The organism is Mesorhizobium sp. LjRoot246, assembly GCF_964254115.1.
Classification (GTDB): Bacteria; Pseudomonadota; Alphaproteobacteria; order Rhizobiales; family Rhizobiaceae; genus Mesorhizobium.
The window spans coordinates 338,223-564,580 of the sequence record NZ_CAXUSN020000001.1 but is presented as its reverse complement, the minus strand read 5'-3'; the positions used below and the strand labels follow the sequence as shown (position 1 = coordinate 564,580).

At 62.5% G+C, this 226,358-nt stretch carries 211 protein-coding genes, 1 tRNA gene, 1 pseudogene and 1 riboswitch (2 of these 214 cut by a window edge); of the genes and pseudogenes, 103 read left to right on the top strand and 110 right to left on the bottom strand.

What is annotated here, in order from left to right:
- Positions 1-96 carry the 5' portion of a CBS domain-containing protein gene (locus tag ACSQ3L_RS02605; protein ID WP_436158511.1) on the bottom strand. 327 nt of this gene lie to the left of the window's left edge, so the window shows 96 of its 423 coding nt (coding positions 1-96); the start codon lies at positions 94-96; its stop codon lies beyond the left edge, outside the window.
- A gap of 899 nt (positions 97-995) precedes the next feature.
- Positions 996-1,217, bottom strand: coding sequence for a hypothetical protein (locus tag ACSQ3L_RS02600; RefSeq protein ID WP_352565871.1), 222 nt, complete (start codon positions 1,215-1,217; stop codon positions 996-998).
- Positions 1,218-1,354: 137 nt separating this feature from the next.
- On the opposite strand from ACSQ3L_RS02600, the gene ACSQ3L_RS02595 reads away from it, so the two are divergent.
- Both ACSQ3L_RS02595 and ACSQ3L_RS02590 read left to right on the top strand, forming a co-directional pair.
- Entirely contained in the window at positions 1,355-1,495 is a 141-nt protein-coding gene (locus ACSQ3L_RS02595) for a hypothetical protein (protein WP_436158510.1), read from the top strand.
- Between the two features lie 102 nt (positions 1,496-1,597).
- Entirely contained in the window at positions 1,598-1,912 is a 315-nt protein-coding gene (locus ACSQ3L_RS02590) for a hypothetical protein (RefSeq protein WP_436158509.1), read from the top strand.
- Positions 1,913-2,568: 656 nt separating this feature from the next.
- Here the strand turns inward: ACSQ3L_RS02590 and ACSQ3L_RS02585 are convergent.
- The 3 genes from ACSQ3L_RS02585 to ACSQ3L_RS02575 all read right to left on the bottom strand — a co-directional run bounded on the left by ACSQ3L_RS02585 (position 2,569) and on the right by ACSQ3L_RS02575 (position 5,036).
- Positions 2,569-2,823 (bottom strand): hypothetical protein, encoded by a 255-nt coding sequence (locus ACSQ3L_RS02585; protein WP_436158508.1) that lies wholly within the window; start codon positions 2,821-2,823, stop codon positions 2,569-2,571.
- Complete coding sequence (locus ACSQ3L_RS02580; RefSeq protein WP_436158507.1) at positions 2,820-3,164, bottom strand: hypothetical protein; 345 nt, start codon at positions 3,162-3,164, stop codon at positions 2,820-2,822. The genes ACSQ3L_RS02585 and ACSQ3L_RS02580 overlap by 4 nt, the downstream gene beginning before the upstream one ends.
- A gap of 456 nt (positions 3,165-3,620) precedes the next feature.
- Positions 3,621-5,036: a tyrosine-type recombinase/integrase gene (locus ACSQ3L_RS02575; RefSeq protein ID WP_436158506.1), complete on the bottom strand. Its 1,416-nt coding sequence runs from the start codon at positions 5,034-5,036 to the stop codon at positions 3,621-3,623.
- 142 nt (positions 5,037-5,178) lie between these two features.
- Here ACSQ3L_RS02575 and ACSQ3L_RS02570 point away from each other — a divergent pair.
- Positions 5,179-5,242: transfer RNA gene (locus tag ACSQ3L_RS02570), tRNA-Arg, on the top strand.
- A 534-nt stretch (positions 5,243-5,776) separates the two neighbouring features.
- On the opposite strand, the gene ACSQ3L_RS02565 is transcribed toward ACSQ3L_RS02570, so the two are convergent.
- The 5 genes from ACSQ3L_RS02565 to speB form a co-directional block, all read right to left on the bottom strand.
- A complete protein-coding gene (locus tag ACSQ3L_RS02565; protein ID WP_436158505.1) occupies positions 5,777-6,748 on the bottom strand; it encodes an acetylxylan esterase in 972 nt (323 codons plus the stop codon).
- Positions 6,749-6,964: 216 nt separating this feature from the next.
- Positions 6,965-8,062, bottom strand: a complete 1,098-nt coding sequence (locus ACSQ3L_RS02560) for a polyamine ABC transporter substrate-binding protein (RefSeq protein ID WP_436158504.1) — start codon at positions 8,060-8,062, stop codon at positions 6,965-6,967.
- A gap of 149 nt (positions 8,063-8,211) precedes the next feature.
- Positions 8,212-10,584, bottom strand: a complete 2,373-nt coding sequence (locus tag ACSQ3L_RS02555; protein ID WP_436158503.1) for an aminotransferase class III-fold pyridoxal phosphate-dependent enzyme — start codon at positions 10,582-10,584, stop codon at positions 8,212-8,214.
- A gap of 173 nt (positions 10,585-10,757) precedes the next feature.
- Positions 10,758-11,657, bottom strand: coding sequence for a LysR family transcriptional regulator (locus ACSQ3L_RS02550; RefSeq protein WP_436158502.1), 900 nt, complete (start codon positions 11,655-11,657; stop codon positions 10,758-10,760).
- Between the two features lie 264 nt (positions 11,658-11,921).
- Positions 11,922-12,974 carry an agmatinase gene (gene speB / locus ACSQ3L_RS02545; protein ID WP_436158501.1) on the bottom strand — a complete coding sequence of 351 codons (1,053 nt, stop codon included), beginning with the start codon at positions 12,972-12,974 and terminating at the stop codon, positions 11,922-11,924.
- Positions 12,975-13,132: 158 nt separating this feature from the next.
- On the opposite strand from speB, the gene ACSQ3L_RS02540 reads away from it, so the two are divergent.
- The 11 genes from ACSQ3L_RS02540 to ggt all read left to right on the top strand — a co-directional run bounded on the left by ACSQ3L_RS02540 (position 13,133) and on the right by ggt (position 24,956).
- Positions 13,133-14,239, top strand: a complete 1,107-nt coding sequence (locus tag ACSQ3L_RS02540; RefSeq protein WP_436158500.1) for an ABC transporter substrate-binding protein — start codon at positions 13,133-13,135, stop codon at positions 14,237-14,239.
- A gap of 73 nt (positions 14,240-14,312) precedes the next feature.
- Positions 14,313-15,359, top strand: coding sequence for an ABC transporter ATP-binding protein (locus ACSQ3L_RS02535; RefSeq protein WP_436158499.1), 1,047 nt, complete (start codon positions 14,313-14,315; stop codon positions 15,357-15,359).
- Positions 15,356-16,210, top strand: coding sequence for an ABC transporter permease (locus ACSQ3L_RS02530; RefSeq protein ID WP_436158498.1), 855 nt, complete (start codon positions 15,356-15,358; stop codon positions 16,208-16,210). The genes ACSQ3L_RS02535 and ACSQ3L_RS02530 overlap by 4 nt, the downstream gene beginning before the upstream one ends.
- Positions 16,207-17,001 carry an ABC transporter permease gene (locus ACSQ3L_RS02525; protein WP_436158497.1) on the top strand — a complete coding sequence of 265 codons (795 nt, stop codon included), beginning with the start codon at positions 16,207-16,209 and terminating at the stop codon, positions 16,999-17,001. The genes ACSQ3L_RS02530 and ACSQ3L_RS02525 overlap by 4 nt, the downstream gene beginning before the upstream one ends.
- Positions 17,002-17,285: 284 nt before the next feature.
- A complete protein-coding gene (locus ACSQ3L_RS02520; protein ID WP_436158496.1) occupies positions 17,286-18,980 on the top strand; it encodes an amidohydrolase in 1,695 nt (564 codons plus the stop codon).
- 178 nt (positions 18,981-19,158) lie between these two features.
- A complete protein-coding gene (locus tag ACSQ3L_RS02515) occupies positions 19,159-20,127 on the top strand; it encodes a LysR family transcriptional regulator (RefSeq protein WP_436158495.1) in 969 nt (322 codons plus the stop codon).
- Between the two features lie 102 nt (positions 20,128-20,229).
- Complete coding sequence (locus ACSQ3L_RS02510; RefSeq protein ID WP_436158494.1) at positions 20,230-20,901, top strand: GntR family transcriptional regulator; 672 nt, start codon at positions 20,230-20,232, stop codon at positions 20,899-20,901.
- A 97-nt stretch (positions 20,902-20,998) separates the two neighbouring features.
- Positions 20,999-21,850, top strand: coding sequence for a transporter substrate-binding domain-containing protein (locus ACSQ3L_RS02505; protein ID WP_436158493.1), 852 nt, complete (start codon positions 20,999-21,001; stop codon positions 21,848-21,850).
- Between the two features lie 73 nt (positions 21,851-21,923).
- Entirely contained in the window at positions 21,924-22,637 is a 714-nt protein-coding gene (locus ACSQ3L_RS02500; protein WP_436158492.1) for an ABC transporter permease, read from the top strand.
- On the top strand, positions 22,634-23,326 hold the full coding sequence (locus tag ACSQ3L_RS02495; protein ID WP_436158491.1) for an ABC transporter permease: 693 nt from the start codon (positions 22,634-22,636) through the stop codon (positions 23,324-23,326). Before ACSQ3L_RS02500 ends, ACSQ3L_RS02495 begins: the two co-directional genes overlap by 4 nt.
- 37 nt (positions 23,327-23,363) lie before the next feature.
- Positions 23,364-24,956 (top strand): gamma-glutamyltransferase, encoded by a 1,593-nt coding sequence (gene ggt / locus ACSQ3L_RS02490; protein ID WP_436158490.1) that lies wholly within the window; start codon positions 23,364-23,366, stop codon positions 24,954-24,956.
- Positions 24,957-25,256: 300 nt separating this feature from the next.
- Here ggt and ACSQ3L_RS02485 read toward each other — a convergent pair whose 3' ends face one another.
- From ACSQ3L_RS02485 to ACSQ3L_RS02465, 5 genes are all read right to left on the bottom strand, one after another.
- Positions 25,257-26,555 (bottom strand): tyrosine-type recombinase/integrase, encoded by a 1,299-nt coding sequence (locus ACSQ3L_RS02485; RefSeq protein WP_436158489.1) that lies wholly within the window; start codon positions 26,553-26,555, stop codon positions 25,257-25,259.
- A 276-nt stretch (positions 26,556-26,831) separates the two neighbouring features.
- A complete protein-coding gene (gene hsdR, locus ACSQ3L_RS02480) occupies positions 26,832-29,138 on the bottom strand; it encodes an EcoAI/FtnUII family type I restriction enzme subunit R (protein WP_436158488.1) in 2,307 nt (768 codons plus the stop codon).
- Positions 29,135-31,000 (bottom strand): restriction endonuclease subunit S, encoded by a 1,866-nt coding sequence (locus ACSQ3L_RS02475; protein WP_436158487.1) that lies wholly within the window; start codon positions 30,998-31,000, stop codon positions 29,135-29,137. Before ACSQ3L_RS02475 ends, hsdR begins: the two co-directional genes overlap by 4 nt.
- 80 nt (positions 31,001-31,080) lie before the next feature.
- Positions 31,081-32,538 carry an N-6 DNA methylase gene (locus ACSQ3L_RS02470; RefSeq protein WP_436158486.1) on the bottom strand — a complete coding sequence of 486 codons (1,458 nt, stop codon included), beginning with the start codon at positions 32,536-32,538 and terminating at the stop codon, positions 31,081-31,083.
- 253 nt (positions 32,539-32,791) lie between these two features.
- Positions 32,792-33,901 (bottom strand): LacI family DNA-binding transcriptional regulator, encoded by a 1,110-nt coding sequence (locus ACSQ3L_RS02465; RefSeq protein WP_436158485.1) that lies wholly within the window; start codon positions 33,899-33,901, stop codon positions 32,792-32,794.
- A 558-nt stretch (positions 33,902-34,459) separates the two neighbouring features.
- On the opposite strand from ACSQ3L_RS02465, the gene ACSQ3L_RS02460 reads away from it, so the two are divergent.
- The 3 genes from ACSQ3L_RS02460 to ACSQ3L_RS02450 all read left to right on the top strand — a co-directional run bounded on the left by ACSQ3L_RS02460 (position 34,460) and on the right by ACSQ3L_RS02450 (position 38,137).
- A complete protein-coding gene (locus ACSQ3L_RS02460; protein ID WP_436158484.1) occupies positions 34,460-35,422 on the top strand; it encodes a sugar-binding protein in 963 nt (320 codons plus the stop codon).
- A gap of 121 nt (positions 35,423-35,543) precedes the next feature.
- Complete coding sequence (locus ACSQ3L_RS02455; RefSeq protein ID WP_436163372.1) at positions 35,544-37,082, top strand: sugar ABC transporter ATP-binding protein; 1,539 nt, start codon at positions 35,544-35,546, stop codon at positions 37,080-37,082.
- 59 nt (positions 37,083-37,141) lie between these two features.
- A complete protein-coding gene (locus ACSQ3L_RS02450; protein ID WP_436158483.1) occupies positions 37,142-38,137 on the top strand; it encodes an ABC transporter permease in 996 nt (331 codons plus the stop codon).
- Between the two features lie 290 nt (positions 38,138-38,427).
- Here ACSQ3L_RS02450 and phnN read toward each other — a convergent pair whose 3' ends face one another.
- The 9 genes from phnN to ACSQ3L_RS02405 all read right to left on the bottom strand — a co-directional run bounded on the left by phnN (position 38,428) and on the right by ACSQ3L_RS02405 (position 48,552).
- A complete protein-coding gene (gene phnN, locus ACSQ3L_RS02445) occupies positions 38,428-39,057 on the bottom strand; it encodes a phosphonate metabolism protein/1,5-bisphosphokinase (PRPP-forming) PhnN (protein ID WP_436158482.1) in 630 nt (209 codons plus the stop codon).
- Positions 39,054-40,193: an alpha-D-ribose 1-methylphosphonate 5-triphosphate diphosphatase gene (locus tag ACSQ3L_RS02440; RefSeq protein WP_436158481.1), complete on the bottom strand. Its 1,140-nt coding sequence runs from the start codon at positions 40,191-40,193 to the stop codon at positions 39,054-39,056. Before ACSQ3L_RS02440 ends, phnN begins: the two co-directional genes overlap by 4 nt.
- Before the next feature lie 49 nt (positions 40,194-40,242).
- A complete protein-coding gene (locus ACSQ3L_RS02435; RefSeq protein WP_436158480.1) occupies positions 40,243-40,950 on the bottom strand; it encodes a DUF1045 domain-containing protein in 708 nt (235 codons plus the stop codon).
- A 458-nt stretch (positions 40,951-41,408) separates the two neighbouring features.
- Entirely contained in the window at positions 41,409-42,221 is an 813-nt protein-coding gene (gene iolB / locus ACSQ3L_RS02430) for a 5-deoxy-glucuronate isomerase (RefSeq protein WP_436158479.1), read from the bottom strand.
- Between the two features lie 5 nt (positions 42,222-42,226).
- A complete protein-coding gene (locus tag ACSQ3L_RS02425) occupies positions 42,227-42,445 on the bottom strand; it encodes a DUF3329 domain-containing protein (protein WP_436158478.1) in 219 nt (72 codons plus the stop codon).
- A gap of 57 nt (positions 42,446-42,502) precedes the next feature.
- Positions 42,503-43,420 (bottom strand): myo-inosose-2 dehydratase, encoded by a 918-nt coding sequence (iolE, locus tag ACSQ3L_RS02420; RefSeq protein WP_436158477.1) that lies wholly within the window; start codon positions 43,418-43,420, stop codon positions 42,503-42,505.
- A 187-nt stretch (positions 43,421-43,607) separates the two neighbouring features.
- Positions 43,608-45,458 carry a 3D-(3,5/4)-trihydroxycyclohexane-1,2-dione acylhydrolase (decyclizing) gene (gene iolD, locus ACSQ3L_RS02415; protein ID WP_436158476.1) on the bottom strand — a complete coding sequence of 617 codons (1,851 nt, stop codon included), beginning with the start codon at positions 45,456-45,458 and terminating at the stop codon, positions 43,608-43,610.
- A 35-nt stretch (positions 45,459-45,493) separates the two neighbouring features.
- Entirely contained in the window at positions 45,494-47,428 is a 1,935-nt protein-coding gene (locus tag ACSQ3L_RS02410; protein ID WP_436158475.1) for a bifunctional 5-dehydro-2-deoxygluconokinase/5-dehydro-2-deoxyphosphogluconate aldolase, read from the bottom strand.
- A gap of 401 nt (positions 47,429-47,829) precedes the next feature.
- The gene (locus tag ACSQ3L_RS02405; protein ID WP_436158474.1) at positions 47,830-48,552 is read right to left on the bottom strand and encodes an SDR family oxidoreductase; all 723 of its coding nucleotides are present in this window, start codon (positions 48,550-48,552) and stop codon (positions 47,830-47,832) included.
- Between the two features lie 139 nt (positions 48,553-48,691).
- On the opposite strand from ACSQ3L_RS02405, the gene ACSQ3L_RS02400 reads away from it, so the two are divergent.
- Positions 48,692-49,582 (top strand): AraC family transcriptional regulator N-terminal domain-containing protein, encoded by an 891-nt coding sequence (locus ACSQ3L_RS02400; protein ID WP_436158473.1) that lies wholly within the window; start codon positions 48,692-48,694, stop codon positions 49,580-49,582.
- Here ACSQ3L_RS02400 and ACSQ3L_RS02395 read toward each other — a convergent pair.
- Positions 49,579-50,424, bottom strand: coding sequence for a MurR/RpiR family transcriptional regulator (locus ACSQ3L_RS02395; RefSeq protein ID WP_436163371.1), 846 nt, complete (start codon positions 50,422-50,424; stop codon positions 49,579-49,581). The genes ACSQ3L_RS02400 and ACSQ3L_RS02395 overlap by 4 nt on opposite strands.
- A gap of 157 nt (positions 50,425-50,581) precedes the next feature.
- On the opposite strand from ACSQ3L_RS02395, the gene ACSQ3L_RS02390 reads away from it, so the two are divergent.
- Positions 50,582-51,691 (top strand): Gfo/Idh/MocA family protein, encoded by a 1,110-nt coding sequence (locus ACSQ3L_RS02390; RefSeq protein WP_436158472.1) that lies wholly within the window; start codon positions 50,582-50,584, stop codon positions 51,689-51,691.
- 11 nt (positions 51,692-51,702) lie between these two features.
- Here ACSQ3L_RS02390 and ACSQ3L_RS02385 read toward each other — a convergent pair whose 3' ends face one another.
- Positions 51,703-52,404: a helix-turn-helix transcriptional regulator gene (locus tag ACSQ3L_RS02385; RefSeq protein ID WP_436158471.1), complete on the bottom strand. Its 702-nt coding sequence runs from the start codon at positions 52,402-52,404 to the stop codon at positions 51,703-51,705.
- A 128-nt stretch (positions 52,405-52,532) separates the two neighbouring features.
- On the opposite strand from ACSQ3L_RS02385, the gene ACSQ3L_RS02380 reads away from it, so the two are divergent.
- Positions 52,533-53,168, top strand: coding sequence for a LysE family translocator (locus ACSQ3L_RS02380; RefSeq protein ID WP_436158470.1), 636 nt, complete (start codon positions 52,533-52,535; stop codon positions 53,166-53,168).
- Between the two features lie 183 nt (positions 53,169-53,351).
- On the opposite strand, the gene ACSQ3L_RS02375 is transcribed toward ACSQ3L_RS02380, so the two are convergent.
- The 8 genes from ACSQ3L_RS02375 to ACSQ3L_RS02340 form a co-directional block, all read right to left on the bottom strand.
- Positions 53,352-54,443, bottom strand: coding sequence for a 3-deoxy-7-phosphoheptulonate synthase (locus ACSQ3L_RS02375; protein ID WP_436158469.1), 1,092 nt, complete (start codon positions 54,441-54,443; stop codon positions 53,352-53,354).
- Between the two features lie 390 nt (positions 54,444-54,833).
- Positions 54,834-55,256: a type II toxin-antitoxin system VapC family toxin gene (locus ACSQ3L_RS02370; RefSeq protein ID WP_436158468.1), complete on the bottom strand. Its 423-nt coding sequence runs from the start codon at positions 55,254-55,256 to the stop codon at positions 54,834-54,836.
- Positions 55,253-55,519, bottom strand: a complete 267-nt coding sequence (locus tag ACSQ3L_RS02365) for a type II toxin-antitoxin system prevent-host-death family antitoxin (protein WP_436158467.1) — start codon at positions 55,517-55,519, stop codon at positions 55,253-55,255. Before ACSQ3L_RS02365 ends, ACSQ3L_RS02370 begins: the two co-directional genes overlap by 4 nt.
- 154 nt (positions 55,520-55,673) lie before the next feature.
- Positions 55,674-56,468, bottom strand: a complete 795-nt coding sequence (locus ACSQ3L_RS02360) for an SDR family oxidoreductase (RefSeq protein ID WP_436158466.1) — start codon at positions 56,466-56,468, stop codon at positions 55,674-55,676.
- A 31-nt stretch (positions 56,469-56,499) separates the two neighbouring features.
- A complete protein-coding gene (iolG, locus tag ACSQ3L_RS02355; protein WP_436158465.1) occupies positions 56,500-57,495 on the bottom strand; it encodes an inositol 2-dehydrogenase in 996 nt (331 codons plus the stop codon).
- Positions 57,496-57,615: 120 nt separating this feature from the next.
- Positions 57,616-58,383 (bottom strand): ATP-binding cassette domain-containing protein, encoded by a 768-nt coding sequence (locus ACSQ3L_RS02350; RefSeq protein WP_436158464.1) that lies wholly within the window; start codon positions 58,381-58,383, stop codon positions 57,616-57,618.
- Between the two features lie 2 nt (positions 58,384-58,385).
- Positions 58,386-59,459 carry an ABC transporter permease gene (locus ACSQ3L_RS02345; RefSeq protein WP_436158463.1) on the bottom strand — a complete coding sequence of 358 codons (1,074 nt, stop codon included), beginning with the start codon at positions 59,457-59,459 and terminating at the stop codon, positions 58,386-58,388.
- A 107-nt stretch (positions 59,460-59,566) separates the two neighbouring features.
- Entirely contained in the window at positions 59,567-60,508 is a 942-nt protein-coding gene (locus ACSQ3L_RS02340) for a sugar ABC transporter substrate-binding protein (protein ID WP_436158462.1), read from the bottom strand.
- An 80-nt stretch (positions 60,509-60,588) separates the two neighbouring features.
- Between ACSQ3L_RS02340 and ACSQ3L_RS02335 the strand changes: the two genes are divergently transcribed.
- Complete coding sequence (locus tag ACSQ3L_RS02335; RefSeq protein WP_436158461.1) at positions 60,589-60,837, top strand: hypothetical protein; 249 nt, start codon at positions 60,589-60,591, stop codon at positions 60,835-60,837.
- Between the two features lie 233 nt (positions 60,838-61,070).
- On the opposite strand, the gene ACSQ3L_RS02330 is transcribed toward ACSQ3L_RS02335, so the two are convergent.
- Positions 61,071-62,102 (bottom strand): LacI family DNA-binding transcriptional regulator, encoded by a 1,032-nt coding sequence (locus ACSQ3L_RS02330; RefSeq protein WP_436158460.1) that lies wholly within the window; start codon positions 62,100-62,102, stop codon positions 61,071-61,073.
- A gap of 167 nt (positions 62,103-62,269) precedes the next feature.
- Between ACSQ3L_RS02330 and ACSQ3L_RS02325 the strand changes: the two genes are divergently transcribed.
- From ACSQ3L_RS02325 to ACSQ3L_RS02310, 4 genes are all read left to right on the top strand, one after another.
- Complete coding sequence (locus ACSQ3L_RS02325; RefSeq protein WP_436158459.1) at positions 62,270-63,361, top strand: fatty acid desaturase family protein; 1,092 nt, start codon at positions 62,270-62,272, stop codon at positions 63,359-63,361.
- 35 nt (positions 63,362-63,396) lie between these two features.
- On the top strand, positions 63,397-63,711 hold the full coding sequence (locus tag ACSQ3L_RS02320; protein WP_436158458.1) for a MocE family 2Fe-2S type ferredoxin: 315 nt from the start codon (positions 63,397-63,399) through the stop codon (positions 63,709-63,711).
- Positions 63,708-64,946, top strand: coding sequence for an NAD(P)/FAD-dependent oxidoreductase (locus tag ACSQ3L_RS02315; protein WP_436158457.1), 1,239 nt, complete (start codon positions 63,708-63,710; stop codon positions 64,944-64,946). Before ACSQ3L_RS02320 ends, ACSQ3L_RS02315 begins: the two co-directional genes overlap by 4 nt.
- Before the next feature lie 190 nt (positions 64,947-65,136).
- Entirely contained in the window at positions 65,137-66,234 is a 1,098-nt protein-coding gene (locus ACSQ3L_RS02310) for an ISAs1 family transposase (protein ID WP_436158456.1), read from the top strand.
- 42 nt (positions 66,235-66,276) lie between these two features.
- Here ACSQ3L_RS02310 and ACSQ3L_RS02305 read toward each other — a convergent pair whose 3' ends face one another.
- Both ACSQ3L_RS02305 and ACSQ3L_RS02300 read right to left on the bottom strand, forming a co-directional pair.
- On the bottom strand, positions 66,277-67,236 hold the full coding sequence (locus ACSQ3L_RS02305; RefSeq protein WP_436158455.1) for a DUF1402 family protein: 960 nt from the start codon (positions 67,234-67,236) through the stop codon (positions 66,277-66,279).
- 292 nt (positions 67,237-67,528) lie between these two features.
- Positions 67,529-68,764: an FAD-dependent oxidoreductase gene (locus tag ACSQ3L_RS02300; protein ID WP_436158454.1), complete on the bottom strand. Its 1,236-nt coding sequence runs from the start codon at positions 68,762-68,764 to the stop codon at positions 67,529-67,531.
- A 66-nt stretch (positions 68,765-68,830) separates the two neighbouring features.
- On the opposite strand from ACSQ3L_RS02300, the gene ACSQ3L_RS02295 reads away from it, so the two are divergent.
- On the top strand, positions 68,831-69,403 hold the full coding sequence (locus ACSQ3L_RS02295; RefSeq protein ID WP_436158453.1) for a TetR/AcrR family transcriptional regulator C-terminal domain-containing protein: 573 nt from the start codon (positions 68,831-68,833) through the stop codon (positions 69,401-69,403).
- Positions 69,404-69,477: 74 nt separating this feature from the next.
- Here ACSQ3L_RS02295 and hslU read toward each other — a convergent pair whose 3' ends face one another.
- The 5 genes from hslU to hslV are packed head-to-tail and all read right to left on the bottom strand — an operon-like array spanning position 69,478 to position 73,716.
- Positions 69,478-70,791, bottom strand: coding sequence for an ATP-dependent protease ATPase subunit HslU (gene hslU, locus ACSQ3L_RS02290; RefSeq protein WP_436158452.1), 1,314 nt, complete (start codon positions 70,789-70,791; stop codon positions 69,478-69,480).
- Between the two features lie 4 nt (positions 70,792-70,795).
- Positions 70,796-71,395, bottom strand: a complete 600-nt coding sequence (locus tag ACSQ3L_RS02285) for a DUF2585 domain-containing protein (RefSeq protein WP_436158451.1) — start codon at positions 71,393-71,395, stop codon at positions 70,796-70,798.
- A gap of 49 nt (positions 71,396-71,444) precedes the next feature.
- Complete coding sequence (locus ACSQ3L_RS02280; protein WP_436158450.1) at positions 71,445-72,605, bottom strand: hypothetical protein; 1,161 nt, start codon at positions 72,603-72,605, stop codon at positions 71,445-71,447.
- Positions 72,602-73,114, bottom strand: a complete 513-nt coding sequence (locus ACSQ3L_RS02275) for a GNAT family N-acetyltransferase (protein ID WP_436158449.1) — start codon at positions 73,112-73,114, stop codon at positions 72,602-72,604. The genes ACSQ3L_RS02280 and ACSQ3L_RS02275 overlap by 4 nt, the downstream gene beginning before the upstream one ends.
- A 50-nt stretch (positions 73,115-73,164) precedes the next feature.
- Positions 73,165-73,716 (bottom strand): ATP-dependent protease subunit HslV, encoded by a 552-nt coding sequence (gene hslV, locus ACSQ3L_RS02270; RefSeq protein WP_436158448.1) that lies wholly within the window; start codon positions 73,714-73,716, stop codon positions 73,165-73,167.
- A gap of 215 nt (positions 73,717-73,931) precedes the next feature.
- Here hslV and hisB point away from each other — a divergent pair, with 215 nt between their 5' ends.
- The 10 genes from hisB (at position 73,932) to ACSQ3L_RS02220 (ending at position 81,519) form a co-directional block, all read left to right on the top strand.
- Complete coding sequence (hisB, locus tag ACSQ3L_RS02265) at positions 73,932-74,531, top strand: imidazoleglycerol-phosphate dehydratase HisB (RefSeq protein WP_436158447.1); 600 nt, start codon at positions 73,932-73,934, stop codon at positions 74,529-74,531.
- Positions 74,532-74,535: 4 nt separating this feature from the next.
- On the top strand, positions 74,536-75,012 hold the full coding sequence (locus tag ACSQ3L_RS02260; RefSeq protein ID WP_436158446.1) for a DUF2628 domain-containing protein: 477 nt from the start codon (positions 74,536-74,538) through the stop codon (positions 75,010-75,012).
- A gap of 1 nt (position 75,013) precedes the next feature.
- Positions 75,014-75,664, top strand: coding sequence for an imidazole glycerol phosphate synthase subunit HisH (hisH, locus tag ACSQ3L_RS02255; RefSeq protein WP_436158445.1), 651 nt, complete (start codon positions 75,014-75,016; stop codon positions 75,662-75,664).
- Positions 75,665-75,670: 6 nt separating this feature from the next.
- Entirely contained in the window at positions 75,671-75,961 is a 291-nt protein-coding gene (locus ACSQ3L_RS02250; RefSeq protein ID WP_292189567.1) for a DUF1330 domain-containing protein, read from the top strand.
- A gap of 3 nt (positions 75,962-75,964) precedes the next feature.
- Positions 75,965-76,714, top strand: a complete 750-nt coding sequence (hisA, locus tag ACSQ3L_RS02245) for a 1-(5-phosphoribosyl)-5-[(5-phosphoribosylamino)methylideneamino]imidazole-4-carboxamide isomerase (RefSeq protein ID WP_436158444.1) — start codon at positions 75,965-75,967, stop codon at positions 76,712-76,714.
- Positions 76,711-77,547, top strand: a complete 837-nt coding sequence (locus ACSQ3L_RS02240) for an arginase family protein (protein ID WP_436158443.1) — start codon at positions 76,711-76,713, stop codon at positions 77,545-77,547. Before hisA ends, ACSQ3L_RS02240 begins: the two co-directional genes overlap by 4 nt.
- Positions 77,544-78,338, top strand: a complete 795-nt coding sequence (hisF, locus tag ACSQ3L_RS02235) for an imidazole glycerol phosphate synthase subunit HisF (protein ID WP_436163370.1) — start codon at positions 77,544-77,546, stop codon at positions 78,336-78,338. The genes ACSQ3L_RS02240 and hisF overlap by 4 nt, the downstream gene beginning before the upstream one ends.
- Positions 78,339-78,410: 72 nt before the next feature.
- Positions 78,411-78,734 (top strand): phosphoribosyl-ATP diphosphatase, encoded by a 324-nt coding sequence (locus ACSQ3L_RS02230; protein WP_436158442.1) that lies wholly within the window; start codon positions 78,411-78,413, stop codon positions 78,732-78,734.
- A 24-nt stretch (positions 78,735-78,758) separates the two neighbouring features.
- A complete protein-coding gene (gene coaA / locus ACSQ3L_RS02225; RefSeq protein ID WP_127414706.1) occupies positions 78,759-79,718 on the top strand; it encodes a type I pantothenate kinase in 960 nt (319 codons plus the stop codon).
- Between the two features lie 478 nt (positions 79,719-80,196).
- A complete protein-coding gene (locus ACSQ3L_RS02220; protein WP_436158441.1) occupies positions 80,197-81,519 on the top strand; it encodes a hypothetical protein in 1,323 nt (440 codons plus the stop codon).
- Between the two features lie 156 nt (positions 81,520-81,675).
- On the opposite strand, the gene ACSQ3L_RS02215 is transcribed toward ACSQ3L_RS02220, so the two are convergent.
- From ACSQ3L_RS02215 to ACSQ3L_RS02195, 5 genes are all read right to left on the bottom strand, one after another.
- Positions 81,676-82,662 (bottom strand): phosphatase PAP2 family protein, encoded by a 987-nt coding sequence (locus ACSQ3L_RS02215; RefSeq protein ID WP_436158440.1) that lies wholly within the window; start codon positions 82,660-82,662, stop codon positions 81,676-81,678.
- 108 nt (positions 82,663-82,770) lie between these two features.
- Positions 82,771-83,397: an alpha-ketoglutarate-dependent dioxygenase AlkB family protein gene (locus tag ACSQ3L_RS02210; RefSeq protein WP_436158439.1), complete on the bottom strand. Its 627-nt coding sequence runs from the start codon at positions 83,395-83,397 to the stop codon at positions 82,771-82,773.
- A 100-nt stretch (positions 83,398-83,497) separates the two neighbouring features.
- Positions 83,498-83,974 carry a peptidoglycan-binding protein LysM gene (gene lysM, locus ACSQ3L_RS02205; RefSeq protein WP_436158438.1) on the bottom strand — a complete coding sequence of 159 codons (477 nt, stop codon included), beginning with the start codon at positions 83,972-83,974 and terminating at the stop codon, positions 83,498-83,500.
- Positions 83,975-84,063: 89 nt separating this feature from the next.
- Entirely contained in the window at positions 84,064-84,501 is a 438-nt protein-coding gene (gene arfB / locus ACSQ3L_RS02200; protein WP_109666974.1) for an alternative ribosome rescue aminoacyl-tRNA hydrolase ArfB, read from the bottom strand.
- An 85-nt stretch (positions 84,502-84,586) separates the two neighbouring features.
- Positions 84,587-86,197 (bottom strand): phosphoenolpyruvate carboxykinase, encoded by a 1,611-nt coding sequence (locus ACSQ3L_RS02195; protein WP_436158437.1) that lies wholly within the window; start codon positions 86,195-86,197, stop codon positions 84,587-84,589.
- Between the two features lie 343 nt (positions 86,198-86,540).
- Between ACSQ3L_RS02195 and ACSQ3L_RS02190 the strand changes: the two genes are divergently transcribed.
- The 13 genes from ACSQ3L_RS02190 (at position 86,541) to ACSQ3L_RS02130 (ending at position 104,513) form a co-directional block, all read left to right on the top strand.
- The gene (locus tag ACSQ3L_RS02190; protein ID WP_013528337.1) at positions 86,541-87,242 is read left to right on the top strand and encodes a response regulator transcription factor; all 702 of its coding nucleotides are present in this window, start codon (positions 86,541-86,543) and stop codon (positions 87,240-87,242) included.
- A 21-nt stretch (positions 87,243-87,263) separates the two neighbouring features.
- Complete coding sequence (locus ACSQ3L_RS02185; RefSeq protein ID WP_292184385.1) at positions 87,264-89,048, top strand: sensor histidine kinase; 1,785 nt, start codon at positions 87,264-87,266, stop codon at positions 89,046-89,048.
- An 89-nt stretch (positions 89,049-89,137) separates the two neighbouring features.
- Positions 89,138-89,599 carry an HPr kinase/phosphorylase gene (locus ACSQ3L_RS02180; RefSeq protein ID WP_436158436.1) on the top strand — a complete coding sequence of 154 codons (462 nt, stop codon included), beginning with the start codon at positions 89,138-89,140 and terminating at the stop codon, positions 89,597-89,599.
- Positions 89,600-89,763: 164 nt separating this feature from the next.
- On the top strand, positions 89,764-90,165 hold the full coding sequence (locus ACSQ3L_RS02175; protein WP_292184391.1) for a PTS sugar transporter subunit IIA: 402 nt from the start codon (positions 89,764-89,766) through the stop codon (positions 90,163-90,165).
- The gene (locus ACSQ3L_RS02170; RefSeq protein ID WP_436158435.1) at positions 90,162-90,473 is read left to right on the top strand and encodes an HPr family phosphocarrier protein; all 312 of its coding nucleotides are present in this window, start codon (positions 90,162-90,164) and stop codon (positions 90,471-90,473) included. The genes ACSQ3L_RS02175 and ACSQ3L_RS02170 overlap by 4 nt, the downstream gene beginning before the upstream one ends.
- Positions 90,474-90,655: 182 nt before the next feature.
- Positions 90,656-92,056 carry an adenosylhomocysteinase gene (gene ahcY, locus ACSQ3L_RS02165; RefSeq protein WP_436158434.1) on the top strand — a complete coding sequence of 467 codons (1,401 nt, stop codon included), beginning with the start codon at positions 90,656-90,658 and terminating at the stop codon, positions 92,054-92,056.
- A gap of 200 nt (positions 92,057-92,256) precedes the next feature.
- On the top strand, positions 92,257-94,812 hold the full coding sequence (locus tag ACSQ3L_RS02160; protein WP_436158433.1) for an ATP-binding protein: 2,556 nt from the start codon (positions 92,257-92,259) through the stop codon (positions 94,810-94,812).
- 8 nt (positions 94,813-94,820) lie between these two features.
- Positions 94,821-96,332 (top strand): tRNA (adenosine(37)-N6)-threonylcarbamoyltransferase complex ATPase subunit type 1 TsaE, encoded by a 1,512-nt coding sequence (gene tsaE, locus ACSQ3L_RS02155; RefSeq protein WP_436158432.1) that lies wholly within the window; start codon positions 94,821-94,823, stop codon positions 96,330-96,332.
- On the top strand, positions 96,329-97,057 hold the full coding sequence (locus tag ACSQ3L_RS02150; protein WP_436158431.1) for a nucleotidyltransferase family protein: 729 nt from the start codon (positions 96,329-96,331) through the stop codon (positions 97,055-97,057). The genes tsaE and ACSQ3L_RS02150 overlap by 4 nt, the downstream gene beginning before the upstream one ends.
- Entirely contained in the window at positions 97,054-100,188 is a 3,135-nt protein-coding gene (addB, locus tag ACSQ3L_RS02145; RefSeq protein ID WP_436158430.1) for a double-strand break repair protein AddB, read from the top strand. Before ACSQ3L_RS02150 ends, addB begins: the two co-directional genes overlap by 4 nt.
- Positions 100,185-103,703: a double-strand break repair helicase AddA gene (gene addA / locus ACSQ3L_RS02140; protein WP_436158429.1), complete on the top strand. Its 3,519-nt coding sequence runs from the start codon at positions 100,185-100,187 to the stop codon at positions 103,701-103,703. Before addB ends, addA begins: the two co-directional genes overlap by 4 nt.
- 74 nt (positions 103,704-103,777) lie before the next feature.
- Complete coding sequence (trxA, locus tag ACSQ3L_RS02135) at positions 103,778-104,101, top strand: thioredoxin (RefSeq protein WP_023761143.1); 324 nt, start codon at positions 103,778-103,780, stop codon at positions 104,099-104,101.
- Between the two features lie 130 nt (positions 104,102-104,231).
- Positions 104,232-104,513 (top strand): cupin domain-containing protein, encoded by a 282-nt coding sequence (locus ACSQ3L_RS02130; RefSeq protein ID WP_013528325.1) that lies wholly within the window; start codon positions 104,232-104,234, stop codon positions 104,511-104,513.
- A 24-nt stretch (positions 104,514-104,537) separates the two neighbouring features.
- Here the strand turns inward: ACSQ3L_RS02130 and ACSQ3L_RS02125 are convergent, their stop codons facing one another.
- The 6 genes from ACSQ3L_RS02125 to ACSQ3L_RS02100 form a co-directional block, all read right to left on the bottom strand.
- Positions 104,538-104,957: a VOC family protein gene (locus tag ACSQ3L_RS02125; protein WP_436158428.1), complete on the bottom strand. Its 420-nt coding sequence runs from the start codon at positions 104,955-104,957 to the stop codon at positions 104,538-104,540.
- A 30-nt stretch (positions 104,958-104,987) separates the two neighbouring features.
- Entirely contained in the window at positions 104,988-106,313 is a 1,326-nt protein-coding gene (locus ACSQ3L_RS02120) for a bifunctional folylpolyglutamate synthase/dihydrofolate synthase (protein ID WP_436158427.1), read from the bottom strand.
- 123 nt (positions 106,314-106,436) lie between these two features.
- A complete protein-coding gene (accD, locus tag ACSQ3L_RS02115; protein WP_436158426.1) occupies positions 106,437-107,363 on the bottom strand; it encodes an acetyl-CoA carboxylase, carboxyltransferase subunit beta in 927 nt (308 codons plus the stop codon).
- Positions 107,364-107,464: 101 nt separating this feature from the next.
- Entirely contained in the window at positions 107,465-108,304 is an 840-nt protein-coding gene (gene trpA / locus ACSQ3L_RS02110; RefSeq protein WP_436158425.1) for a tryptophan synthase subunit alpha, read from the bottom strand.
- A 2-nt stretch (positions 108,305-108,306) separates the two neighbouring features.
- Complete coding sequence (gene trpB / locus ACSQ3L_RS02105) at positions 108,307-109,557, bottom strand: tryptophan synthase subunit beta (RefSeq protein WP_292184440.1); 1,251 nt, start codon at positions 109,555-109,557, stop codon at positions 108,307-108,309.
- Between the two features lie 33 nt (positions 109,558-109,590).
- Positions 109,591-110,250, bottom strand: a complete 660-nt coding sequence (locus ACSQ3L_RS02100) for a phosphoribosylanthranilate isomerase (protein ID WP_436158424.1) — start codon at positions 110,248-110,250, stop codon at positions 109,591-109,593.
- A 111-nt stretch (positions 110,251-110,361) separates the two neighbouring features.
- Here ACSQ3L_RS02100 and ACSQ3L_RS02095 point away from each other — a divergent pair, with 111 nt between their 5' ends.
- Entirely contained in the window at positions 110,362-110,580 is a 219-nt protein-coding gene (locus tag ACSQ3L_RS02095; RefSeq protein WP_436158423.1) for a hypothetical protein, read from the top strand.
- Positions 110,581-110,803: 223 nt separating this feature from the next.
- Here ACSQ3L_RS02095 and ACSQ3L_RS02090 read toward each other — a convergent pair whose 3' ends face one another.
- From ACSQ3L_RS02090 to ACSQ3L_RS02075, 4 genes are all read right to left on the bottom strand, one after another.
- A complete protein-coding gene (locus ACSQ3L_RS02090) occupies positions 110,804-111,562 on the bottom strand; it encodes a M48 family metallopeptidase (RefSeq protein WP_292328450.1) in 759 nt (252 codons plus the stop codon).
- Between the two features lie 98 nt (positions 111,563-111,660).
- Positions 111,661-112,143, bottom strand: a complete 483-nt coding sequence (locus ACSQ3L_RS02085; protein ID WP_292641435.1) for a DUF2852 domain-containing protein — start codon at positions 112,141-112,143, stop codon at positions 111,661-111,663.
- Between the two features lie 117 nt (positions 112,144-112,260).
- Positions 112,261-113,403, bottom strand: coding sequence for a benzoate/H(+) symporter BenE family transporter (locus ACSQ3L_RS02080; protein ID WP_436158422.1), 1,143 nt, complete (start codon positions 113,401-113,403; stop codon positions 112,261-112,263).
- Entirely contained in the window at positions 113,403-114,173 is a 771-nt protein-coding gene (locus tag ACSQ3L_RS02075; RefSeq protein ID WP_436158421.1) for an alpha/beta hydrolase, read from the bottom strand. Before ACSQ3L_RS02075 ends, ACSQ3L_RS02080 begins: the two co-directional genes overlap by 1 nt.
- A gap of 206 nt (positions 114,174-114,379) precedes the next feature.
- Between ACSQ3L_RS02075 and infC the strand changes: the two genes are divergently transcribed.
- The 8 genes from infC (at position 114,380) to ACSQ3L_RS02035 (ending at position 121,415) form a co-directional block, all read left to right on the top strand.
- Positions 114,380-114,916, top strand: coding sequence for a translation initiation factor IF-3 (gene infC / locus ACSQ3L_RS02070; RefSeq protein ID WP_013528312.1), 537 nt, complete (start codon positions 114,380-114,382; stop codon positions 114,914-114,916).
- A 285-nt stretch (positions 114,917-115,201) separates the two neighbouring features.
- Positions 115,202-115,828, top strand: a complete 627-nt coding sequence (locus ACSQ3L_RS02065) for a methyltransferase family protein (protein WP_436158420.1) — start codon at positions 115,202-115,204, stop codon at positions 115,826-115,828.
- A gap of 182 nt (positions 115,829-116,010) precedes the next feature.
- Complete coding sequence (gene rpmI / locus ACSQ3L_RS02060) at positions 116,011-116,214, top strand: 50S ribosomal protein L35 (RefSeq protein WP_006201248.1); 204 nt, start codon at positions 116,011-116,013, stop codon at positions 116,212-116,214.
- Positions 116,215-116,307: 93 nt separating this feature from the next.
- Entirely contained in the window at positions 116,308-116,709 is a 402-nt protein-coding gene (rplT, locus tag ACSQ3L_RS02055) for a 50S ribosomal protein L20 (protein WP_352522431.1), read from the top strand.
- Between the two features lie 142 nt (positions 116,710-116,851).
- Positions 116,852-117,949: a phenylalanine--tRNA ligase subunit alpha gene (pheS, locus tag ACSQ3L_RS02050; protein ID WP_436158419.1), complete on the top strand. Its 1,098-nt coding sequence runs from the start codon at positions 116,852-116,854 to the stop codon at positions 117,947-117,949.
- Complete coding sequence (locus ACSQ3L_RS02045; RefSeq protein WP_436158418.1) at positions 117,946-118,368, top strand: GFA family protein; 423 nt, start codon at positions 117,946-117,948, stop codon at positions 118,366-118,368. The genes pheS and ACSQ3L_RS02045 overlap by 4 nt, the downstream gene beginning before the upstream one ends.
- Positions 118,365-120,773, top strand: coding sequence for a phenylalanine--tRNA ligase subunit beta (pheT, locus tag ACSQ3L_RS02040; protein ID WP_436158417.1), 2,409 nt, complete (start codon positions 118,365-118,367; stop codon positions 120,771-120,773). The genes ACSQ3L_RS02045 and pheT overlap by 4 nt, the downstream gene beginning before the upstream one ends.
- A 39-nt stretch (positions 120,774-120,812) precedes the next feature.
- Complete coding sequence (locus ACSQ3L_RS02035; RefSeq protein ID WP_436158416.1) at positions 120,813-121,415, top strand: nucleotidyltransferase family protein; 603 nt, start codon at positions 120,813-120,815, stop codon at positions 121,413-121,415.
- A 276-nt stretch (positions 121,416-121,691) separates the two neighbouring features.
- Here the strand turns inward: ACSQ3L_RS02035 and ACSQ3L_RS02030 are convergent, their stop codons facing one another.
- Positions 121,692-122,687, bottom strand: coding sequence for an aldo/keto reductase (locus tag ACSQ3L_RS02030; protein WP_436158415.1), 996 nt, complete (start codon positions 122,685-122,687; stop codon positions 121,692-121,694).
- Between the two features lie 96 nt (positions 122,688-122,783).
- Here ACSQ3L_RS02030 and ACSQ3L_RS02025 point away from each other — a divergent pair, with 96 nt between their 5' ends.
- The 6 genes from ACSQ3L_RS02025 (at position 122,784) to ACSQ3L_RS02000 (ending at position 129,396) form a co-directional block, all read left to right on the top strand.
- Positions 122,784-123,674 carry a LysR substrate-binding domain-containing protein gene (locus ACSQ3L_RS02025; RefSeq protein ID WP_436158414.1) on the top strand — a complete coding sequence of 297 codons (891 nt, stop codon included), beginning with the start codon at positions 122,784-122,786 and terminating at the stop codon, positions 123,672-123,674.
- 208 nt (positions 123,675-123,882) lie between these two features.
- The gene (locus ACSQ3L_RS02020) at positions 123,883-124,455 is read left to right on the top strand and encodes a cytochrome b (RefSeq protein ID WP_436158413.1); all 573 of its coding nucleotides are present in this window, start codon (positions 123,883-123,885) and stop codon (positions 124,453-124,455) included.
- Between the two features lie 66 nt (positions 124,456-124,521).
- Complete coding sequence (locus ACSQ3L_RS02015) at positions 124,522-125,097, top strand: YceI family protein (protein WP_436158412.1); 576 nt, start codon at positions 124,522-124,524, stop codon at positions 125,095-125,097.
- A 339-nt stretch (positions 125,098-125,436) separates the two neighbouring features.
- Complete coding sequence (locus tag ACSQ3L_RS02010; protein ID WP_436158411.1) at positions 125,437-126,600, top strand: IS4 family transposase; 1,164 nt, start codon at positions 125,437-125,439, stop codon at positions 126,598-126,600.
- A 111-nt stretch (positions 126,601-126,711) separates the two neighbouring features.
- Complete coding sequence (locus tag ACSQ3L_RS02005; RefSeq protein WP_436158410.1) at positions 126,712-127,698, top strand: Gfo/Idh/MocA family protein; 987 nt, start codon at positions 126,712-126,714, stop codon at positions 127,696-127,698.
- A gap of 39 nt (positions 127,699-127,737) precedes the next feature.
- Positions 127,738-129,396 carry an FAD-binding dehydrogenase gene (locus ACSQ3L_RS02000; protein WP_436158409.1) on the top strand — a complete coding sequence of 553 codons (1,659 nt, stop codon included), beginning with the start codon at positions 127,738-127,740 and terminating at the stop codon, positions 129,394-129,396.
- Between the two features lie 29 nt (positions 129,397-129,425).
- Here the strand turns inward: ACSQ3L_RS02000 and ACSQ3L_RS01995 are convergent, their stop codons facing one another.
- From ACSQ3L_RS01995 to ACSQ3L_RS01965, 7 genes are all read right to left on the bottom strand, one after another.
- Positions 129,426-130,364, bottom strand: a complete 939-nt coding sequence (locus ACSQ3L_RS01995; protein ID WP_436158408.1) for an alpha/beta hydrolase — start codon at positions 130,362-130,364, stop codon at positions 129,426-129,428.
- A 217-nt stretch (positions 130,365-130,581) separates the two neighbouring features.
- Entirely contained in the window at positions 130,582-131,364 is a 783-nt protein-coding gene (locus tag ACSQ3L_RS01990) for a carnitinyl-CoA dehydratase (protein ID WP_436158407.1), read from the bottom strand.
- Positions 131,357-133,435: an acetate--CoA ligase family protein gene (locus ACSQ3L_RS01985; protein ID WP_436158406.1), complete on the bottom strand. Its 2,079-nt coding sequence runs from the start codon at positions 133,433-133,435 to the stop codon at positions 131,357-131,359. Before ACSQ3L_RS01985 ends, ACSQ3L_RS01990 begins: the two co-directional genes overlap by 8 nt.
- 186 nt (positions 133,436-133,621) lie before the next feature.
- Positions 133,622-134,785: an acyl-CoA dehydrogenase family protein gene (locus ACSQ3L_RS01980; RefSeq protein WP_436158405.1), complete on the bottom strand. Its 1,164-nt coding sequence runs from the start codon at positions 134,783-134,785 to the stop codon at positions 133,622-133,624.
- 4 nt (positions 134,786-134,789) lie between these two features.
- Positions 134,790-135,884: a carnitine 3-dehydrogenase gene (locus ACSQ3L_RS01975; protein ID WP_436158404.1), complete on the bottom strand. Its 1,095-nt coding sequence runs from the start codon at positions 135,882-135,884 to the stop codon at positions 134,790-134,792.
- The gene (locus ACSQ3L_RS01970; RefSeq protein WP_436158403.1) at positions 135,881-136,510 is read right to left on the bottom strand and encodes an HD domain-containing protein; all 630 of its coding nucleotides are present in this window, start codon (positions 136,508-136,510) and stop codon (positions 135,881-135,883) included. Before ACSQ3L_RS01970 ends, ACSQ3L_RS01975 begins: the two co-directional genes overlap by 4 nt.
- A gap of 22 nt (positions 136,511-136,532) precedes the next feature.
- Entirely contained in the window at positions 136,533-137,450 is a 918-nt protein-coding gene (locus ACSQ3L_RS01965; protein ID WP_436158402.1) for a 3-keto-5-aminohexanoate cleavage protein, read from the bottom strand.
- A gap of 135 nt (positions 137,451-137,585) precedes the next feature.
- On the opposite strand from ACSQ3L_RS01965, the gene ACSQ3L_RS01960 reads away from it, so the two are divergent.
- Entirely contained in the window at positions 137,586-138,566 is a 981-nt protein-coding gene (locus ACSQ3L_RS01960) for a GlxA family transcriptional regulator (RefSeq protein ID WP_436158401.1), read from the top strand.
- On the opposite strand, the gene ACSQ3L_RS01955 is transcribed toward ACSQ3L_RS01960, so the two are convergent.
- From ACSQ3L_RS01955 to xylA, 3 genes are all read right to left on the bottom strand, one after another.
- The gene (locus ACSQ3L_RS01955) at positions 138,547-139,308 is read right to left on the bottom strand and encodes a TIGR01458 family HAD-type hydrolase (protein ID WP_436158400.1); all 762 of its coding nucleotides are present in this window, start codon (positions 139,306-139,308) and stop codon (positions 138,547-138,549) included. The two genes, ACSQ3L_RS01960 and ACSQ3L_RS01955, sit on opposite strands and share 20 nt — an antisense overlap.
- 58 nt (positions 139,309-139,366) lie before the next feature.
- Positions 139,367-139,570, bottom strand: a complete 204-nt coding sequence (locus ACSQ3L_RS01950; RefSeq protein WP_436158399.1) for a hypothetical protein — start codon at positions 139,568-139,570, stop codon at positions 139,367-139,369.
- A gap of 263 nt (positions 139,571-139,833) precedes the next feature.
- Positions 139,834-141,159: a xylose isomerase gene (xylA, locus tag ACSQ3L_RS01945; protein ID WP_436158398.1), complete on the bottom strand. Its 1,326-nt coding sequence runs from the start codon at positions 141,157-141,159 to the stop codon at positions 139,834-139,836.
- A 112-nt stretch (positions 141,160-141,271) separates the two neighbouring features.
- Here xylA and ACSQ3L_RS01940 point away from each other — a divergent pair, with 112 nt between their 5' ends.
- A complete protein-coding gene (locus ACSQ3L_RS01940; RefSeq protein ID WP_436158397.1) occupies positions 141,272-141,634 on the top strand; it encodes a nuclear transport factor 2 family protein in 363 nt (120 codons plus the stop codon).
- A 197-nt stretch (positions 141,635-141,831) separates the two neighbouring features.
- Here the strand turns inward: ACSQ3L_RS01940 and xylB are convergent, their stop codons facing one another.
- On the bottom strand, positions 141,832-143,286 hold the full coding sequence (gene xylB / locus ACSQ3L_RS01935) for a xylulokinase (RefSeq protein WP_436163369.1): 1,455 nt from the start codon (positions 143,284-143,286) through the stop codon (positions 141,832-141,834).
- Positions 143,287-143,368: 82 nt separating this feature from the next.
- Positions 143,369-144,691 (bottom strand): tetratricopeptide repeat protein, encoded by a 1,323-nt coding sequence (locus ACSQ3L_RS01930; protein WP_436158396.1) that lies wholly within the window; start codon positions 144,689-144,691, stop codon positions 143,369-143,371.
- 216 nt (positions 144,692-144,907) lie between these two features.
- Between ACSQ3L_RS01930 and ACSQ3L_RS01925 the strand changes: the two genes are divergently transcribed.
- Entirely contained in the window at positions 144,908-147,688 is a 2,781-nt protein-coding gene (locus ACSQ3L_RS01925) for an autotransporter outer membrane beta-barrel domain-containing protein (RefSeq protein ID WP_436158395.1), read from the top strand.
- Between the two features lie 52 nt (positions 147,689-147,740).
- Here ACSQ3L_RS01925 and ACSQ3L_RS01920 read toward each other — a convergent pair whose 3' ends face one another.
- Positions 147,741-148,364 carry a LysE family translocator gene (locus ACSQ3L_RS01920; protein WP_436158394.1) on the bottom strand — a complete coding sequence of 208 codons (624 nt, stop codon included), beginning with the start codon at positions 148,362-148,364 and terminating at the stop codon, positions 147,741-147,743.
- A gap of 96 nt (positions 148,365-148,460) precedes the next feature.
- Complete coding sequence (locus ACSQ3L_RS01915) at positions 148,461-148,583, bottom strand: hypothetical protein (protein WP_013528283.1); 123 nt, start codon at positions 148,581-148,583, stop codon at positions 148,461-148,463.
- Positions 148,584-148,823: 240 nt separating this feature from the next.
- Here ACSQ3L_RS01915 and ACSQ3L_RS01910 point away from each other — a divergent pair, with 240 nt between their 5' ends.
- From ACSQ3L_RS01910 to ACSQ3L_RS01875, 8 genes and pseudogenes are all read left to right on the top strand, one after another.
- Positions 148,824-149,591: a L,D-transpeptidase gene (locus tag ACSQ3L_RS01910; RefSeq protein WP_436158393.1), complete on the top strand. Its 768-nt coding sequence runs from the start codon at positions 148,824-148,826 to the stop codon at positions 149,589-149,591.
- An 86-nt stretch (positions 149,592-149,677) separates the two neighbouring features.
- Positions 149,678-150,844 carry a diphosphate--fructose-6-phosphate 1-phosphotransferase gene (locus tag ACSQ3L_RS01905; RefSeq protein WP_436158392.1) on the top strand — a complete coding sequence of 389 codons (1,167 nt, stop codon included), beginning with the start codon at positions 149,678-149,680 and terminating at the stop codon, positions 150,842-150,844.
- A 17-nt stretch (positions 150,845-150,861) separates the two neighbouring features.
- Positions 150,862-151,589 (top strand): annotated as a pseudogene (locus ACSQ3L_RS01900) (MBL fold metallo-hydrolase).
- A gap of 262 nt (positions 151,590-151,851) precedes the next feature.
- The gene (locus ACSQ3L_RS01895; RefSeq protein WP_436158391.1) at positions 151,852-153,372 is read left to right on the top strand and encodes a DegQ family serine endoprotease; all 1,521 of its coding nucleotides are present in this window, start codon (positions 151,852-151,854) and stop codon (positions 153,370-153,372) included.
- 148 nt (positions 153,373-153,520) lie between these two features.
- Positions 153,521-154,132 (top strand): molybdopterin-dependent oxidoreductase, encoded by a 612-nt coding sequence (locus ACSQ3L_RS01890; protein WP_436158390.1) that lies wholly within the window; start codon positions 153,521-153,523, stop codon positions 154,130-154,132.
- Entirely contained in the window at positions 154,129-154,875 is a 747-nt protein-coding gene (locus tag ACSQ3L_RS01885) for a ferredoxin reductase (RefSeq protein WP_436158389.1), read from the top strand. The genes ACSQ3L_RS01890 and ACSQ3L_RS01885 overlap by 4 nt, the downstream gene beginning before the upstream one ends.
- Positions 154,876-155,001: 126 nt before the next feature.
- Entirely contained in the window at positions 155,002-155,235 is a 234-nt protein-coding gene (locus tag ACSQ3L_RS01880) for an AbrB/MazE/SpoVT family DNA-binding domain-containing protein (RefSeq protein ID WP_436158388.1), read from the top strand.
- Entirely contained in the window at positions 155,232-155,636 is a 405-nt protein-coding gene (locus tag ACSQ3L_RS01875; RefSeq protein WP_436158387.1) for a type II toxin-antitoxin system VapC family toxin, read from the top strand. The genes ACSQ3L_RS01880 and ACSQ3L_RS01875 overlap by 4 nt, the downstream gene beginning before the upstream one ends.
- Before the next feature lie 17 nt (positions 155,637-155,653).
- On the opposite strand, the gene ACSQ3L_RS01870 is transcribed toward ACSQ3L_RS01875, so the two are convergent.
- Complete coding sequence (locus ACSQ3L_RS01870; protein ID WP_436158386.1) at positions 155,654-156,754, bottom strand: 2Fe-2S iron-sulfur cluster-binding protein; 1,101 nt, start codon at positions 156,752-156,754, stop codon at positions 155,654-155,656.
- 32 nt (positions 156,755-156,786) lie between these two features.
- The gene (locus tag ACSQ3L_RS01865) at positions 156,787-158,034 is read right to left on the bottom strand and encodes an aromatic ring-hydroxylating oxygenase subunit alpha (RefSeq protein WP_436158385.1); all 1,248 of its coding nucleotides are present in this window, start codon (positions 158,032-158,034) and stop codon (positions 156,787-156,789) included.
- A 114-nt stretch (positions 158,035-158,148) separates the two neighbouring features.
- A riboswitch (cobalamin riboswitch) is annotated at positions 158,149-158,350 on the bottom strand.
- A 512-nt stretch (positions 158,351-158,862) separates the two neighbouring features.
- Between ACSQ3L_RS01865 and ACSQ3L_RS01860 the strand changes: the two genes are divergently transcribed.
- The 3 genes from ACSQ3L_RS01860 (at position 158,863) to ACSQ3L_RS01850 (ending at position 159,648) form a co-directional block, all read left to right on the top strand.
- Positions 158,863-159,063, top strand: a complete 201-nt coding sequence (locus tag ACSQ3L_RS01860) for a DUF680 domain-containing protein (RefSeq protein ID WP_436158384.1) — start codon at positions 158,863-158,865, stop codon at positions 159,061-159,063.
- Positions 159,064-159,132: 69 nt separating this feature from the next.
- The gene (locus ACSQ3L_RS01855; protein ID WP_436158383.1) at positions 159,133-159,339 is read left to right on the top strand and encodes a DUF680 domain-containing protein; all 207 of its coding nucleotides are present in this window, start codon (positions 159,133-159,135) and stop codon (positions 159,337-159,339) included.
- Between the two features lie 72 nt (positions 159,340-159,411).
- Positions 159,412-159,648, top strand: coding sequence for a DUF680 domain-containing protein (locus tag ACSQ3L_RS01850; RefSeq protein WP_436158382.1), 237 nt, complete (start codon positions 159,412-159,414; stop codon positions 159,646-159,648).
- 73 nt (positions 159,649-159,721) lie between these two features.
- Here the strand turns inward: ACSQ3L_RS01850 and ACSQ3L_RS01845 are convergent, their stop codons facing one another.
- From ACSQ3L_RS01845 to ACSQ3L_RS01825, 5 genes are all read right to left on the bottom strand, one after another.
- Positions 159,722-160,834 carry an ABC transporter ATP-binding protein gene (locus ACSQ3L_RS01845; RefSeq protein ID WP_436158381.1) on the bottom strand — a complete coding sequence of 371 codons (1,113 nt, stop codon included), beginning with the start codon at positions 160,832-160,834 and terminating at the stop codon, positions 159,722-159,724.
- A 40-nt stretch (positions 160,835-160,874) separates the two neighbouring features.
- Positions 160,875-162,539: a beta-galactosidase BglA gene (gene bglA / locus ACSQ3L_RS01840; RefSeq protein ID WP_436158380.1), complete on the bottom strand. Its 1,665-nt coding sequence runs from the start codon at positions 162,537-162,539 to the stop codon at positions 160,875-160,877.
- Positions 162,540-162,543: 4 nt separating this feature from the next.
- Positions 162,544-163,698, bottom strand: coding sequence for a carbohydrate ABC transporter permease (locus ACSQ3L_RS01835; RefSeq protein WP_436158379.1), 1,155 nt, complete (start codon positions 163,696-163,698; stop codon positions 162,544-162,546).
- A gap of 1 nt (position 163,699) precedes the next feature.
- Positions 163,700-164,713 (bottom strand): carbohydrate ABC transporter permease, encoded by a 1,014-nt coding sequence (locus tag ACSQ3L_RS01830; RefSeq protein ID WP_436158378.1) that lies wholly within the window; start codon positions 164,711-164,713, stop codon positions 163,700-163,702.
- Between the two features lie 267 nt (positions 164,714-164,980).
- Positions 164,981-166,336 carry an ABC transporter substrate-binding protein gene (locus tag ACSQ3L_RS01825; RefSeq protein ID WP_436158377.1) on the bottom strand — a complete coding sequence of 452 codons (1,356 nt, stop codon included), beginning with the start codon at positions 166,334-166,336 and terminating at the stop codon, positions 164,981-164,983.
- 360 nt (positions 166,337-166,696) lie between these two features.
- On the opposite strand from ACSQ3L_RS01825, the gene ACSQ3L_RS01820 reads away from it, so the two are divergent.
- Positions 166,697-167,752 carry a LacI family DNA-binding transcriptional regulator gene (locus tag ACSQ3L_RS01820; RefSeq protein WP_436158376.1) on the top strand — a complete coding sequence of 352 codons (1,056 nt, stop codon included), beginning with the start codon at positions 166,697-166,699 and terminating at the stop codon, positions 167,750-167,752.
- Positions 167,753-167,809: 57 nt separating this feature from the next.
- Positions 167,810-169,156 (top strand): NAD(P)/FAD-dependent oxidoreductase, encoded by a 1,347-nt coding sequence (locus ACSQ3L_RS01815; protein ID WP_436158375.1) that lies wholly within the window; start codon positions 167,810-167,812, stop codon positions 169,154-169,156.
- Here the strand turns inward: ACSQ3L_RS01815 and ACSQ3L_RS01810 are convergent.
- Positions 169,139-170,422, bottom strand: coding sequence for an NAD(P)-binding domain-containing protein (locus tag ACSQ3L_RS01810; protein WP_436158374.1), 1,284 nt, complete (start codon positions 170,420-170,422; stop codon positions 169,139-169,141). The two genes, ACSQ3L_RS01815 and ACSQ3L_RS01810, sit on opposite strands and share 18 nt — an antisense overlap.
- 170 nt (positions 170,423-170,592) lie before the next feature.
- A complete protein-coding gene (locus ACSQ3L_RS01805; protein WP_436158373.1) occupies positions 170,593-171,501 on the bottom strand; it encodes a LysR family transcriptional regulator in 909 nt (302 codons plus the stop codon).
- Positions 171,502-171,579: 78 nt separating this feature from the next.
- Here ACSQ3L_RS01805 and ACSQ3L_RS01800 point away from each other — a divergent pair, with 78 nt between their 5' ends.
- Both ACSQ3L_RS01800 and ACSQ3L_RS01795 read left to right on the top strand, forming a co-directional pair.
- On the top strand, positions 171,580-172,398 hold the full coding sequence (locus tag ACSQ3L_RS01800; RefSeq protein WP_436158372.1) for a class I SAM-dependent methyltransferase: 819 nt from the start codon (positions 171,580-171,582) through the stop codon (positions 172,396-172,398).
- A 25-nt stretch (positions 172,399-172,423) separates the two neighbouring features.
- Complete coding sequence (locus ACSQ3L_RS01795) at positions 172,424-172,933, top strand: hypothetical protein (RefSeq protein ID WP_436158371.1); 510 nt, start codon at positions 172,424-172,426, stop codon at positions 172,931-172,933.
- Here ACSQ3L_RS01795 and ACSQ3L_RS01790 read toward each other — a convergent pair.
- The 9 genes from ACSQ3L_RS01790 to ACSQ3L_RS01750 all read right to left on the bottom strand — a co-directional run bounded on the left by ACSQ3L_RS01790 (position 172,930) and on the right by ACSQ3L_RS01750 (position 183,968).
- Entirely contained in the window at positions 172,930-174,363 is a 1,434-nt protein-coding gene (locus tag ACSQ3L_RS01790) for a S8 family serine peptidase (RefSeq protein WP_436158370.1), read from the bottom strand. The genes ACSQ3L_RS01795 and ACSQ3L_RS01790 overlap by 4 nt on opposite strands.
- On the bottom strand, positions 174,353-175,021 hold the full coding sequence (locus ACSQ3L_RS01785) for an anti-sigma factor (RefSeq protein WP_436158369.1): 669 nt from the start codon (positions 175,019-175,021) through the stop codon (positions 174,353-174,355). The genes ACSQ3L_RS01790 and ACSQ3L_RS01785 overlap by 11 nt, the downstream gene beginning before the upstream one ends.
- Entirely contained in the window at positions 175,018-175,584 is a 567-nt protein-coding gene (locus tag ACSQ3L_RS01780; protein WP_436158368.1) for a sigma-70 family RNA polymerase sigma factor, read from the bottom strand. The genes ACSQ3L_RS01785 and ACSQ3L_RS01780 overlap by 4 nt, the downstream gene beginning before the upstream one ends.
- Positions 175,585-175,873: 289 nt before the next feature.
- The gene (locus tag ACSQ3L_RS01775; RefSeq protein ID WP_436158367.1) at positions 175,874-176,713 is read right to left on the bottom strand and encodes an alkaline phosphatase family protein; all 840 of its coding nucleotides are present in this window, start codon (positions 176,711-176,713) and stop codon (positions 175,874-175,876) included.
- 61 nt (positions 176,714-176,774) lie between these two features.
- Positions 176,775-178,430 carry an ABC transporter ATP-binding protein gene (locus tag ACSQ3L_RS01770; protein WP_436158366.1) on the bottom strand — a complete coding sequence of 552 codons (1,656 nt, stop codon included), beginning with the start codon at positions 178,428-178,430 and terminating at the stop codon, positions 176,775-176,777.
- Entirely contained in the window at positions 178,430-179,257 is an 828-nt protein-coding gene (locus tag ACSQ3L_RS01765) for an ABC transporter permease (protein WP_436158365.1), read from the bottom strand. Before ACSQ3L_RS01765 ends, ACSQ3L_RS01770 begins: the two co-directional genes overlap by 1 nt.
- A 9-nt stretch (positions 179,258-179,266) precedes the next feature.
- Complete coding sequence (locus ACSQ3L_RS01760; RefSeq protein WP_292190188.1) at positions 179,267-180,226, bottom strand: ABC transporter permease; 960 nt, start codon at positions 180,224-180,226, stop codon at positions 179,267-179,269.
- 16 nt (positions 180,227-180,242) lie between these two features.
- Positions 180,243-181,829 carry an ABC transporter substrate-binding protein gene (locus ACSQ3L_RS01755; RefSeq protein WP_436158364.1) on the bottom strand — a complete coding sequence of 529 codons (1,587 nt, stop codon included), beginning with the start codon at positions 181,827-181,829 and terminating at the stop codon, positions 180,243-180,245.
- 153 nt (positions 181,830-181,982) lie between these two features.
- Positions 181,983-183,968 (bottom strand): CocE/NonD family hydrolase, encoded by a 1,986-nt coding sequence (locus ACSQ3L_RS01750; protein WP_436158363.1) that lies wholly within the window; start codon positions 183,966-183,968, stop codon positions 181,983-181,985.
- A 180-nt stretch (positions 183,969-184,148) separates the two neighbouring features.
- On the opposite strand from ACSQ3L_RS01750, the gene ACSQ3L_RS01745 reads away from it, so the two are divergent.
- Both ACSQ3L_RS01745 and ACSQ3L_RS01740 read left to right on the top strand, forming a co-directional pair.
- A complete protein-coding gene (locus ACSQ3L_RS01745) occupies positions 184,149-184,397 on the top strand; it encodes a BrnT family toxin (RefSeq protein WP_436163368.1) in 249 nt (82 codons plus the stop codon).
- Positions 184,384-184,695: a BrnA antitoxin family protein gene (locus tag ACSQ3L_RS01740; protein ID WP_436158362.1), complete on the top strand. Its 312-nt coding sequence runs from the start codon at positions 184,384-184,386 to the stop codon at positions 184,693-184,695. The genes ACSQ3L_RS01745 and ACSQ3L_RS01740 overlap by 14 nt, the downstream gene beginning before the upstream one ends.
- Positions 184,696-184,704: 9 nt before the next feature.
- On the opposite strand, the gene ACSQ3L_RS01735 is transcribed toward ACSQ3L_RS01740, so the two are convergent.
- The 4 genes from ACSQ3L_RS01735 to puuE form a co-directional block, all read right to left on the bottom strand.
- Positions 184,705-185,298: a nucleoside deaminase gene (locus ACSQ3L_RS01735; RefSeq protein WP_436158361.1), complete on the bottom strand. Its 594-nt coding sequence runs from the start codon at positions 185,296-185,298 to the stop codon at positions 184,705-184,707.
- 67 nt (positions 185,299-185,365) lie between these two features.
- Positions 185,366-185,857, bottom strand: coding sequence for an ureidoglycolate lyase (locus tag ACSQ3L_RS01730; protein WP_436158360.1), 492 nt, complete (start codon positions 185,855-185,857; stop codon positions 185,366-185,368).
- Positions 185,854-186,717: a bifunctional allantoicase/(S)-ureidoglycine aminohydrolase gene (locus tag ACSQ3L_RS01725; RefSeq protein WP_436158359.1), complete on the bottom strand. Its 864-nt coding sequence runs from the start codon at positions 186,715-186,717 to the stop codon at positions 185,854-185,856. Before ACSQ3L_RS01725 ends, ACSQ3L_RS01730 begins: the two co-directional genes overlap by 4 nt.
- A 10-nt stretch (positions 186,718-186,727) precedes the next feature.
- The gene (gene puuE / locus ACSQ3L_RS01720; protein WP_436158358.1) at positions 186,728-188,146 is read right to left on the bottom strand and encodes an allantoinase PuuE; all 1,419 of its coding nucleotides are present in this window, start codon (positions 188,144-188,146) and stop codon (positions 186,728-186,730) included.
- A gap of 204 nt (positions 188,147-188,350) precedes the next feature.
- Between puuE and uraH the strand changes: the two genes are divergently transcribed.
- The 4 genes from uraH to xdhC all read left to right on the top strand — a co-directional run bounded on the left by uraH (position 188,351) and on the right by xdhC (position 193,648).
- Positions 188,351-188,725: a hydroxyisourate hydrolase gene (gene uraH / locus ACSQ3L_RS01715; protein WP_109665587.1), complete on the top strand. Its 375-nt coding sequence runs from the start codon at positions 188,351-188,353 to the stop codon at positions 188,723-188,725.
- Positions 188,726-188,728: 3 nt separating this feature from the next.
- Complete coding sequence (gene xdhA / locus ACSQ3L_RS01710; RefSeq protein WP_436158357.1) at positions 188,729-190,213, top strand: xanthine dehydrogenase small subunit; 1,485 nt, start codon at positions 188,729-188,731, stop codon at positions 190,211-190,213.
- Entirely contained in the window at positions 190,213-192,564 is a 2,352-nt protein-coding gene (xdhB, locus tag ACSQ3L_RS01705) for a xanthine dehydrogenase molybdopterin binding subunit (RefSeq protein ID WP_436163367.1), read from the top strand. Before xdhA ends, xdhB begins: the two co-directional genes overlap by 1 nt.
- A 61-nt stretch (positions 192,565-192,625) precedes the next feature.
- Positions 192,626-193,648, top strand: a complete 1,023-nt coding sequence (gene xdhC / locus ACSQ3L_RS01700) for a xanthine dehydrogenase accessory protein XdhC (RefSeq protein ID WP_436158356.1) — start codon at positions 192,626-192,628, stop codon at positions 193,646-193,648.
- A 13-nt stretch (positions 193,649-193,661) separates the two neighbouring features.
- On the opposite strand, the gene ACSQ3L_RS01695 is transcribed toward xdhC, so the two are convergent.
- From ACSQ3L_RS01695 to ACSQ3L_RS01685, 3 genes are all read right to left on the bottom strand, one after another.
- A complete protein-coding gene (locus ACSQ3L_RS01695; protein ID WP_436158355.1) occupies positions 193,662-194,915 on the bottom strand; it encodes an LLM class flavin-dependent oxidoreductase in 1,254 nt (417 codons plus the stop codon).
- Complete coding sequence (locus tag ACSQ3L_RS01690) at positions 194,912-195,874, bottom strand: LLM class flavin-dependent oxidoreductase (RefSeq protein ID WP_436158354.1); 963 nt, start codon at positions 195,872-195,874, stop codon at positions 194,912-194,914. The genes ACSQ3L_RS01695 and ACSQ3L_RS01690 overlap by 4 nt, the downstream gene beginning before the upstream one ends.
- Before the next feature lie 77 nt (positions 195,875-195,951).
- The gene (locus ACSQ3L_RS01685) at positions 195,952-196,872 is read right to left on the bottom strand and encodes a LysR substrate-binding domain-containing protein (protein WP_436158353.1); all 921 of its coding nucleotides are present in this window, start codon (positions 196,870-196,872) and stop codon (positions 195,952-195,954) included.
- 162 nt (positions 196,873-197,034) lie between these two features.
- Between ACSQ3L_RS01685 and ACSQ3L_RS01680 the strand changes: the two genes are divergently transcribed.
- The 4 genes from ACSQ3L_RS01680 to ACSQ3L_RS01665 all read left to right on the top strand — a co-directional run bounded on the left by ACSQ3L_RS01680 (position 197,035) and on the right by ACSQ3L_RS01665 (position 201,556).
- Complete coding sequence (locus tag ACSQ3L_RS01680; RefSeq protein ID WP_436158352.1) at positions 197,035-198,252, top strand: urate hydroxylase PuuD; 1,218 nt, start codon at positions 197,035-197,037, stop codon at positions 198,250-198,252.
- A 1-nt stretch (position 198,253) separates the two neighbouring features.
- Positions 198,254-199,570 carry a guanine deaminase gene (gene guaD, locus ACSQ3L_RS01675; RefSeq protein ID WP_436158351.1) on the top strand — a complete coding sequence of 439 codons (1,317 nt, stop codon included), beginning with the start codon at positions 198,254-198,256 and terminating at the stop codon, positions 199,568-199,570.
- 220 nt (positions 199,571-199,790) lie between these two features.
- On the top strand, positions 199,791-200,294 hold the full coding sequence (locus ACSQ3L_RS01670; protein WP_436158350.1) for a heme-degrading domain-containing protein: 504 nt from the start codon (positions 199,791-199,793) through the stop codon (positions 200,292-200,294).
- Positions 200,291-201,556 (top strand): glycerate kinase type-2 family protein, encoded by a 1,266-nt coding sequence (locus tag ACSQ3L_RS01665; RefSeq protein WP_436158349.1) that lies wholly within the window; start codon positions 200,291-200,293, stop codon positions 201,554-201,556. Before ACSQ3L_RS01670 ends, ACSQ3L_RS01665 begins: the two co-directional genes overlap by 4 nt.
- A 1-nt stretch (position 201,557) precedes the next feature.
- Here ACSQ3L_RS01665 and ACSQ3L_RS01660 read toward each other — a convergent pair whose 3' ends face one another.
- From ACSQ3L_RS01660 to ACSQ3L_RS01650, 3 genes are read right to left on the bottom strand one after another with little or no spacing between them, the layout of a single operon-like run.
- Positions 201,558-202,238, bottom strand: a complete 681-nt coding sequence (locus tag ACSQ3L_RS01660; protein WP_436163366.1) for a UdgX family uracil-DNA binding protein — start codon at positions 202,236-202,238, stop codon at positions 201,558-201,560.
- Between the two features lie 56 nt (positions 202,239-202,294).
- Positions 202,295-203,680 (bottom strand): glutamine synthetase family protein, encoded by a 1,386-nt coding sequence (locus ACSQ3L_RS01655; RefSeq protein ID WP_436163365.1) that lies wholly within the window; start codon positions 203,678-203,680, stop codon positions 202,295-202,297.
- A gap of 32 nt (positions 203,681-203,712) precedes the next feature.
- The gene (locus ACSQ3L_RS01650; protein ID WP_436158348.1) at positions 203,713-205,092 is read right to left on the bottom strand and encodes an aspartate aminotransferase family protein; all 1,380 of its coding nucleotides are present in this window, start codon (positions 205,090-205,092) and stop codon (positions 203,713-203,715) included.
- A gap of 156 nt (positions 205,093-205,248) precedes the next feature.
- Here ACSQ3L_RS01650 and ACSQ3L_RS01645 point away from each other — a divergent pair, with 156 nt between their 5' ends.
- Positions 205,249-205,701 carry a hypothetical protein gene (locus ACSQ3L_RS01645; RefSeq protein WP_436158347.1) on the top strand — a complete coding sequence of 151 codons (453 nt, stop codon included), beginning with the start codon at positions 205,249-205,251 and terminating at the stop codon, positions 205,699-205,701.
- A gap of 8 nt (positions 205,702-205,709) precedes the next feature.
- Here ACSQ3L_RS01645 and ACSQ3L_RS01640 read toward each other — a convergent pair whose 3' ends face one another.
- From ACSQ3L_RS01640 to ACSQ3L_RS01625, 4 genes are all read right to left on the bottom strand, one after another.
- A complete protein-coding gene (locus ACSQ3L_RS01640) occupies positions 205,710-206,684 on the bottom strand; it encodes a WD40 repeat domain-containing protein (RefSeq protein ID WP_436158346.1) in 975 nt (324 codons plus the stop codon).
- Positions 206,685-206,789: 105 nt separating this feature from the next.
- Positions 206,790-207,317, bottom strand: a complete 528-nt coding sequence (locus ACSQ3L_RS01635; RefSeq protein WP_436158345.1) for a GNAT family N-acetyltransferase — start codon at positions 207,315-207,317, stop codon at positions 206,790-206,792.
- The gene (locus ACSQ3L_RS01630; RefSeq protein WP_436158344.1) at positions 207,314-207,592 is read right to left on the bottom strand and encodes a DUF1778 domain-containing protein; all 279 of its coding nucleotides are present in this window, start codon (positions 207,590-207,592) and stop codon (positions 207,314-207,316) included. The genes ACSQ3L_RS01635 and ACSQ3L_RS01630 overlap by 4 nt, the downstream gene beginning before the upstream one ends.
- A 90-nt stretch (positions 207,593-207,682) precedes the next feature.
- Positions 207,683-208,741, bottom strand: coding sequence for a CobW family GTP-binding protein (locus tag ACSQ3L_RS01625; protein WP_436158343.1), 1,059 nt, complete (start codon positions 208,739-208,741; stop codon positions 207,683-207,685).
- Between the two features lie 469 nt (positions 208,742-209,210).
- Here ACSQ3L_RS01625 and ACSQ3L_RS01620 point away from each other — a divergent pair, with 469 nt between their 5' ends.
- The gene (locus ACSQ3L_RS01620; protein WP_436158342.1) at positions 209,211-209,681 is read left to right on the top strand and encodes a MarR family winged helix-turn-helix transcriptional regulator; all 471 of its coding nucleotides are present in this window, start codon (positions 209,211-209,213) and stop codon (positions 209,679-209,681) included.
- A gap of 22 nt (positions 209,682-209,703) precedes the next feature.
- Here ACSQ3L_RS01620 and ACSQ3L_RS01615 read toward each other — a convergent pair whose 3' ends face one another.
- Complete coding sequence (locus tag ACSQ3L_RS01615) at positions 209,704-210,576, bottom strand: AraC family transcriptional regulator (protein ID WP_436158341.1); 873 nt, start codon at positions 210,574-210,576, stop codon at positions 209,704-209,706.
- Positions 210,577-210,628: 52 nt separating this feature from the next.
- Here ACSQ3L_RS01615 and ACSQ3L_RS01610 point away from each other — a divergent pair, with 52 nt between their 5' ends.
- From ACSQ3L_RS01610 to ACSQ3L_RS01590, 5 genes are all read left to right on the top strand, one after another.
- Entirely contained in the window at positions 210,629-211,036 is a 408-nt protein-coding gene (locus tag ACSQ3L_RS01610) for a DUF2000 family protein (protein ID WP_436163364.1), read from the top strand.
- A gap of 201 nt (positions 211,037-211,237) precedes the next feature.
- The gene (locus ACSQ3L_RS01605) at positions 211,238-212,122 is read left to right on the top strand and encodes a DMT family transporter (protein ID WP_436158340.1); all 885 of its coding nucleotides are present in this window, start codon (positions 211,238-211,240) and stop codon (positions 212,120-212,122) included.
- Positions 212,123-212,200: 78 nt separating this feature from the next.
- Positions 212,201-213,223 (top strand): LacI family DNA-binding transcriptional regulator, encoded by a 1,023-nt coding sequence (locus ACSQ3L_RS01600; protein ID WP_292180338.1) that lies wholly within the window; start codon positions 212,201-212,203, stop codon positions 213,221-213,223.
- Positions 213,220-214,203, top strand: coding sequence for a 2-hydroxyacid dehydrogenase (locus ACSQ3L_RS01595; RefSeq protein WP_436158339.1), 984 nt, complete (start codon positions 213,220-213,222; stop codon positions 214,201-214,203). The genes ACSQ3L_RS01600 and ACSQ3L_RS01595 overlap by 4 nt, the downstream gene beginning before the upstream one ends.
- 83 nt (positions 214,204-214,286) lie before the next feature.
- Entirely contained in the window at positions 214,287-214,691 is a 405-nt protein-coding gene (locus ACSQ3L_RS01590) for a hypothetical protein (protein ID WP_436163363.1), read from the top strand.
- Here the strand turns inward: ACSQ3L_RS01590 and ACSQ3L_RS01585 are convergent, their stop codons facing one another.
- Positions 214,692-215,465 (bottom strand): gamma-glutamyl-gamma-aminobutyrate hydrolase family protein, encoded by a 774-nt coding sequence (locus ACSQ3L_RS01585; RefSeq protein WP_436158338.1) that lies wholly within the window; start codon positions 215,463-215,465, stop codon positions 214,692-214,694.
- 266 nt (positions 215,466-215,731) lie between these two features.
- Here ACSQ3L_RS01585 and ACSQ3L_RS01580 point away from each other — a divergent pair, with 266 nt between their 5' ends.
- Complete coding sequence (locus tag ACSQ3L_RS01580) at positions 215,732-216,841, top strand: TRAP transporter substrate-binding protein (RefSeq protein WP_436158337.1); 1,110 nt, start codon at positions 215,732-215,734, stop codon at positions 216,839-216,841.
- A gap of 107 nt (positions 216,842-216,948) precedes the next feature.
- Here the strand turns inward: ACSQ3L_RS01580 and ACSQ3L_RS01575 are convergent, their stop codons facing one another.
- The 4 genes from ACSQ3L_RS01575 to ACSQ3L_RS01560 all read right to left on the bottom strand — a co-directional run bounded on the left by ACSQ3L_RS01575 (position 216,949) and on the right by ACSQ3L_RS01560 (position 221,466).
- A complete protein-coding gene (locus ACSQ3L_RS01575) occupies positions 216,949-217,977 on the bottom strand; it encodes a zinc-dependent alcohol dehydrogenase family protein (RefSeq protein WP_436163362.1) in 1,029 nt (342 codons plus the stop codon).
- Between the two features lie 20 nt (positions 217,978-217,997).
- Complete coding sequence (locus tag ACSQ3L_RS01570) at positions 217,998-219,791, bottom strand: TRAP transporter large permease (protein WP_436158336.1); 1,794 nt, start codon at positions 219,789-219,791, stop codon at positions 217,998-218,000.
- Positions 219,788-220,372 carry a TRAP transporter small permease subunit gene (locus ACSQ3L_RS01565; protein ID WP_292180168.1) on the bottom strand — a complete coding sequence of 195 codons (585 nt, stop codon included), beginning with the start codon at positions 220,370-220,372 and terminating at the stop codon, positions 219,788-219,790. Before ACSQ3L_RS01565 ends, ACSQ3L_RS01570 begins: the two co-directional genes overlap by 4 nt.
- Positions 220,373-220,560: 188 nt before the next feature.
- Positions 220,561-221,466: a branched-chain amino acid ABC transporter permease gene (locus ACSQ3L_RS01560; RefSeq protein ID WP_436158335.1), complete on the bottom strand. Its 906-nt coding sequence runs from the start codon at positions 221,464-221,466 to the stop codon at positions 220,561-220,563.
- A gap of 147 nt (positions 221,467-221,613) precedes the next feature.
- Between ACSQ3L_RS01560 and ACSQ3L_RS01555 the strand changes: the two genes are divergently transcribed.
- The 3 genes from ACSQ3L_RS01555 to ACSQ3L_RS01545 form a co-directional block, all read left to right on the top strand.
- A complete protein-coding gene (locus tag ACSQ3L_RS01555; RefSeq protein WP_436158334.1) occupies positions 221,614-222,225 on the top strand; it encodes a CGNR zinc finger domain-containing protein in 612 nt (203 codons plus the stop codon).
- Positions 222,218-222,754, top strand: a complete 537-nt coding sequence (locus ACSQ3L_RS01550) for a hypothetical protein (protein WP_436158333.1) — start codon at positions 222,218-222,220, stop codon at positions 222,752-222,754. The genes ACSQ3L_RS01555 and ACSQ3L_RS01550 overlap by 8 nt, the downstream gene beginning before the upstream one ends.
- A gap of 220 nt (positions 222,755-222,974) precedes the next feature.
- Positions 222,975-226,358 carry the 5' portion of an indolepyruvate ferredoxin oxidoreductase family protein gene (locus tag ACSQ3L_RS01545; RefSeq protein ID WP_436158332.1) on the top strand. 111 nt of this gene lie beyond the right edge of the window, so only the first 3,384 of its 3,495 coding nucleotides appear in the window; its start codon is at positions 222,975-222,977; its stop codon lies off the right edge, out of view.

The following is a 226,358-nucleotide window of genomic DNA, read 5'->3' as shown; positions in this document are numbered from 1 at the left end:
GATATCCTCGGCTCGCATCAATTTCGCCAGTTCGGTGACAGCGGTTTCGGGGCTGACCCAGTCGACACCCTTGTGCATTGCGTCTTTGACTTTCATGGCGGACCTCCCTTTCTGAGGTTGGTGCATGCCCCTCTGTCTCATCTTACCGCGGACTGGATTTTCTGGAAACATCAAGAGGCTCTCCGACTCAGAACCGGTGGAGCATCGACGAGTACGTTGAGTGCGTACCGATCGCCTTTCTCTTCGAACGGTCCAGCCGCTATTTTCTTCGGCACCCTCCGGCTCCATGCTTCGGGTTAGAAAGACCCATATCCAAAGGCGGGGCGGGCCTACCTCCCGGAAGGCGCGTAAAATGCGTCGGGTCCGCTGTCGACGGCTCCAAAAGCGCGAACGTTGCGCAGGCTGGACACTTCCGGGAGACAGCGGACTCAAACTAGGGCCAAGAGGGGGCAAGGCCCTTTATGATCCCTATGCGGGGACCACGGAAATAACGGCGGGCGGGTACAAACGTTCCGTCGGCTGAAAGATATATCCGGCCGCTTGCGACGTCATCTTCTCGTCGATCAGTGTTTGGAACGTTGCCAGAGCCGCACTAGGCGGGGACTAGCGTTTTCGGGTTAGGAAGCGGGCCTCTCGCATAAGCGAACGCCAATCGTACCCCAACAAGGCGACAAGCTCGCGGGGCCTGCTCTTCGGTGATATGCGCCTCCCTAACCAAGCGCCGAACAACAGAGTTGTCAGGCACGCTGGGTGTTCTGTCCTGTTCGTCGGCCATTTGCAGAATCCATCTAACGGTGGCAACGCGACCATCCGGCAAGGGTTCCGTCGCTAATTTAGATGACTCGCCATGCTTCTGGTGCGCGAGTTGACCGACTGCATAGAGCCTCACCAGCGCGCGTTTCCGCCGGCCGCTCCTCCTACGCTGCCGAAGCGCCTTTGCGCGTCCTGGCGCCCGCCTGTGTTCTAGCTAGGAATACGATGCAAGCCGGCGCCCCTTAATTGTGGTTGTCCAACAAGAGGGCAAGCTTTCTGGCTGCGGCGCTTTCTACAATCAGTTCCTCCAAACCGCTGTCGCCGACGCGCGATTTGTTGACGCGACGCCTGATTACACGGAGCGCTTCAGATATCGAAACTGCGGTGGTCTTCGCGTGATCATCCAGATATCGGCCCACTTCAATCACGGCATCCGCATCGATGTCGAATGGCAATTCTCGCATGGCACACCCTCCCGTGGCACCCGAACCTTGCTTCCCGAATTTATCGCACTGAAATGACCGAGACCACTATACAACTGCCAGCCGAAACACAGCATCATCAATAAAAACACAGCATCATCAATAAGAAGGAAGCCCTGATGGCAGAGCGTGACACCGGCCGCTACGTCGGCTCGGCCTTTGTCACGCTGAACCGGGAAATGCGCGAACGGCTGTGGATGCGCGTCCAGGAGCATTCAGGGCCGGCGCCAAAGGGCATGAAGCTGCCGGCGACCCACTGACGTAGGTACGGACCGTCTCCGACACCCAACTCCCCCTTGCCGGCGCCATCGAGATCAGGAATATAATCCTTCGTTGCGGCGACCCCTTCAATGGAGTTCGCCATGTCCAAGACCCTAGCCGACACCCTGGCCGCCCGCGAAACCGTCTATGTCAATTGCCGGCACCCGATGTGCTGCAAGTCGACCAAGCTCGATATCCAGGCGCTGATCGACAAGCTCGGGCCTGACCATGGTTCCATGCATTGGGACCTGGTGGGCTATTCGGCTGCGCATCATGCAAGACCGCCGGCCGCGACCGCCGGCCCGCCTTCTTCACCGTCATTCCCGATTACGAGGGCCAGCAACGGGAGCGCAACCGCGACTGGAAGCCGACTTTCGATCGAAGGCAGGGGCCGACGGAACATTGGCGACTTCTAAAAGTTTCTCGCTTGCGGCAGGCGATGCTCACCCCATTGCTGCCGTAGATCGGGATACGCACCACCTGATCGGCCCGCGCTTTCGGCAAGAGGCGCGGGCTTTTGTGTTAACCCCTGCGGGCCGGGTAGCCGACTAGGGACTTCAGTCTTAGTTGAGCGATCTCTAATATGAGAATAGCGTAGGCAGAGAGCCACAGATGTGGGCTGGGCGAGGAACCGTCGCTTCTCAAAATGGAGCGGCGGGCCTTTTGGCAGCGAGGGTTTCGACGGAGCGGCCCGGCACCTTTGTTGGGTGGGGCGGGGGCACCGGGCCTAACCGACCGGATGCTCGCGAAACATCGCAGCCGGCTGGAAGCTTTATGCGCTTCTGCTAATTTAAAGTGAAGCATCGAATGATGGAATGCAACGGTTCTGGCGATGACCGACAAGCCGGCCACATCCTACATCGTCAGCGTTTTCGAGAAGCCTCATTGGCGCACCATCCTTACCACCAAGGACAAGGCCGAAGCTGAGGCTGGAGCAGGCAATGGTCCAGGACGACGTCAGGGCGAAGATCGAGGAGATCACGCCGAAGCCGAAGGGATAGGCTCGCAGGTGGAAAAAAAGGCCGTCCCAGGTGAATGCAGATGGGACGGCCTTCTCATAACACAGCGGAGCTTAGTAGGCCTTCTTGGGGGCGGCCTTCTTCGCGGTGTGCTTCTTGTGCTTCACCGGGCACTTGTGCGTCTTGGTCACCTTGCAGGCCTTGACGTGCTTCTTGGCAGCGACCTTCTTCGGCGCGGCCTTCATCGGCGCAGCGGTCGTGGCAGCGGCAGGAGCAGCAGTCGTGGTCGCAGCCGCGTAGCCGATAACCGGCATCGAGAAGGCGAGAGCAACGGAGAGGCCGAGAGCGGAGAGGAGGGACTTCTTCATGGCTTGGTTTCCTTGTCATACAGGTCGGTTTTGGGTGTCACTGCATCGGGGTCGATCGGTGTCACGCCAAGCAGCTTCAGAGCGTTTGCGAGCATCCGGATTCCCTGTGCCTGTTTCTTGTTGGCGCAGAACCGGTTTCCCTTTCTCTGAAGTGCCTTCGCCGTGGTGATCTGCGTTGCCGCGGCATGGGTTTCGAGGGCTTCGTCAACTTGGCGGCTAAGGTAGCTGCAACGCTCGGCCCGGGTGAGCGCCACCTTTGCGTCAGTTTCTCGAACCGCGGCCGTGACGAGCGAAAAAAGGCCGAGCAACGCACCCATCAAGCTAATCGAGAACCTTCGCATCGCTTCTTGTCGCAAACCCGAGCAAGCGCTGCAGCCGATGAACTGACCCTCTCCGGTCAATCATACGCTTGAACGTTTTCTGGAGTTTTTCTGGTATGTTTCTGGATTGTGTCTGAGGGGCTGCGCGCAACCTTCGCCCCGGCTTTAGCCGCCACCGTCCTGGCCGCCCTTCCTAAGTCTCACCCCGGCGCCGCCGCCAGCCCTTTTTTCATGATGGCATGAAGGGCCACAGCAGATAGTGCCTTATGCCCGCCCGTCCTCGCTCTCCTCATCGATCATCCGGACCGGCAGATAACCAACGGCCGGTACCGATGCTTCGTTCCAGTGTATGGATTATTGATGCTGGCGGTGGGGGACCCCCCGCGATCTTGCGCGGCGAAAAACCCGTTGTCGGAATATTGAATCAGCCCATCAGCTGCTTCCTGTGGTCGGCTCATATTATGACGCAACACGGCGTCAAATCTGGCGGCATTCAATAGTAGGCACTCTCGCTTCCGCCTTTGAGCTTGCGCTCCTGCCTCTGGGACGAAACTGTATCACTTGTGCGGATGGTGCCTCGCCACGCATCAGCGCAGCGATGTGGTCGCCCACTCCGTTCGCCGCATCGATCAGCAAGCTATCCACGCGTTTCAGGATATAGCCGCCGGTCACCCCGCTGAGCCGATGCCCCAGCATCGCGGCAATCGTCGGAATAGTCGCCCCGAGCTGTTCGGCAACGCCCGCGAAGCTATGGCGCAAACTATGCAAAGTCACGCCATCGAGCGGGCCGACCTCGGGAGGCTTTTCGTCACGGCACCTAGCCGCGGCGGCCTCAGCCGAAAGGCGCGCCGTTTTCTGAACCATCTCCCAGAGGCCAGGTAGTCCCTGGTAACCCGCTTGCTCAGGCGCGGCAGCAAACACGTAATCCGAAACAGGCTCCAAACCATCGATCATCGCAAACGCAGCCCGGCTGAGCGGCCGCAACGATGGTCCGGTCTTGGTCTCGCCAAGGGCGAGGCAAGTTCCCAGAGCATCTACCTCGTCCCAGCGCAACTGTTGACATTCGCCACGCCGGACACCGCTTAGAGCAATGAAGCGAATGGCGGCGATTCCAATCTGGCTGTGCCTGGGTGCGCCGTGGCGATCGCGTTTCTGCTCAAGTGTATGAAGGGCTTCTGCCAGCGCGCGATACTGATCGCCGGTTAGGAGTGCCTTCTTCTGCGCATCCGCAAAACGACGAACCCCGCGTACCGGGTTCTGCTCGACATGCCCATTATCGATGCCCCAGGCAAAGATCGCACCAAGAAGCCCTAGTGTGCGAGTCAGCGCACCCTTGCCGCCTTTCACGATCGACCGACGCCGTGGCCCGAGCTTCTCGTCTCTGACGGTCTTTCCGGTTGCGACGCCTGTCTTGAACATCTCTATGTCCATTCGCGTAACCGCTCTGGCCTTGAGCTGTCCCAGCAGGGGGTTGATATGCGCCTCAATGCGGGATCGATCCGTTGACAGCGTGCTTTCTTTCTTGGGTAGTCCCTTGCGGCCAAGAACCAGGCCGGCCGAGGCGGCCTCCATATAAAGCTCGCACAGTTGAGAGACGGACAACGCATTTCGCAACTCGCGCCGAAGCGTTGCCGGATCCTTGCCTTCCACGACCTTGGCCAGCTCGATCTTCGCAAGGTCACGTGCGCGCTCCGCGGTCAGTGGGCCATAGGCGCCAATCTTCAGCCATCTCTGGCGCCCACCGTGGGTACGGAACTTGACCACAAATGTCTTTCGGCCGGACGGGAACACTCTGACGCCGAATCCTCTGAGGTCGGTGTCCCAGTAGAGCGTTCCTGTCTTGGTACCATCTGGCCGAAGACTCTCGATCGTGCGTTTGTTAAGCTTGGGCATTCTCGTCTCCGGGTTTCTCCATTTGCAACCATAGTGCAACCAAATGGGAGCAAGCTCAAGGCGAGAAATGGATAAGCCCGACGATGCGACGCACGCTATCATATTGGTTTATTATGTGTTTTGGATACCGTGGCGTGCCATAGCAAAAGCAATAGATCGCCCTCCGAAGGCAGAGGTCACAGGTTCGAATCCTGTCGGGTGCGCCAATTTTACTAAGTATTTCAGTTAGTTACGTCTGGAGACAAGTCGCTTGGTCAGATGCGGCGCAATCTACGCGTAAGCGTCAGCCCTTTGTTCGGTGCCCTGTGGCGGCGCGGAAAGGGGCGCGATTTCAATTTTAATGCAGCATATCCGGCCCAGCTTCGTGTCAAAGCCTGCACGCCATTTGGATGGCGGACGATTGACCGCTGCCCACATGGGCAGCACTCCACGAACGGCCGATTTGGGGCCGATTGCTGCCCGTCCGGTCCTGGGGCCGAGGACTAGGTAAGCTGCCACCGAGCAGGGAGAGGCCGATGGCATCAAGCTCGCGCGGGACTCTGCCGGGGCGGTACATAAGCCCCTCCGACGTCGTTGAGCGGCTAGGTTGCAGCGGGTCCCTCAAAGCGCATGCCGGGTGCTGCTTGCAGGGATGGAAGTACGTAGAGCAACATGGCGGCCGATAGCCGGTTGGAGCTTGGTTGCCCGGACAAGCATAGGCACCCTGTGAAGGTGAAACGCCCAGTGCTGGGCAGCTCACGTCAGTTGACACCGAACAGCGCGCTGAGCCACGCCATCTGTTCGCGCTCCTGGTAGCCTTGCCCGCCTTCATGATTGTTGAATTCGTATTCCATGATGGCCTTTTCCCCTGTGTAGGCATTGAACGCGCCATAGACTGCAGAGGGCGGGCAGACTTCGTCCATCAGAGCCACCGAAAACAGCGCTGTCGCCTTGGACTGCCGGGCGAAGTTGACGCAGTCGAAATAGTTGAGCGTTTCAAAGACTTTCGCCTTCTTCTCACGATGCTGCGCAAGAAAACGAACGATTTCCAAATAGGGATCGCGCACGGCAGTCTGCACAGCGCGCGGGAAGTCGCACAGAAATGGCACGTCAGGCATTACGGCCTTGACACGCGGGTCGAGGCCGCCAACGGCGAGTGAAATACCACCACCCTGACTGTCGCCGCAAACCGCGACACGTTCGGGATCGACGAAGTCCTGCCCCACGAGGGCATCTATCGCCCGCACACCATCGGTGAATAAGCGCCGGTAATAGTAGTCATTCTTATCCAGTACGCCACGCGTCATAAAGCCAGGAATGGACGAAGTCGAGCCGATCGGATCCGCCGTCTCACCGACGCTCCAGTCGCTTCCCTGCCCCCGTGTGTCCATTCGGAAATAGGCAAACCCTGACGCCGCCCAATGCAGTTGCTCATGCGCCAAGCCGCGGCCGCCGCCATAGCCGATGTACTGCACGACGAGGGGCAGCCGCCCCTTGTGGTGCGTCGGCAAGATCAGCCATCCTTTGATGGGGTGGCCGCCAAATCCCGGAAACGTGACGTCGAAGGATTGGACTGCCTTGAGCGTTGTCCGCGCCTGCACGATACTGACCTCGCCACCGGCCTGGCGGGCCTCGGCAATGGTCGACGTCCAGAACTGGGCAAAGTCGCCCGGAAGGGGGACACTGCTGACATAAGCGCCCAGTTCGGGCTGGATCAGATCTGGGAACGGCATTTTCCCTCCAAAATTGAGCTAGAAGCACAGTCGGCGATTGACCAAAATGGCTCCGAATTCGGTCCGCCCAGGGTGTAGATCTACCTTACCGGCCCAAGATATTTGGCCATGTCCGCTCTGCCATTCTTCTGTCACATGGCTATCACTTGGCGGCCGATCTTCACCCGAGGCGCCACTCGAAATAAATGGGGCAGTGGCCGCCCCATCCATGTTTCTCTAGCTGCCCGTTTTGATTTGGGTCCAGAGGCGGTTGAGTGCGCGCTGCTCCTTGGACCCGTAGGGAGAAATCGTGAAAAGCTTCTTGAGCGTTGCCTCCGTCGGATAAACCGACGTGTTCTTCAACACTGCTTCGTCAATGAACTTCTGCGAGGCGAGATTGCCGTTGGCTGTTTGGACATAGTTGGTTGCCTTGGCAATGACTTCCGGCCGCATCAGGTAGTTGATGAAGGCGTGCGCCTCATCGACATGCTTTGCGTCGGCAGGGATCGCCAAATTATCGAACCACATATAGGTGCCTTCCTTAGGGATCAGGTATTCAACATTGACCCCGTTCTTGGCTTCTTTGGCGCGGTTCTTGGCCTGCAGCACGTCACCCGACCAGCCGATGCTGATGCATTTGTCGCCATTGGCCAGATCGTTGATGTAGGAAGAGGAGTTGAAGGTGCGGACATCGGGCCGGATTTTCGTGTAGATGTCACCGCCGGCGTCCAGGTCCTCTTTCTTCTTGCTGTCGCCGTCCTTGCCGAGATAGTTCATGGCAATGGCTAGAGTCTCCTCGGGCGCATCCACGATATTGATGCCGCAGCTCTTTAGTTTGGCCGCATTCTCCGGCTTGAAAAGCACGTCCCAGCTGTCGATCGGCACGTCGCCGAGCGCTGCCTTCACCTTGTCGACATTATAGCCGATGCCGGTGGTGCCCCACATATAGTTGACGGCGTATTCGTTGCCCGGGTCATACTTGGCCAGGCGCGCCATCACCTGGGGCCACATGTTCTTGAGGTTCGGCAGCTTGGACTTGTCGAGCTTCTGGAACACGCCGGCCTCAATCTGGCGGGCCAGGAACGGCCCGGTGGGAACCACCACGTCATAGCCTGACCCGCCGGCAAGCAGCTTGGTCTCAAGAATTTCATTCGAATCGAAGGTGTCGTAGACGACCTTAATGCCTGTCTCCTTGGTGAAATCCTCGAGGATGGAACTATCGATGTAATCAGACCAGTTGTAGACGTTGACAACTTTGTCCTGCGCCAACGACACGCCTGCGGAAAAGATGGCAGCTGTCATCGTGACAACCAGTCCGAATAACTGTTTCTTCATGAAGTTTCTCCTGTTTGGTCCGGCTTTTCATACTGCTGGCAGGCCAAAGGCACTCGAGGTCAAAGAGAGCATTATTGACCTTCCGATCGTTCCCAGTTTGCTGAAGGCCTGCTTGACACCCGTTATTCCAGGTAAGTCCCTGGCAGGGTTCATCGCTGCGCTCTCAAGCTGTCGTCAAAAGCGCTGATGAAAATGTCGACCTCGTTTCGCGACCAGATCAGCGGCGGGCGGAGCTTGAGGGTGTTGGACGTCCCTTTGCCGATGAGGATGTTTCGGGCAAGCACATCTTCGACAAGGCGATCAGTTTGCTGAATTGCCGGCTCTTTGGTGAGGCGATCGGTCACCAGTTCGACGCCGGTCATCATCCCACGGCCGCGTATGTCGCCGATGATTTCGTACCGTTCAGCCAGGCGGCGCAGTTCATGCCGCAGATATTCGCCTGTCTCGGCGCTCCGCCTGACCAGGCTTTCTCGCTCGATGACGTCAAGTACGGCCATGCCGGCCGCGCATGCGACGGTATTGCCGCCAAAGGTGCTGAACAGAAGCGGATATGTGCCGTTGAGAAACCGCTTCATGAGGGCAGAGCTGAGAATAACAACGCCGAGAGGGTGGCCGTTTCCGACCGGTTTGCCCATCGTTATGAAGTCGACATTGTTGTCCTTTAGCCCGTTTGCCCTGAACCCCCAGAATGTTCCCATGCGGCCGCAGCCGGCCTGTACCTCGTCCGCAATGACGAACCCGCCCGCGGCGCGAACCTTCTCCGCAACGAGATTGAAATAGTTTTCAGGCGCCCGCAAAACCCCGCTCGAGCACAAGGCGGTGTCGACCATGAATGCCGCGGGCCTGTGGCCTCTTTCGCTCAAGGTGGCTATCGCCCTGTCGGCGTCTGCTGCGTACCTTTCAGCGGCTTGCGGGTCGCTGGCGTAAGGCCCCCTGTACATATCAGGTGCCATCAAGGCTTCAATTCGTTTGGGATGCCCTTCTACAGGAAGATGACGCCAGCTTTCATTGGAGAGCGCCGTCGTGAGTTCGGTGCACCCATGGTAGGCTTGGTCGATGATCAAGCCGCCATCATGTTTGCTGAGCGACATGGCTATCTGCATCGCCAGGTCGTTGGCTTCGCTGCCCGAGTTGACGAAGATGCAGGTGTCGAGGTGATCGGGCAGGTCGGCAGTCAGACGCGCTGCGTACTCGGCGGTCACGTCGCACATATAGCGCGTATTGGTGTTCAGCGCGCTGGCCTGGCGGTAGATCGCTTTCGCCACATGCGGATGGCAATGACCAATCTGGGGGACGTTGTTGTAAACATCCAGATAGGCGGTGCCGTCGGCGGCATACATCCAGGCGCCGTCAGCGCGTGTGATGTGCAGCGGCTTCTTGTAAAAATGCCATATCGGTCCCAGGTGGCCTTCTCGCTCATGCCTGAGCAAGTCATAGTCATCTGCGAGGCGCTCGCCATGGTTGCCCATAGCGCCATAGACCGGAAACCGGCATGCCTGACGAAGCCTGCGTACCGCCTGCGCGCGACCCTGGCTGCTCAGCAACGTCATCATTCGAGGATAGTGACTGGCGTCCTGGATGTGGCGGATCCCGGATTCATTCGTGGCTTCTCTCGCTTCCAGGATGACGGTGGCCATCGCGAGACGTAGGAGCATCGCATCGAAAATGAGATCAATCTCATTTTCTTCGAGCGGGTACGTCGAATCGAAACCCGACGTCACGTCGCAAAGGTAGGCGATCGGATCGTCATCGTATTTTGAGAATGTTTCGGAGGCAGCGACAATGTCGGCGACAATGGAATTGTAGCCCATATCGCCGAAGTCGATGATACCCACCGGCAAGGTATTATTTTGGGAATCGACCAGGATGTTGCCGCCATGGGAATCCTGATGCACGAGTTGCCGGCGCGTCTTCAGCAATTGAGGAAGGGTAAAGCGCTCGGCGCGCTCGAAAATTTCCCCGCACAACTGCCGACGCTTTGCGTCAGAAATCTTTTCTATCTGCGGGCGCAAGGCCAAGGCGCGCGAAATGTCCCAGAGATGCACATTGCTGCAGGCATAGGGGTGGAAGAAATCCCTGAGCGCATGGGCAAGCCGCCCCACCATCGCGCCGATATTGTAGCGGGCCTCGGCGGAAAACGCTTCCTCAACCTGCTCCATGACTTCCCCCGAAAGAAAAGTCATCACACGGATCATATGCCGGTTTCCACGCCCGTCCTCGATCCATTCATAGGCGGCGCCCTCTAAGGACGGCATAACGCGCGGCACCGGAAGAGCAGGATCCCGCTCAAAGATATGGTGGAGCGCCTTGACCTGCATATCGACGACGCCTGCAGGCTCGCTTGCATTCGATATCTTGACGACGACGTTTCGACCATCGGCGCCCTCGATACGCCAGGATAGATCACGCTCGGAAGCCAGTTGCTTGTATACCCCCTCAATCCCGTAACGACGCGCGACCACCAGCCTTGCCGCTTCCAGCGAAAAATTGGGAAGATTGCGAAGCAGAGCATCGGTGCTCATTCTGTACCCCCGAGGCCAACATCAGAACACTCGACGCGGTGGCCAAGTCGCTGCTGCATTTGGGCAGGGAAGTCCGCAGGTGGCATTTTGCCCTGCGGATCGCCAGCCGTGCCAGAGCCTAGACCTCTGCCGGCGTGGCAAGAATATCATTCAGGGAACCGATACATTGATCTTTACAAATGTTTCCGGTGTGCCTTGGTAATCGCATCGCGGACATAGGCAACGTTTGCCGCCTGTTCGCCTGTGCGCGTGGCGATCTCAATGTCGGCGAAATAGGCCTCATCGGCTATGGCAAGTCGGCGCAGACGCCCCTGCTGTTCGAACAAGCCTGCAAAGTGTATCGGCAGGACTCCCAAGTAGGCGCCTGACAGAACCATCAAAAGCTGCGCCTCAATATCAAACGCCACGCGGTTGGCGGCCAGGTTGTCGAAACGCTGGCGCCGCATACCATACCAGTAACCTCTGTGAACCCACGGGTAGCCGTGGCATTCCGCGCTGGCAATCGCCTCTTCCTTCCGGCGAAACAACGGATGCGCCGACCCGCAAAAGACAGCATGTTCTTCCCGGTAGATTATCTCGTATCTCAGGCTTGCAACTTTGATGTCGGAACCGCCTATTCCGATATCTATCTCGTTTTCAGCTACCGCCTTCGTTATATCGTTGGGCCGCATTATTGTGAGATTTAGCTCGATTTCCGGTGCGGTTTCGGAAAGTTCGGCAATTGCGTCAGACAGCCGAAAATTTGAATCGGTCGCCATGCAGTCGACAATACCGACGCTGACCTTTCCCGCCAGGGCGCTTCTGAGGCACGAAAGCCGGACAGAGTTGGCGTCCAGCGTCTCGGTGATTTCTGTCCCTATCTCGTAAACCCGGCGCCCCTCTTCGGTGAGCGAAAAACCGCGACGCCCCCGTTCGCATAATTTCACGCCAAGCCGTCGCTCAAGCGCGGTCAAATGGTTGGAGATCGTTGGCTGGCTGAGCGACAGCTCCATTTGTGCTGCAGATATGCCGCCATTGCGAACCACGCTTTCAAAGACACGAAACAAGTGGAGATCAGAACCGGATATCTTCATGAATGCAAATTGCACCAAATGCGCTGGACGGCAAATTCGTGGCGATGTTCGCGTGTAGCTAAATCTGGGCGCAAGCCCGCGGAGAACTGGGTCGAGCCAGCTTGTCTGTCGGTTCGCCTGCCGGAAACGCTACGCCGCCAATGCCCACGATGTAACCGCCGGTCAATGACGAGCCCAGCCTTTTTGGAAGCAGATGAATCCCACCAGATTCACGGCATATAGCCGAATGGGGCAGCTCCGATGGGCGAGAGGGCGCGATGAGCTTTACACGCTGTAGTTTTGATCGCTCTTGACCATCAGGCAAAGGATCGTGTGCAGCACCTGCGCGGCGATTTGTGCAGTATTGGTGGTGGAATCGTACTGTGGCGCGACCTCGACCACGTCCCCCCCGACGATATTGAGGCCATGCAGGCCGCGCAGGATTTGAAGTACTTCGCGAGGCTGAAGGCCACCGACCTCCGGTGTTCCTGTGCCGGGCGCAAAACCCGGATCCACGCTGTCAATGTCGAAGGAGATGTAGGTTGGACCATGACCGACGATTTCACGCGCTTTCTCGATCAGACGCGGCAATCCGACCTCGCTGACTTCTTCCGCATGCACCACTGTCATGCCGCTTTCATAGGAGAACTCCCATAGGTATTCGGCGGGTCCGCGAATGCCGATCTGAATCGTACGGCGCGGGTCGAGGACACCGTCGAGAACGGCCAGCCGCAAGGGACCTCCGTGTTGAAACTTGGTTCCTTCGTAAGGACCTGCCGTGTCGCAATGGGCATCGATGTGAATCATGCCCACAGGCTCGTTGGCACCGATCGCTTTCAGGATCGACGAGGTGATGGAGTGGTCGCCGCCAACACTGAGCGGGCGCACGCCGGCGCTAACGAGGCGGCGATAGAAAGCCTCGATGTCGGCATGGCATCGGGCAAGATCGTAGCGGCTCTGCATCGGCACATCGCCGATGTCGGCCACCCTGGCCTTGCTCATGGGAGAAATCCGAAGGACATGGTCATAGGGACCGACCCGCTCTACACCGCGCAGCGCACGCGGCCCGAAGCGGCTGCCGTTCCGATTGGTGACGCCCAAGTCCATCGGCACTCCGACCAGGGCGATATCCAGTCCACCGAAATCGTCGGAATTTGCCGCCTCCGGCATGCAGGGCGCATCCAGTAGTGTCGGAATACCTGCAAACGGCCATTTGCGCTTATCGCCACCGGTGAATTGAGCCAGTGCGACCTCCTGGAAATGCGGATCGAATATATCGCCCCCCGAGGCGTTGCCGTACTTCGCACGAAGGGCCTGGAGGTGCGCTTGGTCGGTCATGGGTGAAACACTCCTGATGAAATAGCTCGACTTTAATGAGCGGAGATCAGTGTTTAGTTCGGGTTTTTCCGTAGTGATCGGGGCCATATCCCGATTTACTTCCGGGATGCGGTCGTTGACCCTCCGTTTTCAATGGATGCCAAAAAAAGGGGAGCACCATGTTTAACCGCAGCATCGTCAACAGGCCCATCCGGCGCCGTCAGCTCCTGACGGGCCTTTCCGCTCTGGGGCTGGCCCCCATGATCGGCGGGTTTCCAAACATAGCCCGCTCGCAAGAGAAGAAGTTGCGCATTGGCTTGTATGGCGGATATTTCAAGGACACATTCGATGCCGAGATTTTTCCGGACTTCACCGCCGCCACCGGCATCGAGGTCGAGAGTGTGGGCGAGCCGACAGGTGAGGTCTGGCTGATCCAGCTAGAGCAGGCGGCCAAGGCCGGCAAGTCGCCGGTCGACATCTCGATGATGGCGGGCGTTCCCGTGATCCGAGGTGCGAATTCTGGACTCTGGGCGCCGCTTGACCCGAAGAAGATCCCCAACATTAAATACATCAAGCCGGAACTGGTGCGCCAAAATGGCGACGGTGAGATCGTCGCGATCGGCGCCACGAGCTGGTATGTCACGCTGGTTTCCAACACCGATGTCTACCCCGAAGCCCCGACTTCTTGGAAGGACATCTGGGATCCAAAGTATAAGGACAGCCTCGGTCTTCTCGCCAATGTCGGCAACTCATATCTCCTGGAAGTCACGGCCAAGGTCTATTTCGGCGGCATCAAGCACCTTGACACCGACGACGGCATCCGTGAGGCGGCAGCCAAGGTCAGCGAGCTGAAGCCGAATGTGCGCCTCTGGTATCGGGACGAGGCGCAGTTCGAGCAGGCGCTGAAGTCCGGCGAAATCCCCATGGGCCAGTATTTCCACGACGTCACGAGATTGGCGGTGCGGGACGGCTTCCCCGTTCGGTCCACCATGCCCATCGAAGGCGGCATCTACGACTACGGCACCTGGGCGGTCACCAAGGCTGCGGCCTCTTCGCTCGATCTCGCCCATGTCTACATGGACTACATGTCGCAGCCCTCGACCCAGGCAAAGCTCGCCCGCAAGCTCGGCAGCGCACCGGTCGTAGAGCGGTCAACGATGGATCTAACGGACGAGGAATTCGATTCTGTCTCCTCCGACATCAATCCGGTGACGCCGCATTATGAAATGCAGGCGCTAAAGACTGACTTCATCAATCAGGTCTGGGCCGAGATGCTGCAGGGCTGATCCGCCTTTGCATCAGAGGAACACGATCGCGACGAGGTGCTGCGCACCGCTCGCTTTGCCGGGAGCTAAGCACATGTCTGGATTGGCGATCCACAAGATCAACAAGGCCTATGGTCCAGTCAACGCCCTGAGCAACATCTCACTCAACGTGGAAAACGGAAAATTCCTCTGTCTCTTAGGTCCGTCCGGCTGCGGCAAGTCCACCCTCCTGCGGATTATCGCCGGGCTGGAAAGCGCCTCCGACGGCAGGATCGTTCTCGATGGGAGCGACATTACCAAAGTCCCGGCCCATCTGAGGGATTTTGGTATGGTGTTCCAGTCACTCGCGCTATTTCCTCATCTCTCCGTGGGCGAAAACGTCGCCTATGCCCTGCGCATCCGTGGCGCGTCGAAGGACATCCAGAAGGCGGAAGTCGAGCGGCTTCTCAAGCTCGTCCATCTACCGGGCGTTGCCGACCGGGCCATTACCCAGCTTTCGGGCGGTCAGCGCCAGCGCATCGCCATGGCGCGAGCGCTGGCGTTGAAACCAAAGCTCTTTCTTCTCGACGAGCCAATGTCGGCGCTGGATGCCAAGTTGCGCGAGGCCATGCAGGTCGAACTAAAACGTCTACAGCAGGAGCTTGGCATTACGACTTTTCTAGTCACCCACGACCAGAGAGAGGCCATGACGACTGCAGACCTCGTGGTCGTAATGTCGGGCGGCGTCATCCAGCAGGTAGCGCCGCCGCTGGAGATCTATCGTAAGCCGGCGAATGCCTTCGTTGCGGATTTCATCGGCGCTGCAAATCTGATCGAGGGCAAGGTCGTCGCCAATGGACGCGTCAGCGTTCCCGGCGGAGAGGTCGCGATTATGGATGCCCCATCATCGGGCACCCTCACCTTCTCGGTTCGTCCCGAAGATCTCGAGCTCCGCGAGGAGGCGAGCGACAGTAGCATGTCTGGGCGCATCGCCTTCACCCGTCATCTGGGGGCAGCAATCGAGGTGAATGTCGCTGTCCAGGGCATGTCCAAGGATCTGATCGTGGCACTCCCGCCGCGAAAGGAGAGCAAGCTGGCCGTCGGGCAGGCGGTGCATATTCATGTTCCTGGCGCCGCCTGCGTCGTCCTGAGGGGAGCATGAGCGTCGCCAAACCTCAGTCCATGGCAGAATACCTTCCGCTTGCCGTTCCCGCAGCGCTCCTGACCCTGTTTTTCGTCGTGCCCTTTGGCTCGATGATCCTGGTTTCTTTCCATAAGAATGCCGGTGGAGGCCTCACCGAGGCCATGTTTACCCTGGAAAACTATCAGCGCCTGATCAGCCCGTTCTTTGCCGGGCTGCTCATAGTATCCTTCGGTCTGGCGCTGGCCGTTGCGGCAATCTCAATCCTGATCGCCTTTCCGTTTTCCTATCTGCTGGTCAATGCGCCGCGTTCGACGCAGGTGTTCTGGCTGATCTTCCTGTTATCGGTGCTGTCGCTGTCGGAATCGATCATCGGCTTTGCCTGGTCAACGCTTCTGTCCCGGACAGCCGGCATCAGCAACCTGCTCGTATTTATAGGGCTCCTCGACAAACCGACCTCCTATGCACCTGGGCTGGGGGCGCTTGTGTCAGGCGTCGTCTACACGGCGTTCCCGTATGCGGTTCTCGTGCTCTACCCGATTCTGTCGCGGGTGGACCCGCACATCGAAGAGGCCGCCCGGACGCTTGGCACCTCGCCGCTTCGCACATTCTTCATTGTCGTCCTACCCATGCAGCGAAACACGATCATTACGACCTTCCTGATGATCATGGTCTTTACGCTCGGCACGTATCTGATGCCTCAGATCCTGGGTCGACCCCAACACTGGACACTCTCCGTGGTCATCAGCGACCAGGCATTGGTGCAATCGAACATGCATTTCGCCGCCGCCCTCGCAGTGTTCCTAGTCACCGTAACCTTGCTCATTGTCGGCACAGTCATCCTGTTTGGCCGCAAGGAGAGCGCCCGATGAGGCAAGCTCTGGTTCGACGCATTTTCTTCAGCGTGCTGGCCGTGGTCATGGCGGCGCCGCTGCTCATCGTCCTGGGCGTCTCCGTTAATTCGAAGAAGTCGCTCACCTTCCCGCCGCAGGGTTTCAACATGGGTTGGTATCTGGATTTGTTCCGGATGCCGGATTGGTCGGGAGCCTTGCTCAACAGCACGATTATTGCGCTGTTTTCGGCAAGCTTTGCAGTGACAATCGCCTTTCCGCTTGCCTGGTTCAATTGGCGCTACCGGCTCGGATGGGTCAAGGCCATCCTGGCGATCGGCCTGCTGCCCTTCCTCCTGCCGCCGGTAATTACTGCAATGGGCTTCCTGACTTTCTGGACGCAGACCGGCCTGTACGGGCAATACTGGACCGTTGTCGTCAGCCACGGCATCTTCCTCGTTTCCCTGCCGCTCGTGTCTTTGGTGCTCGGCTTCGGCTCGCTCGACGACAGCCTGTCGGAGGCAGCCGCGACGATGGGCGCGGATAATCGCACCATCCTCCGGACAGTAGTCCTGCCGCTGGTCCTCCCCTATGTGATTTCCGGATTTGCCTTCGCGTTTGTCGTGTCGCTGAATGAATACCTTGTGGCCTACATGACCGTTGGACCCGTTCTCGAAACGCTGCCGATGAAGATCTTCAACTCGCTGCGCTATGGCTACACGCCGGTCATGGCCTCGGCATCGATCTTCTTCGTTATCGTCACCGTTGTCACCTTCTCGCTGGTCGCCCGACTCGGTAACCTCCCGAAACTGCTCGGAGCACACACAAAATGACTGCAATTCGCAGGGCATTGGCCAACGCGACACGCCATCCTATCGCGCCGTCAAACATGTCACGGGCGCAGCCTGACGCGCAGCCCGAAAGCATCCTCTTGGGCCGGGTCGCCATCACCCCGGTCGAAGGAGGCGCCACGATTTTTGAGCCGGCGACACCCCCATCATGCAAAAGGGATTCAACGGCCGCTTCGCGGTGATCGGGACCCGCCGCAAAAACTACTTCACCGTTGAGCAACAGGCACGGCGCCAGAGAACAGAGGCGCCTGAAAGAGGGACCACGCATGGCCGTTTCAGCAGACATGATCATTACCAATGGCCGGGTAATTTCGATGAATCCGGATCAGCCGCATGCGGAAGCGGTTGCAATTGCCGGCGGTCGCATTCTGGCCGTCGGCAGCAATAGCGAGATTGCTTCCTATCGCACGACCGGGACTCGGATCATCGACGCAGATGGCGGAACAGTGACGCCCGGCATCAACGAAAGCCACATTCATTTATTCGGCGGCTCGGCGGAGCTCGACCAACTGTCCCTCTTTAGCGTCAAGGGCTACGGCGCGATGAAGGCGGCCGTCCTGGCTTATGCAGCATCGAGGCCCACCGAGCCGCTCTTGATGGCCAATGGCTGTGACTACACCATTCTTGGGGACGGCCGCAGCGTCGACCGGCACGTTCTGGACTCCATCCTAGCCGATCGGCCGCTCGCCGTGATGTCGCCTGACCACCATACTGTCTGGGCCAATACGATCGCGCTAACCAAGGCGGGACTTCTGGAAGGCCGCCGCCTCCCCTCCGGCAACGAGATCGTGATGTGCGGGGACGGCCTGGCCAATGGCGAGTTGCGCGAACACTATGCTTTTGATGACGTGATCGCACTTAGCGCCAACGCTGGGCGCGATATGCTGGGCTTGAGCACCGGTGACGAACCGAAACTCGTGCCTTCTGCTGCTGACAGGGCCTATGATCGGGGGCTGCTGAAGCGCGGTCTTCAACATCTGGCAGCCCACGGCATCACCAGCTTCCAGAACATGGATGGCAACCGCTATCAGCTTGAATTGCTGTCCGAGATTCAGGCGGAGGGCGCCCTGATCTGCCGCGGCCGCGTACCTCTGCACTATGTGAGCGGTGACATCGTCGAACAGATGGAAAAAGCTGTACAGATGCGCGCTGAGTTCAGCGGAGAGTGGCTGAATTCCGACACCGTAAAGGTGTTCATGGATGGCGTGCTCGATTCCCACACGGCAGTCATGTACGACGATTACGATGATCGCCCCGGCTGGAAGGGCGAGCCGCGCTTCGACCAGACAACCTTCGATCGCATCTGCATCGAAGCGGATAAGCGTGGCTTGCAGATCGCAGTCCACGCAATCGGCGACGGCGCGGTGTCGAGCGTCATTGACGGGTTTGCTGCCGCGCGGCGCGCCAATGGTGCGCGCGACAGCCGCCACCGGATCGAGCACATCGAAGTGGTGCGCGATGGCGACATTGGCCGAATGGCGGAGATGAAAATCGTCGCATCCATGCAGCCCACAGTTCCACCCGGCCAGATGGGCTTGCCACTCGAGCCGACGCTCTCGCGCATCGGAGCCAAAAACTGGGCGCGCGCTTACGCCTGGCGCGCCATCCGCGACGCTGGCATCGATCTCATCTTCTCGACCGACTGGCCGGTGTCTCCCGTCTCCCCGATCCTGTCGATGCATTCGGCGATGACACGCATGCCTTGGAGAGACGACCTTCCCGACAATCGACAGGCGCTTATGGAAGTGCTTGACGCCTATACGGTGCGGGGAGCCTATGCAGAGTTTGCGGAGACCTGGAAAGGTCAAGTGCAGCCGGGCTTTGCTGCCGACATCGTCGTATGGGACAATGATCTTGCAAACCTTGATCCGGAAGCAATCTTAAGCGTGGCACCGCTTTACACGATCTGCGCAGGCCAGGTGACTTATTCAGCTAAGGGCCACGCTCTCTTCGATTGCTGATAGGCCAATTGGTTTGGGGCGCGGTTTCATGAACGTGTGACCTTTGGTGCAATAGTGGCTCCAGTTGCTGAAACTGGGCCTCCTTGCATCAAACGTCGCGACCTTACCCGTCGTGGAGTCTTGAAAATCCACCGGTCGCTGGGGTGCGAGAGGCGTTCTGGAGAGGCGGGAGGGAAAAATGCGCAACTCGGACAGCAATAACCGCAATGCGATCTCCGTCGACAATGCTGACATCCGTCTCATCCGCATTTTCATCCGGGTCGTGGAAGCGGGTGGGCTTTCGGCAGCGCAGGCGGATCTAAACCTTTCGCTCTCGACCATCTCGGAGAAGATATCCGCACTGGAGCAGCGGCTGGGGGTCACCCTGTGCAAGCGCGGACGCGCCGGCTTTCAGCTGACGGAAAGTGGCCGTCTTGTTTTCGATGAATGCCAGCGGCTGTTCGGCTCTCTGGATCAATTCAGCCGCAAGGTCGCAGGCTTGCGCTCCAATCTTGGCGGAAGCCTCTCCATTGGCCTCCTCGACAACATCATTACAGACCCCAACTCGCCTGTAGCAGCAACCTTTTTCAAGCTGGCCGAGGTTGCCCCGGCGCTGCATCTTCTCATCGAGACCAAGTCGCCGGGAGAGTTGCTGCGGGATGTGGTTGCCCAAAAGCTCGATCTTGTCATCGGAAGTTTCCCGCGCATGGCGCTTGGGCTTGCCTATATCGACCTTTACGAGGAAACCCAGAACTTCTATTGCGGCGCAGGACATCCGCTATTTTCCCTTGCAGACGAAAGCATCGACATTGATCGGGTGCGCATGCACCGGATCATCGCACGCAGCTATTGGGCGGCTCGCGACATAAAGATTTTTGCGATCTCAGCCCCGCACGCCACGGTGTCGAATATGGAGGCCGAGGCCTTCCTGATCTTGTCCGGATGCTATCTGGGTTACCTCCCGGATCACTATGCGGAGCAGTTCGTGCAAGCCGGACGCATCAGACCGATCCGCCCGGACATCTTTTCGTATAAAGCCAAGTTTCAGATCGCCACGACGGAGGATTGGAAGAAACGTCCGACCGTCAGAGCGTTTGTGGAGATCATGTCAACGCTCACTACCGATGAGAGGGCAGGTCGCAAACGGATCGGCGCTAGCGCACCGTAAGTAGATGCTTACGGCATCTTTCTGACCGCAGTCGCCCGTCGAGGTGTTGACCTTGGGTCCAGACAGTGATTGGATACGTGGATACAAAATTTTTGGTGGCACATGCCCGCAGCCTTTTCCGCAGAGCCACGAACATCCGCCACCGCAGAGGAGGAGGCATACCGCCATATACAGCGGGCGCTTCGTCTCGGTCGCTACAAGCCGGGCGAGCGGCTCATCCCCGAGGACATAGCCGCCGAGATCGGCATGAGCCGGATGCCGGTGCGGGAAGCATTTCGCCGCCTGGCCTCCGAGGGGCTCGTTGTCCTGCGCCCCAATCGCGGATGTGTAGTCGCGGGCCTCACGGTTGACGAGCTCTATGAGATTTTCGAGATGCGTTCCGTTCTCGAAGGCCTCGCCGTTAGACTGGCGATGCCACGTATCGACGAGGAGGAGCTCGACGAACTCGAGCGCCTGCTCGATCGCATGGAGCGCGCGGGCAAGAGCGGCAGCAGCGACTGGGTGGTCCGGCATCAGGAGTTTCACGGCCGCATCTGTGCGCTCAGCCAAAGGCCGAAACTCATCCATCAGATCTCGGCACTGCACGCGGTGATCGAACCTTACATGCGCATCTGGTTCGATGACGTCGATAAGCCGCTTTCCGCACGAGAAGAGCATGCGGCGGTGATCGCGGCGTTGCGCTCGGGCGATGCCGGTCATGCGGAGCAGGTGATGCAGGATCATATTCTCGGCACGGCACCGATGCTTGCCGAGTTCGTGACTCCGAGCCGGTGACGAACGCCAGCCGGACGGAAATAGCCTCGAACCGGCAATGAGACCGGTTGCCGGCCGCGGGAACAGCTAGATCAGCCTACGAAAAAGGGGAAAGCACATGAAAATTCGACATTGGGCCGCAATCGCGGCTGCATTCGGCATGCTTGGCTTCGCCGAGACCACGCTCGCGCAGGAAGCTCCGAAGGCTATAACAATCGCTACCGAGGGTGCCTACGCTCCCTGGAATTTTACCAATGCAGACGGCAAGCTCGACGGTTTGGAGATCGACCTCGCCAACGATCTTTGCGCACGGATGAAAATCAAATGCACCATCATCGCTCAGGACTGGGACGGTCTTATTCCATCGCTTAAGGTCGGCAAGTTCGATGTGATCATGGCCGGCATGTTCATCACGCCGAAACGCCTCGAGACCATCGACTTCACGCAGCCTTATGCGATCGATCCGGGCGGGTTCGCAGTCGCCAAGGATAGCGACCTCGGTAAACTCGGCGTTTCAGCTGAGAAATTCAAACTGGACGATGAGACTGCTTCCAAGGCCGCGATCGACAAGTTGAAGCCGCTGCTGAAGGGCAAGGTGGTCGGCGTCCAGGCGGCGACGGCCATGCTCGAATTTCTGAAGAAATATTTCGGCGACACGGTGGAAATTCGCGAATACAAGACGACCGAGCAGCATGATCTCGATTTGGCGGCGGGCCGCATCGATGCAATATTCGCTCAGAAGACAGCACTTGCCGCGACGCTCGCAAAACCGGAATTCTCCGGCTTCACGGTTGCAGGTCCGGGATTTGTCGGCGGCCTGTTCGGCGCCGGAACTGGTGCGGGGCTGCGCAAGGAAGACACCAAGCTCAAGGAGATGCTGAACGACGCGATCAGCGCCGCGATCGCCGATGGCACCATCAAACGCATCTCGGAAAAATGGGTGAAAACGGACGTGACGCCGGTCAAGTAGGCACGGACGGACCTGTCCGGCCGGATTGGTCTTAATCGACCGGCCGGACGCCGTGCTGAAAGATTCGGTTCACATGATGGATACATTGCATATCCTTTCCCTGGGCAAGGGCGGCTGGGGCGGCGCCTTGTTGCTGGCAGCGGGCGTGACGTTTGCGCTTTCCGTCCTCGGCTTCCTGCTAGGCGCCGTCTTCGGCGCAGTGGCAGCAGGAGGCCGGCTCTCGACGAGAGCTCTCCCGTCATGGCTCGCCATGGGCTACGGCACGGTGTTTCGGGGCGTACCCGATCTGCTGACGATCTATCTGCTGTACTACGGCGGAAGCATCGCCCTGACGCAGCTCGGCAAATTCTTCGGCGGCGCCGGCTTCGTCGGACTGCCGGCATTTGCGACGGGCGTCCTGGCGATCGGCATCATTTCGGGCGCCTATCAGGCGGAGGTCTATCGCGGGGCGTATCTCGCCGTCGATCTCGGCCAGTTTGAGGCCTGCAAGGCGCTCGGCCTGCCCCGCTTCCAATCCCTGCGCCTCGTCATCGTGCCGCAACTGATGCGGCACGCCCTGCCGGGCCTCGGCAATGTTTGGCAGCTCGTGCTCAAGGATTCAGCTTTGATCTCCGTGATCGGCTTGGTGGAGTTGATGCGGCAAGCTCAGGTCGGCGCCGGATCGATGCGGGAGCCCTTCGTCTTTTATATGGCGGCCGCGACGCTTTACTTCCTCATCGCTGTCGTGACCGGTTCGGTCTTCCGCTACGGCGAGGCTCGGGCGTGGCGAGGCATGGTCCACGCATGATCGACTTCGCCTTCTTTGTGGAGATCATTCCCACCATTCTCTCAGGCTTGCCATTGACGTTGCAACTGGCGGGCTCCTCGATCGCAATCGGCTTTGTCTTGGCCCTGCTGCTCGCACTGGCCCAACAGGGAAACCACCGGATACTGGTCTGGCCCATACGCTCCTTCGTTGCGGTCTTTCGCGGCACGCCATTGCTCGTCCAGATCTTCCTCATCTATTACGGCCTCGGCCAGTTCCGTCCCTCGCTTCAGGCGGTCGGACTCTGGTGGATGTTCCGCGAGCCCTACTGGTGCGCCATCATCGCGCTCAGCCTCAATACCGCAGCCTATGGCAGCGAGATCCTACGGGGGGCGATCCAAGGTGTTCCGCGTGGCCTCACCGAGGCAGCCTCCGCGCTTGGCGTGTCACGGCTCCTGACATTGCGCCTCGTCGTCCTGCCTTTGGCGCTGCGCCAGGCTATCCCGAGCTACAGCAACGAGATCATCCTCATGATAAAGGGTACGTCGCTTGCATCGATCATCACGCTCATGGAGGTGACGGGCATCGCGCAGGGGCTCATTTCGCAGACCTATCGCGCCGTAGAGGTCTTCGTGGCCGCTGGCGCGATCTATCTCACGATCAATTTCACAATCATCTCGGCACTGAATGCGCTGGAAACCTGGCTCACACCATATCGGGCGCGAGCCTGACAGGTGCCTCTCCGTCATCACCAAGAGAAATAACGAAATGCGCAATTTTGAGAAGCCCACACGATCCGTTGCTGTCTCGCGCCATGCGATGGCGGCGACCTCGCATCCTTCCGCCACCCTCACGGCGCTGCAGATTCTGGAGGCGGGCGGTAATGCGATGGATGCCAGCATAGCCGCCTGCGCGGTACAGTGCGTCGTGGAACCTGGTTCGACCGGTATCGGCGGCGACTGCTTTGTACTCTACGCGCCCGACGGGTCCGACAAGGTCGTCGCGTATAACGGGTCCGGCCGCACGCCGTCGGCCCTCACTGCCGACTGGTTCAACGAGCGGGGTTTGACGGACGTGCCACGCCAGTCGCCAGCATCAGTAACAATCCCAGGGGCGATTGACGCGTGGACACGCCTCCACGCCGATCACGGAGATCTCCCCTTTGCCGAAGTGCTTGCGCCAGCGATCCGGTTTGCCAAGGAGGGTTACGCCATCACTCCCCGTGTTTATCGTGACTGGTCCCTTGAACAAAAGCTCCTCGCCAGCGACGTGACGGCCGCGCGGATCTTCCTACCCGGTGGAAGGACCCCAAGGATCGGAGAGGTCCACCGCCAGCCGGAGCTGGCGCTGACGCTAAAACGCATTGCTGAAGAGGGACGCGACGCGTTCTACAAGGGACCGGTCGCCGATGACATGGTGTCCTACCTAGCTTCGCTGGGCGGCCTCCACACGCTGGAAGACTTCGCGAATGCGCGCGGCGAGTATGTGACCCCGGTGACCACTGATTTTCGCGGCTACACGATCCACGAATGTCCCCCGAACGGCCAGGGTATCATTGCGCTCCTGATCCTCAACATCCTGAGCCGCTTCGAGGCAAAGGGGAACCCGCAGTCGGCTGACCGGCTGCATGCCGAGATAGAAGCAACGCGCCTTGCCTATGCCGCCCGGGACGCGTGGATCGCTGATCCAGGAAAGGCGGACGTCCCGGTTGACCATCTGCTGTCCGACGAGCTGGCCGACAGGCTTGCGGGAATGATCGACCTGAGAAAGGCGCTGACCGACCTGCCACCCTTCGAAATGCCCCTTCATCGCGACACGGTCTATATCTCAGTCGTTGACCGAAATCGGAATGCGGTAAGCTTCATCAACTCCATCTTCGATAGTTTCGGCACCGGCCTCGTCTCTCCTCGCTCGGGTGTCATCCTGCATAATCGCGGCCAGAGCTTCACGCTCAAGCCAGGTCATCCCAATCAGATCGGGCCATCGAAACGGCCGCTTCACACGATCATCCCCGGCATGGTGACGCGCAACGGCAGGGTGGAAATGCCGTTCGGCGTGATGGGCGGCTACTATCAGGCGCTCGGCCATGCCCATCTGATATCCAAGGTCCTCGATTACGGAATGGATCTCCAGGAGGCGATCGATCTGCCGCGCCTGATGCCGACATCCCACGGAACGACAGTGGAGGCAGAGCACACGATTGACGGCTCGACCAAGGCAGAGCTCGAACGGCGAGGTTTCACCTTTACTCCGGCGGAAGACCCTATCGGCGGCGCTCAAGCGATCCGCATCGACTGGGAGAACGGCACTCTGATCGGCGCGTCGGAGCCGAGGAAAGATGGGATCGCTCTGGGAATCTAGGACCCGGGCACAATCTGAGCACTCTGCGTCTGCAGATGAAGAACGAGACGCTCGTTGAATAGCAAACCGGGCGGTGAACTCCGGTTTCGTCAGCTTTCGGGCGAAGCCAGAGCTTGCTTCGTGACCGGGATGAGGCGCAAAGCCGAAGGCAGCCGTCGGGCGATTACAAAACGCGCCAGAAACAGGACAGTCGCCAAGTCCTTGCCACTCTGGCATCGCGGCCAGACGTCGTCGAGTTGCTGCAATTCGGCGGCGCGGGTTGTTGTCCACCTTGTGGCCAAGGATGATAAGGCGCCCTTTTCAGGCGGCAGAGCGGCTTGCTTCGAGCGCTGCAGGGCTTGTCTGCCCCAGGAAGTGTGCAAGCGCTGACTTCCTGGAAGCTCGATCGAGCGCATAGGCGGTGTGGCTGAAGGCCACGCCATCCAGCAGGCCCTGAATGTAGCCAGCGATGCTATCAGCCGCCATGATGAGCGCGGTGTCCACGGTGTGGATGTACCGGCTCGTCACCGTCCCTCGTGAATGACCGACCAAGGCGGCGATCGTCGCCTCGGTGAACCCAAGGTCATTGGCGATGCTGGCGAAGCTGTGTCGCAGAACATGCGGTGTGATGCCGGCCAGGTCGCCCTTCTCGAGCAGCTTCGTCCAGTGCCTGGGGAAGCTCCCAAATGCCGTGTCATCCTCCCAGCCGGGAAAGACATAGTCTTCGGCACCCTGTTCCTCGTCGCGGCGACCCTCGAGGTATTCCAGGACCGGCAGACCTATCGGACGCACTGACGCCCCCTCCTTGCTATCGGTCAGGCGCAGGCAACTGCCCTCAACATCGATTTCGCCGCAACACAGACCGATGACCTCGCTGCGTCGGCATCCGGTCAGGGCGATCACGCGGATCATTTCCGCGGTTGTCTCGTATTTCCCGTCCTCGACCGCCTTCCGCAAAATATCGCCGAGCGTGCAATACTCCTGCTCGCTGAGACGGCAGGCGTTCACCCTGTCCTTCGGTTTGCGGACGCCATGCACGGGGTTCTGCTCGATGATGCCGAGTTCGACCGCATAGGTGAGAATGCCGCCGAAGAGACCTATGGTTCGGGCTGCCGTGCCGGCTCCACCGCGCACGATCGCTCGTCCGCGCAGTTTATCCGTTTTGACGTTCGCGCGGGTCTTGCCCGCCATGATGTCCTTCATGGCCTGGGTGATGTCGGACTTTGCCAAATCCCGCACGCGTCGACTGCCGAGCAGCGGAACGATGTGGCGCTCGACGCGACCGACATCGGTGGAGATTGTCGTGGGCTTCTTTGGCCGTCCCCTTTTCCCAAGCACGAGCCCATTCCTGAGATCTTCGAGGTAACGGGTACAGAGTTCCTTGACCGTGATCGCCTCACGATCGAGCTTGCGCTCTTCGGCGGGGTTGCCGCCCCTTGCGACCTGACCCAGCAGGACTTTCGCCTCGCGCCTCGCTTCCTCGGGCGTCCAAACTCCGTGCAGTCCGATCGTGTAGCGACGCGAGCGACCGGCAGTGCGATACTGCACAACATAGCTGCGCTTGCCCGAAGCAAAGACGCGCAGCCCAAAGCCGGGCAGTTCCTCATCCCATATGAGCATCGACAATGCGCTTTGTCAGTCTGGCCATGGGTTGCCCTTCCTGCACCGCCCCCTGCTTCCGCGGAAGCACCACGAAAGCAGGCGGGAGAAAATCTCGACCTGTCATAGCCTATAAAATTCGGCGCTGGTGTCAAAATAAATGCGTGGAATCAAATGGATAGAGAGCTACGGCGTGCAAAGAGAAACGCGACGGATAGTTCGAAAAAACTCCTCCGAAGGCAGAGGTCACAGGTTCGAATCCTGTCGGGTGCGCCAAGTTCCGCAATCCCGCAATGCCTATGAAAACAACGCCTTCTGCGCGCCTAGAAACGCATCATTGATTTGTCCGGCCGAACCGAGTTGCGCGATGGCATCGTTCACGCTGCGGTACTTAAGCGTCAACAGCGGCGCTAGTTTTTCACGGTCCAACTCGCCGATACCGTCACGAACGTATTGCCCCATGACAAAGTCAAGAAATGCCGCCAGCTTGGTGTCCTGACCGTTAATGACAATCGAGCGACGTTCATTCACCCGTTCTTCGCGGCTGATCGGCGGTACGGCGAACGCGATGTAGGCAAGAACATCGAAGACATCGCTTTTTTCGGCGGCAATCATCCGGCCTATCTCGGCCAATTGCTCGTGGCCAAAGCCAGCCTCACGGAGCGCCTCAAGTAGGCTTTTGCGCGTTTCTGGCTCGCTCCACAGCGCCCGCAGTTCGGCCTCGTCTTTGAAATAGCGTGGCAGTTCGCCGAACAGCTTCTCGATCATCTGGTTCGCAGACAGCGGCTTGCCGTCAGGCCCCCAGTAACTGGTCGCCATCATCGACTGGATGGCGCGCTCTTTGCCATCGGCGAGCTTGATACGGATTGTTTTCGGTCGCTCAGCAGTCAGTGGGGGTTCATACAATACGCCATCCTCGTCCCAGCCTTCCGGCTTCTCCTGCTTGTGCGGCTGCACAACCGGCTCCAGCGGCTCGCCGTCCCATTCCGGATCGTTGAAGTGTTCATAAGCCTTCACGAAATCGTAGATGGTGAAATAGTCCTTGCCGTCGAACAGTCGCGTCCCACGCCCGATGATTTGCTTGAACTCGATCATCGTGCCGACCGGCCGCATCAGCACGATGTTGCGCACATTCCGAGCATCGATGCCGGTCGACAGTTTTTGCGATGTGGTCAAGATCGTGGGGATGGTCCTTTCGTTGTCCTGAAAGGTCTCGAGAAATTCCTCGCCACGCGCGCCGTCGTCTGCCGTCACCCGCACGCAGTAGTTGGGATCTTTTGATGTCTTCACCTGGTTGATCAGGTCGCGCACCAGCGCAGCGTGGCCTTGGGTGGCACAGAAAACTAGCGTCTTCTCGCGCTGGTCGATGTCCTTCATGAAAAGCCCGACGCGGTAGCGCTCCCGCTCCTCAATTTCGATCGTCCTATTGAACTGCGCTTCGGTGTACCGCCGGCCTTCGACGATCTCGCCGTCAATCAGCCGGTCGTCCGGAGTGTACACATAGTCGTCCAACGTTGTGGCTATCTGCTTCACCTTGAATGGCGTCAGGAAGCCGTCATTGATGCCGTCCTTCAGCGAATAGCTGTAAACCGGCTCGCCAAAATAGGCGTAGGTGTCGACATTGTCCTTGCGCTTCGGAGTTGCTGTGAGGCCGAGCTGCACCGCCGGCGCAAAATATTCCAGAATACCGCGCCAACTGCTTTCGTCGTTGGCGCCGCCGCGATGGCATTCGTCTATGATGATGAAATCGAAGAAGTCCGGCGGGTAGTCGCCGAAATAGGGGGCATCTTCTCCATCGGGCGTCTTGCCGCTCATGAAGGTCTGGAAGATCGTGAAGAAGATCGAGGCATTCTTTGGAACTCGGCCCTTCTTGCGGATTTCGTCCGGCTTGATGCGCCCCAGCGCATCCTCGGGAAAGGACGAGAAGGAATTGTATGCCTGGTTGGCCAGCGTGTTGCGATCGGCCAGAAACAGGACGCGCGGCCGTCGGTTCGGCTCTCGTGACAGGTTCCAGCGGCTCTGGAACAGCGCCCACGCAATCTGGAAGGCGATCGCCGTCTTGCCGGTGCCGGTCGCCAGTGTGAGAAGGATGCGCTGTCCGCCAGCCGCGACCGCCTCCAGTACGTTTTCGATGGCGTTGTGCTGATAGTAGCGCGTATCCCATTTGCCGCTGGTCTCGAACGGAACCGCGGCGAAGCGGTCGCGCCAATCGTTCGGGGTGGCAAACACCTCTGCCCACATCTCGTCAGGTGTCGGCCAACGATCAACATAGCCTTCGCGGCCGGTCTCCATATCAATACGATAAATGCGCCGACCGTTGGTTGAGTAGGAAAAGCGCGCCTGCAGCTTTTGCGCATAGGCCTTGGCCTGCGTGACGCCTTCCGTTTCGCCTCGGCCCTCCGCCTTGGCCTCGATCACCGCCAGCTTATGGTTACGGAAGGTGAGCACATAATCGGCGATTTCCTGCTTGCCGCGACGCCCTGCTCCCTCTAAGCGCCCAAGACAGATCGTCTCGCGTCGCACTCGGCTGTCGGCGACCGCGCCCCAGCCAGCCGCTCGCAAAGCCGGGTCGATTAGTTCGGCGCGGGTCTCCGCTTCGTTCATAGAAGAAGCTGGCCTTGCGCGGGTGGTGGCACGTAGCCTCCTTTTCCGGTGGGCTTGAAGCCGGACTGCCTGACCTCCTTCAGACAGTCAACGAACTCTGCACGGGGGATATCAAGCTTCTTGAAGTGCCAGTCCTCCCGAGCTGCGTGTACAATCTCCTCATCGGTGGGCGTCTTGCCTTCGAGCAGAAGGTTGTTCCACGCCGCGTACGTCGTTGCAAACACCTCCGCCTTGCGCCAGTTCATGGGCACAAAGAGATCGATGACTTCTTCAATTCTCTTCCGAACATCGGATTCGATATCCTTGGCCTGAGCCAAAAGGTCATTAAATCTTTCGAGCGGGTCAAATTGGTAGTTTCCCGTCTCATGCTTGGAAATCTTGAAATAGCGGTTGGCTTCCGCCCATGCTTCTGCAGCAAGCATGTGCGGAAAATCGTTAGGCCCCGCAGCGTCCCGTACTGGTTGCCTGCCCAGCGGATAGTCAGCCTCTGCCTCGACGAGATGAAGGATCTTTTGCTGCTTCGTGTGCGGGTAGCTCTTCTCCCGCCGACGAAATTTGTGACGGACATAAGCAAGCGCCAGCACGACGGCAGTATCGCGTTTGGGATCAGTCGGACTCCTCGCAGGAAACGGGATGGCAGCTGCCGCAGCTCTGTTTGCCAGCTCGCCGGATAGGGCTTTGCAGAGGATAGATTGTTTCAGCGAGGTTAACTGCATCAGCTTAACGCGATAATTGTCTGCAAGTTGAGCAGCAGAATTGGAGGTTTCCTCCATAGCTTGAGCCAACACTCTCTGCGCGAAGATGTTGGTAGGATACGCAATCGGAACTCGCTTTAGCAGGCTAGCCTTGATCCCCACAACTGTCGCTCCCGTACCCCTTTTGAAGATCTCTTCTTGAACCGGCCGCGACATTAACGCGTATTTCAGGAAGGTTCGATCGAGAATGTGTTCATCAGGCTGCATTGTAATCAATCGTTGGCCGATAACTACCTTTTCGACCGTGTCAAGCTGAGCAACATTTCCTAGGGGCGCTTCAGTCGTAAATAAAACATCACCTTTTCTTGGTTTTCCGCGCGTCATCCACCCATCATAAACACTTGCGTCAATGAATTCTTCAGGACCTCGTTGAATTCGATTCATTTTCACGTTTTTCGCGGTGATTAGCCGAATTCCTTTTTCTCGCTTGGGAGGCGTTTTCCCACGGTAATCTATAAATCGAACTAATTTACCGAGCTCAGATGTTTTCCAATCTTTGCCCATGTTCGTGAATATAAAAGCAAGATAACTGTCGACGAGGTCACGCGCATTCTTGAGATTTTTCTTCACATTGGTAGTCGCCGTTGCCAACCCGGCAAAGGCCTCGTCCAGAATGGCGACGATGCGTTGTTGTTCGGGAAGTGCGGGCAGGCATATATGGAAAGCTTTGAGCTCAGGATAGTAAATTGTCTGGTGGATTGCGCCAGTCGCGAAGCGGAGCAAGCTCTGTTCTTCGCCGAGCAAGAGATAAAGAAGGAAGCGCGGATCAAGCTGATCTGAGCAGATCCAGTTTACGAAATCCTGGCTGGTGGCCATTGGGCGGCCCATGGTAACTACGTAACCGACTGAAGCGGTACGAGAAAGGCAAACTGTCCCTTTGGGTAAAATCCGCGCAGACGAGTTCTGAATCCCAAGTTCTGTGGTGTTTTGGAGTGTCTTCTGAATCGTCCCTCCGTGATGAGCTTTCGCGTCGCGAATTCCGATCCATGGCACGTCACCATCCCAATATTCAGGATGGCTTTTGCTAGGAGTATGCCCCGACTCCATACGAGCAACGTCCGTGAGTGCTACCCACCGCCAGCCCGGCGGTGCAGATGTACGCGGCATTCCTACTGATAGCGCAAACTGGCCGAAGACGTGCCGGGTGGTGGCATCCCTTCCACCGGTTCGTGTTTCCGAACGCCTAATCAAAGCATCGCCTCGATACGCTTAAGGATCGCTGCCGTCTCCACGTCCAGCGTTGCCATCTCGGTGATGATCTCCTTGGGGTCACGAAGTTCGGCTTCATCAGCCTTTTTCGGGTTCTTGACCGACAGGTCATAGGTCATCGCGTCGATGCTTTCGGCCTCGACCGACCAAGAATTGTCGCTGTCTTCAAACGTCGCCTTCTTGGCGACAAAATCCGCCAGATCGGCGTCATTCAGCGGACTGGTCTTGCCAAAATTCCGGCCGGGTTCGCATTTGTAGAACCACACCTTTCGCGTCGGTGAGCCCTTCTCGAAGAATAGCACCACGGTCTTGACGCCAGCGCCCTGAAACGTACCCCCAGGCATGTCCAGCACTGCATGCAGATTGCAGTCTTCCAGCAATTGCTTGCGCAGCGCGACGCTGGCGTTGTCCGTGTTCGACAGGAATGTGTTCTTGATGACGATGGCGGCCCGGCCTCCGCCTTTCAGCATCTTGATGAAATGCTGCAGGAACAGGAACGCCGTCTCACCAGTCTTGATCGGAAAGTTCTGCTGGATCTCTGGTCGCTCCTTTCCCCCAAACGGAGGATTAGCCAGCACTACGTCGTAACGATCCTTATCCTGGATATCCCGGATGTTCTCGCCCAGCGTATTTGTATGTTCAATGTTCGGTGCCTCGATGCCGTGCAGGATCATGTTCATGATGCCGATGACATAGGCAAGACTCTTCTTCTCCTTGCCGAAGAAGGAACGCGTCTGCAGGATTTCAAGGTCGCGCGTCGACAGTCTGTCGCGCTCACGCGTCATGTAGTCAAAGGCCTCGCACAGGAAGCCGGCCGAGCCAACCGCTCCGTCATAGACGCGCTCGCCGACCTTCGGAGCGATGACCTCGATCATGGCGCGGATCAGTGGGCGCGGCGTGTAATACTCGCCGCCATTGCGACCGGCGTTGCCCATACGCTTGATCTTGTCTTCGTAAAGCTGCGACAGTTCATGGCGCTGCGCCTGGCTGCCGAATTTCAGCTGGTCGATTAGTTCCAGCGCGTCGCGCAGCGAATAGCCTGAGCGGAACTTGTTTTCGATTTCACCAAAGATCTCGCCGATTTTGTATTCGATCGTGTCCGGCCCTTCTGCCCTAAAGCGAAAGCCCTTGAGGTAAGGAAACAACTCGCGATTGACGTAAGTGATCATATCGTCACCGGTCAGCGCCCGGTCGTGGTCGAAGCTGCCGTCCGCTTTCTTTGGCGCCGCCCATTTCTCCCAGCGGTGTTCGGCATCGATGATTTGCCGATGTGGTTTCCCCGAAAGCGCCGCCTCGTCCGCACGCGTCCTTTCCAGATCGTCCAGGTACTTCAGGAACAGCATCCACGAAGTCTGCTCGGTGTAGTCCAACTCGCTCTGGCAGCCGGCCTCCTTCCACAACACGTCGTCGATAGCTTTGAATGTCTGTTGATACAAAAGCGCGCTCCTCGGTTGCGCCGCAAACTAGCTGGGCGAACGCCTCCTGCCAACGGGCTACGCGATGCTAAGCTTCTGCGGGGGAATGATCTCAAAAGGAGTGCCGAGTTCTATCTCGCACGCCAGTTTTCAGCGACTTGGTCCGGGATGGCGTCTTGCCGCACTACGCCGTGCACGCGCAAGCCACATTCGCGAAAGAGCACGGTTCATTCGGTCGCCCGGCCGCGTAGACATCGCGAACGGCGAGTTCACCTCACGCCACTGTCCTGATCGTCGCCACACTCTCCCGCTCCACCAGCGGGCACTCCAGCTTGGTAATCGGATACCGCCCCCTTCCCACCACCGCCGGCGCTTCCAGCTGCTCGATCGCCCATTGGCCCATCGCCATATGCGGCAGGATCGAGGTGGTCAGCGGCGGGAAGAGGTGGCGGGCGATTTCCTCGTCGTCGTAGCCGACGACGGAAATGTCCTGCGGGATGTGCAGGCCGGCTTCCTTCAGCGCTTCGTAGCAGCCGATCGCGGTGCGGTCGTTCTGGCAGAAGATGGCGGTGGGCTTATCCCTGAGCGCCAGCAGCTTGACGGTCGCGGCGTAGCCGGCGCTGGCCGACCAGTCGCCCTCGACCACCAGGTCGGGGTCGAACGGGATGTCGGCGGTGGCGAGCGCGCGGCGGTAGCCTTTCAGCCGGTCCTGGGCGGCCTGCATCCACGGCTCGCCGGTGATGGTGGCGATGCGGCGGTGGCCGTGGCTGATCAGGTGGCGGGTCGAGCTCTGGCCGCCGGCGATCTCGCTCGGCACCACGGCGGGGAAGGCATAGTCCGCCGTGTAGCAGTTGAGCAGGATCACCGGGATGTCGAGGCCGTAGAGGTAATCGGGCGCCGTGATTTCGCGGGTGAAGATGGTCATGTAGATCAGCGCCGAAATGCCCCGCTTGGTCAGGGCTGAAATGGCGCGCGGCTCCATGACGGAATCGCCCAGCGTCTGCGCCACCAGAAGCACGTTGCCGGCATTCCACGAGGCCTGGCGCGCGCCCTCAATGGCGACGACGGCTTCCGGGCTGGTGGCGAGCTGGTCGACGGCAAAGCCGATCACCCCGTCCAGCCCCTCGAAGGCGGGCAGCGGCGGGTGAAGCGCCTCGAAAGCGGGCGCGGTGTAGCCAAGCGTCCGCGCGGCTTCGATCACCCGTTCGCGGGTCTGCTGCGACAGCTTGATCCCTGGCGAATTGTTGAGCACGAAGGAAACGGTCGCCTGCGAGCAGCCGGCCGCCCTGGCGATATCGATCATGGTGACGCGGCCCTTGGTGCCCTTGGCCGGTGCCTTGCGGCGCCTCGCCGTGTCGATGGCCGGATCCGTCGTCTCGCTCATGGCAAATCCCAGTCTGGCAGGCCGGTCAAGCCGGCAAGATGGCGTGACGCCGTCGATTTATAGAGATAACGCCAAAGCCATTTATAACTATTAGCATGCTTAACGTCCACTGCCATGCATCTTCATACAAGCCAAAGCTCAAATGCCAAAAGGCCTGCGCCACGGCGCAGCCAAGACTCGGCTCGCCGGCGGATACGCCGCGAAACCGCTGACATCGCCTCGGAACTAATACTGTTTACTAATACAAAGATGCGCTGTACCGTCAATCCGTCGCGTCCGGCCCGGTCAGGTCCGGGGCGGCGGGAGTGGAAGAAAATGGCCCGATGGCGAGCGGATCGACCTCCGCAAGCTTTGTCTCGGACATGTGATATGTCTGACAAATCGGACTATTTACGAATGAAGGATGAGTCTCTAAGGTCCATGATCGTGGCTGGAACGACGCCATTCTTTCGGTGCCGGGAACCCCTTTGAGGAGGAGGGCGTCCACGCTGCAAACGGCAAAATCAGGTCAGTGCAAGATCGGCCAGTCCAACGACTGAGCCAAACGGGAGGTTGAACATGAAATCCTTGATACGCAATGCATCCGTAGCCGCGACCGCGCTGCTGCTTGGCCTGTCGGCCACGGCAATCGCGCGCGCCGACGACAAGCCGACGCTGGCCTTCGTCGTCAACGGCGCTTCCGATTTCTGGAAGGCCGCCGAAGCCGGCGTCAAGAAGGCGCAGGGCGAACTGCCCGACTACAATCTCGAACTCAAATATCCGGAACAATCCTCGGTCGCCATCCAGCAGCGGCTGATGGACGATCTGGTGACCGCCGGCGTCAAGGGCATCATGGTCTCGGCGGTCGACCCGAAGACCTCGACCGATGGGCTGAACAAGATCGCTTCGGAAACCGCGCTGTTCACCACCGATAGCGACGCACCGCAGACCAAGCGCGTCGCCTATATCGGCTCATCCAATGTCGATGCCGGCAAGCAGGCGGCCGAAATCGCCAAGAAGGCGATGCCCGATGGCGGCAAGTGCCTCGGCTTCGTCGGCCTGCTCGGCGCCGACAATGCCAAGGAACGCATCCAGGGCATGAAGGACGGCCTGGCCGGCACCAAGATCGAGCTGATCGACGTGCGCGGCGACGACATCGACCAGGCGCGCGCCAAGAAGAACGTCGAGGACGCGCTGGTCGCCAGCCCCGACGTCACCTGCATGGTCGGCTTCTACTCCTACAACACGCCGCGCATCTACGAAGCGCTGCGCGATGCCGGCAAGCTCGGCTCGATCACCGTCGTCGGCTTCGATGACGATCCGATCACGCTGGGCGGCGTCAAGGAAGGCACCGTTGCCGCAACCGTCGTGCAGCAGCCCTTCGAATGGGCCTATCAGGGCATGAAGCTGATGGCCGCCTATCTCAAGGGCGACAAGTCGGGCATCCCGGAAGGCGGTCTCATCATCGTCCCCACCAAGATTATCGGCAAGGACGACGTCGACACCTACGCCGCCAATTTGAAGGCGATGTCTGGAAACTAAGACTTGAAGCAGTTCAGCCGGCTCAACTTCGCTTGGGCCGGCTGCTCGCATTGACGAACCGCACGCGGATCGTCAGTCTGAAGATGGACCAAAAACGGCCCACCGGCTGCTGTCAGGCATGATGAATTATTCCGACACATCCATCGCCGCTATCGCCCCGTTCCTCAGCCTCGAGAACGTGCGCAAGACCTATCCGGGCGTCGTCGCCCTCGACGGCTTTTCCATGGAGGTCAGGCCGGGCGAGGTCATCGGCCTCGTCGGCGAGAACGGCGCCGGCAAATCGACACTGATGAAGATCCTCGGCGGCGTCACCAGGCCCGACAGCGGCACGATCACCGTCGACGGCTCCGCGCATGACAGGCTCTCCGTCGAAGCCAGTATCGGTTCGGGCATCGCCTTCGTCCACCAGGAACTCAACCTGTTCGACAATCTCGATGTCGCCGCCAACATCTTTTTCGGCCGCGAGCCGTTGCGCGGCGGGCCGCTGAAGCTCGTCGACCGCGCAAAACTGCGCACCATGGTGGCGCCGCTGTTGAAGCGCGTCGGCGCCAATTTTTCCGCCGACACGCAGGTTGCGACCCTGTCGCTGGCGCAGCAGCAGATGGTCGAGATCGCCAAGGCGCTGTCGATCGAGGCGCGGCTGGTCATCCTCGATGAGCCGACATCGAGCCTGCCGCTCGCCGAGACCGACAAATTGCTCGACGTCATCAAGGCGCTGAAGGCCGACGGCATCAGCGTCATCTTCATTTCGCACCGCCTGCACGAGGTAGAACGCGTCGCCGACCGCGTCGTCGTGCTGCGCGACGGCATGCTGGCCGGCACGTTGGGCAAGCACGACATAGGCCACGACCAGATGGTCAAGCTGATGATCGGCCGCATGCTGAAGGAGCGCGAGAAGGCCTCGGAGGCCGCGCGCGCGCCGGGCGCCACGGCGCTTTCGGCCAAGGCCATCCGCACGCCGGCCTATCCCGGCCGCCCGGTCGACCTCGACGTCAGGCGCGGCGAAATCCTCGGCCTTGCCGGCCTTGTCGGCTCCGGCCGCACCGAGCTGGCGCGGGTGTTCTTCGGCATCGACTCGAAGCTTGGCGGCACGCTCGAGCTCGACGGCAAGCCGCTTGCGCTGGCTTCCGCGGCCGACGCCGTCGCGCATGGCATCTTCCTGGTGCCGGAAGACCGCAAGCTGACCGGCATCCTGCTCGACCTGTCGATCGCCCAGAACATCTCGCTGCCCAATTTGCCGGGGCATGCGCGCCGCTCCCTGGTTTCCAAAAGCGCCGAGGCCGCCACCGCCGAGAAGCAAAAGAAGAATCTCGGCATCAAGGCGCCTTCGGTGCAGACGCGCACCGGCACGTTGTCGGGCGGCAACCAGCAGAAGGTCGTGCTTGGCAAATGGCTCGCCATGAACCCCAAGGTGATGATCCTCGACGAGCCGACGCGCGGCATCGACATTGGCGCCAAGGCCGAGATTTACGGCCTGATGCGCGCGCTCGCCGATGCCGGCGTCGCCGTGCTGATGATCTCCTCCGACATGGAAGAGGTGATCGGCGTGTCCGACCGCATCGCCGTCATGCATGAGGGCCAGATCTCGGGCATTCTCGACAAGGACCGGTTCAGCCAGGAAAACGTGCTGCTGCTGGCGGTGGGCAAGCAGCCGAAATAGTTTTTGTTTTTGCCACGGGTCGCGCGGAACCTGCCCGGGCAGGCATTGGGGAGAAGACGATGAGCAAGAAAGATCTCGGCCTGCTAATCCTGATCCTGGTGGTCGGCGCCATCGTCGCGATCATCAATCCGCGCTTCCTGTTGCCGATCAACCTCGCCAACACGTCGAACCTGATCGGCCTGTTCGGCATCCTCTCGATCGGCCAGGCCTTCGTCATCATCACCGGCGGCATCGAACTGTCGGTCGGCTCGGTGGTCGCGCTGCTGGGCACGCTGTTCATCGACTTCATCGCCGTGCGCGAGGTGGGGTGGCCGCTGGCCTTCGTGCTGATCCTCTTCCTTGGCGCCATCATCGGCCTTGTGCATGGCTGGCTGATCACAAGGCTGAAGCTGCAGCCTTTCGTCGTCACGTTGTGCGGCCTGTTGATCTATCGCGGCGTCGCCCGCTTCTACACCGCCGACGGCACGGCGGGTTTTGCGTTCGGCCAGAATTTTCCCGAGCTCGAATTCCTGACGGCAGGCCGCTCCTGGGGCGTGCCGAACAGCTTCATCGCGCTGATCGTCATTGCCATCGTCATGTGGGTGGTGCTGCACCGCTCGGTATTCGGCCGCTATCTCTACGCCATCGGCAAGAACGAGGAGGCGGCGAAATATTCGGGCATCCGCACCGGCCGCGTCGTCATGGCGGCTTACGTCATCTGCGGCGTGCTGACGGCGCTGTCGGCGATCTATTTCGCCATGTACACGCGGTCGATTTCGCCGGCCAGCCACGGTCAGTTCTACGAGCTCTACGCCATCGCCGCCGCCGTCCTCGGCGGCTTCTCGCTGCGTGGCGGCGAGGGCTCGCTGATCGGCGTCCTGCTCGGCACGGTGCTGCTGCAGGAGCTGCAGAACCTCGTCAACCTGCTTGGCATCCCGTCCTCGCTCAACTTCGCGGTGATGGGCGGCGTCATCCTCATCGGCGTGCTGGTCGACCAGCAATGGGGCGTGTTCCGGGAGCGGCGGCTGATGGTCGACGCCACGCGCAAGGGCGTGGCGGGCCAGGCCGCGGAATAACTGTGCCGCCTCTTCCTCCCCCACAAGGCAGGGCTGTCGCATATGGATTCTTGCGAAGAAGGACCCCCACCCTAACCCTCCCCACAAGGGGGAGGGAACGCTGCCGCGTGCCTCTAATTCTTCTTTGGCGCCGAAAAGACAGGCGATTCGCCTAGGTCAGCACCAACGGAAATCTCCCTCCCCCTTGTGGGGAGGGGTTAGGGGTGGGGGTCCGTGCCGGGCAGACATCTCGAGAATTCCATATGCGATAGCCATGCCCCACAAGGGAAGGGGGGAAGGAAACCGTCGGCCTAGATCAGGCCCGACATGTCGGAAAAAGCCATCGCCTTGCGCAGCACCTCGGCGAAGCGTTCGCCGGCCGCCTCGCGCGGGCCGCTGTTGTCGATCGAAGTGACGCCAGGGCCGGACAGGGTGACATTGGCGCTGCGTGCCAGCCGCGCCAGCACTTCGCCGCGTGACTCGCGGCCGCGCATCGCGAGACGCTCGGCCAGCACCTGAGGCGAGGCGGTGATCTCGACGACAGCCAGATTGGCATAGCGTTCGCGCAGCATTGGGATGATCGCGCGCGAGACATTCGCAATGGCGACACGGCCATTGGCGACCGACCAGTCGACATCGGCGGGGATGCCATAGCGCAAGCCATGCGCCTCCCAGGAGATGGCGAAGGCGCCGTCGGCTTCGGCTTCGATGAAGGCGGCATCGGCCAGCGTGTCGTGGTCCTCGCTGGCGGCATCGCTCGGCCTTGTGATGACACGGCGGACGAACTCCAGCCTTGTCTCCTCGGCAAAGCGGGCGCGGGCGTAGCCGATCACCGTGTCCTTGCCGGCGCCGCTCGGACCGACGACGGCGACGAAGACACCATCGCGGATCGGAAACGTCGCGGCCGACAATTCCCGCTCGATCAAGGCAGACACCATCATGCGACCCGGCGTCCCTGCCGCCAGACGGTACGCACGACCGGGACGTGGTCGTCGACACGCACGCGCACCAGATCGGCGCGGCGGCCCTGCTCGATGACGCCGCGGTCGGTCAGGCCAATCGCATCGGCCGGGTTCTTCGAGACCATGGCGACCGCCTGCGGCAGGGAGATGCCGTCGACGACGTCGCCGAGGAAGAAGGCCGACTGGATCAGGCTGAAGGGAATGTAGTCGGACGACAGGATGTCGAGCAGCCCGTCGCTGGCCAGCGTGCGGGCCGAGACATTGCCCGAATGCGAGGCGCCGCGCATGACGTTCGGCGCGCCCATCAGCACGCCCATCCCGGCGGCTTTCGAGGCCCTGGCGGCCTCTTCCGTGGTCGGGAACTCGGCAACGCGCACGCCCTGTTCGATCGCCTCGCCGACATGGCCTGATGTGGCGTCGTCATGGCTGGCCAGCACGATGCCGCGCTCATGGCAAGCAGCGGCGATATGGACACGGTTCGGTGCCGAATTCACCGCCGATTCCGCCATCCGCTTTTCGCAGAACAGGTTGAAGTCGCGATCGGTCAGCTTCAGCTTGCGCTGGTAGTAGTAGGCATAGGTTTCGAGATTGACGAACTGGCGCTGGCCTGGTGCGTGGTCCATCAGCGATGCCAGCTTGACCCGTTCATCACTGTCGAAATTGGCGAATGCCTTGAGGCAATCGGGCGCCGAAACCTCGCAACGCAGATGGATGAAATGGTCGGCGCGCAGACGGTCCTGCTGGACGCTGTCCTCGATCGCGTCGGCCAGCTTACGAATGTCTGTCGACGTCAGGTCGGCGTCCTCGTCCATGCCGACGCGCAAGGCGTCGAGCACGGTGGTGATGCCGGCGGTCGCCACCTGCGCGTCATGGGCAAGCACGGCGGCGATCGGGTTCCAGCGCACCTTCGGCCGCGGCGCGTAGTGGCCTTCGAGGTGGTCGGTGTGCAGTTCGACCAGCCCGGGAATGATATAGTCACCGCCCATATCCTCGCCGGTTCGGCTGTTGCCCGCTTCGATGCCGGCGATAAAGCCGTCGCGCAGCACCAGCGAACCCTCGACGATCTCGTCGGCAAGCACGATGCGGGCATTCTGGAGAACGGTCTCGGCGGTCATTTCAGGCAGTCCTTGGTTATTCCGGCTGGAGTTGTTCCGGCAGAGTTGTTCAGGCGGTTTTTCGAGCCGGGCGGCGCCCGAGTGCGTGATGCGAGAGCACCATGAACGGTGCGCCCGGTTCGGTTTCGACAAACAATGTCAGCGCATCGACCAGCACCGGCTGTTGCAGCACCTGCGTGAACAGGCTGTCGATTGCTGCACGCAAACGAGGGCTTTCCTGTGACCCCGCCCGGCCGGACAGTGTCATGTGGAAGCGAAAGGTTTCGAAGACGTAGGGATAGCCCCATTGGCAGAGATTGCGGAACTCGGCCGGCTTCAGCGAATCCGGGCTGCGCCGCTCGATCTCGGCTTCCGTCAACGGCGCGCGAAACCGGTCGAAGCCGAGCACCACGTCATCGGCGAAGCGATTGAGCGCAGGCAGCGGGCCTTCCGGCACCAGTGCGAAGAAGCCGTCGATCTGGCTGACCACAAGGCGCGGGATGGTCACCACCGGCGTCGCCTCGGCAAAATGGTCGAGTGCGGCGCGAAGCGAGGCTTCGGTCTCATTGGCAGCCAGCCGGAACGGCGCCTTCAGCGTCGCGTGAAAGCCATAGCGGCGCGCCGAAGCGGTGTGGAAAGCGACTTCCGCCGCCGACAGATCGGCCACCGCCTCAACCGGCCTTGTCGCGGCACCAAACGGGTCACGGCCGAGCCAATTGGCGGCGATCCGCGCCAGCGGTTGGTCCTGCCGGGGGGTGAAATAGATGGCATAACGCATGGATAGTCCTCGTCAGTCCCGCTGCCATAGGTGATTTCCATGACGGATTGACGAAGCTTTGAAGGGTTTTCGAAGGCAAATCGACCCATCCCGGTCCTTAGCCGACGATTTTTTTGTGCTGGACCACTTTTTCGAGCTGTCTGCGCCGCCCTTCAGCTGCCTGCCTGCCTCGGCTCCTTCCTCTCCCTCCGGAGGGGGGAGAGGTGGCGCCGCGAAGCGGCGACGGAGTGGGGGAAGGCGTTCGCTAAACGCGCAGCCGCCGCAAGGCAGGCACGAGCAAGAAACTCAGGCGGCGGCGAAGGTCGACCCCCACTCCGTCGAGCTTCGCTCGACACCTCTCCCCCGATCGACGGGGGAGAGGAAAGGCAGGGCGGTGAGGGGTGGCACCGGCTTTCGACGACGGGTGGCTCCAAACAAGCGGAGCTGACCTTGGCGGAAGCTATTCAATTGGAGGCCGATCAGGCCTTCATCAGCCATTCGTGCTCGGGCGCATTGTGGAATTTCCACGTCCGCTTCGGTCCGGCCATCACGTTGAGATAGTAAAGGTCGTAGCCGTGGCAGGCGGCGCAGGGGTGATAACCCCTAGGCACCAGCACGACGTCGCCATCCTCGACGGCCATCGCTTCGTCGAGCGCGCGATGGCCGTTCTGGTCGGCATCGGTGTAGACGCGCTGGAAGGCAAAGCCCTGCGGCGGGTTGAGGCGGTGATAGTAGGTTTCCTCGAGATAGGATTCAGCAGGCAGATTGTCCTGGTCGTGCTTGTGCGGCGGGTAGCTCGACGTATGCCCGCCGGGCGTGATGACCTCGACCACCAGCAGCGAATCGGCCGGCTTGCCCTCCGGCAAGATATTGGTGACGTAGCGCGTGTTGGTGCCCTTGCCGCGCACCTCCTGGCCGAGATCGTCCGGTGTTATCACCCGCACCGGCAAGCCGCCACCAAGACCCGGCGCCGAGCAGACCGCCAGCTCCAGCTCGGTATCCGCCGTCACCGACCAGTCCGATCCCTCAGGCACATACACCGACCACGGCTTGCCCTCGAAGGGCGACATCCGCTCGCCGAGCAGGCCGAGATCCTTGCCGCCGGCCCTCGCATTGCCCTTGCCGGTGACGAACACCAGGCAGACTTCGCGATCATCCGTTTTTCCCGAGGCGCTTTCGCCCGGCTTCAGCCGATGCAGGTCAAACCCGACATAGGTCCAGCCGGCGCTTTTCGGCGTCACATGGGCGACGCGGCCATGGCCCTTGTCGGCTTTGACGAGCAGCTTCGACATCCGGTTTACTCCTTCGGTTCGGCCTCGGCCGCTGCCTTGCTGTCGTCGGCCGGCTTGTAGAGATAGAAAAACTGCCAGACGGCGTAACCGGCGAAGCCGAGCGCGATGACGCCCCAGAACGGCGTGCCGGTGGCGAACTCGATGATCGACCAGATGACGCAGACCGCGACGACGGCGACACGCCGCCACATAGGCCGGAAGAAGGGGTGCTCGTAATCTTTCATCGGGCCAATCTACAGCAATCGGCGTCGCCGGGAACCATAGCATCAGGCCCCCCTTGATCAGACATTGGGAAAGCCTTGCGTCTCGACCGTGTAGCCGGCGGCGGTCATCACCCGCATCAATTCCTTGTGGCCAACCTGCGCCATTTTGAGCGGCGGGTTCTTCTTCGGATCCTGCTCGGCCTCGACCACGAACCAGCCCTCATAGCCATGGTCGGCGAAGCGCTGCACGATGGCGCCGAAATCCAGCGAGCCGTCGCCCGGCACCGTGAAGGCGCCCAGCGCCACGGCGTCGAGGAAGGACTGTTTCGTGCGGTCGAGCCTGTCGATCACGCCCATGCGCACATCCTTCACATGCACATGGTTGATGCGCTTGTGGTGATTGTCGATGGCGCGCAGAACATCGCCGCCGGCAAAGGCCAGATGCCCGGCATCGAGCAGCAGCGGAATGCCGGCTCCGGAATGGCGCATGAAGGCATCGAGCTCCGGCTCGGTCTCGACCACCGCCGCCATGTGGTGATGATAGGAAAGCGGCATGCCCTGTTCGGCGCACCATTCGCCAAATTCGGTCAGGCGCCTGGCATAGGTCTTCATCTCGTCGTCCGACAGCTTCGGCTTGGTGGCCAACGGCTTCGAGCGGTCGCCCTGGATCGAGCGGCCGACCTCGCCATAAACGATGCAAGGCGCGCTCACCGCCTTGAACAGGTCGATCATCGGCTGGATACGATCCTTGTTGTCAGCCATCCCCCCGTCGACCAGCGTGCCCGAGAACCAGCCACCGCACAGGGTGACGTCGGCCGCCTTCAGGATCGGCAGCATCACATCGGGGTCATTGGGAAAACGCCGGCCCATCTCCATGCCGGTGAAGCCGGCCGAGCGCGACTGGCGCAGACATTCCTCCAGCGACACGTCATCGCTGAGTTCCGCAAGATCGTCGTTCCACCACGCAATGGGGGACATGCCCAGTTTGGCTTTCAAGTCGTCACTCCAGTTTCAGTTCGTATTCACCCTCCCCCTTGTGGGGGTCCGAAGGACGGGCGAGACCCGTGGCTCGCCCCGGCAAGTCGCTGCGAAGCAGCGGAGTGGGGGCGGCGCCGGACCCCCACCCGGACCTCCGGTCCGACCTCCCCACAAGGGGGAGGTAGGGGTACCGCGCAGCCATCATTCAATCGCCGATGGTCTGCATCTTCCGCTTCTCGTCATACGCCTTGCGTGCCGCGTTGACCTGCGGCCGCACTGAGACTTCCGGCACCGCCACATCCCACCAGTGACCGCCGGCATCGGTGGAAACCAGCGGATCGGTGTCGATGACCAGTACCGTGGTACGCGGATTCTTCTTGGCTTGTGCCAGCGCGTTTTCCAGTCCGGCGATCGATGGCACTTTCTCGGCAATCGCGCCCATGCTCGCGGCATGCGCGGCGAAGTCGATGTCGGGCAGGAACTCGTGGCGCGAGTCCTTCAGCAGATTGTTGAAGTTGGCGCCGCCGGTCGCCATCTGCAGCCGGTTGATGCAGCCATAGCCGCGGTTGTCAAGCAGCACGATGGTCAGCTTCAGGCCGAGCATCACCGAGGTGGCGATCTCCGAATTCATCATCAGATAGGAGCCGTCGCCGATCATGACGACGATCTCCTCGCCGGGCTTGGCCATCTTGGCGCCAAGCCCGCCGGCAATCTCGTAGCCCATGGTCGAGAAGCCATATTCGCCATGGTAGGATCCGGGCGCGCCGGCCTGCCAAAGTTTGTGCAATTCGCCCGGCAGGCCGCCGGAGGCATTCAGCAGCGTCACGCCCGCGCCCATGGCCCGTTGCACGGCGCCGATCACTTGCGCATCGGACGGACAGGCGGCATTGGTCGACGCCGTCACCTTGGCCGCTTCGGCTTGCCAGGCCGTCTTGCCGGTGGCCGCATTGTCGGTCCAGGTGGAGGGCGCCTTCCAGCCCGTCAGCGCCGTACCGAGTTCCGCCAGACCTTCGGCGGCATCAGCGACCAGTGGCAGCGCGCGGTGCTTACCGGCGTCGAAAGGCTGGACGTTCAAGCCGATGATGGTCTTGCCCGAATTCTTGAACAGCGCCCACGAGCCGGTGGTGAAATCCTGCAGGCGCGTGCCGATGGCGAGCACGACATCGGCTTCTTCGGCCAGCCGATTGGCGGCTGAAGTGCCGGTGACGCCGACCGCCGCCATGTTGAGCGGATGGTCGTCCGGCAGCGAGGATTTGCCGCCTTGCGTCTCGCAGACCGGAATGCCGGCGCCCTCGGCGAATTTCGCCAGTTCGTCCGACGCCTGCGAATAGAGGACACCGCCGCCGGCGATCACCAGCGGCTTTTTTGCGCCCTTGAGCGCGGCGACAGCAGCCGCTAGCTCTTGGCGGTCCGGGCGCGGCCGGCGCTGATGCCAGACCCGCTCCGCGAAAAAACTCTCGGGATAGTCATAGGCCTCGGCCTGGACGTCCTGGCATAGCGACAACGTCACCGGCCCGCATTCGGCCGGATCGGTCAGCACGGCCATGGCGCGGCTGAGCGCAGGAATGATCTGCTCCGGCCGGGTGATGCGGTCGAAATAGCGCGAAACCGGACGGAAGCAGTCATTGACCGTCGCCGTGCCGTCGGAGAAATCCTCGGCCTGCTGCAGCACCGGATCGGGGATGCGGTTGGCGAAGACGTCGCCGGGTAAAAACAGGACGGGCAACCTGTTTACATGGGCGAGCGCGGCGGCCGTCACCATGTTGAGCGCGCCAGGGCCGATCGAAGAGGTCGCGGCCATGAAGCGGCGGCGGAAATTGGCCTTGGCATAGGCGATCGCCGCATGCGCCATTGCCTGTTCGTTGTGGGCGCGGAAGGTAGGCAGTTCGTCGCGCACCTGATAGAGCGCTTCGCCGATGCCGGCGACATTGCCGTGACCGAAGATCGCCCAGACGCCGCCGAAGATCGGCACGGTCTTGCCGTCGATCTCGGTCATCTGGCGGGACAGGAAGCGGGTCAGCGCCTGCGCCATCGTCAGGCGGATTGTCTTGCTCATGGTGTTTTCCTCCGCAGTCCTTGTGTCGCGCCTTCTTATGCCGCCTTGCGGCCGCGCGCGGCAAGCCACGCATCCGTCAACTGTTCGAAGCGCGAGGCCATGTCGGCGATGGCTTCGTCATCCGACATCTTGCCGGCCAGCCATTGCTCGGCCGCATGGACAAAGATGGTGCGGCCGACGGCAAAGCCCTTGACGATCGGCGCCTTGGCGGTGGCGGCGAAAGCCGCTTCCAGCTCGTCCTGCGGCGCCTCCAGCCCCAGCAGCACGACGCCGCGGCACCACGGATCGTGCTTCAGGATGACGGCTTCGATCTTAGCCCACGCCGCTGCCGACGCCTGCGGCTCGAGCTTCCACCAGTCCGGCTTGATGCCGAGCGCATAGAGTTCCTCCAGCGCGCGCGGGATGGTCGTGTCGTCGAGCTTGCCATGCTTGCCGGCAATGATCTCGATGAGAAGTTCTCTGCCTACTTTCCGCGCGCCTTCGAACAGCGAGCGCAGCTTCTGCTGCTGCTCTTCCTTTAAGGCCGCCGGATCGTCGGGATGGTAGAAGCACAGGCACTTGATGCAGTGATCGACTGGCCACTCCACCAGTTGCGAGCCGATATCCTGGGAGAATTCGAAGCGCAGCGGCCGCGAGCCCGGCAACTCCACCGGCCGGCCAAGCCAGCTGAAGGGATGGCGGGCGAATTCGAACATCGCCTTGCGGCCATGTTTCTCGTCGATCAGCATGCCGTAGCCGTCGCGGCCGGCGGCAACCTTCGCCGCTGCCTTGACGGCCAGCACCTTGAAATCCTGGATGCGCGCCGGATCGGCACCGGCCTTCACGGCCACATCCTCGAGCTGCACGCGGTGGTCGCAGGCGAGTGCCATCAGCGAGGGAATGTCGCGCCGGCGGGTGGTCGCCCAATGGATGTGGTTGATCGCCTCGTCCTTGCGCAAGGCGAGATGCTTGCTGCCGTTCTTGAGGAAGAACTGCAGTTCCTCGAAGGTCGGATATTCCGGCGCGCAGAGCAGCCGCGACACGGCGAAGGCGCCGCAGGCATTGGCCCAGGTCGCTGCCGTCGCATGGTCCTCGCCGCCCAGCCAGCCGCGCAGGAAGCCGGACATGAAGGCATCGCCGGCGCCGAGCACATTGTAGATCTCGATCGGAAAGCCCTTGCCGACGACACCGTCCTCGAGGTCGTCGCTGATCGGTCCGTCATAGACGATGCAGCCCATGGCGCCGCGCTTCAGGACGATGGTGGCGGACGACAGCGAGCGGATCGTCTTCAACGCGCTCAGGCAATCGTCTGCACCTGACGCGATCATGATTTCTTCCTCGGTGCCGACGATGAGGTCGCAATCGGGCAGCACCGTCTTCAGCTGGGCCGAGACCCGGTCGGATTTCACATAGCGCTCGAACCCTTCGGCATGGCCGGCAAGGCCCCAGAGGTTGGGCCGGTAGTCGATGTCGAACACCACCTTGCCGCCCTTGGCCTTCATGATGCGGATCGCCTTGCGCTGCGCGGCGTCGCTGTTGGGCCGGGAAAAATGCGTGCCGGTGACCACGATCGAGCGCGCCGAGGCGATGAAGGCCTCGTCGATGTCTTCCGACGCCAGCGCCATGTCGGCGCAGTCCGAGCGGTAGAAGATCATCGGCGAAACGCCTTCGTCCTCGACCGACAGCAGCACCAGAGCGGTCAGCCGCTCCTTGTCGGTCTTCAGCCCATCGACATTGACGCCTTCACGCGTCAGCTGCTCGCGGATGAAGCGGCCCATCTGCTCGTCGCCGACACGGGTGAGCAGCGCCGAGCGCAGGCCGAGCCTGGCCGTACCGACCGAAATATTGGCCGGGCAACCGCCGACCGACTTGGCGAAAGAGGTGATATCCTCCAGCCGCGAGCCGATCTGCTGGCCATAGAGATCGACGGAAGCGCGACCGATGGTGATGACGTCGAGCGGCGCCTGTTTCGCGTCCACGGCTTCGCTCATTGGAACCTCCCGTCGGCCTTGTTGTTTTGGGGGACACGCGCGAGCGGCAGCGTGGCGCCGGGAATATGAAATAATAATTCCAATCCATAGTCAATATGGAATGAGCGTTCCTTGTCCTAAAAGTGCTGCCTGACGACAGCTGTGGGAGACATTTGGCGATCCGGCTCCGTCCACCAGGCAGGGCAATCGCATATGACAGGTTTGCGTTCTACGAATACCCCCACCCTTAATCCCTCCCCACAAGGGGGAGGGAGACTTCCGTTGGTGCCGACCTAGGCAAATTGCCTGCGTACAGACGACAAAAGAGGAAATGGAGGCACGCGGCAGCGTTCCCTCCCCCTTGTGGGGAGGGATTAAGGGTGGGGTCCTCTTCGTAAAAAGTTTATATGCGATCGCCCCGTTCACCACGGAAGCGGGCCATCGTCGTTGAAGTACCCGGCGGTCGGACCATCGGCATCCAGGGTCGCCAGGCGTATGACGATCTCGGCCGCCTGCTGCACGGTGCGGTGGCCCCTAAATCCGTTCAGGTCGGTGGCGGTATAGCCTGGCGCTGCTGCATTGATCTTGATGCCTTGCGGCGCAAGCTCGCGGGCGAACGCGACGGTGATGGCGTTCAGGGCCGTTTTGGAACTGCCATAACCCATCAGATTGACCGACTGGTTCCCGGAATCGAGTGCGCGCCCGATGGATCCCGTGGAACTGCTGACCATCACGATGCGGGCGGCCGGCGCTGCAAGCAGCAGCGGCAGGAAGGCCTGGGTCACACGGATCGGTCCGAAGACATTGACGTCATAGGTGGCCCTGATATCGGCAAGATGCTGCTGGCTCGGCGGCAGCTCGTAGTTGATGGCGACGCCGGCATTGTTCACCAGCACGTCGAGGCAAGGACTTTCCGCCCCGACCGTCCTGGCCGCAGCCGCCACGCTCTCGTCCTGCGTGACATCCAGCTCAAGCCACTCAACGTCCAGACCTTCGGCACGCAATTCCTGCGCCGCCGTCATGCCGCGCCCGGCATCCCTTGCGCCAAGCCACACCTTGAAGCCCATCGTCGCCAGCCGCCGGGCGATCTCGTGGCCGATGCCCTTGTTGGCGCCCGTCACAACAGCGGTTTTCGATCTCGTCATTTGGGTTCTCCATCTCTCCATGTTGAAGACCCCAGAGATGGCGCCTTGCGCGAAAAGCCGCGCGCCGAGAACTCTCCGGCTCTTGCCTAATCCTCTCAAATGGGTTGCGCGCCCCACATGGATGCGCGAAGCTGAAGACATGAGCAAGGCACTGCAGGAGCTGATCGAAATCGCTGGCCGCCATGCGCAGGGGCGACGCACGGCAACGGCGATCCCGCGCGTTTCGATCGGCCGCAGCGAAGTCGCCACGCCGCCAATGGCGGGGGTGTGGGGGTCGGGGATCCTGTTTGTGTTGCAGGGCGCGAAGACGGTTCTGATCGGAGACCGGACCCTTCGCTACAATCCCGCCAGCTATTTCATCTACACTGTCGACACACCCACGATCAGCCAGTTGGTCGCAGCGAGCGCCAAGCACCCCTATTTGGCAATCGGCTTCACCCTCGACCTGCAGGCAGTCGCCGCCCTTCTCGTCGAGCACGAGCCTGCGCTCGGCGGCGACAGTTTCTCCACCTCGCCCGTCAACGAGGACCTGCTCGACGCATTGCGTCGCATCATGCGGCTGCTCGACCGGCCGGGGGAGATTCCCGTGCTAGCCGCCATGCTCGAACGCGAGCTGTTGTTTCGGCTGCTGCAAGGGCCGCAGGGCGGAAAGCTTCGCCAGCTTGCGCGCGCCGACGGCCATCTGTCCCGGATTGGCCAGGCGATCGCCTGGATCCGCACACATTGCCATCAGCCGATCAGGGTCGGCGATCTGGCTGAAATCGCCCATATGAGCAACGCTGCATTTTACCGTCACTTCAAGGCAGCGACGGCCATGAGCCCGATCCAGTATCAGAAACAAATCCGCTTGCTGGAGGCGCGCCAGCTTCTGGCTGCACAGCCAGGCAATGTTGCAAGCATCGCCTTCGCCGTCGGCTACGAGAGCGCTTCCCAGTTCAGCCGGGAATATGCCCGCCAGTTCGGGTCGCCGCCCGCACGCGACGCAGCCCGGCTATTGGCGGCAGGCGAGGCTGTCGTAGAGGTCATCTAGACCTTGCGCTTGCGGCCCGTGTCTCGTCGCTTCTCGCCGACGCCCACGGTCAGCGCCATGGCCAGCGCCATCGTTGCCGACAGCGAACGGAAGCCGGCGAAATCCGCCTCGGCGACTTCGAACCAGACCTTGGCGAACTGGGCGAGCGGCGAAAACGAGCTGTCGGTGATGGCCACGATCGGCACGCCCTGTTCCGAAATGCTGCGCGCCTCCTCGATGGTGGCCGGGGCGTAGGGCGAGAAGGAGATGGCGATGACGGCATCCGCCGGTGTGGCGAAGCCGATCATCTCGGCATTCAGGCTAGCCGCCGATTCGATCAACTGGTTGCGGATCTTCAGCTTGCCCAGCGCGTAGGCGATGTAGGACGCCACGGGATAGGAGCGGCGCTTGGCCAGCACGTAGATGGTCTCGGCCTTCGCCAGCAGGGAAATCGCGTCTTCCAGATGCGCATCGTCCAGCGTGCGCGAGATATCGTTGAGCGAGGTGCTGGCGGCGGCAACGAAGCCGTCGAAGATCGCCCGGTGGCCGGCGCCGCCCTCGGCCTTGGCGCGCAGCGCCTGCAGCCTTTCGTCATAGGATGAGTTGCGCTCGCGCAGCCGTTCGCGAAACACCTGCTGCAGGCTGGTGAAACCATCGAAGCCAAGCTGCTGGGCAAAGCGGATCAGGGTCGAAGGCTGCACACCGGCCGAAGCGGCGATGCTGGCGGCGGTGCCGAAGGCGATATCGTCTGGATTGTCGAGCGCATAGGCGGCGATCTGGGCGATGCGCTTCGGCAGGCTTTCGCGCCGATCCAGGATCGTTGCGCGCAGCGTCTCGAAGTCGCGAGGTACCCGTTCGTCCATCGTCGCTCTGTCCAAGCTCATGCGTGAAGCGTCCCTCTGTGCCTCATCATAACCAGCCTGCGCAAGAACACCATAAAAAATGAGGCAGACATTCCATTCCTGGATAAAATGGACTAATTCATCCACCTGATACTTCAGGCAAGTGGAGAAACGAAAAATGGTCGGCGTCGGTCTCATCGGCACGGGTTTCATGGGCAAGTGTCACGCCATCGCATGGAGTGCCGTCGGTGCCGTCTTTCCGGATGTCGCCAAGCCACGGCTTGTCCATCTCGGCGAGGTCAATGAGGAGCTTGCCCAGCGCAAGGCGGGCGAGTTCGGCTTCGCCAAGGCGTCCGGCGACTGGCGCGCCGTCGTCAACGATCCCGAAGTCGACATCGTCTCGCTGACCACGCCCAACCAGTTCCATCCGGAAATGGCCATCGCCATCCTTGAGGCCGGCAAGCATCTGTGGTGCGAGAAGCCGATGGCGCCAAGCTTTGCCGAGGCCGAGGCCATGGCGGCCGCCGCGAGAAAGTCCGGCAAGGTCGCGGCACTCGGCTACAACTACATTCAGAGCCCGGCGATCCGCCATATCGGTGCGCTGCTCGACGAGAAGATCATCGGCGAGGTCAGCCATTTGCGCATCGAGATGGATGAGGATTTCATGGCCGATCCCGAGGCGCTGTTCTTCTGGAAGCACGAGGCGGCTTCCGGCTACGGCGCGCTCGATGATTTCGCCGTGCACCCGCTGTCGCTGGTCTCGGCCCTGTTCGGCCGCGTCGCCAGCGTCATCTGCGACATGGCCAAACCCTACGCCGATCGCAAGCTGGCTGGCGGTGGCCGTCGCGCGGTCGAAACCTACGACATCGCCAGCGTGCTGATGCACCTCGAAAACGGCATTGCCGGCACGCTGCTGGTCAACCGCTCGGCCTGGGGCCGCAAGGGCCGCATCGCCGTTCAGATCTTCGGCTCGAAGGGGTCGATCCTGTTCGACCAGGAACGCTCGAACGAATTCCAGCTTTACCTGACCGCCGACCGCCCGACCGAACAGGGCTACCGCACCATCCTGGTGGCGCCGCACCACAAGCCCTATGACCTGTTCGTGCCGGCGCCAGGCCATGGCCTCGGCTTCAACGATCTCAAGATCATCGAGTGCCACGAATTGCTGACGCGGCTTGAAGGCAAGCCGTCGCGGCTCATCGAGTTTGCCGAAGGGCTGGAGATCGAGCGCACCGTGCATGCGATGGCGCGCTCGTTCGAGGAAAAGCGCTGGGTCGATGTGAGGTAGGTCCGCTCGCTTCAGACTACGGTGGCCGCAGCGTTCGTCTCCCACCCGCTCACCCAGACCTGCCGCAACCGATCGCCTTCGCCCTTGAAGCGCAGCCCCGTCGCCTGGCAATCCTCGATCCGGTCGCTGCGAAAATTGCGGATCGCCTGGCGCAGCTCGCACCAAGCAACGATGTTGGCGGTTTCGGCGTAGTAGATCAGGGCGATCGGGCGGACGAGACGCTCGGAGGCGCGGCCCATTTCGTCGCGATAGGAGAGGTCGAGCTTCTCCTCGTCGCGGATGGCGCGCCGCACCAGCGCCAGATCGATCGCGCCGGTCGAAGGCGCGGCAAATCCCCATGCATGCAACGCATTGGCGTCGAAGGCCTGGCGCAGGGGCGGTGGCACCGCGCCGGCGATCTTGACGCTGACGCGCTTGGCCGCCTGCTTGAGCTCGCTGTCGCCCGTGCGCTCCAGCAGCGCCAGCGACAACACGATCGCCTCCATCTCCTCGATCGAAAACATCAGCGGCGGCAGGTCGAAGCCGGGGCGCAGGATATAGCCGATGCCGCGCCCGCCCTCGATCGGCACGCGCATCGCCTGCAGGGCTGCGATATCGCGATAGATCGAGCGCACCGTCACTTCCAGCTGCTCGGCAATCGTCGCCGCGGTCACCGGCTGCCGCGCCAACCGCACGATCTGGATGATCTCGAACAGGCGTGACGCCTTGCGCATTTTTCACCTGGGCTCCGATCGCAACTGACACACCATCGTCAGTTGGGCTGATCTATAGGAGCGCCCATCGAGTTGAAAATCAACACATTCCACAGCGGCTGGGCCGGGCGAGAAGACAGGCAACTGACATGGACTACGCGGCAAATCTCTGGCTTTTCTTTATCCTGCTGTTCGGCATCATCGCCGTTCCGGGCATGGACATGCTCTTCGTGCTTGCCAATGCACTGACCGGCGGCCGCGACAGGGGCCTCGCCGCGACTGGCGGCATCATGGTCGGCGGCATGGTGCACACGCTGAACGGCGCCATCGGCGTCGGCCTGCTGATGCATTTCGTGCCGATCCTGTTCAAGCCGCTGCTGATTGCCGGCGCCGCCTATATGGCCTTCATCGGCATCACCCTGATGCGCAGCTCAATCACCGTCGGCCATGACGGACCCGCCGGCAGCCGCTCGGCATGGAAGGCGTTTCGCCAGGGTTTTGTGACCTGCCTGATCAACCCGAAGGCCTACCTGTTCGTGCTTGCCGTCTACCCCCAGTTCCTGAAACCGGACTACGGTCCGATCTGGATGCAGGCGACAATCATGGGACTGCTGACTGTCCTCACCCAGGCCGCGATCTATGGTGGGCTGGCGATCACGGCCGGCCGCAGCCGCAATCTCTTGATCGCCAATCCGCGGGCCACCACTCTCGCCGGCCGGGCCGCGGGACTGTTGCTCTTCGCGGTCTCAGTGTTCACGGCATGGGAGGGGCTGAGAGCAGCGTAGATGGCGCTCCCCCTCTCCGTCTCGGCTTCGCCGAGCCACCTCTCCCCCATTTTGTGGGGGCGAGGAACCCAGGGTTTCCAAGGCCGCGCCGTCGGCGGTTAGCGTTTTCCTCGCCCCCATGAAATGGGGGAGAGGTGGCCGCGCAGCGGTCGGAGAGGGGGCTGGCACTGACGATTGCCCCTCTCAAGCCGCTCCCTGGCGGCTCTCCATCATGCCGCGACGCACTGAGCGGCGCCATTCGACGGCGCCGGCAAGGCCGTGCAGCACCGTCTCGGTGGTCGCCCAGTCTATGCAGCCATCGGTGATGCTCTGGCCATAGACCAACGGCTTGCCTGGCACCACATCCTGCCGGCCTGCGACGAGATTGCTCTCGATCATCAGGCCGATGATGCGCTCGTCGCCTGCAGCGACCTGGCCCGCCACGTCGGCCGCGACCTTGGGCTGGTTCTCGGGCTTCTTGGCCGAATTGGCGTGGCTGACATCGATCATCAGACGAGGGGCAACGCCGATGCGGGCGAGTTCCACAGAGGCCGCCTCGACGCTCGCAGCGTCATAGTTGGGCTGAACGCCGCCGCGCAGGATGACGTGGCAGTCCTCATTGCCCGTGGTCGTCGCGATGCCGCTGCGTCCGCCCTTGGTCACCGCCATGAAATGATGCGGCTGGGCGGCCGATTTCACCGCCTCGGCGGCGATGCGCAAATTGCCGTCGGTGCCGTTCTTGAAGCCGACCGGGCAGGAGAGACCCGACGCCAGTTCGCGGTGAATCTGGCTCTCGGTGGTGCGCGCGCCGATCGCGCCCCAGGCGACGAGGTCGGCAATGTACTGCGGCGTGGTCATGTCGAGGAATTCGGTCGCCGCCGGCAGGCCGAGATTGTTGACGGCGGACAGCACGTTGCGCGCCATCCTCAGCCCCTTGTCGATGTTGAAGCTGCCGTCGAGGTCGGGATCGTTGATCAGGCCCTTCCAGCCGACCGTGGTGCGCGGTTTCTCGAAATAGACCCGCATCACGATCTCCAATCGGTCCGACAGGCTCTCGCGCAGCGCCGCCAGACGACTGGCATAGTCAACGGCCGCGACCGGATCGTGGATCGAACACGGGCCGACGATGACGAGGAGCCGGTCGTCGGTCCCATTCAAGATGGCATGGGTTGCGTTGCGTGATGCGCTAACGGTGCGCGTCGCCGTCAGCGTGCGCGGGATTTCCCGCATCACCTGGTCCGGCGTACTCAGCTCTCGGATTTCCTTGACCCGGAGGTCGTCTGTGGTGGTCAACACGGCTTTCTGCTCCTGTTTGGGAAACCTGCCGGCTGAAAATAAAAAAGCCGCCAGGTATGGCGGCTGTTCGGATCTTGTTGCTGCAATCTTCAGATCGAGCGCAATCCTCCCGCCGCCAGCGAGCTCCTAAAGTACCAATATTTGGCGGTCAGGTTGATCATGGGGTTCATATAATCGAAGCGGAGGCGGTTGTCACGTGCCTATCAGGAGGAGGTTTACTCCAGCCCACCGAAGGAAGCAGCGGAGCAGAATTCTGCATCGCGGCAACGCTTTGAAGTCGCGGCATGGATCCTCGGGTCTACGCCGCGTCGCTGCGCTCCTTGCTCCGCCCGTGGATGACGAAATGATGGGCGTTTCCGCTAGTCGCCAAGACATGCAGCGCCAAGCGCCTCATGCGGTCCAGGGATCGAAAAGTTCAATTCCATAGCCTTCGAAATCCTTCGTATTGCGCGTGGCCAAGGTAAGCTCCTGCGCAACCGCCGTGGCTGCGATCAGGCCGTCCATCGACGACAGGCCGCGACCGCTGCGTTTCGCAAGGCCCATCAAGTCGCCCCAGGCCAATGCAACCGGTTCGTCCACCGGAAGAACCCTCTGCTCGAAGCGTTGCCGCAGGTCCCGGGCGAGCCACTCGGCCAGTGCCTCACGTTTCCGACCCTCATCCATGAGGGCGACGCCGCGCCGGATCTCGGCGATCGACACGACGCTGATGAATGAGCGGTCCTCATCAAGTCCGTGCAGCCAGTCCAGAACGCGTGCGTCCGGCGCCGGTCGTGTCACCTCGGACAGGACATTCGTGTCGAGCAGAAGCCTCACAGCGGCAATTCACGCGGTTCGTCGCGCTGACGCTCAAGGTCGAGATCGGCACCGCGCAGCGGCGACTCCAGCAGGAACTCCGCAAGCGTACCCTTGCGCGCGGTCTTGCGCTGCCATTCCTCCGCCGAGACGACAACCACGCTTGGTTTGCCGTTTCTGGTGATCGTCTGCGGCGAAGACTGCGCGCGCTCGATAACCTCCGAGAGTCGTGCTTTTGCCCCGGCGACCGTCCAATTGGTATTCTCTTTGGGCGCAGGCTGCATTGCAACCTCCATGACTAGTCTGACCATCTTGACTATATGGGAATGGCGATGCGCCGGCAACAGGGGAGGGCTGACCGTCTGCGCCGCGTCGCTACGCTCCTTGCTCCGCCCGTGGATGACGACGTGATGGGCGTTTCCACTAGACTCGCCGGCGCTACTCCGGCGAAGCCCCGGCAATGCTCTGGTCGTAGTCGACCAGCGACCCGGTCATGACGCCCGACTGCGGGCTGACCATGTAGCTGATCAGCCGTGCAAGCTGGTCCGGCTTTACCAACTGGCCCATCGGCTGCGCGGCTTCGGCCTTGGCCAGCCAGTCGTCGGGTGCATCGTGCCACTTCTTCTGCACGATGTCCTCGCCCTCGGTGTCCATCCAGCCGGGCAGCACTGCGTTGCAGCGGATGCGGTTATAGCGATAGGCATTGGCGACGTTCTTGGTCAGCGTCATCAGCGCCCCCTTGCTGGTCGAATAGGGCGTCAGGAACGACTGGCCGGTATGCGCCGACATCGACAGCACGTTGACGATCGAGCCGGGCGCCTTCTTCTCCAAGAGATGCGCCACCACGCCCTGCATCAGGAAGAAAGGGCCGCGCACATTGGTGTCGAAAATCGTGTCGAAAAGCTCTTCGGAGGTCTCGACCAGCGAACCGCGCGCCGATGTGGCGGCGGCGTTGACCAGGGCGTTGACGGTGCCGAAATGCGAAATCGCGGTCGCGACGGCGCGCTTGCAGTCCGCCACTTTCGAGACGTCGGCGCTGATGAAGATCGCGTCGACGCCGGCTTTCTTGAAATGGGCGACGGCCTTGTCGCCCTTTTCCTGCGAGCGGCCGATGAGCGCCAGCGCCTTGCAGCCTTCGTCGGCCAGCGCTTCGGCAACGGCAAAGCCGATACCCTGCGCGCCGCCGGTGACGATGGCACGCGTTTTTGAATTGCGATCGGCGGATGTTCTCATCGCCCTGCTCCTGTGTCTCGGGTCCGGGTGCTTACTTGTCCAAACGGACGGTCTTGCCCGACGTCGCCGACTTCAGCGCCGCATCGGCCAGCTTAAGCGCGACAAGGCCGTCCGTGCCGCTCGGCGCCGCCTTCTTGCCGGACGTTGCCGCGGTGATGAATGCCGCGATCTCGTTGGCATAGGCGTCGAGATAGCGGGTCATGAAGAAGTCGTGCAGCGGCGGGCGGGTGTAGCCTTTCTCGTTGGCCAGTTCGATCGAAACCGGCCGCTGATTCTCGGCCGCGACCATGCCTTTCGAGCCATGCACCTCGATGCGCTGGTCGTAGCCATAGGTGGCGCGGCGCGAGTTGGAGATGACGGCCTGCTTGCCGGAAGCGGTTTCGAGGATGACGCTGACCGAGTCGAAATCGCCGGCCGCACCGATCTTCTTGTCGACCAGCACCGAGGCATGCGCGCTGACCGCCACGACCTCTTCGCCGAGCAGGAAGCGCGCCATGTCGAAATCATGGATGGTCATGTCGCGAAAAATGCCGCCCGAACGCTTGATGTAGTCGATCGGCGGCGCGCCGGGATCGCGGGACGTGATGGTGACCATCTCGACGGTGCCGATGGCGCCGTCGTCGATCGCCTTGCGCACGGCGGCGAAATGCGGGTCGAAGCGCCTGTTGAAGCCGACCATCAGCGTCGCCTTGGTCTTCTCAACCACGGCCAGACACTTCTCGACGCGCTTGACGTTGAGGTCGATCGGCTTCTCGCAGAAGATCGCCTTGCCGGCCTTGGCGAAGCGCTCGATCAGATCGGCATGGGTGTCGGTCGGCGTGCAGATGACGACGGCGTCGATATCGCCGGCTTTCTCGATATCTTCGATGCTGCGCACTTCGGCGCCATAAGCGCTCGCCAGCTCCTTTGCGGCCTTCTCGAACGCGTCGGCAACCGCAACCAGTTTGGCCTGCGGGTTTGAGCCGACGGCGCGGGCATGGACCTTGCCGATGCGGCCGGCACCGAGGAGAGCGAAGCGAACAGTCATGGGTATTTCCTCTAGGGGGATGGGTTAGAGAGAGTTGTGTCCGCACCTTCCTTTGAGGAAGGTGGCAAGGTTATTTTCGAGCACGCCAGATCGTCCCGGAAACAGGATGGTCACCCTGTTTTAGGCCGCGAGTTCCGCCTCCCCGGTCTTGGCGCCGGTGATGTAGGAGACGATATCGTTTCCGTCGGTGTTCTCTTTGCGCAAATTGGCGACGATGCGGCCGCGTCGGAACACGACGATGCGGTCGCAGAGATCGAACACCTGGCGCATGTTGTGGCTGATCAGGATTAGCGGCTCGCCATTGTCCTTCAGCGTGCGGACGATGTTTTCGACCTGCGCGGTCTCCTGCACGCCGAGTGCTGCCGTCGGCTCGTCCATGATGATCAGCTTGGAGGCGAAGGTCGCGGTCCTGGCGATCGCCACGCACTGGCGCTGGCCGCCCGACATGTGGCGGATGGTGTTGGACAAATTGGGGATCTTCACCGCTGTTCGGACCAGTGCTGCCTCGGTCGCCCTGCGCATGTATTTGCGGTCGAGGATCGAGAACGGGCCGAGATTGAACAGCACCTTCTCGCGGCCGAGAAACAGGTTCGACGGCACGTCGAGATCGTCGGCCAGCGCCAGGTTCTGGAACACCGTCTCGATCCCCGCCGTGCGGGCTTCGATCGGCCCGGCAAAATTCACTTCCTTGCCGTCGAACCAGATCTGGCCGCTGGTGCGCTGCTCGACGCCGGTGATCTGGCGCACGAAGGTCGATTTGCCGGCGCCGTTGTCGCCCATGATGGCGACATGCTCGCCCTTGCGCAGCTCGAAGTTGGCGCCTTCGAGCGCATGCACGCCGCCATAGCGCTTGGTCAGGTTTTCGGTCTTCAGGACGATGTCTGACATGGTCAAGCCCTCATTGCCCGCAGGCGTTGGCGCCACTGGTCGAGAACGACTGCGCCGACGATGATCACGCCCTTGACCATCTCCTGGTAGTAGGCGTCGAGGCGCAGGAAGGTGAAGCCGGAGATGATGACGCCGAAGATCAGCGAGCCGATCACCGTGCCGATGATCGAGCCGCGGCCGCCCGACAGGGAGACGCCGCCGATGACCGCCATGGCGATGGCGTCGAGTTCGTACATCACGCCCATGCCGGACTGCGCGGTGAGGTTCTTGGAGCTCAGCACCACGGCGGCGAGCGCGGCAAGGATGCCGGCGATGACGTAGACCAGGATCTTGTGGTTGGCGATCTTGATGCCGGACATGCGCGCGGCATCCTCGTTGGAGCCGATCGCGTAACAATGCTTGCCGTATCTGGTGTAGGTCATGGTCAGCTGGAACAGGATGGCTAGCGACAGGAAGATGATGACGGGCATCAGGCCTTTGCCGATGGCCGCGAAACTCTCGGTGGGAAACGAGATCGGCTGGCCCTTGGACCACCATTTGGCGATGCCGCGCGCGGTCACCATCATGCCGAGCGTGGCGATGAACGGCGGGATGCGCGTGTAGGCGATCAAGGCGCCATTGACCAGGCCGGCAAACAGGCCGCAGGCGATCGCCACCAGCAGCGGCACGATCACCGGCAGGTCGGTCCAGCCCTGCGCCAAAAACATCGCCTTGGGGTTGGGGTTGCCGTTGACGGTCGCCACCTGGGCAAAACTCATGGCGATCATCGCGGTCGCGCCGACGATCGAACCCGAGGACAGGTCGATGCCGCCGGTGATGATCACTTGCGTCACGCCGATCGCGATGATGCCGACGATCGACACTTGCAGGATGATGATCTGCAGGCGCGCTTCGTTGAAGATGCCGCCGACGTCGCGTGTGTTGAACAGGAAGCTGTCGCCGAGAAAGACGCGACCGATCAGTTCGAAGATGACGACGAGAATGACCAGCGCCAGGAAAACATTGAATTCGGCCGGCCATGTGCGCTTCTTCGCATCATAGCTGACCCCGCCGACGCCATGAGATGTCTGTGCCACGTATTCTGTCCTCCGTCAGCCGCGGTCGCCCTCGCGCCGTGCCGGCGCTGAGGGAAAGGGAGCGGCGCTGTCCTACTTGAGAGCGCCGCTCCGTAAGCGTTCGCGGCTCAGTTCTTCTTCAGGAACTTGTCGATGTTGGCCGGCGTCACCAACTGGAAGGGCACGTAGACCTTGTGCTCGACCTTCTCGCCCTTGGAGAGCTTGAGCGCCGCATCGAGCGCACCCGCACCCTGGCCGGCCGCGTCCTGGAACACGGTTGCGTCGAGGTCGCCCGCCTGCATGGCGGCAAGCGCGTCCTGGGTGGCGTCGACGCCGCCGACGACAACCGTCTTCATGTCGATGTTGGCGGCCTTCATCGCCTGAATGGCGCCGATGGCGCTTTCGTCATTGTTGGCGATGACGCCGTCGAACGGCTTGCCGGTCGACAGCCAGTTGGTCATCAGGTTCTGGGCCTCGTCGCGATTCCAGTTCGAGGTCTGCTTGTCGATGATCTTGATGAAGCTGCAATCCGGCGTCGCGATCACCTCTTCGATATCCTTGGTGCGCTGCACGGCGGCCTGGTTGGAAAGCTCGCCCATGATCACATAGACATTGGCTTCCTTCTTGCCGGCTTCCTTGAACAGGCGGCAGACTTCCTTGGTCTCGAGCGTGCCGGAATCGGCCTCGTTCGAGGCGACGAAAGCCTGGTTGTCGGGCAGCGTGTCGACGTTGACCGGTTCGCGGTTGACATAGACCAGCGGGATCTTGGCGGCAGCGGCGGCATCTGACATCGCCTGCGTGGCCGAAGTGTCGACCGGATTGACGATGATGGCATCGACGCCCGAGGCGGCGAAGTTCTTGATCTGGTCAAGCTGCTTGGCAACGTCGTTCTGCGCGTCCTCGACCTGCAGCTCGACGCCGCTCATGCCCTTGGCCTGTTCGATCATGCCGTTGCGCAGCACGGTCAGGAAGTTGTCGTCGAACTTGGCCATCGACACGCCGACCTTGGCGGCCAAAGCGGATGAACTCATCAGCGCCGCGAAAGCGACGCCCAAAATCAGTTTCTTCATTTTATCTCTCCTCCACATGCTGGTGTCCGGTTTCACCGATCTATCCGGAATCCCCGATCTCCCCGGGGAATCTCTCCCTGATGTCGTTTCTGTTCCGGGCGGCGTCTTGCCTGTGGAACGCCAAACCTTCTGTTCGAAACGGATGCTCGGAACGAAAGAACCAAAATATGCAGTTGGTGAAATATTTATTCCATTTCGGCGAGACGTCAAGGGCGATTCCAAAACCCGATGCGCGATTTTCGGATGAAGGGATGCTTGCCGCCAAATGGAGCGCGGACTCTGGACATCAATGCGGCGACAGAGGGGAAGGATACAGCAACACAGAATAAAGCTTGTTCTGTCGCGATCCTTCACACCCCCCTCTGTCCTGCCGGACATCTCCCCCGCAAGGGGGGAGATCGGCTGCCATTGCGGCTTTCGCCAATCTCCACAGTTGCAGGGCGAGCGGAGCGCTGAAGCTGCAATCTCCCTCCTTGCGGGGGAGATGGCCGGCAGGCCAGAGGGGGGTGCTGTCCCGCCGACGTCTCACAGATCTCTGCGTCAATCTGGAACGCAGAGAGCCCTAAATATTCTCCGGCAAATAAATGTCGAATGGCAGGAACGTTTGTCCCGGTGCGTTGGCGGCACCTGTCTCGATGGCATGCGCCATCAGGTCGACGAGCTCGCGGCAGAGCGCCGCCAATGGCGTCGAGATCACCATCGTCAGGATGCCGTCGGCCAAAGCGGAGCGCGATGTCGCGTTGATCTCGTTGCAGATGACCGCGGGCATCTCGGCCGGCTTTGCCTGCCTGAGTGCCGCGACCGCGCCTTCCATGCCGCCGCCGGCGACATAGCAGCCAACCAGATCAGGGTGGCGGCTGAGAAGATCGAGCAGCGTGTCCTGGGTAATCTCGTTGGCCTCGAGATTGACCAATGTCTCGAGCAAGGTGAATTCCGGCGCCTGCTCGCGAAAGAACGAGCGAAAGCCGATCTCGCGCAATTCGTGGCCGTGAAAACGGTGGCTGCCGACGAAAAGCGCGACCTTGCCTGGTCGTTTCGCCGCCTTAGAAATCATCCAGGCCGCGCTGCGGCCGACCTTGCGGTTGTCGAGGCCGACATAGCCTTCGCGGATGCCGGCGGCGAAGTCGGAGAGCAGGGAAAACACCGGCAGCCCTTTCGCTTTCATCTCCTCGACGGCGACCGTCAGCGTCGGATGATCCGGCCCGACCAGGGCGACGGCCCTGCATCTGGTCGCCAGTCTGCGCGCGCGTTCGACGATTTCGTCGGGGGCGAGCGAGTCCGCGAAGTCGATCGTGGCGACGCCGCGGAAACGCGGCGAGCGCGACACGGCAAGTTCAAGCTCGCGGGCGAACTCGCTGTAGAAGACATAATTGCCCTTGAGCAGCAGGAAGCCGAGCCGGTATTCGGGCAACTCATGGCGCATCCGCTGCTTGATCAGGCCGGCCGCGTGATAGCCGATCTCGGTCGCCGCCTCGTAGACGCGGCGCGCCGTCTCCTCGCGCACCGGCAGGCGGCTGTTGAGCACGCGGTCGACAGTGGCGACGCTGACACCGGAGATGCGTGCCAGATCGGTGATGGTTGGCCGTTTCACCATGCGTGCCTCGTTGGAATTGCTTGAACCTTCCTACATCATTCTGATAGGAAATGATAGAAACTATCTTTGTGATGTTGAGTCTATCATCGGTCGGCGTTATTTTCAGCATCGAAGCCAATGAGTAGCTGGCATTCGCCATGGCGAATGCCCTGCCGTGAGAGGCAATCATGACCGCAGCACCGTCCCGGCGTGACTACAGCCTGATCGGCCGCGACGCTAAGCTCGCCGTCGAGACCGGCTTGTCGGCGGCCGAGTGGTATCACACCGACATATCCCGCAAGCAGATGAAGGAGCTGATGCAACGCTCTGACGGGCCGGCGATCCGCGATACCATCATCTGGTTCGCCGCGCTGATCGTCAGCGGCGCCGGTGGCGCCTTGCTCTGGGGCACATGGTGGTGCGTGCCGTTCTTCTTCGTCTATGGCGTGCTCTACGGCTCATCCACCGATTCACGCTGGCACGAATGCGGCCACGGCACCGCCTTCCGGACGCAATGGATGAATGACGCGGTCTATCAGATCGCCTGCTTCATGATCATGCGCAATCCGGTGACCTGGCGCTGGAGCCACACGCGGCACCACACCGACACCATCATCGTCGGCCGCGACCCGGAAATCTCGGTCATGCGGCCGCCGGATCTGGTTCGCGCCATGCTGGGCTTCGTCGGCGTGCTCGACGCGTGGCATGCGATATCAGACATGCTGCGCAACGCCGCCGGCAACATCAGCGCCGCCGAAAAGACCTTCATTCCCGAACAGGAACAGCCGAAGGCGATCCGCGTCGCCCGCATCTGGACGGCGATCTATGCCGCCACCATCGCGCTGGCGCTCTATTCCGGTTCGTTGCTTCCGCCGATGCTGGTCGGCCTGCCCAGGCTCTACGGCGCCTGGCATCACGTCATGGTCGGGCTGCTGCAGCATGGTGGCCTGGCCGACAACGTCACCGACCATAGGCTGAACAGCCGCACCGTCTACATGAACCCGATCAGCCGCTTCATCTACTGGAACATGAATTACCATGTCGAGCATCACATGTTCCCGATGGTGCCGTACCATGCGCTGCCGAAGCTGCACGAACTGATCAAGCACGATCTGCCGGCGCCGACACCATCGATCCTGGCCGGCTACCGCGAGATGATCCCGGCCTTCCTGCGCCAGCTGCGCAACGAGGACTATTTCCTCAAGCGCGAACTGCCGCCTACTGCCAGGCCATACCGCGAAGAATTCCACAACGACACTATCGCCGCCGCGGCGGAATGATCGTGCTTCTATCCGATCTTTAAGGGAGGACTTGAATGAGCGACTGGGTCGAGGCCTGCGCCACCGGCGATATTGACGAGGAGGATGTGATGCGCTTCGACCATGGTGGTCGGACCTTCGCCATCTATCGCAGCCCCGACGACGAGTTCTTCGCCACCGACGGCCTGTGCACGCATGAAAAGGTGCATCTGGCCGACGGGCTGGTGATGGACGACATCATCGAGTGCCCCAAGCACAATGGCCGCTTCAACTACAAGACGGGTGACGCCCGCGGCGCGCCGGTCTGCGTCAATCTCAAGACCTATCCGGTCAAGATCGACGCCGGCAAAGTCCTGATCCAGATCGGATGATCGGTATGGCGCGGGGAATGGTCATCATCGGCGCCGGCGAATGCGGTGGGCGGGCGGCAATGGCGCTACGCGACCTCCGTTATGAGGGGCCGGTGACGCTGGTCGGCGACGAACCGCATCTGCCTTATGAGCGCCCGCCTTTGTCCAAGGACGCGATGGCCAGCGAAGTGCCTGAAATCAAGGCGATCGCCAGCGATGCAATTCTGGCCGAGAAATCGATCCGGCATATCCATTCCGTCCAGGCCGTGGCGATCGATCGCGCGGCGCATGCGGTGCGCCTGTCGGACGGATCGGTCCTGCCTTATGACAAGCTCCTGCTGGCAACCGGTTCGACGCCGCGCAAGCTGCCGATGCCGGGGCTGGGTCCGCGCTGCGTCTATCTCAGAACCTTCGCTGATGCGCTCGCCATTCGCGCCCATCTCAGCGCCGGCAACCGCATCGCCATCATCGGCGGCGGTTTCATCGGTCTCGAACTTGCCGCCGCGGCACGCAAACTGGGCGCCGCGGTCACCGTCATCGAGGCGCAGCCGCGCATCCTGATGCGCGGCGTGCCGGCAGAGATCGCAGAAATCATCCATGATGCGCATGTCGCCGAGGGCGTGAAAATCCTGTGCGGGGACGGCATCGCTTCGATCTCCGACAATGGCAAAGAGGTGCGCATCGCGCTTGCCGGCGGACAGGAGATATCAGCCGACCTCGCCATCATCGGCATCGGCGCCGTGCCGGTGACCGGGATTGCGGCCGAAGCGGGATTGACGATCGACAACGGCATCGCTGTCGACGCCGAATTGCGCAGCAGCGATCCCGACATCCTTGCCGCCGGCGATTGCTGCTCGTTTCCGCTCGCCGTCTATGGCGGCCGCCGCGTGCGGCTGGAAGCCTGGCGCAACGCCCAGGAGCAGGGCGCACTGGCGGCGAGGAACATGCTGGGCGCCGGCGAGGCGCATGCCGCGGTGCCGTGGTTCTGGTCGGATCAGTACGGCCTGTCCCTGCAGATAGCGGGGCTTTCCGACGAAGGCCGCAGCATTGTGCGACGCGATCTCGGCGATGGCGCCGTCATCCTCTTCCATTTGGCTGAAGATGGCAGGCTGGTGGCGGCCAGCGGCATCGGCCCCGGCAACGCGGTCGCCCGCGACATCAGGCTGGCCGAAATGCTGATCGGCAAGCGCGCGAAGCCTTCGCCGGAAGCGCTAGGTTCGCAGGCCTTCAAGCTGAAGTCGTTGCTGGCGGCGTGAACCTACCCTCCCCCTTGTGGGGAGGGTCGCTGCGAAGCAGCGGGGTGGGGGGTGCGGCACCAGACCCCCACCTGGACCTTCGGTCCGACCTCCCCACAAGGGCAGGGGAATCGCATTTGAGTAAGAGTGCGTCTTGCGCCGAGTTAAAAGATTGATTCTTTAGCGGCCTTCTCCTTGAAGATGAGGCCGTATGTCGTTTCTGTTTTCGATTTTGCGTGAAGTCCGGGACCCGCGTGACGTCAACGCGCGTCATGATCTGGCGGAGCTTCTGTTCTTGGCTCTGGTTGCCACGCTTTGTGGTGCCAAGAGCTGTGTTGATATTGCCGATTTCGTCGAGGGGCGGGAAGACGAGCTGAAAGAAATCGTGACGCTGGAGCATGGCTGTCCAAGCCACGATACGTTCAGCCGGGTGTTTCGACTTCTTGACGCCGAGGAGCTTTCGCGCAGCTTTGCCGCCTTCATGGCAGCGTTGCGACAAACGCTTGGGCCTTCGCCGCGCGGCGTGGTGGCGGTCGACGGCAAATCGCTGCGGCGCGGCTACACCAAGGGTCGGGTCTTTATGCCGCCTTTGATGGTGAGCGTGTGGGACGCCGAGACAAGGTTGTCGATTGCCGCTGCCCGCGCGCCCGAAGGCGACGAGGTCACAACCACACTGGATCTTCTGAAGAGCTTGGATTTGAAGGGCTGCACGGTGACGGCGGATGCGCTGCACTGTCGTCCCGACACGGCCAAGGCGCTGATCGGCAAGAAGGCGCACTATGCGCTGGGGCTGAAGGGCAATCGCCCCAAGCTGTTCGCCGCAGCAGAGCGAAGCTTCGCCGCAGCCGGCGAGATCGCCTTCTTCGAGACCAGCGAAAGCAGCCATGGCCGTACCGAAACGCGAAGAGCCTCGGTGCTGCCGCTCAAGCGGCTGCTCGACGCGCCGGACTTTCCCGGCCTCAAGGCGATCGGCCGCATCGAAGCCACCCGCAGCGTGGCAGGCGGCAAACCCACCACCTCGGTCCGCTATGTCGCACTTTCCAAAGTGCTCATGCCCAAAAGACTGGCCGAGACCGTCAGAGCACATTGGACCATCGAGAACCAGTTGCATTGGAGCCTCGATGTCGTCTTCCACGAGGACGATGCCCGAACCCGCAAGGATAACGGGCCGCAAAACCTGGCCATCATCCGACGTCTCGCTCAAAACATCTTGCAAGCCCATCCGATCGACAAATCCATCGCAGGCAAGATGCGAAGAGCCAGATGGAACAAAGACTTCCTCTTCCAGCTCTTTACTCATATGCGATAGCCCTGCCCACAAGGGGGAGGTAGAGGCCTGAGCTCAAACCAGCTAAAACAGCGCCTTTAGCTCCGGCAGTTTGTCATTCACCAGCCAGCCGTAATAATTCTCCTCGGGCAGCTTTTCGGGCTCGCCGGCGGCGCGGCGCCTGTCGTTCTCCGCCTTCAGCGCAGTGGCGCGCTGCTCTGGATTGCCGACATTGTAGAGCGTGGCGGTGAGCCCCGGATTGCCCGAAATGTCGAAGCCAGCAATGCTCTTGTAGGCGTCAATCGACTTCCGGATCGTCGCCGCGACGTAAGGCAGCGTCAGATCCGGATCCATGATGGTCTTGTAGACCGCATTGGGATCGCCGACGTCGAGCTTCGGAAGGCCGGAAACCTTGTGCACGAGATCGCTCATCTGCAAGGCGGTCAGCGGGTTGAGCTGGCCGAGGCCGAAGGTCTGCCCGGCATAATAGGGCTGGAAGAAGGTGGCGCCGAAGCGATCGTCGGGAAAGCTTGTCCCGCCGACGCTCTTGCCGCGAAACGAATGGTTCCACACCTGCTCGCGGCATTCCCACAGATCGTAGCTGTCGGACATCCCGGCGCATTTCTTGAATTCCGGCCGCTGCACGAAATCGGTGATGTCCTCGCCGTCATAGGCGAAGGACAGCTTGCTGGAGAGATAGGAGATCGCCTTGACGTAATAAGTCTGCAGCCGGTCGTAGGCGTCGACATTGTAGGTGTGCTCGCCGACGATGGCGCCGACGATGTGCAGGGGATCGATCCCGTAGGTGGCCGCTGCCTTCTTGATCTTGCTGCGCAGATCGGCGTCGTTCTGCAGCAGGGCGTAAACCTTGCGGTATTTCGCCTGGAAGGTGGTGTTGGTTGCCTGCGTGCGTCGGCTGGAGGCGCCCGGAATGTCGGGCTGCTCCGCATTGCGGTTTCCCGGCGGCACCAACGTTGCCGCCTCGGCTGCGAACAGCGTCGTCGCCAGCGTCAAGCCGAGAATGATCAGGATCAGTTTTTTCATGCACCGCCGCCCAAGCAATTCCAGGAAAAGTGTGAAACGGTTTCCGTCCGGAATTGCGTCAAACCAAGAGATCGAGAATTGCCGCGCAAACTAGGTAAAGCTCTTGGTCGAGTCGAGAGCGCCCTTTCACCCGGCAAGACGAAAGGTGGCCAGATGGTACCATCTGGCCACACATGATCTTGTTGCCGAACGTGTTGCCTGGACCGGCGCCCGGTCTGGGTCGAGACGCATAAACGTCGCGGCGGGCCGGATTATCGCGATTTCGCCGCACGGTCGACGATGGGTTGTTGATTCAGGCATATTCCGGCAACTGCCAGTCGCCTCCCCGGTCTTCCTTCGAAAGCCGGGCGATCAGATCCGGAATTCGCAGGCTGCAGGCCAATGCTGTAACAGCATGAAAAGCGTCAACTCCCAACTGCGTTCTGGGCATGCCCAATCGCAGGAGGCGTGGCTTGACGGCTTTTTGAATTTCATTGGCGAACGGCCGCAGCAACTTGTCGTAGTTTGCAAGCGCCTCCGGCAGGTTTTGGGAGTTCCGATTGATCTCACCGGCAAGGACATACGCTCCCACCAGGCCACCGGAGACCCCCATGCCGCTAAAGGGAGAAGCACAATGTGCGGCATCGCCGACCAGGGCCACTCGCCCCTTGGACCATGTCTCCGTACGCACCTGCACCACTTCCTGGGAGTAGAAACTCTCAGTCACCGCCATGCCTTTGAGAAACCGTTGGGTCTGCCATCCTGCGTTTTGAAACCGGTCAGTCCAAAACTGCTTTTGGCGCTCGACTGATTGCTTGTGAATAGCGGATGTCTCTTTGGAATCGTCCCTGAGCACAAAGTAGACCTGGGTGTCCGTTGGATTGTGGCTCCTGCGCATGATCATTCTGCCGCCGGGTGCAAGGTAGGTGTCACGAATGTTGCTGTCGGATGGGAGGCGCGGAATGAACCAGTACGCCATGTGCATCCCCAGCCGCAGATAGGGATCAGGAGAAGCGGTCGGCAGAATGGCTTTACGAATGCGCGACCCTTGCCCATCCGCCCCAACCAGGAGGTCAAACTCGTCGGAAGAGCCGTCGGAGAAATGGGCAATGACCTGTCTCTCATCCTGTTCGAAACGCTCAACGGTCTTGCCAAAGACGTAGGCGACGGCGTCCTTCGTTGCATCGAAGAGAATGCGCACCAGGTCCCCGCGCATGATCTCGTACTCGGATGTCAGGGACTGATGGCCTCGGCCTGAAGTGTTGGCCATGATCGTCGCTACGGCTTTGCCTTTGGCGTTTACAAAAGAGACTCCGGCCTCATCGACAAGCCTGCTCCTGACAACGTCAAGCAGTTCCATTCGCTTGACGGCATCGATGCCTTGGCCGCGAAGGTCGACTTGTGCACCGGTGGTCCGGAGAACCGGAAAACGTTCGACAACGACGACCCGGTGACCGCTTCGGGCAAGCCAATAGGCCAGGGCCGGCCCAGCAATACCGCCGCCGCAGATGAGGATTTTGAGGGAGGAACTTCCCGATCCAATTGTCATACGCAATCCTTAATCTATCACTGATAGGTTTGTTGCAACCTTCCCTATCAGTGATAGATTGTCAAGATGACAAAACTGAACCGTGAAATCGTGATTGCCGAAGCGCTGGAACTGCTCGACGAGGTTGGCCTGGATGCCATCAGCACCAGGCAACTGGCGAAGCGGCTGCATGTCGAGCAGCCGTCGCTGTACTGGCATTTCCGAAAAAAGGAGGAGCTGCTCGCGGCCATGGCGGAAGCCGCCATGGCGTCCCATGCGACCGCTCGGCTTCCGATGCCATCCGATAATTGGCATGACTGGTTCGCCGACAACACGCGCAGCTTCCGGCGAACGCTGCTGATGCACCGCGACGGCGCACGACTCCACGCCGGAACCCGCCCGGGAGCGGCAGACATCGACCGCATTACACACAAGATAGCGTTTCTGGTCGCGTCCGGAGTGCCTGAACAGGACGCCAAGATGGCGATGCTTGCTGCCAGCCGCTTCACGGTCGGCAGCGTGCTAGAGGAACAGGCCGAGGCCAGCCTCGCCGCCAACACGAACCGCACTGTCGACGTTCCGCAGATGGATCATGCGGCAGCGTTCGAGGCGGGGCTGATGCTTATTCTGGAGGGCTTGGCGGAGCGTACGAGGCGCTAACAACGTCCATGATCGAATGAAGCTCGATCCTCGCCTTGGCCGTAGTCACTGCCTTGTCCGCTGCCGCCTTTCTGTCAAAGGATAAATCGCGACAAATCTGTATTCCTCGACAGGTCGCCGACATGCTTTTCCACATAGGCGGCATCGATGGTGACCGCCGTTCCGTTGCGGTCGGGCGCGTCATAGGAGATTTCGTCCAGCACCCGCTCCATCACCGTCTGTAGCCGCCTTGCGCCGATGTTCTCGACGCTGGCGTTGAGGTCGACGGCAATGCCGGCCAGCGAATCGATGGCATCGTCGGTGAAGGTCAGGTCGACGCCTTCAGTCTTCATCAGCGCGATATACTGCTTGATCAGGCTGGCCTCGGTTTCGGTCAGGATGCGGACGAAATCGTCCTTCTCCAGCGCCCGCAACTCGACGCGGATCGGCAGGCGACCCTGCAATTCCGGCAACAGGTCTGACGGCTTCGAAACGTGGAACGCGCCGGAGGCGATGAACAGGATGTGGTCGGTCTTCAACGGCCCGTATTTGGTCGCAACCGTGGTGCCTTCGATCAACGGCAGCAGGTCGCGCTGCACGCCTTCGCGGGAAACGCCGGCGCCCATGCCGCCCTCACGCGACGCGATCTTGTCGATCTCGTCGAGGAAGACGATGCCGTCATTCTCGGTCGCATCGAGCGCCCGCCGCACCACTTCGTCCTGGTCGAGCAGCTTGTCGGACTCGTCGTTGACCAGCAGGTCGTAGGACTCCTTCACCGTCGTCTTGCGCGACTTGGTCTTCTTGCCGCCCATCGCCTTCGACAGCATGTCGTTGATGTTGAGCACGCCGATATTGGCGCCCGGCATACCGGGGATCTCGAAACCCGGCATGCCGCCACTGCCGGTGTCGGCAACCTCGATCTCGATCTCCTTGTCGTCGAGCCCGCCGTCGCGCAGCTTCTTGCGGAAACTATCACGGGTGGCCGGGCTCGCCGTCTTGCCGACCAGCGCTTCCAGCACGCGTTCCTCGGCATTGACGTGGGCGCGCGCCTTGACGTCCTCGCGCATCTTCTCGCGCACCAGGCCAATGGCGATCTCGACAAGGTCGCGGATGATCTGCTCGACATCGCGGCCGACATAGCCGACCTCGGTGAATTTGGTCGCCTCGACCTTGACGAAAGGCGCACCGGCCAGACGTGCCAGGCGGCGCGAAATCTCGGTCTTGCCAACGCCCGTCGGCCCGATCATCAAAATGTTCTTCGGCATCACCTCTTCGCGCATCTGGCCTTCCAGCTGCTGGCGGCGCCAGCGGTTGCGCAAGGCGATGGCCACGGCGCGCTTGGCGTCCTTCTGGCCGATGATGAAGCGGTCGAGTTCCGAAACGATTTCGCGGGGAGAAAATGTGCTCATATCACTAAATTCCACTTTGCCACTGCTTGATGGCCTCGAACGGATGCAGCAGCATGATCACGTTGAGTGTCAGATTGTCCCGGATGAGATAGCCAGTACCCAGTTCGAAGATGATGGCGAGGCTGACGATCACCCATATAGGTAGCCTTCGCGCCATCACAAATCCCAGCACCATGGCCAGTGTGTCCGACACCGAATTGATGATGCTGTCGCCGTAATAGTCGAGCGAGATGGTGCCGGCGCGGTAGCGATCGATGATGAACGGGCTGTTTTCGAGCAGCTCCCAACCGCCCTCGATCAGAACCGCGAAGGCCAGCCTCAAACCGATCGGCGAGCGCGGGAACAGGAACCTTGCCAGCGCGTAGAACAGGAAGCCGTGGATGAGGTGCGAGAACGTATACCAGTCCGAAATATGCTGGGAATTCTCCGAACTCTGCACGACACCATGCCAGAGCTTGACGTAGCCGCAGGTGCAGATCGGCGTTCGTCCCATGCCGTAAAGCGCCCCGGCCTGGAAGATGACCAGGGCAAGCACGAGCAGAAGCCCCATCCGCCAGCTGTCTTCATAGGCCGAATAACTGTTGGCCTTGACCGGTGTTGTCATCTAGTCATTCCCCTAGTCCACGTCGCCGTCTCGACCATCACAAAGCCCGTCACGCCTTCAGCGCCGGTAGCCGGCGGATCACGGCCGCCGGCAAGGTGGGTTTGACCACAATCCGCCGGATACGCTGCCAGCCAGCCCCGAACAGAATAATCAGCGCGCCGACAACGACCAGGATCAAGGCAAAAGGCGGGATACCCGTCGAATCGGAGGCGGAATTCACCAGATAATAGATACCCAGCGAGCCGAAGTAAGCCAATGTAGGAACCAGAAGCGAACGGCGGTCTATGGCAAGCGCGACATAGAGGAAGCCAAGGATCAGAATCGTCAGCATGATGGTTGCATTGGCATCCGGCGCGATATGTCCGAATACGACGTTCTGGCCGGTTGCCATGATAAAGAGCGGATGCACCAGCATGGGCGCCGAGACGACGTGCAGCCAGAAAGCGCAATCGGACCAGATCTTGCGTCGATCCCTATCGTAAATGTCAAAAGCTACACCCGTTGCGAACACGATCAGGCCGCAGATCAGCGGCATGTAAAGTGCCGCGCGGAGCAATTCGGGAACATCCTCAAGGCGCGGCGGCGCAATCGCGCCCGTTGTCACACTGTCATACAGGATTATCGCCGTTTGCAGGAAGGCAAGCAGTGTGAAGGCGATGGCAATAGCCCCGGCAATGATGGGGACGCGAAAGCGCCAGAAATAGATCGCCGCCGCAATTATTCCTCCCCCCAGGAACAGATATCCGGCCTGGGACGCCGTCTGGCGCAACGCCAATAGCTGCCAGATAGTCTCCGGCTTGCGTATGCCGAAGCTGGCCTCAACTTGTAGCGCCAGAGCGACCAGAATGGCGGCCATGAAAATCAGGGCGAGCACGGACGACGATAATTTCATTCGGTGCTGACGCGTGACGATTTCGGCGAGCCCCCAGGCGAAAACCGCGAGGATGCCAGCGATCCAGAATGTCTGGCCTGGAAGCAATGTGGTGAGGACAAAGAAGAAGCCGGCGCTGAGCAGAACGGTTCCCACGGTGACGAACAGATCGTTGCCGCCGCCGAACAGCCGCAGGTTTTCCTCATCACCCTCGTCATCGGCGCGCCCGGCCTCGGGGGCGAGCGCGACCGCGCGTTCCATGGCCTCCAACTGATCGCGCAGGGCCTGCGAGATCAAACCTTTCGCGACGGCCTTGTCGAGTGTTTCGGCGCTGATCAATTGAGCTCCTGCGCCGCGTCGCGCGCCATCATCAGGGCTGGCCCGTATTCCGTTGTTCTGGTGTCAAAGGCGGCAAAGCCGGCTTTCTCATAAGCGCGGATCGCTCGTGCATTGTTCGGATGCGGGTCGATGATGACGCGCGGCACGCCTTCCTCGAAAAGCTGTTCGACGAACTGGCGCACGATGGCCGTGCCATGGCCGCGCCCGACAAGCTCCGGCACGCCGATCGACAGGTCGATGCCGAGCGTGCCGAACGGCTGGTCGGCATAGGGATGGTCGTCTTCCAGATGCGGGTCGTAGCTCTGCAGATAGGCGATCGGCTTGCCGTCGAGCTCGACGATCAGCGGCTCGACGGAAATGCTATCGATGTGCTCGCGAATCCCGGCGATTTCCGTCTCGGGATCGTCCCACCATTCGGCGACGTGCGGCTCGGCGAGCCAGCCGGCGATCATCGGCAGGTCTTTTTCCGTCACCGGTCGAAAATCATAGCTATCTTCTTGTTCGGCCATGATCTCTTCCGAAAACCGGTTTCCACTTTTCGGGGTCATGGCCGGCCTTTTCAGCCGGCATCGAGCGTTTCGACAACGAAATTGTTGTTGGTGTAGACGCAGATGTCGGACGCGATCTGCATCGCCTTGCGGGCGATTTCCTCGGCATCCTTGTCGCTGTCCATCAGCGCCCGTGCCGCTGCCAGCGCGTAATTGCCGCCCGAACCGATGGCCATGACGCCAAATTCGGGTTCGAGCACGTCGCCGGTGCCGGTCAGCGCCAGCGAGACCGACTTGTCGGCCACCAGCATCATCGCTTCCAGCCGGCGCAGATAGCGGTCGGTGCGCCAGTCCTTGGCGAGTTCGACGCAGGCGCGCGTCAGCTGGTCGGGATATTGTTCGAGCTTGGCTTCGAGCCGCTCCAGAAGGGTGAAGGCATCGGCGGTGGCGCCGGCGAAACCGGCAATCACATTGCCGCCCTTGCCAATGCGGCGCACCTTTTTGGCGTTGCCCTTCATGATGGTCTGGCCAAGGCTGACCTGGCCGTCGCCGGCGATCACCACCTTGTTGCCCTTGCGCACCGTCACGATGGTCGTGGCGTGCATGGTCAGTTCATTTGACATTTCCTGGCTCCGAGCAGCGCAATCCCGATAAGGCGATCGGCGCGGTACGAGTAACTTTGATCGGCCATATGTATGCATGGGACCGATGATTGCAAACGGCTCGACACCGACCGGGATGGCAACTGGCAATCGCTGGATCATGCTGCTAGAAGGCTCTCGTTTTCAAGCCGGTGAAGGTTTGGAACGCGTGAAAACCCTGGGACAAGGACAAGGTCATGTCGCCCCGTTCCGCCGAAGCCAGCCGCAAGACCAAGGAAACCGACATCGCCGTGTCGGTCCACGTCGACGGCTCGGGCAAATCAGACATTTCGACGGGCGTCGGCTTCTTCGACCATATGCTCGACCAGTTGTCGCGCCATTCGCTGATCGACATGACGGTCAAGGCGAAGGGCGACCTGCATATCGACGACCACCACACGGTCGAGGACACCGGCATCGCGCTCGGCCAGGCGCTGGCCAAGGCGCTGGGCGAGCGGCGCGGCATCATGCGCTATGCCTCGATCGACCTTGCCATGGACGAGACGCTGACGCGTGCGGCGATCGACGTGTCCGGCCGTCCGTTCCTGGTCTGGAATGTTTCCTTCTCGTCGCCGAAGATCGGCACGTTCGACACCGAACTGGTGCGCGAGTTCTTCCAGGCGCTGGCACAGAATGCCGGCATCACGCTGCATGTCACCAACCATTATGGCGCCAACAACCACCACATCGCCGAAACCTGCTTCAAGGCGGTGGCGCGTGCGCTACGTGCGGCTCTCGAACCCGATCCGCGTCAGCCGGATGCGGTTCCTTCCACCAAGGGATCGTTGAAGGGGTAACGCCATGGCCATCTATGTCGTGATGGAACCGCCCGGCCGCAGCGAGAAGGTCGATGCAACGGCCTTTGTTCGCGATGGCTTCACCTGGCTGGGTTTGCTGGTGCCGCCACTCTGGTTCGCCTGGCACCGGCTGTGGATCGAAGCAGCCCTTGCCTTTGTCGTTATGGGCCTGCTTTCGATGCTGGGCCAAAAGCTCGGCCTTGGACTGGCCGGCTCGCTGCTGTCGCTGCTGGTTTCGCTCTATGTCGGGCTGGAAGGGCAGGGCCTGCGCATCGCGGCACTTCGCCGGCGTGGCTGGCACGAATGGGGCGTGGTTCAGGCCGGCAGGCTTGACGAGGCCGATATCCGCTATGCGCTGGAGGCGGAAACGCTTGCCGATGAGGTCGCACCAGCCCCGCGCATGGTTCCGGACGCTGCACTGGCTCGGCCCGCGCAGCCGGGCATGGCGCTGGGGCTCACCCACATCCCGGGAAGAGGCTGAAATGCGGGTTGCGATCATCGACTACGGCTCGGGCAATCTGCGCTCGGCCACCAAGGCTTTCGAGCGCGCCGCGCGCGAAGCCGGTATATCGGCGGAGATCGATCTGACATCGGATGCCGACCGGGTACGCACAGCCGATCGCATCGTCCTGCCCGGCGTCGGCGCCTATGCCGACTGCGCGGCGGGCTTGCATGCCGTCGAAGGCATGTGGGAAGCGGTCGAGGACGTGGCTATCGACAAGGGCCGGCCGTTCCTCGGCATCTGCGTCGGCATGCAGCTGATGTCCGAGCGCGGCCTGGAAAAGACAATTACCAACGGCTTCGGCTGGATATCAGGCGATGTCAAGGAGATCACGCCGGCCGATCCGGTGCTGAAAATCCCGCAGATCGGCTGGAACACGATCGAGCTCAAACGCCAGCATCCGCTGTTTGCCGGCATTCCGACCGGGCCGGGCGGGCTGCACGCCTATTTCGTGCACTCCTACCATCTCGATGCGGGCAAGGCGGACGAGGTCCTGGCGATTGCCGATTATGGCGGCCCGGTGACGGCCACCGTCGCCCGCGACAATCTCGTCGGCACGCAGTTCCACCCCGAAAAGAGCCAGGCGCTGGGCCTTGCCCTGATCACCAATTTCCTGCGCTGGAGGCCCTGAAAACCAATGAGCAAGAAGGGCTACTGGATGGCGATGGTCGAGGTGACCGATCCAGAAAACTATCCGCAATACATCGCCGCCAACAAAGCGGCTTTCGATAAATATGGAGCAAAATTCCTGACCCGTGGCGGCCAGTCGTCGAGCCCGGAAGGGCCGTCGGGCAATCGCCATGTCATCATCGAGTTCGAGAGCTATGCGGTCGCACTCGCCTGCTTCCATTCGCCCGAATACCAGGCGGCGCTGAAATTTCGACGCCTTTATTCGACCTCGCATTTCGCCATCGTGGAAGGTGCTTGAGCGGTGATCCTGTTTCCGGCCATAGACCTGAAGGACGGCCAGTGCGTGCGCCTCAAGCACGGCGACATGGCCACCGCGACCATCTACAACGATGATCCAGCGGCCCAGGCGCGAGCCTTCGAGCAACAGGGCTTCGAATGGCTGCATGTCGTCGACCTCAACGGCGCCTTTCAAGGCCAGAGCGTCAACAGTGCGGCGGTCGGCGCCATCCTCAAAGCGACGAAAAACCCGGTCCAACTCGGCGGCGGCATCCGTACGCTGGCGCAGATCGAGGACTGGCTCGATCGCGGGCTCGCCCGCGTTATCCTCGGCACCGTGGCGGTGCGCGATCCCGACCTGGTCAAACAGGCCTGCAAGGCGTTTCCGGGCAAGGTCGCCGTCGGCATCGACGCCAAGGGCGGCAAGGTCGCCGTCGAGGGCTGGGCCGAGGCGTCGAGCCTCGGCGTCATCGAACTGGCCAGGAAATTCGAGGGCGCCGGCGTCGCCGCCATCATCTACACCGACATCGACCGCGACGGCGTGCTGACCGGCATCAACTGGGAGGCCACCATCGACCTGGCCGACGCCGTGTCGATCCCGGTCATCGCCTCCGGCGGCCTCGCCTCGATCGCCGACATCGTGCGCATGACCATGCCCGACGCACAAAAGCTCGAAGGCGCGATCTCCGGTCGCGCGCTCTATGACGGTCGCATCGATCCAGCGGAGGCGCTGGCGATCCTGCAGGGCAGGCCGGCGGCGGAGACGCGGCCGTGAAAATCTCCATCATCCTGGCCTCCTATGACAGCGGCCATTACCACGGCGGCATGGGCCAGGGTCCGGACGCATTGATATCGGGCGGGCTCGTCGAAGCCTTGACCATGGCCGGTCACGATGTCGCGGTCGAGGACATCGGCAGGGTAGGAGACATCCAGGAGCGAGAGATCGCCACCGGCTTTGCCGTCTGCAACGCGGTTGCGGCCGAGGTTCGCCTTGCCCGCAATGGCGGCCGCTTTCCCATCGTTCTTGCCGGAAACTGCCTAACCAGCGCCGGCGCGGTCGCAGGCGAGGACGCCGACGCGATCATCTGGGCCGACCAGCATGGCGACCTCAACACGCCCGAGACATCCGCCTATGGCTTTCTCGACGGCATGGCGCTGGCGACGGTGCTTGGCTTGTGTTGGCGGCCGATGGCGGCGGCTATTCCCGGCTTCAAGCCGATCGATCCATCGCGCTGCGTGCTCGTCAACGCCCGCGATCTAGACCCGGACGAGAAGCGGTTGCTGGAGACGTTGCCAATCGTGCGGACGGAATGCTCCGGGGTGGCCCAGGCGACCGAAAGACTGAAGATCGCCGGCGCCAGACGTGTGCACATGCATCTCGATCTCGACGTGCACGATCCCGAGGCGTTGCAGGCCAACCGCTACGTCAGTCCGGGCGGGCCGAGCCCCGAACAGTTGCGCGACGCAGCCTGCGCCATGGCGCTTGCGGTGCCGGTCGTCGGCATCACCGTCTCGGCTTACGATCCGGCTTTCGACGGGCAGGCCGATGTTCCGCCGCTGGTCGGCCAGTTGCTCAACGATCTCATCGCGACGATAGAGGGCCGCTGATGTTGAAAGCCCGTGTCATCCCCTGCCTCGACGTCAAGAACGGCCGCGTCGTCAAGGGCGTCAATTTCGTCGACCTCATCGACGCCGGCGATCCGGTCGAGGCGGCCAAGGCCTATGACGCGGCCGGCGCCGACGAGCTCTGTTTCCTCGACATCACCGCTTCATCGGACAATCGCGAGACCATCTTCGACGTCATCGCCCGCACCGCCGAACAATGCTTCATGCCGCTGACCGTCGGCGGCGGCGTGCGCCAGGTAGCCGACATCAGGAAGCTGCTGCTGGCCGGTGCCGACAAGGTGTCGATCAACACGGCGGCGGTGAAGAACCCGGATTTTGTTGCTGAAGCCGCCGACAAGTTCGGCAACCAGTGCATCGTCGTCGCCATCGATGCCAAGAAGGTTTCTGGTGCCGGCGAGGCCGATCGTTGGGAGATATTCACCCATGGCGGGCGTGAGAAGACCGGCATCGACGCGGTCGAATTTGCACGTCAAATGGTCGATCGCGGCGCCGGCGAGATACTACTGACCTCGATGGATCGTGACGGCACCAAGGCCGGCTACGACATCGCGCTGACGCGCGCGGTTGCCGACGCGGTGCGCGCGCCTGTGATCGCTTCCGGTGGCGTCGGCACGCTAGACCACATGGTCGAAGGCATTCGCGACGGCCATGCCGGCGCGGTGCTGGCGGCGTCGATCTTCCATTTCGGCACCTACACGATAGCGCAGGCCAAGGCGCATATGGCCCAGGCCGGGCTGCCGATGCGGCTGGACTCGTCCGCAGATCGGTTTTAAAGCATGGTCCCGAAAAGTGGGAACCGGTTTTCGGAAAAAGATCATGCTTAAACAAGCAGATAGATGGCGGCCATGACCGAGTTTTCGCTGTCAGATCTCGAAAAAATCGTCGGGGAACGCGCCCATTCCGGCGACCCGGACTCGTGGACGGCAAAACTGTTCGCGCGCGGCATCGACAAGGCGGCGCAGAAGCTCGGCGAAGAGGCGGTCGAGACGGTGATTGCCGCCGTCAAGGGCGACAAACCGGCTCTCGTTTCGGAAAGTGCCGATCTTATATATCATTGGCTTGTCGTTCTCGGCCTCTCCGGGGTTCCGCTGAGCGACGTGCTTAGGGAACTCGAAGGCCGCACCAAGCGTTCGGGCATCGCCGAGAAGGCGTCACGGCCCAAGGGCTGACCGCGAGGGAGGGCAGGTATCTCGATGGATCAGCTCGCGCCGACCGAGAAATATTCCCCGTTTCGCTTCTTCTCCGCCGAGCAATGGTCGCAATTCCGCGCCGACACGCCGCTGACGCTGAGCGCGGACGAATTCCGCCGCCTGCGGTCGCTAAACGACCCGGTCGACCTCGAGGAGGTCAAGCGCATCTATCTGTCGCTGTCGCGGCTCTTGTCGGCGCATGTCGAAGCGAGCCAGCTGCTGTTTCGGCAACGCCAGGCCTTTTTCAACGCGGTGGACGTGGTCAAGACGCCCTTCATTATCGGCATTGCCGGCTCTGTCGCCGTCGGCAAATCGACGACGGCGCGCGTGCTGAAGGAGCTGTTGGCGCGCTGGCCTTCCAGCCCCAAGGTCGATCTCATCACCACCGACGGTTTTTTGCTGCCCAATGAGGTCCTGCGCCGCGAAAACCTGATGGAACGCAAGGGTTTTCCGGACAGCTACGACGTCGGCGCGCTGCTGCGCTTCCTGTCGGGCATCAAGTCGGCGCTGCCCGATGTCCGCGCGCCGGTCTATTCGCACCTGACCTACGACGTCATTCCCGGCGAGTTCGTCACCATCGACCGGCCGGATATCCTGATCTTCGAAGGCATCAATGTCCTGCAGCCCGGCAAGCTGCCGCAGGACGGCAAGATCGTGCCCTTCCTGTCGGACTTTTTCGACTTTGCCATCTATATCGATGCCGACGAGAAGCTGATCCATAACTGGTATATCTCCCGTTTCATGCGGCTGCGCGAGACGGCTTTCCGCAATCCGGACTCCTTCTTTCACCGCTATTCGCAGCTCTCGGAGGGTTCGGCGCGCGCCATCGCCGAAGGCCTGTGGACCAACATCAATCTGAAGAATTTGCGCGAGAACATCCTGCCGACGCGAGCCCGCGCCGACCTCATCCTGCGCAAGGGCGCCGACCATCTGATCGAGGAAGTGGCGCTCAGGAAGTTGTGACGGCCGGGTTAACGGCACCTTAGGCAATCCCGGCTAGCTTGCGATGCTAATTCCAGCAGGTGTCGGGAGCAGCCTGTGATTAATACGGGCAGTGTCACGGGTCGAGAGATCCCGGTTTATTCTCTGGTTGTTCCGATCTTCAAAGCAGCACATCCATCGATCACCCGGCTGCTCGACGCATCCGTGAACGACGGCTGCATCATCCATGGGCGCCGGGTTTTTCATGGTGTCTAGTTCGCGCTTCATCGACGAGCCGCAGGCTTGCGAAGGCCGCCCATTGCACTTGGCCAAGCTGAGTGCCGTGCCATTGCTGCTGGCTTGCCTGATCGTGGCTTACGCGATCTGGCTCTCGACTGTCGCGATACTGACCAATGTCGATGTGTCCTGGCTTCTGATCGTCTGTGACCGGCTGCTTGGCGGAGAACGGCTGAATACGGATATAATGGAGGTCAATCCACCCTTCTCGATCTGGCTCTACATGCCGTTCATGCTGTTGGAGAAGCTCACCGGCATACGCGCGGAACTCTGGCTGACGTTTGGTGTCATTTGCCTCGGCGTCGCCAGCCTGTCCTTTTCCGCTCGAATCCTCGCAAATGCCGATCCGTTTTACCGGCGGCAAGCCGCTCTCTGGGCTGCATCGGGCGCAGTGTTCCTGATCTTGTGTTTTCTGCCGGATCAATTCGGTCAGCGCGAGCACTTTGCGCTGATCGCCATCCTGCCTTGGCTGGCGCTGCAATGTGCCCGGCAAAGGCGCCCGAATTTCGCCGCCGGGACGCCTGTTCAGCGCATCATGGCTGGATTGGGCGCCGCCGTTGTGGTGATGGTCAAGCCTCCGCATTTTGCGCTGGCCTTGATGCTGCCGTCGCTTTGTCTGGCGGTTAAGAGGCGGTCCCTGAAACCATTCTTCGTCACCGAAAATCTCCTTGGAGCTGCGATCGCTGCCGCATACGTCGCCTCTATAGCAGTCTTCGACAGCGCCTATTTCAGCCAGGTTCTGCCCTTCGTTGGGGACGTGTATTTGCCCATGGGTACGCCGTTGATCGACAATCTGGCAAATTGGCCAAGGATCGTGCTGCTGCTGGCGATCGCAACCGTCATCGCGGCGGGCGGGTTGCGAACCATGCATTGGGATACGAAGATACTGCTGACCGCCGCTGTCGGCTTTGTTCCTGCATTCCTGGTGATGGGCAAGGGCTGGCCAAACCACGCACTCCCAATGATCGTTGTCGCGGTATTTGCATTTGGCATCGAGCTATTGCGATTCGGCAAGCTTCGCGACGCCGGCACCATTCGCAAAGCCGCGCTGATCTTCGGCTGCGCGCTCGTGCTGCAAATGACGGTCAGGGCACAATACTCGGCGCTGACGACGGACAGCGGAGCAATCGAGCGATCCGTCGCCGCGATTCGCGGTACGGTGGAAACCCCTACGGTCATGTCGATCGCAGGTCAGATGCAAGTTGCCCATCCCCTCACCAGGCTGGTCGGCGGCAGCTACATCTCCCGCTATCCAGGCGCCTGGGCGGTATCCTATGCGGAAATACTCGCCCGCCGTGCCGACGATCCGGCAAGGAGACGGAAACTGGAAGGTATCAGGGATCGGATCATCAACGAAAATGCCATCGAGATAGTGGCGCAAAAGCCCGATATCGTGCTGTCAGGCTGGGAAACCGATCCTTCCTGGAGCGCCTTGATGCTGAAGGACAAAAGGATTGCGGAAGCATTGAACGGCTATCATGTGCTGCATACCGAGCCGGAAATTACCGTCTATGTGCGCGACACAGCGACCCTCGGGAAGCCGTGACGACATCAACCTGAAGAATTTGCGCGAGAACATCCTGCCGACGCGAGCCCGCGCCGACTTGATCCTGCGCAAGGGCGCCGACCATCTGATCGAGGAAGTGGCAGGAAATTGTGAATTTCTAGGCAGTTGTTTTCGGACATCTCCGGAAGAGTGGCCCTAGGACAGGGTCGGTGATTCGCTTTCGCTTCGTTTCTCACGAGCGACAAACGTCCAAATGGCGGACGGCGGCAGGACAGACCACTGTGCCTGCTGCATGCGGCCCAGTACTTCGCTTACCAAGTATATCGACACGCTGGCGATGGCAGCTCCGGCAATGACGTCGACGAGGTAGTGGTTGGCGTGAGAGACCGCTGAAATCCCCATAAGGACATTCCAGGCGATGAACGGATAGCGCACCGGATTAAGGTCCCATGCAGCCCAAGCGCAGAGGAGCGCGCCGGCGGCATGAAGGGAGGGAAATGTAACGATCCCGGAAGCGTTGGCGGCAGACAGGATGAATTCGGCCTGTTCGCGAACGGCGGTGAAATCATGGAGAAAAGCGAAGCCGTAGTGGGCGTTGATGTTGTGAAGCTGCTCCTGCGTCATGCCGTAGACCGAATAGGTCCCGAGCGCGGGGAACCAGATCGAGACGATGCTGGAAATATAGCTGAGCACACCAAAGGAAAGGATCATCACGTAGCTGCGCGCGTAGCGACCGGTCGCCCCGAGGATCAGCGGCAGCACCAGCAGCTGAATGGCAAAAGAACTGTAGGCCCTGGCGAGAATTTCAGCGAAGGCCGGGTGCGCATCGACAAACTGGATGAAGGCAACCCAATGCAGACCGAGCGCCGCGTCGGCTCGCATCAGCGGAGCATCCATGAGCGGCATATCGAGCGACGCGGCAAGATAGGTCGAAATAAGGACCGGAACCGTCGTGAAAACGCCGAGTGCGACTGCTTCCAAAGAAGGGGCAAGACGAAACATCTTGCGTTTCCAGCAATAAACCGAAAATCCGAAACAGATGGCAAAGAGGTAACCGAGGCCCTCGAGATCGTTGTAGGCGAAGGCGACTTTGCTGAATGGCAACAGTGCGAAGACAACAAATGTGGATATCAACGTGAACCAGATCGTCAATCGGCGCGCGTTGGTCGCATACGCGTTCATTGTTCAACACCCCGTATCATCCGCCAAGGGTGTGGACTGTAGAAGGAGCTGTTTAAAACAATGCTACGAACATCTCTGAAATGAGAGCTGTCCGCGTTTAGGACATCTTCACGGGTTGACCCGCCGCAGTGTCAGATTGATGCGCCCGCCGTTTTTCAGCAGCGCCGAGGTCGAGGGATAGATGCGGTCGACACCGTGAAAACACAGCCGGCCCTCGCCGCCAAGCACCACGACGTCGCCGCTTTGCAGCCTGAACGATTTGGTGGCGCCTTCACGCGTCGCCCCTTTGCGTGTCGCTTGGCCGACCCGGAACAGGCAATCGTCGCCCAGAGAGACGGAAACCACCGGCGCCGAAAAATCGGCCTCGTCGCGGTCCTGATGCAGGCCCATCTTTGCATCCGGCGTATAGAAATTGATGAGGCATGCTTCTGGCGGGTGCGGATAGCTCGATACCCGCCGCCAAAGATCGAGCAGCGCATCCGGGATTGGCGGCCATGGCGCTCCGGTCACAGGGTGCGTCGGCTGGTAGCGGTAGCCCTGTTCCTTGTCGGTGACCCAGCCCAGCGGTCCGCAATTGGTCATGCGCACGCTCATCTCCTTGCCCGTGCGCGGCATGGCAGGAACGAACAGCGGCGCCCGCTGCACGATGGCTCTCACCTCCTCGACCAGCGCTTCCTGCACGGTGCGTGACAGGTAAGCCGGCATGTGGCGGACGCCTTTGGGCAGGACGAGCACGGATTCGTCACCTCTTGGATGTTCGGAACCGTAAAATGCCACGATCAAATGAAAACGGCGACCCGAAAGCCGCCGTTCCCCGCAATTGGCAATCGCCCGATCAGGCGAGATCTGGAATGCGCAGCACCTGGCCCGGATAGATCTTGTCGGGATGGGTCAGCATCGGCTTGTTGGCCTCGAAGATGACCGTGTTCTTGGCGCCCTTGCCCTTGCCGTAGCTCTTCTCGGCGATCTTCCAGAGATTGTCGCCCTTCTGGACGGTGTAGAAGGTGGGCTCCTTGGCCGGGGCAGCGGCCGTGCCAGGTGTCGGCGCGACCTGCAATTCGTCCGCCTGCACCTTGGAGACGCCGAGCGTGTTGCCGACGGCGATGACCGCCTTCTCGAAGATCGACTGGTCCTTGACCACGCCTTTCAGCACCGCCGTATCGCCCTTGACGACGACCTCGACGCCATCGGTGCCGAGCTTGTGCGAATCGAGCTCCTTCTTGAGTGTGTCGGCAGTGGGTGCGGCTTCTTCTTCGTCGCCGCCGATGCCCAGTTTCTTGCCGACGCTCTTGACGAAATCGAACATGCCCATCTTTGGTCTCCCTTGCTGTGGCAATGGTGGAACCTTGCATCTGCGGCTCAAAAGGGGAAGTCGTTTTGTGCGCGTAATTGGTGTGGTGCTTAATCGTTCTCCACCCGGCCGCGCAGCTTCTTGATTGTGCCGCGTCCGGCCTTGCTCTTCAGCCGCCGCTCCACCGCGCCTTTCGACGGCCGCGTCTTCTTGCGCGGCGGCGGCGGCGGTTCGGCCGCCTTGGCGACCAGCGCCGTAAGCCGCGCCCGGGCGTCCGCCCGGTTCTGCTCCTGGGTGCGGAAGCGCCCTGCCTCGATCACGATGACGCCGTCCTTGGTGGCACGCTGGCCGGCAAGCTTGATCGTCCGCTCGCGCACGCGCTCCGACAGACCCGTCGCGTTGGCCGCGTCGAAGCGCAACTGCACCGCCGTCGCCACCTTGTTGACGTTCTGGCCGCCCGGCCCGGACGAGCGGATGAAATCCTCGTGCAGGTCGCCCGGGTAGATCACCGCATCGCCTGATATGATGATGTTGTCGTCGCTCGCCATGCCGCAGTCATGGCGCGGCGGATCGAAAAAGAAAAGGCCCGATCGAAACCGGGCCTTTCAACGAACGCCGGGACCGATGGCGCGATTACTCCGCCGCTTCCTGCATGCGCGGCGCCGCTCCCAGCACCACGGCGTCGACATGGCTTTCGAATTTCTCGAAGTTGACGGCGAACATGCCGACCAGTCTTGCCGCCTGCAGGTCATAACCGGCCTTGTCGGCCCAGGTCGAGCGCGGGTCGAGAATGGCGCTGTCGACGCCCCGAACCGCCACCGGCACCTCGAAGCCGAAATGAGGGTCACTGCGGAACTCGGCCGTCTTCAGCGAGCCGTCGAGTGCGGCGGCAAGCAAGGACCGCGTCGCCTTGATCGGCATGCGCTTGCCCGTGCCGTAGGCGCCGCCGGTCCAGCCGGTGTTGACCAGCCAGCAATCGGCGCCATGGCGGGCAATCAGCTCGCGCAGCAGATTGCCGTATTCCGATGGATGGCGCGGCATGAACGGCGCACCGAAACAGGTCGAAAACGTCGCTTCGGGTTCGGTCACGCCCTTTTCAGTTCCGGCCACCTTGGCGGTGTAGCCGGAGAGGAAATGATACATCGCCTGCGCCGGGGTCAGCCGCGCGATCGGCGGCATCACGCCGAAGGCATCGGCGGTCAGCATGATGATGTTGTTGGGATGATTGGCACGGCCGGTCTTGCTGGCGTTGGGGATGAAATCCAGTGGGTAGGCGCAGCGCGTGTTTTCGGTGAGCCTTGCGTCGTTGAAATCCGGCACGCGGTTCGCGTCGAGCACGACATTTTCCAGCACCGTGCCGAAACGCTGCGTGGTGGCAAAGATTTCCGGCTCGGCTTCCGCCGACAGTTTGATCGTCTTGGCGTAGCAGCCGCCTTCGAAATTGAAGATGCCGTGCGGCCCCCAGCCATGCTCGTCGTCGCCTATCAGCGTGCGCGAGGGATCGGCCGAGAGTGTCGTCTTGCCGGTGCCCGACAGGCCGAAGAAGATGGCGGCGTCGCCGGCCGCACCCTCATTGGCCGAGCAATGCATCGGCATCACGCCTTTCGCCGGCAACAGGTAGTTGAGCATGGTGAACACCGACTTCTTCATCTCGCCGGCATAGGAGGTGCCGCCGATCAGCACGATCTTGCGCGAAAGATCCACGGCGATCACCGTTTCGGTGCGGCTGCCGTGACGGACGGGATCGGCGCGGAAGGACGGCAGGTCGATGATCGTCATGTCAGGCACGAACTGCTCGAGTTCGGCGACATCCGGGCGAATGAGCAGATTGCGGATGAACAGCGAGTGCCAGGCAAACTCGGTGATCACTCTGGTGGGTAGCTTCAGCTCCCCGTCGGCGCCGCCGACCAGATCCTGGACGTAGAGATCCTTGTCCGCGGCATGCGCCTGGAAATCGTCAAGCAGCGTGTCGAACTGGGCCGGCGAGATCGCCTTGTTGTTGTCCCACCAGATATGCGGCTCGGTGGCATCGTCGCGGACGACGAACTTGTCCTTGGGCGAACGGCCGGTATGCTGGCCGGTCTCGGCGACCAGCGCGCCATGCGCTGTCAGCCGGGCCTCGCCACGCCGGATCGATTCCTCATAAAGGTCAGCCGCACCAAAATTATAGCGCACCACGCCGGTGGTTTTCAGGCCGATATGATCGATCGCGCAGGCGGAATTGCGTTTGCCGACTTCCGACATGGGTGTCCCTTCTAGGATTTGCCGCATCTTTGCCGGCGCATTTCCGGCACGCCCACTGCGTAGGCTGAGATGGTCAAAACCAGAAAAGCCAAATGATATCAAATCATTAATCGATTTAAATATTTTGAAAGTTGTTTAAATCGTTTATATGTGCAAAAAGTTTCGCGGTTGCCCAAAGGATTGGCGATGTTCGTTCGTCCAATCCATATCGAGGTAGGATTGTGGCCGCCGGCGTGCCGCGCGTGACAGCGGACAAGGCCTATGCCACATTTTGTACCTAATTTGTCCTGCAAAAGCCCCTTCTCGACGAAAGAAGGGACAGCTCATGAGGGAGCCGCTTGAAATGGCAACAATCGCGCTTGTCGATGACGACCGCAACATTCTGACATCGGTGTCGATCGCTCTCGAATCCGAGGGCTATCGTGTCGAGACCTACACGGATGGTGCGTCAGCGCTGGAAGGCCTGGCGGCACGCCCGCCGAATCTTGCCATCCTCGACATCAAGATGCCGCGCATGGACGGCATGGAACTTTTGCGCCGGATGCGCCAGAAGTCCGACCTTCCGGTGATCTTCCTGACTTCCAAGGATGACGAGATCGACGAATTGTTCGGCCTCAAGATGGGCGCCGACGACTTCATCCGCAAACCCTTCTCGCAGCGTCTGCTGGTCGAGCGGGTGCGCGCCGTGCTGCGCCGTGCCAGTGCCCGCGAAGCCGCCGCCAAGACACCCAGCCAGCAGGCCCGCTCGCTCGAGCGCGGCCAGCTCGTCATGGACCAGGAGCGCCACACCTGCACCTGGAAGGGCGAGCCGGTGACGCTCACCGTCACCGAATTCCTGATCCTGCATTCGCTGGCGCAGCGTCCCGGTGTCGTAAAAAGCCGTGATGCGCTGATGGATTCGGCTTATGATGAGCAGGTCTATGTCGACGACCGCACCATCGACAGCCACATCAAGCGGCTGCGCAAGAAGTTCAAGGCCGTCGACGACGACTTCGAGATGATCGAAACCCTTTACGGAGTCGGATACCGGTTCCGCGAAGCGTAAGTTAGCGGGAGCTGCTATTCGATGGCAGTGGAAGCACAGCGGAGCAGACCGGCGGGCGCCTCGAGGCGGCCGTCGCGCATCATGCCGTCCTTCGTGTCGAAGATCACGGTGCCGATGCGCCGCTTCCTTGGCCATCATATCTTTTCCAGCCTGACGCGGCGCATACTCTTCCTCAACCTTGCCGGCCTTGCCGTCCTGGTCACAGGCATCCTCTATCTCAACACCTTCCGCGACGGGCTGATCGACGCCCGCGTCGAAAGCCTGATGACCCAGGGCGAGATCATCGCCGGCGCGATCGCCGCGTCGGCGACGGTCGAGACCGACTCGATCAGCATCGACCCGGAAAAGCTGCTTGAGCTGCAGGCCGGTGAAAGCCTGGGGCCAGGCTCGGACCAACTCGACAATCTCGACTTCCCGATCAACCCGGAGCGCGTCGCGCCGGTGCTGAGAAGGCTGATCTCGCCGACCCGCACGCGTGCCCGCATCTATGATCGCGACGCCAACCTGCTGCTCGATTCGCGCCATCTCTATTCGCGCGGCCAGATTCTGCGCTACGACCTGCCGCCGGTCGAGCAGGAGGAACCCGATCTTGTCGAGCGCATCCAGAAATTCGTCTTCGATTTCTTCCGCAACACCGAGCTGCCGGTCTATCGCGAGCAGCCCGGCGGCAATGGCGCCGCCTTCCCGGAAGTGGTCAAGGCGCTGACCGGCAGCCCGTCGACCATCGTGCGGGTCTCGGAACAGGGCGAGCAGATCGTTTCGGTGGCGGTGCCGATCCAGCGCTTCCGTGCCGTTCTTGGCGTGCTGATGCTGTCCACCGAAGGCGGCGACATCGACAAGATCGTCGCCGCCGAGCGCAAGGCGATCCTGCGCGTCTTCGGCATCGCGGCCTTGGTCACCGCCATCCTGTCGATGCTGCTCGCCTCCACCATCGCCAATCCGCTGCGCCGGCTGTCGGCGGCGGCGGTGCGGGTGCGGCGCGGCGTCAAGAGCCGTGAGGAAATCCCCGACTTTTCCGACCGCCAGGACGAGATCGGCAATCTGTCGATCGCCATACGCGACATGACCAACGCGCTCTACGCCCGCATCGAGGCGATCGAAAGCTTTGCGGCCGACGTGTCGCACGAATTGAAGAACCCGCTGACGTCGCTGCGCAGCGCGGTGGAAACCTTGCCGCTGGCCAAGAACGACAATTCGCGCGGCCGGTTGATGGACATCATCCAGCACGATGTCAGGCGGCTGGACCGGCTCATCACCGATATTTCCGACGCCTCTCGCCTTGACGCCGAGTTGGCGCGTGAAGATGCCGGGAACGTCGACCTGAAGAAATTCATCACCGATCTCGTCGCCGTTTCGCGTGAAGCCACACGCAACAAAAAGGCCGTCGAGATCGAGTTCAAGGTCGCCAAACTGCCGCAGGGCGCCAAAGGCTACTTCGTCGTCGGCCATGATCTGCGCATCGGCCAGGTCATCACCAATTTGATCGAGAATGCCCGCTCCTTCGTTCCCGAGGACCATGGCCACATCAGCCTGTCACTGGCGCGCGCCGGCAAGTTCAACATCGTCACCGTCGATGACAATGGCCCCGGCATCCGCGCCGACAACATCGACCGCATCTTCGAGCGCTTCTACACCGACCGGCCAGCCGGAGAGGCGTTCGGCCAGAATTCGGGCCTTGGCCTGTCGATATCCAGGCAGATCGTCGAGGCCCATGGCGGCACGCTAACCGCCGAAAACATCCCCGGCACCAAACCCGGCGAGATCAAGGGCGCGCGCTTCGTCGTGACGCTGCCGGCCGAAGCATGATCCCGAAAAGTGGGAACCGGTTTTCTCGGACGAACGGTTCCGTTCGTCCAGAGATCATGCTCCATCCAAAAACATGATCGGGCAAGATCGTGGATGATCCAGTTGCGCAGCCTGAAAACATTCACGGAACCGCGATCCTGATCGGCGAGCGCGGTGTCCTTATCACCGGGCCGTCCGGCGCCGGCAAGACGACGCTGGCGCTGACACTCCTGGACCATTGCCGCGCGCGCGGGCTATTCTCGCGGCTGATCGGTGACGACAGGCTGCTTGCCGCGGCCCGCGCCGGGCGACTGGTCTGTCGCGTGCCGGCGCCCATCGCTGGTCTCGCCGAAGTGCCTGGGTTTATGCCGCGCCCGCTGCCGTTCGAGCCGGGCGGAGTGATCGACCTGCATGTGCGGCTGGTACCAAAGGCAGAGATGGCCCGTTTCCAGGAGGAAATCAGCGAGCCGGTCGCAGGCTGCCCTGTGCCGCGTATCGACCTTGCCGAGCGTAACGCCGCCACGGCTTTGCCCGCCGTGATGGCGCGGCTGTCGATCGCGCCTTTTCTATGATCCGCTCTGGGTTTTTTGCTGCAATGCGTCAAAATGGCATGCGCCTGCGCAATTTTGGGCTTGTCAACGGGCCGCGCGTCGACAAGATAGCGCTCCCGCCGCCTGGAATGGCTGGCGAGCATAAAATGCGCCTGTGAAGCGGCGATGACGGGAGCCACCAAAGAATGATCGGACTCGTGCTTGTAACGCACGGTCAACTGGCCGCCGAGTTTCGACATGCCGTGGAACATGTCGTCGGGCCACAAGACAGTTTCGAAACCGTGGCGATCGGCGCCGACGACGATATGGAGCAGCGTCGCCGCGACATCGTCGACGCGGTTGCCCGGGTCGACACCGGGGCGGGCGTCATCGTGCTGACCGACATGTTCGGCGGCACGCCCTCCAATCTTGCCATCTCGGTGATGGAATCCGGCCGCACCGAGGTGATCGCCGGCATGAACCTGCCGATGCTGATCAAGCTCTCCTCGATCCGCAAGGGCGACAATATGGCGGCCGCCCTCGACGAGGCTCAGGCCGCGGGGCGCAAATACATCAACGTCGCCAGCCAGCTCTTGAGCAGCAAATGAACGCGATGTCCCCGGAAAAAGATCAGATCGCCAAAGATCCGATCACCAGGGATTTTCCCATCATCAACCAGCGCGGCCTGCACGCGCGCGCCTCGGCGAAATTCGTCCAGCTGGCCAGCGGCTTCGACGCCTCGGTGCATGTCGAGAAGGACGGTGTCAAGGTCGGCGGCACCTCGATCATGGGCCTGATGATGCTGGCGGCAAGCCCCGGCTACTCGATCCGCGTCACCGCCAGCGGGCCGGAGGCCCGGCAGGTCATCGACGCGCTGGAGCAATTGGTGGCGTCCCGCTTCGGCGAGGAATGCTGACCCTGTACACCGCCAATGCATGTCCGAGAGACATGCAGGGATAAAGATTTCTTTATATCCCATTGTCGTCTTCACGCCGATCTGCTAGTCAGGCCGGCAATTCGCGCCCTTCGACGCGCCGACTGGCGCGGGCGCATCCGCAACAAATTCGCAAGCACAACATCTGCAATCGGAGCACTGCCATGACGGGTAGCAAGGACTATGTGGTCGCCGACATCTCGCTTGCCGGCTGGGGCCGCAAGGAACTCGAGATCGCCGAAACCGAAATGCCGGGCCTAATGGCCTGCCGTGAGGAATTCGGTTCCAAGAAGCCGCTCAAGGGCGCGCGCATCACCGGCTCGCTGCACATGACCATCCAGACGGCAGTGCTGATCGAGACGCTGAAGGCGCTCGGCGCCGATATCCGCTGGGCCTCCTGCAACATCTTCTCGACCCAGGACCATGCGGCCGCGGCCATTGCCGAAGCCGGCATCCCGGTGTTTGCCGTCAAGGGCGAGTCGCTGGAGGAGTATTGGGACTACACCGACAAGATTTTCCAGTGGGCCGACGGCGGCCTCTCCAACATGATTCTCGATGATGGCGGCGACGCTACCATGTACATCCTGATCGGCGCCCGCGCCGAGGCCGGCGAGGACGTGCTGTCCAACCCGCAGAGCGAGGAAGAGGAATATTTCTACGCCCAGGTCAAGAAGCGCCTGAAGGCTTCGCCCGGCTTCTTCACCAAGCAGAAGGCGGCGATCCGCGGCGTCACCGAAGAGACGACCACCGGCGTCAACCGGCTTTACCAGCTGCAGAAGAAGGGCCTGCTGCCCTTCCCCGCCATCAACGTCAACGACTCTGTCACCAAGTCGAAGTTCGACAACAAATACGGCTGCAAGGAATCGCTGGTCGACGGCATCCGCCGTGGCACCGACACGATGATGGCCGGCAAGGTCGCTGTCGTCTGCGGCTATGGCGACGTCGGCAAGGGCTCGTCGGCCTCGCTCAAGGGCGCCGGCGCCCGCGTCAAGGTCACCGAGGTCGATCCGATCTGCGCCCTGCAAGCGGCGATGGACGGTTTTGAGGTCGTCACGCTGGAAGATGCGGCCCCTACCGCCGACATCGTTATCACCACCACCGGCAACAAGGATGTCGTCACCCTCGACCACATGCGTTCGATGAAGGACATGGTGATCGTCGGCAACATCGGTCACTTCGACAACGAGATCCAGGTGGCCGCGCTGCGCAATTTGAAATGGACCAACGTCAAGCCGCAGGTCGACATGATCACCTTCGCCGACGGCAAGCGGATGATCCTTTTGTCCGAAGGCCGGCTGCTCAATCTCGGCAACGCCACCGGTCACCCGAGCTTCGTCATGTCGGCGTCCTTCACCAACCAGGTGCTGGCCCAGATCGAGCTCTACACCAAGCCAGGCCAGTACGAGAACCAGGTCTATGTCCTGCCCAAGCATCTCGACGAAAAGGTCGCGCGCCTGCATCTCGACAAGCTCGGCGCCCGCCTGACCGAATTGTCCGGTGAGCAGGCCGCCTATATCGGCGTCACGCCGCAGGGTCCGTTCAAGCCGGAACACTACCGCTATTAACCAAAGCTAAATTTACTACCAGATATTGAGGCCGGGCGATTGACTTTTCGCCCGGCTTTATTTTTGCGCGCCATCAGCCTTCACGGCGATTCGGCGAGGGTTTATTGTCAGGTGATTCGCGACGCTTCCGGCCCGAGAGAGGTTCAAGAGAGGTGCGCATCAGGGCGGTCTTGCATTCAGGCGGCGGAGAGGACCAAGACATGCCGGGGCAACACCCGCACAGAGCGGGACGGGCCGTTTCCGGCGGCCATGACGATTCGGGGACCATTGGCTCCGTCCTGGAAGGCGGGAGCCTTTCATGGCGCGCCCGCGCCGGGCTGTTCCTTGCCACCTCCGCGCTTGCCGGCCCCTTGGCTGGTGCTGTCGCGCATGCCGAAATCGCTGGCGCCGCCGTGGCCGGATTGTCGATGAGCGCCGTCGAGGTCATGCAGCTTGCCGTGTTTGTCGGCGTGACCGGCACGGCATTTCTGTCGGCCATCGTTCTCATCCGCGAAAGAGCCCGCACTTCGGCGGAAAATGTCGAACTCAGGAGCCGTCTCGCCGACATCAATGCGGCCCTGCGGCGCTCGGAGGCGCTGATCAATCTGCGCGACCAGCGCGTGGTCGTCTGGGCCGCGGAAAACAAGAAGCCCGAACTCATCGGCACATTGCCCGTCGAAAGCGGCGCTCCCGACGACCGGGCGGCTTTCCTCGCCTTCGGCCGCTGGCTGATGCCGCGCTCGGCGGCGGCGCTCGAACATGCGATAGCGGGATTGCGCGAAAGGGCGACGCCCTTCGACCTCGTCATTGAATCGCAGGCCGGCGCGCCGCTCGAAGTGCATGGCCGCAAAAGCGCGGCGCATGTGCTCGTGCGTTTCGTCTCGCTCTCCGAGACGCAGCGCAGCCAGGCTAGGTTGAAGATCGAGAACCAGCGGCTGGCCACCGACCATGACACGATGATCGGCCTGCTCGACGCGCTGAACATGCCGGCATGGCTTCGCAGTGAGGACGGGCGGCTGAAGTGGGTCAACCGGGCCTATGCCGATGCGGTCGAAGCCGAAAATGCCGAAGCCGCGGTCCGGGAGGCAAAAGAGTTCCTCGGCGGCCAGGCGCGCGAAGCAATTTCCGCCCAGCACAAGACGCATCCCGTCTTCGAGCAGTCGCTTTCCACCGTGATCGAAGGCGACCGCCGTATGTTTGCTGTCACCGATTTCGCCGGTAGCGACGGCTCGGCCGGCCTTGCCTGCGACACCAGCGCCATCGAGGCCGTTCGCGGCGAATACGAGCGGACTGTGCAAAGCCACGCCGACACGCTCGACCAGCTCAATACGGCGGTCGCCATTTTCGACACCGACGAAAAGCTGCGGTTCTTCAACCAGGCCTTCCAGAAGCTGTGGGGGCTCGACGCAGGCTTCCTGCACAGCGCTCCCGACAATGCCTTGCTGCTCGACCGGCTGCGCAGCGAGGGCAAGATCGCCGAGCAGCCCGAATGGCGCCGCTGGAAGGAGGGCCTGCTCGGCGCCTATCGTGCCGTGGAATCGCAGGAGCATTGGTGGCATCTGCCGGACGGCAAGACCATCCGTGTCGTCGCCAACCCGCAGCCCAAGGGCGGCGTGACCTGGGTGTTCGAGAACCTGACCGAGAAGATGGACCTCGAAAGCCGCTACCAGACAGCGGTGCGGGTCCAGGGCGAGACGCTCGACAATCTTGCCGAAGGCGTGGCGGTGTTCGGCCCCGACGGCAGACTTAGGCTGTCGAATCCCGCCTTTGCCACGCTTTGGGGTTTGAGCGGTGAAGCGGCCAAGCCAAATGTGCACGTGTCTGCGATTCGCGACCTTTGCGACCGGCAAGCGGCGGACAGTCCCTGGCCAGGTTTCGTTGCCGCCATCACCGGTTTCGACGACGAACGCCGCGACCGTCACGGTCAGACCGAACTTAACAACGGCAATGTGCTGAGCTACGCCATGATCCCGCTGCCCAACGGGCAAGTGATGATGACCTTCGTCGACGTTACCGACAGCGTCCACGTCGAACGGGCGCTGAAGGACAAGAACGAGGCGCTGCAGAAATCCGACCAGCTCAAGAACGAATTCGTCCAACACGTCTCTTATGAACTGCGCTCGCCGCTGACCAACATCATCGGCTTCACCGAATTGCTGTCGCAGCCCACGACCGGTCCGCTGACACAGAAGCAGCGCGAATATGTCGAGCATGTCAGCTCGTCATCCTCGGTCCTGCTCACCATCGTCAACGACATCCTCGACCTGGCGACGGTGGACGCCGGCATCATGCAGCTCGACATTTCCGAGGTGCGGATCGATCGCACCATCGCGGCCGCGGCCGAACTGGTGGCCGACCGGCTGGAAGAGCATTCGATCAGGCTCGCGGTCGACGCTGTCGCGGCGCCGAAGACGTTCCATGGCGACGAAATCCGTGTCCGCCAGATACTCTACAATCTGCTCAGCAACGCCGCTAACTACGCGCCGGAAGCCAGCACGATCACGCTCGCTTGCCGCCAACTGGCGGAAGGGGTGGAATTCTCGGTTCATGACGACGGCCCCGGCATGCCGCCGGATCTGCTCGATTCGGTGTTTCGCCGTTTTGAGCCGCGCGCCAATGGCGGCCGCCGGCGCGGCGCCGGTCTCGGCCTGTCGATCGTCAAGAGCTTCGTCGAGCTGCATGGCGGCAGCGTTCGCATCGAAACCGGCAAGGACAAGGGCACGACCGTCATCTGCGCCTTTCCCGACATGCCGGGCATCCGCGCCGCGGCCGAGTAGCGCGCCCGATGACCGGATTGGTGCTGGAGCGTTTACTCGCCGACGAGCCACAGACGGCGCGGCTGGGCGAGGATCTGGCGCTGTCGCTGCGGCCGGGTGATGTGCTTGCCCTGAAGGGCGATCTCGGCGCCGGCAAGTCGACGCTGGCCCGCGCCTTGATCAGGACCTTGGCCGACGATGCCGGCCTCGATGTTCCGAGCCCGACCTTCACGCTGGTGCAGAGCTACGACACCCGCATTCCGGTCCATCATTTCGATCTCTACCGACTGTCCTCGGCGGCCGAGATCGATGAGCTGGGTTTCGACGAAGCCCTGGCGCAAGGCGCCGCTCTGGTCGAATGGCCGGAACGAGCGGAAGCCTATCTGCCGAAAACCACGGTCCTGATCGAACTCGTCCAGCACGGCGACGGCCGGATAGCGCGACTGTCGGGGCAGGGCGATGCCTTCGACCGGGCGGCACGGTCGCTGGCCATGCGCGACTTTCTCGTGAACGCCGGCTGGGGAGAGGCGCAGCGCCGCCATTTCATCGGCGATGCCTCGGCCCGCTCCTATGAGATCGTTTCGCTGCCGGACCGGAAGCCGCAAGTGCTCATGAACTCACCGCGGCTGGTGCTCGGCCCGCCGGTTCGCGACGGCAAGCCCTATGCCGAGATCGCTCATACCGCCCAGTCGGTCTCCGCCTTCGTCGCCATCGACCGCGCTTTGAAGGCGGGCGGCGTCAGCGTTCCGGACATCCATGCCGAGGATCAGGAACAGGGATTTTTGCTGCTCGAACATCTCGGTTCCGAGGGGTTTCTCGGCGGCGACGGCCAGCCAGTGGCTGAGCGTTACGCGGCGGCGGCCGAGCTGCTGGCCATGATGCATAGCAGGACCTGGCCGCAGTGCCTGGAAACAGGGCAAGGCGGCTTCCACGATGTGCCGCCTTTCGACCGCGATGCGATGATGATCGAAGCCGATCTGCTGGTCGACTGGTATGTGCCGGCGATATCGGGCGGCCCGGCAAGTGACAGCTTGCGCGCCGGTTACCACAAGCAATGGAACGCTCTCCTCGACCGGCTGCAGGGCCGCGAATACACGCTGATGCTGCGCGATTTCCATTCACCCAACATCATCTGGCGCGGCGACCGTTCCGGGCATGATCGGCTGGGCATCGTCGATTTCCAGGATGCGCTGATCGGCCCGTCCGCCTATGACGTCGCCTCGCTCGCCATGGACGCGCGCGTCACCATCTCGCCCGAGATCGAGAAACAGACACTCGATGCCTATGTCGCCGCGCGCCACGCAGCCGGTGCTTTCGACGAGGCAAGTTTCCGGGAATCCTACGCCATCATGGCGACGCAGCGAAATTCCAAGATCCTCGGCATCTTCGTTCGCCTCGAAAAACGCGACGGCAAGCCCTATTATCTGAAGCACCTGCCGCGCATCCGCGATTATCTGCGTCGGGCCTTGTCTCATCCGGCACTGGCAAGCCTGCGCGAATTCTACGATGCGCATGGGTTGCTCGAGGAGCGCACATTGTGACTGCAAGACCGGACACCGCGATAGTGCTTGCTGCCGGCCTTGGCAAACGCATGCGGCCGATCACCGATACCATTCCCAAGCCGCTGGTCCAGATCGCCGGCAAGACGTTGCTCGACTGGAGCCTCGACAGCCTGGCCGCCGCCGGTGTCGGCAAAGCCGTCGTCAACGTCCATTACTTCCCCGAACAGATCGTTGCCCGTGTCGCCGCACGCCGCGCGCCAAAAATCATCATTTCCGACGAGAGCGAAAAACTGCTCGATTCCGCCGGCGGGATCGTCAAGGCTTTGCCGGAGTTGGGTGAGCAGCCCTTCTACGTCCTCAACGCCGATACGTTCTGGATCGACGACGGTCCCCTCAATCTCGGTCGCCTCGCCCTTGCATGGGACGCGGCGAAAATGGATATTCTGCTGATGCTGGCGGATCTCCAACAGGCGACCGGACATTGTGGCTCTACCGATTTCCTGGTTGCGCCGGATGGCGGCTTGCGGCGTTCAAAAGGCGATCCGGCAGGGCTGATCTATGCCGGGGCGGCGATCGTCCATCCGCGACTGTTCAAGGATGCTCCGGCCGCACCGCACTCGCTCAACGCCTATTTCGATTCGGCCATCGCTGTCGGCCGGCTGTTCGGCATGCCGATGCACGGCCACTGGATCACCGTCGGCACGCCCGATGCCGTACCGCTCGCGGAAGCGGCGGTCGCCGGTGCGTTAATCGAGTCGCAATGAGCGGCTCAAGCCGCGTTTTCTCGATCCCGCCCGGAGCGCCGTTTCTGCCGACGCTTGCCGAGGCGCTGCTTGCCGGCCGCCTCGTGCCTGGCTTTCGCTTTGACGGCGACCCGCTCGCTCTGGCCGATGTCACCATCTATGTGCCGACGCGCCGTGCCGCGCGTGCTCTGCGGGGTGTCTTCGTCGACAGCCTGGCGGCACGCGGTGGCGGCGGTTCGGCGATCCTGCCGGTCATTCGTCCGCTCGGTGAGTTCGACGAGGATGAGGCTGTGTTCGAGACCGAGGCATCGGCGGCCATCGATCTCGCGCCGCCGATCGCGGCGACCGAACGCCTGTTGCTGCTGACGCCGCTGGTGCGTGCGTGGAAACGCCGGCTGCCGGCGCATGTCGCCGCCCTTTTCGCCGAGGAGATCGTCATCCCGGCCTCCACCGCCGACGCGATCTGGCTGGCGCGCGATCTCGCCCGGCTGATGGACGAGATCGAGACGGAAGGCACCGACTGGGCCAAGCTCACCGATCTGGTGACCGGCAATCTTGCCGGATGGTGGCAGGTGACGCTCGAATTCCTCGGCATCGTCACCGACGCCTGGCCGAAATTCCTTGCAGAGAGCGACCGCTCCAATCCGGCCGCGCATCGCAGCGCGCTGATCCGCGCCGAAGCGGCGCGGCTGCGGCGCAATCCGCCTGCCGGGCCGGTTATCGCCGCGGGCTCGACCGGCTCGATTCCGGCCACGGCTGAACTGCTTGCCGCGATCGCGCGCTTGCCCGGCGGCGCCATCGTGCTGCCCGGCCTCGACCGGACGCTGGACGAAGCGTCCTTCCAAGCAATTGCGGCTCCGGGTGCGCGTCCGGCCGTGCTCGGCCACCCGCAATACGGCCTTGCAAGACTGATCGGCAAGATCGGCGTGCTGCGCAACGATGTCGTGGAGATCGGCGCGGCCGAGCCGCGGCTCGCGCTCCGCGCCGCCCTGGTCGGCGAAGCGCTGCGGCCGGCCGAGACAACCGAATTGTGGGCCGAGACACGTGCCGGATTTTCGGCATCCGACATCGCCGGGGGCTTTGCCGACGTGACCTTGCTCGAGGCGGCCTCCGAACGCGACGAAGCCGTCGCCATCGCCGTCGCGCTCAAGCGAGCGGTCGAACAACCCGGCCAAAGGGCGGCTCTGGTCACCGGCGACCGCGCACTGGCGCGTCGCGTCTCGATCGAGCTGCAGCGCTTCGGCGTCGTTGCCGACGATTCCGGTGGCACGCCGCTCGCCAACACCCCGGCGGCCAGCCTGCTTAGACTGGCGCTAGAAGCGGTGTTCCGGCCAGGCGACCCCGTGGGCCTGCTGTCGCTGCTCAAGCATCCCCTGCTTGGCCTCGGCCTGGAACGCGCTGATGTACGCCATGCGGCGGAACTGGTTGAACTGGTAGCGCTGCGCGGCGGCACCGGCCGCCCCGACATCGTTTCGCTGCCGGAACTATTCGAGGCCCGGCTCATCGGGCTGGGCAGCGACAGCCGGCCGCCTTTCTGGTTTTCCCGGTTGACGGTTCGGTCCATCGAAAGGGCGCGGACCCTCCTCACTCGCCTCACACAAGCGTTGGCGCCGCTGGCGGCGTTTCGCGACCAGGCTGACACCGACCTTGCCGCGCTGGTCAGCACCAGCGTCGTCGCGCTCGAAAATCTCGGCCGAACCGCCGATGGCGGCCTTGGCGAACTCTATACCGGTGACGCCGGCGAAAAGCTCGCGGAATTGCTGCGCGGGCTGGTCGCGGCCTCGGCGCCATTGTCGTTCGCGGCGAATGAGTGGCCCGACGTGATGGCGGCGCTGATCGCGCCTGAAACGGTCAAGCCGGCGCAAGGCACCGACCGGAACATCGCCATCTGGGGTGCGCTGGAAGCGCGGCTGCAGACTGTCGACACGCTGGTCATCGGCGGGCTCAACGAAGGTGTGTGGCCGCGCAAGCCCGAGAGCGACCGCTTCATGTCGCGGCTGATGAAGACCGGCATCGATCTCGAACCGCCCGAACGGCGCATCGGCCTTGCCGCGCATGATTTTCAGATGGCCATGGGCGCAGGGAAGGTGGTGCTGGCCCGCTCGGCGCGTGCCGGCGACGCACCGGCCGTGCCGTCGCGCTGGCTGCAGCGACTGCTCACCTTCATCGGCAAAGACCAGGCAGCGGAACTGCGCCGGCGTGGCGACGAACTGCTCGCCTGGGCTCGCTCGCTCGATACCGGCCCCAGGCAGGATTTCGCGCCGCGGCCGCAGCCGAAGCCGCCACTGTCAGTACGCCCAGGCCATTTCTCGGTCACCGAGATCGAGACGCTGCGCCGGGATCCCTACGCCGTCTATGCAAGACGCATCCTCGGCCTGATGCCGCTCGATCCGGTCATCCGCGATCCTGGTGCGGCCGAGCGCGGCACGCTGTTCCACGCCATCCTGCACCTGTTTTCAGCGCGCGTCGCCGATCCGCGCGCGCCCGATGCGCTTGCCGGCCTTGTCGCCGCCGGCCGGGCCTGTTTTGCTGAAGCCGCCCTTCCGGCCGATGTCGAGGCCGTGTGGTGGCCGCGCTTCGAAAAACTCGCCTCCAACATCATCGAATGGGAGCGCACGCGCGCCGACGCGGTGATACGGCGGCATGCCGAGGAGCGCGCCGGCAAGACCGTCGTCGGCCAATCCGGCGTGACACTGTCCGGCTACGCCGACCGGGTCGACCTGCTGGCCGGCGGCATGGCCGACATACTGGATTACAAGACCGGCTCCTCGCCGTCCAAGGCGCAGGCGCACACGCTGCTGGCGCCGCAGTTGGCGCTGGAGGGCGCACTGCTCAGGCGCGGCGCCTTCAAGGATCTGGGCGCCCGCGAACCCTCGCAACTGGCCTTCATCAGGCTGAAGCCGAATGGCGAGGTGTTCGAGGAATCGATCCTCGAGCACAACCGCCAGCCGCGAACCGCAGCCGATCTCGCCGAAGAGGCCTGGGCGCGGCTGGAAAAGCTGCTGATCCACTACACCGACCCGACGACCGGCTATTTGTCGCGTGCGCTGCCGTTTCGTGAAGGCGAGACCGATGGCGACTACGACCATCTTGCCCGCGTGCTCGAATGGTCGGCCGGCGGCGATGCCGGTGACGAGGGAGGGGAGGCATGAAGAAGGCCTATCCCATCCCCAGCGACACCGCGAACAGCCAGGCCCGCGCCGCCGACCCCGGGAATTCCGCCTGGGTGTCGGCCAATGCCGGCTCCGGCAAGACCCATGTCCTGGCCCAGCGCGTCATCCGGCTGTTGCTGCGCGGCACCGATCCATCGAAGATCCTGTGCCTGACCTATACGCGCGCCGCCGCCGCCAACATGTCGAACCGGGTTTTTTCAACGCTGTCGGAATGGACGACATTGGGTGACGCGGACCTTGCGGCAAAGGTCGAGGCGCTGGAAGGGCGGCGTCCGAATCTCGAGACCATGCGTCGGGCGCGACGCCTGTTTGCCGAGGCGCTGGAAACGCCCGGTGGACTCAAGATCCAGACCATCCACGCCTTCTGCGAATCGGTGCTGCACCAGTTCCCGCTGGAGGCCAACATCCCGGCCCATTTCGAGATGCTCGACGGCCAGATGGAGGCATCGCTGTTTGCCGCGGCGCGCCGCGACATGATCTCCGGCACAGCCGCCGGCGACAAGGATTTGGCCGAGGCCTTTGCCACCATTCTCGACCGTGGCGGCGAAGCCGGGCTCGACGCCTTGTTGGGCGAGATCGTGCGCAAGCGCGACGGCTTGCGCAATTTCATCGACGCCGTCGGGCGCGACGGCACGCATTTCCAGGCCCTGTTCGACGAGTTCGATTTTCGGCCCGGCCAGACCGCCGAAGGCATAGCGGCGTCGATCTGGCCGCTGCCGGGCTTCCTGCCCGACTATTTTGCCGGCTTCGCCCACGCTGCCGAAGCCACCGACGCCAGATCGGTGCTAAACAACATCCTGCCCTATGCGCGCCAGGCTTTCGCCGAAAGCGATCCCATTCGCCGCCTTCAAATGCTGGCAAGAGCCTTACTCAAGACCGATGGCGATGCCTACGACCCGGCAAAGGCTTTCAAGAAGGCCCTGATCGATCGGCTGCCGGATCTGGCGGAGCGTTATCTCTCGGCGGCCAACGCTATCATCGAAACCACCGACCGGCTGGCTCTGTTCCGGATGCTGGAAGGCACAAGGGCCGCGCTGACCATCGCCGACTGGCTGATCGCACGCTACGAGGTGCTGAAGCGCAGCCGTGGCTTTCTCGATTTCAACGACCTGATCACCCGCACCGTCAACCTTTTGGCGCGGCCCGATGCCGGCCCTTGGGTGCAATACAAGCTCGACCAAGGCATCGACCACATCCTGCTCGACGAGGCACAGGACACCAGTCCGGATCAATGGGAAGTGGTCAAGCGGCTGGCGGAAGAATTCTTTGCCGGCTTAGGAGCGCGTGACAGGGTCCATCGCACGGTCTTCGCCGTCGGCGACGAAAAGCAGTCGATCTATTCCTTTCAAGGTGCGGCCCCGGACTCCTTCGCCGACAGCCGGCTGTTGTTTTCAGGAAGGGTGCACGGCGCCAAGGCGTCCTTCGCCGATCTCAAGCTGACCTGGTCGTTCCGTTCGACCGACGACGTTCTGGCTGCTGTCGACCGCGTCTTTGCCGATCCGATCGTGCGGCGCGGCATCAGCCATGATCCCGATCCGCTGAGCCACAAGGCGATCCGCACCGATGCGCCCGGCTATGTCGAGGTCTGGCCGTCGGTCGGCGCTGAAGCCGTCGACGAGCCCGACGACTGGACGCAAGCCATCGACCATGCCCATGCGCCGGCGGTGCGTGTTGCCGAGAATGTCGCCGCCACCATTGCCGGCTGGATCGGCACCAGCGAGATCATCGAAGGCCGCGGCAAGCGGCTGCGGCCAGGCGACGTACTGGTGCTGGTGCGCAAGCGCGATCGCTTCGTCCATGCGCTGACCCGGGCGCTCAAACGCCGCGACATTCCGGTCGCCGGCGCCGACCGGCTGAGCCTGCCCGGCCACATTGCGGTCAAGGACTTGATCGCACTCGGCCATCTCCTCATCCAGCCGCAGGACGACCTGTCGCTTGCCGCCGTGCTGCGCAGCCCGAGCTTCGATTTGCCGGAGGAGATGCTTTTCACGCTCGCGGCGCAGAGGCCGCCCGGATTGTCGTTGATCGCGTCGCTGCGCCAGCACGCCACCGAAAGCGATCGCCTGTCGAAGATCGTCGCGCAACTCGACATCTGGACGAACGAGGCCGCCTTCAAGCCGGTGTTCGAATTCTATGCCGGGCTTCTGGCGCGCGATGGCGTGCGCAAAAAGATGATCGCGCGGCTCGGACCGGAAGCCGGCGACATTCTCGACGAGTTCCTGAGTTTCTGCCTTGCCGAGGAGCGAACCGGCCTGCCGGGGTTGGAAGCCTTCCTGTCGACGCTGGAGAACGCCGGTCCCGAGATCAAGCGCGAGATGGACCAGACCCGCGACGAGGTCAGGGTCATGACAGTCCACGCCGCCAAGGGCCTGGAAGCGCCTGTCGTGTTCCTGGTCGATGGCGGTTCCGCCCCGTTCAGCGACCAGCATCTGCCGCGCCTGATGCCCTTCGACGGTTCCGGCGCAAACTGGGATGGCAAGGGCTATCTCTGGCGCTCGGCCAGCGATGTCGCCAACGGCTTCTCCAAGGCAGCGGCAGTGCGGGCTCGGGAACTCGCCGATGACGAATACCGCCGGCTGCTCTATGTCGGCATGACTCGCGCCGAGGACCGGCTGATCGTCTGCGGCTATCACGGCAAGCGGGCGCCGAACGCCGGCACCTGGCACTCGATCGTCAGCCGCGCGTTGATCGGCGCGCCGGAAAGCGAACAGCGTGCACATCCCGCCGGCGGCGAACCGGTGCATCGTTTCCATGTCACCAAGCTGCCGCCCGTCGCTCTGGTTTCCAGCGAGCAGGCACGGCAGGCCGATGCTTTCGGACCCTTGCCGGCGACCTTGTTCCGCCCTCTGCCGCCTTTCGAAGACTTGCCGCGTCCGCTGTCGCCTTCCGGCGCCTCGGCGCTGCTCGACGAAGGCAAGGAAGCCGTGGTCGACAAGGCGTCGCCGGTGCTCGACGCGGATGCCGAGCCCGGCTTTGCCGTGCTGCGCGGGCTTGCCCTGCACAAACTGCTGCAGATGCTGCCCGGCATTGCCGAGCCTGAACGCGCAGGCGCGGCGGAACGCTACCTCGCGCGGACGGGCGCGGACTGGCCTGCGTCAGAGCGTGAAAAGGCCCTGGGGTCGGTTACATCAATCCTTGCCGACCCCGGCTTCGGTCAGTTGTTTACGCCATCGTCACGTGCCGAAGTCGCGATCATGGGCAGCCTGGAGGTCAAGGGCAAGAAGCGTTCGATTTCCGGCAAGATCGACCGGCTGGCGGTGACATCGGACACGGTGTCCATCGTCGACTACAAGACCAACCGGCCGGCCCCTGGTTCTCTGGCCGAGGTCCCGCCGGCCTATGTCCTGCAGCTCGCGCTCTATCGCGCCCTGCTGCAGCCGCTTTATCCCGGCCGCGCGGTCAAGGCGGCCCTGCTGTTCACCGAGGCGCCGCGGCTGATCGAACTGCCGGCGAGTGCCATGGATGACGCCCTTGCTCGACTCACGGGAGCGTGACACAACACCTGCTTGAAGAAGGGCACGATCACCACCACATTTGGTGCGACGAAAAATTTCGAAAGGATTTCCGCATGACCACTGTCAAGGTCGACAAGAGCAATTTCCAGGCCGATGTGCTTAACGCCAGCGTACCGGTCGTCGTCGATTTCTGGGCGGAATGGTGTGGCCCCTGCAAGATGATCGCGCCGGCGCTCGAAGACATCGCCACCGAACTCGGTGCCAAGATTAAGATCGCCAAGCTTAACATCGACGAGAATCCCGAGCTTGCCGCGCAGTTCGGCGTGCGCTCGATCCCGACGCTGATGATCTTCAAGGGCGGCGAAGTGGCCGACATGAAGGTTGGTGCTGCGCCCAAGACCGCGCTGTCGCACTGGATCAACGGCAGCCTCGCCTGATCCGTCTGAAATTCATGACCATCAAGCCCGGCCTCGTGCCGGGCTTTTTGCTGGGTCATGCGCTGTCACGCTCTGGCCCTCGCGTTCGGCCACTCCATGTCATCTGCTTGAGGGAAGACAGGAGAACCCCATGACCGGATCCGCCAAGGCCACCGTCTTCATCGACAATGAGCGTGTCATCGTCACCGAGTACCGCTTCGCGCCGGGCGAGAACACCGGCTGGCACCGCCACGGCCACGACTACGTCGTCGTGCCGCTGATGGACGGCAAGGTTAAGCTGTTGACCAAGGACGGCGAATCCTTTGCTGAGATGAAGAAGGGCGCGCCGTATTTCCGCAAAGAGGGCGTCGAGCACGACGTCATTAACGCCAATGAAGGCGAATACGCCTTTATCGAGATCGAGCTGAAGTAACCCGTCGGGGCCGCCAGCCGCTTTTCACCAGTCGGCGATGCGGTCGCCGCCGGCGAACTGTGCGCTTTTGCCGGTGTATTCGAACAGCTCGATCTTCACGCCGTTGGGATCGCGGATCCAGGCCTGAAAAGTGTCATCGCAGGCCAGTTTCTTTGAGGTGACGGCGATGCCGTTCGATCTGATGTGATCGATCGCAGCATCGATGTTTTCCACCTCAAGGCAGAAATGGTTGATCTGGTTCTGCTCGCTGTAGGCCGTGCCGTCCTTCTGGAACACCTCGACATGACTGCGGCCGCCGCAATTGAGGTAGAAGCCGAACACCTTGCCGTCGCGGAGGAAGTTGAACTGCGTGTCGAGGCCAAGCACGTCGCGATAGAAGCTTCGCGTCGCTTCCAGATCATGCGCGAAGATGCAGACATGGGCGAGCTGCTTGACCTTGATCATGACAGGCTCCTTGCGGGGATTGTCTTTGTTTTACGCTGGCGGCGTGCCATTCTCAGCCAGCACGGCGCCGGCCAGATACAATGAACCGCTGATCAGGATGCGCGGCGCCGGGCCGTCCCAGGTGTCGCGCAGCAGCATCAGCGCGCTGGCGACGGAACTCACGGGCTCGGCGGTCAGCCCGGCGTCCGTCGCGCGGACCGCCAGTTCGTCGTTCGGCACGCCGGCGTCGCTGAGGCTCACCGGCACCGTGTAGACATGCCGGGCGAGGCCCTTGAAGGCGCGGAAATAGCCGCTCTGGTCCTTGGTGTTGATCATGCCCGAGATGAGGAAGAGCGGACGCGGGTTCTTTTCTTCCAGTTCCGCCAGCGCCTCGGCAACGGCCACGCCAGCGCCCGGATTGTGGCCGCCGTCCAGCCAGATGTCGGCGCCCTTCGGCGCCAACTCGGCCAGCCGGCCCTGCGCCAGCTTTTGCATGCGGCCGGGCCAGGCGACATTGATCATCGCCTTTTCGGCAGCGCGATGGCTGATCTCGAAACCGGCCGCCTTGACCGCGGCAATCGCCGCCGCCGCATTGGCGAACTGGTGGCGGCCGGGCAGTCTGGGCGGCGGCAGGTCCATCAAGCCGTCCTCGTCCTGGTAGACCATGCGGCCGTTTTCCTCGAAAGCAAGGAAATCCTGGCCATAGACGAAGGCCGGGCACTCCAACCGCTCGGCGGTTTCGATCAGCACCTGCAGCGCCGTCTCGCTCTCCTGTGCGCCGATGACCACCGGGCAGCCGGGCTTGACGATACCGGCTTTTTCGGCGGCGATCAGTTCGACACGGTCGCCGAGATAGGCCTCGTGATCGAGCGACACCGGCATGATCACCGATACGGCCGGCTCCTTGACGACATTGGTCGCGTCGAAACGGCCGCCGAGCCCGACCTCGATGATCGCCGCATCGGCCTGGTGTTCGGAAAACAAGAGGAAGGTGACGGCGGTGAGAATCTCGAAGACGGTGATCTTCTCGCCCTCATTGGCCCTGGCGACGCGGGCAATGGCATCGGCGAAAACCCGGTCTTCGACCAGCCTGCCGCCGCCATCAGCAGCCAGCCGGTAGCGCTCGTGCCAATTCACCAGATGCGGCGAGGTATGGACATGGACGCGATAGTCCGCCGCCTCGAGCAATGCGCGCGAAAAGGCCGCGCACGAACCCTTGCCATTGGTGCCGGCGATGTGGATTACCGGCGGCAGCCGGTCCTGCGGATTATCAAGCCGTTCCAGCAGTCGCGAAATGCGGTCGAGCGAAAGGTCGAAGCCCTTCGGGTGAAGCGCCATCAGGGCTTCGATTTCGCGGTCGGCGGCAAGCGTTGTCATGGCGCAATCCTGGCACATGACCCCGAAAAACCAGAATCGGTTTCGCAAAGGGCCATGGCATTCAAAAGGCTACAGCGCGCCAGGGACATGGCGCAATCGCTGTTCGCGGCGCTTGGTGTCGCGTCAGGCCTGCGGACGTGCGTCCGCCGGAATTGTTGCCGGCGGCAGGATTTCCGGCTCCAGCGGTTTTTGCTCCTCCGGCAGCTTGAGCAGCATCTTGAGCAGGCGCGCGATCGTTTCGCGCATCTCCAACCTGGACACCACCATGTCGACCATGCCGTGCTCCATCAGGTATTCGGAGCGCTGGAAGCCGTCGGGCAGTTTCTCGCGGATGGTCTGTTCAATGACGCGCGGTCCGGCAAAGCCGATCAGCGCGCCGGGCTCGGCAATGTGCACGTCGCCCAGCATCGCGTAGGAGGCGGTGACGCCGCCGGTGGTCGGGTTGGTCAAAACGACGATGTAGGGCAGGCCGGCTTCCTTCAGCCGGTCGACACCGACCGTGGTTCGCGGCAATTGCATGAGGGACAAAATACCTTCCTGCATGCGGGCACCGCCAGAGGCGGCAAACAGGATCAGCGGCCGCTTGCGTTGCAGGGCCACTTCGAAGCCATGCACGATGGCGTCGCCGGCGGCCATGCCGAGCGAGCCGCCCATGAAGGCGAAGTCCTGCACCGTGACCACGACCGGCAGGCCCTCGACGGTGCCCAGCGCATTGATGATCGCATCTTCCAGGCCGGTCTTGGCCTTGGCGTCTTTCAGCCGGTCGACATAGCGCTTCTCATCGCGGAATTTCAGCGGATCCTGCATCACCTTGGGGTTGTCCAGGGTCTCGTATTTGCCGTCGTCGAAGAAGAATTTCAGCCGCTCCTTGGCCGAAATCTTCATGTGATGGCCGGACGAGGGAATGACGAACTGGTTCGATTCCAAATCCTTGTGGAACACCATTTCGCCGGTCTCCGGATCCTTGATCCAGAGGTTCTCGGGCATGTCGGTGCGCCGGCCGAGCATCGAATTGATCTTCGGGCGAACGTAATTGGTGATCCAGTTCATCGCTTCGGCTCCTGTCCTGACGAAGAGTTAGAGCAATTCCAGAAAAAGTGTGAAGCGGTTTTCCGTTCGGAATTGCGGCAAAGAAGCCAGACGTAGGGAAACTATTCGGCAGCAGCAAGGCGGGCCGAGCGCACGCCTTGCGCAAGGCCGCTGACCAGCGTGGCGACGGCCTCGGCCGGGTCGGCGGTCTTCTCGCCCTTCGGTCCCAGCACATTGGCCACCGCATTGATGATCGCGGTGCCGACGACGACGCCGTCGGCATTGGCGCCGATCACGCGCGCCTGCTCGGCGGTCTTGACGCCGAAGCCGACGCAGACCGGCAGGTCGGTGTGGCCCTTGATGCGCTTGACCGCCGCCGCCACCTTGCCGGTGTCGGCCAGCGCCGAGCCGGTAATGCCGGTCATCGACACGTAGTAGACGAAGCCCGACGTGTTCTGCAGCACCTTGGGCAGGCGTTTGTCGTCGGTGGTCGGCGTCGCCAGCCGGATGAAATTGATGCCGGCTTTAAGCGCCGGAATGCACAGTTCCTCGTCCATCTCTGGCGGCAGGTCGACGACGATCAGTCCGTCGATACCGCTGGCGATCGCGTCCTTGAGGAAGCGATCGACGCCGTAAATGTAGATCGGATTGTAGTAGCCCATCAGCACGATCGGCGTTTCGTTGTCGCCGGTCCGGAAGTCGGCCGCCATCTTCAGCGTCTTGACCAGGGTCTGGCCGCCTTTCAGGGCGCGCAGGCCAGCGGCCTGGATCGCCGGGCCGTCGGCCATCGGATCGGAGAACGGCATGCCCATTTCGATGATGTCGGCGCCCGCCGTCGGCAGCCCCTTCATGATCGATAAAGAGGTGTCGTAGTCCGGGTCGCCGCTCATGAAATAGGTGACGAGCGCCGGGCGGCCTTCAGTCTTCAGCTTCGCCATGCGGCGGTCGATGCGGGTCACCATGATCAGATCTCCATGCCCAGCATCGAGGCCACCGTGTGCACGTCCTTGTCGCCGCGGCCGGACAGGTTGACGATGACGATCTGGTCCTTGTCCATGGCGGGCACGATCTTCACCGCATGCGCGATGGCATGCGCCGATTCCAGCGCCGGGATGATGCCTTCGACACGCGTCGTCAGCTTGAAGGCCTCCAGCGCCTCGTCGTCCAGGATCGGCACATAGTCGACGCGGCCTGAATCGCGCAGCCAGGAATGTTCCGGCCCAACGCCGGGATAATCGAGGCCGGCCGAGATCGAATGGCCATCCATGATCTGGCCGTCGGCATTCTGCAGGAGATAGGTGCGGTTGCCATGCAGCACGCCCGGCGCGCCGGCGTTCATCGAGGCACAATGCTCGATGCCGTCGAGACCGCGACCGCCAGCTTCGATACCAATGATGCGGACCTCTTTGTCATCGAGGAACGGATGGAACAGGCCGATGGCGTTGGAGCCGCCGCCAACAGCGGCGATAATCGTGTCCGGCAGCCGGCCTTCCTGTTCGAGGATCTGCGCCCGCGCTTCGGTACCGATCACAGACTGGAAGTCGCGCACCAGCTCCGGATAGGGATGCGGGCCGGCGGCGGTGCCGATCAGGTAATAGGTGTCCTCGACATTGGTCACCCAGTCGCGCAACGCCTCGTTCATGGCGTCCTTCAGCGTGCCGTGGCCGGCGGTCACCGGCCGCACTTCGGCGCCGAGCAGCTTCATGCGGAATACATTGGGGCTTTGCCGGGCGACATCGGTGGCGCCCATATAGACGACGCAGGGAAAGCCGAAGCGGGCCGCGACCGTGGCCGACGCCACGCCGTGCTGGCCGGCACCGGTCTCGGCGATGATGCGCTTCTTGCCCATGCGCTTGGCCAGCAGGATCTGGCCGAGGCAGTTGTTGATCTTGTGTGAACCAGTGTGGTTCAGGTCCTCGCGCTTGAAGTAGACTTTTGCGCCGCCCCCGAGGCCCTTCGCCGAGGAAACCTCACGAAGATGCCTGGTCAGGCCTTCGGCGAAATAGAGTTTTGAGGGCCGCCCGGCATAGTGAGTCGAGAGGTCAGTCAGTTCGGCCCTGAAATCCGCATCGTTCTTGACCTCGTTCCAGTGCCGTTCCAGGTCGAGGATCAGCGGCATCAGCGTTTCGGCAACGAAACGACCGCCGAAAATGCCGAACATGCCCTGCTCGTCGGGTCCGGTGCGGAAGGAATTGGGTGTCGCCGGCTTGTCCATCGCCGATCTCCTGCATCTTGATTGGGAGCACTCTCAAGCGGCGCGATCGTCGCGCGCTGCCCTGACGGCCCGGAAAAATTGTTCGATCAACACCGGATCCTTGACGCCCGGCGCGCTTTCCACGCCTGAGGAAATGTCTATTCCGGGCGGGTTGGCAAGCCGAAGAGCATCGCCGATATTGGCGGCGTTGAGCCCACCGGAAAGCATGTAATCGACGCCGCCGTCAAGGCCGGCGAGGATGCGCCAGTCGAAGGCAACACCGTTGCCGCCCGGCAGTTCCGAGCCTTTCGGCGGCTTGGCGTCGAACAGGAACCGGTCTGATATGCCGATGAACGGCTTTATCCGGTCGAGATCGGCGGCCTCGCTGAGCGGCAGCGCCTTCATCACAGGCAGACCATAACGGGCTTTCAATTCGGCCACCCGCTCCGGCGTCTCCGCGCCATGCAACTGCAGCATGTTGGGCTGCATTTTGGCAACGATATCATCAAGGAAGGCATCGCTGGCATCGACGGTGACAGCAACCGCCATCGCCTTGCCGCGCGCCGCCTCACGCAGGCGGCCAGCCTCGGCAGGTTCGACATAGCGTGGGCTTTTCGCGAAGAAAATAAACCCGACATGGCTGGCGCCGCCCGCCAGCGCCGCGGCCATTGCCCCGTCGGTCTTCAAGCCGCAGATCTTGATGTCGAGTGCCATGGCGCGGGAATTGGCACGAAAAGCGAAAAGAGTCGAGAAAAAGCATGCTGTTTGCCGGCAACGCCAAAGGCGCTACCTATGGATGGACGCATGCAAGGCGGGAGCACGATCATGGCAGACAGAACAATTGCCGAACTCAGGCAGAAGATCGCGCAGGCGCGCGAGGTCATCGCCCACCTGATGGACAAGGCCGCCTTCAACGGCGCCGAGGCCCATCGGGCGCTGGACTATTTCGGTGGCGACGAATTCGACCGCAATTTCCTGCCCTGGCCGCATCATGGCGACGAGGGGCTGCGGCCGGAAGAGTTGAATGCGGCGAATGACGATTGATCTGCTTTAAATATGTGACGCTGGCGGGACAGCACCCCCCTCTGGCCTGCCGGCCATCTCCCCCGCAAGGGGGGAGATTACGCGCTCAACCGCCGTGGCCAATCTCCAACTTCGCAGGAACGGACGGGGCGCCGAAGCTGCCAATCTCCCCCTTGCGGGGGAGATGCCCGGCAGAGCAGAGGGGGGTGTGAAGGATCGCTGCGGAACAGCCTTCTTTCCGTCCCTACTCAAACATGATCGCCTGCAGCGCACCGCCATTGCGCTTCAGCCAGTCCTTGCAGCGGTCGGTGTCGGGGCAGAGCTTTTCGCACAATTTCCAGAATTTCGGGCCGTGGTTCATCTCCTTGAGATGCGCCACTTCATGCGCGACGAGGTAGTTTATGACCGGCTGCGGCGCCATCATGATGCGCCAGGAAAAGGACAGATTGCCTTCGGACGTGCATGACCCCCAGCGGCTTGATGTGTCCTTGAAGCGGATCGCCTTGGCGCGCTTGCCAAGCGCCTCGGTGTGTTTGGCTACCAGCTTCTCGATTTCCTTCTTGGCCTCACGCTTAAGGAAATCGGCGAGGCGGCGCGGCAGGTGTATGCGCTCGCCATGCACGACCAGCAGCGGACCGCGCTCGTCGCGCGACACGGTGACGGTACCGCGCTTTGACGGTTCATGGACGATGCGGTGTGGCACGCCGCGCACCGGTATCCTGATGCCGGGCCGCACCTGCGGCCGCGTCGGCACCTTGGCCAGTCGCTGCTCCAGCCAGTCCTGGTGCCGCTCGAGGAATCTATCCACCTCGCCGCGGCGCAGGCCTGGCGGCACGGTGATGCGCAGGCCCTGGCCGCCGGAATCGATGCGCAGCGTCATTCGGCGCGCCCGGGCGCTCTCGACGATCTTGAGCGGCAGCGTGCGGCCGGCGACGCAATATTCGCGCTCCACGGCAGGCGTGGGCTTGGGCTTTGTCAGATTGCGAAAGAATCCGATGGTCATGGCGGGACGATACGTGATTCGAGGAAAACGAATAGAACAAAAAAGAAACGGCGCCGCTCGCGCGACGCCGTCATCATACCTTGGCCTGTCGCAAAGCCTCAGTCGTCAAGCAGGTTCGAGCCCTTGCCACGCTTGGTGGTCGTCGTTCCGGTGCCCGGATCGGTCTTGGTCGGCGCCGTCGACTTGTTGCGGTTGGCCATGAAGCGGTCGAACTCGTCCTGGTCCTTGGCACGGCGCAATTCGCGGGCATACTCGTCGAACTGGGTCAGCATTTCGTCGAGCTTGCGGCGCTCTTCGTTCAGGCGCTCAAGTTCCTTCTCGCGCCAGTCGTCGAAAGCGACGTTGCCGGTGCGTGCGGAGCCATTGCCCCAGCGCGCGGCCTTGTCGGAACCGCGGCGGCAGCCGGCGAAGATGCCGTCGGTCGCGCGGTTGACGTCACGCTTGAAGCCGTCGAGGCGGTCGCCCCAGATAATGTAGGCAAGCATGGCGAAGCCGAGTGGCCAGAACACCATGAAACCGATCACCATCAACGCGATGGTCGCCGGCGTCCAGGCCGGGCGGATCAATGCAGATGTGTTCATTTTCTCCCATTCCTTCGGTTGGAGACAGCCAAACCCGGCTGCGTGGAATCGAAATGGGAAGAGAAAAACGGCGATTCAAGACAATGTCCGCCAAAACCGGACAAGCAACTGAAATGATTATCGCTTTTTGAGCATATCGAGGAAAAGCACGACCAAGCCGGCAATCAGCCCCCAGAATGCGGCACCGACGCCGAACAGCGTCAGCCCGGATGCGGTAACGACAAAGGTGACGGTGGCGGCCATGCGGTCGCCCTCGTCCTTGAGCGCGATCGACAGCGCGTTGGCGAGCGAGGCCATCAGCGCCAGGCCCGCCACCAGCACGATCAGGCTCTGCGGCAGCACGGCGAAGATCGCCACCAGCGAAGCGCCGAAAAGCGCAAAGACGAGATAGGCAAGCGCATAGAACGGTCCGGTCTTCCAGCGTTCGGCGGGATCGGGATGGACGTCCGGCCCGGTGCAGATCGCCGCCGAGATCGCCGCCAGATTGGTCGTCGAACCGCCGAACGGCGCCGACAGCAGCGAAAACAGGCCGGTGACGCCGATCAGCGGACCTGGCTCTGGATGGTAGCCGGCGGCGCGCAGCACGGCGAGACCGGACAGGTTCTGCGAAGCCATGGTGACGAGGTAGAGCGGCAGTGCCAGCCCGATCATCGCCTTGGCGGTGAAATCAGGCACGATCAGCGTCAGCGTCGACAGTTCCGGTGTCGGCAGGCCGCCGACACGGCCGGTAAGGAAGGCTGCGAGGCCGCCGCCGATCAGAACCGCCAGCACCGACAGCGCCGGGTTGAACAGGCGGATGATGAAGAAGGCCGCAATCAGCGGCAGGATCAGCCATGGGTCGACAGGAACGGTCTTCACTGCATTGAGCGCGAAGGTGACGACGATGCCCGCCAGCATGCCCGAGGCGACCGAGGGCGGTATCCTCGATATCAGCTTCGTCAGCGGCCGGAACAGCCCGGTGGCGATCAGCAGGACAGCTGTGACGATGAAGGCGGCGACGGCCTCGCCCATCGAAAAGCCGCCCGAAGCCGCGATCAGCGCCAGGCCCGGCGTCGACCAGGCGGTGATGACAGGCATTTTCGTGCGCCATGACAGCCACAGGCTCTCGATTGCCATGGCCAGGCAGATGGTGGTCACCCAGCTCGCCGTCTCGGTCTGCGTCGCGCCGACCGCCTTGGCAGCGGCGATGACGATGGCCAGCGTGCCGCCAAAGCCGACGATGGCGGCGACGAACGCGTGTATCGGAATGGAAAGGCGCATCAGTTTCCCCTCTGCGCCATCGCATCGACGGCCCGCACCAGCATGTCGAGATCCTGCGGCCGCGACAGGCGATGGTCGCCGTCAGGGATCAGTGACAGTGTCACGTCGTCGGCCGGCAGCAGGCTGACCAGCTTCAGCGCGTGGCTTGCCGGCACGTCGGCATCGGCCAGGCCCTGCAGGATGTGCACCGGGCAATGGGTGTCGATCGGGCCTGTCATTACCCGGTTGTCGCGCCCGTCCTCGATCAGCGCGCGCGTGTAGATGTAAGGCTCAGTGGAATAGTCGGAGGGCTCTTCGAAGAAACCTTTTTTGGCGAGGTCGCGCTTTTGCGCCTTGGTCAGCACCGGTTCGACCAGCTCAGCGGTGAAATCCGGCGCCGGTGCCAGCAGCACCAGGCCGGCGACGTTGCTGTCGCCCGCCTTGCGCAATTCCTGCACCATGCGCAGCGCGATCCAGGCGCCCATCGACGAGCCGACCAGGATCTGCTTGCCCTTGGTGAATTGCCGGAACACGGCAAGGCTCTGCGCAAGCCATTTCGAAATCGTGCCATCGGCAAAGGCGCCGCCGGATTCGCCATGGCCGGAATAGTCGTGGCGCAGGAAGGCGTGGCCTTCGGCTGCCGCCCAATCCGATAGTGTCTGAGCCTTCGTGCCCAGCATGTCCGACTTGTAGCCGCCGAGCCAGACGATGCCGGGCGCCGAGCCTGTGGTATGACGCACCGCGATGCGCGATCCATCGACATCCAGAAAGATTGGGGGCGTGGCAGTCATGGCTTTTTCCTCAATGTCGGTCTTGTGGCACAGCCAGCGGTGAGGCGAAAAGTGCTCACGATGTTCTTTGTTTGGTGCAGGGCAGCGATCAGGGTGATTTTCTGTCAATGCTGTGCTATTGACTCCGCCCGCGCGCTCACCACATTGGCGCGTCCACGCATCAACACTGACAAACCCTGAACGAAACGGCCAAGGAGACCACGACCATTCGCAGACCTTTCAAAGCAGCGGCGCCGACCAAGGATGGCCCGCGCTCCAACCGTGACATCCGGGTTCCCCGGGTCCAGCTTATCGACGCCGAAGGCCAGAACCGCGGCGATGTTTCCATCAACGACGCATTACTGCTCGCCGAAGAGGCTGGGCTCGATCTCGTCGAGATATCGCCCAACGCGGTGCCCCCCGTCGTCAAGATCCTCGATCTCGGCAAGTTGAAATACGCCAACCAGAAGAAGGCGGCCGAGGCGCGCAAGAACCAGAAGGTCATCGAGATCAAGGAGATCAAGATGCGCCCGAACATCGACAGTCATGACTACGAGACCAAGATGAAGGCGGTTCGCCGCTTCTTCGAGGAAGGCGACAAGGTCAAGCTGACGCTGCGTTTCCGTGGCCGCGAGATGGCGCATATGGAACTAGGCATGCAGCTTCTGAACAAGGTCCGTGAGGAAGTGGCGACCATCGCCAAGGTCGAAGCGGAACCGAAGCTCGAGGGCCGCCAGATGATGATGGTGCTATCACCGCGCTAGAGCATTCCAGGAAAAGTGTGAAACGGTTTTCCCGGGAAAAGCGCATAGCGCTTTCCCTAGGGAATTGCGTCAAACAAAGAGCGCGCTAGATCACGATGACGTCAGGTCTGGCCAGCGCTCTAAATCCGCCTGAATTGTAGTACAAGGCGTCCCGGCGATCGGCGGGACGCCTGTTTCTTGGCCACAGCTGCGATCGCCGGCTCTGTTTTTATGCATGTCGTCCTCCCAAAACCGGGGCCACTTTTGGCCGACATACATTAGGCTTCTCGACGATCGGATTCCGACTTGGACAAAGAACTCAAATACGGGCTGGGCAACTACCAGCGTACGCGCAGGCTGGTGCTTGCCGTGCTCGTGGCGGTGCTGTTGGTAGCGCTGCTGTTCGGGCAATCGACCTTTCCGCCCGACACGGCGATGCATGAAACGATCGAAATGTTCGGCGTATTGCTGATTTTTCTCGGTATCTGCGGCCGCCTTTGGTCGATACTTTACATAGGCGGGCGCAAATCCTCTGAGGTGGTCACCGGCGGGCCTTACTCGATCACCCGCAACCCACTCTATGTGTTCTCGACCGTGGCCGCGGCCGGCGTCGGCGCGCAGATCGGCTCGTTCTCGGGCATCGTTCTCTTTGCGCTTTTGTGCGCGGGCGCCTTCCACATCGTCATTCTGCGTGAGGAGAAATTCCTCAAGGAGGCGCTCGGCGCCCCATACCAGGCCTATCTGGCGAGAGTGCCGCGCTTCTTCCCGAAGCTTTCGCTCTATCAGGAGGGCGACACGGGCAGCTTCAAGCCGCGCCTGTTGCTGACCACGCTGCTCGACGGTCTGGTGTTTCTCGTCGCGCTGCCGGCCTTCGAGCTGATCGACGGCGCCCAGCAGTCGGGCATATTGCCGGTGTTGTTCCGACTACCCTGACCAAGGACACAGCGCCGCATCTCTACGGGTGTTGCGCGCGGAGCGTCTTTGACGTATAGCACCGCCGTTCAAGAAAACCGCCCGGCAGGGCATGCCGTGGCGGTTTCATTTGCTTTTCGGGCTTTGGTCGGCCCGAAGCGAACAAGAAGCGCGATAGTGCGCCAACAATACGGAGTAGCAAAATGCCCAAGATGAAGACCAAGTCCGCCGCCAAAAAGCGGTTCAAGATCACAGGTACGGGTAAAGTCCTGTCGGCTGCGGCCGGCAAGCGTCACGGCATGATCAAGCGTTCCAACAAGTTCATTCGAAATGCCCGCGGCACGATGGTTCTGGCTGAACCGGATGGCAAGAAGGTCATCAAGAATTTTCTGCCGAACGGCCTCTAAGGCATTCGGTCCGGACACGCATTTGTTTTACGCAATTCCGAACGGAAAACCGCAAGGCACTTTTCCTGGAATTGCTTTTAAGGAGATCATGACATGGCACGCGTAAAAAGAGGCGTCACCTCGCACGCCAAGCACAAGAAGGTCCTGAAAGCCGCCAAGGGCTTCTACGGCCGCCGCAAGAACACCATCCGCATCGCCAAGCAGGCGGTGGAAAAGTCGATGCAGTACGCGTATCGCGACCGCAAGAACCGCAAGCGCTCGTTCCGCGCTTTGTGGATCCAGCGCATCAACGCCGCGACCCACGAGCATGGCCTGACCTATGGCCGCTTCATCGACGGCCTCAACAAGGCCGGCATCGAGATCGACCGCAAGATCCTGTCGGATATGGCCATCCACGAGCCGCAGGCTTTCGCAGCCCTGGTCGCCAAGGCCAAGGTGGCGCTCGAATATCTGAAGAACACCACGCCGAACGCTTTTGAAAGCGCTGTCGCCTAAGACCAGCGCTTCCCAAGCATTCGCAATTCTGATTTGGGGAACCCGCGCTGGCACGGCTGGCGCGGGTTTTTCTTATGCCTGAACTTTCAACTTAAAAGTGGCTTTCACTTTGAAGCTGATTTCCAACGTAGCGAGTTTGACCGTGAACGACGCAACCACTGGCCTGGATACGCTTGAAAACGCACTTCTGGCCGAAATCGCCTCGGCCGCCGATGAGCCGGCCATCGAGGCCGTGCGCATCGCTGCTTTCGGCAAGAAGGGCAGCGTGTCCGAGATGCTGAAGACACTTGGCGCCATGACCGCCGAGGAGCGCCAGGTCAAAGGCCCTGCCATCAACGGCCTCAAGAACCGCGTCACCGATGCGCTGACGGCCCGCAAGGCCGAGCTCAGGGATGTGGCGATCACCGCCCGCCTCGCCGCCGAAAAGGTCGACGTGACGCTGCCGGTGCGCCAATCGCCGGCCGAGCGCGGTCGCATCCATCCGATCAGCCAGGTCATCGATGAGATCGCGGCGATCTTCGGCGACCTCGGTTTCTCCATCGCCGAAGGTCCCGATATCGAGACCGATTACTACAATTTCACCGCGCTGAATTTCCCCGAAGGCCATCCGGCGCGCGAGATGCACGACACCTTCTTCTTCCAGCCGGACGAGAAGGGCGAGCGCAAGCTTCTGCGCACCCACACCTCGCCGGTGCAGATCCGCACCATGGAGACCAAGAAGCCGCCGATCCGCATCGTCATTCCTGGAAAAACCTACCGCCAGGATTCGGACGCCACCCACTCGCCGATGTTCCATCAGGTCGAGGGGCTGGTGATCGACAGATCAGCCAACGTCGCCAACATGAAATGGGTGCTGGAGGAGTTCTGCAAGGCCTTCTTCGAGGTGCCGCAGGTCAAGATGCGCTTCCGCCCGTCCTTCTTCCCGTTCACCGAACCGAGCCTCGAGGTCGACATCCAGTGCGACCGCTCGCGGCCCGGCGAAGTGCGCTTCGGCGAAGGCTCCGACTGGATGGAGATCCTCGGCTGCGGCATGGTGCACCCCAATGTGCTGCGCCATGGCGGGCTCGATCCGGACGAATATCAAGGCTTTGCCTGGGGCATGGGCATCGACCGCATCGCCATGCTGAAATACGGCATGCCGGATCTGCGCGCCTTCTTCGACGCCGACGTCCGCTGGCTGTCGCACTACGGTTTCAGGCCGCTCGACATGCCGACCTTGTTCGGAGGCCTAAGCGCATGACAGCGCCGCACACCGGCGGCTGCCGTTGCGGCGCCGTGCGGTTCGAGGCCTCGGCCGAACCGCACCATGTCAGCTATTGCCATTGCGGCGATTGCCGGCGGGCGACCGGCGCGCCGGTGTCGGCCTTTGTCGGCTTCCTGGCCGGTCAGGTCTCGTTCACCGGCAAGGCGCTGAAGATGTACGAGAACGGCCCGGTGACGCGCTCCTTTTGCGGCATTTGCGGCTCGCCCATCGCCTATGTCGACGAGCGGCTGGAGGACGACATCTACTTCCTGCTCGGCGCCATGGACATGCCGGCCAACTTCAAGCCGACGCTGCATGCCTATGTCAGCGAACAACTCCCCTTCCTGCATATGTCCGACGACTTGCCGAGACATCTGAAAACAAGCGTCAAAAGACCAGACGGAACAGTCCCATGAAATTCACCCTCTCCTGGCTCAAGGATCATCTCGAGACCGACGCCACGCTTGACGAGATCGTCGAGCGGCTGACCTCGATCGGCCTCGAAGTCGAGCATGTCGACGACAAGTCGAGCCTGAAACCGTTCGTCATCGCCAGGGTGCTGACCGCGGTTCAGCATCCCGATGCCGACCGGCTGCGCGTGCTGACCGTCGATACCGGCGACGGCAAGGCGCCGGTGCAAGTGGTGTGCGGCGCGCCCAACGCCCGTGCCGGCATGATCGGCGCCTTTGCCGCGCCCGGCACCTATGTTCCGGGCATCGACGTGACGCTGACGGTCGGCAAGATCAGGGGCGTCGAAAGCCACGGCATGATGTGCTCCGAGCGCGAGCTGGAGCTGTCCGACGAACACAACGGCATCATCGATCTGCCTGAGGATGCGCCTGTCGGCACCAGCTTCGCCGCCTATGCGCACATCGACGATCCGGTCATCGAGATCAATCTGACACCGAACCGGCCGGACGCCACCAGCGTCTACGGCATCGCCAGGGATCTGGCGGCGAGCGGACTTGGCCGCCTCGTCGGCGGCGCCATCATGCCCCATGTCGGCAACGGCATGTGTCCGGTCAAGGTGACGATCCTGGCGCCGGAACTTTGCCCCGGCTTCGCGCTGCGGCTGGTGCGTGGCGTCAAGAACGGCCCGTCGCCAAAATGGCTGCAGCAGCGGCTGATCGCCATCGGGCTTCGGCCGATCAGCGCGCTGGTCGACATCACCAACTATGTCACCTTCGATCGCGGCCGGCCGTTGCACGTGTTCGACGCCAGCAAGGTTGCCGGCAATCTGACCGTGCGGCGGGCGCATAATGGCGAAAAAGTGCAGGCGCTCGACGGCCGCGAATACACGCTGACACCGGAGATGTGCGTCATAGCAGACGAGAACGGCATCGAATCGATCGCCGGCATCATGGGCGGCGAGCATTCGGGCTGCGACGAGAACACGTCGGATGTGCTGATCGAATCCGCGCTTTGGGACCCGATCACCACCGCCCGCACCGGCCGGACGCTCGGCATCATCACCGACGCGCGCTACCGCTTCGAGCGTGGCGTCGACCCTGAATTCATGGTGCCCGGCGTCGAGCTGGCGACCAAGCTGGTGCTCGATTTCTGCGGCGGTACGCCGACGGAAATCGAAGTGAAGGGCTATGCTGGCCACCAGGCCAAAATCGTCTCCTTCCCGCTGTCGGAAGTGAAGCGGCTGACCGGCATCGAGGTTCCCAAGACGGAAAGCCTCGACATCCTGTCGCGCCTTGGTTTCAAGCCTGAGGGGGCGGGCGATGTCGTCAATGTCGCCGTGCCGTCCTGGCGTCCGGATGTCGACGGCAAGGCCGATCTCGTCGAAGAGATCATGCGCATCCACGGCGTCGACAACATCGCCCCGCAGCCGCTCGGCGCGCATGACGCGGTCAACGCAAAAATACTCACCACGCTGCAGGTCCGCACCCGCACCGCCAAGCGCGCGCTCGCCGTGCGCGGCATGATGGAGGCCGTCACCTGGTCGTTCATTCCGGCCAAACATGCCGAGCTGTTCGGCGGTGGCCAGATGGCACTGAAGCTCGCCAACCCGATCGCCGCCGACATGTCCGACATGCGGCCATCGCTGTTGCCGGGCCTGATCGCGGCCGCCCAGCGCAATGCCGACAAGGGCATCGGCGACGTGGCGCTGTTTGAAGTTTCAGGCACCTATGAGGGCGACGGCGCCGACCAGCAGCGGCGCGTCGCCGCCGGCGTGCGCCGCGGCACCGCCAAGCTCGACGGCTCCGGCCGCAATTGGGCCGGCAATTCAGGTCCCGTCGGCGTGTTCGACGCCAAGGCCGATGCGATCGCCGCGCTCGAAGCCTGCGGCGCGCCGGTCGACCGGCTGCAGATCGAGGCGGGCGGTCCGGCCTGGTATCATCCCGGCCGGTCCGGCACGATCAAGCTCGGCCCGAAAACCGTACTCGGCACCTTCGGTGAGTTCCATCCGAAGGCGCTGGAAGGGCTCGATGTCTCCGGCCCACTGTGCGGCTTCGAAGTGTTCGTCGATGCCGTGCCCGAGCCGAAGGCCAAGCCGACGAAAACCAAGCCGAAGCTGGAGCTCTCCCCGTTCCAGGCGGTCAAGCGCGATTTCGCTTTCGTCGTCAACAAGACGGTCGAGGCCGGCACGCTGGTCCGCGCGGCCCTTGCCGCCGACAAGAAGCTGATCACTGCTGTCTCGGTCTTCGATATTTTCGAAGGTGCGTCGCTTGGCGCGGCCAAGAAGTCGATCGCCATCGAAGTGTCGATCCAGCCGGTCGAGAAGACCTTGACCGACGAGGATTTCGAAGCGCTGGCCAAGCGCATCGTCGAGAATGTCGGCAAGCAGACCGGTGGCGTGCTCAGGGCATAGAGGCTTGCGAGCAGATGGCGAATCGCCCTCCAATGGGCGATGGACCATCTGCGGTATTCCGGCCTTCCTTTCGAAAGGCAGCGGGCGGCGTTTCTCGCCATCGTGTCGGCCGACCCGCTGGTCCGCGATGCACTGGCGGGGGCTCGCGCGCTCGACCTGGCGGATTGGCTGGTGGTGTCTGGCGCGCTCTACAACAGCGTCTGGAACTATTTGACGGGCAAGCCATCGGGCTACGGCATCAGGGATGTCGACCTGTTCTATTTCGATGACAGCGACCTGTCCTACGAGGCCGAGGATGTCGTCATCCGCCGGGCGGCGGCGCATTTCGAAGGACTGCCGCTGCCGGTCGAGGTGCGCAACCAGGCGCGGGTGCATCTGTGGTATCCGCAGAAGTTCGGCCAACCCTGTCCGCGCTATACGAGTTCCAGCGAATCCGTCAGCTGTTTCGCGTCGAAGACCCACGCGGTCGGTGTGCGGTATGATGCGGCTGGGCAATTGGAACTGGTGGCGCCGTTCGGGCTGGATGATGTTTTTTCGTTCCGCATCACACCCAACCGGGTGATGGACAACCGGCGGACGCATGAGGTGAAGGGTAGGCGGGCGAGGGAGTATTGGCCGGAGATTGCGGTGGTGGCGTGGTAGGGGTTGCCGGAAATGTCGGTGCGAGGCACCCCCCTCTGTCCTGCCGGACATCTCCCCCTCAAGGGGGGAGATCAGACGTCACTTCGGTTTTCGCCAACCGCCAACGCTGAAAGAGATATGGGTGGGCGAAGCTGCCAATCTCCCCCCTTGAGGGGGAGATGTCCGGCAGGACAGAGGGGGGTGCCTCGCGGCGACTTTTCGCAACCTTCTGCACCGCGCGGCGTACGAAAAAGGAGCGCCGAAGCGCCCCTTCCATTATCCAACGGCGACCAGGCCTCACCCATTCACCAGCGCCAGCTCCTTCTCCGCATAGCGCCTGCCGACGACCTTGTCTGGCGACAGTGCATCACCGATGGCCTGCACCTCGGCAGCGCTCAGCGCGATCCCGGCGGCCGCCGTGTTCTGCTCGAGATGGCGAATCTTCCGCGCACCGGGGATCGGCACGATGAAATCGCCCTGGTGCAGCACCCAGGCGAGCGCCAGCTGAGCGGAGGTCACGCCCTTTTGCGCCGCCAGCTTCTCCAGCGTGGCGATGACAGTGGCGTTGGCCGCCATCGCGTCTGCCTGGAAGCGCGGCAGGCCGCGGCGCCAATCGTCGTCGCTCAAGGCCTCGGGCTTGGCGATCGTACCGGTGAGCAAGCCACGGCCGAGCGGGCTGTAGGGGACAAAGCCGATGCCGAGTTCGCGGCAGACGGCGAACACCTCGTCTTCCGGGTCGCGGGTCCACAGCGAATATTCGCTCTGCACGGCGGATATAGGGTGCACGGCATGCGCCCGGCGGATGGTCGCGGCACTCGCTTCCGAGAGGCCCAGCGCGCGCACCTTGCCCTCGCGCACCAGCTCGGCCATGGCGCCGACCGTATCCTCGATCGGCACGTTGGGGTCGACACGGTGCTGGTAGTAGAGGTCGATGACATCCGTGCCCAGCCGCTTCAGCGATGCCTCGGCGACCGCCTTGACGTGTTCGGGACGGCTGTCGACGCCGACCATGCGGTCGAGGCCTGTGCCTTCCTCCAGAATCTTGAAGCCGAACTTGGTCGCGATCGTCACCCTGTCGCGAACGGACTTCAGGGCCTTGCCGAGTAGGATCTCGTTCTCGAAGGGGCCATAGACTTCCGCCGTGTCGAAGAAGTTGACGCCGATGTCGACGGCGCGGTGCAGCGTGGCGATCGCATCGGCTTCCGCCTGGCCGCCATAGGCGAAGCTCATGCCCATACAGCCGAGGCCGACGGGGTAGACGTTCAATTCAGTTCCTAGCTTGCGGGTTTGCATCACGCGTCTCCTTGTTGCGATGCGGGAGAAATAATGCCTTGCCCTGCGTTCGATAATCGGCTCTCATTTGCACGGGCTGTTCTAAAAGATAGATCAATGAATCGCGCACATCTTTCCCAACTTGCCGTGCTGGCAACCGTCGCCCAATGCGGCAGCTTTCGCGGAGCGGCGAGAGAATTGGCCATCGCGCCTTCGGCCGTCAGCCACGCGGTCTCCAGCCTCGAAGCACGGCTTGGCGTGCGCCTGTTGGCACGCAGCACGCGCAGCGTCGCCCCGACCGAGGAGGGCGCGCAACTGCTCGAACGATTGCGTCCGGCGCTTTCCGAGATCGACCTGGCGCTGGAGGCGGCGATCGAGGCGCGCGACCGGCCCGCCGGAAATCTGCGGCTCAGCGTGCCGCGCACGGCGGCGCATCTGGTGCTGACGCCGCGGCTGGGCGCCTTCGCGGCAGCCTATCCCGACATCGTGCTGGAGATCGTCATCGAGGACCGCTTCACCGACGTGGTGGAAGGCGGCTTCGATGCTGGCGTCAGGCTAGGCGAGAGCCTGCAGGGCGACATGATCGCTGCGAAGATCGGGCCGGACATTCGTGGCGCGGTGGTTGCCGCGCCGGTCTATTTCGAGGCCAACCCCAAGCCGCGCCACCCGCGCGACCTGGCCGGCCACCGCTGCATCCGGTTCCGCTTCTCCAGCGGCATCCTCTACCGCTGGGAATTCGAGAAAGGCCGCGAGGCGATCGAGATGGCGGTGGAAGGACCGCTGATCCTCGACGAGGACCATCTGATCGCCCAGGCGGCGGTCGACGGCGCCGGGCTTGCCTTCGTCTTTGAGGACTATGTCCGCGCCCCGCTCGCCGACGGCAGGCTGATCCGCGTGCTGAAGGACTGGTGTCCGTCCTTCGACGGCTTCTTCGTCTATTACCCCAGCCGCCGCCAGATGCGGCCGGCGCTCAGGGCCTTCGTCGATTTCTTCAAGGTGAGTGGATGAGTGCGCGCCTTACCCTCCCCTTGTGGGGAGGGTCGCGCAGCAAATGCCGCAAGGCGGCTTTTGCGAAGCGGGGTGGGGGGCTCGTAGGGCGCACCCCCACCCGGTCCCGCAATCTTCGCTTCGCTCCGCCTGCGAGCCGACCCTCCCCACAAGGGGGAGGGTGAAGCGCGCGCCGGAAGAAAGCCTCACCAACATTCGTTCACTCCCCATGCAAGCATCGATCACCAACAGCGCCACCCGCTATGGCTGGGGCGCAATCATTCTCCACTGGCTGATTGCGCTGATCTTCATCGGCCAGTTCGCGCTCGGTTTCGTCATGGTGCGGTTGACCAGCCAGCGCACCGCCTTCGAGCTGATCCAGCTGCACAAATCCTTCGGCTTTCTGCTGCTCGGCCTGGTGATGCTGCGCATCGCCTGGCGCCTCGGCAATGTATGGCCGCCGCTGCCGCGCTCGGTCGGCCCCCTGGAGCGTCGGGCCGCCCCGCTGGCCCATTTAGCGCTCTACGCGTTTCAGCTTGCCTTGCCCTTGTCCGGCTGGGCGCTGGTGTCGGTGTCGATGCTGGAGATCCCCAGCCTGCCGTTCAATCTGTTCATCATGCCGAACCTGCCGCTGACCGAATCGGATGGCGCCGAAAGCTTCTGGGCCTCAACGCATTGGTATCTCGCCTATGCCGGCATGGCCCTGGTTGCTCTCCATGTCGCGGCGGCGCTGCGTCATCATTTCCAGCTCAGGGATGGCGTGCTCACGCGCATGATCACGCCTTCGTCAGATGCGGAATAGATCGGGCGGCTCATTCGTTGATGGGGCGAGGACGCAAAGAGCGTTGCCTCCAAAAAGGAACATCCCATGTATGCGCGTATCCTCGGATTTGCAGCGGTCGCCGCTTGCCTTGCCATGCCTGTTTCAGCGGCCGTCGCGCTTGGCGACGCCGCCGGCAGCTATTCGATCAGCCCGGCCAGCTCCAGCATCCGCTTTTCCATCGGCAAGGTCGGCGGCGGCGGCCTCAATGGCGCCTTCGCCCGCTTCAAGGGCTCGATCCGCATCGACAACAGCGATGTCGGGCGCTCGCAGGTCAATTTCACCATCTTTCCCGAAAGCGTCGGCACCGGCCAGGGCCGTATCGATGCCTTCTTGCGCTCCGACGCGGTGTTCGATGCCGCCAACAGTCCGGAAATCCAGTTCCGCTCGACCAGCGTGACCCGCACCAGCGACACCACGGCCCTCGTCACCGGCAGGCTCACGGCGCGTGGCAAGACCTTCCCGGAAAAATTCGCGGCCGAGCTTGGCGGTCTCAAGGGCGGCACGATCAAATTCCATGTCACCGGCAAGGTGTTGAGGTCACGTTACGGCATGGATGTCGGCACGCCGATCTATTCGAACATCGTCGACTTCGACATGACGCTGACGGGTAAACGCGGCTGAGTGGCTGCAGAACTTGGGTTCCTCGCCTCCCGCAAAGCGGGGGAGAGGTGGCCCGGCGAAGCCGGGACGGAGAGGGGGACGACAGTCGCGACGGCAGAGCCCTCTAAAAGCGGGCGTGGGCGGTCATTAGCGAAAGCCTATGGGCGCTCGAGTCGGCAAGCCTGGACACTCTACGAAGGCCCCTCTCCGTCCCGGCTTCGCCGGGCCACCTCTCCCCACTTCGTGCATGGCTGTCCGGGGAAAACGTCAGCTGAATCGAAATGCCGCATGCGCATGCCCCGTAAGACGGCGGTTTTCCGTCTACCTTCTGGTTGTCGAGACTCAGAAAGGGAACGGAGCATGCGCTTTACACCTAGCATTCTTGGCAAGCTGGTTGAACCGATCAATCGGCGCGGCTTTCAGACGGTTGTGGATAGCCATGACGGGGATGCCTACGACAAGTCGTTCAAGAGTTGGGACCACCTGATGGTGCTGGTTTATGCGCAGCTCAGTGGCGCCGACAGCCTGCGTAGCCTGGAAGCCGGCTGGAACGCCAACTGCCAGCACCATTATCATCTGGGCACCGACCGGTTGCGCCGCTCGACCTTGTCGGATGCCAACCGCCGCCGCCCCGTTGGTCTCTTTGCCGAGACTTTCGGTCTGCTTGCCGGCCAACTTGACCGGCAGACGCGCCGTGAGGGCACGGCCATGCTGCGGCTGATCGATTCCACGCCTATTCCGCTCGGCAAGACCTGCGCCTGGGCCAAGTCGAACGGCCGCATTCGTGGCATGAAGATGCATGTCGTCTACGATCCCGACAGCGATTGCCCGCGCGTCCTCGACATCACCGATGCCAACGTCAACGATGCCCAGATCGGCCGCACGATCACCATCGAGAAGGGCGCCACCTACGTGTTCGACAAGGGCTATTGCCATTACGGCTGGTGGACGGCGATCGCCACCGCCAAGGCCTTCTTCGTCACGCGGCCCAAATCCAATATGGGTCTCAAGGTCGAGCGCCAGCGTCGCATCGCCCAAACTCAGGGTGATGGCTTCACCATTCTGGAGGATGCTAACGTAAGTCTTGCCAGCAAAACCAACAGCAAACTGGCAATCCCGTTGCGCCGGCTCATCCTCAAGCGAAATGACGGCGACACCATCACGCTCTTGACCAACGACCTCAAGCGAACCGCCGTCGAGATCGCACAGCTCTACAAAGGCCGATGGCAGATCGAACTCTTGTTTCGCTGGATCAAGCAGCATCTCAAAATCCGCAAGTTCCTCGGCAACAACGACAATGCCATCCGCCTGCAACTCTTCGCCGCCATGGTCGCCTATGCGCTGCTGCGCATCGCCGCTCGCGCCTACCGTATCGCCATGCCAATCCTCAGGTTCACCGATCTGGTCAACCGATGCCTCTTCGAGCGCCGAAACATCGCCGCCATCGACAAACCGCCACCCGTCAACCCAAGTCAACGAAAACCCAATTACTCCCCAAACCAGATGTGCTTCACCTATGAATGACTTTCCCCGGACAGCCCTGCACTTCGTGGGGCGAGGAATCTAGCGCCCGCATTGGCTTTTCCGCCGATTTCGGGCAAACCTCGTCGCCTGTAATCGTGATGGAGAAGCCTGATGTTCCGATGGGGTGTGTTGTCGACGGCCAAGATCGGCCGCGAGCATTTGTTGCCGGCGATGGTCGAGGCGGAGAATGGCGTGCTGTCGGCGATCGCCAGCCGCGACCTGTCGAAGGCCAAGGCGCTGGCCGAGCGCTTCGGTGCCCGCCATGCCTTCGGCTCCTATGAGGAGTTGCTCGCTTCCAACGAGGTCGACGGCGTCTACATTCCGCTGCCGACATCGCAGCATGTCGAATGGGCGGCGAAGGCCATCGAAGCCGGCAAGCATGTGCTGGTCGAAAAGCCGCTGGCGCTCGACGCCAAGGACATCCTTCCGCTGATCAAGCTGCGCGACCAGAAAAAAGTGCTGGTCTGCGAAGCCTTCATGGTCATCTACCACCCGCAATGGATCAAGGTGCGCGACCTTATCGCCAGCGGCGCCATCGGCAGGCTGCGCCACGTGCAGGGCGCGTTTTCCTATTACAATGTCGACCCCAACAACATGCGCAACCAGCTCGATCTCGGCGGCGGCGCGCTGCCCGACATCGGCGTCTACCCGACCGTGTCGACGCGCTTTTCGACGGGCAAGGAGCCGCTGCGCGTGCAGGCGACGATCGAGCGCGACAAGAAATTCGGCACCGACATCTACTCCTCGATCCGTGCCGATTTCGGCGACTTCGAACTGTCCTTCTACCTGTCGACGCAGATGGCGGCGCGCCAGGTCATGGTGTTCCACGGCGAGAAGGGTTTCATCGAGCTGTTCTCGCCCTTCAACGCCGGGCTCTACGACCACCACCGCGTCGAACTGCACAACCAGAACCACACCGAGGCGCAGGTGTTCCGCTTCCCCGGCACGCAGCAATACCGGCTGGAGGTCGAGACCTTTGCGCGCGCGGCACAGGGCGGCAAGGAACGTGTCTTCACGCTGGAAGAATCGGTGCTCAACCAAAAAGTCATCGATGCCATATTCCGCGCCGGCGGCACGGACAGTTGGGAGAACGTCTGACTCCCGGCATTAAAATAGCCGGCTAATTGGGAGGGGAAAATGTCTGACGACGCGGACGTGATCATTGTCGGCGCCGGCCTTGCCGGGCTGGTCGCCGCCGCCGAGCTTGCCGAGGCCGGCAAGAAAATCATCATAGTCGACCAGGAGCCGGAGCAGTCGCTGGGCGGCCAGGCATTCTGGTCGTTCGGCGGCCTTTTCCTCGTCGATTCGCCCGAGCAGCGGCGCATGCGCATCCGCGATTCGCATGATCTGGCGCTCGAGGACTGGCTGGGCACGGCCGCCTTCGATCGGCCGGAAGATTTCTGGCCGCGCAAATGGGCGCAGGCCTATATCGGCTTCGCCGCCGGCGAGAAACGCTCCTGGCTGATGCAGCGCGGCCTGAAATTCTTTCCCGTCGTCGGCTGGGCCGAGCGTGGCGGCGGCAATGCCATCGGCCATGGCAATTCGGTGCCGCGCTTCCACATCACCTGGGGCACCGGCCCCGGCGTGCTCGAACCGTTCGTCCAACGCGTCCGTGAAGCCCAGAAGCAAGGACTGATCAGCTTCAAATTCCGCCACCGCGTCAATGAATTGACCCGCACGGGTGCCGCCGTCGATGGCGTGCGTGGCGATATCCTCCAGCCAAGCACCGTGGAGCGCGGCCACAAGAGTTCGCGTGACGTCGCCGGCGATTTCGAGCTTCATGCACAAGCGGTGATCGTTGCCTCCGGCGGTATCGGCGCAAACCATCAGCTTGTCCGGGAGAACTGGCCGCAGCGGCTGGGCGCGGCACCGAAGCGCATGATCGCCGGCGTGCCCGACCATGTCGACGGCCGCATGCTGGCGATTACGGAACAGGCCGGCGGCTCGATCATCAACCGCGACCGCATGTGGCACTATGTCGAGGGCATCAAGAACTGGGCGCCTATCTGGACCGACCATGCGATCCGCATCCTGCCCGGCCCGTCATCGCTGTGGCTCGATGCGCGCGGCAAGCGCCTGCCGGTGCCGCTCTATCCCGGTTTCGACACGCTTGGCACGCTCAGCCACATCATGAGCACGGGCTTCGACTATTCCTGGTTCATCCTGACCAAAAAGATCATCCAGAAGGAATTCGCGCTGTCGGGCTCCGAACAAAACCCCGATTTGACCGGCAAGAGCTGGCGCCAGGTGCTCGGCCGCGCCACGTCAGGAATTCCGGGTCCGGTCAAGGCGTTCATGGAGAAGGGCGAGGACTTTATTGTCGAGGCAGAATTGCCGAAATTGGTCAGCCGCATGAATGCGCTGGCCGGCGGCGAGCCGTTGCTAGAGTTGGCTCAGGTCGAGCGCGAGATCCGCGCCCGCGACAGGCAGCTCGACAATCCCTTCTCCAAGGACATGCAGATCACCGCCTTGCGTGGCGCGCGCGCCTATCTCGGCGATCGGCTGATCCGGACCGCCAAGCCGCACAAGATGCTCGATCCGGCGAATGGACCGCTGATCGCGGTGCGCCTCAACATCCTGACCCGCAAGACATTGGGCGGCCTGCAGACCGATCTCGACAGCCGCGTGCTGGGTGCAGATGGCCAGCCGGTTGCCGGGCTCTATGCGGTTGGCGAAGCCGCCGGTTTCGGCGGCGGCGGCGTGCATGGTTATGCGGCGCTGGAAGGCACATTCCTCGGCGGCTGCATCTTCTCCGGCCGCAGCGCCGGCCGGGCGGCGGCTGCGGCCGTGCAATAAGGCCCCAAACCGCGAGACGACTAAACCACTCACCAGAGCCAGTCGCCCTGACCGAGGGCGGCCACCGCCTCGACGATCCGGGTAAAACTCGCGCGAGCACGGCTGACCGTGTGCCGGGCTCTGAGATAGCCGTGCACCAGCCCCTTCTCTTCGAACCACCAGGCTCGCCCGCCGGCGGTAAGGATGCGGTCGCGATAGGCTTCGCCATCCGACGACAGCGGGTCGCACTCAGCGGTGATCAGCACGGTCGGCGGCAGGTTTGAGAAGTCGGTGTCGGCGAGCGGCGAGAGTATTATGTCGCCGGCCCGGTCTACTCCGCCGGTGCGGATATGCTTGTAGAATTCTATATCGCGCGCCGTTAGCATCGGTGCCTCGGCATGCCTAATATAGGATCCTTTCGAACGATCGCCGAAAAGCCCCGCATAGATCAGCACCTGGCCAACCGGCCTTTTCGCATGGCCACGCGTGGCATGGCTGACGGCGGCGCAGAGATTGCCGCCGGCGCTGTCGCCACAAAGCAAGATAGGATGATCGCGATTGGCGGCTGCCCATTCGAAGGCGCTCATCGCATCGTCGAAGGCAGCCGGATGCAGATGTTCCGGCGCCAGCCGGTAGTCGACCGAGACCACCTCATAGCCGGTGCGGGCGCAGAGCTCGGCGCAGACATCGTCGTGGCTGTCCAGGCCGCCAAGGATGAAGCCGCCGCCATGAACATAGAGCACCGTCACGGCTGCCTGGCGTGCGCTTTGGTAGATGCGGATCGGGATGTCGTGCGTGGGCGTTGCAATGGCTGAGGTTTCGACCGCAACGCCCTCGGGATAGCCAGCAAAGAACTCACGGCACATACGGTCGTAGATATCACGCTGCTGCGCGATCGTGTAGTCGATCGTGTCGGGCGGATAATAGGAATTGGTTTGTTCGATGAAGGCCCAGGTCTCGGCGTCGATGAGCTTTGTGTAGTCGGTCATGGGTGCGGGAAGGGTCGCCAAGGTTGAGCTTGGGCGCCCCCCTCTGTCCTGCCGGACATCTCCCCCTCAAGGGGGGAGATCGGATGACGTGATGGCCTTCGCCAATCTCCGGCGTTGGTAGATGAGCGTTGACGCGTCGGCTGCCAATCTCTCCCCTTGAGGGGGAGATGTCCGGCAGGACAGAGGGGGGTAAGCGCCATCGTTCCGGCGGTATCCACTACTTCCCCTTCCACACCGGCTCACGCTTCTCCGCAAAAGCGCGAAAACCCTCCATGCCGTCCTCGGAGCCATAAAGCGCATCGACCGTCGCCAGCTGCCGGCGGGTCACTCTATTCATCGCATCCTGGAAGGTCAGCGCCTCGGCCACGCGCGCCGTCTCCTTGATCGCGGCGAAGACCAGCGGCGGGCCGCCGGCCAGCAGCCGGGCGATCTCCCAGACGCGCTCCTCGAGCTTTTCCTTGGGCAGCACTTCGTTGACCAGGCCCCAGCAATGCGCTTCAGCGACATCCATCCAGCGGCCGGTGAGCAAAAGGTCCATGGCGACATGATAGGGGATGCGCTTCGGCAGCTTGATCGTTGCCGCGTCGGCCAGCGTGCCGGCGCGGATTTCGGGCAGCGCGAAGGAGGAATGATCGGAGGCGTAGATGAGGTCGCAGGACAGCGCCAGCTCGAAGCCGCCGCCCACCGCCATGCCGTTGACGCAGGCGATGACCGGCTTGTTGAGGTCGCGCAATTCCTGCAGCCCGGCAAAACCGCCGACGCCATAATCGCCGTCGACGGCATCGCCGCCGGCAGCGGCTTTGAGGTCCCAGCCGGCACAGAAGAACTTGTCGCCGGCGGTCTTGACGATGGCGACGCGCAAGCCGGGATCGTCGCGGAATGCCTTGAAGGTTTCCCCCATCAGCCGTGAGGTCTTCAGGTCGATGGCGTTGGCCTTGGGTCGGTCGAGCGTGACTTCGAGGATGGTGCCCTCGCGGCGGGTCGAAATGACGTCAGGCATTCTTCTTGTCTCCCAGCACCAGCAGAGCGTCGGCGATCCAGGCGCCCTTGCCCTCGCTGCAGACGATCAGCGGGTTGATGTCGAGTTCTTCGATCTCGCCGGCATTCTGCTGCACGAAGGCGGCAATGCCGGAGATGGCATCGATGGCCGCAGCGACATCGGCTTTCGGCCGGCCGCGATAGCCTTCGAGCAGCGGGAACAGTTTCAGGCCGCGCAACGCCGCCTCGATATCGTCGCGGGTTGCCGGCAGCATCAGCGTAACACTGTCGCGCAGCAGCTCGACCAGCACGCCGCCGGTGCCCAGCGTCATCACCGCGCCGAACATCGGATCGCGGGTGAAGCCGACGATCAGTTCCGCGACGCCGTCGCGCACCATACGCTCGACATAGAGCCCGGTGCCGAGCGGTAAGAGGTCATGCGCCGCCGTGCTGACGGACTCCGCGTCCTTGAGGTTGAGCCTGACGGCGCCAACCTCGGATTTGTGTGTGACGCCCAACGCTTTCAGCGCCACCGGGAAGCCGAGCGCCATCGACGAAATCACCGCCTCGACGGCATTGGCGGCGCGTTCGCCTTTCGGCACCGGCAGGCCGGCCTCGATGAGGCGGGATTTCGCCTCGGCCTCGTCGGGCGTGACATGGTCGCCACCGGGAGCGCCGGAGGCCGACGTGTCGATCGACTGCGCTTGCGGCTCGCGCCAGGCCCAGCCGATGAAGGCTGCCGCCTGGGCGGCGTCCATGGCTTCGGAAATGCCGAACAACGGCACCATGCCGCGCGCCATCAGCCCGGCCGTGTACTCTTCCGGCAGGTTCTCCGGCAGCGAGGAAACGATCGCGCCTTGCGCCTTGTTGGTCTTCAGCGCCGCCTCGAAGGCGCGCAGCGTCGCCCACCAATCAATATCAGAGCAGCGGTCCGGGCGCGGAAAATCGAGCACCAGCATGTTGAGGTCGAAGCCGCCCGACACCATGGCGGTGAAGGTGGCGGTCATCGCCGGCTCGTTATTCCAGATGAAGGTGTGGTAGTCGAGCGGGTTGGCGACTGCCACCAGTGGTCCCAGCGTCGATTTGACATGGGCACGATGGGTGTCGCTGAGCACCGGGAAATTGACCCAGCGGCCTTCCGCGCTGTCGGCCATGACGGAGGCCTCGCCGCCCGAGCAGCTCATCGACGACAGACGATAGCCGGGCAAAGGTCCGGTGACATGCAGCAGCTTCAGCGCCTCGATGAAGGCGGGGATGGAATCGACACGCGCTATGCCAAGCCGCTTCAGGAACGCGCCGGAGGCCGCGTCCGAGCCGGCCAGCGAGGCGGTGTGCGAGACGGTCGCTTGCCGCGCCTGCTCGGAGCGGCCGACCTTCATGGCGATGATCGGCTTTTTCAGCTCGCGTGCCCGTGCCGCCAGCCTTTCGAAGCCGGCTACCGAATCGAAGGCCTCGATGTGCAGGCCGAGCGACGTGACCCGCTCGTCCTCGATCAGGCCGAGCGCCATTTCCGACAGGCCGGTCTGCGCCTGGTTGCCGGCGGTCATCAGGAAGGCGATCGGCAGGCCACGCTTTTGCATCGTCATGTTGATGGCGATGTTGGAGGACTGGGTGATGATGGCGACGCCCTTGCCACCCTCGGCCAGCCTTATGCCGCCATGCTGGTCCGGCCACAGCAGCGCACCGTCGGCATAGTTGATCAGGCCGTAGCAGTTCGGCCCGATGATCGGCATCCGGCCCGCCGCCGCAACCAGCTCGGCCTGCAGCCGTTCGCCGTCGTCGTCATAGGCCTCTGTTTCGAGGAAGCCGGCGGCAAAGCAGACGGCGCCACCGGCGCCGCGTTCGGCCAGCGCCTTGACCACCTCGATGGTGAGGTGCCTGTTGACGCCGACAAAGGCGGCATCAGGCGCGCCGGGAAGGTCGGCGACCGAACGATAGGCCTTGCGGCCGGCGACCTCGTCCTTGGTCGGATGCACCGGCCAGATATCGCCGGCAAAACCCATCTTGATCGATTGCGCGACAACGGCCGCGGCCTGCGCCCCGCCGAACACGGCGATCGATTTGGGGCGCAGAAGACGTTCAAGCTTGTGCACGAGCACCCCCCTCTGCCCTGCCGGGCATCTCCCCCTCAAGGGGGGAGATTGGCAGCTTCGTCGTCGGCTCAAGACCTACAACGGTGATGATTGGTGAAATCGAAAATGCCAGCCGATCTCCCCCCTTGAGGGGGAGATGTCCGGCAGGACAGAGGGGGGCGCCAAGGAACGCAAACATATCTTTTTTCAGGCCCCAAACGGGCGCAGCAGCGCCCTTGAAATAATGTGGCGCTGGATCTCCGACGTGCCTTCCCAGATGCGCTCGACGCGGGCGTCGCGCCAGATGCGCTCCAGCGGCAGATCGTCCATCAGCCCCATGCCGCCATGGATCTGGATCGCCTCATCGGCAACGTATGCGAGCATTTCAGTGGCCTTCAGCTTGGCCATGGCCATGTCCTGATCGGTGACGGTGCCTTGATCGTACTTCCAGCCGGCCTCGAACACCATCAGGTCGGCGGCCTTCAGTTCGGTCGCCATGTCGGCGAGCTTGAACGACACGCCCTGGAACTTGCCGATCTGCTGGCCGAATTGCTGGCGCTGCGCGGCATATTCCACGGCATGGCCAAGCGCTCGCTCGGCGCGGCCAAGACAGGTGGCGCCGACCTGCAGGCGTGTGGCGCCGAGCCAGGAATTGGCAACGTCGAACCCCTTATGGACTTCGCCCAGCACTTGGGCTCCGGGCAGCCGGCAATCGTCGAATTCGAGGATGGCGTTGGTGTAGCCGCGATGCGAGACGTTGCGATAGCCATCGCGGACGGTGAAGCCTTTGGTGCCCTTGTCGACGAAGAAGGCGGTGATCTTCTTACGCTTGCCGCGCGGCGAATCCTCTTCGCCGGAAGCCATGAACACGATGGCGAAGTCGGCGAGGTCGGCGTGGGAGATAAAGTGCTTGGTGCCGTTCAGCACCCAGTCGTCGCCGTCCTGCACCGCGGTCGCCTTCATGCCGCGCAGGTCGGAACCGGCGCCCGGCTCGGTCATCGCCAGGCAGTCCCATTTCTCGCCACGGATGCAGGGGAACAGGTACTTTTCGCGCTGCTCCGGCGTGCCGGCGAGAAGGATGTTGGAGGGGCGCGCCACGCAGGTCCAGTGCAGCGCATAATTGGCGCGGCCGAGCTCCTTTTCGTAGAGCAGCCAGGTCACCGTATCGAGGCCAGCGCCGCCGACATCGGCCGGCATGTTGGCCGCATAGAGCCCGGCCCCGATCGCCTTGGCTTTGATCTCTTCGATCAGGTCGCGGCGCAGCACGCCGGTGCGTTCGACCTCGCGCTCATGCGGGTAGAGCTCGTTCTCGACGAACGCCCGCGTCGTCTCGACGATGAGTTTTTGTTCCTCCGACAGCCCGAAATCCATGCTCTCAGCCTTTCTTCTTTTTCTTCGGCTTTTCAGCTTTCTTCACCGGCTTCAAGGCTTTGGCCTTCTCAGCCGCCTTGGAGGCCGTAGGTTTCTTCGCCGCTAGCTTAGCCAGCTGTTTGGTGTAGTCCTTGTGCAGCGCGCCGGCGCCCCAGCCCTTACCCTTGTTCTGCTTCGACAGCGCATCCATGATCGCGACCAGGTTGTCGTCGCGGATCTTTTCCAGCTCGCGGATCGACAGCCCATGCGCCTGGTCGTCCGACTGCGTGGCGATCAAGTCGACCAGCTCGTCGTTGAACTCCGGCACATCCATCAGCTTGGTCCATGGCCATTTCAGGCAAGGCCCGAACTGCGCCATGAAGTGGCGCATCCCCGCCTCGCCGCCAGCGACGCGATAGACCTGGAACATGCCCATCTGCGCCCAGCGCAAGCCGAAGCCGTAGCGCATGATGTCGTCGAGCTCCTCGACGGTGCAGATGCCGTCCTTGATCAGCCACAGCGCCTCGCGCCAAGCCGCTTCGAGCAGGCGGTCGCCGACGAAGGCCTCGATCTCCTTGCGAATGACGACAGGCTTCATGCCGATCGAGGCGTACATTTCCTTGGCAACTTCGATCGCCTCGGGGAAGGTCTGCGCGCCGCCGACGATCTCGACCAGCGGCAGGAGATAGACCGGATTGAACGGATGGCCGACGACCAGCCGCTCCGGATGCTTTTTCATCGCCACCTGCATGTCGGTCGGCTTGATGCCGGAGGTCGACGAGCCGACGATGGCGTTGGCAGGCGCGTGAGTATCGATCTCGGCCAGCACGCGGTGCTTGAGATCGAGCCGCTCGGGCACGCTTTCCTGGATGAAATCGGTATCTGCAACCGCCTCGGCGATGGTCTTGGCGAAGGTCAGCTTGCCCTCTTTCGGCAGACCGCCGGGCAGCATCTGCTTGTAGGCGCGGCGCGCGCCCTTCATCACTTCGCCGACCTTGCGCGAGGCCTCGGGATCGGGATCGAAGATCGACACGTCGATGCCGTTGAGCAGCAGCCGTGCCACCCAGCCGGCGCCGATGACGCCGCCACCGATGGCGGCGGCCTTGTTGATGATGCTCATGCGGAAGCTCCGGTTCTGGTCTTGGCTGTTGTCAGGTCGATGAGGGGAACGCGCTCGCCGGCACGGATCACTGTGGGATCGTAGGCCTTGCGGGCAAAGACCTCGAGCACGAAGGGCCGGAAGAATTCGGTCGGCAGCGTGTCATAGTCGGGGTCGAAGCTGGACTGGTCCCAGCGCTCGCAAAACTGATCGCAATCGTCGAAATAGGCGTGGCCGGCAAAGCGGTCGCGGGCGTGGCGATTGCCGCCCAGATGATGGGCATAATAGAGCCGCTGGAAGTCGCCATGATTCTCCACCACCCAGGTGCATTGCTCGCGCACGAAGGGTTTCAGGATCGAAGCGGCATATTCGTCGTGATTGTAGGGCGCATAGATGTCGCCGATGTCGTGCAGAAGTGCGCAGGCGATCCAGTCGGTGTCGGCGCCGTCGCGCCAGGCACGGGTCGCCGCCTGCAGCGAATGGCCGAGCCGGGTGATCTTGTAGCCCGACAGGCCTTCGTCGAGCTGGACAAGCGCGTCGAGCAGCCGCTCGCCGGTCCTGGCCGCATAGTCGATCTCATGCGCGGTCAGGAATTTGTAGTCGTCCCGGTCGCCATCCTTCATCGCGGTGAATTTTACGGTAGTCATGCCGACCTCCAAGGAGAATAATTTATGCCGCGATCGGCGCCCGCTTGGTGAGGTTGAGCTTCTTGCGCACCTCCTCCGGCCCAAGAATCCTGGCACCGAGATTGGTGACGATGCTGGCGGCACGCTCGACCAGCTGCGCATTGGTCGCCAGCACGCCCTTGTCGAGCCACAGATTGTCTTCCAGCCCGACGCGGACATTGCCGCCGGCCAGCACGGCTGCCGCGGCATAGGCCATCTGGTTGCGGCCGATGGCGAAGGCCGACCAGTTCCAGGTCGACGGCACATTGTTGACCATGGCCATGAACGTGTTGAGGTCATCGGGCGCGCCCCACGGCACGCCCATGCAGAGCTGCACCAAGGCATCCGGGTTGAGCACCTTCTCCTCGACCAGCTGCTTGGCGAACCACAGATGGCCGGTGTCGAAGGCCTCGATCTCCGGTTTGACGCCGAGCGCCGTCATCATGCCGCCCATGGCGCGCAGCATGCCGGGCGTGTTGGTCATGACGTAGTCGGCTTCGGCGAAATTCATGGTGCCGCAGTCGAGCGTGCAGATTTCCGGCAAACACTGGCGCACATGTTCCATGCGGTTGGTGGCGCCGCCCATGTCGGTGCCTTTTTCTTTGAGCGGCAGCGGCGCTTCCGGCGAACCGAACACCATGTCGCCGCCCATGCCTGCGGTCAGGTTCAGCACGACGTCGACGTTGGCCTCGCGGATACGCTCGGTCACCTCGCGATAGAGGTGCACGTCGCGCCTGGGCTTGCCGGTTTCGGGGTCGCGCACATGGCAATGCACGATTGCGGCACCAGCCTTGGCCGCGTCGATGGCCGAATCGGCGATCTGCTTGGGCGAGCGCGGTACATGCGGGCTGCGGTCCTGCGAGCCGCCGGACCCGGTCACGGCACAGGTAATGAAAACCTCGCGGTTCATCGCAAGCGGCATGGAACTCTCCTCCGATAGAAACACTATGCATGTCGCCCAAAAGTGGGAACCGGTTTTGGGATAACGACATGCACAAAGACCAACCACAACAATGCCCGACTTGCCGGAAACTGTTTTGCGATTTACGAAGCTTCCATGACGAAAAGCGAAAAGCCAACGATCTTTCGCGCCGAGCGTCTGCCGCTCAAGGTGACGCTGCTGGTGTTTTCCGGCTCGTCCATCATGTGCGTGGCGTCGGCCGTCGATCCGCTGCGCGCCGCCAACCGCATTTCCGGCGAGACCCTGTTCGATTTCAAGCTGGTCTCGGTGACCGGCGAGGCTCCGGTCACCACATGCGGCCTGCCGGTGGCGGTCAGCGGCCGCTTCGACGCGGCCGATCCAACCGACGTTCTCGTCGTCGTCGCCGGCTTCGGCACCCAGAACTATGCAACGTCGGCGCTGCTGTCGGGCCTGCGTCGGGCGGCCCGGACAGCACGCGCGTGCGGCGGCGTCGAAGCCGGCACCTGGCTGGTGGCCCGCGCCGGCCTGCTGGAAGGGCGCAGCGCCACCACCCATTGGGAGGATATGGAGGATTTCTCCTCGGCCTTCCCGGGCGTCGATGTCCGCCCGGACCGCTATGTCATCGATGGGCCGGTGTTCACTTCGGGCGGCGCGTCGCCGACCTTCGACCTGATGCTGCATCTCATTCGCACGCGGCTCGGCATGGCCGTCGCACTCGATGTCGCCAGCGTCTTCATCTACGACCAGGCGCGCGCCGCGACCGACGCGCAGCCGCTGGTCTCGCTTGGCCGGCTCGATGGCTACGATCCGCGTCTGGCGCAAGCCATCAGGCTGATGGAAGTGCATGTCGACCAGCCGCTGACCATAGAGGCGGTGGCAAAACGCGCCGGGGTGACGGCGCGAACCCTGGAGAGCATTTTCCGCAAGTCGATCGGCGAGACGCCGGGCGCCTATTACCTCAGGCTGCGCCTCGGCGCTGCACGCCGGCTGGTGGTCGATACAAGGGTTGCCATGGCCGATATTGCCGGGCGAACCGGATTTTCGTCCGCCGCGGCATTTTCGAGGGCTTTTTCACGGGCTTTCGGCGAAGCGCCGGTCAGGCTGCGGCGCGGTTGAGTATCCAGTCGGTCGCGGCGGCGAGGTCGTCGACCACGGCTGTTGGAGCGGGATCGAAGCGTGTCTCGTCGTTGGGGCGATACTTGCCTGTCCGCACCAGCAGCGCCGCGCCAAGCCCGGCGCGCAGGGCGCCGGCGACATCGTTCTCGGCATCGTCGCCGACCATGACCGCATCGGCTGCCGGGCAGTTCAAACCGGCAAGCGCCGAACGGAAGAAATCCGGTGACGGCTTGCCGAGTACGACAGGGCTTCGCCCGCTGGCGAATTCGAGGGCTGCGACGAAGGCGCCGGTGTCGAGGCTGAGCAGACCGTCTGCATCCTTGAAGGTGCGATTGGTGGCGAGCGCCACAAAGTCGGCGCCGGCCACTAGTTCGCGGAAGGCTCGGTTGAGGCTGGCATGGTCGAAGGCTTCGCCTGCATCCCCGACGACGACGGCTCGCCCGCTCCCGCCTTCCAGTCCGGAAAACTCAGCCTCGAGGTTGGGATGGACGAGCAGATGAGGCTGGCGGTCATGCCTGCGCAACCATTCGGTAGCGGCGCGCGCCGGCGTCAGCAATTCGTCGTCCGCAACCCTTATGCCCATGGCGACAAGTTGCGCGATGATTGCGCGGCGCGGCGAGCGTGTGGTGTTGCTGACAAAACGGAGTGGCAAGGCCGCGTTGCGTAGATGCTCGATGGCCGTGGCAGCGCCCGCTATCTGGGTGTCGCCATCATAGACGACACCCAGAAGATCGAGGAGCACCGCGCGTATCATCGGTAAAGGATGGAGAAACAGTCCCCGTTCGTCAAACTACGGAAGATCAGGCGGCGTCGCGGCCTTCCCGGACAATGCGCGAGCGCATGCTTTTGGCCAGTGCCGTTTCGAGTCGCGCGGCGACCGCGCGATCCCATTCGTTTGTCTTGCGGGCGCCGTCTTTCGAATCTGGCATTGCCATCAGCCGGTCGATGATCGATCCGGCCTCGCCCGATGAAAGCAGGGCGTCGATTTCACGTTCGTTCTGCATATCGGTTCGCCTCCTTCTTCCTCTCCCGCCACGTCCGTACTTATACGAGATTCGTGACGGCAGTTTGAAGGCAAGAGCAGGGCGATTGAGAGGCGCCAAGAGGCAAAACCTTGTCGCCGGGCAAGCCCTCTGGCGCATGTTGATCCCGGCAGGCTGTCGAAGATCTGGGTGATCCTCGGAAGCCTGCGCGAGATGGGCTGATGAGCAGGAAGTTGTCCGGCGGCTTTCAGCCAGAGGTGGCGGATGTCGGTCCAGATCGGGCTTTACACGTACCGGTTGACGATGTTTTCCAGCAGTTCCTGGCGGCCGGACCTCGGCTGCGGCTCGATCTTCCTCTTGACCACGCGCTCGGCGATGTCTTCCAGCGTGCGCTTGCCGGCAAGCATCGCCTTGCCCTCGGCTGTGTTCCAGCCGGCATAGCGTTCGGCCAGCGGCGCCGACAGCGCCTTGTCCTCGACCATGCGGGCCGCGGCTTTCAGGCCGCGTGCGCAAGAGTCCATGCCGCCGATATGGCCGATCAGCAGATCCTGCGGATCGAGCGACTGGCGGCGCAGCTTGGCGTCGAAATTGGTGCCGCCGGTCTTGAAGCCGCCGGCCTGCAGGACCTGGTAGTAGGCCAGCGCCATTTCCGGCACGTTGTTGGGGAACTGGTCGGTGTCCCAGCCCGACTGGTAGTCGTTGCGATTCATGTCGATCGAACCGAAAATACCGAGAGCATTGGCCAGCGCCAGCTCGTGCTCGAAGGAATGGCCGGCCAGGATGGCATGGCCCTGCTCGATGTTGACCTTGACCTCCTTCTCCAGCCCGAAGCGCTTGAGGAAGCCGTAGACGGTCGCGACATCATAGTCGTACTGGTGCTTGGTCGGCTCCTGCGGCTTCGGCTCGATCAGGATCGTGCCCTTGAAACCTATTCTGTGCTTGTAGTCGACGACCATGCTGAGGAAACGGCCGGCCTGTTCCTGCTCGCGCGCAAGATCGGTGTTGAGCAGCGTCTCATAGCCCTCGCGTCCGCCCCACAGCACGTAGTTCTCGCCCTTCAGCCGCTTGGTGACGTCGATGCAGCTTTTCACCGTCGCCGCTGCGTAGGCAAACACATCCGGATCGGGATTGGTGGCCGCACCCGACATGAAGCGGCGATTGGAGAACAAATTGGCCGTGCCCCACAAAAGCTTGACGCCGGTCTGCTTCATCTTTCCGGCGAAGTAGTCGGCGATCTCGTCGAGACGCGCGGCACTCTCGGAAAAATCCTTGCCCTCCGGCCGCACATCGGCGTCGTGGAAGCAGAAATAGGGTGCGCCGAGCAGCGAGAACATCTCGAAGGCGACGTCGGCCTTCAGCTTTGCCAGTTCCATCGTGTCGACGCCGCCGGCCTTGGGGAACCACGGCCGGTCGAAGGTCTGGCCGCCGAACGGATCGCCGCCCGGCCAGGCGAAGGAATGCCAATAGGCGACGGCGAAGCGCAGATGGTCTTCCAGCCGCTTGCCGGCGACCACCTCGTCCGGGTTGTAGAACCGGTAAGCCAGCGGATTGGTCGAATCCGGCCCCTCATACTTGATCTCTTTGATGTCGCCGAAAAATCCGCTGCTCATGATTTCTGTCCTCTCACAAAGTTCTGCCGCCATTACCTCAGGCGTAATTGGTTTCACGCCGGCGCTGGCCGAAAAGGGTCATGTCAAAACCATCAAACGAAGGAGACAGATCATGACCGACCTCACCAAGATCGCCGAAAACTACATCACCGCCTGGAATGAGAGCGATGCCGGCCGCCGGACCGAATTGCTCAAGGCGACCTTCACCGAAGATGTCAGCTACCGCGATCCGATCATGCAGGGCGACGGCCATGAAGGCGTCGCGGCTTTGATCGACGGCGTGCAGCAGCGCTTTGCCGGCTTCCGCTTCTCGCTGAAGGGCACGCCGGACGGTTTTGCCGACAAGATCCGTTTCTCCTGGAATCTTGGTCCGGAGGGTACCCCTTCGGTGATCGAAGGCACCGACATCGGCGTCATCGAGAACGGCCGCCTGAGGAGCATCACCGGCTTCCTCGACAAGGTGCCGGCGCAGTGATTGCTTCTGGGGGAGGCCGGAGCGAAGCGCGCCCCTCTGGCCTGCCGGCCACCTCCCCCTCAAGGGGGGAGATTGGCTAGCCTCGGAGTTTTGGCCAATAGTCGACGTTGAAAGAAATGAGGCAGCGCCAAAGCTGCCGATCTCCCCCCTTGAGGGGGAGATGCCCGGCAGGGCAGAGGGGGGCGCCTCGCGCCGACTCACGCCGTGGCGACCTTGATCGCCGGGTACAGCGCCCGGTAGCGCTGATAGGCGTCCGCATAGACACCGCCAAGCGCCGCGTCCGGTTCGATCGTGGCATCGGTCCTCGGTGCCGTGCAGATTTCGAGCGGATCGGCACCCGTCGCCGCGATCAGGCCGAGCCGCGCGGCACCAAAGGCGGCGCCGAAATCGCCGTCGGCGGGAATGTCGACAGGCAGCTGAAGCGCGGTGGCAATCGCCTTCAGCCAGTAGCGCGAGCGCGAGCCGCCGCCGATCGCCGTCACCCGCGTCAAACTCGTGCCGGCTGTGGCCAGAGCTTCCAGGCTGTCGCGGAAGGCAAAGGCGACGCCCTCCAGCACGGCCTGGGTCAGCGCGGCACGGCTCGATTCATGCGCCAGCCCGGTGAACGCGCCGCGAATGGCGGCATCATTGTAGGGTGTGCGCTCGCCGGAAAGATACGGCAGGAAGGACACGCCGCCGGGCGCCTTCAATGTCTCGCCGAGTTCGGCGGTCAACTCGCCGGCGCTCTTCCCGGTGATTTCGCACAGCCAGTTGAGCGAATCGGTCGCCGACAGGATGACGCCCATCTGGTGCCAGGTGTTCGGCAGCGCGTGGCAGAATGTATGCACCGCACTTGCCGGGTTGGGCAGGTAGGAAGCATTGGCGGCAAACAGCACGCCCGATGTGCCGAGCGAGACGAAGGCCTGGCCGGCGCCGACCGTGCCCATGCCGCAGGCCGAGGCCGCATTGTCGCCGGCGCCACCGGCGATCGGAATGCCGGCCTGCATGCCCCATTTGGAGGCCAGTTCGGCGCGCAACGCGCCTGCCCTTTGCGTGCCCTCGACCAGCGACGGCATCTGCTTTTCATCGAGCGATGTCGCCGCGAGCAAATGCGCGCTCCAGCGCCGCTTGCCGACATCGAGCCAGGAGGTGCCGGCCGAATCCGACATTTCCGAAATGTGCTCGCCCGAAAGCCAGAGCCGCAGGAAATCCTTGGGCAGCAGCACTTTTGCGACTTTGGCGAAGACAGCGGGCTCGTTGTTCTTCACCCAGGCAAGCTTTGGCGCGGTGAAACCGGGAAAGACGATGTTGCCGGTCAGCGCGCGGAAGCGCGGGTCGGCGTCGAGGGCGGCGGCCTCGGCATGGCTGCGCGTGTCGTTCCACAGGATGCAGGGGCGCAGCACCTTGTCGGCGGCGTCGAGCAGCGTGGCGCCGTGCATGTGGCCGGACAGGCCGATGCCCTTGACCGCGGCGAACTCTTTTGGATGCTTGGCCTTGAGGTCGGCAATCGCCTCTTCGCAGGCGCCGATCCAGTCGTCAGGGTTTTGCTCGGACCAGCCGGGATGCGGCCGCGACACGTCGATCGACGCATGGCCGGAACCGGTGACGGTTTGCCCGGCATCGATCAGCAGCGCCTTGACGCCCGATGTCCCGAGATCGAGGCCGAGATACATGATTTCCTCCCATGCCATTTAATTTTTTCGGGTCTCGAAAAAATCTGGCTTGGCCAGTTTTTAAAACAAGATCCGCTTCGGGTCAATTCTCCGACAAATCGGCGGCGCGTCGCAGAAACAGCGCTGACAGCGGACTGTCGGGTCGCGCCATAGAACGCTCCGCCGCGAGCGCCCTGGCAAGGGCGCCGTCGCCGGCACGCAGGGCCGCCTCGATCAGCGTCAGGTCGATCACGTCGCGCTGGGCGTGGCTGCCGCCGAAGCGATGGGCGATTGCCCGGATCGGCCGGATCAGACGCACGGTCTCGGTATAATTGCCTTCACCGAACGCCTTGATCGCCAGCGTCAGGGGGTGGCCGACATCCCGCGTGAAATCAGCGTTGTCGTCATCGCCATGCATGGCCTCGCGCTGCGTTTCGAGCAGGGTCTGAGCCGGGGCGTCCAGACCGGCGCCGACAAAGGCCATCATCGCGTGGGCATCGTTGAAGGCATAATTGCCGGCGCCGGCTTTGCGCCAGTTGGCGGCGATCGCTGCCCAGCGGTCGCCGACATCGATGCCGCCGAGATAGAGCCGCCACAGGATTGCCGAGGCATCGACCATGTTGAGCGCCATCGTCGATTGCACGCCGTAGATCGGGCCGTCATAGAGGGCCAGCACCTCGTCGGTCTCGCCGAGATCGTAGTGGAACAGCGCCAGGTGCCACCAATTGTGCACCTGCAGGAAGCTCTCCCTTGTCCACGCTTCGGGGTTGGTGCGCATCCAGGCAATGCCATCCCTTTGCCGGCTTTGCATTTCCATGACATGGGCGACGGCGTGCTGCGCCCAGCCATCGCGCGGCTCGATGTCGACCGCCGCACGGCCAAGCTGTTCGGCCCTGATATAGTCGCCCATCTCCTCCAGCCCGAACGCCTGCATGCCGAGCATGGCGTGGTAGCCGGGCATGCCCATTTGCCAGGCAGGCAAGGCGCGGGCGATACGGTCGCGCAGCATGCGGGCATTGCCGGTGAAGAAATCGATCTGGTGGCCGACCTGCAGCGCCAGCCCGTCGCGCGGGGTCTCGATGGTGACATCCTCGAGAATGCGGCTGGCCTGATGCCAGCGCCCGTTGGCGAGATGGCCAAGGGCTGCGACATGCGCCTGCTCGTGGGTGGTCGCGGCAAGCGGCAGTGCCGCTTCGTGGCAAGCCTTGGCCACGGCCGTCGCCTCCCGCTCGGTGGCGAGGCCGAACAGGTAGCCCTTGAAGACATGCGCCATGACGAAGCCGGGATCTTCCGAGATGGCGCGGTCGACGGAGGCTACAGGATCGCCGATGAAACACTGCAGTTCACGCACCGCCTGGCTATAGGACGTGAACCCTGCCTCCGTTGCACCCGAAAATGTCAGGCCAAATGCGTCCCTGATTGCCATGCAATGTCCTTTGACAGGCCCGTGATCCTTCGGGCCAGGACAATCCTAAGGCATGGACCACAAACCTGCCAACCGGGTGCTGCGCAGGGGCCATTTCAGTAGTCTTTGCAGTTTAGCAACCATGTGGGGCAGATTAGCCTTTGTAAAAGCGAACGAATTGTGTCTTCATTGCGGCGCCGGGCGGGGGCTTGAAATCGCGAATCGAGAGGGGACGCGATGCGGCATCTGAAAAACGGACTTCCAAACAGTCGTTCGGAAGGGGCGGAGAAAACAGTTGCTTTGCTGTGGAGAAGGCCGCCCGGGCTACACCCACGGTTCATTAGCCTTCTCGCAACTACAGCTTTTGCGTTGCTGCCCAGTTCCGCAGCGTTTGCCGCATGCGTGCTGGGGCCAACCGCCGGGAACACCCTCTACACCTGCGATAGCGGCTCATCGGGCGGCAGCCTCACCGATGCCGACGGCGACAACACGTTGAACTTTCCCGCCGGCGGCACCGGGCAGATATCAGGCAACGTCACCTTTGGCGTCGGCACGGACCGTATCGACATGCAGTCCGGCACCATCACCGGTACCGTCGATCAGGGCGGCGGCACCGATTTCTTCACCATTGGCACGGGTACCGTCGCTGGCAATGTCCAGCAAGGCTCCGGCATCGACGACTTCAACATGAGCGGCGGCCAGATCGGCTCGCTCAACCAGGGCGATGGCCTGGACACGTTCACCATGACCGGCGGGCGCATCGTCGATTTCTTCGACGATGGCGACCGTGCCGTGATGACCGGCGGTCGCATCGGCCGCGTCAACATGAAGCTCGACCAGAACTATTTCAACATGTCAGGCGGCACCATCGACCGCAACCTCGTCACCGGCTTCGACAAGGACACGATCATCCTGTCGGGTGGCACCATCGGCGGCAACATCAGCGTCAGTGGCGGCAATGACAGCGTGACGGTCACCGGTGGTACCGTCGGTGGTGATATACTGATGAGCGTTGGCGCCGACAATTTCGTCTGGAATGGCGGCGGCATCATCTACGGCGCCGTCGACCTCGGCGGCGACAACGACATCGCCAAGCTCAGCAATCTCACCAACGCCAATCTCGGCGCCACGGATGCCATATCAGGCGGCCTTGGCACTGACGCGCTGACCCTGGACAACGTCAAGCTCGACGGGGTAAGCCGGCTCCAGAACTGGGAAAGCATCGGCGCCACCAACGACACCGAACTGACGCTGGACAGCAATTTGGTGCTCGGCGACAGCGGCACCGGCACGGGTTCGCTCAGCGTCGACGCCGCAAGCACGCTCTATGGCGGCGGCTTCAACGCGGCGATACAAGCCTTTACCGCAGGTCAGCTGGCATCGGTCACCAATGCCGGACGCATCGACCTGACCAACGGCAGCACCGGCGCCACTGACAGCCTGACGATATCAGGCAATTATACCGGCCTGGGCGGTCTGCTGCTGATCCAGACCGAGCTTGGTGACGACAGTTCCGCATCCGACAAGCTTGTCCTGTCGGGCGGCACGGCTTCGGGTTCGACCGGCATCGGAGTGGTCAATGTCGGCGGCGCAGGTGCTGCGACCACGGCGGACGGCATTATGGTCGTCCAGGCAGTCAACGGCGCCACATCCGGCGCCGGCACATTCGCGCTCGACGCCCCCGTCGCCGCCGGTGCCTTCGAATATTACCTGTTCAAGGGCGGCGTCAGTGCCGGCAGCGAGGAAAACTGGTATCTGCGCTCGACGCTGATAACGCCGACGTCGCCGGCGGCGGCGCCACCGGCGGCGGAGCCGCCGGAACCCGAGCCGCCGGCAGCCGAGCCGCCGCCCCCGCCGCCTTCAGAGCTGCCGCCAACGCCGCCGCCGACCGAGGGCGACGTCAACAACCCGCCGGTCGACCCGACACCGCCGGTGCAGGCAGCCGATCCGGAGCCCGAGCCGCCACCGCCGCCACCACCGGCACCGGCCGCGGATCCGCCCCCGCCGCCACCGGTGGTGCCTACGGATGTGCCCGACGTGCCGACCCCGGCCGCGGGTGAGGAGATCCTGCTCTACCGCATCGAGGTTCCCGTCTACTCGGCCTTGCCGCCGGTAGCCGAGCATCTGGCGATGACGACGCTTGGCACTTTCCACGAACGGCGCGGCGAGCAGAGCCTGTTGTCGAACACGGAACTGTCACCGGTCTGGGGCCGCATTTTCGGTCAGGACAGCAAGATGGCGTATTCGGGAACGGCGTCGCCGTCCTTCGACGGCACGCTGTTCGGCTTCCAGGGCGGCTTCGACCTGTTCGGTCGAGAAACCAGCTCCGGTTCGGTCGATCGCGCCGGCCTGTTCGTCGCCTATGCCAGCATGAACGGTGATGTGCGCGGCCAGGCGCTGGGACAGGACAATCTGTCCGTCGGCGGTATCGATCTCGACGGCACCAGTGTCGGCGGCTACTGGACCCGCATTGGCCAGGGCGGCTGGTACCTGGACGGCGTCTTCATGGCCACCTTCTTCGGCGGCAACGCGACATCGTCGCGCGACATTGGCATCGATATCGACGGCACCGGCGTCACCGCTTCGCTGGAAGGCGGCTATCCCATAGCTCTAGCGCAAGGCTGGACTCTCGAGCCACAGGCGCAATTGGTCTGGCAGCATCTGTCGCTCGACGACACCTCGGACCGTTTTGCTTCGGTTTCCTTCGATTCCGACGGCAGCGTCACCGGCCGGCTGGGCGCACGGCTGCAAGGCGAGACAACGATCAACGGCATGGCGCTGCAGCCCTACCTCAAGGCCAACATCTGGCACGATTTCGGCGGTACCAGCCATGTCAATTTCGACACCACCGATATCTCGACCGAGGGCAGATCGACCTCGTTCGAATTCGGCGGCGGCGTGATTGCCAAGGTGACGGACAAGGTCAGCATCTTCGCCACCGGCGACTACACCACCAATCTCGGCGGCGACAAACGCCGGATACTCGAAGGCAATCTCGGCTTCAGCGTCAAATGGTGAGGCCGGTCATGATCCCGGAAACTGGTTTCGGGATCATGGCCAGACAGAGAGCCTAATTGCTGGAACGCATCGCCACCGTGGCGATGCCGGCGCCGACCAGCAGCGTGCCGCCTGTGCGGTTGAAGATGCGGATTGCCTTGGGATTGCGCACGACGTTGCGTGCGCGTGCCGCAATCAGCGCATAGCCGAAGGCATTGGCGAAGGCGAGCACCAGGAAGGTCGTCTCGAAGATCAGCATCTGCGTCCAGAAGTCGGCGTGCCGGTCGAGGAACTGCGGCAGGAAGGCGACGAAGAAGGTGATGCTTTTCGGGTTGAGCGCGGTGACCAGCCAGGCATGCGCCATCATCTTGACCGACGACACCGCATCGGTGCGCGGTTCGGCTTTCAGCGCGCCGCCGGCGCGAAACAGTTTCACGCCGAGATAGACCAGATAGCCGGCGCCGATCAACTTCAGGATGGTGAAGACGGTCGCCGAAGCCGCCAGCAGCGCGCCGATGCCCAGCATCGACAAGGTCATCGCGGTGAAATCCCCCAGCGCCACGCCGACCGCCATCGGCAGCGCGGTGCGCCAGCCCTGGCCCAGCGCGTAGGACACGACCAGAAGGATGGTCGGACCCGGAATGATGAGGAGGATCGTCGATGCGGCAGCGAAGGCGGCCCAGTTTTCGAAGGACATGCTCGTCTCCCTTGAGCTCAAAGAAGAGGATAAATCCTTAGGCCCGGGAGAATGTAAAGAGGCGATTTCCCTAACTGCGCCAACGGCAGATCGGTGTCAGTTCGCGCCGCTCAGAGTGCTCACGATATCGGCCAGGCTGACATTGGCACCGAGAACGGTTGCTGCCGCGACAATGGCAGCGGCAAAAAGCTTGATGTCGGTTTTTAACGTCTTGCACATGGAGGCCCCTCGCTGATCGCTCGAGGGGTAGGAGAGGGCAGCGCCGGGATTATGACCCGTCCGAGGTCTTTTTGTGCAGCAACTCCCAGTCAATGCTCTGGCGGGAAGGGTCGAACGCCCGCCGGGCAATGCGCAAACGCAGGCTGTGCAAGGCCTTCATGCTTTATCAACCATGAATGATGAAAATGCCCGCTATCCGGCCGGACCGTGCTTCCCGCCGACAGCGTGGGGTTTGGGTATATGCGTGAGTTGCCGCAAGGTCTGACGCCGCCGCGAAACGGCGACGCAATCGAAACCGATCATCATCTTTCCCGCCGTGCCATCCTGTCCGGAGCCGGGGCGCTCGCATTGCTCGGTGTCGCCGGATGCTCGACCTCGGGCGGTGGCCTGCCGGCGCTCGAGCTCGACGATACGGTGACCGGCTCGGTGCGACCGATTCGGCCGAGCATCAGCGTCGACAAGAACATCACCAGCCCCGACATCATGTATGCGGCGCTGACCGACGGCGGCTTCAACGTGCCGGAAGTGCCGTATCTGAAGGTCAAACCGGAATTCCGCCGCCAGATCGTCGTCGACACCACGGGCGAGGCGCCCGGCACCATCGTCGTCCATCTGCAGGAGCGCATGCTCTATCTCGTCCAGCCGGGCGGCGACGCCATCCGCTACGGCGTCGGCATCGGCAAGGACGGCTTCCGCTGGTCGGGCCGCGCCAACATCCAGTATGGCAGGGAATGGCCGACCTGGACGCCGCCGCCCGAGATGATCGCCCGCAAGCCGGAACTGGTGAAATGGCAGGGCGGCCAGCCCGGCGGCCTGACCAACCCGCTCGGCGCGCGCGCCCTCTACATCTACCAGGACGGCAAGGACACCGGCTATCGCATCCACGGCTCGCCCGAATGGGCGAGCATCGGCCAGGCGATGTCGTCGGGCTGCGTGCGCCTGATCAACCAGGACATCATCGACCTCTACAGCCGCGTCTCCAAGAAAAATCCGGTCGTCGTCGTCTGACACGTCACCCGGTCCACTCTTCCGTTGCGCGATAGCGAAAGACAGGCGAATGTGCCTGCGAATTCATCGCTCGGGAGACGTCAGGAATGGCCGGAACTTTTGTTATCGCGCAAGGCGGCGGCCCAACCGCCGTCATCAACCAGACGGTGGTCGGGGCCACGCTGGAGATCCGCAAGCGGCATCCCAGCGCCAAGGTCCTGGGCTCCATCCACGGCGTGCGCGGCATCCGTGACGGCAATTATGTCGACCTCTCCGCCATCCCCGAGGACCGGCTGCGGCTGATTGCCGGCACGCCAAGTGCCGCCCTGGGCTCGACGCGCGACAAGCCGGATGCCGCCTATTGCGACGTGATCCTCAACGGATTGAAAAAGGCTGGCGCCGACGCCTTCATCTACATCGGCGGCAACGACACGTCGGGTACGCAGCAGATATTGACCGATGCCGCCGGCGGCAAGATCGCCTTCGTCCATGCGCCAAAAACCATCGACAATGACCTGGAGGAAAACGACCACACGCCGGGCTTCATTTCGGCGGCCGAATTCGTCGCCGGCGCGTTTCTGTCCGTAGATCTCGATTTTCGCGCGCTGCCCGGCATCTACGTCGGCATCGTCATGGGCCGGCATGCCGGCTTCCTCACCGCCGCCGCCGCTGCCTGGCAGCTCGATCCCGACAGCGGTCCGCACCTCGTCTATGTGCCGGAGCGGCCGTTCTCGGCCGCTGGCTTCATCGACGACGTGCGCGCCACGCTCGATCGCCACAAGCGCTGCATCGTCGCTGTGTCGGAAGGTGTCAGCACCGCCGACGGCAAGGCGCTGGTCGAAAGCCTGGTGCCGCCGGACAAGCTGGAGCGCGACGCGCATGGCAACGTCAAGCTGTCGGGCAGCGATCTGCCGGCCGCGCTCGAGCGCGCGCTGGCCGAAGGCCTGCCGGGCAAGCGTGCCCGCGTCGATGCGCTCGGCTACATGCCGCGCGGCTATGTCGGCGCCATCAGCGCGGTCGATGCGCAGGAGGCCTTCGATGCCGGCGCTTTCGCCGTCTCTGTCGCCGAACAGGGCGGCGGTTCGGTGGCGCTGCAATATGACGGCACCAAAACGGTGCTGAAAAAGGTGCCGCTGAAGAACGTCGCCGGCAAGACCCGCCACATGCCCGATAATTTTATGAAGCCGGGCGTAAACCAGTTGTCCGATGCCGGCATGGCCTATCTCAAGCGGCTGGTGCCGGAAAAATACAAGGTCGGAAAGCCTTTCGTCTGAAGCCGGGCTAACATCTGATGTCGGGCTCGCACTGGTTCAGCAAAAGCATCGTCGACGACAAGACGACGATGCTGACCGAACCGTTCGTGCATGACTATCTGCGCGCCAACATCTGGCACCTGCGCGGCCGCGATGCCGACCTTCTAGTCGACACAGGCATGGGCATCTGTCCGCTGGCGCCGCAGATCGAGACGACGGTGGGCAAGCCGCTGCTGGTCGTTGCCACCCACATCCATCTCGACCATGTCGGCTCGCTGCATGAGTTCCCCTGGCGAGCCGGGCCAGTGCACAGCGCCGAACAATTCGAGAGCATGGATGAGACGGCGACCTACGCCTACATGTTCCACGATCTCGAAGGCGGCGTCTCAAGACCGCCGGCGCCGGGCTGGAAGGCCGCCGACTACAAGATACCGCCGGCACCGCTGACGCGAACCCTGGACGAGGGCGACATCATCGATCTCGGCGACCGGCAGTTTCGCGTGCTGCATCTGCCCGGGCATTCGCCGGATTCGATCGCGTTGTTCGACGAGACCGACGGCCTGTTCTTCAGCGGCGACGCCATCTACGACGACACGCTCATCGACGACTTGCCCGATTCTGACAAGGCCGCCTATTTCAGTACGATGCAGCGGCTGCTCGACCTGCCCCGGTTCGCATCGGTCATGGCGGCCACGGACCGAGCTTCGACGGCACGCGCATGCGCGAGATTGCCGCGGCCTATCTCGGGCGAACCGCCGGGATCTGAAGGCCCGGCGGGGCAGAAAAGCCCGGCCTGGCCTGTCGCCTGGCGACATTGCGACCTGTCGTCGTCCGGAGATTAAATCTTCGTAAGGTCGCCCGAAAACCCTAAATCGGGCCAATCGCCGCCCTAGATGGAACGCTGTCGATCCGGTCGGCTGCCATGCCAGGCGAGACGGGCAATCGCGACCTTCGACACGCCGGATGGTCGGTTTTCTTCACGTGGGACCGCCGCGGCGACGGATCAACTCTCGCCCGGACAAACGACCATGTCAGATATCCTTCGCAGACATCGCGTCGCGGCCTTGCTGGGCGCTGCGCTGATCTTATCTCCCTTCGTCATGTCTTTCGCCCAAAGCGCGGGCGACACCGTTCCGACAACCCAGACACCTGTCGCCGGCATCACCGCGCCCAACGGTTCGTTCGCGCCCATCGTGGCCGCCGACAAGCCGGCTGTGGTGACGGTCACCACCGTCATGAAGGCACAGTCTGAAACGATGAGCGATGCCTCTCCTTTCGACGGCGGCTCGCCTTTCGACGACTATTTTCGTCAGTTCTTCGGTGACCAGGGCGGACCGATGCCCAAGACGCCGCCACAACAGCAACCGCGGCGCGCCGAGGCGCTGGGTTCTGGCTTCATCGTCGGCGCGGATGGCATCATCGTCACCAACAATCACGTCATCGACGGCGCCACCTCGATCAAGGTTGCGCTCGACGACGGCACCGAACTGCCCGCCAAGCTGGTCGGCCGCGATGCCAAGAACGATCTCGCCGTGCTGAAGGTCAAATCGGACAAACCTCTGCCAACCGTCAAATGGGGTGATTCCGACAAGCTCATGCCAGGCGACCAGGTATTGGCCTTCGGCAACCCGTTCGGCATCGGCACCACCGTCACGGCAGGTATCGTTTCGGCGCGCGGCCGCGACTTGCACAGTGGCCCGTTCGACGACTTCATCCAGATCGACGCCCCGATCAACCACGGCAATTCCGGCGGCCCGCTGGTCGATGTCGCGGGCAATGTCGTAGGCATCAACGCGGCGATCTATTCGCCCAATGGCGGTAGCGTCGGCGTCGGCTTTGCCATCCCGTCGGATCAGGCCCAGAAGGTGGTCGCCAAGTTGATGAAGGGCGGTTCCATCCAATACGGCTATCTCGGCGTCCAGATCCAAGAAGTGACACCGGATGTGGCAAGTGCCATCGGGTTCGACCGTTCCGGTGGCGCACTGGTTTCACAGGTCAATGACGGTTCGCCGGCGGCCCAGGCCGGCATCGAGACCGGTGACGTCATCACCAGCTTCGGCGGACAGGACGTGAAGGATCCCAAGGACCTGTCGCGGGCGGTCGCCGATGTCGCGCCGGGCGCCAGGGAAACGGTCGATGTCTGGCGCAAGGGCAAGCCGATGCAGATTTCCGTCGATGTCGGCCAGAACAGCGACGATGTGAAGACCGCGTCGCTGGACGATGGGTCCGGCACGCCGAGCGCCGGGCGTGCTCCAGCGATAGGGCTCGGCTTGATGGATATCACGCCCGACATTCGCCAGCAGATGAACCTCGCCGACAAACAGCATGGTGCGGTGGTTGCCAGCGTCAATCCAGACAAGGCGGCCGCGGCTTCCGGAATACAGGCCGGCGACATCATCGTTGCCGTCAATCAGGTGCCGGTTAAGAACGCCAGGCAGGTCACCCAGGCAATCGCCCAGGCCGGCAAGTCTGGCCGCAAGTCGGTGCTTTTGCTGGTCGAGCGTGGCGACGCGCAAATCTACGTCGCGGTACCTTTTGCCAGTGGCTGAGCGGCGTTGACGTGAACGCAGGATCGGCAGGGCTCGTCGTTGACGGACCCTGCCGACCTCTGCCCATCAAGAATCCAGTTGCCCGTCGCTACATCTTCGAGAACATTGCGTCAGGCCGATAATGGCCTGATGCATGGGAATTGCCGCGATGGTCACCCGAGGTTTCTCTTCAGGACGGCGCCCGCCAACCGATGGCGATGCACGCATACCGCCGGGTCAATATCTCGAACAGGGTTTTCCGGTTCTGTCGGCAGGTCCGACGCCACGCGTGCGCACCGAGGACTGGTCTTTCACGCTGAAACATGGGCCACGCCCGATCAAGAAATGGAACAGGGCCGAATTCAACGCGCTGCCATTGACCAAGATGACACGCGACATCCATTGCGTGACCGCATGGACCAAGTTCGACACGCCGTGGCAGGGCGTGCTGGTCGACGATATCCTTGCCGATGCGGGGTTGGAGCCGCCGACCAGCTTCACGCTGGCGCACGCGTTCGACGGTTACACCACCAATGTGCCGGTCAAGGATCTCACCGCCGGCAAGGCCATGGTGGCGCTGCTCTACGAAGGCAAGCCGATCACCCCGGACCATGGTGGCCCGGCAAGGTTGCTGGTGCCGCACCTCTATTTCTGGAAGTCGGCCAAATGGCTGAACGGCCTGCAATTCACCACGCGCGACGAGCCCGGTTTCTGGGAATTGCGCGGCTACCACATCTATGGCGATCCATGGCGCGAGCAGCGCTACACGGACGATCCATGAGCGATGCGGCAGCAATGCAATCGCCCTGGCAGACAGCCAGGATCGTCCGCATCGAAAAGCGCACGCCTCGTGTCACCAGCTTCTTTTTCCAGCCGTCGCGGCCCTTTGTCCATAGCGCCGGGCAGCATGTCGATGTCAGGCTGACGGCGCCGGACGGCTATCAGGCGCGCCGCTCCTATTCCATCGCTTCCGCACCCGAAACGAACGGGGCGATCGAGCTGGCGATCGAGAAGCTTGACGATGGCGAGGTTTCGCCCTTCTTCCACGAGATCGCGGCAATTGGCGACGAAATCGAATTGCGCGGTCCGCTCGGCGGGCACTTCGTCTGGCCCGACGACGGCAGCGGGCCGCTGTTTCTGGTCGGTGGCGGTTCGGGTGTCGTGCCCTTGATGTCGATGGTCCGTCATCGCGCCGCGCGCAGTTCGACGGTGCCCGTCGTCCTGGTGTTTTCAGCCCGCGTCTGGGACGAAGTGATCTTTCGTGACGAGCTGATCGTCCTCGACGATCGCAGGGACGGCTTCGACCTGGTGCTGACGCTGACACGCGAAGCCGCGCGCCGCCCGGCCGACTATGCGCGGCGGGTGGACGTCGCGATGATGGCGCAAGCCATGGCGCGGCTGCCCCAGGCGCCTGGCATCGCCTTCGTCTGCGGCTCCAACGCCTTCGTGTCCGCCGCCGCCCAGGCGCTGATCGATGCCGGCGTTGCAGCGCAAAACATTCGCACCGAACGGTACGGAGTTTGAACGGACGCTCCGGATGCATGGCCGTCTTGGCTTTTACGGTTCGGTCGAGAGCTCGATGCTTCAAGCCTTGAAATTCGACCGATGAAGTAATACCTTGTTAAAATATGGTATTACCAGGGAATGAAGATGGCCACCACCGTTACGGCAAAGGGACAAGTGACCATTCCCAAACCCGTCCGCGATCTCCTGGGCATCGTCCCGGGCAGCAAGGTCGATTTCCGGCGCGCCGCCGATGGCAGCGTGGTGCTGGCTCGTGTTGACAAAAAGCCGCCTGCGAGCCGCTTCGCCAAGTTGCGCGGCCATGCCGGCGAGGGGCTCACGACCGAAGCGATCATGGCGCTGACGCGTGGCGGAGCGTGACGTTCGTCGACACCAACGTTCTGCTCGACCTTGTCACGGACGATCCCAATTGGGCGGACTGGTCGGTTGCGCAGCTTGAGGCAGCGAGCCTCGATGGGCCATTGTTGATCAATGATGCGGTCTATGCCGAACTTGCCGTTCGCTACGTCGGCATCGAGGATCTCGAGGCATTTCTGGATGCGGCCGGTCTCGAAATGGCTCCGATGCCAAGAGCCGCCCTTTTCCTTGCTGGAAAGGTATTTACGCAATACCGCCGATCGGGAGGATCGAGGGCCGGCGTCTTGCCCGACTTCTTCATTGGCGCCCATGCCGCCGTCGCCCGGCTTCCGCTCCTGACCCGTGATGCCGGCCGCTACCGGACCTATTTCCCATCCTTGAGGTTGATCACCCCAGACCCCTGATGACTGCCGCCCGCCGGTCACGCCTCGATTTCGAGCGCCGACAGCGGCTTGGAACAGCAGGCTAGGATGAAACCATCGTCGATCTCATGATCGAGGATGCCGCCATTGTGACTCATCTCGACATCGCCCGCGACCTTCCTCACCTTGCAGGTGCCGCACAGGCCGAATTCGCAGGCGGCGGGAATGCGCACGCCCGAGGCCCGCGCCGTCTGCAGCACGGTCTGGCCGGCGACGCAGTCGGCGTCGACATCCGAAAACGAGAATCGGATCGGTGTCACGGCTTCGACAGCAGTGGCTGCGTCACCTTCGACCGGCGACGCGAACGGCGCCGGGATCTCCTCCACGACAGGCGCTGCAAAGCTTTCCTGATGGTATTTCGTCATGTCGAAGCCGGCGGCGTCTAGCATGCCGCGCACGGCGCGCATGAAGGGATCGGGGCCGCAGCAGAAGATTTCGCGCTCGCGGAAATCGGGCGCCAGCAATGGCAGCCGGATCGCGTCGATGCGGCCCATATGGCCGAACCAGCCCTCGCGGCTCGACCGTTCCTCGATCATGAAACCGAGCGACAGGCCGGGCATTCGGCTGCCGAGCAGTTCGAGCTCCTTGCGGAAAATGATCTCTTCCGGACGGCGCGCGCAGTTGACGAAGCCGACATCGGTCCATGGCGCGCAGTCGTTCAGCCAGCGCAGCATCGACATCATCGGCGTCACGCCGGACCCTGCCGAAATGAACAGATATTTGGCCGCCGGGTGACTGTGCAGCGAAAAGTCGCCGGTCGGCCCATAGGCCTTGACGTGCGAGCCGGGCGTCAGATGGTCGAACATCCAGCGCGTGCCGGTGCTGCCCGCCTGCGCCTTCACCGTCACCGCGATCGAGAACGGCCGTGATGGCGAGGACGACAGCGTATAGGTGCGCATCAGCGGCCCGTCCGATGTCGGCAGTTCCAGCGTCACGAACTGGCCCGGTCTGTAGCGGAACCAGGTCTGGTTGTCGGAGCGGAAGGTGAAGGTCTTCACGTCAGGTGCTTCGTCGCTGACGCCGATCACTTCCAGCACCTGCAGCCTGTCGTTCCAGGGCGTCATCTGGTCGAGATGGCGATAGAGGCCAAGATCCGTCATCGCATTCATCCTTCTGTCCCCTTTGTTTTACGCTAGGCGACGCTGCGCAGGGCCGGCCGGCCGCCCTCGGCAAGGCGCGGCCCGATGAACGACGCGTACCATTCGACGAATTGGATCACGCCGCCCTCATGCAGCTCCGAATAGGGGCCGGGCTCGTAGGCGGGCGACAGGATGCCGAAGGCGTTTTCCTCGACGATGCGGCGGTCCTGGTCGTTGGTCTCGGTCCAGACATGGGTGAGGTCTTCGACGGTATAGTCGACACCCTCGACCGCATCCTTGTGCACCAGCCATTTGGTCGTCACCGCCGTTTCCGTGGCGCTGATCGGCAGCACCCGGAACGTCACCGCATGATCGATGAGAATGTGGTTCCACGTCGTCGGGTAGTGATAGTGCATCAAGGTGCCGATCCGGTCGGCGGAGACAGCGTCGGAGAGGTTCTTCTTCACCGCCAGTTTGCCGGTCATGGTGTAGCTGACGGCATCGCGCAGCAGCGGCGCGCGGGTGGCGCGGTATTGTCCGGCCGGATCGATGCGGAACTTGCTCGGCAGGCCTGATGCCTCGCATTTGGCCCAATGCGCGACCATCTCGGGGTCGCTGTCGGCGCCGTTGACGCCGGTCACGGTCGGCGCTTCGGGGAAGGTCTTGCACAGCTCGGGATGATTGGCGGCGCAGTGGTAGCACTCGCGGTTGTTTTCCCAGACCAGCTTCCAATTGCCCTTCTCGATGATCGTGCTCTCGAAGGCGATCTTTGCGTCGCGCAGCCGGTGCGGCAAAAGATAAGGCTCGATCATCGCCCGCATCGGCGCGAAATCCGCCGGCTCCTTGGCGAGGCAGATGAAGATGTAGCCGCCGACGCTCTCGTAGGCGACCGGCTTCAGGCTGAACTCACTCTTGTCGAAACCGTCGGCCATCTGGCGGGCAAACAGCAGGCGGCCGTCGAGCTCGTAGGTCCACTGGTGATAGGGGCAGACGAGCTTTGCCGCTGTACCCTTGTCGGTGTTGCAGACGCGGCTGCCGCGATGGCGGCAGGAATTGTGGAAGGCGTTGATCTTGCCTTGCTGGTCGCGGACAAGCACGACCGGATAGTCGCCGATCTGCACGGTAATGTAGCTGCCCGGCTTCGGTAGCTCGCAATCATGGCCAATGAACAGCCAATCGCGATACCAGATCAGCTCCATGTCGAGCTTGAAGTAGTCCGGGTCGGTGTAGAAGGGCTGCTCTAGCGAAAAGCCTTGCCTGCGGCTGCTCAAGAGCCTCAGCATGTCGTTGCGGATATCCATGTCCTGTCCTCGTTTCTAAGGACTGAACTGGTGGTGATGGAGGAAGGATTGGACGCAAGCCGGCTATGCGCCGGACATGCACGATCCACCTCTTGACCGCCCACCGCGATCAGTCGAGTCTAGAAATCTCGGGCTGGTTTCCGGGCTCTGGAGTTGTCCTTGCGGACCATCGCGACACCTTCCCAGGCACTTGCCCAGTGGTCTCCCGTTGCGACTTGAACTCCACCACCGTTGCGGGGGCAGCGCCGGATTCTGACCGGCTTCCCAATTCTCCGCCTCGTCGTCACGAAGCGGCACCTGAGATGTCATGATCTAATCACGATCGCGGACGCGTCATCGGCATGAAAACGACATCGTATCCATGCGGCGCGACACGGTATGCGAAACGTTCCGACTGACTGTTGCGGCTGAAGTCCCCCATATCGCGAGCGGCCATTTGCCGGTTGCGAGCTTCTCGAATCCGGCTCCTGGCGGGGTCAAAAAAGGTTAACGGTTTCGAAAAGTGACTATTAGCTCGTTCTAAAATCGAACCGAACGGTTCGTTTCTGTTGACGGTGCGTGCAGGACAGTGTGAACGCTGGGCCTCCGAAACAGTTGGTGATCCGCGTCGTAATTTTATCTAATCAATTGATATAAAAGAGAAAAATATCCCTGTAAGATGCCCTTGGCGCAATTTCAAGGTGTGGATTCATAGACCACATGGAACAACTTCGTGATTGGAAAAGGCGAGGTTGCCCTCCCACATCGGGGTTGTCCGAACGACGCGATTTCGTTCCCAAGACACGCCGCTAGACGGACGGAAAAAAAGAAAATACTGGAGTGCCAAAAATGAAAAAGATCATTCTCACTGCCGCCGCCGTTCTGGCCATTTCCGGCAGCGCCTTCGCTGATGGTAGCGACCACTACGGTTCGAACGCCCCGGCAGCCACTGCTGTCGACAACTCGTACACCGCTTCAGTCAAGAAGTCGGAACCGGCTGCTCAGACGCCTGTCCAGGGCAGCGACCGCAACCTCTTCGGCAACCGCTAACAGCCGATTCCCAGTTGATGGCGGGTTCGCCCGTCGCCCTGGCAAAGTCCAGAAATTCAGGAGACTGACATGAAGAAGATTATTCTTGCTACCGCCGCCGTTCTGGCCATCTCGGGTAGCGCTTTCGCCGCCAGCGACAACTTTGGCTCCAATGGCGCCAACCAGCCTGCCGTCACCTCGGTCGACAGTTCGCAGACGGCTTCTACGCAGAAGTCGGCACCGTCTGCTCAGACGCCTGCCCACGGCAGCGACCGTAACCTCTTCGGCAACAACTAACAGCCGATTCCCGGCAGACGGCGGGTCTGCCCGCCGCCCTGGCGAAAACCTAGAAAAATTCAGGAGACTAAAATGAACAAGATCCTTATTACCGCCGCCGCCGTTCTGGCCATCACCGGCAGTGCCCTCGCCGCTAGCGACAACTTTGGCTCCAACGGCGCCAATCAGCCTGCAGTCACTTCGGTTGACAGTGCGCAGACGAGCTCGGTCCGTAACAGCGGTGGCGTCGTCGAGAAGCTGCTCAATTCGTCGGGCGACGTAGAGAAGTCAGCCCCTCAGGGCAGCGACCGCAACCTCTTCGGCCGCTAACAGCCGAAGCTGATCTTCAAAAAAAGAGCGGCGGGCCTAGCCCGCCGCTCTTTTTTACGTCCGTGGTCCTGCCTCAGGCCGCTTTCGCTTCCGCCTCGTGAAGGGCAAACGACCGCCCATCCGTGTCGAAGATATGCAGGTCTTCGCCATTGGCGCTCAGTCGCAATGTCGAGCCGCGCTTGACCTCGACATTGCCGGGCAGCTTGGTCACCAGCGGCAGGTCGGCGCGACCGATGTCGACATAGACAAGCTGCACCTCGCCGAGCTGCTCTACATAGTCGACCGTGCCTTCGAACAGGTAGTCAGTGCCGCTGGCGATGATCAGGTCTTCCGGCCGCACGCCGAAGCTCACCGCGGTACCCTTTGCCGAAGCCGGAGTCGTGATCGGCACGGTTGCCTTGCGGCCGCCGACATGGCTGACGACGGTCGGGTTGCCGGTCTTGTCTATTGTCGCGGGCAGGATGTTCATGGCTGGCGAGCCGATGAACTGGGCAACGAACAGGTTGCCGGGCTTCTTGTAGAGGTCCATCGGCGTGCCGACCTGTTCGATATGGCCGTCCTTGAGCACCACGATGCGATCGGCCAGCGTCATCGCCTCGACTTGGTCGTGGGTGACGTAGATCATGGTCGTGTTGGGCATCGATTCCTTGAGCTTGGCGATCTCGATGCGGGTGGCGACGCGAAGTGCGGCGTCCAGGTTCGAAAGCGGTTCGTCGAACAGGAACACTTTCGGATTGCGCACGATGGCGCGGCCGATGGCGACGCGCTGGCGCTGGCCACCCGACATCGCCTTGGGCAGGCGGTCGAGATATTTGGTCAGCTGCAGGATCTCAGCGGCCTGGCGTACGCGCCGGTCGATCTCGGCCTTGTTCTCCTTGCCGATCTTCATCGAGAACGCCATGTTGTCGTAGACGGTCATGTGCGGGTAGAGCGCATAGGACTGGAACACCATGGCGATGCCGCGCTTCGACGGCGGCACGTCGTTGACGACTTCGCCGGCTATCCTGAGCTCGCCGGAGGTGATTTCCTCGAGCCCGGCGATCGACCTCAGCAAGGTCGACTTGCCGCAGCCAGACGGGCCGACAAAGACGATGAACTCGCCCGACTTTATATCGAGGTCGATGCCGTGGAGAATGTTCAGATTGCCGTAGGACTTCTTCACTTGCCTTAGCGTGACATCGGCCATTCGTTTCCTCCCAGTAATTCGAATTCGAGTGATTTGAAATTCAGTCGATGCGCCCGAACCAGGCGCCGTAGCCGCCGAGCTTTATGGAACCGCTGCTGGCCTGCCCCGGAAATCCGTGCCCGGGCAAAGGTTGCAGCGATCGGCCGCCAAGGTCAACCTCGGTTGGCGTTGCTCCCAGATTGAAGACGCAGACGACCTGCTCGTTGCCTGCACGGCGCGTGAAGGCGACCGTGTCGCCCTCACTTTCGATGAAGGTGATATCGCCCTTGGCCAGCGCCGGATGGGCGCGCCGGAAGGTGAGAAAGCGCCGGTAGTGCTCAAGCAGCGAGTTCTCGTCGCCCTGCTGGACATTGACCGCTTGCGACAGATGCTTGGCCGGCACCGGCAGCCAGGGTTTTGCCCGGGAGAAGCCGCCATTTTCGGCGCTGCCGTCCCACACCATCGGCGTGCGGCAGCCGTCGCGACCCTTGAATTCGGGCCAGAAGCGGATCCCATAGGGGTCCTGCAGATCTTCGAACCGCAGCTCTGCTTCACCCAATCCAAGCTCTTCGCCCTGGTAGATGCAGACCGAACCGCGCAACGACATCAGCAGCGCGGAGATGACCTTGAGATAGGCGGTCGGGTCGGCCTCGCCGGCAGCCCAGCGCGATGCCGGGCGCATCACGTCATGGTTGGAAAAGGCCCAGCACGACCAGCCGTCGCTGGCGACCTTGCCGAAGGCTTCCAGCACCGAGCGGACCTTGGCTGCGCTGATCTTTTCCGGTGCCAGGAAATCGAAGGAATAGCACATGTGCACGCGCTTGCCGCCGGTGGTGTAGGCCGCCACCACGTCCAACCCGCGCTGCGAATCGCCGACCTCGCCGACCGCGGCGGTCGCTGGATACTCATCGAGCAGGGCGCGGAAGCGTTCGAGGAAACCGAGGTTCTCGGGGCGGCTCTTGTCGTAGAGATGGTCCTGGTAGTTGTAGGGGTTGACCGCCGGTGCGGTCTGATCGTTGCGCTCTTCCGGTGGCAGCGGTGGGTTGTTTTCCAGGCCCTGGCTGTGGAAGTAGAAATTGATCGTGTCGAGCCGGAACCCATCGACGCCGCGCTCCAGCCAGAAGCGGGTGACGTCGAGCAGTGCATCCTGGACTTGGCGGTTGTGGAAGTTGAGATCGGGCTGCTCGGCCAAGAAATTGTGCATGTAATATTGCTGGCGGCTGGTGTCCCACTGCCAGGCCGAGCCACCGAAGATCGACAGCCAGTTGTTGGGCGGCGTGCCGTCCGGCCTGGCGTCCGCCCAGACATACCAGTCGGCTTTCGGGTTGGTGCGGGTCGACCGGCTTTCCTTGAACCATGGGTGGTTGTCGGCGGTGTGCGACAGCACCTCGTCGATCATCACCTTCAAGCCCAGCCTGTGCGCCTCGGCGGTCAGTGCGTCGAAGTCGGCCAGCGTGCCGAACATCGGATCGACGTCGCAGTAATCGGTGACGTCATAGCCGAAATCCTTCATCGGCGACTTGAAGAACGGCGAAATCCAGATGGCGTCCGCACCGAGTGCCGCGATGTAGGGCAGCCGCCCGATGATGCCCTTGAGGTCGCCGATACCGTCGCCGTTCGAGTCCTGATAGCTGCGCGGATAGATCTGGTAGATCACTGCACCTCGCCACCAGTCGCGATCGATGGCGAGGTCAGGATTCGAACTGGCCTTCAAAGCGGATTGCATCGTCTCAGCCTCCTTTCACCGAGCCGGCAAGCAGCCCGCGGACAAAATAGCGCTGCAGCGAGAAGAAGACGATCAGCGGCACGATGATGGTCACGAAAGCCGATGTCGTCAGGATCTCCCAGTCGCCACCGCGTGAGCCCAGCAACGCATTGAGCTTGGCGGTCAGCACGATCTGGTCTGCCTCTGTACCGAGGAAAACCATCGCCACCAGCAGATCGTTCCATACCCACAGGAATTGGAAGATGGCAAACGAGGCCAGCACCGGGAACGACAACGGCAAGACGATCTTGACGAAGATCTCGAAATCGCTGGCGCCGTCGATGCGCGCCGATTCCATGATTTCGCGTGGCAGACCGGCGATGTAGCTGCGCAGCAGGTAGATGGCGAAGGGCAGGCCGAAGCCGGTATGCGCCAGCCAGATGCCGAGATAGGTCTTCGACGGCATGCCGAAGAAAGCGCCGACACCGTTGTAGAGCTTCAGAAGCGGTATCAGCGACATCTGCAGCGGCACCACCAGCAGGCCGATGATGACCGCGATCAGCAGCGCCCGGCCGGGAAACCGCATCCAGGCCAGTGCATAGGCGGCAAAAGCGGCAATCAGGATCGGGATAACGGTCGCTGGAATGGTGACGGTCAGCGAATTCATGAACGACCGGCCGATGCCCTCGGAAAACAGCACGGTTCTGTAATTGTCGGTGGTGAATTTCGGCGGCGCGGACGAGGCATAGTAGATGCGCTGGCCGCGATCGCCTTCGAACGCCTTGGGCGAGGTCATGACGAAACTGCCGTCGGCGTTGAGCTGCAGCGTCACACCGTCGCCGAGATCGGCCGAGGTGCCGGCGGGATATTGCGTCGGTGCCGCCGATTTGACGCCGAAGGCGCTGATGTCGCGCGCAGCACCATCGCCGAAGATATTGCCCTCGAGAACGAACTTGCCGTCCTTTTCGACCTGCGCCGAGGCGGCCGGCAGCCGGCCGGCTTCCGTCTGGGTGGAGCTGGCGAACGAGTTCCACCAGCCCGAGGCGATGATCTGGTTCTTGTCGCGCAGCGACGAAACCAGGATGCCGAGCGTCGGTATGGTCCAGATGGCGACGAAGACAAGCACGGCGATGTGGACACCAAAGCGGCTGGCGAAGGAATTTCCGGTCGCAACGGCCATCTCAATGTCCTCCCGTCTCTTTGTTCGCCTGGCGGATGTTCCAGACCATGATCGGAATGACGGCGATCATGATGATGATGGCTATGGTGGCGCCGCGGCCGAAATCGCCGCCGCCGCGGAACATCCAGTCGAACATCAGATTGGCCAGCACCTGGCTGTTCCACTGGCCGTTGGTCATGGTCAGCACGATGTCGAACACTTTGAGCACCAGGATGGTGATCGTGGTCCAGACGACAGCGATGGTGCCCCAGATCTGCGGCACCATGATCTTCCAGAAGATCTGGAACGGATTGGCGCCGTCGATGACGGCGGCTTCCAGCGTCTCTTCCGGAATGCCGCGCAAGGCGGAAGACAGAATGACCATGGCGAAACCGGTCTGGATCCAGATCAGGATGACCATCAGGAAGAAATTGTTCCAGAACGGCAGCGATATCCAAACCTGAGGCTGGCCGCCGAAATGCTGGATGATTGCATTGAGGATGCCGATCTGCGTCTGGCCCTCGCCACGATATTCGTAGATGAATTTCCAGATGACGCTGGCGCCGACGAAGGAGATCGCCAATGGCAGGAAGATCAGGCTCTTGGCGATCGTGCCCCACCAGATCTTGTCGGTGAGCACGGCGATGATCAGCCCGAGGAAGGTGCAGGCGGCCGGCACCACTGCCAGCCAGACGATGTTGTTGAGGATCGAGTTGCGGAATTCGCGATCGCCAAAGGCCCATTGATAGTTGGCCAGGCCGACGAAATTGATGCCGCCGCGATCGAGGAACGACAGCCGCAGCGTCTCGATCACCGGATAGATCAGATAGATGGTCAGGATGATCATCGCCGGACCGACGAACAGCCAGGGACGGACCAGCCCTTGCCGGCGCAGATTGTCGATGGCCGCGGCCCCGGCGACGCCGCGCGACGGGAATATCAGGTCGACCAGTCTGTTTGCGCCCCAGAAATAGGCGACACAGCCGCCGACGCCGACGATGATGACGAATATGGCCGAGAAAATCTGAGCCGCCATGGGTCCCTCTCCCCTGCGCATCATCAGCCAAAGCCGAACGGCTCGGGCGGTGAGATGCGCCGATTCAGTTGTTCAGAGCGCGATGGCCAGGCAAAACAGGGTTTCCCATTTGCTGATCGCGCTTCATGCCGGATTCTGTGTGCTCATGATAATCGCCGCGGCACGAGCCGCCTGTCCGATCCGGGCCTCCAGAGCCCGGATCTACTTGGGATCGGATAGTCCAAACCTCCAGCCGGACGATCGGCTGCTTACTTACCTGTCGGTCGCCTACTTGATGGCATCCCAGCTCTTCTGGATGTCGGTGGCGACATCCTGCGCGGACTTGCCGCCGACCAGGTCGATCATGCCGGTCCAGAAGGCGCCGGCACCGATTTTGCCCGGCATCAGGTCGGAACCGTCGAAGCGGAAGGTCGAGGCGTTGGCGAGGATTTCGCCCTGCTTCTTCAGCGCGTCGCTGGCGTAGGCGTCCTTGTTGACCGACTTCAGCGGCGTCACGAAACCGCCCTCGGCCATCCAGATCTCATGTGCGAGCGGCATCTTCAGGAATTCGATAAAGGCGCGGGCGCTCTTGCTGTCTTTCGTGATCATCGCCAGCGTGCCGGCGCCGAGCACGGGCGTGCCCAGTTCAGGCTTGGAGGCATAGGGCGGGAAGTAGAAGAAGTCCGCGTCCTGGCCGACCTTGGTGCCTTCCGGAAAGAAGGTCGGGATGAACGATGCCTGATGGTGCAGGTAGCATTTCGGCGGCACCGCGAAGAGGCCCTTCGGACTGTCGCGGAAATCGGTCGCCGCAACCGCCTTGGCGCCGCCGTCGACCATCTTGTCGTCGGTCGCGATCTTGCCGAAGATGTCGATGGCGTTGACCACCGCCGGATCGTTGAACGGGATCTCGTTCTTCACCCACTTGTCGTAGGTTTCCGGAGACTGGGTGCGCAGCATCAGGTCTTCGACCCAGTCGGTCGCAGGCCAGCCGGTCGCGCCGCCGGAGCCGAGGCCGATGCACCAAGGCTTGCCGCCATCGGCGATGATCTTCTTTTCGAGATCGGCGAGTTCTTCCTGCGTCTTCGGCACCTTGTAGCCGGCTTCCTCGAAATTATCCGGCGAGTACCAGACCAGCGATTTCACGTCGGCCTTGTAGGGAAAGGCGAAGAAGCCCGGCTTGCCGTCCTTGTCCTTGAAGGTGCCGAGATCGACCCATGACTGGCCGGCGCCGTAATTGTCCTTGACCCATTTGGCGGTGTCGTCGCCGAGCGGCGTCAAAAGGCCCTTCGATGCCAGGTCTTGGATCAGGCCCGGCTGCGGCAGCACGGCGATGTTCGGCGGGCTGCCGGCCTGCGTGTCGATGACGATCTGCTGTTCGTAATTCTCCGAGGAGGAGTATTTGATCTCGACGCCGGTGGCTTCCGAGAAATAGTCGAGAACGCCGCGCACCAGGCCCTCGTCCTCGCCGCGCCACGGTCCGAAGATCGACAGCGTCTCACCCTTGAGGTCGACTTTCTTGAGCTCTTCGTAGTTCGCCCAGTTGAAGCGCTTGTCCTCACCCGGCTTGAACTTCAGTTCGGCATGCGCGGGCGCGTTCAGGGCGAGCGTGACAAACGCGGCACCCAGCAAAAGCATTTTCTTCATCGGTATTCCTCCCAGTGGGTCACACACACCGGACGGAACCTCCATTCCGCCCGCCGACGCCGCAGGACTGTGACTCAGTCAGAAAGGAACCGCAACCTTTCGAAGAGTCTTCCAAAGCGCTTTGGCTTTTTCGATCACGCCATTGAATCGCCTGGAAGTCAAGAGGTCGGTGGGTTAATCGATTTAATACTGGGCATATACGAGCTCGAAAGTGCGTTGCAACATGCTTTTATGGCGGTGCAGCAGCAATTTCTGTTTCAAACACGCCTCAACCGCGCTTATGGTTCGTCATCGAATGGACCGGCCTGCGGGACTTGGGTCGATTCAATTTAAAAGCGCTTTGAGGGAAATGGAGACTTCGTGAACCTCAAGCAGCTCGCCCATATGCTGGCACTTTCGCAGACCACGGTAAGCCGCGCGCTGAACGGCTATCCCGAGGTCAACGAGGAAACGCGCAGGCGTGTCATGGACGCCGCCAAGCGTCACGGCTATCGCCCCAACCCCAGCGCGCGCCGGCTGGCGACCGGCAAGACCGGCATGATCGGCTATGTCTTGCCGACCGGTGCGTCGGTCGACATCGATCCGCATTTCGTCGAATTCCTGTCCGGCCTCGGCGACTATGCCCGCTCGCACGAACTCGACCTCGTGCTGTCGCCGGCCGACGCCGACGACCAGGAGACGACCTACCGGCGCATCGTCGCCAACCGGCAGGTAGATGCCGTCTATATCTCCTCGCCGAGGCCCGCCGACCGGCGCGTGGCGCTGGTCAACTCGCTTGGCATTCCCTTCATCGTCCACGGCCGCAGCGAAGGTTTCGATTTCGACTATGCCTTCACCGACATCGACAATGAGGGCGCCTTCCGTGAGGCGGCCAGGCTGCTGATCCAGCTCGGCCATCGGCGGCTGGCGCTGATCAACGGTGACGACCGCGAGACCTTTGCCATCCATCGCGAACGCGGCGTGCGCAGGGCACTCGCCGCGAGCGGGCTGACATTGGGCGAGCGGCATGTCTGTTCGGTCGTCATGACCGAGGAGAACGGCTATCGCGCCACCAGGCGTTTGCTGGAAGAGGGCGATGCACCGACGGCGATCGCCTGTTCCAGCCTGATCATGGCGCTTGGCGTCGTGCGCGCGGTGCGCGACCTCGGCTTGAGCATTCCCGGCGACGTGTCGCTGATCGCCCATGACGATGTCTTCCCCTGGCTGAGGCCGGAGAATTTTTCGGTGCCGCTGTCGACGACGCGCTCATCCATCCGCCTCGCCGGCGCCCGCGTCGCCGAGCGGCTGGCGGCACGGATTTCCGGCCTGGAGGAGGGCGCCCGCGGCGAGGTCTGGCCGGTTGACCTGGTCGTCAGGGGATCGGTCGCCGGCGCGCCGGCTAAGCTCAAAGCCAATCGCTCCGAAGGCCGCTCTTGATTTGGCCTCTAGAGGGTGGCAACCAATCACCTTCAACCAGTCCTCCTGGATGCCCACTTGCCCACATTCCCGTTCTCCGAAATGGATCCAATCCAACATCCTGGCCCGCCGCCGAAGACTTCGGAGGTGGTGATTGTCGGTGGTGGTATCATTGGCGTAACCACAGCTCTTTTCCTTGCAAAGCGGAACATTCCGGTGACGCTGCTGGAAAAAGGACGTGTTGCGGCCGAACAGTCCTCCCGAAATTGGGGTTGGATTCGAAAGCAAGGACGAGACGCCGATGAGCTGCCGATTGTCATCGAGGCTTGTCGCCTGTGGCGGCAACTGGCTGAGGAATGCGGCGAAGATATCGGGCTGAACCAGACAGGTGTGACCTACCTGGCGAACTCCGACAAGGACATGGCCGGCTTCGAAGAGTTCATGAAGATCGCCGCGATCCATGCGCTCGACACTCGGCTCCTTGACGCGGATGAAACTGGCAAACTCATCAAAGGCATGTCGCGCAAGTTCAAGGGCGCCATGACGACGCCTTCCGACATGCGCGCCGAGCCCTGGTTGGCGGTGCCTGCGCTTGCTCGGCTTGCCGTCCGAAAAGGCGTCAAAATCGTAGAGAATTGCGCAGCGCGAACCCTCGAAATCTCCGCTGGCGGGATCAGGGGAGTGTGGACCGAGGCCGGATACATCGAGACATCCAGCGTGCTGGTGGCGGGCGGCGCCTGGTCCTCCCTGTTCCTGAGAAGACACGGCGTGTCCATCCCCCAACTCAGCGTCAGGGTAACCACAGCCGCAACAGAGCCCATGCCTGAAGTCTATGCAGGTGCGGCAGCGGACGAACACATCGCTTTCAGGCGCCGACAGGATGGCGGATACACGCTCGCTCCGGGAGGCAGCAATTTGCTCTACCTGGGGCCTGACGCATTCCGGCACGCCACCAAGTATCTTCCCGCTCTCAAGGCCAATCCGTTTGGAACCCGCTACTTTCCGTTCGCTCCATCGGGTTACCCTGATAGCTGGTCGACTCCGCGCGATTGGACGCCGGATTCGCCGAGCCCTTTCGAAAGAATGCGGGTGCTCAACCCCGCTGCTGAACCCTCCGGTCTCCGTTCGATAGAACGCAATTTCGGACGCCTTTTTCCACAGTTCGAGAAAGTTCGCTTGAAAGCCGGCTGGGGCGGCATGATCGACGCCATGCCCGACGTCGTCCCCGTCGTGGATCAGGTGCGGGCAGTCGGCGGTCTTTTCGTCGCGACGGGAATGAGTGGCCACGGGTTCGGTATCGGACCCGGTATCGGTCGCGTCGTTTCCGACCTCATTCAAGGGAACGAGACTGGGCATGATCTCAGCCGCTTTCGGCTGTCGCGCTTCTACGATGGAAGCGCCGTTCGGCTAGGCCCGGCGCTTTAGTTTAAGCAACGGACCCTTGTGAGGCGGGCGCCCCACGATGTGTTCGACAAGGCGGTGCGCCTCCTCGGCAATCGCTAATATTATGCCCGATTTGCGCGTGGAGGCGAAATCTAAGCCGGCGAAGTAGATGCCTGGCTGCGCGGCCACGCCATCCTCGTGAACAGGCCGTCCCTGCGAGTCGATTACCCCCGGGAGATTCACCCAACTGAAATCGCCCCGGAAACCAGTACACCACACCACGGTCGTGATGCCGGACACAGCAACATCAAGAGAGCGAATGGTCGGGTTCGGCAGATGTGCCGCGACGGTCTCCGCCGGATCGGGTTCCGAAACGGGGGCATCGATTCCGGAGTGGCTGATATACTCATCGATGTAACGTTTGACGTTGGCGGAGGCTTCATCCGCAAAACGAACATGGGCTTCGAGATCGTCGGCGAACGAGAGACGGCCGCCTTCCTCGACGCCTGCGAACCGGCCAAGCAGCACGATACCTCGGGCGCTGAGCGCTTGGAGGCTAATGGTGTGTTCTGCCCCAAGCAGACCCCGAGCCGGAATGCGTTCCGCAACACGGATGATCTCCTCTCGACGCACGTCGAGAAACCCGCTCTCGACCAGCCACATCATAATGTGGCGACCTCGGTAGCTCCGAGAGAGTCGTCCAACCCGGCTTGTTGCAAGGAAGACCGTTCGGCCTGCTTCTGCCAAGTCCTCCGCGATCTGGCCGCCCGACTGGCCACCTCCGACAACCAGCACCGCTCCACCAGGGAGATCGGCGGCGCTGCGGTAATCAGAAGCATCGATCTGGCAGAGGCCGGGCGGCAACGAACCGGCCCAAATTGGGCGCACCGGACGATTCAAGTCGCCGCTTGCGATCACCACGTTCCGCGCCAAAACTGTGCCGCGTGAGGTGGTTAGCCTATATTCGCCATTCTTGTGTCCACTGGCCAGTTCGGTCACCGCGGTGTCCGGTTCGACAGGAAGGCCGTTCCGCTTGGCGAAATCCTCAAGGAGTGCGACGAATTCATTGCGCGTCAGGGTACCGGACGGATCTGAACCGTCATAGCAGTCGCCTGGCATTACGGTCTGCACGTTGGGGGTATTCATCCGGAAAGAGTCCCACCGCTGTGTGCGCCAGGTCTCTCCAATGCGGCCTCTCTCCAGTATCCTGTGGCTTAGGCCTCGCCGTGCCAGCGAATGGCTGACGCCCAGGCCGGCCCAGCCGGCCCCGACGACCACCGCATCAAGGACATTGGCGTCACTCGTCATTTGCCGCAGTCCCCGATGCTAATGCATGTCGCCAAAAAAATGGCGTCCGCATAGTTTCCCCCAAGGTACGAGGCAAGATAGCAGCTCTGTCGGCTCACGCCACGATCAAAATCTCGCCCGCCGCCAGCAGTGGGGAGACCACTGCAAGGGAGGGTTCGGATTCCGGTATCTCACGCCGCGGATTTGAGGTGGTCGATGAAGGCGCGCAGCTTCGGCAGGATTTGGCGCTTGCCGGGATGATAGAGGAAGACGCCCGGCGTCGTGGCGGCGACGCCGTCCAGCACCGGCTCGAGTTTACCTTCGGCTATCGGACCTTCAGCGACTGGTCGAGGCGTCTGCGCCAGCCCAACGCCCCGCATCGCGGCCCCGAGCAATGTCGGATAGTCGTGCGCGATCAGCGGGCCTGAGACCATCGCCTCGATCGTCTCGTTGCCGTCGACGAAAGGCCAGGGCGCAATGGCGCCGTTCGAACGGCGCAAGCGCAAGCAGGCGTGGTGGCGCAAATCGTCGACGCGTTCGGGGCGGCCGTGGCGTTTGAGATAGTCGGGGCTGCCGACGACCACAAACGAGAACGACGGGGTTAGCCGCACCGCGACCATGTCGACCGCGATGAACTGGCCGAGGCGGATGCCGGCATCGAAGCCGCCGGTCGCGAGATCGACCATCTCGTCGCTCGCGGCGATCTCCAGTTCGATCTCGGGATAGGCCCGGCAGAACGACGCGATCATCGGCTCCAGGATCAACGGCACGACGGCGCGGGGCACGGACAGGCGCAGCAGACCGGTCGGTCGTTGGCCGATGTCACGCACGGCCTCGCCGGCCGCGACGAGTTCTTCGAAAGCAGGGCGCGCACGATCGAGGAACCGTTGGCCAGGCTCGGTCAAGCCGACGCTCCGCGTTGTGCGGACGAACAGCGCCGCACCCATGCGTGCTTCCAGCGCGCGCACCGCCTGGCTCACGGCGGACGGTGTCACGCCGAGTTGCGCTGCGGCGCGGCGGAAGTTGCGGTGCCTGGCGACAGCCAGGAACGCCTCGACGCCCTCCAGCGCTCCGTGTCGGACTGTGTAGTTTTGCTTCATGGGTTGTTGTGATTACAATGGATAGTCGAATTATGGAAGCGGGCTTAGGTATGGGCTGAACCTAGGAGACATCTTGCGATGACCGATGAACTTGAAGGGGTACGCGACCATTATCGCGCGACGGGCCTGACCGAGCGGCTGAAGACGGTGTTGGCTGCCCTCGGCCCGGAGGACCAGCTCCTCACGCCCCAGCAATTGGGCGTTCTTGACCAGTTTCACACCCGTGGGCTAGCTGCCACCGCCGAGCTTGCCCAACTGGCGGGGATCGCTGCCGGCATGTCGGTACTGGACGTCGGCTCGGGCGTTGGCGGGCCGGCGCGCTTTCTGGCTGCGACCTATGGCTGCCGGGTTACTGGCGTGGACCTCAGCGAGCCTTTCGTGGATGCCGCGCGCTATCTGACCGAGCGCACGGGACAGAGCGGGCAGCTGTCGTTCCAGACCGCCAATGCACTGGCGCTTCCCTTCGATGATGGCCGCTTCGACATCGCGCTGCTGCAGCATGTGGCTATGAACATCTCCGACCGGACGCTGCTCTACAGCGAGATTCGGCGCGTGCTGAAGTCAGGCGGCAGGTTTGCCACATTCGACGTCGTGTTGTCTGGAGGCGAGCCGCACTATCCGCTTCCCTGGGCGAGAACGCCGGCGACGAGCTTTCTCCTGACAGCCGGTGCGACGCGCGAGGCGATCGAACCGGCCGGCTTTCGTATGCTGGCATCGCAAGACGACACGGGGGCCGCCAAGGCCTGGTTCGCACAGCTCCGCGCGTCAGGGCCGCCGCCTCCGCCAAATCTCGGCGTGGTGATGGGACCGGACTTCGCCGAGCTTGCGACCAACCTGGGACGAAATCTCATGGAAAGCCGGCTCGGCATCCTGACAGCGGTGTTCGAGGCGGTGTGAGCCAACTGCCGAGAGGAGGCCCCAGATGTCCACGGAAGTCCTGTTCCAAATCCATCTCGTTATGGGCTATGTCGCGTGGCTGCTTTGCTTCGGCGCGTACATTCTGCCGTGGCTCAGGTCGATGGACCGGGTCGCGGCGCAACGCGCTGTTGCGACCCTGCACAGCTTCCGCTTCTTCGGGCTGGTCTTCCTCGTTCCGGGTGTTGTCAGCCCCGATTTGCCTGCCGGCTTTGCCGTGTTCGCCGCCTATGGCGACTTCGCGACGGGGGTGCTGGCCATGCTGGCGCTTCTTACGGTGAGGATACCTCAGCTCTTCTGGGCGTTCGTCGTCGCCTTCAATCTCGTCGGGACGGTCGATCTCATCGTTGACTATTACCATGCCATCCAGGTCGGCCTCCCCCAGCGTGCTGGCGAACTGGGCGCCACCTACGCGATCCCGATCATCTACGTGCCGCTGCTGATGATCACGCACATCGTCGCGTTCTATTTTCTGCTGCGTCCTCCGCAAGCCGCGACCGGAACCGTCGCAGACTAATCCTTTGCCGCCGCCTTGATATCCAGCAGGCCGTAGCCGAAATCATTGTCGCGTCCCTTGGGGCCGAGATCCCTGGCCGTTGCCGCCAGCGCCTTCTCGATGGCGTCAGCGGAGCGGTCGGGCGCGGCATGGATGAGATTGGCGATGGCGCCGCTTACGATCGCAGCGGCGAAAGAGGTGCCGGTGACGACATCCGAGCCGGCCCCGCTCGGCGCCACCATCTCGACGCCGGGCGCCGAGATGAAGACATAGGCGCCGCGATTGGCCTGCGGCATCAGCCCGTCCCTGGCATCGGTCGCGGTCACCGCGATGACACCGTCGAAGGCGGCCGGATAACCATAGGGTGCTTTCGGTCCGTTGTTTCCGGCTGCGGCGACCAGCACAATGCCGAGTGCGCGGGCATTGCCGCAGGCGACGCCGAGCAGGTCGTTCTTCGGCCCGACGAAGCTCATGTTGATGATGCGAACGTCTTGGCTCGCCGCCCAGTCGAGCGCCGACAGGATGACATCCATGGTCGACTTGCCGCCTTCGAAGGCGCGGGCGTGGTAGATCCTGGCGCCGGGCGCCATGCCCTCCAGCGCGCCAACACCGGCGATCAGCCCGTCGATCGACGTGCCGTGATCGCGCTTTTCGATCGGCACGTCGGGCATGGCGTCGAACTGCCCGGCAATGACACCTGACAGCGCCGGGTTGGAGTCGTCGATGCCGGTGTCGATCACCGCAATACGGACGTTTTGGCCGCTGGCCTGTTTGGCATCGAGTGCGATGCGCTCGAAGGCATAGTTGACGATGCTGGCGGCCTGCTGCAGCGAATAGACATGGTTCGGCTCGCGCCTCTGGGTGCGGCCGTCGGCGGCCAGTTGCGCCAGCACGACGCCGACCGGGCGGCCGTCGGGAATGCCGAAGCGCACCAGCGTGGTGCCAAGCAGCAGCGACTGGCGCTGCGAGCGCACCTGAAGTCCAAAGGAAGCGGCGATCTGCTGCACCGCGCTGGCATCGCCGTCGACAGTCACCAGCACCTCGTCGGGCACGAAATCGCCGATCACCGCGCGCGGTGGCTGAACCGCGATGAGATCGGTCGGCGAGATGATCGGGCCACCGGGCGGAGGTCCTGCCTGATTGTCGGGGGGAGGCGTTGCAGGACCCGGCCGTGGCGGCGGCACAGGTGCCGGAAGCGCCGCCGGGTTGGGGAACAGGTCGACGATCAGGGCCGGCAGGAACACCGCGCCTGACTGCGCCGCATCCGATCCGCTCTTTGTGTCACTGCCATCCCTGGCGCAGTCGGCTCCCGCCGCATTGGCCCCATCGCGGCAGTCGACTTTCGGCGGATCGGGATCGGGGTTGTTGGTCTGCGCCGACGCAGGCACGGCGGCGATTGTCATCGCCGCCGCAAGCATTGCCGCAAATCGAATGACCGCCTCAGCCGCCATCAGCCGGTTTCCTTCCCTCGATCACAGTCTCCGTGAACGGCTGGGCGGCAATAAGGCCGATCTGCTTTGTATAGTCGGCTGCATCGGCAGCCGGAATGCCAAGCCGGAACACGCCGTCGGCGGTCGGTCCACCGACGATCTTCAGCCCGTTGCTGCCGAGGAAGGCGGAAATATCCGACATCCTTGCATCCGGCTTGAACTTCACCAAGGCGAACGGCATTTTCGCCAGATCGTCTTGCGCGCCGGCAATCTCGAAATCACTGCCCTTGCCGCCGGGCTCGACAAACGACTGCACCATGACCAGGGCCAGCAGAACCGCGGCCGCCGCCCAGGCGACACCGACCGGCACCGCCATGAAGTGGCCCCAGGCCTGTGCCAGCCAGGAAGATCCTGCCGGCTTGCGAGCAGGCCCGGCCTCGGCGTCGAGTGCCCTGGCGAAGCGGCTGAGCGCATCGGCCGGCGGGCGGATCGCTTCGTTGGCGGCCGCGGTGCCGGAAAATTCGGCTTCCGCTTCGCCAAGGGCGGCAAGTGCCGAGGGGTCGCTAGCCAGCCATTCCTCGACGGCTTCCAGGTCAGAACCTTCCAGCGAGCCGTTCAGATAGAACGGCAGCAGCGTTTCCATTTCGTCGCGGCGCGACATCTTTTCAGCGGCGCTCATGGCCACCCCCTGTCGTAACCGGCGGCCTTGAGGGCTTCGCCGAGTTTCTTGCGGGCGTAGAACATCCGAGTCTTGACGGTCGCGACCGGAATGCCGAGCACCTCGCCGATCTCGCTCACCGATTGTCCGTGATAATAGGCAAGATCGATCACCACGCGATGCTCTTCCGGCAAGGCGTCGACGAAGCGTCGCAAGGCGGCAGCCTTGTCTTCCTTCATGGTGACGACTTCCGGCGTATCGGCGCCGTCTGGCACCGCGGCGGCGGCCTCGTCGTCGATCCAGTCTTCCTTCTTCTTGCGCAGCAAGGACAGCGCCTTGAAACGGGCGATGCCGAGCAGCCATGTCGAGACTTCGGACCGTCCTTCGAAGCCTGGCGCCTGGCGCCACAGCTCGAGGAAGACTTCGTTGGCGATATCGTCAGCCATCATTTCCGATCCCGTCTGGCGCGCCACGAAGCGGTAGACCCGCGCGTGGTGACGCATGAACAGGAGCCGCACGGCGGCACGGTCGCCCTTAGCGACCCGGTCGACAAGCGCGCGATCGGTCTCGGTCGCTGCCGTCATGGCCGGTCGAGCCGCCTGGCTCCTGTCTGCTCTGTCGCTGATCGGCCCAAAAAGGTTCATCCTCCGCCAAGGAATTTTGGGAGGCTAACCGAAGTAAGGAAAGGTTGCCAGAGCCGGGCCTTTTTCCCTTCTCCCCTTGTGGGAGAAGGTGGATCGGCGCGCAGCGCCGAGACGGTTGAGGGGTGTTGGATGGAGTGCCGTCCTTGCCAAGTTGGAACACCCTCATCCGACCTCGCTTCGCGAGGCCACCTTCCCACAAGGGGGGAAGGGAAGGACTCCGTGCCCCCACTCACCCCAAGAACGGCTTCGCCTTCATCGTCTCCGGAATAGCCACACCCAGCCGGCTCAGCACCGTCGGCGCCAGCTGCAGCTGATCGAGCAGCGTGTCGGGCTGCGGACCCTTGCCGGACCCGAAATAATACAGCGCGAAATCCTGCATCTCGTCGTCGTGGCCGCCATGATGGCCACGATCGGTCTGGCCATGATCGGCGGTGACCATGACCTCATAGCCGGCTTCGATCCAGCGCGGCAAGAACGCCGCCAGCATGCCGTCCATCGCATAGACGGCGTGGTCCATCTCGTGGCAGTCGTGACCGAAGCGGTGGCCCATCGAATCCAGCGTGCAAGTGTGCAGAATGCCGTAGTCGATGCCGTGGCGTTTGGTCAGCATGGTCAGTGTCGCGAACAGGTCGACGTCGCTCGGCGTCATCTGGTTGCGGGCATTGTAACCGGTCATGGTGTGGAAGCGGCCATGCGTGATCGGCCCGCTTGGCTCGTCGAATTCCATGTCCTCGACCAGATCGAACGGATAGGCGCGGAAGAACTCCGACCAGTAGGAATGGGTCACGGCACCCGTCTTGCCGCCGGCTTTGCTGACTTCGGAGAAGATATCGGGCTGCTCGACGCGGAACCGGTTTTCGTTGGACAGGATGCCGTGCACCTGTGGCGAAACCCCGGTGTGGATCGAGGCATAGCAGCAGGCCGAGGTCGACGGCAGCACGGAGCGCATCTTCCAGACCCGCGTCTCGCCCGATTGCACCCAACCTTCGAGATTGCCCATCAGCCGGCGCCAGTTCCTGTACGGCACGCCGTCGAGGATGATCAGCAAAAGCTTGGATTTGAGCGCCATGGGCGGCTCCATGCGGTCTTGTTGCAGCGGATGACGGCAATCGCGCCTGAACGGCGGCTCGCTAGTTCCCCGCGCTGGCCATGCGCCGTCCCTTGATCGCCTTTTCCAGCCAGCCGATCTCCATTTCCGGAACCGAGGAAAGCAGCAGATCGGTGTAGGCATCGAAGGGCGGGCTCAGCACCTTGCTCTTGGGGCCGTAGCGCACCACCTCGCCGCGATACATCACCGCGATCGAATCGGCGATCGACTTCACCGTGGCAAGGTCATGGGTGATGAACAGATAGGCGACGTTCTCCTCCTTCTGCAACTCCAGCAGCAGCTCGAGGATGCCGTGTGCCACCAGCGGATCGAGTGCCGAGGTCACTTCGTCGCAGATGATCAGCTTGGGCTTGGCGGCAAGTGAGCGGGCGATGCAGACGCGCTGTTTCTGGCCGCCGGAAAGCTCGGCCGGGTAGCGGTCGGAAAAACCCTTGCCCATCTCGATCTTGTCGAGCAGTTCGGTAACGCGTCTGTCGCGTTCGCGGCCGCGCATGCCGAAATAGAACTCCAGCGGCCGGCCGATGATGGTGGCGACGGTCTGGCGCGGGTTCATCGCCACGTCGGCCATCTGATAGATCATCTGCAGCTGGCGCAGATCCTCCTTCGGCCGGTCGGCCAACCGGTTGGCCAGCGGACGCCCGTCGAAGGTGACGGTTCCCTGTTCGGGTGGCAAAAGCCCGGTGATGGCACGCGCCAGCGTCGACTTGCCGGAGCCGGACTCGCCGACGACGGCCAGCGTCTGGCCCGGATAGATGTCGACAGAGACGTTCTTCAGCACCTTGATATGGCTGCGGCCATAGGCGGCGGTGACGTTCTTCACCGACAGGAACGGCGTCGTGCCGGGCTTCTGCTCCTGGTGTTCGATCTCGTGCACCGACACCAGCGCGTTGGTATATTCCTGACGCGGCTCCTTGATGATCTGCCTTGTGCCGCCCCATTCGACCAGCCGGCCGTGGCGCAGCACCATGATCTCGTCGGAGACCTGGGCGACGACCGCAAGGTCGTGAGTGATGTAAAGCGCGGCCACATGCGTGTCTCGGATGGCGTCCTTGATGGCCGCCAGCACGTCGATCTGCGTCGTCACGTCGAGTGCGGTTGTCGGCTCGTCGAAGACGATCAGGTCCGGCTCGGAGCAGAGCGCCATCGCGGTCATCACGCGCTGCAGCTGGCCACCCGAGACCTGGTGCGGAAACCGCTCGCCGATGGTTTCGGGGTTTGGCAGGCTGAGTTTTTTAAACAGCGCTACCGCACGCTTTTCGGCCTCGGCCCGCGTTGCCGTGCCGTGCAGCAGCGTGGCTTCCACCACCTGGTCCATCAGCCTGTGCGCCGGGTTGAAGGCCGCTGCCGCCGACTGCGCGACATAGCAGACCTCGCGGCCGCGCAATTTGCGGAAGCCGTCCTTGCCGCCCTTGAGGATGTCGCGGCCGTTCAGGATGACCTCGCCGCCGGTGATACGTACGCCGCCGCGGCCATAGCCCATCGACGACAGGCCGATGGTCGACTTGCCGGCGCCGGATTCGCCGATCAGGCCGAGCACCTTGCCCTTCTCGAGCGTCAGCGAGACATCGTGCACAAGCACGATGTTCTTCGGCGGTTCGCCGGGCGGGAAGACAGTGGCCTCGATGCGCAGATTGCGGATATCGAGCAGCAGGCCAGCTTTCGCTTTGCTGTCGGCCATCACCCGCGTCCTCCCTTGAGGCTTGTCGTCCGGTTGAGCACCCAGTCGGCGACCAGATTGACGGAAATCGCCAGCGCTGCAATCGCCGCCGCCGGAATGAGTGCGGCCCCGATGCCGAAGACGATGCCGTCCTTGTTTTCCTTGACCATGCCGCCCCAGTCGGCGTCCGGCGGCTGCACGCCAAGGCCGAGGAACGACAGCGTCGACAGGAACAGCACGGCGTAGATGAAGCGCAGGCCGAGTTCCGAAACCAGCGGTGACAGCGCGTTGGGCAGGATCTCGCGGAAGATGATCCAGCCGCTGCCCTCGCCGCGCAGCTTGGCCGCCTCGACATAGTCCATGACGTTGATGTCGACGGCGACCGCGCGCGACAGGCGGTAGACTCGGGTCGAGTCGAGAACGCCCATCACCAGGATCAGAGTTACCAGATTGGAGGGTAGCACCGAGAGCACGACGAGAGCCATGATCAGCGTCGGGATCGACATCAGGAGATCGACAAGGCGCGACATGAGCGTGTCGAACCAGCCGCCGAACACCGCCGCCGAAAAACCGAGGATGGCGCCGAGTGAGAAGGAAAGCGCCGTCGCCAGCACGGCGATGAACAGCGTGGTACGGGCGCCGTAGATCATGCGCGAAAGCAGGTCACGCCCGAGATTGTCGGTGCCCAGCCAATGCGCCGACGACATCGGATCCCAAGGGACGTCGCTGACGATCTCGGCATTGCCGTGTGGCGCGATCCAGGGGGCGAACACCGCTGCCAGGACGAACAGTGTCGTCAGGACGATGCCGATCAGCGCGGGGATGGGGATGCGTTTGATATCGAGCATGCCCGCCCCCTATTTCGGATGTCTGAGGCGCGGATTGGCGACGATCGCCGCTATGTCCGCGATGATGTTCAGGCTGATATAGACGGCGGCGAAGATCAGGCCGACCGCCTGCACCACCGGCACGTCGCGCTTGGTGACGTGGTCGACCAGATATTGCCCCATGCCCGGATAGACGAAAATCACCTCGACCACGACGACGCCGACGATGAGATAGGCAAGGTTGAGCATGACGACATTGATGATTGGAGCGATGGCATTGGGGAAGGCATGCTTGCGGATGACGTTGAAGGCCGACAGGCCTTTCAGTTCCGCCGTCTCGACATAGGCCGACTGCATGACATTGAGGATCGCGGCGCGTGTCATGCGCATCATGTGGGCAAGGACAACCAGCGTCAGTGCCGCCGCCGGCAGCGTGATCGCCTGCATGCGCTCAAGGAACGGCATGCCGTCATAGACGGTCGAGATGCCAGGGAAAATCTGCCACTTCACGGCAAAGAAATAGACGAGCACATAGCCGATGAAGAATTCGGGAAAGGAGGTCGAGGCGAGCGCCAGTCCGGAGATCAGCTTGTCGACCCAGCCATTGCGATAGCGCACCGCGATCAGGCCAAGGATGATCGCCAGCGGCACGGCGACGATCGCCGCCCAGAAGGCGAGGAACAGCGTGTTCCACAGCCGGCCCTTGATTGAAGTTGCGATATCTTGCCCACTCGACATGGCCGTGCCGAGGTCACCGGTCAGCGCGCCGCCAAGCCAGTGGAAGTACCTGACATAGGCAGGATCATTGAGGCCGAGCTGCTCGCGCAGATTGGCGAGCGACTCCGGCGTCGCCGATTGTCCGAGGATGGCTTGCGCGACGTCGCCGGGCAGGATCTGCGTGCCGGCGAAGATCAGGACCGAAACGGCCAACAACAGGACGATGCCCAGCGCAACGCGCTGGGCAATTAGTTTCAAGATGGGTGAAGACATATCCGCAAGGCCAAGCTCAGGCCTGCAGCCAGCACTTCGCCAGGGCGTAACCGTTCATCAATTCCTGATGCGGATCATCGACCCAACCATCGACCTTGGCGCCGGTCGCGTCGATGAACTGATTGAACATCGGCAGGATCAGGCCGCCCTCGTCGCGGACCATGACAGCCATGTCATGGTACATCTGCTTGCGCTTGGCCTCGTCGAGCTCGGCGCGCGCCGCCAGCACCATCTTGTCGAAGTCCGGGCGCTTGAAACGCGTGTCGTTCCAGTCGGCGGTAGACAGATAGGCGGTGGAGTACATCTGGTCTTGGGTCGAGCGGCCGCCCCAGTAGGAGGCGCAGAAGGGCTGCTTGTTCCAGACCTCGTTCCAGTAGCCGTCGCCGGGCTCGCGCTTGAGCTCGATCTTGATGCCGGCCTTGGCCGCACTCTGCTGGAAGAGTTGCGATGCGTCGACAGCGCCCGGGAAGGCGACGTCCGAGGTCCGCAGCAGCACGGTGCCGTCGTGCCCCGACTTCTTGTAGTGGAACTTGGCTTTGTCGGGATCGTACTTGCGCTGCTCGATGTCGGTGAACAGCGGATAGGACGAGTTGATCGGGAAGTCGTTGCCGAGCGAACCGTAGCCGCGCAGGACTTTGTTCAGCATCTCCTCGCGGTCGATCGCCAGCTTGAGTGCCATCCTGAGGTCGTTGTTGTCGAACGGCGCCGTGTTGCAATGCATGATGAACACGTAGTGGCCGGGACCAGCGTGGTTGCGGATGGTGACGCCCGGCAGGCGCTTGATCAGGTCGACGATCTTCGGCTCGACGCGGTTGATCATGTTGACCTGGCCGCCCTGCAGGGCCGCGGTGCGTGCCGTCGCATCGTTGATGACGATGACCTCGATCTGGTCGGCATGGCCCATCTTGTCGCCCTGCCAGTAATTGGCGAAGCGCTCGGCGCCGTGGCGCACGCCGGGCTCGTTGGTTTTGACAACGTAAGGGCCGGCCGAGATGCCGGCATCGGGCTTGTCCTTGCCGCCATTGGGCTGCACGATCAGGTGATAGTCGCTGAGCAGGTAGGGAAGGTCGGCATTCGCCTCCTTCAGCGTCAGCACCACTTCCTTGCCGCTGGCCTTGATGGTTTCGATGCCCTTCATGTAGCCGAGCGCGCCGGATTTCGACTTCTCGTCCGAATGGCGCTCCAGCGTGGCAGCCACGTCTTCGGCGGTCACCGTCTTGCCATTGTGGAATTCGACGCCGTCACGGATCTTCAGCGTCCACACCTTGGCGTCGTCCGACGAGCCAATCTCCTCGGCGATGCGGTTCTCGAGCTTGCCCTCGGGGGACAGCTCGACGATCATTTCGCCCCAGCATTTGCCGAAGGCGAATGGCACCTGGGTCATCATCAGCGCCGGATCGAGGCTGTTGGTGGATTCACCGCCGACGAGGCCGGCTTTCAGCGTGCCGCCCTTGATCGGACCTGCCGCGCGCGCCGCACTTGAAAGCAGCGAGTTGGCGAAGGGTGCGGTGACACCAAGCGCTGCCGCCCGGCCGAGAAAATCACGACGGCTCAGTTTGCCCGACGCGACGCGCCGGCTAAGGAATTCCAGTTCGTTCGACATGTTAGTTCCTCACTCTGTTGGTTCGACTCTGCGGTCGTTTTTCTTGTTTCTCGTGAGGAGAATAATGACCGCAAGGGAAACCGGTAAGCAAGACCGAATGCGACATGCCGTGGCGTAAATCGTACGTCGCAATTGGACCAACGAAACCGGTGCTCAAAGAAGCGCGCGCGGCACCTTCTCCTCGAAATTGCGCTCGAAGACGAGGGTTTCGCCCTCATAGGCCTCGATTCGGGCGCTGACGATGAAGTTTTGCGCATCCGACCGCATTTCGGCAGATGTCTCAGTGCGTACCGACCATCCATTTCGCGACAGGGTCTGCGTCCAGTGCGTCTTTCCCGAGGCCGACAGCGGGTCGTCGGGATGGATCGTCCAGGTCTCGCGGGCAATGCTGCCATTGGCCAGGCCATGAGCGAGATCGCGGACCTCGCCGAAATCATCAACGATGGAAAGCGTGACGATTCCGGTCTTCTCGTCACGATCGACATGGCGATCGGAATTGGTGGCGCGGATCGTCTCCGTTGCCCAGGGGGTGGCCCCTTCCGGCTCGGCGAACGTCACCTCGTCGGCTGTCGCCAGCGGCCGCAACGGCAAGCTGAGCGTCGCCGTCGACAAGGTCAGCCGGGCCGGGTCCGGCGACGGCCAGATCATCGGCCAATAGGCGTTCGACACGGCAATGCGCAGGCGGTGGCCCGCCGGCACGCGATAGGCGCATTGATCGAGCACGACACGCGCGGACACGGTTTCGCCCGGCACCAGGGCTTCCGGGAATTCGTGCGAGTTGCGATGCGTCAGGTTGAGCACGCCGTAGGAGATCAGCTCCGACGCACCGTCAGGGTGCACGTCGCACAGCCGGATCGCGAGGTTGGCCTGCGGGCGATCGGAGGACAGCCGCACCTCGACTTCCGGCGCGCCGACGATGTCGATCGCCTCACCGAGTTCCGGTTGGTCGAAACACACCGACAGGGCATCGTCGGGGCGCTGATCGCCGGGCAGTTCAGGGCCGAAGGTGAAGGGAAAATACTCGCCGCCGGCCAGGCCGCAGTTTTGCGGCGAGGCAACGATGGCAGGCTTTTCACCTGCCAGGATCAGATCGGCCGTTTGCGTTTTGATGGCTGGCGAGGGCCATTGCTGCTCGGCAATCCAGCGGCCGGGCCGCTCGGGATGCCAGCGCGCCGGACGCACGCTGTCCATGACATAAGCGCGGTAGGCCGGGTCGGTCTCGACGCCGGTCTCGGCGCCCTTCAGCCAGCGGTCCCACCAGCGCAACGCCTCCTGCAGGAAACCGATGGCAGGTTTCGGTCCTGCGTAATGCGGGTATTTGTGGATCCACGGGCCGACGATGCCCTTGACCGGGGCTTCGATGTTGGTCGCCAGATGCGAGACGGTGTTGCGGTAGCCGTCATGCCAGCCGCCGATCGACAGCACGGCGGCTTTGACGGCGGAAAAATCCTCGCAGATCGAGCCGCGCTTCCAGTAGGCGTCACGGTGCTGGTGCTTCAGCCACAGCGGCGCCAGGAAGGTCTGGTTCTCCAGCCGGGTCAGCCACAGGTCCCGCCATCTGTTGTCGCCGGCCAAAAGCGGGTCCGGCGGCCGCGACGAATAGGACAGCATGGTCGAGGCCCAGCCAAAATTCTCGATCAGCAGGCAGCCGCCCTTGTAGTGGATGTCGTCGGCATAGCGGTCGACGGTCGAACACAGGCTGATCACCGCCTTCAGCGCCGGTGGCTGCTTGGCCGCGACCTGCAGGCAGTTGAAGCCGCCCCAGGAGATACCCATCATGCCGACATTGCCGTTGCACCAGGGCTGCGATGCCACCCAGGCGATGACGTCGCAGGCATCCTGCAATTCCTGCTCGGAATATTCGTCGTCCATCAGCCCTTCGGAATCGCCATTGCCGCGCATGTCGACGCGGATCGAGGCGTAGCCGTGGCCGGCAAAATAGGGATGCGTCAGCTGATCGCGGAAGATGGTGCCGTCGCGCTTGCGGTAGGGCAGGTGCTCGAGGATCGCCGGCACCGGATCGCCACCGGCATCCTCCGGCATCCACACCCGCGCCGACAGCCGGCAGCCATCCGGCATGACGATGGCCATGTCCGGGAATTCGACGACCTTGCGGGGAAATTCAGTGACGGTTTTCATGGGAGCTCTCCAGGATGTCAGTGACGCATGAAACGCGTACGTCACGAAGTCAAACGGGCGACGGCCTATGTCGCCGAGACGACGCTTGGCAAGACCGTCCGACTTTCCATCTTGCGCTATCCTATTAATTTATGTATTACTTTTATTCGCTTTGGCCTGATGCATTGAGGACAGTCTCGACTGAAGATCGTTTGGGATGAGCCAAAGCGGGTGACGAACCTCGAAAGCCGAGGTCTGGACTTTGCCGAACTCGATATCGAGTTTTTTGCGACTTCAACCGTCCTCCCGGCCGGCCGATTTAAGGCGATTGGCGAATTCGGAGAGATCATTCTCGCCGTGATCTTTAAGCCGCTTGGTTCCGGAGCGATTTCGGTGATCTCGATGCGCCGTGCCAGCCGAAAGGAAAGGTCAGTATATGGGCAATCCTAAATCGCATGTTCGACCGCTTACCAATGAGGAGGAAGCGGAAATTCAACGACAAATTGCCGCTGATCCCGATGATGCGGAAGCGACCGACGAAGAGCTGGTGCAAGCCAAGCCTTTCGCAGAAGTGTTTCCAGAACTTTTCGAGAGTACAAGGCGTTCTCGTGGCCGGCCGACCGTGGAGAAGCCGAAGCAAGTTGTGTCCATCCGCCTGGATCAGGATGTCGTCAGAAAATTCAAGGCTACCGGCAAGGGTTGGCAAGCCAAGATAAATGAAGTGCTGAAGAACGCGAAAGTAGGTTAGGCATCAGCCTCAATTCAGCGGTATATCGTTCTCGGCCTTGCTGGATTGGTAGGCACTCGACAATTCATCATACCGCGCCGAAATCGCGCCAATACGCGTTTCCAGCCGTTGCCGCTCGGCCTCGGGCAAAGCTCGCACCAGCCGGCGAATGGAAAAGCTCTTCCAGTAGGCGTTCTCCGCATTGTAGCCGCCGGGGTCGAGGGTGAAGACCTCCTTCAGGATTTTCAGATCGTGCGGGATAGCAAAACTGTCGCGCGAATCCTCATGGCTGAACAGATAATAGAAATTGTCGAAGCCGGTCCAGGTGATCGCCGACAGACACAGCGAGCAGGGTTCGTGCGTGGCGATGAAGATGGCGTCTTTCGTCTCGACGCGCTCGGCCTTCGGCATTTCGTAGAAACGCTTCAGGCAGTGCACCTCGCCATGCCAGAGCGGGTTTTCCATCTCGTTGTTGGTTTCGGCGAGCACCAGCGAACGGTCGTCCTTGCGCAGGATCGCCGCGCCGAACAGCTTGTTGCCATGGGTAACGCCGTCGGCCGTCTTCGGCACGATGTCGTGCTCGATAACGTCGAGCAGGCGGTCGATCAGCGAAATGTCGGTCATCACGGGGTCTCCTGCTGCATGTCGCCCAAAAGTGCCCCGGTTTTGGGGTAACGACATGCACAAAAAATCAAGGGAGATGGATCTCGTAGGCGTGCGAGAAATGGAATTCCTCGAGGTTGGAACCGTCGCCACCACGGTCGACGATCAGGAAATCCTGAGGCTCGCCGAGCGGCGTCAGCACGCCATGCCAGAGATTGCGGGAATAGTTGATGCCTTGTCCGGGGGCGGTGATGAAGGCATGCGGCTCATCAGGCCCTTGCTCACCGTCATGACAGACGACGACCAGGAAGGGGCGCGGCGACAGCGGGATGAAGGCCTGGCTGCCCAGCGGGTGGCGCTCGACCATGCTCAGTTTCAACGGCAGTTCGTAAGGCGTGCCGCGCACCATCGAGATCAGCACGCGGGCGTTCGGCCCGGCCGCCTCGGCGGTTGCGAGATCGTGGTAGCGCTCGGCCTTGCCGCCATTGATCGGGTAGTGGTTGTCGCCGCCCATGTCGATGACGTCGCCGAAAGCGGCGAAGCTCTCGCGGGTCAGCGGGCGCGCGACGATACGGATCATGGCGCGCGCTTTGCGATGCCGGCGCCGCCGAGCTTGGCGTGCCGGTTGACGTCCTTGTAGAGCAGATAGCGGAATTTGCCCGGGCCGCCTGCATAGCAGGCCTGCGGGCAGAAGGCGCGCAGCCACATATAGTCGCCAGCCTCGACCTCGACCCAGTCCTGGTTGAGGCGATAGACCGCCTTGCCTTCCAGCACGTAGAGCCCGTGCTCCATGACATGGGTCTCGGCGAAGGGAATGACCGCGCCCGGCTCCAGCGTGACGATGGTCATATGCATGTCGTGGCGCAGATCGGCCGGATCGACGAAACGCGTCGTCGCCCAGCGGCCCTCGGTGCCTTGCATCGGCGTCGGCGCGATCTCCTGTTCGTTGGTGAAGAAAGCTTCCGGCACATCGAGACCTTCGACCGCCTCATAAGCCTTGCGAATCCAGTGGAAGCGCACGTCGGCCCTGTGCTCGTTGCGAACCGTCCAACCGCTGGCCGGCGGCAGGAAGGCAAAGCCACCGGGCCGTAAGACATGCTTCTTGCCGGCAAGCAGAACCGTCAGTTCGCCCTCGACCACGAACAGCGCGCCTTCGGCGTCGGCATCGGGTTCCGGCCGCTCGCTGCCGCCGCCGGGTGCAACCTCGACAATGTACTGCGAAAACGTCTCGGCAAAACCGGACAGCGGTCGCGACAATATCCAGACGCGCGTCTTGTCCCAGAACGGCAGAGCGCTGGTGACGATGTCCTGCATCACCCCCCTGGGGATGACGGCATAGGCCTCGGTGAAGACGGCGCGGCCGGTCAGAAGCTCGTTCTGGCCGGAATGGCCGCCATGTGGAGCATAATAGGTTCGCTCGGGCATCCTGATCGTATCCATGGGTTCAAACCTATTGCGGAAGCATGTCCTTGAGGCGGAGCAGCGCGATGCGCTCGACCTGTCTGCAGGCAGTCTCGAACTCGACGCCGCGGCTGTTGCCGATGCGTGCTTCGAATTCGGCGAGAATTTCTTGCCTGGTCTTGCCCTTCACCGCGATGATGAACGGGAAGCCGAAGGTGGTGACGTAGGCGGCGTTAAGCTTAGAAAACAGTTCGCGCTCCTTGTCGGTCAGCGCGTCGAGGCCGGCCGAGGCCTGTTCCCTGGTCGATTCCGCCGTCAGCCGCTTGGCCTTGGCCAATTTGCCGGCAAGGTCGGGATGGGCGTTGAGCACGCCGAGCCGCTCGGTCTCGCCGGCGGAGCGGAAGATGCGGCAGAGCGCATTGTGCAGGCCGCCTGCCGTATCGTGTGCCGGACCCAGTTCCAGCTCATAGGCGCGTTCGGCGATCCAGGGCGAATGCTCGAACACGCCGCCGAAACTGTGGACGAAGGTCTCGAATTCCATCCTGGATGGTCTGAGCGCCGCCGGCTTGTAAGGATGGTTTTCCTGCCAGTGCCGGGCGATGTCGATGCGCCGCGCCAGCCAGACCTTGTCGTGCGACTTCACATAGTCGACGAACCGCTTTAGCGCCGCCACCCGGCCCGGCCGCCCGACGAGGCGGCAATGCAGGCCAATGTTCATCATGCGCGGCCGCCCCGCCTGGCCCTCGGCATAGAGCGTGTCGAAACTGTCCTTCAAATAGGCGAAGAACTGGTCGCCCGAATTGAACCCTTGCGGCGTGGCGAACCGCATGTCGTTGGCGTCGAGCGTATAGGGGATGATGAGTTGTGTGCCGCCCTCATGCTCGAACCAGTAGGGCAGTTCGTCGTCATAAGTGTCCGACACGTAGTCGAAGCCGCCTTCTTCCGCCACGATCCGCACCGTGTTGACCGACGTGCGGCCCGTGTACCAGCCGGTGGGACGTGTCCCCGTCACCTCGTAATGCAATTTGATCGCGGCTTCGAGGTCGCGGCGCTCGTCCTCGGCGCTGTGGTCGCGGTAGTCGATCCATCTCAGCCCGTGCGAAGCGATCTCCCAGCCGGCTTCCTGCATTGCCGCGACCTGGTCGGGCGAACGGGCGAGCGCGGTGGCCACGCCGTAGCAGGTGATCGGCACCTCAGCCTCGGTGAATAGCCGAAGCAGCCGCCAGAAGCCGGCCCGAGCCCCATATTCGTAGATGGATTCCATGTTCCAGTGGCGCTGGCCCAACCAGGGTGCCGCTCCGACGATTTCCGACAGGAAGGCTTCCGAGGCCTTGTCGCCATGCAGCACGCAGTTCTCGCCGCCTTCCTCGTAATTGACGACGAACTGCACGGCGACATGCGCACCGCCAGGCCATTTCGGGTCCGGCGGATTGGCTCCGTAGCCCCGCATGTCTCTGATGTAACGCATCGTCCCTCCCGCTGGGCATGGCCCGAAGTATGATCAGAATATCGAAAGGGCTGCCTGCGCATTCCCCCGAAAATTTTTGAAAGTGTTTTTGTCGCACTCCGCTCGACCGGGACTTATGCATCGCCTTTAATTGGCGCACAATTCACTGTTGATATTTGATCGTACCGGGCCAAATTCGCCCGTAGCGGAAATGGGAGGCGGTCAATGGCAGAAACGTCGAAAGCCGATGGCGGGCGCCTGACGACCCATGTCCTCGACACGGCGACCGGCAAGCCGGCGGCGGGACTGTCGATCGCGCTCTATCATCTCGAGGGCAAGGCACGGACGCATCTGAAGACCGTTGTCACCAATGCCGACGGCCGTTGCGATAAGCCGCTGCTCGCCGATGCGGAATTCCGCACCGGCGAATACGAGCTGCTCTTCGCCGCGGGCGACTATTTGCGCCAGCAGGGGTTGAGCCTGCCGAAGCCCGCCTTTCTCGACGTGATACCGATCCGTTTCGGCATGGCCGAACCGGTGCATTACCATGTACCGCTGCTGGTCTCGCCCTACGGCTATTCGACCTACAGGGGGAGCTGAGGCATGGCCAAGATCAATATCCGCAACGAGATCCGCTTCATCCTCAATGGCAGGGACGTCGTGCTTTCGTCGGTGGCGCCGGATGCGACCTTGCTTGACTGGCTGCGGCTCGACCGTTCGCTGCGCGGCACCAAGGAAGGTTGCGCCGAGGGCGATTGCGGCGCCTGCACCGTGCTGGTCGGCAAGCTCTCGGCGGGCGGCGGCCTGGTCTATGAAAGCGTCAATGCCTGCATCCGCTTCCTCGGCTCGCTGGACGGCACCCATGTCGTGACCGTCGAGCATCTGCGCGGCACGCCCGGCCAGTTGCACCCGGTGCAGCAGGCGATGGTCGATTTCCACGGTTCGCAATGTGGCTTCTGCACGCCGGGCTTCGTCATGTCGCTCTATGGCTTGTGGATGAAATCACCCGACCCGTCTAACGCGGCCATCGAAAAGGCACTGCAAGGCAATCTCTGCCGTTGCACCGGCTACGAGGCGATCATACGCGCCGCGCGCGCCGTCTCCAGCTACGGCAAAGCGGCGAAGGATCCGTTGGCGGCGGAGCGCAAGGCGATCACCGCGAGGCTGGAAGCCATGCGTGACGGCGCTCGGGTCGAGATCGGTTCGGCCAAGACGCGGCTGGTCGTGCCGGCCAACGTCGACGATTTCGCCGCCGTGCTGAACAAGGAGCCGAGCGCCACCATCGTCGCCGGCTCGACCGATGTCGGCCTGTGGGTGACCAAGCACATGCGCGATATTTCGCCGGCCATTTTCATCGGCAATCTCGACGGGCTCTGCACCATCTCCGAAGAAAAGGGCGTCATCACCATCGGCGCTGGCGTCACCTACACCGAGGCGTTCTCGACGTTGGCCGAACGCATCCCGACGCTAGGGCCGTTGTTCGACCGGATCGGCGGCGAACAGGTGCGCAACATGGGCACCATCGGCGGCAACATCGCCAACGGTTCGCCGATCGGCGATACGCCGCCGCCCTTGATCGCGCTTGGTGCACGCCTCATCCTGCGCAAGGGCAACAACCGGCGGACCATCCCGCTGGAAACCTTCTTCATCGCCTACGGCAAACAGGATCGGCAGCCAGGCGAATTCGTCGAGGCCGTGCACGTTCCTGTTCCCGCCAAGGACACAAAATTCGCCGTCCACAAGATCACCAAGCGCCGCGATGAAGACATTACCGCAGCCCTCGGCGCCTTCTTCCTGACGCTGGCTGGGGATGGCACGGTGGCGGATGTGCGCATCGCCTATGGCGGCATGGCGGCGACGCCGAAGCGGGCGTCTTCCGTCGAAAAAGCGTTGCTCGGCAAGCCGTGGACCGAACAGACGGTCGAAGCGGCGATGGCCGAATATGCCAAGGATTTCACCCCGCTCACCGACATGCGGGCCTCGGCCGAGTATCGTGCCCTGGCGGCGCGCAATCTCTTGCTGCGCTTCTTCGCCGAGACCAGCGGCACCAGCGAGCCGATTCAGGTTTCAAGGCACGAGGCGGCATGATGAACAAGCACGCTGCGCCCAACTTCAAGGCTGAAAAGATCGCCGGCGGCGTCGCCACCGATCAGCGGCATGATTCCGCCCACAAGCATGTCAGCGGCACCGCTGTCTATATCGACGACATGCCGGAACCATCAGGCACGCTGCATGGCTGCCTCGGGCTTTCCAGTGCCACCCATGCCACCATCACCAGCATGGATCTCTCGGCGGTGCGTACAGCGCCCGGTGTCGTCGACGTGCTGACGGCCAAGGATGTGCCGGGTGAGAACGACATTTCGCCGACCGGCCGCCACGACGAGCCGGTGCTGGCTGATGGCAAGGTGCAATTCTACGGCCAGCCGATCTTCTGCGTCATTGCCGAGACCCGCGAGCAGGCGCGCCGCGCCACAAGATTGGCCAAGGTCGAATACAAGGAATTACCTTTCGTTACCGACATCGGCGCGCTTGACCCGAAGAAGGACAAGCTCGTCACGCCGCCTCTTACGCTGAAGCGTGGCGACGCCGCTGCCGCCATCCGTCAGGCGCCGCGCCGGCTGAAAGGAAAAATGCGCGTCGGCGGCCAGGAGCATTTCTACCTCGAAGGCCATATCGCCATGGCCATTCCGGGCGAAGACCAGGACGTCACCATTTATTCCTCGACCCAGCATCCGAGCGAAGTCCAGCATATGGTCAGCCATGCGCTCGGCGTGCCGAGCAATGCCATCACGGTGGAAATCCGCCGCATGGGCGGCGGTTTCGGCGGCAAGGAAACGCAGGGCAATCAATTTGCGGCATTGGCCGCGATCGCCGCGAAGAAACACCATCGCGCCGTGAAGATCCGCCCCGACCGTGATGACGACATGATCGCCACCGGCAAGCGTCATGATTTCCTGGTCGACTATGAAGTCGGCTTCGACGATGACGGCAACATCCTCGGCGTCGATTTCATGTTCGCGGCGCGCTGCGGTTTCTCGTCGGATCTTTCCGGCCCGGTGACGGATCGTGCGCTGTTCCACTGCGACAACACCTATTTCTGGCCGGCGGTGCACGCCCAGTCGGCGCCGCTCTACACCAACACCGTTTCGAACACCGCCTTTCGTGGTTTCGGCGGCCCGCAAGGCATGGTCGGCGCCGAACGCGTCATCGATGAGGTGGCCTTTGCCGTTGGCAAGGATCCGCTCGAAATCCGCAAGAAGAATTTTTACGGCACCTCGGATCGCAATATCACGCCCTACCACCAGACGGTCGAGGACAACATCATCCAGCGCATTGTCGCCGAGTTGGAGCAAAGCGCCAGCTATGCGCGGCGCCGGCGTGAGATATTGGCCTTCAATGCCAACAGCCGTTTCATCAAGCGCGGCCTGGCGCTGACGCCGGTCAAGTTCGGCATCTCGTTCACCGCCACGCACTACAATCAGGCCGGTGCGCTGGTGCATGTCTACACCGACGGTTCCGTGCATCTGAACCATGGCGGCACCGAGATGGGGCAGGGCCTCTACGTCAAGGTGGCGCAGGTGGTGGCGGAAGAATTCCAGATCGACCTCGACCAGGTGAAGATCACCGCGACCACGACCGGCAAGGTGCCGAACACCTCGGCCACGGCAGCGTCGTCCGGTTCCGACCTCAACGGCATGGCGGCGCAGAACGGCGCCCGCCAGATCAAGGATCGGCTGATCGATTTCGCCGCCGAAAAATATCAAGTGCCGCGTGATCAGGTGCTGTTCCTGCCCAACCGGGTGCGCATCGGCAATCAGGAGATCGCTTTCGCCGACCTCGTCAAGCAGGCCTATATGGCTCGCATCCAGTTGTCGGCGGCGGGTTTCTACAGGACCCCGAAAATCCACTGGAACCGCGACAAGGGCGAAGGTCGCCCCTTCTACTACTTCGCCTATGGCGCCTCGTGCTCGGAAGTCTCGGTTGACACGCTGACCGGTGAATACATGGTCGAGCGCACCGATATTCTCCATGACTGCGGCCACTCTCTGAACCGGGCAATCGACATCGGCCAGATCGAAGGCGGCTTCATCCAGGGCATGGGCTGGCTGACGACGGAAGAATTGTGGTGGGACGACAAGGGTCGGCTGCGCACGCACGCGCCTTCGACCTACAAGATCCCGCTCGCCTCCGACCGGCCGAAAATCTTCAACGTCACCCTGGCCGATTGGCCGGAAGCCGGTGAGCCGACGATCCACCGCTCCAAGGCGGTCGGCGAGCCGCCGTTCCCGCTCGGCATGTCCGTGCTGCACGCCCTGTCCGATGCGGTGGCAAGCATTACCGATCACAAGATCTGCCCGCGCCTTGATGCTCCGGCGACCCCGGAGCGGGTTCTGATGACGATCGAGCGGCTGAAGAAAGAGGCGCAAGCCGGCACCTGAATCCGGCAAACGTGCAATCCGGGCCGAAAAACCTATATATTCCCATTCGGGAACGTGAACCATGAACTCGAAAGTGCAAAGTCTGAAAGCCTTTCTCGCCAGCGTCGGCCGGGTTACCCTGGTCGAAGTAGCCGGCACCAAAGGCTCGACGCCACGCGAGAAGGGCGCTTTCATGCTCGTCTCGGCATCGGCGATCTTTGGCACGATCGGCGGCGGCCAGCTCGAATATATGGCCATCGACAAGGCCCGGCAGATGCTGGGTTCTTCACCCTCCCCCTTGTGGGGAGGGTCGGTGAGCGGACGCCGCGAAGCGGCGTCGGCGGACCGGGGTGGGGGAGCGGCGTTCCCACAGCCCCCACCCCGGACGACTTCGTCGTCCGACCCTCCCCACAAGGGGGAGGGTGAAGAAGCCCGCGTCAAGGTTGACGAAGTCTGCGCCACCCTCGACGTCCCGCTCGGGCCGGAGATCGGCCAATGCTGCGGCGGGCGCGTCGAAGTGTTGATCCGCCTCGTTGACGCCGCGCTCGCCGCCGAACTGATCGCGGCTGCGGAAGTCGAGGAGGCACACCTGCCGTATGTCTATATCTTCGGCGGCGGCCATGTCGGCCAGGCGCTGGCGTCGACGATCGCGCTCCTTCCCGTGCATGGTGTCGTCATCGAGACACGGGCCGAAGCACTGGAAGGCATGCCCGAAACCGTCGAGACCCGGCTGACAGCAATGCCGGAAGCGATGGTGCGCGATGCTCCGGCCGGCACCGCCTTCGCCATCCTCACCCATGACCATGCGCTGGATTTCCTGATCGTCGCTGAAGCGCTGAAGCGCGACGACACCGCCTATGTCGGCATGATCGGTTCGAAGACCAAGAAAGCGACATTCAGGAACTGGTTCCTGAAATCGGCGGACGGCAGCCAAGCCGAATTTGCCCGCCTCGTCTCGCCCATCGGCGGCGACACCGTCAAGGACAAGCGCCCGCAAGTCATTGCGGCGCTGGCCGCCGCCGAGATCATGACGGCGCTGGTCGTCCACACCGTCACGTCAAATGCAGAGCACAACGCTCTGCATGACAAGGTGCTGGCGGGCTAAGCTTGCGTCGCAGCTAAACCGGTCTTTTCAGACCCAGATGGTCGCGCAGTGTGCGGCCCTCGTATTCCTTGCGGAACAGGCCGCGCCGCTGCAGCTCCGGCACGACAAGCGTCGCAAAGGCATCGAGTTCGCCGGGGAAATAAGAGGGCATGACGTTGAAGCCGTCGGCCGCACCGCCCTCGAACCGCGCCTGCAGTTCGTCGGCGATTTGGGCCGCTGTTCCGACGATGCGCCAATGGCCACGCGCGCCGGCGAAATGCCGCGCAAGCTGCCGGATGGAAAGATTGTCGCGGCGGGACTGTTCGATGACCAGCGCTTGCCGGCTCTTCATCCCCTCGCTCTCCGGCAGTTCCGGCAGCGGCCCATCGATCGGATGGCGCCACAGGTCGGAGATGCTGAGATAGCTGGACAGCAGCGCAACGCCGACATCGTCGGGGATCAGCTCCTGCAATTCCTGATATTTTTCGCGGGCTTCCGCCTCGGTTTCCGCCACCACCGGCGCGACGCCCGGCATGATCTTGATATCGTCGGGCTCGCGCTCATAGGCTGCCACGCGACCCTTGAGATCGTCGTAGAAGGCCTTCGCCTCCTCGAAGGTCTGCGCCGCCGTGAACACCACGTCGGCGGTGCGTGCGGCAAGGTCGCGGCCGACATCCGAGGCGCCGGCCTGAACCATGACCGGGGCGCCCTGCGGCGAACGCGGCAGGTCGAGCGGGTCGCGAACTGAAAAGCTTTGGCCATCGTGACCGGAAGCCTTGCCGTGCCACAGGCCGGTTACCACCTCGGCGAATTCGCGCGCCCGCTCATAGCGGTCGGCATGGGGCTTGAGGCCTGTCGAGCCGAAATTGGCGGCCTCGATGGGGCTGGCTGATGTCACCAGGTTCCAGCCGGCGCGACCGCCGCTCAGATGATCGAGCGACAGGAAGGTTCGTGCAAGCCCATAGGGCTCGTTGTAGCTTGTCGAAGCTGTCGAGACGAGGCCGATGCGGCTGGTCTGGATGGCGAGCGCCGACAGCAGGCTGATAGGCTCGAAGCCGATCGAGCGCGAGGTCTGGCTGGCGATGCCGACATTGGCTTCACGCAGGCCGGCGGCGTCCTCGCAGAACACCATGTCGAATTTTGCCATCTCCGCCGTGCGCGCCAGCTGGATGTAATGGTCGATGTCTATGCCGGCCCTCACATGTGCCCTGGGGTGGCGCCAGGCGGCGATGTGGTGACCGGTCGCCCACAGGAAAGCGCCGAGCTTTATCTGGCGGGGCGGCGTCATGGCCTATTATCCTGACCGAACCCAAGACGGTCGCGCAGTGTCTTACCCGATTGTGCCTCCGTCAGTCGGTCGTGCGCGAGTTGTGGCAGCAGGCGCCCGGTGAAATCTTCCAAGGCGGCGGGATGGGGCTGCACAGCCAGAACGACGCCGTCGCAGCCAGATGAGAGGCATACGGCTTCCAGACTGCCGCCATCGAGTTCTTGCCCCGTATCCGCGAACGTCAGCACCTTTATTGACAGCGAGTCGCGCCCTGCCTCGCGCGCCTTGCGTTTGAGCTCGTCGCATGCCGTTTTGGCCTCCAACGGCTCACACTTGTTCAACAGCACCAAATCGGCGCGGCGGCTGGCGAAATCGAAATCATCTTCCTCTAGGTCCGATAACAGAAGTATCGGCCTATCCTGCGGCGAACGGGCGACGTTGAGTGGCCCGTATACCGAGAAGAATTCCCCGTTGTGATTCAGTGGGTGCATCTTCGCAGGGTCGTGGAAGCGGCCGCCGGCCTTGTCGAACAACAGCGCATCGTGTTCCCAGCCGACCCACAATACCCGTACAATATTGATGAATTCCTTGGCGCGACGCAGAAAATCATCGTCAGTGAAACCTTCGGGTCGGCTGAGATTCGCTGCTTCGCGCGGGTTCTGCCTCATCGTCGCGTTCCAGCCGATGCGGCCGTGGCTGATGATGTCGAGCGAAGCAAAACGCCTTGCTAGATTGTAGGGCTGATGCGCGAGCGTCGAGGCACTCGCCACGAGCCCGATCTTATCGGTGACGGTTGCCAGGGCCGCCAGTAGCGTTGTCGCTTCGAACGGGCTGCTCGACAGCTCATCCACGGAGTCTGAAATCACGACCATCTCAATGCCGGCCGCCTCTGCCTTCCGCACAAAATTCGTGATCTGGCCGAAATCCAGAGCGGGCTGTCCGTTGGTGGCAGCTATGTTGAGCGAAATGGCGAGATGCATTGCACCAACCTAAGTTCGCCAGCGCGCAAGGCAAGCCCGGCGGATAGACCAACGGGTCCGCACTTGCCGGCCAGTCCCTATTTTCCAGCAAGCAGATCGTTGATCAGCCGCTGGCAGCGCTCGGCCATGAAGTCGAGCAGCAGCCGCACTTTTGGATCCTGCAGCTTCTTGTGCGGATAGACGGCGGCGAACTGCACCGGCGTTGGCGGCGTACTGCTCAGGATCACTTTCAGCCGCTGGTCGCGGATGAACGGCTCGACCTCGAAGCGCGGCTTGTTGATGATGCCGCGCCCCGACAGTGCCCAGCCGGTTAGCACGTCGCCATCGTCGGTGTCATATGGCCCGTGCACTTCGAATTTCTGCGGGCCTGTGGGGGTCTGCAGCGTCCACACATATTCGCGCGCGCCGGAATAGCGCAGCATCAGGCAGTCGTGCTTCTTGCCGATCAACTCCTGCGGCTCGATTGGCTCGCCGCGCGCCTCCAGATATTTCGGCGCCGCCACCAGCACGCGCTCGCATTCCATGATGCCGCGCATCCTGAGGCTGGAATCCTCGATGATGCCGAGCCGGAACGCGACGTCGATGCCTTCCTTCATGATGTCGACATTGTGGTCCGAGAGCCTCAGCCGCACCTCGATATCGGGATATTTGTCATGGAAATCGGGAATGCCCGAGGCGACCAGCCGGCGGCCGAGGCCAAGTGGCGCGGTCACGCGGATGGTGCCGCGCGGCTGGCCGGACAGTGCGGAGACGGCCGCTTCCGCCTCGGTGATCGCCTCCAGCACCTGCTTGGCGCCTCCGTAAAAAACCGTGCCGTGCTCGGTCGGCATCAATTGCCGTGTGGTGCGATTGAACAGCCGCACGCCAAGATGCTTCTCCAGCTCCTTGATGCGGTTGGAGGCGACCGCCGGCGAAATGCGCATGTCACGCCCGGCCGCCGACAGATTGCCAAGCTCGACGACGCGAACGAAGACGGCGATGTTGTCGAGATAGGCCATGCGGTTTCGTGGCTTTCCTGAGGCCGCCTTCGGGCGGCTCTCATCCTGCTGCATGCAACGACCCTAGTATTTTCCATTTTTTTTTGAAAGTCATCGCGCACCTCGCCCCTTTCCGTTTGCGCTCCAGCCCGTAAAGTCACCTGATCGGCAGGGACGACTTCAATGATGGATTTCGCGATTTTCTGGGACTGGCTGAGCTTTGCCGTGCGCTGGCTCCATGTCGTCACCGGCATCGCCTGGATCGGCTCGTCCTTCTACTTCGTCGCGCTCGACCTCGGCCTGCGCCAGCGCCCGGGCATGCCTGTCGGCGCCTTCGGCGAGGAATGGCAGGTGCATGGCGGCGGTTTCTACCACATCCAGAAATATCTGGTGGCGCCGGCCGAGATGCCCGAGCACCTGACCTGGTTCAAATGGGAATCCTATGCCACCTGGCTGTCCGGCTTCGCCATGCTGTGCGTCGTCTATTACGCCGGAGCCGATCTGTTCCTGATCGATCCGAACGTGCTGCCGATGTCCGTCCCGGTCGGCATCCTGCTGTCGCTGGCAACGATCGGCGTCGGCTGGGTGGTTTATGATCTCCTGTGCCGATCGCCGCTGGGAAAAAGCGACACCGGGCTGATGCTGGTGCTTTATTGCGTGCTGGTCTTCATCGCCTGGGGGCTGACCCATCTGTTCACCGGGCGCGCCGCCTTCCTGCATCTGGGCGCCATCACCGCGACGATCATGTCGGCCAATGTCTTCATGGTCATCATCCCCAACCAGAAGATCGTCGTCGCCGACCTCATCGCCGGCCGCAAGCCCGACCCGAAATACGGCAAGATCGCCAAGCAGCGTTCGCTCCACAACAACTACCTGACGCTGCCGGTGCTGTTCCTGATGCTGTCGAACCACTATCCGCTGGCGTTCGGCACGCAGTTCAACTGGGTCATCGCCTCGTTGGTGTTCATCATCGGCGTGCTGATCCGGCACTATTTCAACTCGGTCCATGCCCGCAAGGGCAACCCGACCTGGACCTGGATGGCAGCGCTTGTCCTGTTCATCATCATCATCTGGCTTTCGACCGCGCCGAAGGTGATGACCGGCGAACCCAAGGAATCCGCGTCGGCGCAAATCTATGTCGCTTCAGCGCATTTTCCGGCGGTGCGCGACACCGTGCTCGGCCGCTGCTCGATGTGCCATGCGGCGGAGCCGGTCTATGAAGGCATCTATCATGCGCCCAAGGGCGTCATGCTCGACACCGACGCCGACATCGCCAACCACGCCCGCGAGATCTATCTGCAGGCCGGCCGCAGCCACGCCATGCCGCCCGCCAACGTCAGCCAGATCACCGACAAGGAACGGGCACTGCTGGTGGCCTGGTTCGAAGGCGCGGGGAAATAGCATGAACTCGACACTTCTGCGCGGCCGTACGCTGTCCTTCGTGCGCTGGCCGCAAACCATCGACGACCATTCCGCCTGGCGTTACGAGGAGGATGGCGGCCTGCTGATCCGCGATGGCCGGATCGTCGCCGCGGGCGCCTATGCCAATGTTGAAAAGCAAGCCAGCGAGGCCGCGAAAAGAATCGACCACCGGCCGCATCTGCTGCTGCCGGGCTTCATCGATGCCCATGCGCATTTCCCGCAGATGCAGGTCATCGCTTCCTACGGCGCCGAACTGCTCGATTGGCTCAACACCTATACTTTCCCGGAAGAGACGAAGTTCGCCAACGCCCAGCATGGTCGCCGCATCGCGCGGCTGTTCCTGGACGAGGTGGTGCGTCACGGCACCACGACGGTTGCCGCCTACTGCTCGGTGCACAAGGCGTCGGCCGAAGCCTTCTTCGCCGAATCGCACGACCGCAACATGCTCAACATCGCCGGCAAGGTGATGATGGACCGCAATGCGCCCGACGGCGTGCTCGACACACCGCAATCCGGTTACGACGACACGAAGGCGCTGATCGCCGAGTGGCATGGCAAGGGGCGGCAGCTCTATGCCATCACGCCGCGCTTCGCCATCACCTCGTCGCCTGAGCAGATGGAAATGGCTGGCGCGCTCTGCCGCGAACATCCCGACCTGCACATGCAGACCCATCTGTCGGAAAACCACGCCGAGATCGCTTTCACGCAGAAGCTCTATCCGTGGTCGCGCGACTACACCGACGTCTACGAGCATTATGGGCTGCTGGGGAAAAAGAGCCTGTTCGGCCACTGCATCCATCTATCGGAGCGCGAAGCGGATGCGCTTTCGGACTCGGGCTCGGTGGCGGTGTTCTGCCCGACCTCGAACCTGTTCCTCGGCTCCGGCCTGTTCGATTACCAGCGCTTCCGCCGCCGCGACAAGCCGCTCCGCATCGCCGCCGCCACCGATGTCGGCGGCGGCACCAACTATTCGATGCTGCGCACCATGGACGAGGGCTATAAGGTGATCGCGCTGAACGGCGAGAAGCTGAACCCGTTCCAGTCCTTCTGGCAGATCACGCGCGGCAATGCCGAGGCACTGTCGGTGGCGGAAAAGATCGGCACGCTGGATCAGGACAGCGATGCCGACATCGTCGTGCTGGATGCCAGGGCGACACCGGCGATGCGGCTCAGGATGGAAACGGTCGAAACGCTGGCGCAGGAACTGTTTCTCCTGCAGACGCTGGGCGACGACCGCGCTGTCCGCGAGGTCTATGTCGCAGGCCGGTCGGCAAAGAGCGATATGATCGCGGGGTAAGACCCCCTCACCCGGATTGCCAACCGAATTGCGAAGCGCAATTCGGGGCAATCCGACCTCTCCCCGAGGGGAGAGGAGGAAGCCGAGGCCCGTGCTCGTCTCTTCTCCCCTCGGGGAGAAGGTGGCCGCGTAGCGGCCGGATGAGGGGGCTGCGGCGACGGGAGCTTGACCGGGCGGAGCTTGTCGTACAAACGACGTGTGACGATTTCGGAGAGAGAAAATGGCCGTTGCTGACGACATCGCTCTGATCAGGAGACAGGAAGAAGTTCTCGTCTTCGCTGCCTTCGACGAGGCTGTTGCTTTCACAATAGGCTCGGCGATCCGCGACCGGGCCTTGGCTGGAAACCTGCCAATCATTGTCGACATCAGGACCTTCGACCGGCCTCTGTTCTATGCCGCGATGCCTGGTTCGAACGCTTCCAATCCCGATTGGGCGCGGCGCAAGATCAATGTCGTCAGGCGGTTCCTTAGGAGCACCTACCGCATGGTGCTTGAGCAGCAGCGTCCGGACCGCACCTTCAAGGTTGGCGAAGGGCTGGATATATCAGACTACGTGCTGGCCGGCGGCGGGTTTCCAGTGACGGTCAAGGGCGCTGGCGTCATCGGTGTGATTGCTGTTTCCGGACTGCCGGAGCGCGAGGATCATGGCGTAGTCGTCGACGCGCTGTGCGATCATCTGGGCATCGAGAAGCGCGGGCTGGTACTGTCTCGGGAAGCCGAATGACAGCGCTCGATCCCAAAACCTTCCTCACCTCGATCTTCAATGCCGCCGTCGCCGCCGCCGATCCGGAACGCACCATCCGGGATCATCTGCCGGCCAAGCCCAAGGGCCGCACCGTCGTCATCGGCGCCGGAAAAGGCTCGGCGCAGATGGCGGCGGCGTTCGAGAAGGTGTGGGACGGTCCGATCGAAGGGCTGGTCGTCACCCGCTACGGCTATGGCGCCAAATGCGAGCGCATCGAGATCATCGAGGCGGCGCATCCGGTGCCGGACGCCGCCGGTCTTGAAGCTTCGCGCCGGCTGCTCGCCAAGATCCAGGGGCTGACAGCGGATGATCTGGTGGTGGCGCTGATTTCGGGCGGTGGCTCGGCGCTTTTGCCGTCGCCGGCCGGCAGCCTGACGCTGGTCGACGAGATCGCGGTCAACGAGGCGCTGCTTGCCTCCGGCGCGCCGATCGCGGCGATGAACACCATCCGCAAGCACCTTTCCACCATCAAGGGCGGCAGGCTGGCAGCGGCCGCGTGGCCGGCCAGGGTGGTGTCGCTGGTCGTCTCCGATATTCCTGGCGACAATCCGGCACTGGTTGCCTCCGGCCCGACTGTGCCGGACACTGGCAGCCGCGCAGATGCGCTGGCCTCGATATCAGCCTATGGCATGAAACTGCCGGCCTCGGTCATGGCGCATATCAATTCGCCGGCCGCCGACGCGCCAAACCCGGATGACAAGCGCTTTTCGCGCAACGAGGTGCACTTGACCGCTTCCGCCGGCGTGTCGCTCGAAGCGGCGGCTGTGGAGGCGAAACGACAGGGCGTCGAGGCCGTCATCCTCTCCGATGCAATCGAAGGCGAGGCGCGTGAGGTTGGCGGGGTGCATGCGGCCATCGCGCGCGAAGTGGCGACGCGCAACCGGCCATTTTCAAAGCCGGTGCTGATCCTGTCGGGTGGCGAAACCACAGTGACGTTGCGGGCAAAAGGCAAAGGCGGCCGCAACTCGGAATTCCTGCTCGCCTTTGCCATCGGCATCAATGGCGTCGACGGCATCCATGCGCTGGCCGCCGACACCGATGGCATCGACGGCTCGGAAGACAACGCTGGCGCCTTTGCCGACGGCTCGACCGTGTCGCGCATGCGCGCGGCCGGCGTGGACGCCAAGGCGATGCTTGCCGGCAACAATGCCTGGACAGCCTTCAACGCGATTGGCGATCTGTTCGTCCCCGGTCCGACGGGCACGAATGTCAACGATTTGAGGGCAATCCTGATCAGGTAGCTCAAGCAGCCATTAGCCGCTTCACCTGTTTCATATCCTGCAGGAACCGTTCGCGTTCGGCCTCCTTGTCCGCAGGCTCGCGGATGCGCAGGATGAGAGAGGGATGGATGGTGACAAAGACCCGCAAGCCGTCCTCGCGCTCGATCACCTGTCCCCGCATTTTCATCACCGGGACTACTCTGCCAAGCAGCGACACCGCAGCCGTTGCGCCAAGTGCGACGGCAAGTTTAGGCTTGATCAGCTCGAATTCCCGATCGATCCACCAGCGGCAGGCCTGAATCTCGCCGGCATTCGGCTTGGAATGAATACGACGCTTGCCGCGTGGCTCGAACTTGAAATGCTTGACCGCGTTGGTGACGTAGACTTTTTGACGATCGACACCGGCGTCATCAAGGATCGCATCGAACACCCTGCCGGCCGGGCCGACAAAAGGTTTGCCGGCGAGATCCTCCTGATCGCCGGGCTGTTCGCCGACGAAGATCACCTTGGCGCCGTCAGGCCCTTCGCCGAACACGGTCTGTGTTGCATTGCGCCAAAGCGAGCAGCGGCGGCAAACTTTCGCGACCTCGCGCAATTCCGTGATCGAGCCGGCATCGGCCTCGTCCGGCATCGGCTCGACGCGTGGTACGGAAACACGCCGGCCCGGCATCTTCGCCTCACGCTGAAGGCCTGTGGTTACCATCATCCTGCCTCATCCATTCGATACTGAAATGGGCGAGATGGACGATGGTTCCTTCCTCACACCTCGTGCAGATAGAGGTGGTAATCCAGTTCGCTGACCGTGCGAGCCACGCGCAAGTACTCGGACTGTTTGATCGCCACGAAGGTACGGTGCAAATCCTCGCCGAGCGCGTTCTTCAGGAAGCTGGACGCCCGGGCCGCTTCGATCGCGGCGCGCCAGTCGACCGGCATGGTCGTGCGCGTGACCGCTGCCTCATAACCGTTGCCTGTCGTTTCGGGGCCGGGATCGAGGCCTTCATCCATACCCTTGATGATGCCGGCGAGCACCGTCGCGGCGATCAGGTAGGGATTGGCGTCGACGCCGGATGGCCGGTGCTCGATGCGCCGGTTCTTTGCGTCGCCCGCCGGCACGCGCAGCGCCACCGAGCGGTTGTTGACGCCCCAGGTCGGCGCCACCGGCGCATAGGATTGCGAGACGAAGCGCCGCCACGAATTGGCATGCGGCGCAAACACCAGCATCGATTCCGCCATCGTCTGGATCAGGCCGCCGAGCCCCTGCAGCAGCGGCAGCGACCAGCTCTCGCCGCCGGCTTCCGCAAAAACGTTTCGGCCGGCCTTGTCCTGCAGCGAGACGTGGAAGTGCATGCCCGAGCCGGCATATTTCTCGATCGGCTTGGCCATGAAACAGGCGGTGACGCCGTGGCGGCGCGCCTGCGCCCGCACCAGCCGCTTCAGCATGACCAAATCGTCGGCCGCCCGCATCACATCCTTGCGGTAGTTCAGCGTCAATTCGTACTGGCCAGGCGCGTATTCGGAGATGACCGTCTCGGCCGGAATGCCTTGCGCCTTGGCCGCTGCATAGATGTCGGAAAACAGCGGCTCCATGCCGTGCAGATGATCGACGGAATAGACTTCCGTCTTGCCCGAGACGCGGCCGTCGAGCACGGCGCGCGCCGGCTGCACCTTGCCGTCGGCATCGCGCTCATTGGCCAGCAGGAAGAATTCAAGTTCGAAAGCTCCGGCCGGATAGAGGCCCTTGGCCGCCAGGATGTCGACTTGCCGAGCCAACGCCAGCCGCGGATCTGACGACATCGGCCGTCCGTCGAGCATGTACATCGTCATCAGCAACTGGCCGCGCGGCGGGTGCGTGCCGTAGAGCGGCACCAGCGTGCCGGGGATCGGCCATGCCCTGAGGTCGCCGTCGCCGGTCGTCCAGATCAGCCCGGTCTCGTGCACATCCTCGCCGGTGATATCGAGGCCTAGGATCGAGATCGGCATGTGGCGGCCGCCCTCGAAGATGCTTTTCAGCTCATGCCGGCGCACGATCTTGCCGCGACCGACGCCATTGGCATCGGTCAGCACGATATCGAAAGCCTCGATCTCGGGATGGGCGTCGAGAAAGGCTTGCGCCTCGGTGAGCGTCGAGCCCGAAGGCGAGGTCATCATAGCATTGGGGTGGTCCATCGCCGCTTGTCTCATGCCGCAAGCTTTGCCGCAACCGCGCCGAAGGCGGTGATCAGCCGGTTGACCTGGGTCCCAGTGGTCGCTGGCGAGATCAGCATCATGTTGTGGAAGGGCGCGATCAGCACGCCGCGATTGACCAGTGCGACGTGGATGGCGGCCTCCAGTTCCGGCGCGTGCGCGGTCTCCGCCTCGGCGCCATTGCGCAGCGGACCGGGCGCGCAGATGAACTCGACACGGGCGCCGACGCGCGAAACATGCCAGGGCAGCTTGTAGCGGTCGATCACGCCGGTCAGCCCGGCATCGAGCCGCCGCGCCAGATGGTCCATCCGGTCATAATTTTCCTCAGTCATCACCTCTTCGAGCGTGGCGCGCATCGCCGCGAACTGCAGCGGGTTGGCCGAGAGCGTTGTGCCCATGCCGGAATAGCCCGGTTCCTTGGTCCTGTTGTAGTCTGCATAGCGCGAGGCGATGTCGTCGCTCATGCCCCACACACTGGCCGGCACACCGCCGGCGATCGGCTTGCCGAGCACGAAGAAGTCGGGTTCCAGCCCGTATTTCCTGGTGTAGCCGCCGGGGCCGGTCGAGATCGTATGCGTCTCGTCGATCAGAAGCAGCGTGTCGGCTTGGCGCGTTAGTTTGCGCAGCGCGTCATGGTAGCCCGGATCGGCCAGCACCATGCAGGAATTGGTCAGCACCGGTTCGGCGATGACGCAGGCCACATCCTTATCCCTAAGCGCGGCTTCGAGTGCTGAAACATCATTGAACTCGATGACCTTGGCCGTGCGGGTCAGGTCGCGGAACTCGCCGGCCAATCCCGGCCGGTTGACTGGCTTGCCGTCGACAAGTCGCACCATCGTCTCGTCGACCGAGCCATGATAGCAGCCGTTGAAGACGAGGATTTTTTCGCGCCCGGTGATGGCGCGGGCGACACGCAGCGCAAAGCGGTTGGCGTCGGTCGCCGTCGTCGCGATTTGCCAGAAAGGCAGCCCGAAGCGCTGCTGCAGCAGCGGCCCGATCGCGAGCGCGTCTTCCGAAGGCAACATATAGGTCAGGCCGCGCCCGGCCTGGCGGCGGATAGCGCGCGCCACCGGCGGCGGCGAATGGCCGAACATCGAGCCGGTGTCGCCAAGGCAGAAATCGTCGAGCCTGATGCCGTCGATGTCGGTGATCGTGGCGCCCTTGGCGCTGTCGACCAGGATCGGGAACGGCGTCGGCCAGTCGTTCATCCAATGCATCGGCACGCCGCCGAAGAAGCCGGGCAGGCCGTTGCCGGCCTTGGCTAGCGACTTTGGCCGCGCCTTGCGGAAGGCCGCCCCCTCGGTTTCGCGCAGCTCGGTAATGCGGTCGCGGCTGATGCCGCCGATGGACGTCTTGGACGTGTCGCTATGCATGAAAACCCCTCTGGTCGATCCCTCTTAGCCAATCCGGGTCCGCATCCGCAATTGGCCGCGCATCCATCCTGCGTTGGCTCAGCCTTTGGGCAGCGGCGCTTGACCGCGCTGCCGAAGTCAGCGCCAATATGAGCGGGAATTGAGGTGAGGGGCAAAATGCGGACGATCATCTGTGTGGCAATGCTTCTGTCGTCGGCTGGCGCCGCCGTCGCGTCAGGTGGCATCTGGTGCTCTACCGACGACGCGGCGGCGATATTCGAGGTCGAGGCCGGCGTCACCAGAGGCATGGGCGGTCCGACCTTCAACTTTCGCGGCGATCTCGAAATCAAGGCAAGGCCGGTTGGCGATCATCTGCGCAAGACGGTGTTCGAGGATTCCAACCTCACCCAGTACTGGCTGGACGGCAAGGAACTGCGGCTGAACATCTACCGCGAGTACGAGGTGGCAAACGCCTTCAATTCTGTTGAGCTGACGATCCTGACCAAGGCCAGCGACGAAGGCGTCTATGACGGGCAGTACACGCTTGCCATCTATGACAATGCCGCCGACACGGACAAGGACGGCAAGCCGGTCGAGCTGATCGGCAAGGTCTCCTGTGGAGCTGAATAAATCCTGAACTACGCCGTGATGTCGATGACGCCGCAGTCGCCGGCGGCACTGCCGAAGGCGACCCGGCGCTCTTCCTTGTCCCACATCATCGAGGTGACGGCGCCCTTGCCCGGCCGCCGCAACAGCACTTCCTTGGCATCGGAAAAACGCACAGCCATGACCATGCCGTCATCATAGCCGATGGCAACGACATCCTGGCTCGGGTGACAGGCGACAGCAGTCACCATGGCGTTGCCGCGCGTGCCGAGTTCCAGCGGCGCCTTGCCCATCGGCCCGTCCTTACCCGAAAACGGCCAGACGATCGCCGCCGGCGCGCCGGAACTTGCCAGCCACTTGCCTTTCACGCTCCACGACAGGCTTTTGACCTTGCCGGGATAGCCGCTCATGCGCATGTGCTTGCCGTCGGCGAGCTTCCAGCCGTGCAACGCATTTTCCTGCATCGTGGTGACGAGGAAGGCGCCATCGGGCGAGAAGGTGATGCCGGTGTGAGCGCCGGCCCATTCGAGCTCGACCGGCTTGCCCTCCGCGGCCGGGAAATGCAGCGTCGCGCCATTGTAGCGGGCAACGCCGAAGCGCATGCCCTTGGGCGAAAACGCCAGCCCTTCGACCGAGCGCGGATGGACGAATTCCCTGGTCTTGCCGTCAGCAAAGCGCACGAAGGCAGTCTTGCCTGAGGCATAGGCGACGGCGCCTTGCGGCCCGGCCGCGACGCTGGTGATCCATTTCTTTCCGGCACTGGTCAGTTCGGTCGCCTCGCCGCCGGCTTTCACGGCAAACACCTTGCCATCCTCACCGCCGGTGATCAGCCGGTCGTTGGCCGCATCATGGAAGGCGGCGAGCAGCCCGTCATTGGCCTGAACTGTCTTGTGACCATGGTCGAGCCGATGGACGGCGCCGTCGGCCAGCGCGAAATGCGGCACGTCGCCCAGGAAGACGGCGGCGATGCAGTGGCCTTCAAGATCAAGCGGAGCGACGGTTGGCATGGTTATCTTTATTCACCTGGACGAGATTGCAGAGACAACCCGGCGGCTTACTCGACGTTTGCGGTTCCGGCAATATGAGGATTGGCGAGTCGCGGGAGGCGATCGTCAAAGCAGTCCCTTCTCCCGCAGATCGGTTGCAAACGTCGCCAGGGGCATCACCAGGGTCAACTCCGATCCCAGGAGGTGCTCGGCGCCATAGCTGACATACCACCTTGCCGCCAGCTCGCTCTTGGCGTCGATGATGAGCAGGATGCCGCCGCCCTCGCCAGCAAGCCGTAGGCAGCGCAACGCCGCGGCTGCAAGCAACTGGCCGCCGAGCCCTTGCCCTGCAGCGGTGCGATCGGTCGCGAGCCGGGCAAGCTTGAAACCGGAAACCTCGTGTCGGGCTAAGCCCCTCGCCATGGCTTCGGGCACGGTTTCATGCGCGACTGCAGACGGTGCGATCGTATAGAAACCGAGGATACGCTCCGAAGCCGCGTCATCGATCGCACAGAAGGTCTTGGCTGCGTTCTGATCGTGGCTCTGTCGCGCGAACCGCCGCAGAAAGTCGTTCATCTGCGCGTCGCCGCAATCGAAGGAAGCCCGATCGTGACGTTTCGCAATCGGTTCTTCGTGCCAGGACGGAAGCGTCACAGAGTATCCGGCAAGGCAGCGATCGCGGCCTTGAGCTTGGTGTTGGGTTTTGGCGGGTGCTCCAACAGGTCGAGGATGCGCGAGAAATCGCGACCGGACACCTTCGTCACCTCGGCTGCTTCGATCACAGCCTGCGCTTCTGGCACGACCTTATCGAGGATAAAGTCGGCCATGTCCTTGTGCGATAGCGCTGCGGCGCGGGAGATCATCGCCTTCTGCTCAGGCGGAATGCGGATTTGGTAGCGCTCGGTCTTGTTGTCGGCTGATCTAGACATAGGTCATTCCTCGCCGCTGATATCGTGTACACATGATATGTGTACACGAGGAGATATTCAACCCACCCTGAACAGCGCTACGAGGATGATTTATACCTGGCAGGCGTCGAAGCTCTTCTTCAACCGCTCGGCGTCGAGTTCGCGGCCGATGAACACCAGCCGGCTCTCATGCTTTTCGCCGTCCTTCCAGGCGCGCTGGTGATCGCCCTCGATGATCATGTGCACGCCCTGGATGACATAGCGCTCGTCATCGCCCTTGAGCGCGATGATGCCCTTCAGCCGCAGGATGTTGGGGCCTTCCATCTGGGTGATCTTTTCGATCCACGGGAAGAATTTCTTCGGGTCCATCTCGCCGCCGCGCAGCGATACCGACTGCACCGTCACGTCATGGATGTCGGATGCGTGCGCGTGATGGTGGTGGTCGTGCCCGTCATGATCATGATGGTGATGACCGTGCCCGTCATGATCGTGGTCATGATGATCGTGATCGTCATGCGCCTCGAGGAAGTGCGGATCGTTTTCCAGCGCCCTGGACAGGTCGAAGGCGCCGCGGTCGAGCACTTCGGTCAGCGCGACGCCGGCTCGCGTCGTGCGATGGATCCTTGCAGCTGGATTGATGGCGCGGATCGTCGCCTCGACCTTGGCGAGCTCTTCAGGGGTGACGAGATCGGTCTTGTTGAGCACGACGACGTCGGCGAAGGCGATCTGATCCTCGGCCTCCCTGGAATCCTTAAGCCGCAGCGGCAGATGCTTGGCGTCGACCAGCGCCACGACCGCGTCGAGCCTGGTCTTGGAGCGCACGTCGTCGTCCATGAAGAAGGTCTGCGCCACCGGCACCGGATCGGCGAGCCCGGTGGTCTCGACGACGATGGCGTCGAAGCGGCCCGGCCTGCGCATCAGGCCCTCGACGACACGGATCAGGTCGCCGCGCACAGTGCAGCAGACGCAGCCATTGTTCATCTCGTAGATTTCCTCGTCGGATTCAACGATCAGATCGTTGTCGATGCCGATTTCGCCGAATTCATTGACGATCACGGCGTAACGCTTGCCGTGGTTTTCCGACAGGATGCGGTTGAGCAGCGTCGTCTTGCCGGCGCCGAGATAGCCGGTCAGAACGGTTACGGGAATCTGCGTCTGTGCGTCGCTCATGGCTTGCCTCTAAGGTGCTGGGTCCGCAAAAAATCGGCCCTCGAAAAACGGATTGTTGGCTCCATATAGGATGTGTGCCGGGCTTTTGCACGGGGCAAACCGATGGGCCAAACCGACTTGGTGACATTGCCGAATTGCCGCCATAACCGCCCAGATCAGGACGCGGCAGGCGATGCGAAGCCAAATTCGAGAGGCACCGTATGTCCGGAGGATGCCTCTCAACCGCTGATGATCGTCGCGGTGAAGCCCGGCTGAGCGACATTCCCTCATGCCTGCTCGCGACGAAAACTCCGGCCGCGAAAACTCGTTTGTCATCTAACTGAAATAAACATCTGGCATTAGCCACGGCGGACACCACAATGCTTGCCGGCAAAGCTGTTTGAAGCTCCGGAATCTTTTTCATCGTCGATTGCCAACCGGCCGGCTGCCTCTATGCTGCCCGCACCGGTAAGGCCGAAGAGGGATGACCATGGCCAAGGCGGACAAGACTGCGACAATGAGCCGGCTGCATTCGGCGGCAAGGCTGGCAAGAACCGCGTTGGCGGCACGGCTTCTGGCGCACGGCTTCTATGCCGGCCAGGACCAGATCATGCTGTCGCTCGACCGTGAGGACGGCCAGACGCCTGGCAATCTTGCCGGCCGCCTCGGCGTGCGCCCGCCCACCATCACCAAGACCATCAACCGGCTACAGGCTCAAGGTTTTCTGGAGAAGCGCGCCTCGTCGGCTGATGCTCGCCAGGCGCACATCTTCCTCACCGACACCGGCCGCGACATCATTCACGCCATCGAGAAATCGGTGAAGAAGACCGAAAAGCTGGCGTTGAAGGGGCTCGACAAGAAGGATCAGAAGGCGCTGTTCAAGCTGCTTGCCCGCATCGAGGCCAACCTCTCGAACGAGGAACTGGTGTTGATAGACGACGACGCCGAGACGGACGAATGATCGCCTGATCCCGGCACAACGATCAAGCCGCCCCCGCCGCAGATCCGTGGATCAGCGACGACCAACGCCCTGGCGTCATGCCGAACGCCTTCTTGAATTGCCTGATGAAATGGCTTTGGTCGCTGAAGCCGGCTTCGACCGCGATCTGCGCCAACGGCTCGCCGGCGGCGATCATCCGCCGCGCCCGCTGCAGCCGGCGCATCACCAGGAAGCGATGCGGACTGGTCGAGAAGGCGGCGCGGAAATGCCGTGACAAGGCATAGCGATCAAGCCCGGTTACAGCTTCCAGTTCGCCGGAGCGCACCGGCCGGGTCAGGTTTTCCGTGAGATAGTCGCGCGCCAGTGCAGCCGCCCGCCGCGCTGTCGTGGTCATCGGCTTCGCTGGCTGGCCGGCATGCCGGGTCAGGCTTTGCATCAGTTGCGTCAGGAAGTCGTCGACGAACAGCTCGTCGAGTTCCTGCTCCAGCGGCCCCAGCGCCGAGAGCAGCGTTGCGCAAAAGGCCGCGTCCGTCACCACGCCATCCCCGACAAATGGCAGCGACGTGCCGCCAAGGCAGTCGAGCATCAGCGATGGCTCCAAATAGAGCATCCGGTAGCGCAGGCCGTCCTCGGTGCCGGCGCCGCCGTCATGCAGCTCGTCGGGATGCAGCACGATGATCTGGCCGGGCAGGCTGTGGCGTGTTGCGCCGAGGTAGCGAAACGTCTGCACCCCGTGCAGCGTCACCCCGATCGCATAGGTATCGTGGCGATGAATGTCGAAGGCGCTGCCATGGAAGCGCGCTTCGATCCGCTCCATGCCGGCAGGGTCGGGGGCGGAGATGATGCAGTTTTCCGCCGCCTCGACGCACAAACGTCCAAGACCCCTAAAGGCCTGGCTGTCTAGATCGTGCGACATCGTCTCCTTCAGCCCCGAACGCGGGGCGCAACCTCGAATGGTCTATTTTCTCATGTTCGATACGAAATTTGCAATCGTGCTCCGGGAGGATCTGCCGGTCTGGCAGAAACTCAACGTCACCGCTTTCCTGACCAGCGGCATCGTCGCCCAGTTTCCCGACATCATCGGAGAACCCTATCGCGATCGCGCCGGCAATCTCTACAATCCGCTGTCGATCCAGCCGGTCATCGTGCTGTCCGCCGACCAGGCGACGCTCGGCACGATCCACCGGCGCACGCTGGAGCGCGGCGTGACGACCTCGCTCTATGTCGAGGAGATGTTCGCGACCGGCTTTGACGCGGCCAATCGTGCCGTCTTCACCGAATTTGCGCCAGAAGGCGCCAAGGTGGTCGGTCTTGCACTTCGCGCCGAGAAGAAGATTGTCGACAAGATCACCAAGGGCGCCCGCATGCATGCCTAACTCCTAAAAGCATGGACTTAAGCCTGCCGCCGTCACTTGTTGTGCCAGCTGGCTTTGGCGTGACGGCTGGCGACAATTGGCTTGCCGGGAGCCGGCAATTCCCGCAAAGGTGGGCTCCAGCCCAGCTTCCCACCCGGCCTGCAAGTGAGTGCTCCCCAAAGACATGTAGAAAGCGCGACGCCCCCGGTGGCGATCCTGTGCATGCTTTCCACCTATCTCTGCTTCACCTTCCTCGACACATCAAGCAAATACCTCGTCCTTGCCGGCGTTTCCGTGCTGGTCGTTGCCTGGGTGCGCTTTGCCGTGCATGTCGTCCTGGTCGGCACGCTGTTGCGCGGCTGGCGCCAACCCATGCGGTTTCGTCCGGTCAACCTGCCGGCGCATATCTTGCGTGGGGCGTTCCTGTTCGGGTCGACCATCTTCAATGTCCTGGCGCTCAAATCCCTGCAACTGGCCGAGACCACCTCGATCTATTTCTTCGGGCCGATGGTGATCACGGCACTGGCCGGTCCGCTGCTTGGCGAGTGGGCAGGCTGGCGGCGTTGGCTGGCGATCCTGGCGGCCTTTGCCGGTGTGCTCATCATCACCCGGCCAGGCGTCGGCGTTTTCGGCATCGGCCATCTGTTTGCGCTCGGCTCGATGCTGTCGAACTGCTTCTACGTCGTCATGACGCGCCGCATGTCGGCGACCGAGACCTCGGAAAGCCTGATCCTGTTTTCGGCGCTGGCGCCGGCGCTGCTGCTTTTGCCGTTGCTGCCGTTTTCGTTTTCGCTGCCGCATGACGGCTGGCACTGGTTCGTGCTGCTCATGCTTGGCGTGTTCGGCGGCGTCGGCCACTGGTTGCTCGTCCAGGCCTACCGGCTGGCGACAACCACGGCATTGGCGCCCTATCCCTATTCCCAGATGGTGTGGATGATCATTTCCGGCTGGATCGTCTTCAAGCAGTTTCCCGACCGCTGGACGCTGGTCGGTGCAGCCATCATCGTCGCCAGCGGCCTCTATATCGTTCACCGCGAGCACCGGCTTCGGCTGCAGAGCCGCGCAGCCTCGGATGTCGAGGCGGAAGCGCTGGCAAAAAAACTTTGATTTGACCCCGATCGGTGGCATAACGCCGCCTTTAAACAGTTTAGATTTGAATTTGGGTCGGTCGGGGAGCACAGGTCGCTGGCACAGAAAATCAAGCTTTCGACGATCGCGGATGCGCTCGGCGTGTCCACGGCCACGGTCTCGCTGGCGCTGCGCGACAGCCCGCTGGTTGCCGGCACTACCCGCGATCGCATCAAGGAACATGCTCGCGCCATCGGCTATATCTACAACCGTCGCGCCGCCAGCCTGCGCACCTCGCGTTCGGGCATTGTCGGTGTCGTCGTCCACGACATCATGAACCCGTTCTTCGCCGAGATTCTGCGTTCGATCGAAAGTGAGCTCGACCGCAGCCGGCAGACCTTCATCCTGTCCAATCACTATGATCAGCTCGAAAAGCAGCGCACCTTCATCGACACACTTTTGCAGCTCGGCGCCGACGGCGTCATCATGTCGCCCGCCATCGGCACGCCGGCTTCCGACATCGTGATGGCCGAGGAGAATGGCCTGCCGGCGGTGCTGATCGCGCGCACCGTCGAGGGCGCTGACGTGCCGGTCTTTCGCGGCGACGACTCTTATGGAACAGGCCTCGCCACCAACCATCTGATCTCACTCGGCCACAAGCGCATCGCCATGATCGGCGGCACCGACCAGACCTCGACCGGCCGCGACCGCTACCAGGGCTATGTCAACGCGATGGATGCGGCCGGGCTGGAAGTCAGGCCGTCCTGGCGCATCGCCGGACCGCGCACCAAGCAGGCCGGCTTCGAGGCCGCCGGGCAGTTCCTGGCGCTGAAGGACAGACCAACGGCTGCATGCTGCTGGAACGATCTTGTCGCCATCGGCCTGATGAACGGCATTGCGCGCGCCGGCCTGGTGCCGGGCGTCGACATCTCCGTCACCGGCTATGACGATCTCGAAGAGGCGGCGATCGCGACGCCGGCGCTGACCACCGTCTGGAACGGCCAGCGCGAGGTTGGCCGCCGTGCTGCCAGCGCGCTGCTCGACAAACTCAACGGGCAGACGGTGCGGCCCTCGCAGGAATTGATCAAGCCGGAACTGCATGTGCGTCAGTCGACCGGCAAGCCGGTGGAGCGCGCATGACCAAGGCCGAACAGCTGCAGACCGTTGCCATTCTGGTGCCGGGCGATTTCAACGACCATGCGGTCGACCGCATCGACCATACATTCAAGCGTGTCACGATCGAACGTGCCGATCCGTCGCTGGTAACCGAAGAGATGCGCAGCAACGTGCGCGGCATCGCTTCGTTTGCCGGCATCAACGCGGCGATGATGGATGCATTGCCCAACCTCGAACTCATCGCCTCCTTCGGCGTCGGCTATGATTCGGTCGATGTCGGTCATGCGGCCGCGAAAAACATCATGGTCACCAACACGCCTGACGTGTTGACTGAGGAAGTCGCCGACACCGCGATCGGACTGCTGATCAACACTGTCCGTGACCTGCCGCGCGCCGAAACCTGGCTGCGCGATGGCAGCTGGGCGCGCAAGGGCAACTATCCGCTAAGCCGGCTGACCTTGCGCGGACGCAGTGTGGGTATCTTTGGCATGGGCCGCATCGGGCAAGCCATCGCCCGGCGTTTGGAAGCTTTTGGCCTGCCGGTCGCCTACCACAACCGGCGCCGTGTCGAAGGTCTTTCCTATCGGTACCACCCGACGCTGAAAGGGCTCGCCGAAGCCGTCGACACGCTGATTTCGGTGGCGCCAGGCGGCGCCTCGACGGAGAAGGCGGTCAGCGCCGCAATCCTATCGGCGCTTGGCGCCAACGGTGTCTTCGTCAACATCGGCCGTGGCAGCACGGTCGACGAGGCAGCGCTTGCGGCGGCCCTCGCCAATGGCACCATCGCCGCTGCCGGCCTCGATGTCTTTGCCGACGAACCGAACGTGCCCAAGGCGCTGCTCGACGCGCCCAACACTTCGCTGCTGCCGCATGTCGGCTCGGCCTCGGACCACACTCGTCGCGCCATGGCGGATCTCTGCGTCGACAATCTTGTGTCCTGGTTCACCGAGCGCCGCCCGCTGACGCCGGTGCCCGAGACGGCGGGCGTCAAGGCGCGAGCTTGAATGGCCGGCTGCCACACTTATTAACGTCAGCTTAACCCTTTGGAATCATTCTTCAACCTGTCCGTGTGGGTGGATGAAGAATGATGAAAGCACTTTCCGTATTGATCGCTGTCGCAGCGCTGTTTGGCGGCGTGCAAATGTTTCATGACGGCAGCGGCGAAAGCGTCGCCAACGAGGCCGCTCCGTCCAACAGCTACAGACTGATCGCCAATGGCGATGAGGCGGCCTGTGCAGTCAGCCGCGGGGCCGAAATTTCGGACGGCTTGTCGCTGCTCACCGTTGCTCCGAAATGCCGCCGGCTGTTGCCGGGCATAGAGCAGGCGAAGTTCTGGCGCGAGCAAAACGACGGTACGGTCGCCTTCAGCGCTAATGGCACCGACCCCATCGTCACATTCGCGGTTGCCGACGGCAACGGCTATGAATCCTATGCCCCGGCGCTTCCGCTGCTGTCGCTGGCGGCCACCGGTGATAAGAAATCTGGCGACTGATTATTCCGCTGCGGCCCGCGCGCCAGCCTTCGCTGCGGCGTGCAGGCGAACCGCATCGCCGAAGGCACGGAATATTTTCACCGAGTTGCTGTCCGACTTGACCCAATACTCCGGATGCCATTGCACGCCGACGGCGAAGGCGCGTGAATCGCGCACCGAAACCGCTTCTATCGTTCCGTCGGTGGCGACCGCCTCGATCCGCAGCTTCGGGCCGAGCCGGTCGATCGCCTGGCGGTGCAACGAATTGACCTTGATGTCGCCGGCACCGAACACACCGGCCAGGCAGCTGCCTGGCTTGATCGAGATAGTCTGGTGAATGGCGAAGCGTTCGTCCTGCTTGTCGCTTACCGGCGCGCGGTGGTCGAGCGAACCCTCGCGCTCCTGGATCTCGGTGCCCAGCGTGCCGCCCAGCGCCACGTTCAACTCCTGGATACCGCGGCAGATGGCGAGCAGCGGCACGCCGCGCTCGATCGCCCGGCGGATCAGCGGCAGCGTCGTGGCGTCCCGCGCCGGATCATAGGGGCCATTGGCTTCGCTGGCATCGCCGCCATAGAGCGAGGGATGTACATTGGATTTCGAGCCGGTGACCATGACGCCGTCGACCGACGACAGGAGTTCATCGAAGTCGAGCTGGTCGCCGAACGATGGCACCAGCAGTGGGAACACGCCGGCGCCGGTGATCGCCGCTTCCAGATATTGCTGCGGGGCGGCATGCCAGGTGTAGTTGTCGAATTGACGGACGTCGGTCGATATGGCGACGAGCGGCTGATGCATTTTGGCTCTGTGTTCCATCTGGGCAAGGGATGTCCTGCCTGCAAAATAGGCGATCTCTGGTCATTTTTCCATGACAAGTTTCAGCATGTCGCATAGGCCACGAAACTGCCCGTTAGACTATAGTTGCAGGGCCGCATGGCTTCGCCGTCAAATCGGGCCGCCGTGCTGGACTCGACTTCTTGCCCGTGTATTGTTTCGAGCGAACCGATACGGGAATCGAGGATATCCCCGAACGTCGGTCTATTGATCCAATAGGGAGGAACTTCATGGATCGTCGTTCATTCATTCGCAAGGCCGGTGTCACCGGCGTCGGCGCCGCCGCGGCGGCTGCCACGCTGGCGGCGCCCGCAATAGCTCAGTCCAATCCCAAGGTGACGTGGCGGCTGGCGTCGTCCTTCCCGAAGTCGCTCGACACCATCTATGGCGGCGCCGAGGTCTTCTCCAAGATGCTGTCGGAAGCCACCGACGGCAACTTCCAGATCCAGGTCTTCGCCGCCGGCGAACTGGTGCCAGGCCTGCAGGCGGCCGACGCCACTACGGCCGGCACGGTCGAGGCCTGCCACACGGTGGCATATTACTACTGGGGCAAGGACCCGACATGGGCGCTCGGTGCGGCGGTTCCCTTTTCGCTCAACGCGCGCGGCATAAATGCCTGGCACTACCACGGCGGCGGCATCGACCTGTTCAACGAGTTTCTCGCCACGCAGGGCCTTTTCGGTCTGCCGGGCGGCAACACCGGCGTGCAGATGGGCGGCTGGTTCCGCAAGGAAATCAACACGGTGGCCGACCTGTCCGGCCTCAAGATGCGCATCGGCGGTTTTGCCGGCAAGGTGGTGCAGAAGCTCGGCGTCGTGCCGCAGCAGATCGCCGGCGGCGACATCTATCCGGCGCTGGAAAAAGGCACCATCGACGCCGCCGAATGGGTCGGCCCCTATGACGACGAGAAGCTCGGCTTCTACAAGGTCGCTCCCTATTACTACTACCCCGGCTGGTGGGAAGGCGGCCCGACCGTCCACCTGATGTTCAACAAGGCGAAGTACGAAGAACTTTCGCCGACGTACAAGTCGCTGTTGCGCACAGCGGCACAGGCGGCCGACGCCAACATGCTGCAGAAATACGACTATCTGAACCCTGCGGCGGTGAAGCGGCTGGTGGCCGGCGGCGCGAAACTGCGCCCATTCAGCCAGGAGATCATGACCGCCTGTTTCGAAAAGGCCAACGAGGTCTATGCCGAAATGGAAGCATCCAACGCCCCGTTCAAGAAGATCTGGGAATCGATCAAGGGCTTCCGCAAGGAGCATTATCTCTGGGCGCAGGTGGCCGAATACAATTACGACACCTTCATGATGGTGCAGCAGCGCAACGGCAAGCTGTAGTCCTATCTGAGAGACCTCCGGCTTGCGCCGGCTAACACTGAAATTGGCGCCGCCCCTCATCCGCCCGGCAGGGCGATGAGGGGCGGCGCAAACGCCTGAAAGCCAGCTCAGCCCGGTTGCGGCACCACCAGAACCTTGACCTCGCCGGGAGCCGGCGGATTGGCGATCACCGCTGCCGCCTCTTCAAGCGGCACCTGCCTGGAGATCAGCCGGTCGATCTCGATCGCACCGGAAGCGATCAGTTCGGCTGCGCGGCGATGGGTGTAGGGATTGAGGAAGGAACCGAGCACTTTCAATTCCCGAAACAGCAGGTCGAACGGCTCGAATTCCACTTTCATGCCTTGCGGGGTCACGCCGACGATGATGACCGTGCCGCCGGCGCGGGCCAGCCGCATCGACTGCTCGACGGTCTCTCGCACGCCCGCGCACTCGAAGACGACGTCGACACCGCCAGGCGCCAGGCCTGTTGGCCCGGCGATGGCGTCGATGACATCGGCGGCGGTTGGATCGACCGTCGTGGTGGCGCCGAACTCCCTAGCGAGCGCGCGCCGCGAGGCTTGCCTGGTCGACAAGATGATGGTCGTGGCCCCGGCCAGACGCGCAAGCTGCACGGTGAGCAGGCCGATCACGCCGCCGCCAAGCACGACCACGGTGCCGCCTGGCTTGATTTCGGCAAGGTCCACGCCATGCAGACAGCAGCCCAGCGGCTCGCAGAACGCACCGTGGATCGGATCGAGGTCCGCAGGTAGCACAAAAGCCTGTTTTTGCGGCAAGGCAAGATATTCTGCAAAGCCGCCGTCGCGATGAATGCCGATGGCGCGCAGATTGCTGCAGAGGTTGACGCGTCCAGCATGACAATGCGCGCAACGCCCGCAGGCAATGTTGGGGTCGCCGGTGACGCGATCGCCGACAGCAAAACCCGAGACGGATTTGCCGATCGCCTCGACGATGCCGGAGAATTCGTGGCCGGGCGTCACCGGTGGCGTACACGGAAATTCACCGTGGAACAGATGCCGGTCCGTGCCGCAGACGCCGCAGGCTTCGATGCGCACCAGAAGCTCGTCCGGCCCGATGTCTGGCTTGTCGACTTCGCGCAGCGCGATGCTGCCCACCGCTTCCAGCCGCACCGCTTTCATCGTCGTGGCCATGCCGGTTTTCAATTGAAGCTCGGTGGCTGCGACAAATCGGGCTGTGGCGCCGCCGGCTTGGCTGGTGCCGGATCGCCGAAACTCGGCGGTTGCGACAGGTCAGGGGCAGCGGCGGGAGCTGCCGGTGCCGTGCCGCCGGAAGGCGCTGCGCCGTCCGCCGGCGGCGTGCCGAGCGGCGACAGGCCGGGCATCTCCGGCACCTGGTAGTCGATCGTGCCCGGATCGACGGTCGTTCCCTTGTAGTGCATCACCATTTGCGGGAAGGCGATGGTCAGTCCGATCATGATCACCTGGATGCAGACGAAAGGCACCGCCCCCCAATAGATCTGCCCGGTGGTCACCGGCGCGATCTGTTTGCCGGTGAGGCGGTCGAGATAGGGCACGCGGGCGGCCACCGAACGCAGATAGAACAGCGCGAAGCCGAAAGGCGGATGCATGAAGCTGGTCTGCATGTTGACGCCCAGAAGCACGCCGAACCAGATCAGGTCGATGCCGAGCTTGTCGGCGGCGGGCGCCAGCAGCGGTACGATGATGAACGCCAGTTCGAAGAAGTCGAGGAAGAAGGCCAGGAAGAAGACGAGCATGTTGACGCCGATCAGGAAGCCGACTTCGCCGCCCGGCAGTGAGGTCAAAAGGTGCTCGACCCAGATGTGGCCGTTGACGCCGTAGAAGGTCAGCGAGAACACCCGCGCGCCGATCAGGATGAACAGCACGAAGGACGACAGCCTTGTCGTAGAGGCCAGTGCCTGCTTGACGACATCGAGCGACAGCCGACCCTTTGCCGCCGCCATGATCAAGGCGCCGACAGAGCCCATGGCGCCGCCCTCGGTCGGGGTGGCGATGCCAAGGAAGATGGTGCCCAGCACCAGGAAGATCAGCGCCAGCGGCGGGATCAGCACGATGATCACCTGCTGCGTGAGCCTGGACATCATGTTGAAGTTCAGACGTTTGTCGGCAATGGCCACGATGTAGATGAACAGCACCCCGGCAGTGGCGCCGAGAATGTCGGCATTGTCGCCATGCGCCGGCGCGAGATAGCGGTACGCTCCGTAGGAAAGCGCCACGGTGACCACCAACGCCACCAGAAGGGACGTCACGCCATGGCCGAGCGTACGGGCCTCGAGTGGTAGCGCCGGCATCGAGTTCGGCCGGATGATCGACATGATCAGGACGTAGGACATATAGAGGACGGTGAGCACGAGGCCGGGGATCAGCGCACCGGCATACATATCGCCGACCGAGCGGCCGAGCTGGTCGGCGAGCACGATCAGCACCAGCGATGGCGGGATGATCTGGGCAAGCGTGCCAGACGCCGCGATGACACCCGACGCCAACCGGCGATCATAGCCGTAGCGCAGCATGATCGGCAGCGAGATCAGGCCCATGGCGATGACGGAAGCCGCCACCACACCGGTGGTCGCCGCCAAAAGCGCACCGACGAAGATCACCGCATAGGCAAGGCCGCCGCGGATTGGCCCGAACAGCTGGCCGATCGTGTCGAGCAGGTCTTCGGCCATACCCGATCGTTCGAGCACGATGCCCATGAAGGTGAAGAAAGGGATGGCCAGCAGCGTGTCGTTGGACATCACCCGGCTGCCGTAGAAATTATCCGGCAATGCATGGAGAAGCGGCCAGGCGAGATTGATCGATCCACCGGAATAAGGCGAGAGGAGCACGCCGATGAAGAAGAACATCAATCCGTTGGCGGCCAGTGAAAAGGCGACGGGGTAGCCGATCAGCAGGAAGACGATCAGCGAGGCGAACATGATCGGCGCCATGTTCTGGGCGATGAACTCCATCACGAGCGCACCTCGTCGGCCAGCGCCTTGGCTTCGAGCTCGGCCTGCTCATGCACCGATATGAAGGGATTGGGATCGTCCATGTCGCCGCGCATGATGGCGATCTTCTTGATGATCTCCGAGATGCCCTGCAGCGCGAGCAGGAAAAAGCCGACGAGCAGGATGGCCTTGGCCGGCCAGATGATCAGTCCACCGGAGTTGTTGGACATCTCACCGCTGCGAAACGACAGCGACACATAGGGCACGAAATAGATCACCATCAGCGTCACGAACGGCATCAGGAAGAGGATATGGCCGAGCAGGTCGATCCAGTGCTGAACGCGGCGCGAAAACAGGCCATAGACGATGTCGATGCGGATATGTTCGTTCTGCTTCAGCGTATAGGCGGCGGCCAGCATGAAGGCGGCGCCGAACAGATACCATTGCAGTTCGAGCCAGGCGTTCGAGGAGATGTCGAACACCTTGCGGATGATGGCGTTGGCGGCGCTCACCAGGATCGCCAGCAGGATCAGCCACGATATCCATTTTCCGATGAATTCGTTTGCGCGATCAATAGTCCTGGATAGAGCGAGAAGCCCTGCCATGCATTCCTCCCTTTGTACCGGAGGCGTGCCGGGTTCCCTGTTGTCCGTCACGCCGCGTGGTCCAAACGGTATGCCGCGCGTGGACTGACGGGTCAACAAGGATGGAAACAACAAAACACCATCAAATAGATGCGAGCGCCGGCTGCGGGGCCGTCTGCCCTCACGTCATGCAACCAAAGTCTGACGGCTCAGGCGATCTTGCCGGTGTCGCGGCCGGCGCCGACCAGTATCAACATGGCGACCAGGAACAGATACATCCATGCGTCGCGCCATTCGACCGGGAAATAGCCGGCCCACAGCGATTCGGCCATGCCGAAGGCGGCCGCGCCGAGCGCCGCGCGCGGTGGCGAGAGATAGCCGCCGACCGCCGTCACGAACAGGATCTTTAAGCCGTAGACGAGGCCCGAGCCGAAACTGACATTGCCGTAATAGAGTCCGGCCATGACGCCGGCCAGCGCGGCGCAGAAGCCGCCGAACAGCACCGCATGCCGAAACACAGCGCGCACGTCGACGCCGCACATGGCGGCTGCCTTAGGGTCGTCGGAGACTGCGCGCCAGCGCCGGCCGAAGCTCGAGCGGGCAAAAGCCCAACTGGCCAGCGCGATTGCCGCCACTACCACCGCGCAGTCGATGAGCTGGATGAGCGTCAGCGTTGCCTTGAAGGTCGCGCTTTGCGCGAAAACGACAGGCTGCGCTAACATAGGCGGCAGCCACAGATCATGCGTCTCGGCGGCGATGCGGCTTGCCTCCGACAGCAGCAGCAGGATGCCGAGCGTCGTCACCACGATCGCGTTGGGTGTACGGTCGGCCAGTGGTTCGAAGACACTGCGCGACAGGATTTGGCTGATCAGCGCGGCATAGAGGAACGCGGCGACGACGCCGAGCGCCACCGCCGCCAGCAGTGTCAGCCACAGCACCTGATAGCCGAAGGCCGCGGTCAGGATCATCGTCTGGCCGCAGAATGCGAACAGCGCGCCATAGGCGAGGTTAGTGCGGTGCAGGATGCCGTTGGTCAGCACATAGCCGAAGGCGAGCAGCGCATAGAGCGCGCCCGAATGCAGCCCGTTCAGCACCTGCTGGAAGAAATAGAGCATGCAAAAACCCCGGAGCATGTTGCCAAAAGTGCGAAGCGGTTTGGGACAACGACATGCTCAAAAGGCTGCGGGACCACCGCATCCTGGAGTGAGGTTGCATCGTCGAATCTAACTTGTCAAATGCGATTTATCGGTTAGATTTCCACCATGACGGTATCCTGGACCCCGCACCGCTTCACCGGCGGCCTGCTTGCGCTCGACACGGCGAACACCGTCGTGCTGCGGGGCGATCCGAAGCGGACCTTCGACCGTTTCGATGATCCGGCCGAGATTGCCCGCTTCGCCGATGCGGCGAGCCGCTTTCGCGCCGCCGAGCTTGGCGACAGGCCGCTGGCGGTATCGTCGCCGGCGGCGATCGCGCCCGTGGTGCTGTCGATCCGCGAGGCCACGGACCGGCTGTTTCGCGGTGCGGTGTCGAAGGGCGCGGTTGCCACCACCGAACTGCCCGGTTTCTTGAAAGCCTGCGCCGATGGCCTGGTTGGCAGCCGGACCGAGATCGGTGCGCCCGGAAGGCCGTTTGGTGATCCCCTGACGCCGATCGCCTTCGAGGCGGCGCTGGCGGTTTCGGCGCTGTCGCTGCTACGCGACGACACCGTTGCGAGGCTCAGGATCTGTCCCAACTGCACCTGGCTGTTCGTCGACAGAAGCCGCAATTCCAGCCGCCTTTGGTGCGACATGGCGGTGTGCGGCAACAGGCAGAAGGCAAGCCGTCACTATCGCCGCCGCCGCATGGCGGAAAATGAGGTCAGGAATGCCTAGAGGTTTTTCCCGTTCGATCGTTGTCGCCGCTGCCCTGATTGCCGCCGTTGCGCTCGGCGCCTGTCGCGATACCGGCAATGACGAAGGCAAGCTGTTCGAGATTTCCGGCAAGATATTCGTCTTCAATTACCGCCTCGCCAGGGCGACCTATGTGGTGACGCTGCGGCCGCTGAAGCCGATGGGAGAGGGGCAGATGGCGGTAGCCAGCTTCCAGGATCCAGCCGGCGGCGCGCCTCTGGTGATCGAGCAGAAGGTGTGGCCGAAACTCGACAGGGTGACGCTGGAGAGCCCAGCGCTGACCTGCGTCGTCAAGAACAAGCCCTATGCCATTGCCATCAGCATCAAGGGCGCCGACGGCGCGGTTCTGCAAAAGATCGACACCACGCTGATGTCGACGGAAGACCAATCGGTGCTGCCCGACCGGCCGCTGGTCATCGATCAGCTCTACACCGCCAATCCCGATCTCGTCGGCCATCCCGACGGCAAGCTGCCGGGCGAGCCGAAGCCGGATTGCTCGAAGGGCAGCTGACGCGTCGCTGCCAGCCCGGGCTGCAGTTGGAATTTTCGTGCGCCGGGCAACGTCCGCGGATCGGTTCATACCCGATTCAGGCTGGCCACGGACTGTTCGTTGCGCGTTGCCTGGTAACTGCGATTTTGTTTGACCTGCCTTGCAAGGGAAGAAAGGATGCGTCATCCGACCCCGACGTTGGCTGCCTGCCCCCGCGCGGCCTCCGCAGAGGAAATTCCTGATGACGCTGCACGACGTCGCGCTCGACGACAAGTTCGATCTCGCAAAGGAGCGCATCTTCCTGTCCGGCGCGCAGGCGGTCATCCGCATGCTGCTGATGCAGCGCGAGCGTGATCGCCGAGCGGGCTTGAATACGGCGGGTTTCGTCTCCGGCTATCGCGGTTCGCCGCTCGGCGGCCTCGACATGCAGCTGTGGAAGGCGAAGAAACAGCTCGCGCAGGCCGACGTCGTCTTCCAGCCAGGCCTCAACGAGGAGCTTGCCGCCACCGCCTGCTGGGGATCGCAACAGACGGAACTGCTTGGTGAGGGCACCCATGACGGCGTCTTTTCGGTCTGGTACGGCAAGGGGCCGGGCGTCGATCGCTCCGGCGACGTGTTCCGCCACGCCAATCTCGCCGGCTCGTCCAGACATGGCGGTGTGCTGGCCCTGATGGGCGACGACCATATGGCCGAATCCTCGACCAACGCGCATGCCACCGAATTCCTGTTCGTCGACACGATGGTGCCGATCCTCAACCCGGCCGGCGTCCAGGAGATCATCGACTACGGGCTTTACGGTTTTGCGATGTCGCGCTTTGCCGGCACCTGGGCGGCGATAAAATGCGTCAAGGACAACATCGAATCGACCGCCTCGGTCGATGCTTCGCTAGAGCGGCTGAACATCGTCGCGCCGGATTTCGACATGCCGCCTGGCGGTCTCAACATCCGCCACGAGATCGACATGCTCGGCCAGGAAGAGCGGCTGCATGAGCACAAGCGCGCCGCGGCGTCCGCCTTCATCCTTGCCAACGGGCTGAATCGCATCGTCTATTCGGGCGGCCGCAACCCGAAGATCGGCATCATCACGCTGGGCAAGAGCTATCTCGATGTCCGCCAGGCGCTGGAGGACATCGGCATAGACGAGGCGGCCGCCAATCGCATCGGCGTGCGGCTGTTCAAGGTTGGCTGCCCCTGGCCGCTCGACCTGCACCACATCGCCGATTTCGCCCGCGGCCTCGACACCATCGTCGTCGTCGAGGAAAAGCGCTCGCTGATCGAGGTGCAGCTGCGCGAAAGCCTTTACGGCACCGCCACCCAGCCGGTCATTGTCGGCAAGAAGGACGAGCGCGGCGACTGGCTGTTTCCGGCCAAGGGCGCGCTCGACCCCAACGAGATCGCCATCGCACTCGGCGAGAGGATCGTCAGGACCATCGGCCCGTCCGAAGAGATCTCGGCGCGGGTGGCAAAGCTGCGTCAGTTCCAGGCAATGCTCACCGACGCCACCGACATCGGTTCGCGCACGCCGTTCTTCTGTTCCGGTTGCCCGCACAATTCCTCGACCAAGGTGCCGGACGGCTCGATCGCGGCGGCCGGTATCGGCTGCCACTTCATGGCACTGTGGATGGACCGCAACACCCTCGGCTTCACGGCGATGGGCGGCGAGGGCGCGCAATGGGTCGGCCAGGCGCCGTTCTCGAAGCGAGAGCATATCTTCCAGAATCTCGGCGACGGCACCTACAATCATTCCGGCACGCTGGCGATCCGCTTCGCGCTGTCGAGCGACGCCAACATCACCTACAAGATCCTGTACAACGATGCCGTCGCCATGACCGGCGGCCAGCCGCACGAAGGCGGCCTGACGGTCGATATGATCGCCAGGCAGGTGCGGGCCGAAGGCGTCGACCGCATTGCGATCGTCACCGACGAGCCGGACAAATATGCCGGCAAAGCCGAATTCCCGGCCGGCGCCACCATCCATCATCGCGACGATCTCGATCTCGTCCAGCGCGAACTGCGCGACGTCAAAGGTGTCTCGGTGCTGCTTTACGACCAGACCTGCGCCGCCGAAAAACGCCGCCGCCGCAAGCGCGGCACCTTCCCCGATCCCGACAAGCGGGTCTTCATCAACGAGCTGGTCTGCGAAGGCTGCGGCGATTGCGGCGTGCAGTCGAACTGCGTCTCGATCCAGCCGGTCGAGACCGAATTCGGCCGCAAGCGCAAGATCGACCAGTCGAGCTGCAACAAGGACTTCTCCTGCGTCAACGGCTTCTGCCCGTCCTTCGTCACCGTGCATGGCGCCAAGATCCGCAAAGCCGAAGGCCTGGCCGGCAAAGCCGACCCGCTCGATGGCGTGCCGGCGCCCGCCGAATTCCCGCTTGGCGAACAAGGCTGGGCGGCGATCATCGACGGTGTCGGCGGCACCGGCGTCGTCACCGTCGGCGCGGTGCTCGGCATGGCCGCCCATCTCGAGGACAAGGGCTGCGGCATGATCGACATGGCCGGCCTTGCCCAGAAGGGCGGTTCGGTGTTCACCCATGTCCGCATCGCCCGCACCCCGGACGACATCCATGCCATCCGCGTCTCGGCCGGCAAGGCCGATCTCGTGCTTGGCTGCGATCTCGTCGTGTCGGGTGCAAAAAAGGTGCTGACCGCGGTGCGCGAGGGCCACACCATCTTCCTCGCCAACACCGCCGAGATCATGCCCGGCGAATTTGCTCGTTCGGCCGATTTTTCATTGCCGATAGAACGGCTGAAGAAGGCGATCCGTGCGGCCGCGGGCGACGACAAGGCGCATTTCTTCGACGCCACCCGCACCGCCACGGCACTTTTCGGCAATTCGCTCGGCGCCAATATGTTCATGCTCGGCTTTGCCTTCCAGCATGGCGGCTTGCCGCTGTCGGCGGAGGCGGTCGAGAAGGCGATCGAGCTCAATGGCGAAGCCGTGGCGATGAACATCGCCGCCTTTCGCTGGGGCCGTCGTGCCGCACATCAGCCGGATTTCGTGCGCGGCCTCGTCGCCCAGCCGGGCAAGGCCGTCGCTGGACAGACCGGCCAGGCTGCAGATGTCGCCGAGACGCTGGACGACATCATTGCCCGCCGCGTCGCCTTCCTGACCGCCTATCAGAACGGCGCCTACGGCAGGCGTTACGCCGAAAAGCTGGCCGTTTTGCGCGCCGCTGAAGCGAAGGCCGTACCGGGCTCGACCGTGGTGTCGCAGGCAGCCGCGAAGAACCTGTTCAGGCTGATGGCGATCAAGGACGAATATGAGGTGGCGCGGCTCTACACTGACGGCTCCTTCGCCGCCGAGTTGGGCAAGCAGTTCCAGAGCTACGAAAAGCTCGAATTCCACCTCGCTCCGCCGATCATGAGTCGGCGCGGCAATGACGGAAGCCCTAGGAAATCGAGCTTCGGCCCGTGGATGATGAAGGGTTTTCGCGTGCTGGCGGCGATGAAGGGCCTGCGGGGCACCGCCTTCGACCTGTTCGGCTACACCGCCGAGCGGCGCATGGAGCGGCGGCTGCTGGCGCAATACGAGGCGGATCTGGAGCTCATCGCCGGATCGCTGGACCCGGCTAGGGTCGATGCGGCGGTTGCGCTGGCCTCGGTGCCCGCCCTCATTCGCGGC

Excerpts from the sequence above, each read along its gene's own strand:
- ACSQ3L_RS02600 (WP_352565871.1), bottom strand. The coding sequence starts at position 1,217 with ATGCGAGAATTGCCATTCGACATCGATGCGGATGCCGTGATTGAAGTG.
- ACSQ3L_RS02595 (WP_436158510.1), top strand. The coding sequence starts at position 1,355 with ATGGCAGAGCGTGACACCGGCCGCTACGTCGGCTCGGCCTTTGTCACG.
- ACSQ3L_RS02590 (WP_436158509.1), top strand. The coding sequence starts at position 1,598 with ATGTCCAAGACCCTAGCCGACACCCTGGCCGCCCGCGAAACCGTCTAT.
- ACSQ3L_RS02585 (WP_436158508.1), bottom strand. The coding sequence starts at position 2,823 with ATGAAGAAGTCCCTCCTCTCCGCTCTCGGCCTCTCCGTTGCTCTCGCC.
- ACSQ3L_RS02580 (WP_436158507.1), bottom strand. The coding sequence starts at position 3,164 with ATGCGAAGGTTCTCGATTAGCTTGATGGGTGCGTTGCTCGGCCTTTTT.
- ACSQ3L_RS02575 (WP_436158506.1), bottom strand. The coding sequence starts at position 5,036 with ATGCCCAAGCTTAACAAACGCACGATCGAGAGTCTTCGGCCAGATGGT.
- ACSQ3L_RS02565 (WP_436158505.1), bottom strand. The coding sequence starts at position 6,748 with ATGCCGTTCCCAGATCTGATCCAGCCCGAACTGGGCGCTTATGTCAGC.
- ACSQ3L_RS02560 (WP_436158504.1), bottom strand. The coding sequence starts at position 8,062 with ATGAAGAAACAGTTATTCGGACTGGTTGTCACGATGACAGCTGCCATC.
- ACSQ3L_RS02555 (WP_436158503.1), bottom strand. The coding sequence starts at position 10,584 with ATGAGCACCGATGCTCTGCTTCGCAATCTTCCCAATTTTTCGCTGGAA.
- ACSQ3L_RS02550 (WP_436158502.1), bottom strand. The coding sequence starts at position 11,657 with ATGAAGATATCCGGTTCTGATCTCCACTTGTTTCGTGTCTTTGAAAGC.
- speB (WP_436158501.1), bottom strand. The coding sequence starts at position 12,974 with ATGACCGACCAAGCGCACCTCCAGGCCCTTCGTGCGAAGTACGGCAAC.
- ACSQ3L_RS02540 (WP_436158500.1), top strand. The coding sequence starts at position 13,133 with ATGTTTAACCGCAGCATCGTCAACAGGCCCATCCGGCGCCGTCAGCTC.
- ACSQ3L_RS02535 (WP_436158499.1), top strand. The coding sequence starts at position 14,313 with ATGTCTGGATTGGCGATCCACAAGATCAACAAGGCCTATGGTCCAGTC.
- ACSQ3L_RS02530 (WP_436158498.1), top strand. The coding sequence starts at position 15,356 with ATGAGCGTCGCCAAACCTCAGTCCATGGCAGAATACCTTCCGCTTGCC.
- ACSQ3L_RS02525 (WP_436158497.1), top strand. The coding sequence starts at position 16,207 with ATGAGGCAAGCTCTGGTTCGACGCATTTTCTTCAGCGTGCTGGCCGTG.
- ACSQ3L_RS02520 (WP_436158496.1), top strand. The coding sequence starts at position 17,286 with ATGGCCGTTTCAGCAGACATGATCATTACCAATGGCCGGGTAATTTCG.
- ACSQ3L_RS02515 (WP_436158495.1), top strand. The coding sequence starts at position 19,159 with ATGCGCAACTCGGACAGCAATAACCGCAATGCGATCTCCGTCGACAAT.
- ACSQ3L_RS02510 (WP_436158494.1), top strand. The coding sequence starts at position 20,230 with ATGCCCGCAGCCTTTTCCGCAGAGCCACGAACATCCGCCACCGCAGAG.
- ACSQ3L_RS02505 (WP_436158493.1), top strand. The coding sequence starts at position 20,999 with ATGAAAATTCGACATTGGGCCGCAATCGCGGCTGCATTCGGCATGCTT.
- ACSQ3L_RS02500 (WP_436158492.1), top strand. The coding sequence starts at position 21,924 with ATGATGGATACATTGCATATCCTTTCCCTGGGCAAGGGCGGCTGGGGC.
- ACSQ3L_RS02495 (WP_436158491.1), top strand. The coding sequence starts at position 22,634 with ATGATCGACTTCGCCTTCTTTGTGGAGATCATTCCCACCATTCTCTCA.
- ggt (WP_436158490.1), top strand. The coding sequence starts at position 23,364 with ATGCGCAATTTTGAGAAGCCCACACGATCCGTTGCTGTCTCGCGCCAT.
- ACSQ3L_RS02485 (WP_436158489.1), bottom strand. The coding sequence starts at position 26,555 with ATGCTCATATGGGATGAGGAACTGCCCGGCTTTGGGCTGCGCGTCTTT.
- hsdR (WP_436158488.1), bottom strand. The coding sequence starts at position 29,138 with ATGAACGAAGCGGAGACCCGCGCCGAACTAATCGACCCGGCTTTGCGA.
- ACSQ3L_RS02475 (WP_436158487.1), bottom strand. The coding sequence starts at position 31,000 with ATGCCGCGTACATCTGCACCGCCGGGCTGGCGGTGGGTAGCACTCACG.
- ACSQ3L_RS02465 (WP_436158485.1), bottom strand. The coding sequence starts at position 33,901 with ATGAGCGAGACGACGGATCCGGCCATCGACACGGCGAGGCGCCGCAAG.
- ACSQ3L_RS02460 (WP_436158484.1), top strand. The coding sequence starts at position 34,460 with ATGAAATCCTTGATACGCAATGCATCCGTAGCCGCGACCGCGCTGCTG.
- ACSQ3L_RS02455 (WP_436163372.1), top strand. The coding sequence starts at position 35,544 with ATGAATTATTCCGACACATCCATCGCCGCTATCGCCCCGTTCCTCAGC.
- ACSQ3L_RS02450 (WP_436158483.1), top strand. The coding sequence starts at position 37,142 with ATGAGCAAGAAAGATCTCGGCCTGCTAATCCTGATCCTGGTGGTCGGC.
- phnN (WP_436158482.1), bottom strand. The coding sequence starts at position 39,057 with ATGATGGTGTCTGCCTTGATCGAGCGGGAATTGTCGGCCGCGACGTTT.
- ACSQ3L_RS02440 (WP_436158481.1), bottom strand. The coding sequence starts at position 40,193 with ATGACCGCCGAGACCGTTCTCCAGAATGCCCGCATCGTGCTTGCCGAC.
- ACSQ3L_RS02435 (WP_436158480.1), bottom strand. The coding sequence starts at position 40,950 with ATGCGTTATGCCATCTATTTCACCCCCCGGCAGGACCAACCGCTGGCG.
- iolB (WP_436158479.1), bottom strand. The coding sequence starts at position 42,221 with ATGTCGAAGCTGCTCGTCAAAGCCGACAAGGGCCATGGCCGCGTCGCC.
- ACSQ3L_RS02425 (WP_436158478.1), bottom strand. The coding sequence starts at position 42,445 with ATGAAAGATTACGAGCACCCCTTCTTCCGGCCTATGTGGCGGCGTGTC.
- iolD (WP_436158476.1), bottom strand. The coding sequence starts at position 45,458 with ATGAGCAAGACAATCCGCCTGACGATGGCGCAGGCGCTGACCCGCTTC.
- ACSQ3L_RS02410 (WP_436158475.1), bottom strand. The coding sequence starts at position 47,428 with ATGAGCGAAGCCGTGGACGCGAAACAGGCGCCGCTCGACGTCATCACC.
- ACSQ3L_RS02405 (WP_436158474.1), bottom strand. The coding sequence starts at position 48,552 with ATGACGAGATCGAAAACCGCTGTTGTGACGGGCGCCAACAAGGGCATC.
- ACSQ3L_RS02400 (WP_436158473.1), top strand. The coding sequence starts at position 48,692 with ATGAGCAAGGCACTGCAGGAGCTGATCGAAATCGCTGGCCGCCATGCG.
- ACSQ3L_RS02395 (WP_436163371.1), bottom strand. The coding sequence starts at position 50,424 with ATGGACGAACGGGTACCTCGCGACTTCGAGACGCTGCGCGCAACGATC.
- ACSQ3L_RS02390 (WP_436158472.1), top strand. The coding sequence starts at position 50,582 with ATGGTCGGCGTCGGTCTCATCGGCACGGGTTTCATGGGCAAGTGTCAC.
- ACSQ3L_RS02385 (WP_436158471.1), bottom strand. The coding sequence starts at position 52,404 with ATGCGCAAGGCGTCACGCCTGTTCGAGATCATCCAGATCGTGCGGTTG.
- ACSQ3L_RS02380 (WP_436158470.1), top strand. The coding sequence starts at position 52,533 with ATGGACTACGCGGCAAATCTCTGGCTTTTCTTTATCCTGCTGTTCGGC.
- ACSQ3L_RS02365 (WP_436158467.1), bottom strand. The coding sequence starts at position 55,519 with ATGCAGCCTGCGCCCAAAGAGAATACCAATTGGACGGTCGCCGGGGCA.
- ACSQ3L_RS02360 (WP_436158466.1), bottom strand. The coding sequence starts at position 56,468 with ATGAGAACATCCGCCGATCGCAATTCAAAAACGCGTGCCATCGTCACC.
- iolG (WP_436158465.1), bottom strand. The coding sequence starts at position 57,495 with ATGACTGTTCGCTTCGCTCTCCTCGGTGCCGGCCGCATCGGCAAGGTC.
- ACSQ3L_RS02350 (WP_436158464.1), bottom strand. The coding sequence starts at position 58,383 with ATGTCAGACATCGTCCTGAAGACCGAAAACCTGACCAAGCGCTATGGC.
- ACSQ3L_RS02340 (WP_436158462.1), bottom strand. The coding sequence starts at position 60,508 with ATGAAGAAACTGATTTTGGGCGTCGCTTTCGCGGCGCTGATGAGTTCA.
- ACSQ3L_RS02335 (WP_436158461.1), top strand. The coding sequence starts at position 60,589 with ATGTCGTTTCTGTTCCGGGCGGCGTCTTGCCTGTGGAACGCCAAACCT.
- ACSQ3L_RS02330 (WP_436158460.1), bottom strand. The coding sequence starts at position 62,102 with ATGGTGAAACGGCCAACCATCACCGATCTGGCACGCATCTCCGGTGTC.
- ACSQ3L_RS02325 (WP_436158459.1), top strand. The coding sequence starts at position 62,270 with ATGACCGCAGCACCGTCCCGGCGTGACTACAGCCTGATCGGCCGCGAC.
- ACSQ3L_RS02320 (WP_436158458.1), top strand. The coding sequence starts at position 63,397 with ATGAGCGACTGGGTCGAGGCCTGCGCCACCGGCGATATTGACGAGGAG.
- ACSQ3L_RS02315 (WP_436158457.1), top strand. The coding sequence starts at position 63,708 with ATGATCGGTATGGCGCGGGGAATGGTCATCATCGGCGCCGGCGAATGC.
- ACSQ3L_RS02310 (WP_436158456.1), top strand. The coding sequence starts at position 65,137 with ATGTCGTTTCTGTTTTCGATTTTGCGTGAAGTCCGGGACCCGCGTGAC.
- ACSQ3L_RS02305 (WP_436158455.1), bottom strand. The coding sequence starts at position 67,236 with ATGAAAAAACTGATCCTGATCATTCTCGGCTTGACGCTGGCGACGACG.
- ACSQ3L_RS02300 (WP_436158454.1), bottom strand. The coding sequence starts at position 68,764 with ATGACAATTGGATCGGGAAGTTCCTCCCTCAAAATCCTCATCTGCGGC.
- ACSQ3L_RS02295 (WP_436158453.1), top strand. The coding sequence starts at position 68,831 with ATGACAAAACTGAACCGTGAAATCGTGATTGCCGAAGCGCTGGAACTG.
- hslU (WP_436158452.1), bottom strand. The coding sequence starts at position 70,791 with ATGAGCACATTTTCTCCCCGCGAAATCGTTTCGGAACTCGACCGCTTC.
- ACSQ3L_RS02285 (WP_436158451.1), bottom strand. The coding sequence starts at position 71,395 with ATGACAACACCGGTCAAGGCCAACAGTTATTCGGCCTATGAAGACAGC.
- ACSQ3L_RS02275 (WP_436158449.1), bottom strand. The coding sequence starts at position 73,114 with ATGGCCGAACAAGAAGATAGCTATGATTTTCGACCGGTGACGGAAAAA.
- hslV (WP_436158448.1), bottom strand. The coding sequence starts at position 73,716 with ATGTCAAATGAACTGACCATGCACGCCACGACCATCGTGACGGTGCGC.
- hisB (WP_436158447.1), top strand. The coding sequence starts at position 73,932 with ATGTCGCCCCGTTCCGCCGAAGCCAGCCGCAAGACCAAGGAAACCGAC.
- ACSQ3L_RS02260 (WP_436158446.1), top strand. The coding sequence starts at position 74,536 with ATGGCCATCTATGTCGTGATGGAACCGCCCGGCCGCAGCGAGAAGGTC.
- hisH (WP_436158445.1), top strand. The coding sequence starts at position 75,014 with ATGCGGGTTGCGATCATCGACTACGGCTCGGGCAATCTGCGCTCGGCC.
- ACSQ3L_RS02250 (WP_292189567.1), top strand. The coding sequence starts at position 75,671 with ATGAGCAAGAAGGGCTACTGGATGGCGATGGTCGAGGTGACCGATCCA.
- ACSQ3L_RS02230 (WP_436158442.1), top strand. The coding sequence starts at position 78,411 with ATGACCGAGTTTTCGCTGTCAGATCTCGAAAAAATCGTCGGGGAACGC.
- coaA (WP_127414706.1), top strand. The coding sequence starts at position 78,759 with ATGGATCAGCTCGCGCCGACCGAGAAATATTCCCCGTTTCGCTTCTTC.
- ACSQ3L_RS02220 (WP_436158441.1), top strand. The coding sequence starts at position 80,197 with ATGCCGTTCATGCTGTTGGAGAAGCTCACCGGCATACGCGCGGAACTC.
- ACSQ3L_RS02215 (WP_436158440.1), bottom strand. The coding sequence starts at position 82,662 with ATGAACGCGTATGCGACCAACGCGCGCCGATTGACGATCTGGTTCACG.
- lysM (WP_436158438.1), bottom strand. The coding sequence starts at position 83,974 with ATGGGCATGTTCGATTTCGTCAAGAGCGTCGGCAAGAAACTGGGCATC.
- arfB (WP_109666974.1), bottom strand. The coding sequence starts at position 84,501 with ATGGCGAGCGACGACAACATCATCATATCAGGCGATGCGGTGATCTAC.
- ACSQ3L_RS02195 (WP_436158437.1), bottom strand. The coding sequence starts at position 86,197 with ATGTCGGAAGTCGGCAAACGCAATTCCGCCTGCGCGATCGATCATATC.
- ACSQ3L_RS02190 (WP_013528337.1), top strand. The coding sequence starts at position 86,541 with ATGGCAACAATCGCGCTTGTCGATGACGACCGCAACATTCTGACATCG.
- ACSQ3L_RS02185 (WP_292184385.1), top strand. The coding sequence starts at position 87,264 with ATGGCAGTGGAAGCACAGCGGAGCAGACCGGCGGGCGCCTCGAGGCGG.
- ACSQ3L_RS02175 (WP_292184391.1), top strand. The coding sequence starts at position 89,764 with ATGATCGGACTCGTGCTTGTAACGCACGGTCAACTGGCCGCCGAGTTT.
- ACSQ3L_RS02170 (WP_436158435.1), top strand. The coding sequence starts at position 90,162 with ATGAACGCGATGTCCCCGGAAAAAGATCAGATCGCCAAAGATCCGATC.
- ahcY (WP_436158434.1), top strand. The coding sequence starts at position 90,656 with ATGACGGGTAGCAAGGACTATGTGGTCGCCGACATCTCGCTTGCCGGC.
- ACSQ3L_RS02160 (WP_436158433.1), top strand. The coding sequence starts at position 92,257 with ATGCCGGGGCAACACCCGCACAGAGCGGGACGGGCCGTTTCCGGCGGC.
- tsaE (WP_436158432.1), top strand. The coding sequence starts at position 94,821 with ATGACCGGATTGGTGCTGGAGCGTTTACTCGCCGACGAGCCACAGACG.
- addB (WP_436158430.1), top strand. The coding sequence starts at position 97,054 with ATGAGCGGCTCAAGCCGCGTTTTCTCGATCCCGCCCGGAGCGCCGTTT.
- addA (WP_436158429.1), top strand. The coding sequence starts at position 100,185 with ATGAAGAAGGCCTATCCCATCCCCAGCGACACCGCGAACAGCCAGGCC.
- trxA (WP_023761143.1), top strand. The coding sequence starts at position 103,778 with ATGACCACTGTCAAGGTCGACAAGAGCAATTTCCAGGCCGATGTGCTT.
- ACSQ3L_RS02130 (WP_013528325.1), top strand. The coding sequence starts at position 104,232 with ATGACCGGATCCGCCAAGGCCACCGTCTTCATCGACAATGAGCGTGTC.
- ACSQ3L_RS02125 (WP_436158428.1), bottom strand. The coding sequence starts at position 104,957 with ATGATCAAGGTCAAGCAGCTCGCCCATGTCTGCATCTTCGCGCATGAT.
- ACSQ3L_RS02120 (WP_436158427.1), bottom strand. The coding sequence starts at position 106,313 with ATGACAACGCTTGCCGCCGACCGCGAAATCGAAGCCCTGATGGCGCTT.
- accD (WP_436158426.1), bottom strand. The coding sequence starts at position 107,363 with ATGAACTGGATCACCAATTACGTTCGCCCGAAGATCAATTCGATGCTC.
- trpA (WP_436158425.1), bottom strand. The coding sequence starts at position 108,304 with ATGGTGACCCGCATCGACCGCCGCATGGCGAAGCTGAAGACTGAAGGC.
- trpB (WP_292184440.1), bottom strand. The coding sequence starts at position 109,557 with ATGGACAAGCCGGCGACACCCAATTCCTTCCGCACCGGACCCGACGAG.
- ACSQ3L_RS02100 (WP_436158424.1), bottom strand. The coding sequence starts at position 110,250 with ATGGCACTCGACATCAAGATCTGCGGCTTGAAGACCGACGGGGCAATG.
- ACSQ3L_RS02095 (WP_436158423.1), top strand. The coding sequence starts at position 110,362 with ATGGCAGACAGAACAATTGCCGAACTCAGGCAGAAGATCGCGCAGGCG.
- ACSQ3L_RS02090 (WP_292328450.1), bottom strand. The coding sequence starts at position 111,562 with ATGACCATCGGATTCTTTCGCAATCTGACAAAGCCCAAGCCCACGCCT.
- ACSQ3L_RS02085 (WP_292641435.1), bottom strand. The coding sequence starts at position 112,143 with ATGAACACATCTGCATTGATCCGCCCGGCCTGGACGCCGGCGACCATC.
- ACSQ3L_RS02080 (WP_436158422.1), bottom strand. The coding sequence starts at position 113,403 with ATGCGCCTTTCCATTCCGATACACGCGTTCGTCGCCGCCATCGTCGGC.
- ACSQ3L_RS02075 (WP_436158421.1), bottom strand. The coding sequence starts at position 114,173 with ATGACTGCCACGCCCCCAATCTTTCTGGATGTCGATGGATCGCGCATC.
- rpmI (WP_006201248.1), top strand. The coding sequence starts at position 116,011 with ATGCCCAAGATGAAGACCAAGTCCGCCGCCAAAAAGCGGTTCAAGATC.
- rplT (WP_352522431.1), top strand. The coding sequence starts at position 116,308 with ATGGCACGCGTAAAAAGAGGCGTCACCTCGCACGCCAAGCACAAGAAG.
- ACSQ3L_RS02045 (WP_436158418.1), top strand. The coding sequence starts at position 117,946 with ATGACAGCGCCGCACACCGGCGGCTGCCGTTGCGGCGCCGTGCGGTTC.
- pheT (WP_436158417.1), top strand. The coding sequence starts at position 118,365 with ATGAAATTCACCCTCTCCTGGCTCAAGGATCATCTCGAGACCGACGCC.
- ACSQ3L_RS02035 (WP_436158416.1), top strand. The coding sequence starts at position 120,813 with ATGGACCATCTGCGGTATTCCGGCCTTCCTTTCGAAAGGCAGCGGGCG.
- ACSQ3L_RS02030 (WP_436158415.1), bottom strand. The coding sequence starts at position 122,687 with ATGCAAACCCGCAAGCTAGGAACTGAATTGAACGTCTACCCCGTCGGC.
- ACSQ3L_RS02025 (WP_436158414.1), top strand. The coding sequence starts at position 122,784 with ATGAATCGCGCACATCTTTCCCAACTTGCCGTGCTGGCAACCGTCGCC.
- ACSQ3L_RS02020 (WP_436158413.1), top strand. The coding sequence starts at position 123,883 with ATGCAAGCATCGATCACCAACAGCGCCACCCGCTATGGCTGGGGCGCA.
- ACSQ3L_RS02015 (WP_436158412.1), top strand. The coding sequence starts at position 124,522 with ATGTATGCGCGTATCCTCGGATTTGCAGCGGTCGCCGCTTGCCTTGCC.
- ACSQ3L_RS02010 (WP_436158411.1), top strand. The coding sequence starts at position 125,437 with ATGCGCTTTACACCTAGCATTCTTGGCAAGCTGGTTGAACCGATCAAT.
- ACSQ3L_RS02005 (WP_436158410.1), top strand. The coding sequence starts at position 126,712 with ATGTTCCGATGGGGTGTGTTGTCGACGGCCAAGATCGGCCGCGAGCAT.
- ACSQ3L_RS02000 (WP_436158409.1), top strand. The coding sequence starts at position 127,738 with ATGTCTGACGACGCGGACGTGATCATTGTCGGCGCCGGCCTTGCCGGG.
- ACSQ3L_RS01995 (WP_436158408.1), bottom strand. The coding sequence starts at position 130,364 with ATGACCGACTACACAAAGCTCATCGACGCCGAGACCTGGGCCTTCATC.
- ACSQ3L_RS01990 (WP_436158407.1), bottom strand. The coding sequence starts at position 131,364 with ATGCCTGACGTCATTTCGACCCGCCGCGAGGGCACCATCCTCGAAGTC.
- ACSQ3L_RS01980 (WP_436158405.1), bottom strand. The coding sequence starts at position 134,785 with ATGGATTTCGGGCTGTCGGAGGAACAAAAACTCATCGTCGAGACGACG.
- ACSQ3L_RS01975 (WP_436158404.1), bottom strand. The coding sequence starts at position 135,884 with ATGAGCATCATCAACAAGGCCGCCGCCATCGGTGGCGGCGTCATCGGC.
- ACSQ3L_RS01970 (WP_436158403.1), bottom strand. The coding sequence starts at position 136,510 with ATGACTACCGTAAAATTCACCGCGATGAAGGATGGCGACCGGGACGAC.
- ACSQ3L_RS01965 (WP_436158402.1), bottom strand. The coding sequence starts at position 137,450 with ATGCCGCTTGCGATGAACCGCGAGGTTTTCATTACCTGTGCCGTGACC.
- ACSQ3L_RS01960 (WP_436158401.1), top strand. The coding sequence starts at position 137,586 with ATGACGAAAAGCGAAAAGCCAACGATCTTTCGCGCCGAGCGTCTGCCG.
- ACSQ3L_RS01950 (WP_436158399.1), bottom strand. The coding sequence starts at position 139,570 with ATGCAGAACGAACGTGAAATCGACGCCCTGCTTTCATCGGGCGAGGCC.
- xylA (WP_436158398.1), bottom strand. The coding sequence starts at position 141,159 with ATGAGCAGCGGATTTTTCGGCGACATCAAAGAGATCAAGTATGAGGGG.
- ACSQ3L_RS01940 (WP_436158397.1), top strand. The coding sequence starts at position 141,272 with ATGACCGACCTCACCAAGATCGCCGAAAACTACATCACCGCCTGGAAT.
- xylB (WP_436163369.1), bottom strand. The coding sequence starts at position 143,286 with ATGTATCTCGGCCTCGATCTCGGGACATCGGGCGTCAAGGCGCTGCTG.
- ACSQ3L_RS01930 (WP_436158396.1), bottom strand. The coding sequence starts at position 144,691 with ATGGCAATCAGGGACGCATTTGGCCTGACATTTTCGGGTGCAACGGAG.
- ACSQ3L_RS01925 (WP_436158395.1), top strand. The coding sequence starts at position 144,908 with ATGCGGCATCTGAAAAACGGACTTCCAAACAGTCGTTCGGAAGGGGCG.
- ACSQ3L_RS01920 (WP_436158394.1), bottom strand. The coding sequence starts at position 148,364 with ATGTCCTTCGAAAACTGGGCCGCCTTCGCTGCCGCATCGACGATCCTC.
- ACSQ3L_RS01915 (WP_013528283.1), bottom strand. The coding sequence starts at position 148,583 with ATGTGCAAGACGTTAAAAACCGACATCAAGCTTTTTGCCGCTGCCATT.
- ACSQ3L_RS01910 (WP_436158393.1), top strand. The coding sequence starts at position 148,824 with ATGCGTGAGTTGCCGCAAGGTCTGACGCCGCCGCGAAACGGCGACGCA.
- ACSQ3L_RS01905 (WP_436158392.1), top strand. The coding sequence starts at position 149,678 with ATGGCCGGAACTTTTGTTATCGCGCAAGGCGGCGGCCCAACCGCCGTC.
- ACSQ3L_RS01895 (WP_436158391.1), top strand. The coding sequence starts at position 151,852 with ATGTCAGATATCCTTCGCAGACATCGCGTCGCGGCCTTGCTGGGCGCT.
- ACSQ3L_RS01890 (WP_436158390.1), top strand. The coding sequence starts at position 153,521 with ATGGTCACCCGAGGTTTCTCTTCAGGACGGCGCCCGCCAACCGATGGC.
- ACSQ3L_RS01885 (WP_436158389.1), top strand. The coding sequence starts at position 154,129 with ATGAGCGATGCGGCAGCAATGCAATCGCCCTGGCAGACAGCCAGGATC.
- ACSQ3L_RS01880 (WP_436158388.1), top strand. The coding sequence starts at position 155,002 with ATGGCCACCACCGTTACGGCAAAGGGACAAGTGACCATTCCCAAACCC.
- ACSQ3L_RS01870 (WP_436158386.1), bottom strand. The coding sequence starts at position 156,754 with ATGACGGATCTTGGCCTCTATCGCCATCTCGACCAGATGACGCCCTGG.
- ACSQ3L_RS01865 (WP_436158385.1), bottom strand. The coding sequence starts at position 158,034 with ATGGATATCCGCAACGACATGCTGAGGCTCTTGAGCAGCCGCAGGCAA.
- ACSQ3L_RS01860 (WP_436158384.1), top strand. The coding sequence starts at position 158,863 with ATGAAAAAGATCATTCTCACTGCCGCCGCCGTTCTGGCCATTTCCGGC.
- ACSQ3L_RS01855 (WP_436158383.1), top strand. The coding sequence starts at position 159,133 with ATGAAGAAGATTATTCTTGCTACCGCCGCCGTTCTGGCCATCTCGGGT.
- ACSQ3L_RS01850 (WP_436158382.1), top strand. The coding sequence starts at position 159,412 with ATGAACAAGATCCTTATTACCGCCGCCGCCGTTCTGGCCATCACCGGC.
- ACSQ3L_RS01845 (WP_436158381.1), bottom strand. The coding sequence starts at position 160,834 with ATGGCCGATGTCACGCTAAGGCAAGTGAAGAAGTCCTACGGCAATCTG.
- bglA (WP_436158380.1), bottom strand. The coding sequence starts at position 162,539 with ATGCAATCCGCTTTGAAGGCCAGTTCGAATCCTGACCTCGCCATCGAT.
- ACSQ3L_RS01835 (WP_436158379.1), bottom strand. The coding sequence starts at position 163,698 with ATGGCCGTTGCGACCGGAAATTCCTTCGCCAGCCGCTTTGGTGTCCAC.
- ACSQ3L_RS01830 (WP_436158378.1), bottom strand. The coding sequence starts at position 164,713 with ATGGCGGCTCAGATTTTCTCGGCCATATTCGTCATCATCGTCGGCGTC.
- ACSQ3L_RS01825 (WP_436158377.1), bottom strand. The coding sequence starts at position 166,336 with ATGAAGAAAATGCTTTTGCTGGGTGCCGCGTTTGTCACGCTCGCCCTG.
- ACSQ3L_RS01810 (WP_436158374.1), bottom strand. The coding sequence starts at position 170,422 with ATGACGAGTGACGCCAATGTCCTTGATGCGGTGGTCGTCGGGGCCGGC.
- ACSQ3L_RS01805 (WP_436158373.1), bottom strand. The coding sequence starts at position 171,501 with ATGAAGCAAAACTACACAGTCCGACACGGAGCGCTGGAGGGCGTCGAG.
- ACSQ3L_RS01800 (WP_436158372.1), top strand. The coding sequence starts at position 171,580 with ATGACCGATGAACTTGAAGGGGTACGCGACCATTATCGCGCGACGGGC.
- ACSQ3L_RS01795 (WP_436158371.1), top strand. The coding sequence starts at position 172,424 with ATGTCCACGGAAGTCCTGTTCCAAATCCATCTCGTTATGGGCTATGTC.
- ACSQ3L_RS01790 (WP_436158370.1), bottom strand. The coding sequence starts at position 174,363 with ATGGCGGCTGAGGCGGTCATTCGATTTGCGGCAATGCTTGCGGCGGCG.
- ACSQ3L_RS01785 (WP_436158369.1), bottom strand. The coding sequence starts at position 175,021 with ATGAGCGCCGCTGAAAAGATGTCGCGCCGCGACGAAATGGAAACGCTG.
- ACSQ3L_RS01780 (WP_436158368.1), bottom strand. The coding sequence starts at position 175,584 with ATGACGGCAGCGACCGAGACCGATCGCGCGCTTGTCGACCGGGTCGCT.
- ACSQ3L_RS01775 (WP_436158367.1), bottom strand. The coding sequence starts at position 176,713 with ATGGCGCTCAAATCCAAGCTTTTGCTGATCATCCTCGACGGCGTGCCG.
- ACSQ3L_RS01770 (WP_436158366.1), bottom strand. The coding sequence starts at position 178,430 with ATGGCCGACAGCAAAGCGAAAGCTGGCCTGCTGCTCGATATCCGCAAT.
- ACSQ3L_RS01765 (WP_436158365.1), bottom strand. The coding sequence starts at position 179,257 with ATGCTCGATATCAAACGCATCCCCATCCCCGCGCTGATCGGCATCGTC.
- ACSQ3L_RS01760 (WP_292190188.1), bottom strand. The coding sequence starts at position 180,226 with ATGTCTTCACCCATCTTGAAACTAATTGCCCAGCGCGTTGCGCTGGGC.
- ACSQ3L_RS01755 (WP_436158364.1), bottom strand. The coding sequence starts at position 181,829 with ATGTCGAACGAACTGGAATTCCTTAGCCGGCGCGTCGCGTCGGGCAAA.
- ACSQ3L_RS01750 (WP_436158363.1), bottom strand. The coding sequence starts at position 183,968 with ATGAAAACCGTCACTGAATTTCCCCGCAAGGTCGTCGAATTCCCGGAC.
- ACSQ3L_RS01740 (WP_436158362.1), top strand. The coding sequence starts at position 184,384 with ATGGGCAATCCTAAATCGCATGTTCGACCGCTTACCAATGAGGAGGAA.
- ACSQ3L_RS01735 (WP_436158361.1), bottom strand. The coding sequence starts at position 185,298 with ATGACCGACATTTCGCTGATCGACCGCCTGCTCGACGTTATCGAGCAC.
- ACSQ3L_RS01730 (WP_436158360.1), bottom strand. The coding sequence starts at position 185,857 with ATGATCCGTATCGTCGCGCGCCCGCTGACCCGCGAGAGCTTCGCCGCT.
- ACSQ3L_RS01725 (WP_436158359.1), bottom strand. The coding sequence starts at position 186,717 with ATGGATACGATCAGGATGCCCGAGCGAACCTATTATGCTCCACATGGC.
- puuE (WP_436158358.1), bottom strand. The coding sequence starts at position 188,146 with ATGCGTTACATCAGAGACATGCGGGGCTACGGAGCCAATCCGCCGGAC.
- uraH (WP_109665587.1), top strand. The coding sequence starts at position 188,351 with ATGGCAGAAACGTCGAAAGCCGATGGCGGGCGCCTGACGACCCATGTC.
- xdhA (WP_436158357.1), top strand. The coding sequence starts at position 188,729 with ATGGCCAAGATCAATATCCGCAACGAGATCCGCTTCATCCTCAATGGC.
- xdhB (WP_436163367.1), top strand. The coding sequence starts at position 190,213 with ATGAACAAGCACGCTGCGCCCAACTTCAAGGCTGAAAAGATCGCCGGC.
- xdhC (WP_436158356.1), top strand. The coding sequence starts at position 192,626 with ATGAACTCGAAAGTGCAAAGTCTGAAAGCCTTTCTCGCCAGCGTCGGC.
- ACSQ3L_RS01695 (WP_436158355.1), bottom strand. The coding sequence starts at position 194,915 with ATGACGCCGCCCCGCCAGATAAAGCTCGGCGCTTTCCTGTGGGCGACC.
- ACSQ3L_RS01690 (WP_436158354.1), bottom strand. The coding sequence starts at position 195,874 with ATGCATCTCGCCATTTCGCTCAACATAGCTGCCACCAACGGACAGCCC.
- ACSQ3L_RS01685 (WP_436158353.1), bottom strand. The coding sequence starts at position 196,872 with ATGGCCTATCTCGACAACATCGCCGTCTTCGTTCGCGTCGTCGAGCTT.
- ACSQ3L_RS01680 (WP_436158352.1), top strand. The coding sequence starts at position 197,035 with ATGATGGATTTCGCGATTTTCTGGGACTGGCTGAGCTTTGCCGTGCGC.
- guaD (WP_436158351.1), top strand. The coding sequence starts at position 198,254 with ATGAACTCGACACTTCTGCGCGGCCGTACGCTGTCCTTCGTGCGCTGG.
- ACSQ3L_RS01670 (WP_436158350.1), top strand. The coding sequence starts at position 199,791 with ATGGCCGTTGCTGACGACATCGCTCTGATCAGGAGACAGGAAGAAGTT.
- ACSQ3L_RS01665 (WP_436158349.1), top strand. The coding sequence starts at position 200,291 with ATGACAGCGCTCGATCCCAAAACCTTCCTCACCTCGATCTTCAATGCC.
- ACSQ3L_RS01660 (WP_436163366.1), bottom strand. The coding sequence starts at position 202,238 with ATGGTAACCACAGGCCTTCAGCGTGAGGCGAAGATGCCGGGCCGGCGT.
- ACSQ3L_RS01655 (WP_436163365.1), bottom strand. The coding sequence starts at position 203,680 with ATGACCTCGCCTTCGGGCTCGACGCTCACCGAGGCGCAAGCCTTTCTC.
- ACSQ3L_RS01650 (WP_436158348.1), bottom strand. The coding sequence starts at position 205,092 with ATGCATAGCGACACGTCCAAGACGTCCATCGGCGGCATCAGCCGCGAC.
- ACSQ3L_RS01645 (WP_436158347.1), top strand. The coding sequence starts at position 205,249 with ATGCGGACGATCATCTGTGTGGCAATGCTTCTGTCGTCGGCTGGCGCC.
- ACSQ3L_RS01640 (WP_436158346.1), bottom strand. The coding sequence starts at position 206,684 with ATGCCAACCGTCGCTCCGCTTGATCTTGAAGGCCACTGCATCGCCGCC.
- ACSQ3L_RS01630 (WP_436158344.1), bottom strand. The coding sequence starts at position 207,592 with ATGTCTAGATCAGCCGACAACAAGACCGAGCGCTACCAAATCCGCATT.
- ACSQ3L_RS01625 (WP_436158343.1), bottom strand. The coding sequence starts at position 208,741 with ATGAGCGACGCACAGACGCAGATTCCCGTAACCGTTCTGACCGGCTAT.
- ACSQ3L_RS01620 (WP_436158342.1), top strand. The coding sequence starts at position 209,211 with ATGGCCAAGGCGGACAAGACTGCGACAATGAGCCGGCTGCATTCGGCG.
- ACSQ3L_RS01615 (WP_436158341.1), bottom strand. The coding sequence starts at position 210,576 with ATGTCGCACGATCTAGACAGCCAGGCCTTTAGGGGTCTTGGACGTTTG.
- ACSQ3L_RS01610 (WP_436163364.1), top strand. The coding sequence starts at position 210,629 with ATGTTCGATACGAAATTTGCAATCGTGCTCCGGGAGGATCTGCCGGTC.
- ACSQ3L_RS01605 (WP_436158340.1), top strand. The coding sequence starts at position 211,238 with ATGCTTTCCACCTATCTCTGCTTCACCTTCCTCGACACATCAAGCAAA.
- ACSQ3L_RS01595 (WP_436158339.1), top strand. The coding sequence starts at position 213,220 with ATGACCAAGGCCGAACAGCTGCAGACCGTTGCCATTCTGGTGCCGGGC.
- ACSQ3L_RS01590 (WP_436163363.1), top strand. The coding sequence starts at position 214,287 with ATGAAAGCACTTTCCGTATTGATCGCTGTCGCAGCGCTGTTTGGCGGC.
- ACSQ3L_RS01585 (WP_436158338.1), bottom strand. The coding sequence starts at position 215,465 with ATGCATCAGCCGCTCGTCGCCATATCGACCGACGTCCGTCAATTCGAC.
- ACSQ3L_RS01580 (WP_436158337.1), top strand. The coding sequence starts at position 215,732 with ATGGATCGTCGTTCATTCATTCGCAAGGCCGGTGTCACCGGCGTCGGC.
- ACSQ3L_RS01575 (WP_436163362.1), bottom strand. The coding sequence starts at position 217,977 with ATGAAAGCGGTGCGGCTGGAAGCGGTGGGCAGCATCGCGCTGCGCGAA.
- ACSQ3L_RS01565 (WP_292180168.1), bottom strand. The coding sequence starts at position 220,372 with ATGGCAGGGCTTCTCGCTCTATCCAGGACTATTGATCGCGCAAACGAA.
- ACSQ3L_RS01560 (WP_436158335.1), bottom strand. The coding sequence starts at position 221,466 with ATGCTCTATTTCTTCCAGCAGGTGCTGAACGGGCTGCATTCGGGCGCG.
- ACSQ3L_RS01555 (WP_436158334.1), top strand. The coding sequence starts at position 221,614 with ATGACGGTATCCTGGACCCCGCACCGCTTCACCGGCGGCCTGCTTGCG.
- ACSQ3L_RS01550 (WP_436158333.1), top strand. The coding sequence starts at position 222,218 with ATGCCTAGAGGTTTTTCCCGTTCGATCGTTGTCGCCGCTGCCCTGATT.